Below are 227,775 nucleotides of genomic sequence, written 5' to 3' on the forward strand. Positions count from 1 at the left end.
TGAAGTCGGGGTTGGCGTGCTGCGGCGTCAGCAGGTCCTTGTACTTCACCGTAGGCTGGTGGATCTTGTAGGTGTTCGCCGGGATGTACATCTCGTGGCGGCCATTGAGCTTCCAGTTGTAGCGCTCTGGCGATCCATTGAAAAGACGGTCGGAGTCGATGGTCAGCTTGCCGCCCGTGCCCACCATGGGCTGGTCAAAGCCGTACTCGGGCACCTGTCGTACGCGGCGCGTACCGGCATCGTAGCTCCAGGCAAGGCGCTTGTCCTTCTTGAAGTTCAGCGGCTCGCTGGACACCGTCACGCCGCCCTTTTCGCGCTCGGGCAGCAGACCGCGAGACATCGAGTAAGCCATCACGCCTTCGATCGGCTTGCCGCGATTGGCCGGATTGCTGGTCATGTCCAGATTATTGTTCTCCATGCGGCCCCAGGTGATGGAGCCATCGGAGAGCACATTGCCCATGTCGCGGATGATGGACTCGGTGTAGGCGCGTGCGGGAATCAGGTTGTTCCACATCGCTTCGTTGCCGTCCTTGGGGATCGGGAACGGAATGCCACCCATGTATCCCTTCACGGACATGCCGCCGTCGGCCACTTCCGCCTCCAGCGCGTTCTTTTTCACGACCGCGCAGACTTCGTCCGGATAGCGGAAATCGCGGTGACCCGTATAGACCGGAATCTTGAAGGTCTTGGGGTACTTCTGGAACATGGCCTTGAGACCCGGGCTCAGCTTGTCGCCGTACTTCTCCATGTTCTCGGCGGTGATCACGAGGACCGGCTTCTCGTCGGCGTAGTAGTCCACCGGATGCTTGCCGCTCGACTTCACGAAATCGGTGCCCGCAGGTGCACCGGACCACTTGCCGGAAAACTCCGGGATCGTTCCCTCTTTGTTGCCTGCCTTGATCGCGCCGTTGCACGTCAGATCCTTGCCCAGACGCTCCGCCTCAGCCGCGGGCACCTTGGCCCACGCACTGCCCGCCATCATCAAGACCACCGCCAACGCGAGTGGGGGCTTGCTCATCACGCTCTTCATCTTCTGTCTCCTCGAGGTTAGGTTTCTCAAAGCATTGGCAGTCATGAAAGCAGGTACATCCCCACTTTCAGACAATGAATTCGCCAAATCTTTCTGGCACCCGGATACTCCGCGCCGCAGCCCTTTTCACCATCGTCTGATGAGACTACTGACAGACCCCTAGCCATTCGTCCGTTTGGACAAGCACCTCAGGAAAATCAAGCGCATGGGAGACATCAACCGCAAAGAACGGCGTTGCAGGAAAGACGACAACGAGTCGAATTCCGCGTCGAAGCAACAGCCGAGCAGAAGGCTCAGGCCACCGGCTCAGCCTTCCCACATTCAAACCGGCGTTCCCACGAAGCCCCACGAGCACAAAAACACAGATCCACCACGCAGAATCAGGCCTTCATATCTGCGCCTCAAACGCCCCACACGCCCCGCCACCGAAGCCAAAGGCTTCGTACCAAGCACCCCCAGCCCAAAGCAAAAAACCCCGCAGACTGAAAAGCCTGCGGGGTCCTATGGAGCCTCTACCCAGGAGAACTCAAACGGCTGCGCCGTTCAACTCTTCAACCAGTTTGCGCAGGTTGGACTTGAGCATCTTCCCGGCGGGATTGCGCGGGAGCGGCTGGCCCCGCACGACGATGAGATTCGGCACCTTGTAGGCCGCGATCCGCCGCGCAACGAACGCTCGCAGTTCCGCCTCGGCAACCTCCACTCCCGGCTTGCCGACCACCACGGCCACGACCTGCTCTCCCGTCACCTCGTGCGGCATCGAAAACACCGCGGCCTCTTCAAGCCCTTCGTACTGCATCAGGCACGACTCGACCTCCACCGCCGCGATCTTCTCTCCGCTGCGGTTGATCACGTCCTTGATGCGATCAACGATGGTGAGCACCCCGTTCGCGTCCAACACGCCGATGTCGCCGGTGCGGAACCAGCCGTCCTGCATGGCGGCCTCGGTCGCCTTGGGCTCTCCCCAGTAGCCCTGCATCAACGAAACGCCACGCAGCCACACCTCGCCCGCCTCGCCTACCGGCAAGCCATCGCCATTCACATCCGCGATGCGGATATCGATGATCGGCGACAGCGCGCCGGACGCTGCCGGCTGCTCCTCGAACAAGCGGCCCGAGCAGGCGGCGCAGACGCCGTTCGATTCGGTGAGGCCAAAGCCGATGCCCGACATGCGGCCCGGAAATTTCTCCAGCACATCGGTTATGAGCCGCTGGTGCAGGCCCGCGCCGCCAAAGCCGAGACCCGACAGATTGCCCGAGTTCTCCGGCTGCTCGAATCCTGGCTGCGAGATGAGCTGCTGCACCATGCTGGGCGCGCCGTTGAACTGGGTGACGCTCTCCTTGCGGATGGTCTCCATGGCCGACCGCGCGTCCCAGCGGTGCACGAACACCAGGCGACGCCCGTGGCGCAGAGAAATCAGCAACTGCGCGTGCAGTCCGCTCACATGGAACAGCGGCACGGCCGACAGCGTGGTCGGCTGCAGCTTGCGCGCCATGATGCGGCCCACCGCTTCGGGTGAGGACATGGCCGACACCGCACCGATGTAGTCAATGTTGAAGATCGCCTGACAGACCGCGCGCTGACTCGATACCACGCCCTTGGCGCGGCTCGTCGCGCCCGAGGTGAAGAGGATCAGCGCCTGATCGTCGGGCGAGAGTTGGGGCGCGACGTAACCGTCGTGGCCCGGCGCGATCACCTCACTCCAGCGAATGTCCCCACCCTCGCCGTCCACGACCACCACCCGGGGGACCGTCTTGAGTTCACGCAGACTGCCGCCCACGCGCTCATGGCGGTCGGCGTCGCAGAACAGGAAAGTGGGCGTCGTGTCTTCGAGATTCGACATCAGCTCGCTCGTCAACCCAAAGCTGTTGAGCGGCACCGGCACGGCTCCCAGCAGCGCCACGGCAACCAGTGCCACGGCCCATTCGGGACGGTTTCGCATCGCGATCGCCACGCGGTCTCCGGCGCGCAGACCATATTGCTTCTGCAGACGGCTTGCAGCCGCATCGACGGCAGCGAAGAAACGGTCGAACGTCCAGCGGTCATCACCGAAGATCAAAAACTCCATCTGGCCATGCGCGCGGCCCGCGTTGAGCACTTCAGGCAAGGTGCGGAAGGCGTTGCGGTAGGCACTGAACGTGCGGCCGTCCTTGAGCGTCACCTGCGTGAGCTCGAAGGGCGCGCCCGGCGAGGTGAGCTGCGTGCGCAGCGCCCCGACCTGAGCGGCAACGCTCGGTTCCGCCGTCTGCGCGGGGATGTTTGGCGTGGTGCTGCTCATCTCAGAATCCTTTCAGGGTAGCGTAACGGTCTCGGTGGAATGCACCGTCGCCTAGCGTGCGCTGCAGAACGCGGGCGCGCTTGAAGAACAGTCCGAGATCGAGTTCATCCGTCACGCCGATGCCGCCGTGCAATTGCACGGCCTCGTTGGAGAGCTTCTCGCAGAGATCCGACGCCTTGGCCTTGGCCAGGCTGCAAAGCTCGGCTACATCCCCTTCCCGCCCCGCGTCGATGGCCTCAAGTGCCGCGAGCACGCAACTCTCGAACAGCTCCAGCTCCACATACAGGCGCGCCGCACGGTGCTGCAGCGCCTGGAAAGAGCCGATCTGTACGTCAAACTGCACGCGCTCCTTCATGTAGGCGACAGTGCGGTCAAAGATCTCGCGCAGCAAGCCCAGCGCCTCGGCCGCGAGGCAGGCGCGTGCGCGGTCCAGCACCTCGTCGAGCGCCTTGCGCGCGGGCTCGGCTGCCAGCGCCATGTCGGCGTTGAGCGCGACGTCGTCGAACACGACACGCGCGGTGTTGCGGCTGTCCATCATGCTGACCGCGTGCACCGAAACGCCCTCGGCGTCAGCGGGAATCAGCCAGAGCGTCAGTTCGGCCAATGGCCCGGCGGCGACGATGAACGCATCCGCGCCCACGCCGTCGAGCACGAAATGCTTCTCGCCCGACAGGCGCATGCGGCCTTCAGCCTTCTGCACGCGCGTGGTCATCTGCGCGGGCAGATGACGACCCGACTTTTCATCAAGCGCGAGCGCCACGCGCTTCTCGCCAGCCGCCAACGCGGCCAGCCATTGCGATTTCTGAGCACCGCTGCCCGCTCGAATCAGCAACTCCGGCGCGATCACCGCCTGCGTCAGCAGCGGTTGAGCCGAGAGCTGACGGCCGATCGTCTCAAACACCGCGCCCATGCCGAGGTAGCCGGCCGCCAGACCATCATGCTCCTCGGGCAGCACGGCCACCGGCCAGCCCATTTCCACCATCTGCTGCCAGACCTTGGCGTCAAAGCCTTCGGCCACCTTCTCGTCGCGCAGCCTGCGTTGCTGCGCCACATTGGCCTCCTCCGACAGGAAGGCCTGCGCACTGTCTCTGAGCAGTTCCTGCTCCTGCGACAAAAGCATCGTCATTTCGTTGTCTCCCGTTTCTGTTTCCTGGCGAGCGCATCCATCTTCATGCGGGAAGATCGAGCACGCGCTTGGCGATGATGTTCAGCTGCACCTCGGAGCTCCCGCCCGCGATGGTGTAGGTCTTGGTGCGCAGCCAGGTGCGGCACAGGTCCAGCTCCTCGGCGCTGAAGTCCTCGCCATCCCAGCCGAGGCCGCGAAGGCCCATGGCCTGCTCCAGCAGTTCGTACTTGGTGACCTCCTGCTCGGTCTGCACCAGCTTCATGATGCTTCCTGGGCCGCTCACGTCCTTGCGGGCCAGCGCCATTTCCGTGACGCGGCGGTGCGTCAGCGTGAACGACTGGGCATCCATCAGCACACCCGCCAGGCGCTGGCGCAACGCCGCGTCTTCGAGCTTGCCGTCGGCGTCGCGATCCACATACTGGAGCGTCACCGCCAGAGCATCGGCAGATGGCGCGCCGCCTTCGGTGAACTTGGACATGGCCGCACGCTCGTGCTGCAGCAGCTTCTTGCCCAGCGTCCAGCCCTCGCCCTCCTTGCCCACCAACTGGCGCACGGGCACGCGCACCTCGTCGAAGAACACCTGGCAGAAGCTCGACTTGCCGCTGATGAGCTCGATCGGCTTGACCGTCACGCCCGGGCTCTTCATGTCGATCAGCAGAAAGCTGATGCCGTTCTGCTTCTTGGACGAGCTGTCGGTGCGCACGAGCGCATACATCCAGTCGGCCTTGTCGCCGTCGGAGGTCCAGATCTTGCCGCCATTGACCACATAGCAATCTTCGCCGCCCTCGCTCTTCTCCAGGCGTGCCGAGGTCTTCAGGCTCGCCAGATCCGAACCCGCATTGGGCTCGGAGAAGCCTTGGCACCAACGCCGCTGCCCCTTCATCATCGGCACCAGATGCTCGAGTTTCTGCTCGTGCGTTCCCGCCTCGAGCAGCACCGGGCCCAGCATCCAGACGCCCAGGTTGTACTGCGGCTGGCGGCAGCCGCGCTTGGCCATTTCGGTTTCGAGCACGCGGTTCTGCTTGGGATTCAGCCCACCGCCGCCATATTCTTTGGGCCACGACGGCGCAAACCAGCCGCGCTCGCGCATGCGCTCGAACCAGAGCTTCTGGTCCTCGGTCTGGAACTGCAACCTGGAGCTACCCCAGACCATCTCCTCGGTCGTGATCGGACGGCGCATGCTCGGCGGGCAATTGCCGTCCAGCCATGTCGCCACTTCCTGTTTGAAATCATCGAGCTCTGTCATGTTGTCTTTCCTTCTTGTCGTGCGAGCGCATAGATGTCGATCTTGCCAGCGCAGCGCATCCGCTGGAGGTCCCCGGCGGCCAGCAACTGGTTCAAATGGGCTATCGTTTCCCCTAGTGCCATGAGGTGGTCCACCGGACTGCGCAGGCGCGGAAACAGCACCCGCATCAGCTCGCACGCCGATGCGCCCGGCACCGTCGCGAGATGAGCCCGCAGCTGGTCGAACTGCTGCGCATGGTGAGCCACCACTTCGTGCGCACGTTCACGCACGCCGAAGAACACGCCCTGATGCGATGGCAGCACCAGCGTGTCCTCAGGCAGCTCGGCCAGGCGCAGCGTGGATTTCAGCCAGACCTCAAGCGGATTGCCCTCAGGCTCGATGGGCGAGACCATCACGTTCGAGGTAATGCGCGGAAGCAGCTGATCGCCCGCGATCAGCAGGCCGTCGCGCGCGTTGTAGAGGCAGGCATGCTCGGGCGAATGCCCTTCGCCGACGATCACGCGCCATTCGCGCTCGCCAATGGTGAGCACCTGTCCTTTGCGCAGCCGCCGGTAGTTGAACGGTGCCTGCGGCATGAACGGATCCTTGCGCATCGCGCCGACCATCTCGTCGAGCTGCTCGTCGGTCACGCCCGCGCGCTCGTAGAACAGGCGGTGCAGCTCGGGCAGCGGATCGGGCGGAGGGCCCATGAGGCCGCGCAGCATCATGAATTCGCCAAACGTCATGAGCAGCGGAACGTCAAAACGCTCCTGCATCCAGCGCGCGGCGCCCGCATGGTCGTAGTGGCAATGGGTGCAGATCAGCCGCGTCATCGGCTGGCCGGCCAGCGTCTCGCCGAAGATCTTTTCCCAGACCTCCTGCGTGCGCGGAATGCCGAGGCCCGTGTCCACCACCGCCCATCCGTCGCGACCTTCGTAAGTGTCGCGCAGCAGGTAGCAGTTGATGTGGTCGAGCGACATCGGCATCGGCACGCGCGCCCACAGCAGGCCCGGCGCGATCTCCACCAGCGTGCCGTCGCTGGGCGGTGGATCGATGGGGTAACGCAGCTTCGACTCCGGCCCTCGACGCGCGGCGGCAACCTCCGGCATGGCGGTCTGCGGCGCGGTGGCAGCCACCGTGTTATCCACGAAGCGCCTCCGACATGGCCTGTGCGCTCAATGGCACGTAGGTCTTGAGGCGGTCATCGCGGATGTAGAGCGGATCGCTCACCCGCGACGCATCAAAGCCCTGCTTCTGCAGATCGACCTTGCGCAGCTTGTAGTTGCCGGTCATGTCGGGCGTGTCCATCAGGCGCACGAACAGCGGAGCGGCATAGCGCGGCAAGCGCTCCAGCGCGAGCTTCCAGAAGCCGTCGGCGTCAAACGGCACGCCGGGCAGCATCACCAGCGCCGCCATGCCCGCGCGACCATCGTGGCCCGGCACTTGCACGCCGTAGACCGTGACCGCGTCGGCCCCCGGAAATTCGACCAGTGCGTCCGTCACTTCCATGGTCGAGACGTTCTCGCTTTTCCAGCGGAAGGTGTCGCCGATGCGGTCCACAAACCAGCAGTAGCCCTCTTCGTCGCAGCGCAACAGGTCGCCCGAAGACCACCATGCATCACCCTGCTGGAACACGTTGCGCAGAATCTTCTTTTCAGTGGCCTCCGCGTTGGTGTAACCCTCGAAGCGCCCCGCCACCACCTCCGGGTGCTGGATCACCATGCCCAGCGCCTCGCCCGGCTCGTTCACGCCCGCCAGCTGCAGGAAGCCGTTCTCGTCGCGGATGTAGTCCCCCTTTTCCTGGTCGAAGCGCACGAGGCGCAGATTGGTCTTCTCCCAGAAAGGCACCCGTCCGCATGAGCCCACATGGTTGTCGACGTTGACCGTGTTGGTGTTCGACTCCGTGCCGCCCCAGCCCTCGTAGATGCGAAACCGGCTGCCGAAGCGGTTGACCCACTGCTGCCAGATCTCCGGCGTCAGGCCGGTTCCGGCCATCTTGCGAAGCGAATGCTCCTTGTCGTTGGCCGCAGGCGGCACGCTCAGCAGGAAGCGGCAGATCTCGCCCACGTACTGGCAGCAGGTGATCTGGTAGCGGCGCACGTCACTCCAGAACTCACTGCGGCTGAACTTGCGACGCACCACCAGGCTCGCGCCCGCGCTCATCGAGGTCGAGGTGGCCGACATGGACGCCGCGCCGTGATAAAGCGGCAAAAAGCAGTAGAAGCAGTCACTCGGCTCGATCTCCCAGAGCAGCTTCATCGCGTCCCCCGCCATCAGCCAGCGCGCGTGGCTCACCACCGCCGCCTTGGGCAGGCCGGTGGTGCCCGATGTGAAGATGTATTGCGCCGTATCGCCCGCACGCAGGTCCTCGCGCCATTCGGCGGGCACATTGTCGGGCGACTCCTGTGCGGCCAGCTGCTGCAGGTCGTCGCCGAAGCCCGCGCGCTGCGCGTCCGTCGCCGGGCGCTCCGCGTCGGGCCAGTGCAGGTAGACGAGGTGCTCGTCGATCCCGGCCGTCTCAGCAAAGCGCGGCATGCATTCCTCGCCGACGATGGCGTAGCGCGCGCCGGTCACCTCCAGCGCATGGGCGAGCGGCTTGCCGCTCACATGCGTGTTGAGGAACGCGGCCACGGCGCCGGTCTTGGCGATGCCCATCCAGGCGAAGAAGAAGGCCGAGCGGTTTTCCATGGACAGGGCCACCACGTCGCCCTTGCGCACGCCCTTGGCATGCAGCGCGCGCGCCACCTGATTGGCGCGTGCGTTGAACTGCGCGTAGGTGTAGCGCAGATCGCCTTCCATCAGAAACACGTTAGCGCCGAACTGCGTTGCGCAGTCTTCCAGCCGATCGCTCGTGGTGAACGGCGTGGACGCCAAGTACCTGGTCGTCACCGGAGCCCGGCGATCCAGGATTTGCTGTGTCTGCTCACGCGGGACGACAGTCGATACGCTCATCTTGTTGTCTCCATCTCTTGTATTTGGACTGTTGGCTGTTGTTCTCGGAACTCACTCGAATCGCTTGCATCCATCAACGCACCGGGCGCGGCATGCCCAGACCGAACTGGGCAATCAGCTCGCGCTGGATCTCGTTCGTTCCGCCGCCAAAGGTGTTGATGGTCGCGGCCCGCAGCTCGTACTCCAGCTCGCCCATCAGGAACGACGCGGCCGAGCCGCCACGCACCAGCGCGCTGCTGCCCACGATGTCCATCAGGCGGTGCAGGATCTCGACCATGCCCTCCGATCCGTAGACCTTGGTGGTCGATGCGAGGCCCACATCCATCGCGCCCGCTTCCAGATCGGCGGCGATGCGGAAGTTGATGAGACGCATCGACTCCAGACGCGTGTAGCACTCGGCGAGACTGCGGCGCACCCATGGCTGATCGACCGCCCGACGGCCCTGCTCGTCCTTGGCCTTGGCCCACTGCAGCACCTTGGTGAATGGCGCGAACACCTTGTCGGACCAGGAGCCGAGGCCCAGTCGCTCGTGGTTGAGCTGCGCGGTGATCAGCTTCCAGCCGCCGTTGAGCTGGCCGATCAGGCGATGCGCGGGCACCTGCACGTTGTCGAAATACGTGGCCGCCGTGAAATTGCCCACGGTCTGGATCAGCGTGTGCGAGAAGCCCGGATCGCGCGTGTCCACCACCATGATCGACACGCCCTTGTGGCGCGCGAGGCTCTGGTCAGTGCGTGCGGCCAGCCAGATGTAGTCGGCCGACTCGACGCCCGAGGTCCAGAGCTTCTGGCCGTTGACGACAAAGTGCCCCGTCTGCACGTCGCCCTGCAGCTGTGCTTGCGTCTTGAGCATCGCGAGGTCAGAGCCCGCTCCGGGCTCTGAATAGCCGATGGCGAAGATGATGTCGCCGGTCGCCATGCCTGGCAGAAATTCCTGCTTCTGCGCTTCCGTGCCGTGCTCCATCAGCGCGGGGCCGACGGTGCTGATGGTCACGAAGGGCAGCGGTGCGCCCGCGATGTTGGCCTCTTCAAAGAAGATCAGCTGCTCGGTGGCCGAGAGGCCCTGGCCGCCATACTCCTTGGGCCAGCCGATGGCCAGCCAGCCGTCGCGGCCCATCTGGCGGATCACGGTGCGGTACTCGTCGCCGCTTTCGGCGCCGCGCATGCGGGCCTTGAGTTCCGGTGTCATCAGCGCCTGGAAGTAGTCGCGCACCTTCAGGCGCAGCGCGTGCTGTTCGGGGGTCAGGTCGATCATCATCCGGTGTTCTCCTTGCCCTGCGATCAGGCTTCGTCGCCCAGAATCAGGCCGCTGGTGGGCACGCCCGTGCCCGCGGTGACGACCATGTTGTGCACGTTCTTCACCTGGTTCACCGCCGTACCGCGCACCTGACGCACCGCCTCGGCAATGCCGTTCATGCCGTGGATGTAGGCCTCACCGAGCTGGCCGCCGTTGGTGTTGATCGGCAGCGAACCGCCGCGCGCATGTTCGCCAGCGCGGATGAAATCCTTGGCCTCGCCTCGCGGCACAAAACCGAATTCTTCAAGCTGCGGCAGCACGAACGGCGAGAAGTGGTCGTACAGAATCGCGCTCTGCACGTCCTTGGGCGTCAAACCGCTTTGCGTCCACAGTTGCTTGGCGACGTGGCCCATCTCGGGCAGGCCGGTGATCTCCTTGCGATAGAACGAAGTCATGCTCTGCTGGCCTTCGGTCACGCCCTGGGCCGCAGCCTTGATGAACACGGGCTTGGCCTTGAGGTCACGCGCGCGCTCGCTCGATGTGATCACCATGGCAACCGCCCCGTCGGACTCCTGGCAGCAGTCCAGCAGATGCAGCGGCTCGCAGATCCAGCGGCTGGCCTGATGCTCTTCGAGCGTGATCGGCTTGCCGTAGAAGAATGCTGCCGGGTTGGTGGCCGCAAAGTCGCGCACGGCCACGGCCACGCGGCCGAAATCTTCGCTGGTCGCGCCATAGGTGTGCATGTAGCGGCGCGCGAACATGCCGACCCACGACGCTGGCGTGTGGAAGCCGTGCGGCATGTACCAGCCGTAGTTCACGTTGTCGAAAAATGGTGTGCTGCCGAAGCCGTAGCTGCCCGAGCCGAAGCGGTACCAGCTGCGCTCGTTCATCGCGCGGTACACCACCACGGTCTTGCAGACGCCCGTAGCCACGGCCATGGCCGCGTGCAGGATGGGCGCGCATGCCGCGCCGCCGCCGTGCGGCACCTGCGAGAAGAAGTTCACCGTGCGTGCGCCGAGCAGTCGGGCGATCTCGTACTCGGGCACCTTGTCCACGGAGTAGGACGAAAAGCCGTCCACATCCTTGGGGTCGATGCCTGCATCGGCCAGCGCGGCCAGCGTGGCCTCCATCGCCAGACGCAGCTCGGTGCGACCGGAGTTTTTCGAAAATTCTGTGGCGCCCAGACCCGCAATCGCGGCACGTCCGGAAATGTTCATGTCAGTCACTGGAAGTCTCCTGCGAATCGTTTCAGGCAAACGCCACTTGCACGGTGCCGCTCACATGCGATCCCATGGAGTTCGTGCCCTTGAGCGTGATCTGCACGCTGCGCTTGTCGTCGTTCTTGGCGGTCACCGAGGCAGTGAACTTCATGCTGTCGCCGGGATAGTTCGGCGCGCCGAGCTTGATCTTCAGATCCATCAGACGCGCCCTGGGGCCCGCCCAGCCTTCGACGTAGCTCTGCACCAGACCATTGGTGGTCAGGATGTTCATGAAGATGTGTGACGAGCCGAGCTGGCACGCAGCCTCCAGATCGTGGTGGCCGGGAAAGTAGTCGCGCGTGGCGATGGCGCCGCCCGCGATCAGGGGCACGGTGATCGGCACGGTCACCGATGGCAGTTCGTCGCCGGTGTGCACCGATTCAAAGCTGGGGTGTGTGGTTGCGGTCATGTTGTCAATTCCTGTTCGCCTGTTCGCGGCTCATCAGCAGGCTTCGGGAAGGTCGTACTTCCAGCCAAGGGTGTCGTTGTCGGCCAGCCATTGACCGAGGGCTTCGAGGTGGTGCTCGCCGCTGCCGACCTCAACGGCCAGCGCGCGGCACCAGAACATGAAGCGGTGCATCGGATAGGTCACGTCGACCCCCATGCCGCCATGCACGTGCTGCGCCACGCGGCCCACCTTGAGCCCAAGCTCGTTGGACTGCGCGCGCAGCGCATGGGCTTGCGGCGCGCTCGGCAGTTGCTCATCAAGGCGCCATACCAGCTGGCTCAACGCGCTGCGCTGGGCCTGCATGAGGATGTAGCCATCGGCCATCTGCCCCGCCACCAGCTGGAACGAGCCGATCGGACGATCAAACTGCTTGCGCTCGCTGACATAGGCCACCGTGCGTTCGAGCTGCGCCTGCGTCACGCCCTGTTGAAGCGCAGCCGTGCTGGCGACGGCATACTCGCTCAACGAGCGCACAGCAGCTTCGTCCAGCGTGACGAGCGCGGGCGCGTCAAACAGCGCCAGATCGGCCACGCCGTAGTAGTCCTCGCGCATGCCGGCTACCTTCTGCACACCGGCCGCCGCCAGATCGACCAGCACCAGCCGATTGCCGTCAGCCGCCTTGGCCACCGCGAGCAGGTACTTGGCCTGCGCGCCCAATGCCACCGCATGCAGCTTGCCGTAGACCTTGCCGCCTTCGAGGCGCAACTGCGCGCCGTGCGAGCACGTCAGGCTTTCAAGCGACACGCTGATCAGCTCACCCGCCATCGCGGCCTGCACCGCCTGTTCGGCCGCCGCGTTGCCTTGCACCTTGGCGAGCGTGTCCGCAGCCACTTGCACCTGCCACAGCGGCACCTGCGCAAGCGCACGCCCCTGCTGAACGAGCACGGCGAGCAGTTCGGTCATGCCAAGACCAAGGCCTCCGGCTGATTCGGGAATCAGAATGCTGTGCAGCCCGGCGGTCACGCACTGCTGCCACAGCGACTGCATGTAGGGCTGGCCGCTGATGTCGTGCTCGCGCAGCTTGTCATCGTTGCAGTAGTCGGCGAACAGGCTCTGCGCCATGTCCGCAAATGCGCGCTGGTCTTGCGAGAGTTGGAAATCCATGTTCTTGCTCCTCGGCTCAGGCCACGACGCGGAACTGCGGCAACGTCATCTCGCCATCGTTGAAGGTGTTGAATTCCACCTGCACCTTCTGGCCGATCTTCACGTCCTGCGGCTTGATGCCGACAAGCTGCGCGATCAGGCGCGTGCCCTCTTCAAGCTCGATCAGACCGATGGGGTTCGGGTGGTCGAACGGCGGCACTTCGGGGTAGTGCATGACGACATAGGAGTAGACCTCGCCCTTGCCGCTGGCCTGCACCGCATCCAGATCGAACGACTGGCAGTGCGGGCACACGGGGCCTGGCGGGTGGTTGAGTTCGCCGCAGGTCTTGCAGTGCTGAATCAGCAACTTGCCTTGCTTGACGCCGTCCCAGAAGAAGCGGTTATCGTCGCTGACGCCGGGTTCGGAACGCTTGATCTTTGGGATGCCCGCAGGCTTGCCGTCTGCCGCCGCAGCGGGTTTCTGCGTGTTGACTGGACGGAACTTGAACACGCGAAACAGCAGCTGACCCACATGTTCGTCATCGCCCTTCAACGCGCCGATGGAGAAGTAGTCCATGACCAGCGTGACGAAATAGCCGGTGCCCAGCGCCGTGGTCTTCTCGTCACCCACGCTGTCGAGGCGCGTGGTGTAGTACAGGTCCTCGCCCTCGAGCACGTCGCGGTCGAACGTGAGTTCGGAGTTCACCGCCACCGTCGAGGCAAAGCCCTGCGCGTCGAGCAGCTTGACCACTTCGTACGGATTTTCCTTGGTCGACCCCGGCGGATAGTTGTTCTGCACCGGGCCTTCCATGCACCAGACCTGCAGCATGCCGGGAGGCGCAATGACCTTGCCGTCATCGTCCGTGCGCACGGCAACGCCCATGATCTCGCACCACTGACGGATCATCGGCGCATTGACCTTGTCCCACGCGTAGACGCGTCCATACTTCTTGCCCACCAGGGAGCGGACCTCTGTCATCCAGTCTTGATCTGCCAAGATTGTCTCCTTTGAATTCGTCATCAATTGGGTTGTTGCAGTGCCTTGTGCTCCGCGTTGGCTGCGCCCAGAAACGCGGGCCGCTCGCCGCCGCCGTGCAGCAGCAGATTCGTCCCGCTCATGTAGGAAGCGCGCGGCGAGGACACGTAGAGACAGGCCTCAGCGATGTCACGCGGATCGGCCAGACGAGCTGCGGGTATCGTCTGCGCGACCGAGGCAATGCCGGCTTCGTCACCAAAATGCAGATGCGATTGCTCGGTGCGCACCAGGCCCGGACTCACCGCGACCACGCGCACCTTGGGCGCCCACTCCACCGCAAGCGAACTCACCAGACTCAGCACTGCCGCCTTGGCCGCGCCATAAGCCGCCGTTCCGGGTGATGGACGCAGCGCGCTGATGCTGCCGATGCAGACAATCACGCCGCCCTCTTCCTGCTGCTGCATCACCGCGTTCGCGGCTTGCGAGGCATGCAAGGTGGAAAACAGATTCAGGCGCAGCACGCCCTCATGAAAACGCGGCGACACCGTCGCCGCATCCACGGCCGGAGCACCGCCCGCGTTGTTGATCAGCACATCGAGACGACCGTGGCGCTGCACGACCTGATCGACGAGATCCTTCACCGCCTGAGCCTCGCGCACATCGCAGGCGATGAACTCGGCCTTGCGATCCGCGAAGCCCGGCAACTGATCTGGTGCCTGACGTCCGCAGACCACGACCACGGCACCGGCTTCGAGGTAAGTCTCTGCAATGCCCCGACCGATGCCCTTGGTTCCACCCGTCACCAGAACGACGCGTTGCTGAAATTCGTTGTTTGATTGCATGGATGACAATTTAGATTTGCCAACGCACTGCAGATACGTCCAAAAGGACGATGCCCATGGACTAGGTGCAAACGACGATAGGCCTCAAAACAAGCCTTTGGAGACACCGTTTTGCAAGCCCCCGACGTCGAGCCTTTGCACCCCGCCACCGAGAGCGAATTGCTCACCGAACTCATCGGTGATGGCGTCGCCGTAGTGCGCCTGCACCGTCCTCAGGCAACCAATGCTCTGAGTCTTTCCCTGCAGGCGGCACTGTCGCGAACGTTCCAGCAACTGAGCACCGACGAGCGCGTCCGCTGCATCGTGCTGACCGGCGGTGATCAGGTGTTCGCCGCCGGAGGCGACATCAAGAGCATGGACGACTGCGGCCCCATCGAGATCATGAAGCGCCACACCGAACGCGTGTGGGCTCCGATCGAGCGCTGCCCCAAACCCATCATCGCCGCCGTGTGCGGCTATGCCTTCGGTGGCGGCGCGGAGCTGGCCATGCATTGCGACATCATCATCGCGGGCAAGGGAGCAAGCTTCGCTCAGCCCGAGATCCGCATCGGCATCATGCCGGGCATCGGCGGCACGCAGCGGCTGGTGCGGGCGGTGGGGAAGTTCAACGCGATGCGCATTCTGCTGACCGGACGGCCGATCTGTGCCGAGGATGCGCAGTTGATGGGACTGGTGAGCATGGTCTGCGAGGATGATCAGGTGCAGTCGGAGGCGCTGAAGATGGCGCGGCAGATTGCTGCCATGCCGCCTTTGGCTGTGGAGCAGATCAAGGAGGTGGTGATTGCGGGGATGGACGCTTCGCTGGATGCTGCCTTGATGTTGGAGCGGAAGGCGAATCAGCTTTTGTTCGCTACTAGCGATCAAAAGGAAGGGATGAGTGCTTTTATTGAGAAGCGGGTTCCTCGGTTTGAGGGGCGGTAGTCTTGCATCTCATCCGCCGCTTGCTCGTGGGATTGGGCTAGTTTTTCTGCTGCTGCCGCGGGGTTGCTTACGGAGGCCGGGACTGCCCCCGGCGGGGCAATCACTTTTTGCTTGCGCGCAAAAAGTAATCAAAAACGCGCTTTCGAATTCGGGGTCACGCGGCAGAACTCACTGCGCGACTGCGTCGCTCCGTTCGGGCAACCGCCGCGAGTCAGTGTTTCACCAAGAGGAATTTGCGGCACGTCGCTTCGCTTGTGCCGGGGAGTTTGCAGAGTGGGGTTGGGGCGCAAAGGCCCGCTGCGCTTTTGAGCGAGGTTGACCCAACGAGCAAATCAAAAACTGCACGGCACGAGCGCAGCGAAGTGCCGAATACACCTCTTATGAAATATCCAGCTCGCGGCGGTTGTCCGAGCGGCGCGCGCAGCGCAAAGCGAGTTCTGCCGCGGGTATTTAGAGCGCGTTTTGGGTTACCTTTTGCGCGCAAGCAAAAGGTGACTCCGCCGCCGGGCGGAACTCCCGGCCTCCGCCCTCAAAACACCCCAGCAGCCAGCTGAGAAGCCCCCGTGTTCATCAGCATCAGAACTGCGTAGGCCGCATCTGCGCATCAATCCCCCCATCCACGCAAATCTGCGCACCATGGACGTAGCTGGCACCAGGGCTCATGAGGAAAGCAATGACCGAAGCCATTTCCGCTGGATCAGCACGCCGCCCCATGGGAGGCAGGAATTCGGCAATGGACTTGGCGAAACGCGGGTCCTGGGCACTGGCTTGGAGCAGCGGAGTTTCGGTCGCGCCCGGAGCCACCGAGTTCAGGCGCACGCCGTCCTTGCCCCAAGGTACGGCACGCTTGCGGATGGCGACGGTCAGGCCGTTTTTGCTGCCCGCGTAGGCCAAATTACCGCCCTGCTCGCCCGCGCCGTTGACGATGGCCTGGGCCATCGCGTCGTCGCCGTTTTCAAAAGCGGAGGCCAGGGGGTTCTTGTCCCATGGCAGGTGAGCGGACGCTACCGAGGAGATCACCACGGCTGCGGGTGACTGGCCTTTTTTCAACGCGGGGAACAGGCCATCGAGCAATTCGACCGCGCCGAAATAGTTGACCGAGGCAATCTTGCCGGCGGGACGCACGTGGGTGCCCAGACCTGCGCAGAGCACCAGACCGTCGAGCACGCCACGGCAGGCGGTCAGCGCGGCGTCGATGGCTTGTTTGCGGCCTTCTTGCGTGGAGAGGTCGGCGATGATTTCCGCGTCGCGGATGTCGATGCCGATGACCTTGTGGCCGGCGGCTTCCAGCGCCTTGCGGGCTGCCGCGCCGATGCCGGTGGCGCAGCCGCTCATGATGGTGGTTGGCATGTTTCGAAGTTTCCTGATGGGTACTGATGACTGTATAGCGCACATCAAAACCCAAGCCGCCAGTCGCGACCACCTACAAACGGACGATGTAGTTACCCCGGTGGAAATTTATGGTGACGCTCTCTACACTGCGCTGCGATCAGGTCACCTCAGCCGGACAGCCAGTCGAACGCACAACAGACAGTCAAACAAACAAGCCAAGCAAGGACGACAACCCGATGAGCAACAACCCTCACGCATCCCTTCTGCAACCCGGTCGCATCGGTTCAATGGAACTGAAAAACCGCATCGTCATGGCGCCCATGGGGGAGAACTTCGGCGGCAGCGACGGCATCTGCGGAGAGCGCACGCAGGCATTCTACGAAGAGCGCGCGGCCGGTGGCACCGGGCTGGTCATCATGGGGACGACGGCGATTTCATGGCCCAGCGGCACGAGCGAGCCGCACCAGCTGGGCATCTCCAACGATGATTTCATTCCGGGTCTGGCCGAGGTCGCGCGCCGCGTGCATGCACACGGCGGCAAGATCGGCATTCAGATCAACCACAGCGGCAAGGTCGCCGCCTACGACCGCAGCTGCGGACGTGAGATGTGGGTGTCGTCGCTGCCGCCCGCCGCGCCGGTGGCCGAGTCGATGCGCACCATCACGCCCAAGGAGTTCTCGACCTTCATCGGTGTGGGCCCGCACCCCGAACGCTATCGCGTGATGGACCATGCGGACATCGCGCAGATGATCGAGTGGTTCGCCGCCGCCGCCGTGCGCGCGCAGAAGGCCGGTTTCGACGGGGTTGAAGTGCATTGCGCGCACAACTACATGATCGCGAACTTTCTTTCGCCGTTCTTCAACAGCCGCACCGACGAATACGGCGGCAGCTGGGAGAACCGCACGCGCCTGCTGCGCGAGGTGCTGACCGAAGTGCGCCGTCGCGTGGGGCCTGACTTCGCTGTCTGGGTGCGCCTTGATGCCGAAGAGATGCACACGCCGGGCGGCATCACCATGGACGAGGCCATCAAGACCGCCAAGCTCTGCGAGGAGCTCGGTGTGGTCGATGCGATCAGCGTGTCGGCCTACGCGCGCATGCCCACCGGCTCGGCCTTCACCGATGCGCCGATCCCGCAGAAGCAGAACGCGTATCGCAACTTCGCCGCGCAGTACAAGAAGGCGGTGAAGCTGCCGATCATCTCCGCCGGTCGCTGGGAGATCGACGACGCCACCGACGCGGTGAACAAGGGCGAGATCGACTTCGTCGCCATGGGCCGAAAACTGCTGGCCGAATCCGAGCTGGCCAACAAGCTCTCCGCCAACGCGGCCCAGGACGTGCGCCCGTGCATCTACTGCTATGCCTGCGTGAGCGAGATCTTCATCAATCACGGCATCAAGTGTGCAGTCAATGCGCGCGTGGGTCGCGAAACCGAAGCGCCGATCCAGTTCGCGGCCAAGCCACGCCACGTGCTCGTGGTCGGCGGCGGCCCCTCCGGCATGGAGGCTGCGCGCGTGGCCGCGCTGCGGGGTCACCGCGTAACGCTGGTCGAGCGCAGCGACCGCCTTGGCGGCACTCTGTTCTTCGCGGCCCTCGCCTACCCCGAGAACGGCCGTCTGCTCGACTATCTGGCCCGCCAGATGGAGCACCCTAACATTGATGTGCGACTGAGCACCACGGTCGATGCCGCGCTGATCGATGTGCTCCAGCCCGACGAGATCTTCGTCGGCACCGGTGCCATGCGCGCAGCGCCAGCCATCGAAGGCGCAGAGCAGAACCATGTGTGGAGCGGCGACGAGCTGCGCCGCCTGATGACCGGCGACCGCGCGGAAGAGATCGCCAAGGCCAAGCTGAGCCTGACCGAGCGCGCGCTGTTCAAGGCCGGCGGCATGCTCGGCGTGACCGACAGCAAAAATGCCATACAGGGCCTCTCCAAGTTGTGGATGCCGCTCGGCAAACGGGTGACCATCATCGGCGGCGGCCTCGTGGGACTTGAGCTGGCCGAATTCCTCCTCGACCGCGGCCGCGAGGTCACCGTGCTCGAACCTGGCACGCATCCCGGCACCGAACTGTCCATCGTGCGCCGCTGGCGCGTGGTCGAAGCGGTGAAGGCGCACGGCAAACTGCAGTTGCTCGCACAAGTCCAGCGCATCACCAAAAAGGAAGTGATCTGGACGGACAAGTCCGGTGCCGAGCAGAACACGCCAGCCGACTCGGTCATCATCGCGCTTGGTGCCCAACCAGACGCCAGCGTGGCCGAAGCGATTGCCGCGCTCACCAAGGTGCCAGTGCGCCAACTGGGTGACAGCAGCGCCGTCGGGTATATCGAAGGCGCCATGCACTCGGGCAACCTTGCTGGCGCGACGGTCTGATCATCAGCAGCACCCACTGCGCCCATTCCCCTCAAGGCCTGCTTCATGCAGGCCTTTGTCATGCCAACTCCGCTCATCCGCACACGCGGCCCGAGCACTCGTTCCATGAACCGGAATCACCCTCCAAGCCCAAATTTTTCACGCACCCGATCCGATAATCGCCCATCTTTAATTGACAATTAGATAACAATCATGCATCCAGCCCGGCTTGCGCGACACTTCGTCCCGCTGCGCCGCAACCCATCGGCACAGCGACTTTGACACTATGGATTTGACCAAGGATGAACTGGCCTACTTCGGTGACATCGGCGCCCTCGAGCACGACTGCTTCGGCCGTCTGGTCTTCATCGGGCTGAGCTTCGAGGAGAGCTGGGAATTCAAACGCTTTCACGACACCTATCTCACACAGGAGCGCTGGATCAATCCCGAGCGCTATGTGGAGTTGATGGTCAAACATGAGCGCGCGCGACTGCGGTCCTCGGTGCCTCAGCATTGAATCCGATGCGCCAACGAAAAATTTCCCCGTTTGATTTTTCATGCGAAATACATGCGCTATAATCGATGGCTTAGCGCAAACGACGCAGCGCTAAACGGGTGATTAGCTCAGCGGTAGAGCACTGCCTTCACACGGCAGGGGTCACATGTTCGATCCATGTATCACCCACCATTTTCGTTGTCCCGATCGGCGCTCTTCAGAGTTGCAGATTGCGGCATCGGGCGATTAGCTCAGCGGTAGAGCACTGCCTTCACACGGCAGGGGTCACATGTTCGATCCATGTATCGCCCACCAACAAGCAAGCCTTCCAAGTCTTTGATTTGGAAGGCTTTTTTGCATCAAGAATTTTCGCGACGCAACTTCACAGAGTCTGGCTCCGACAGAGAAATCGGTTGCAGATAAACGAGGATGCCCATGTTCAGCGAATTTCCGCGCGGCCCCATCGACCGGGGCGACAAAGCGCAGCCCCCTCCTTCGCCAGAAGAGGTTGCGCAATGGCCTTGGTTTTCAGGTCACGACAGCTTGAACGGCAGTTCGCGCGGCACCTTGCCGGTGATCTGTGCAATCGCGTTCGCGAACGCGGGTGCGAGCGGCGGCACGCCCGGCTCGCCCATGCCGGTGGGAGCGTCGGCGCTGGGCACGATGTGCACGGCGATCTCGGGCATGTCGGTCAGGCGCGGAACGACGTAGTCGCCGAAGTTGCTCTGCTCGACCTGGCCGTCCTTGAAGGTGATGGCCGCGCCGGGAATGCACATGCCAAGGCCCATCAGCGCCCCGCCCTGCACCTGCGCTTCCACGCCGCGCGGATTGACGGCGAGGTTGCAGTGCACGCCTGCGGTCACCTTGTGCAGCTTGGGACTGCCGTCCTTCACCGAGGCCTCGACGACATAGGCGACGATCGAGTCGAACGACTCATGCACCGCCACACCCCAAGCACGGCCGGCCTCGAGCTGGCGCTTGCCGTAGCCCGATTTCTCGACCGCCAGTTGCAGCGCTGCCGTGTGGCGCGGATGCTTGTCGCCGAACTGGCTCAGGCGGAACTCGACCGGGTCCTGCTTGGCCGCGCGGGCGATCTCGTCGATCAGCGTCTCCATCACGTAGGCCGTGTGGGTGGAGCCCACGCTGCGCCACCAGAGCACTGGCGCGTTGAGCACCGGGTGGTGCGCCGACAGGCGCATCGGCACGTCGTAGGGGGCCTTCATACCTTCGACCGTGGTAGTGTCCACGCCGTCCTTGACCATGAAGCCTTCGAAAGCCGTACCTTTGGCAAGCGACTGGCCGACGATCACGTGATCCCACGCGACGACCTGCCCCTTCTCATCAAGCCCGATCTCGGCGCGGTGCACATGCATGGGACGGTAGTAGCCGCCTTTCACATCGTCTTCGCGGCTCCAGATCAGGCGCACCGGCGCATCGATGCCCGCCGCACGCGTAGCCATGGCGATGTGGCAGGCCTCGGCCACGTAGTCGCTTGACGGCGTGGCGCGGCGGCCGAAGCCGCCACCGGCCATCTGCACGTTGACGCGCACATTCTGCGGCTGCAGACCGAGCACGCGCGCCGCCGTCGCCACCTCCCAGCCTGGTGCCTGCGTGCCCAGCCACAGCTCGGCCTTGGCATTGGCGCCCGTGCCGGTGATGCGCACGGTGCAGTTCAGCGGCTCCATCGGCGTGTGGGCGAGATACGGGAACACGTATTCCGCGCTGATCTTCCGCGCCGCGCCACCGAGTTTGGAAACATCGGCATCGAACTTGATCGCGCCGGGCTTCTTCGCCAGCTCGCGGTATTGCGCAAGCTGCTGGGTCGAGTCCACCTTGCCGACGGACGCGCTGTCCCATTCGACCTTCAGCGCCTCACGCCCCTGCTTGGCCGCCCAGTAACCATTGGCCACCACGGCGACCACCTCGCCCCCCAGCACGCTCGGCACGCGCAGCACGGCGCGCACACCCTTGATGGCCTTGGCCGCGGCACCATCCACCGACAGCACCTTGCTGCCGTAGACCGGCGGGTGCAGCACCACGGCAGTGAGCATGCCGGGCAGTTGCATGTCGATGCCGTAGGCCTGGTTGCCGCTCGACTTGGCGCGCGCGTCAATGCGGCCCGTGGCCTTGCCGATGATGCGGAAATCCTTGGCGTCCTTGAGCACCACCTGCTGCGGCACGGGCAGCGCCATCGCCGCATCGGCCAACTCACCGTAGCCGAGCTTCTTGCCGCGCGGACCGATCACCTGACCGGCCTGCGTGCGCAGCGACTGCGCATCCACGCCCCAGCGCTTGGCGGCGGCCGCCACCAGCATGGCGCGGGTGCGGGCACCGAGCTCGCGGTATTGCGTGTACGAATTCTTGATCGAGGTGGAGCCGCCCGTGAGGTGAAAACCCATGAACGGATCGGCATACGCAGGATCGGCATTGCCATGCACGCTGCGCACCTTGGACCAGTCGGCGTCTAGCTCCTCGGCGAGCACCATCGGCAGGCCGGTCTGCACACCCTGCCCGAAATCGAGCCGGTTGATGGTGACGGTGACGATGCCGTCACGGTCAATCTTCACGAATGCGGCGGGTTGCTGCGTCGGCTTCAGCGCATTGGCGGCGACGGGTGCATCGCCCTCGCCCTTGGCCAGCGCGGCCATGGGAAACGCGCCCAGCGCGAAGCCCGAGGCCGTGGCGAGCTTGAGAAAGCTGCGGCGCTCCAGGCCCGCGCTTTCAGCAGAAGGAGTGGCCTCAACGGCCAGCGAACGCAGACCCTGCGGCATGTCGGCAAGAACGTGTTGGGGAATGTGCATGTGGGTTCTCCGTCCGTTCAGGCCAGCGTCTTCGCGGCGTCGTGGATCGCCGCGCGAATGCGCACATAGGTACCGCAGCGGCAGATGTTGCCCGCCATCGCGGCGTCGATGTCCGCATCGCTCGGCGCGCGGTTGCTCTGGAGCAACGCGGTGGCGCTCATGATCTGGCCGCTCTGGCAGTAGCCGCACTGCGCCACGTCGTTGCGCACCCAGGCGTCCTCGACGGCCTTGCCCACCTTGTCTGCGGCCTGCGCCTCGATGGTGGTGATCTTCTGGCCCTCGGCCGCCGACACCGGCGTGATGCACGAGCGGATGGCCTGGCCGTTCAGGTGCACGGTGCACGCGCCGCACAGCGCCATGCCGCAGCCGAACTTGGTGCCGGTCATGCCGAGCGAGTCGCGCAGCGTCCAGAGAATGGGGGTCGCGGGATCGACATCGACCGATGTCGGCTTGCCGTTGAGGGTGAATTTGACGGTCATGGAGCGGTTCAATCGTGGTGGTGGTGTTGTTCTTGCACGCATTCTCGCGCGCGCCATGCAAAGCATGGGCCGCAAGCAGTGTGCAACAGCCCAAGCCAAAGAAAAAGCCACGCAATCTATCTAAGTTATTAAGTTCTGCTTAACAATCGCCACCATGAAGCCCGAAATCCTCGCCTCATTGGCTGCCTTCGAGCAGGTAGCGCAGCACCGCAGCCTGACCTACGCCGCGCACGCGCTCGGCGTCACGCCCGCAGCGCTGTCCCAGACCATCAAGAAGCTGGAAACCCGCCTCAAAGTGCGACTGTTCGACCGCACCACCCGCAGCGTGAACCTCACCGAGGCGGGCCGCGAGTATCTGGAGCGCGTCACCCCGGCCCTTGCCCATCTGCGCGAGGCGACCGAAGACCTCCAGTTCAGCGCCGGAGTCGAGGGCGGCACACTGCGCCTGACCATCTCCCACCCCGCCGGTCGCGTGCTGGTGGAGCCCATGCTGGCCGAGTTCTTCGCGCTGCATCCGCACATCCATCTCGAGCTGGTCTATGACGACGGCTTCGTCGACATCGTGCGCGATGGCTTCGACCTGGGCATCCGCAACGGCGAATCGCTCGAAGGCGACATGGTCGCCGTGCGGCTCACCGACGAGATGGTCATGAGCTGCGCCGCCTCGCCCGCCTACCTCAGAGCCCGCGGAACCCCGCAGCACCCCGACGAGCTCGCGCGGCACCACCAGTGCATCAACTACCGCATGAGCAGCAGCGGCGGCATCTACAAATGGGAGTTCGTCATCGACGGAAAACTCACGGAACGCGCGGTGCATGGGCCGCTCACCGTCAACCACTGGGGCACCGCGCTGCAAGCGGCCCGGGACGGCCTGGGCCTGCTCATCGGCTGGCGCGAGTCACTGCTGCCCGCGCTCACGAGCGGCGAACTGGTGGAGGTGCTGATTCCTTACCGCTCAAGCTTCCCGGGCTTTTACGCGTACTACCCGCATCGCACGCATCTGCCGATGAAGACGCGGGTGTTTCTGGATTTTCTGCTGCGACGCGTGCCGGACAGCGCCTAGACCATCACCGCCATCCAGCGCCCGCACGCGCCGCACCCGACCACCAGCCCTTGAGCAGGTACAGCAACGGGATCAGCATCAGCGCGGTACAGGTCCACGCATACCAGGCGCCCTCGGGCAAGATGGGCGCAAGCGCCTGACCGAGCGCCGGATCTGCGCCGGGCGCGTGCAGCACTTCCTGAATCGCGCCGAGCACCATCTGGATCGCCAGCAACGACAGCAGCAACGCCGACGCGCGGAACGCGGCAAGCGCTCCCACGCGCACGCCGATGCGGCGTGACGCCCCCGTCAGCAGCACCGCGCAGGCGATGGCCAGCAGCGCGCCAACCAGCGCTTCGGACGCATCGCCCCTGCGGACCACCATGCGCAGAAACAGCCCGGCTTCCAGGCCCTCGCGCAGCGCGGCGATCAGCGCAAAGACCAGCACGACCAACGGCGCGACCACCAGACCCGAGTAGCGCTCGACGAAGCCCCGCACCCGCTCCTCAATCGCGTGCGCCGTCGCCAGCAGCGTGCAGACCATCACGATCACGCCGAGCGCAAGCACCAGCGTGAGCCCTGCGGTCCACTGCGGATCGACCGCATCCGACAGCAGCCAACTGCACAGCACGGCCGCAAGTCCCAACCCAGCCAGCGTGCCGGCCGTCACCCACGGAATCAGCCGCTCGCCCTGACCCGCACGCAGCGCCGCCACCAGCGCATAGATGATCAGAATGAGCTCGGCGAGCTCACGCAAAACAACGACAAACGAATCAAACACGGGCCCCTCTGCAGCAAGAACTAGAATAATGCTTCTCATTATCACTACACCGACGGCGGTCGATCCCACGCGGCGCATGAAAATTTCTTCCTCTTTACATACGGCATCCGAAGCCAAGCTGCGCGCGTCATGAACGAAAAAGACCTGCTGGCCATCGTCGACCGCGCCGTGGACGAATTCAACGGCGACCTCGACGAGCTCGAAAGCGCCATCGGCATGCTGATGCTGGGCCGGCACTACGGCTGGCGCGTGATGCTGCTGATCCACAGCCCCAACACCATCCGCAAGTACCTCAAGATCCTCGGCCTCAAAAGCCTGCGCGACGTACTGCCCGAAGTAGGCGTGCTCGCCCACCGCTCCAACGCCTGGCGCCTCGTGGATGGCACACAGAATTTCTGGAAGGTCGTGCGCGGCCAGATCAGCGGCGTGCGCAGCGCCCGAGTGAACAAGACAACGCCTCCCTGAGGCGCTTCGCGGCTGCCCTCGCTTGGGGCGCGCCAGTTTCATGCGTCACGGGAAACGCATGATGCGAAGAAAACCGCCCAACACTTCGACCAGTAGTACCACTGGCTACCACTGATTGGCAATGGGCTCGTCACAGCCGACCTTTCTGTATTCCACATATCTTCTACATTGATGAATCGGCAGCCCAACGCTAGTCTGCGACGTCCTCGCTTCGCACCTCAGTAGCACTTGACAGTACTACTTGATTCTCCATAATCGCAATTGCGAATTGTTTTTATTTTCCGAGTGACAAAACACTCGGCGAACAAGCGCGCTTTCACCCGAATCCTTGCGACATGAACCGAACCGAGACATCCCCAGCCACGCCGCGAAAAGCACCGCGCGCCAATCCGATTCATCGCGCACAGGTATGGATCGGTGACATGACTTCAATGGGTCACAAGGAGTGATGGTGATGCAGCGCAGAATCCAATCGGCGACGCCCCTCCGCAAGCCCGTCCGCTTCGCCCGCATCTCACTCAGCGCGCAGCCCGAAGACACGGGCCCCGCCCCGCTGGAGTCAACAAACGCTGCGAGCCCATCCACCCCATCCGAAAAGATGGACATGAGCTCAGCCGCGACGACAGCCGTGATCCAGAGCCTGCGCAACGCAGGCATGCGCCCCACCATCCCCCGCATCGCGGTCTACCAGATCGTCGCGTCGATGGAGCCCGCAGGCATAGGCGCCGAACAACTGCTCGACGCCCTCCCCGCCCGAGGCTTCCCCGCCGCCATCAGCACCGTCTACCGCACGATCACCGAGCTGGAGTCACTGGGCCTGCTCGTCCGCTCGCAGGACGCGGCAGGACGGCGCGTCTATCTGACCGATGCCTTCGCAGAGTCGGGCAAGATCTATTTCCGGCAAGGGCCGAGAGGCAAGCTGCGGCCAGTGGTGGACCCTGCACTACATGAACATCTCAACCGGCTGGCACAACAGCAAGGGATGGATTGGCGGGGGAAGTCGCTGGTGGTGCAGGCCGGAGATTGACGGAAGCGTGGATTCACCACTTTTTTGCCGGTTCACCTACGCGTATTCGTCTTAAACTCGGCAATTGACAACACAAGCCACGCGGTCGCTTAATGAATCACACCGAGTTTGGTGGAGGCTAGATTGTTGAAGTACAGGCGTCAGCCTGCACAGGTTTTGCAGCTCGCTGCCGCCAGTAGTTTGCCCCAGCTTCTGCCGGCGGTATATGCCCTATGGGCTCCAGTAGTCTGGTGTGGTTAAACCAATGCAGCCACTGCAGCGTTGCCAGCTCCAGTGATTCACGCGTTTTCCACGGCCCACGTTTGTAGATGACCTCCGTTTTGTACAAGCCGTTGATAGTCTCCGCCAGGGCGTTATCGTAGGAATCACCTGTGCTGCCTACAGATGGCATGAGCCCCGCTTCTGCCAAACGCTCGGTATAGCGCACTGAAACGTATTGACTACCTCTGTCCGAGTGGTGAATCAGTCGGGACTCTTGCTGCGGCTGTCTTGCGTGCAGCGCTTGCTCCAATGCATCCATCACAAAATCGGTCCGCATGTGGTTGCTGACTCGCCAACCCACAATCCGGCGGGCATAGACGTCAATCACAAAAGCCACAAACATCTGGCCTTGCCATGTCGAGACATAGGTGAAGTCAGACACCCAAAGCTGGTCTGGGCGCTGTGCTTTGAACTGGCGATTGACCAAGTCCAGTGGACATGGCCGGGCTGCATCGGGCAGAGTGGTTCGGAACTTCTTGCCTCTGCGCGCTCCTTGCAGCCCAAGCCTTCGCATCAGGCGTTGCACGGTACAGCGGGCAATTGGCAAGCCCTCTCGGTGCATCTGCTTGCAGACTTTGACGACCCCGTAGACCTGCCAATTGGCATGCCAGACACGTTGAATATCGCTACAGTGCTCGGCATCGGATTGGCTGCGCTTGCAGCGCAGCCAGGGGCAGGCTCTTTGCTGAACCCTGCACCTGTAGCCCGACGGGGCAATCTGCAGCAGCCTGCAAATTGGCTCGACCCCATAGGCACCTCGATACCTGTCGACGAAGTCAATCAACTCTTGATGCGACGGTCGAGCTCCGCCTGGGCGAAAAAAGCGCTCGCAGCCTTCAGAATGTCGTTGGCCCGACGCAGCTCCTTGACTTCGCGCTCGAGTTGCCTGAGATGTTCACGCTCATCTGTGGTCAAGCCAGGACGCTGTCCTGCGTCAATCTCAACACGCTGGACCCAACTGTTCAACGTGGTGACGCTGCAACCAATCTTGGGCGCAATGGATTCACAGGCCGCCCATAACGATGAATAGCTGGAGCGGCACTCCTGCACCAGGCGGACTGCGCGTTCGCGCACTTCCGGGGAGAACTTCGGTGACTTGTTCATAGCTCCATCTTCTCTCGTGTTGGAGCATCCTCAAAACCCGGGGCTGTTCACCTCGCCAGAAATAGCGGGGCTTTTCAACTGCTATCTACCGAGTCGGAGTTCGGAAATATCAAGCTCGAACTCGTCTTCAATGCCGAGCTTTTTCATGATCGCCGGCAGCACTTGATGAATCACACGAATGCCAGTGAGTAGCTCGTTCATGTAAATGTCAGGATGAAGGTGGCTTTGGTCAATGCCAAAGCTATGCGCCTCCGCAGCCTGACCCAACTCGTTGTGGGAATCGAAAACCAGATCCATCAGCTCGGCTCTCAAAGGGATACTGGCTCGAAATGCACGCTCCTTCAGATACGTGACCATTCCAGCGACCTCATGCTCAACCTTGTTCTTGAAACGTGGAAAGCCGGGAAATTTGTCCTCGTCCAGATCCAGCTTCGATGCGGCCAGACTGAGTAGTGCATGATCAAGTTCCCAAGCAGGGGTGCCAGCAAGATCCAACTCCTCGTCGAAGACCAAATCTGACACGAACGCTGCGTAAAATCCATACACGTTTGTGAGTGACTTAAACATGTCATAGATGAGCGAAGCTATCTCGTTACCCCAAATGGCTTCGTGCTCATCATCGTCATTGGCCAGACAAGTCTCCAACTCTTTGGGAAAGGGTCGAGGAATATTGACTCCCATTTCTTGGAGCACATGAAAGGTGTTCCAGAACAGACAGCAATTGTCGTCATCCAGATCTTCAACCAATGGCGCCGTGTTGTAGCCGGTCTCCGCGCTGAATTCGGAGAGCTCAGCAAGGTAGCGGATAAGTTGTACCCATTTCTTAGCGTCTTCTGTGGAGCCAGCAAGTAAGACAACGTCCGGATCCAGATCGCGCAGGCCAGCCAGTTCACTCAACTTATTGCTCATTTCATATGAAATGTGCTCGCCTTTCTTCCACTTGCTAATTTGTGCCGGCGAAACCCGCAACCGAAGGGCAAGCTCCTTTTGAGTGCAGCCTTGAGCAGACAGTGCGAGTTCGACGAGCGAAGATGATTTCATGCCGGCTCCATTTTTTAAGTAAATTAAATACATTATTTACTTAACAATGTACATGAATACTTAAGAGCATGCAACAGTTCAGTGCAGAGAGACGACTTGCCATTTCGGCCCATGAATCGAACGACGACTGCTAGTCACTCAATTGGCATGCTGAATGTCGAAGTTGGATCGGTTGCGCGACTCTGGCGACCTCCGCAGCGGTCTTCCGGCGGCGAAATGTTCTGCCAGCGTCAGTCCTTTGCGAAGGGCCGCAGCGACTCTCTAACCGCCCGGTCGTCCGAGCATGGGTCGAGCAAGTGAGTGAGTGGTAAGTGGCTACCAGCGAGAGTTCTGCCACAAAGGCCGAAGGACAGCAGTCGCTCGAATGCGCTCGGGACTGACCGAATTTCTGTGTGCTAAGCCTTTGCAGAAGATAACGGCGCGGCGAAGCCGCCATCGAATCTAGCGTCCACCTGTCGTAAAGCGCTCTTCAACCAGAATCGCAAACTGGCTCATCGCCGCCACCTTTCACGACGCATCCCCACGACCCGCACCAACGCGGCAGTTTCATCGTCTCCCCGCATCCTCCACGCAACAGTCAACGAACTTTACATACCGCTTTCCCGTTACTTTACGCAACAGAAATAAATACAACTCATTTCTATTAACAATGAGAAGTTGGTTCAACGGAAAGTGATATGAATAAAGTCCAACAAACACGTCCACCGGCCAGCCTCTCTCAGTTGTCATGGGCCGTCGGCCTGTGCCTGACGAGTGCGGCGGTTCATGCGCAGACGGCGCCTCGCGCGCTGGATACGGTGACGGTGAAGTCTTCGGTAGAAGTGCCGGTCAAGGCCGATGCGGCCTCTTCGGTCAAGTTCACGGCGCCACTGCTCGATACGCCGAAGACGGTGCAGATCATCAATGAAGAGGTCATCAAGCAGACCGGCGCGACCAGCCTGCAGGAGGCGCTGCGGTCATCGCCGGGCATCACGTTCGGCAATGGCGAGGGCGGCAGCCCGTCGGGGGATCAGCCGTTCATTCGCGGCATGGATGCGCAGTCGAGCACGTTTGTCGACGGCATGCGCGACATCGCTGCGGGCACGCGCGAGGTGTTCAATCTGGAATCAGTCGAAGTGATCAAGGGCGCCGATTCGGCCTATGCGGGCCGTGGTGGCGCGGGTGGTTCGATCAATCTGGTGACCAAGAAGGCGCAGGCCAGCAACTTCATCTCGGGTGATGTGGGTCTGGGCACCGACAACTACAAGCGCGCCACCGTCGATGTGAATCGGGTGGTGAGCGAAGGCGTTGCAGTGCGCCTGAATGCGATGGCGCACGACGCCGACGTGCCCGGCCGCAACGGCCCGAGCAACCAGCGCTGGGGCATTGCACCTTCGGTGACGTTCGGCCTTGGCACGCCCACCGAGGTTTCGCTCGCGTGGCAGCATCTGCAGACCGACAACGTGCCCGATGGCGGTGTGCCCTACCTGTATTCGAACAGCGCCATGGCCAGTCTGCCGGGCGGCAGCGTGGTGCGGCCCACGTACGGCGGCAACCGAGACAACTGGTATGGGCTGACCGGGCGCGACTACGAGAAGGAAAAGAGCGACCTGCTCACCGGCACCATCGAACACAAGTTCAACGACACCAACAAGTTCCGCAACAGCCTGCGCTACAGCCGCTCCAAGCAGGACTATGTCTGGACCCAGCCCGACGACAGCAAAGGCAACGTCGCCAAGGACCCGGGCTATGTCTGGCGCCGTGGCAACGCGCGGCTCAACGAGGTGACTACGCTGCAGAACGTGTCGGAGTTCACCGGCAAGGCACAGACCGGTAGCGTGGGCCACAGTTTCTCGCTGGGTCTTGAGCTGTCGAAGGAAAAGTCCGACGTGCGCTCGACCGCCATCCAGGATTCGAGCACGACCAACTGCACGGCGGTGAGCACCTGGTGCGCGTCGCTCACCGACCCGGACAGCTCGGCCGCATGGGACTACGCCTGGTCACTGCCCACCGTGCCGACCAAGAACAAGATCGACACGGTCGCACTCTACGGCTTCGACACGATGAAGTTCAATGACCAGTGGTCGCTCAACGCCGGTCTGCGCGTCGATCACTACAAGGTCAGCTCGACTTCGTCCACCTACGACATCAGCCGCAGCGACACGCTCGCCAACTACCAGCTCGGCGTGCTCTACAAGCCCGCGCCCAACGGCAGCATCTACGCGAGCATCGGCACCTCGTCGCGCCCCGGTGGTTCGTCGCTTGGCAACGGCACGGAAGACCTGACCATCACCACCGACGCGCTCGCCGACCTCAAGCCCGAGAAGACGCGCGCCATCGAACTGGGCACCAAGTGGGACGTCCTCGACAAGCGCCTGGCGCTGACCGCAGCCCTTTTCCGCAATGACGTCACCAACGTCCGCATCACCGAAAACGGCGTGACCTACATGGGTGGCAACAAGGTGGTCAACGGCGTCGAACTGGGCTTCTCGGGCAACGTGATGCCGGGCCTCAGCGTGTTCGGCGGCTACACCTTCATGGACAGCGAGCAGAAGGACATGGGTGTGGGCAACGTCGCCAACGGCCTGCCGTTCATCAACACCCCCAAGCACAGCGCCAGCATCTGGACCACCTACAAGCCCATGCAGAAGCTCACTCTGGGTCTCGGCATCTACGCGCAGAGCAGCGTGAACCAAGGCTATGCGGTCTCGACGGCGGACGGCGGCATCGTCACCAAGGGCGCGGCCGGTTATGCACGGTTCGACGCGATGGTGTCCTACCAGATCGACCACAACCTGACCCTGCAGCTCAACGCCTACAACCTCGGCGACAAGGTCTACTACAGCGGCGTGCGCTCCCCGCACTACGCCACCATCGCCGCCGGCCGCTCGGCCGTGGCTTCGCTGAAGTTCACCTACTGACGCGCGGAGCCATCCCTCGCAGCGGCCAGTTCGCAGCGAGGGAATTCACACCAACACAGTTCATCCGGAATCTCCGAATTCAGGAGCGGGCCAACGAAGCGCACAGAGCGTTCGAACAAGCACCGCAACGGCAAAATGGGCCATAGCGCTAGGCGTCGAAGCCGCAGATCAGTACAAGCGTACGGCAAGGCTTCGCAACGACGCGATATGGCCCAGTTCGCCGCTTCCAAGCGATTGACCAATCGCTGCCAAAGGCAGCGTCGTGGATCCCGTAAAGAACCAAAGAAAGTCATCACCCCATGATGCTTCGCATTCCAGCTCTTCTATCTCCCGACGAGGTAAGGCATTGCCGCAAGACGCTCGAAGAGGCCCAGTGGCAGGACGGCCGCGCCACGGCAGGCAGTCTCGCCGTGGAGGTCAAGGCCAATCTGCAGTTGCCAGTGGACAGCCCGGTCGCGCAGACCATCGGCAACCACATTCTCGACCGGCTGGGGCAGAACCCGCTGTTCATGTCGGCCGCCCTTCCCCTCAAGGTGCTGCCGCCGCGCTTCAACCGCTACGAGGGCGGAGGCACCTACGGCAACCATATCGACAACGCGTTTTTCAACATCCCGGGCACGGCGATCAAAGTGCGTACCGATGTGTCCACCACGGTGTTTCTGAGCGATCCCGACGAATACGAAGGTGGCGAGCTGATTGTCGAAGACACCTTCGGCCACCAGAGCGTGAAGCTGCCTGCGGGTGACGCCATCGTCTACCCCGGCACCAGCCTGCATCGCGTGAACCCGGTGACGCGCGGCACGCGCTACGGCAGCTTTTTCTGGACACACAGCCTCATCGCGTCCGATGAGAAGCGCCGCGTGCTGTTCGACCTGGACCAGCAGATCCAGTCGCTCACCCAGCGCCACCCCGGCGACACAAGCCTGGCGCCGCTGTCGGGCACTTATCACAACCTGCTGCGCATGTGGGCACAGGCCTGAGCAGAGAGATAGATAGAGAGATAAACAGAGAGCCGATGCGACACGCCATCATCCAAGACCACACAGGCCTCCCGAAATCACCGCTCGACCAGCCCTTCAGCCATGTACTGAACGAAGCCAATCTGCGCCCCACGCTGTCGCGCATTCAGGTGCTGCGCCTGTTCATCGCCAATCCATTCAACTCGATGAACATCGTCGAGGTCTACACAGCCTTGCTGCACGCGGGAATCCGCATCAGCATGGCGACGGTGCAGCGCACGCTCAGCCAGCTGGAGCTCGGCGGGATTCTTCTCAGAAATGCAACCGACGGGAAATCGTCATTCAGCCTCTGCAAGCGTTGAATGGATTTCAAAACTCATACCGTCACCCAGAACGATGGCGCGAGCGTCGTATCCGCCGCAAACGCACGCAGCCGTTCCTCCAGCCGCACCCATCCCATCTGCCCCGCATGGAACATCGGCCCGCCCTGCTGGTCTGTTTACATGGGTCTGTCGCCATTCCTTCAAAATCGCCCGGCATCATTCTTTTGTGAGCCGCACGATTTCAACGCCAGCGAAGGAACGCCATGAACCACCACCCCTACCGCTCGTCAGGCGCCAAATCAGGCATCGGCTGCGCCTCGCTGGCCCTTTACCTGTTTGCAGCCATCACCTCCACCGCCCATGCCGCGCAGACCTGCAGGGGCAGCATCAAGAACGCGGATATATCCAGTGACGTGGTCGTGGAGAGCTCATGCGTGATCGAGAACGCCAGCATTCAGGGGGCAGTGACCCTCCAGCCAGGAGCGTCACTGGTGCTGCGCAACACCACGATCTTCGGCTCCGTGAGCGGTGACAAGGTGAAAAGCATCGACGCGCAGGCTGCCCAGTTGCACAAAGGCATCGTGATCACCGGCGGCGCGAACCACGTCAAGTTCGTCGACAGCAGCGTCGCAGGCGGCGCGGCCTCGTTCTCGGGAGCCCGCAGCGTCGAGCTCGTCAACACCGTGATCGGCGACGCCCTGATGCTCCGGGATGGCTCCAGCAGCCTCAAGCTCGTGAACTCCACCGTCAACAAGGGGCTGAGCTGCGAGGGCCCTGTGAGCTACCAGGCGATCAGCAGCATCGTCAGCGGCCCTTTGAAATGCTGACGGCAAAAAGCGCGCGCCCCACTCAACCGCCCATACCAAAACGCCAGGTGAAATAGCAGGCGGCAACAATGCCGATGATCGCGAGGAGAGTCATGATGCGGGGCATGGAATGTGTCCTGAAGGATGGAAAAACGCGGCTCACGGGTTGATTGCATCCACCATACATCTTGCACCGCCACTCGCCAAACATGGCGAATGCACTCATGTACTCCGCGGCCTACACACCCGCAGCACCAAAGGTTACAGCCGGCCATCCGGAAAGCGGCGAGACTGTCTTTTTGCCCAGTTCCATCGGCAAGAATCTTTCAAGCAAGGAATCCACAAGCATGACAAAAATTCTTCTGTCCGCCCTGCTCGCCTCGTCCTTTCTGGCGGCCTGCTCGTCCACGTCGACCAAGACCGCTGCGCCACCTCAGGCCGCCACATCATCACCCACCACGGTGCTGAACGGCGTGCTCGTCGGCCCGAACCAGATGACGCTGTACGTGTTCGACAAGGACGTCGTGGGCTCGGGCAAGAGCGTCTGCAACGGCCCCTGCGCCACCAACTGGCCCCCGCTGGCCGCCCCTGCCAACGCCCAACCCATTGCGGACTGGAGCACGGTCACGCGTGACGACGGCGGCAAGCAGTGGGCCTACAAGGGTCGCCCGCTCTACACTTGGGCCAAGGATGCCAAGCCCGGCGACGCAACCGGCGACGGCATGGCCAACAACACCTGGCACACGGCCAAGCCCTGAGCGACATCAACACGCTCCGAGCAGCACAGAAGCGGCCAGTCGGGCCGCTTTCTTTTTTGAACACGCTCTTTTGGCCGCATCATCCCTGCCGCTTGAGTCTGCGCCACAAAGTCGCGCGGCTCGCGCCCAGAATCTCGCAGGCACGCGCTCCCGCTCGACGTGCTGGCCAATGGTCTTTGAGCCGCGCCGCTCTTTCAATCACCCCATGTGAACAACGTTTCCCTGCCGTCTGCGTCAATCTGCAAAAAGACGTCGGAAAGGGATGGCACCTCTGGATAGTCGTCCTCGGGGTCGCATCGAACCATGCACCCCATGCCCCGCACCAGGAAACGCGCGAGCGCCGGGCTGTTCGGCCATGGCGTGCCGCTGTCGTGCCATGGTGCCCGACCCCGAGCCCTCAACCACACGCTGAGGAAACCATCGACACTCTCCGAAATGCTCAAGTGCAGGGTTTGATTTGAGTAAATATGTAAGTCCAGCTCGGGCACATGTTCCAGCTCCAGCTCGCCTAGTTCAGGCCGAAGCAAAGCGACGACGGCATTCCGATCCGCCGTCTGCACATAGACCTCGATATCCACTCGCTGCGACTGCATGGCGGCATCTTCGCACAAGCACAACCAGCGCTTTCGGTGTCGTCAGCCCCGAACACACCCTGACAGTTGGTAGCGTTTTGCAAATTGCACCCTTCGTCTTTGTCTAAAATTCCTGCCAGCAAGGACAATTGATGGGGAACTTGATGGCGCATTGCGCGTCCATCTTCGGTTCCACATCCCTTCGCCGATGCGATCAAGAATCTTTTGAACGCGTCAGCTGCACTCGTGCCCCGGCACTCCATTTGCCGGCCCAGGCAGTTCGGATGTTGGATGTCGGGAGCGGAAGCGGAAGCGCTGCATGTCTGAATGGCCTGAAGCCCCCCAGACGACGCCCGCTCCCGCGCGGCGCGGTGCGCCAACCACCCACGCGGGGAACCCTGAACGACAGGACCCCATGATGGGCCTGGCAGCAGGACAACGCATGAATGGATCACTGGTTGATCAAATTGGATAAACAAGCGGGATGACTGCGCGTCGTTCAGAACTGGAGGTGCTCGTTTTGGCCGGAACCGAATACAAACTGCAATACAACCCTGCCCTTGACGGCCTGCGTGGCGTCGCGATCCTGCTGGTGCTGCTCTCGCATGCCCATGTGCCGCTGTTTGATGGCGCATTCTTCGGCGTCGATCTGTTCTTCGTGCTGAGCGGCTTTCTGATCACCTCGCTGCTGCTCGTCGAATACAACAGCAAGGGCCGACTCGACTACTGGCGCTTCTACAAGCGCCGGTTCTGGCGGCTGATGCCGGCGCTCGCGCTGTTTCTGCTGGCCTATTGCATCTTTGCTCCGATGATCTGGCCCGAGCTCACCGACGTCTACTCCGACTCGCTGGTCTCCATCCTCTATCTGGCGGACTATGGCATCGCGTTCTTCGACAGCCCGGACACCATCCTGCACATGTGGTCGCTCTCGGTCGAGGAGCATTTCTATCTGGTCTGGCCGCCGCTGCTGGTGCTGCTTTTGCGCTTCGCGACGCCCGGCAAGGTCTGGCGCTCGATCCTGCTGCTGTGGATCATGGCCTGGGCGTGGCGCGTCATGTGGGTGTTTCAGGGTCAGCAGTTCTACGAGATCTTCTTTCGCTTCGATACCCGCGCTACGGGCCTGCTCGCCGGCGCTCTGCTGGCGGCGCTGATGCTCGAGAAGCCCGCATTCACGCAGAACATCAAAAAGAACTTCGCGCATCTGATGTGGTTTCCACTGGCCGTGCCGCTGCTCATGGAATTGGCCTGGGACAACCAGCAGGCGATGATCTGGGGCATCACCATCGTGGAGTGCGCCGCGCTGGTCGTGCTGATGGCAGTTCAGCGCCAGTCGGGCATCGTCTACGAGATGCTCTGCGCGCCCGCGCTGATCAAGCTGGGCAAGCTCTCGTATGGCGTCTATCTCTGGCACTATCCGGTCGTGCGCTATCTGCGTGCGGAGTTCTCGTGGCCGGTCGTCGTGGTCGCGGGCCTGATCATTTCGGTGGCGCTGTCCGCCCTGTCCTTCTACACCATCGAGCGCTGGGCGCTGCGTGTGCGCGACGGCAAGCGCACCCCCAAGGCCAAACCCGCCACATCGGGCCGCGTCGAGCCTTGGTTGCAGGGCGGCTCCAATGGCTCGGGCGGCAATCTGGCGATGGCCGTGCAGAATCGGCACCGCTGACAACGCGCAGCCTCCTGCATTCCGGGGAGCAATTCCCCGGAATCGCAAACCACTCTTGAAAATGTCGGTTATCTGAAACACCCGCAGTGCACAGGACAGGCGCTGTGCCGCTACACTGCGCACTGCGCTTGCGGCTCGGGGTTTCCTGCAGTCACCAAGCGCTTTTTGTTCGCTTTTTTTCCTGGCTACGCAGGCTGCACCTCTCCTCGCCAACGTCCACAACATGTCCGCTGTCTTCAATTTCACCTTTGTCCCCTGGTTCCGGTCCGTGGCTCCCTATATCCACAAGTTCCGACACCAGACCTTCGTGGTGGGCATCACGGGCGAGGCCATTGCGGCGGGCAAGCTGCAGGGCATCGTGCAGGATCTGGCGCTGATCCAGGCCATGGGCGTCAAGCTGGTGCTGGTGCACGGTTTTCGCCCACAGGTCAACGAGCAACTGCGCGCCAAGGGCCACGAGCCGCAGTATTCGCACGGAATCCGCATCACCGACGAGGTGGCGCTCGACTGCGCGCAGGAAGCCGCCGGTCAGCTGCGCTACGAGATCGAGGCCGCGTTCAGCCAGGGCCTGCCCAATACGCCAATGGCCGATGCGCGCGTGCGCGTCATCTCCGGCAACTTCCTCACCGCGCGGCCCGTGGGCATCGTGGACGGGGTCAACTTCAAGCATTCGGGCCTCGTTCGCAAGGTCGACGTGGAAGGCATTCAGCGCACGCTCGAATCCGAGGCCATGGTGCTGATCTCGCCGTTCGGCTTCTCTCCTACCGGCGAGGCGTTCAACCTCACCATGGAAGAAGTCGCCACGCGCGTGGCCATTGAGCTGCACGCCGACAAGCTGCTGTTCCTGAGCGAAATTCCCGGCATTCTCGTCAAGCCGCTAGAGCCGGAGAGCGAAGACAACCCCATCGACACCGAACTGCCGCTGGCCGCGGCGCGCCTGCTGCTCGCCCAACTGCCGCCGCCACAGTCGCCCGCCGACGTGGGCTTCTATCTGCAGCACTGCGTGCGCGCCTGCGAACACGGCGTGGAGCGCAGCCACATCCTGCCGTTCGCGGTGGATGGCTCGCTGCTGCTTGAAATCTACGTGCACGACGGCATCGGCACCATGATCATCGACGAGAAGCTCGAAGAGCTGCGCGAGGCCACCATCGACGACGTGGGCGGCATCATCCAGCTGATCGAGCCGTTCGAGAAGGATGGCACGCTCGTCAAGCGCGACCGCACCGAGATCGAGCGCGATATCTCCAGCTACACCGTCATCGAGCACGACGGAGTGATCTTCGGCTGCGCGGCCTTCTACCCCTACCCCGAAGCCAGCACCGCCGAAATGGCGGCCGTCACCGTCTCCCCCATGAGCCAGGGCACGGGCGACGGCGAAAAGCTGCTCAAGCGCATCGAGCAGCGCGCCCGCGCCATGGGCCTCAAGACCCTGTTCGTGCTCACCACCCGCACGATGCACTGGTTCATCAAGCGCGGCTTTCAGCCCGTTGATCCCGATTGGCTGCCCGAGGCCCGCAAGAAAAAGTACAACTGGGACCGCAAGAGCCAGGTGCTGGTCAAGCACCTCTGAGAGCCCTATGGAACGCGTCGCTCCCCGCGCCTTGGTGCGGCGGGTCGGCGAAGGCACGACCAGCGCACGACATCGACGCCGCCAAGCGGCGCCGATCCGGGGCGGAAATCAGGGTTTCTGAACGAGTTCGGGGTGGGTGATGGAGAGCGCTTCCCAATCGGTGCGCTGCTGCAGGAACAATCTGTCCATCACCTTGGGAGTGCTGCTTCCCGCCCGCGCGCCCATCTCCGCCAGCCGCGAGGCGAAATCCCCCGCATCGACCACCTTGCGCACCGCCTGGTTGAGCAGATCCAGCCGATCTCCCGCGATCTCGGAGGGAGCTTGCACCCCGTACCAGACCGTCATCACGAAATTCACCCCGTTTTCCACGAAGGTCGGCACTTCCGGCAATGTCGGCAACAGGCGCTTGGCCGATGAAATGCCCAGCGCGCGCAGCTTGCCCGCCTGAATCTGCGGCAGCACGACGGGCACAAGCGCGAACGCCGAATCGACCTGACTGGACAGAGTGTCCGTCACCGCCTGCGCCCCGCCCTTGTACGGAACGTGCAGCACATCCACGCCGGCGGCCATCTTGAAGCGCTCGACATAGGTGTCGAGTTGCGCGCTGGCGACCGAATACTTGCCGGGCTCGCTGCGCGCCGCATCGACGAATTCGCGCGACGTGCGGAACGCCGCCTCCGGGCTGGTGGCGAGCATGAACGGCACCTCGGCCACGGTGCTCACCGACGTCAGCGCTTCATCGGGGTCGAACGACGGCCTGGGTCCAAAGATGCTGTTGACGATCAATGCACTGCCGCCGAACAGCAGCGTGTAGCCATCCGCCTTGGACCTGGCTACATAGTCCGATCCTATATTGGTCGCCGCACCGGGGCGGTTGTCCACGACGACGGACTGCCCCAGTTCCCGGCTCATGCCCTCGGCCAGAATGCGGGCGATCACGTCGGTGCTCCCTCCCGGCGGGAACGGCACGACGATGCGAATGCTCTGCGACGGAAAGTCCTCTGCGGGAGCTGCACGCGCTGACGTGGCGCTGACCGCGCACAGAAGCGTTGCAAAAATGACTTCGGCTATTGACCGCCGACCTGTTCTCATAAACCCTCACCCTCTGTTACTGTCATCATTTTTTATCAATTTAGCGCATCAATGACGATCCATTGCAGATTCTATGCAAGATAATATTATTTAACTATGCACACAAAAGAACAATTGGACGAGCTGCGACAAAAACGCCGCTACGGCGTTGGACGCATGCTCTTGCTGGCCCGCAAGGACTTTGTCGCCCGACTGCACTCCGTCATGGGGGATCAACTCAAGGATCTGCCGCCCGCTGCGGGCGGCATGCTTCCGTACATTGATCTGGAGGGAACACGCGGCACCGAGCTCGCTCGCCGCATGGGGGTCAGCAAGCAGGCCGCCGGCAAGGCGGTGCGCGATCTCGAGTCGACGGGCCTTGTCACCCGCGTCCAGGATCTCTCCGACGCGCGCGCCTTCAAGGTTCAGTTCTCCACCAAGGGGCTGGAGTACATGATGAAGATGCACGAGGCCATCGACCAGATCGAGGCCGATTATGCGCGCCTCCTCGGCCAGGAAAAGGCACAGACGCTGAGGGAAGCCCTCTGCGAAATCGCCTACCGACACCCGCTGCCCTGATCATTTTTGCCGGCGCATGAGCGCCGCGCGCCCGCCAAAGCACGCCTGCACGCATTTGCGGCATCGCCGCAGGCGTGCCCACGCGCGTACGCAAGCCCACTCAATACAACTTGATTGTCGATAGAACAATACAATTGTTTACAAACTCGACGATCTTGGACAAATGACCAGCGGTCCGGTCCACTTGCTTGAGTTTTTTGATCGGTTTCTGCGTCGCCAATCACCCATGAACGCCTGTACCGGCACGGATTGCGCCGTTCCAGTGCTGCATTTTTTGCAGAGATCACAGTTTTCAAAATCCAGCAAGCGAAATTAAGAACGGTAAGCCGATCCTTTGATTTCAATCAACTTAATCTATTAGCTACTTTCGAAACCAGTTGTTAAAAACCTCTCAGGCGTCCAAGCGGATCGAGAGGGTGGGCGGTCGGGTCACCCCAACCTGCAGATCCTCCGAAACGCCGAGCCTTCATTCGACATTTTTGCGAGAGGTGACATATGGGAACAGTGGTCAATACCAGCTACAACATGGATCTCGTTGTGCTGTCTTATGTGATTTCGGTGATCGGCGCCTTCATCGCGCTTTTCTCGGCTGGCCGCCTGCGCCCCAACGGCAAGAACCGTCAGGCCTACCTGTTCAGCGTCGCCAGCGCGGGCGTCGCACTCGGCGGCATCGGCGTGTGGTCCATGCACTTCATCGCCATGCTGGCGTTGCGCATGGACGTGGGACTCGGATATTCGGTGTGGGAGACGCTGATCTCCCTGGTTGCCGCCATCGCCATCTCCGGCTTCGCCTTTCATTTCGTCGCGCTCAACCCCACCAGCCTGCCGCGCCTGCTCATCGCCGGTGCCACGCTGGGGCTCGGTGCGGTGGTCATGCATTACCTCGGCATGTACGGCATGCGCTTCGCAGGTCATTTCCAATGGGACTACGCCCGCGTCGGCATCTCGGTGCTGATCGCGCTCGTGGCGGCCACCGCGGCGCTCTGGCTGGCGTTCAACACGCGCGCGCTGAGCACCCGGGTGACGGCCGCCTTCGTGATGGCGATCGCCGTCTGCGCGATGCACTACACGGGCATGAGCGCTGCGGAGTTCATCTGCACCACCGACAACCGCCGCGCCATCCCCACGGGCTTCGACATCGTGAGCGTGCTGGATCTGCCGATGATGGTGATCACGCTGGCCGTGGGCATGTCGGTCGCGTTGCTGGTGGACCTGGCCTTCGTTTCCTTCCAAGACAACAGCGCGATGCGCAACCGCCGCGAGTTTGCGGCATCCCAACACCATTGAGTTGAACTGAACAGGCGCTGCCCCCAGCGCCGACGTCCGGGCCCGACCCGGCATTGCGAGATCTCCTGCGGGAGCGGTGCCCTGGCGCATCGCTCCCTTTTTTTCGTTTGTCGTCCCCTCACCCATTCCACCCTTCCACCTACCGCCACGCCATCCACCGTTCCGGTGCATGGGTCGCCCCGGCCTTGGGCTCCACCTCCGCGGACCGGCACCTTTCAAGTGCCTGCAAGCGCTTCTCAGGTGGCCCGGAATTTGCAATCCCAGCACATCTCAGTGAAAACCACTACACATATGTATTGTTAACTTTATCCATAACTGTCTACACTTGCTTAGACACTAATATCGAGCATCGTAAGTCAATGAGTCCATTGGCAACTTTGTACTGATAGGTGCAGCCTTCACGCGTCGTTCCGCACCTCTTCTTTCCACGGATCGACGCGTGCTTCCTTCATTGTTTTCCGGAGATTTCCATGAGCATCAAGCGCCTTCACACCAACGCCCGCATGAGCCAGTCCGTCATCGCCAATGGCTTTGTCTTTCTGGCCGGTCAGGTCGCCACCGACACCGCCAAGAACGTGGCCGGTCAGACCCAGGAGATTCTCGACAAGATCGACGCGCTGCTCGCCGAGTCCGGCAGCGACAAGACCAAGATCGTGCAGGCCACGATCTGGCTGGCCGATCACCAGACCTTCAACGAAATGAACGGCGTCTGGGACGCCTGGGTACCCGAAGGCAATGCGCCCGCGCGTGCCTGCGTCGAATCGGCCCTCGCCTTTCCTCCCTACACCGTCGAGATCGGCGTGATCGCCACCGTCTGAGGCCCTCGCCAACCGAACGACAAGGGCTGCCACACATGCATACCGTCATCCTCGGCGCCGGCGTTGCGGGCGTCACCACCGCCTGGTATCTGGCCAAGCAAGGCCGGCAGGTGACCGTGATCGATCGCCAGACGCTGGCCGCATCGGAAACGAGCTACGCCAACGCCGGCATGATCGCGCCAGGCCATTCCTACACATGGGCTTCGCCGCGCGCGCCGGGGATCCTGTGGCGGTCCTTGCGCGACGACACGCAGGCGCTGCGCCTCAAGCTCAATCCCGACCCGCACATGTGGGCGTGGCTGTGGAAGTTCTGGCAGAACTGCACTGCCGAGCGCTCGCGCATCAACACCAGCCGCAAGCTGGTGCTGTGCCGCTACTCGCAATCGCAGCTGCAGGCGCTCACCAGCGAACTGCAGCTCGAATACGAGCGCCTGTCGAGCGGCGCGCTCTACATGTACCGCGACGAAGCATCGTTCGCACGCGGCACCGGGAACATGAAAATCCTGTCGGACGGCGGCATGGACCTGCGCACGCTGAACACCGACGAGGTCATCGCGCACGAGCCGGCTCTGGCCGCCGCACGCGAGCACATCGCCGGAGCGATCTACGCGCCCACCGACGAGAGCGGCGACGCGCGCATGTTCACCCGCAACCTGGCCAAGCGCTGCGCCGAGGCCGGTGTGCGCTTCCTGTACGACACGCCCATCGACGGCATTGACGTGGCAGGCGATCGCATCACGGGCATACGCACCCCCAAGGGCGTGATCACCGGCGACGACTACGTGCTCAGCCTCGGCAGCTATTCGCCCATCGTGGCGCGGCCACTCGGCTACTCGCTGCCCATCTACCCGGTCAAAGGCTACTCGGTGACCTTCCCGATCCGCGACGGCCACATCGCGCCGACCCTGTGCGGCGTGGACGAGAACAACCTCGTCGCCTGGGCCCGCTTCGGCGACCGGCTGCGAGTGACCGCCACCGCCGAATTCAGCGGCTATGACCGCACGCACAAGCCAGAGGACTTCGCCGCGATGCTGCGCGTGGTCAAGCAACTGTTTCCGAATGGCGCTGACTTTTCCGAGCCCGACTACTGGGCCGGACTGCGCCCGATGACGCCCGAGAACACCCCGATTCTCGGTGCCTCGCGACATCGCAATCTGTTTCTCAACACCGGCCACGGCCACATGGGCTGGACCATGGCGTGCGGCACCGCCAGCGTGGTCGCCGACCTCATGGCCGGACGCAAGCCCGCCATCGACATCACAGGAATGACACTCGCATGAGCCCGACCCCAACCACCGCGACCGACGACCGCTACCGCATCGTCCCCTTCACCATGGACGAGGGCGTGATGCCGCGCGCCGCCATCGGCCTCGTCGTGCTCGCCACCGACCAGACGCTGGAGCACGAATGGCGTCAAGTCTTCTCCTGCGTTCCAGGCGTCGCGTACTTTGAAGCGCGCCTGTACAACTCGCCCGACATCAATCCGGTGACGCTCGCCGAGATGGAAAAGGACATCCCCGCCGCCGTGCAGCTCATCGTGCCCGATGTGCCGCTGCAGGTGGTCGCATTCGGCTGCACCTCGGGCTCGGTGGTGATCGGGGAGGACAACATCGCGCGGCAGATCCGCACGGTGCGCCCCGACATCGCGACGACCACGCCGATCACCGCCGCCGTGGCCGGTCTGCGCGCGCTCGGCAAACAGCGCATCGCGCTCATCACGCCCTATGTGGAGAGCGTGAACACGCTGTTCGCGACGCATCTGGCCAAGAGCGACATGCAGGTCAACCGCGTCGCCACCTTCAACCACGCCAACGACAACGAGGTCGCGCGCATCGACCGCGAATCGCTGCGCAACGCCGTGATGACCGCCGGTCGCCACGACGACGTGGATGCCGTCTTCGTCTCGTGCACCAGCCTGCGCATGGCCACGCTGATCAGCGACTTCGAAAAGGAACTCGGCAAGCCCGTGCTCGCCAGCAACAGCGCCATGGCCTGGCATTCGCTGCGTCTGGCAGGTGTCAACGATGTACTGCCGCAATTCGGGCGGCTCTACGAAGTCTGAGATCCGTTCACAACAACGGTGCACAGCCCGCCTCGTGCGCCCTTCACGCCAACCCACCCAACCATCCCGAGTCGACCATGAGCCCATCCTTCCCATCGCTCCCCATCTCCGCCACGCGCCGCACCTCACTGGCCGCCGCTCTGTGTCTGCTGGCCCTCACCGGCACCGGCGCAGCCCGCGCGCAGGACAGCATCCAGATCGGCGCCGTGCTCTCGCTCACCGGTGCCAACGCCACCGTGGGCGAGGACGTGCGCCGTGGCGTGCTGCTCGGCATCGAGCATGTGAACGCCAAGGGCGGCGTGCTCGGCAAGAAGCTCAACCTCATCATTGAAGACTCGGGCGGCAACCCGACCACCGCGCTCTCGGCCGCACGCAAGCTCGCGACCGTGGACAAGGTGCCGGTGGTGATGGGTGAATACTCGTCCGGCATCACGCTGCCGATGGCGCAGTATCTGGTCAAGGAAGGCATCACCCACATCAACATCGCCAGCAGCAGCACCAAAGTGCGCGAGATCGGCGCGTCCTCGTTCAGTCTCGTCGGCCTCGAGAACTTCGGCAACGCGTTCTCGGCCAAGGACATCTGGGCGCTGGGCATGCGCAAGGTCGCCCTCGTCGCGCCCAACAACGCCTATGGTCAGGGCGTCGCGCATGGCTTTCGTCAGGAGTTCGAAAAGCTCGGCGGCAAGATCGCGAGCGAGGTGCTCTACACCGCCGGTCAATCGACCTACCGCCGCGAACTGCAGCAGATCGCGCGCGCCAATCCCGATGGCTATGTCTACACCGCCTACGGCCAGGAATCCGCCGTGCTCAACCGCGAGGCCGAGGAGCTGGGTCTGCGCAAGGTGCCCTTCTACGCCATCCTCATGAGCATGAGCCTGTCGGACACCGCTCCCGCCATCGCCAACGGCCAGATCGGCATGGAACTCGGCTCGCTGCGCGGAGCGCCCGGCAAGGCCTATGGAGAAGCCTTCGCCGCCAAGTACAAGGAGCCGCCCAAGACCGCGTACACCGGCTACGGTTACGACGCCGTGCTGATGACCGCCGCCGCCATGGAAAAGGCCAAGTCCACCAAACCGGCCGACGTGCAGGCCGCACTGCGCGAGATCGGCAGCACGGGCTTCGAGGGCGTCACCGGCAACATCCAGTTCGACAAGGACCGCCAGCGCGTCGACCCACCCTACGACAAGCTGAAATTTGAAAACGGCAAGCTCGCTCCGCGCTGACGCGACACCGAACCGCGCCTGCGACGGCCCCGATCCGCCGCAGGCTCCGCCCCTCCTTCCTTCTGTTTTCACTACATGCTTCAATTCATCGTTGACACCCTGCTCAGGGCATCCGATCTGGCGCTGATCGCGCTGGGTCTGTCCATGCTCTACGGGCTGGTGAAATTCCCCAACGTCGCGCATGTGCAGTACGCCATGTTCGGCGCCTACGTGTGCTATGGCCTGCATCTGGCGGGCGTTCCCATGGTGGCCGCGATCGCCGTCGCCGCCATCGCGACCGGCGTGCTCACGCTGGTGCTGCAGATGTTCGTGTTCCAGCGCCTGCTGCGCGGCGGCCCCGCCATCGCGATGATCGGCTCGCTCGCCGTCGCCATGCTGGTCATCGCGATCATGCAGGGTTTTGCCGGATCGTTTCCGCGCATGTTCAACCTGCCGCGCACCGAGCCGCTGGTGATCGCCGACGTGCGCATCGCCCGCGCGCAGATCTACGCCATCGCCACCACTGCCGCGCTGCTGATCGCCTTCATCATCCTGCTGTTCCACACCCGCATGGGCCGCGCCATGCGTGCGCTCGCCTGCAACAGCGCGCTGGCCAACGCCTCGGGTCTGAACGCCGCATTCATCACCTACATGGTGAGCTTCAGCGCGGGCGCGCTCGCGGGTCTCGGCGGCAGCATGCTGGCGCTGTCCACCGGCGCGCACGTCAACCTCGGCAACGACCTGCTGCTGCCGGTGTTCGCCGCGGCGATTCTCGGCGGCCTCGGCAATCCGCTCGGCGCCGTCGTCGGCGCGCTGCTGATCGCGTTCACCGAAACCGCCGTCACCAACATCAATTTCGGTCCGATGATGGGGCAGGAACTGGCCTTCCTGCCGGTGGCCTACATCAGCGCGGCCTCGTTCCTGATTCTGCTGCTGGCGCTGCTCCTGCGTCCTTACGGCCTGTTCGACCGGGAGGTACGCCGTGTTTGATTTCCTGATTTCCTCCTTCACCATCGCGGGCATCTACGCGCTGATGGCCTTCGGCCTCAATCTGCAGGCGGGCTATGCGGGTCTGCTCAACTTCGGGCACATCGCCTTCGCCGGTCTTGGCGCGTATGCGGCGGGCATTGGCTTTCAGCTGGGCTGGTCGCCGCTCGCCAGCCTGGGGCTGGGGCTGTGCTCGGCGATGCTGCTGGGCCTCTTCATGGCCAGCATCGGCCGCAAGCTTGCGGCCGACTACTGGGGCATCGCGACGCTCGCGGTCGCGGAAATCCTGCGCACCATCGCCACCAACGAAGGCTGGCTCACCGGCGGCGCCAACGGCATCAGCGCCATCCCCGCGCTGTTCGATGGTCTGTCGCGCCCCTGGGACGCCGTGGCGTTCCTCGCACTGGTGGCCGTGGTGCTCGCTCTGGTCGCCTGGGTCTGCACCCGCATCGGCAATGGCCGCTTCGGCCGCGCCCTGCGCCTGATGCGCGAGGAACCACAGCTCGCCACCTGCATGGGCTACAACCTCCGCTCGCTCAAGACACGCGCCATCATCACCGGCGCGGCCGTCACCTCGCTCGGCGGCTTTCTGTATGCGCACTACATGAGCTTCGCCGGTCCCGAATACATGCTCGCGTCCGAGACCTTTCTGCTCTGGACCATGCTGATGATCGGCGGCCTCGGCAACTCGGTGGGCGTGCTCGTCGGCGTCGTCGTGGTGCAGGCGGCCTATGTGTTCGTCCCCTTCATCAAGGACTGGCTGAGTCTCAGCTCCGATGTCTCGGGCGCGCTGCGACTCGGGCTGATCGGTGCCATCCTGCTGCTGTGCCTGATGTGGCGCAGCGAAGGCCTTGTTCCAGAGAAACTGCGGAAAATGCCATGAACACACCTCCACTGCTTCAGGTCGAGCATGTCTCCAAGTCGTTCGGCGGCAACCATGTGCTGCAGGACGTCAACTTCAACATCGCCCGTGGCGAGATCGTCGGGCTGCTCGGCCCCAACGGCTCGGGCAAGAGCACGCTGCTCAACCTCGTCACCGGCTTCGGCTCCATCGATGGCGGCAAGATCGATTTCGATGGCCAGAACATCGGCTCGCTGCCCGCGCACCGCATCGTCAACGCGGGCATCGGACGCACGTTCCAGTTGCCGTCCATGCCCAAAAAGATGTCGGTGATGGAGGTGGCCATGGCCGCGTCCACGTCGCACCACGGCGTGCTCGCCACGGTGTTCGGCTCGGGCGGTGCCAGGAAGGCCGAGGCCGACGCGCATGCCAAGGCCACGATTCTTCTCGAGCAACTCCTGCTCACCCACGTGCGCGACCTGCCCTCGTCCGCGCTCTCAGGCGGGCAGAAGAAGCTGCTGGGAATCGTCTGCGCGCTGATGAGCGACCCGCGCCTGCTGATGCTCGACGAACCCACGGCGGGCGTGCACCCCAACCTGCGCAACGACATCGTGCAGTCGCTGCGCAAGCTCAACAAGGCGGGCATGACGCTCGTGATCGTCGAGCACGACATGCACTTCATCCGCGAGGTCTGCACCCGCTGCATCGTGCTGGACCGTGGCCGCATCGTGGCGAGCTGCCATCCCGACGAGCTGGCGTCGAACGAGCATGTGGTGCAGGCCTACCTCGGCAGCGCCGAGAAGCGCGAGCCGGCCGAACCCGCCAAAGTGGCCGAAGTGGCCTGAGACAAGAGGAGAAGCGACCATGATGATCGACATCGACAACATCATCGCGGGCTACACGCCCGAGGTGGACATTCTCAAGGGCATCTCTCTGAAGGTGGCGCGCACCGAGATCGTGACCCTGCTCGGCCCCAACGGCTGCGGCAAGAGCACACTGCTCAAGACCATCGCCGGACAGCTGCTGCCGCGCAGCGGCCATGTGAAGGTGAACGGCCAGGACCGCTCGCAGATGCCGATCTTCCGCAAGATCCGCGAATGCAGCCTCGGCTTCGTGCCGCAGACCGAAAACATCTTCAGCAACCTCACCGTGCGCGAGAACCTCCAGGTCGGCGGGCACTACATGAAGGCGCACGACTGCCAGCAGCGCATGGAGCAGCTCTACGCGCTCTACCCCGTGCTGGGCCGCAAGTTCAACGCGGCGGCCTCCTCGCTCTCGGGCGGCGAGCGCCAGATCCTCGCCCTCGCCCGCGCCCTCATGCCGCGCCCCGACGTGCTGCTGCTCGACGAACCCTCGGCCGGCCTGTCGCCCAAGGTGCTGCAGGAGGTCTTCGAGGCCATCGGCCAGGTGCGCGACAAGGAACAGGTCACCATTCTCATGGTCGAGCAGAACGCCATGGAGGCCATGCGTATGTCCGACCGTGCGTACATTCTCTCGATGGGGACGGTGGCGCTGACGGGGGACTGTCAGCAGCTCATGCATGATCCGCAGGTGCGGGAGCTGTATCTGGGCGGGCGGGCGGCTTGAGTTTCTTTCGACCGCTGTCGGAGCTTGGTTTTTGTGTGTGGCTACTCCGCTGGGTCGTTGAGGGCGGAGGCCGGGAGTTCCGCCCGGCAGCGGAGTCACTTTTTGCTTGCGCGCAAAAAGTAACCCAAAACGCGCTCTTCAATACCCGCGGCAGAACTCGCTTTGCGCTTACGCGCGCCGCTCGGGCAACCGCCGCGAGTCAGTGTTTAACCAAGAGGAATATTCGGCACGTCGCTTCGCTTGTGCCGGGCATCTCGCGACTTCGCGAGATGCTGGTGCGCCAGCATTTTGTGACTGTTGATTTACTCGCTGGATCAACCTCGCTCAAAAGCGCAGCGGGCATTTGCGCCCCAACCCAACTCCACCGAAGCCCCCGGCACGAGCGCAGCGACGTGCCGCAAACACCTCTTCAGACCTGATTTCCGGCGGTTGTCCGAGCGAAGTGACGAAGGAACGTAGCGAGTTCCGCCGGAGGTATTCAAAGCGCGTTTTGGATTACTTTTTGCGCGCAAGCAAAAAGTGATTGCCCCGCCGGGGGCAGTCCCGGCCTCCGCCCTCAAACCAACAGCAGAAACTACTAACGAAGCAAGACCTAAGCACCCTGCACATCCGAGGCGCCGTCGCCCAAACCAACCAAGGGCTCCAGCGCCGAGCGGTAAGCATGCCAGCTCGCAAACCCCAGCACCGGCCCCACGACCAGCAACCCCGCCCCAAAGGCCCAGAGCGAGAACCCGATCAGCACGGTGATGATCAGCCCCCAGAGCAGCATCACGCCAAGATTCTCGATCACCACGCGCATGCTGGTAATACCGGCGGTAAGCGCATCGGTATCCCGGTCCAGGATCATCGGAATCGACACCACCATGCTCGAAAAAACCAGCGCCGCAAACACGCCGCCCACCACCAGATAGACCAACACGAATTGCCAGTTCTCGGGATTGAAGATCGCCTGGACGACGCCGGTGGTTGACGGCATGCCCGTATTGAAAAACACCGCAAACACCACCAACGACGCGCGCCCCCACAGCAGCTCCATCACGATCAGCACCAGCACCAACATGCCCATGCTGCCCATATGCGCGTCCCAGCAGGTGATGGACAGGCCCAGATCGGGTTTCAATCCGCGCTCGCGCCGACGGCTGGTGTCGTACAGGCCCATCGCCAGAAACGGCCCCACGAGCAGGCAGCCGCTCGCGATCGACATGGTGTATTCCGGCTTCGCGCGAAACACCCAGCCGAGCAGCAGCGCCAGAAGCCAGAAGCACACGCCATAGAACGACGCCACGCCGGGCGAGTTGACCATGTCGCCGACACCGCGAGCGACCCAGCGCGGCGGGTCGGACCATTGGAGGGGGCGAAGCACCGGCGCGGCGGGGGGCGCCGCGACCGGGTCATCGTTGGCGGAAGCGTCATTCATCTGGCGTCGGCTCCGGGCTGAAGGGCCACTCCACCATACGCACCACCGCTGGCGCGATAAAGCTGGGAAAACACCAGCCCCAACGGAACGGACGCCATCAACGCCCCGCTGCGCATGCGGGGCATCGACGGGAGGAATCGCCCGGGAGTCAGCCGGCCGATGTCCGCGTCAGCAGGTTCTTGAGCCGCACGATGTCCTTTTCATACGCCAGGCGGTTGGCCTCCTTCACCGGCCCGTAACCGCGCACCTTCATCGCCGCCTGTGCGATCTCCACGGCCAGCGCATGCTGATCCGCACGCAGGCCCGTCATCAGTTGGCAGATCATGGTCTCGTAGCTGTCGACCAATGCGCGCTCGTGGCGGCGTTCCTCGGTCCTGCCGAACACGTCCAACGCCGTTCCGCGCAGGCCCTTGAACTTCGCGAGCATGCCGAAAGCCGACATCATCCAGCCGCCCCATTCGCTCTTGGCGGGACGTCCCGTGCGCTGGTCGATCCGGCTGGTCGTCGGTGGTGCGAGATGGAAGGTGAGCTGATGCCCATCCTCGAACTGCGCGGCCAGCTGGGCCTTGAATTCGGGCGAGGCATGCAGGCGAGCGACCTCGTATTCGTCCTTGTAGGCCATCACCTTGTAGAAGGTCTGCGCGACGGCCTTGGCCAGCGCGTCGTCGCCGGGGCGAATGCGCGCCTCGGTCGCCCGCACCTCGTCGACCAGCATGCGGTAGCGCTGGGCATACGCGGCGTTCTGATAATCGGTGAGCATCTGGCTGCGGCGCTCAACGATGGTCTCGAGCGACTGCTGGGCGAAGGCCACGGCCTTGGATTCATTCTTGCCCGCGAAGGCCTGCATCACCACGTCCTGCGGATTCACCGCATGGCGGCGGCCCCAGCGGAAGGCCGCGAGATTCATCTTCACCGCCGCGCCGTTGAGCTCGATCGCGCGCTCGATGGCGCTTGCGCTCACTGGAATGAGGCCGCGCTGATAAGCCGCGCCGAGCATGAACAGATTCGTCGCAATGGAATCACCGCACAGCGCAAGCGCGAGGCTGCCCGCGTCGATGACCTGCACGTTGTCCTGACCCACGGCGCGCGCCACGGTCTGCACCAGCGGATTGGACGGGAACTGCATGTCCGGCTGCTGCACGAAGGCTCCGGGCATGACTTCCTGGCTGTTGAGCAGCACGCGGGTTGCGCCCTTGCGCGTCATCGCCAGCGTGTTGCCCGAGGCCGCCACGACGAGGTCGCAGCCCATCACCGCATCCGCGCCGCCCGGCGCCACGCGCACGGCGGCGATCGATTCGGTGCTCGCGCCAAAGCGCATGTGCGTCCAGACCGAACCGCCCTTCTGCGCGAGGCCCGCCATGTCGAGCACGCCCACGCCCTTGCCTTCCAGATGCGCGGCCATGCCGAGCAGCGCGCCGATCGTCACCACGCCCGTGCCGCCCACGCCGGTGATGATGAGGCTGTAGACGCCATGCTGCAGATCGGGCAGCACGGGCTCCGGCAGGCTGATGTCGGGACTTGCGCCCGCAGCGGAGGAGCCCTTGCGCAGCTTGCCGCCGCTCACCGTGACGAAACTCGGGCAGAAGCCCTTGAGGCAGGAGAAATCCTTGTTGCAGGCCGACTGGTCAATCGCACGCTTGCGGCCGAGTTCGGTCTCGAGCGGCACGACCGCCACGCAGTTCGACTGCACGCCGCAGTCGCCGCAGCCCTCGCACACGGCGGGGTTGATGACCACGCGCTTGTCCGGATCGGGGAAGGTTCCGCGCTTGCGGCGGCGGCGCTTTTCGGCCGCGCAGGTCTGGTCGTAGACGATGACCGTGGTGCCCGCGATCTCGCGCAGCTCGCGCTGCACGGCGTCGAGCTCGTCGCGGTGGTGGATCGTCACGCCGGGCGCGAAGCCCGTCACGCCGTCGTACTTGCCGGGTTCGTCCGAGATCACCGCGATGCGCACCACGCCCTCGGCATGCACCTGCTGCGTCATGCGCACCGGGTCGAGCGGGCCATCGTGGCGCTGGCCGCCGGTCATCGCCACGGCGTCGTTGTAGAGCAACTTGAAGGTGATGTTGGTCTTGGCCGAAACGGCCGCGCGCACCGCGAGAAGGCCCGAATGGAAGTACGTGCCGTCACCCATGTTCTGGAACATGTGCGGGCGTTTGGAAAATGGCGCCTCGCCCACCCAGGCCATGCCTTCAGCGCCCATCTGCGTGTAGCCCAGCGTGTCGCGACCCATGGTCTGCGCCATCCACGAGCAGCCAATGCCCGCGTAGGCGCGGCTGCCATCGGGGATGCGGGTGGAGGTGTTGTGCGGGCAGCCCGCGCAGAAATAAAAGCTGCGCGACATCACATCGACCGCCGCCACCTGCGGCCTGCGCTGCGCAAGCCGCTGCACGGTCTCGGCCAATGCGGCGTCGAAGCGCGCCAGCCGCGCACCCAGCACCTGCGCGATCATCGACGCATCGAGCGCCAACTCCGTGCGGAACAGCTTGGCGCCCTGCTCGTCCTTCTTGCCGATCACGCGCGGCGCGCCGGCCTCGCCGTACAGCAGCTCCTTGAGCTGCCCTTCGATGAGACCGCGCTTTTCCTCGATCACGATGACCTGATCGAGCCCGAGCGCGAACTCGCGCAGCCCGATCGGCTCGAGCGGCCAGACCATGCCGACCTTGTAGACCGCAAGGCCCAACTGCGCTGCGCGCGCCTCGTCGATGCCCAGATCAGCCAGCGCCTGGCGCAGATCGAGCCAGCTCTTGCCCGAGGTGATGATGCCGATGCGCGCGCCCTCGCGTGCACCGAACGCCACTCTGTCGATGCGGTTGGCGCGCGCAAAGGCCCGCGCGGCGTCGAGCTTGTAGTTGACGAGGCGAAACTCCTGCGCATGCGGCGTATCGGGCAAGCGGATGTTCAGGCCGTCCTCGGGCGCACCGTTCCAGTCCGGCATTGCGATCTCGAGCGCGGCGTCGTCGATGCGCACCGAACCCGATGCGTCCGCCGTGTCCTTGATGCACTTCATGCCCACCCAGGCGCCGCTGTAGCGCGACATCGCCCAGCCGAGCAGGCCGTACTGCACGATCTCGGGCACGCCCGCGGGCGAGAGAATCGGCATGTGCGCATCGACCAGCGCGAACTCGCTCTGGTGACAGGTGGTGGAGGATTCGCAGGTGTGATCGTCACCCATCAGCACCAGCACGCCGCCGTGCCTCGAGCTGCCCGCGAGATTGCCGTGACGAAACGCGTCGCCCGAACGATCGACCCCCGGGCCCTTGCCGTACCAGATCGAGAACACGCCGTCGAACTTGCCGTCGCCGCCGATCTCGGCCTGCTGGCTGCCCCAGACGGCAGTCGCCGCCAAGTCCTCGTTCACGCCGGGGATGAAGGTGATGTCGTGCTGCTCGAGGTGCTTGCGCGCCTTCACGAGCTGGTCGTCGAAGGTGCCGAGCGGCGATCCGCGATAGCCCGTGATGTAGCCCGCCGTGTTCAGCCCGGCCGCACGGTCGCGGCGTTTCTGGATCATCGGCAGCCGCACCAGCGCCTGCACGCCGGTCAGGTAGACCGTGCCCTCATCGGCCGTGTACTTGTCCTCCAGATCCACGGTCCTCAGCTGGCTGGTGATGCTCATATCGCTCATGGCTTGTACTCTCCTCGCGCGCAAGTCGCTGTCGCTCAATTCATCGAAGGGGTCGGTCGGTGCGGCCCGTCGGGTCTGGCTGAAATTGCAACAGACTCTTGAGCCCCACCGGAAATTGATTCACAATCAAAGTGTAGACAGTTATGACGACATTAGTCAACACATCGTTGGTGCAGTTTCACGCAAGGCCGTCGCGGACACAGTGGCGTATCATTTGAGATGCGGGTTTTCCTGAGTCGCGTCACAACCATCCGTGATCGTCCTCTCGATGCCAGACGCTGTGTTGTCAACACTGTCATGAGACAACACCGGACTTCCTCAACGTGCACCTATGGCAACCAAGAAAAACACCCAGAAGACCGAGCGCGTACCCCAGACGCGGGACGAAAGCAGCGTCGAACGCCTGTATCTCGAACTGCGCGAGCGCGCCATGCGCTACGACTTCCGGCCCGGCTCGCGGATCAACGAGCAGGCGCTCGGGCGCGAGTTCGGCATCAGCCGACCGCCGCTGCGCGAAGCGCTGAACCGCCTGGTCGCCGAGGGCTTTCTCGACTTCGTGATGAACAAGGGGTTCTTTCGCAAGGCCATCAGCGTCGAGGAACTGTTCAACCTCTATCAGGTCCGCATCGCGCTCGAGCGCCGCGCCGTCTATCTGGCCGTGACGCACGCGAGCGACGAGGAAATCCAGTCGCTCGAGGACTACTGGAAAGGCATCATGGCCAAGGGCGAGAGCATGGACGTGGCCGACCTGCTGCTGGCCGACGAGGAGTTTCACCGCCGCCTGACAGAGCTCTCGCACAACCGCGAGATCTGCCAGTTTCTGGAGCAGGTCACGCGCCGCATCCATGTGGCGCGGCACATCGATCTGGAGCAGTCCGACTGGAACGCGCAGGCCTTCGACGCGCATTTCCAGCTCGTGCAGCTCATCCGCCAACGCAAGACCACCGAGGCACTCAACGCGCTCTCCGAGCACATCGACCTGAGCCTCAAGCGCGCCGTGCAGATCACCAAGGAGATGGTGGCCAAGTTCTTCCTGCAGGACCAGGGCTGGGATTCGTCGCAGCCCGCGTCGCCGAGCACGGCCCCTGCACTCAACAAGAAACCTGCTGCCAAGGCGGCCTGACCGGCCGCAGTCTCCCCAGTTTCGGGTACGGCTTTCCCAAGCGGGCCAACGCTCGTTGTACGATCAGGTTTTTTCTTAAAGGAAAATTTCCATGACCATCCAACGCCTGCACACCAACGCCCGCATGAGCCAGTCCGTCATCGCCAACGGTTTCGTGTTCCTCGCCGGTCAAGTGGCCAGCGACACCTCCAAGGACGTGGCAGGCCAGACCGCCGAAATCCTTGCCAAGATCGACGCCCTGCTCGCCGAGTCCGGCAGCGACAAGACCAAGATCGTCCAGGCCACCATCTGGCTGGCCGACCACACCACCTTCGAACAGATGAACGCTGTATGGGACGCCTGGGTGCCTCAGGGCCACGCACCGGCACGCGCCTGCGTGGAGTCTGCGCTCGCACGTCCGGCCTTCACCGTGGAAATCGGAATCGTGGCCGTCGCGTAATCTCGCTGCCCCGCCAATCCAACAGCCGACAGGGTCACGTGCCCTGTCGGCTGTTTTGTCATCGGACCGCGCGCGGATGGTCACCTCCGGCAACTGGCCATTCACCGCATTCGCCGGTGCTGCATGGCTCACAATGCGGTCATGCGCACCCCCCTTCCGATTCTTTATTCCTTCCGCCGCTGCCCCTACGCCATCCGCGCGCGACTTGCCCTGGCCCACGCGGGACTCACATGCGAACTGCGCGAGATCAAACTGCGGGACAAGCCCCAGCCGATGCTCGACGTTTCACCCAAGGGCACCGTGCCCGTGCTGGTGCTGCCCAACGGCCAGGTAATCGAACAGAGTCTGGAGGTGATGCTGCATGCGTTGCACTCATCGGATACGGACGGCTGGCTGCAGCCGACCGATGGCACGCTCGCGGAGATGCTGCAACTCATCGAACGCAATGACGGCTTTTTCAAGCGCGCGCTCGACCGCTGCAAATATCCGGATCGCCACAGCGCCGATGAAGTGGCGCAGGCCGCCGCGGACGCCGATGAATGGCTCGAAGCGCTGGAGCGCCAGCTGGCCGCCACGGGCTATCTGTTCGGCCGGAATCCCAGCCTGGCCGACATGGCTCTGCGCCCCTTCGTGCGCCAGTTCGCGGCCATCGATGCCGACGCCTGGGCGGTCAAGCCCTGGCCGCATCTGCAGGCATGGCTGCAGCGCTTTCTGGACTCCGCCCTGTTCGCCGAGGTGATGCAGACCCATCCGGTGTGGGTCCCGGGCACCGCCGGGCCGCTGGTGTTCGACGGTCCGCCGCCATCCAACGGCTCGGAGTGAATTGGCTCAGAGCGTGTGGAGATCGTCAACACGCGCTCAGGTCCGGCTGGCCTTGTACCAGTCGGCAACCACATGTCCGACCTCCGCCAGGATCGCGTCGCGACCTGCGGAGTCGATCTTCATCGCGCCAGTGAGATAGGCGCTCACCAGCATGGGAGCCGCTCCCTGGGCGCTCCAGACGATGCTGACGTCGTTGGCCGTGCCGTTGTCGCCGGAGCCGGTCTTGCCACCCACCTTCCAGTCACCCGGCATGCCCGCGCGCAGGCGCTTGTCGCCGGTGCGGCTGGCCAGCAGCCAGTCACGCAACTGTTTCTGGCTTGCAGGATCGAGCACGCCCTTCTGCTCGGTGAGAAGTGAGAGCGCCGTGCTGCCCATGGCGCGCGGTGTCGTGGTGTCGCGCGGATCGCCTGCAATGGCGGTGTTCAGATCCGTTTCGATGCGGTCCAGTCGCGTGCGCATGTCGCCCACCGTGGTGCGCAGCCAGCGCGTGAGACCCTGCGGCCCGCCCTGCAGGTTGAGCAGCAGATTGGCGGCGGTGTTGTCGCTGAGCACCACGGCGGCCTCGCAGAGCGCGTGGATCGTCATGCCGTCGGCATCGGCGTGCTTTTCGGTTGCAGGCGAATACGCGACCAGCTCCTTCTTCTCGTAGAGCAGCGCCTGCTGCATCGGAAATTCGCCGAGCTGCGACAGATGCAGGATGCGCGCGGCCAGCAGCAGTTTGAAGGTGCTGCACATCGCGAACATCTCGTCCTCGCGATAGCCAAGCGTTTGCTGCCCGCCCAGCACCTGCACCGACAGGCCGAGACGCCCACCGCTTCGCGCTTCAAGCGCCTTCAGGCGCTGTTGGAAGCCGTCACCCTTGATGGCGGACTGGTCGTCGCCTGCAACATCACCTTTTCCCATACCCACCATGTTCTTCACGGAGCCACAGCCGCTCAGCGCCACAGCCGCTGTGCCGAGTGCGCCCATTGCCAACACATGGCGTCTTTGCGGGTTCATATCAGTCTTCATTGAATTCATCCAAAACACATCGACCCCGCACATGTCCAGCATGTCGGGGTCGCTTGAGAAACACAGCGCGATCGCGCGAGGGTTTGATCGTCCGTCAGACGACGAGATGCCGGATCAGCGGCGTCCGCCACGCACCAGCGCGATCAGCAGCACAACGGCGAAGACCACGAAGCAGACGAACGACCAGTTGGCGATGGAGCCACCGAGGAAGGTCCAGTCAATCGCCGCGCAGTCACCCGAACCACGGAAGATCATCGGCAGCGAGCGGCTGATGGGGTAGTTCTCGATCATGCCGTAGAAGTCGCGCCCGCAGGTCGCGAACTCGGGCGGATACCACTGCAGCCAGCTCTGGCGGGCCGCCACGAAGGCGCCGAAACCGGCCATCAGCAACGCGAGAAAGCTGAAGGTCTTCCACCAGCCGCTGCCACCGCGCATCGCGCCGATGCCGGTGAACACGGCCACGCCGATCAGGGCATAGCGCTGTACGATGCACATCGGGCAAGGCTCCAGACCCACCACATGCTGCAGATACATGCCAAAGCCCAGCATGGCGATGCAGGCGAGGCAGATCAGGCCGAGAAGCTGGCGCGGGGCCCTTGAAATCCAGTTGAAAAACACTTTTTGTCCTTAGGGGAAACCGGTATCTTAACCAACGTCCCCAGAGGAGAACACGATCAGATGCCGGCGGCTTCGTCCAGGAAAACCTTGGCGTGGCGCGGTGTCACCACCAGCAGCTCGCCCTCGCGCAGTCCCTGGTCACGAAACTGCTGCGCCGGAATCTGCGCTTCGATGAGCGACTCCGTGGCTGTATTGTCCGCCGATTGGTTATCGGATTCGGGAATAAGTTCCAGCCGCGCGATGGGACCGACCACGATGGCACGCGAAAGCTGCACCACGATGCCTCGCGGACGGCCCTGCGCATCCAGCGCCTGACCGGGCGAATAGCGCTCCACGTCAAGGTCGTGCGGACGCACGAACGCGAAGGCCTTGGTTTCGTGCGCGTTCTTGGCATCGACGCTCTCGAGTTGCATGCCGTCGTCCAGATAGACCCGGCCATCGCTCGCGCGACCCTTGAACAGGTTCACGTCGCCGAGGAAGCCATAGACGAACGGGCTGGCCGGGTTGTCCCAGACCTGCTGGGGCGTGCCCTCCTGTTCGATCTTGCCCTTGTTGATGACGACCACGCGGTCGGCCACTTCGAGCGCCTCTTCCTGATCGTGCGTCACGAAGATCGACGTCACATGCAGCTCATCATGCAGACGGCGCAGCCAGCGGCGCAGTTCCTTGCGCACCTTGGCGTCGAGCGCGCCGAACGGCTCGTCCAGCAGCAGCACCTTGGGCTCCACCGCCAGAGCGCGCGCAAGCGCAATGCGCTGACGCTGGCCACCCGAGAGCTGCGACGGATAACGGTCGGCGATCCAGTCGAGCTGCACCAGCTTGAGCAGGCTCATCACCTTCTCGCGGATCTGCGCCTCGCTCGGGCGCTCCTTGCGCGGCTTCACGCGCAGGCCGAAGGCCACGTTCTCGAACACCGTCATGTGACGGAACAGCGCGTAGTGCTGGAACACGAAGCCCACATTGCGTTCGCGCACATGCACATCGGTCGTGTCTTCGCCGCTGAAATGGATGGTGCCGACATCGGCCGTCTCCAGGCCGGCAATGATGCGCAGCAGCGTGGTCTTGCCGCAGCCCGAGGGGCCCAGCAAGGCGATGAGCTCGCCGGACTTGATGTCGAGGTTCACGTCGCGCAGGGCCTGGAAGTCGCCGAACTGCTTGCTGACATTACGAATTTCAATGCTCATGTTCTCAATTCCTCTTGTGTCCTCTCTCCCGACCTGCGGCAGAGGGAGAAAATCCTCAATCGGTGGTGGGGCGCTCGGGAGGCATCGCCGCGGCGGCTTCAAGCTGCTTTTCGGCCTTCCACTCGGCATAGGTCTTGATCGCCAAGGTCACCAGCGCCAGCAGAGCCAGCAGCGATGCGGCGGCAAAAGCGGCGACCGACTGGTACTCGTTGTAGAGAATTTCCACATGCAGCGGGATCGTGTTGGTCTGACCACGGATGTGCCCCGACACCACCGACACCGCACCGAATTCGCCCATGGCGCGCGCATTGCAGAGAATCACGCCGTACAGCAGGCCCCATTTGATGTTGGGCAGCGTCACGTGCCAGAAGGTCTGCCAGCCGGTCGCGCCAAGCACCACCGCCGCCTGCTCCTCATCATTGCCCTGGGCCTGCATCAGCGGAATCAGCTCGCGGGCGATGAAGGGAAACGTCACGAACACGGTGGCCAGCACGATGCCGGGCACGGCGAAGACGATCTTGATGTCGTGCTCCGACAGCCAGGGGCCAAGCCAGCCCTGCGCGCCGAACACCAGCATGTACATCAGACCCACCACTACGGGCGAGATCGAAAACGGCAGGTCGATCAACGTGATCAGAAAGGCCTTGCCCTTGAAGTCGAACTTGGCGATGGCCCATGCCGCCGCCACGCCGAAGACCAGATTGAGCGGCACGGTGATCGCGGCGGTGAGCAAGGTCAGCTTGATGGCCGACCAGGCGTCGGGCTCGCGCAGACCGGCCAGATAGGCGTCGAAGCCCTTGCGCAGCGCCTCGGTGAACACGGCCGCAAGCGGCAGCACCAGGAACAGCAGCAGAAAGACCAGCGCGATGCCGATCAGCGTCCACTTGACCCACGGAGCCTCGGTCGTGCCCGCCTTGGCGCGGCGCACGGTACGGGAATTGTTGACTGCGGCGCCACTCACAGCGGAGCTCCCTGACGCTTGCGCTGCCATGCCTGCAGCGCGTTGATGACGAGCAGCATCACGAACGAGAAGAACAGCATCACCACGGCCACCGCCGTCGCGCCTGCGTAGTCGTACTGCTCGAGCTTGCCGATGATGATGAGCGGCGTGATCTCGGACACCATGGGCATGTTGCCCGCGATGAAGATGACCGAACCGTATTCACCGATGGCCCGTGCGAAAGCCATCGCAAAGCCGGTGAGCAGCGCGGGCGTGATGCCCGGCAGAATCACCTTGTAGAAGATCTGCCAGCGCGTCGCGCCCAGACTGGTTGCGGCCTCTTCGAGTTCCTTTTCGGAATCTTCGAGCACCGGCTGCACGGTGCGCACCACGAACGGCAGACCGATGAAGATCAGCGCGATCACCACGCCGTTCGGATTGAACGCGAGCTGAATGCCGTATGGCTCGAGGTACTGCCCCACCCAGCCGTTGCCCGCGAGCAGCGCGGTCAGCGAGATGCCGGCCACGGCCGTCGGCAGCGCAAACGGCAGATCGACCAGCGCATCCACGATCTTCTTGCCCGGGAACTGGTAGCGCACCAGCACCCATGCCACCAGCAGCCCGAACACCAGATTCACGCAGGCCGCGATGAACGACGCACCGAACGTGAGCCGGTAGGAGGCCAGCACGCGAGGCGCCGTCACCGCCTCCCAGAACTGCGGCCAGGTGAGCGAGAAGGTCTTGAACATCAGCGCCGCCAGCGGAATCAGCACGATGATGCTCAGATAGAAAAGCGTATAGCCCAGCGTGAGCCCGAACCCGGGCAGCACGCGCTTGGAAGCGCGCCGGTCCGAACGGGCAGCGGGCACAGCATTCAGCGCCGCAGCAGTCATAGATGGATGGTTGTAGTTGGATCAGAAACAGGGCACGACTCTCGGAAGAGACATGCCCCAAGCCAGCGGCCGCCGCGCTGGCGGCGTCCCCCTCCCGCGCAGCGAGAGAGGGAGAAGGCGTGCAGCGCCTCAGGAGGGTGTGTTACTTGCCCGGCGTGTAGATCTTGTCGAACTGGCCGCCGTCGTTGAAATGGACCTTCTGCGCATCACTCAACGAACCGAAGTACTTGGCCACGGTGAACTGCTTGATCGGCTTGAACTCGTCCGAATGCTTCTTGAGCACCGCTTCGGAGCGGGGGCGCAGCGCGTGCTTGGCGGCGATTTCCTGTGCCTCGTCCGAGTACAGGTAGTTCAGATAGGCGGTCGCCAGCTCGCGCGAGCCCTTCTTGTTGACGGTGCGCTCGACCACGGCCACGGGGTTTTCAGCCACGATGCTGACCGACGGGTAGACCGGATCGACCTTGCCCTTGCCGAATTCGCGATCCACGGAGACCACTTCGGATTCGAACGTGATCAGCACGTCGCCGATATTGCGCTGCAGGAAGATGCTGGTCGCGTCGCGGCCGCCCTTGCCCAGCACCGGCACGTTCTTGAACAGCTTGCCGACGAACTCGGCCGCCTGAGCCTCCGAGCCGCCCTTCTCACGCACATAGCCCCATGCGGCCAGATAGGCGTAACGGCCATTGCCGCCGGTCTTGGGGTTGACGACCACGACCTTGACGTCGGGACGGATCAGGTCTTCCCAGTCCTTGATGTTCTTGGGGTTGCCGTTGCGCACCAGGAACAGCATGGTCGATGTCGTGGGCGAAGCGTCGTTGGGAAACTTCTTGGCCCAGTCCTTGGCGACCACGCCGCTGCTGGCGAGGAAGTCGATGTCGGTGGTGGTGTTGAAGGTCACCACATCGGCTTCCAGACCGTCGTTGACCGCGCGCGCCTGGGCGCTGGAACCGCCATGGGCCTGATCGACCTTCACGTCCTTGCCGGTGGTCTTCTTGTAGTGGGCGACGAAGGCCTGGTTGTAGTCCTTGTAGAACTCACGGGCCACGTCGTAGGACACGTTCAGCAGCGTGCTGGATTGCGCAGCCGCCAGACCACTGGCTGCCAGAGCAGCCACGGCGATGATGGACTTGAGCGAGCGGGAGAACGAAGCGGAGGTGGAGGTCATTGTTGATGTCACCGTCTGATTTGATAGTTACATCATTGTGAGGATCGCTCTTTAAAACTCAAAAGAATATATTCTTGTTTAATTATCGCGATTTTGCATAAGCAAGCATCGGCGCCATCTGGCGGGCATTCGGTGCGGCCCGACGTGGCTGACGACGTGGTTTTTATCCGGCAGTCCGCCTGCCCTCATCCCGCCAGCCCTCGGCGCCGTCAGTTGAACACCCGGCTGCGCTCGGGAACCGTCTCGCCGAGAAAATCCAGAAAGCTGCGCACCGCCGGAACCAGCCCGCGCCGCGACGGAAACACCGCATGCACGATCGCCTTGGGCTGCGACCAGTCCGGCAGCAGCCGCACGAGGCGTCCGCTCTGCATGTCCTGCTGGCACAGATAGTCCGGCAGCCAGCAAAAGCCCGTGCCCGCAAGCGCCGCATAGCGCAGCACCAGCAGGTCATCGACCAGATAGCGCGGATGCAGGACCACGGTTTCTTCCTGCCCCTCGGGCCCGAGCAGCCGCACGATGCTGCGTCCCTCCGACGACGGCATGGCGATGCTGTCGAGCGCCGCCAGATCTTCCACGGTCTTGGGCGTGCCCTGGCGGATCAGCAGATCAGGACTCGCCACCAGCAGCTGCACGCCCTCGCCCAGGCGCTTGACCACCATGCTGCCGCTTTCTTCGAGCGTCAAGCGCACGCGCAGCGCGACGTCAACGCCCTCCTCCAGCAGATTCACCGGCCGGTTGAGCACCTGCATCTCGACCCGCACCTCGGGATTGCGCTCCAGAAAGATGGGCAGCAACTCGCCCACCACCGTCTGCGCCAGCGTCACCGGGCAGGACACGCGCACCGTGCCGCGCGGCGATCCCTTGACCTGCGCGACCGCATCGGCCGCCGCCTGCGCCTCCTCGCGCATCGACTGGCAGTGGCGCAGATAGGTTTCCCCCACCTCGGTCAACGAGAGCTTGCGAGTGGTCCGCTGCAGCAGCCGCACGCCAAGCTCCTGCTCCAGCTCCGAAATGCGCCGCGACAGCCGCGACTTCGGAATGCCCAGACTGCGGCTCGCGGCCGTGAAGCCGCCGCGCTCCACCACCTCGGCAAAAAACAGCATGTCGTTCAGATCTTGCATAGGGATACCGTCATTGGGAATGATTTCAGAACAATCCGTCGCGATTATGCCGACTTATCAATTCATTGTCCCACCCACACAATTCATCCATCGCCACTCGCAAAGCTTTTCAGCAAAACAGCGGCGGTGGCAAACAGACATTCACTCATTCATACGGACAAACTCATCATGCAACTGCTTCATATCGACTCCTCCATTACCGGCGAACAATCGGTTTCCCGCCAGCTCACCCGTCAGATCGTCGACGCCTTCGTGGCCGCACACGAGGACACGGAAGTCCGCCGTCTCGACCTGCTGACCGACGCTCCCGCCCATTTCACCGCCGACGCAATGGCTCCCCGCACCGGCCAGACCGACGGCCTGAGTGAAGCACAGAAGCGCGAAAACGCCGTGTCCGAACGCCTCGTGCGCCAGTTCCTCGACTCCGACGTGATCATCGTCGGCGCACCGTTCTACAACTTCAGCATCCCCACGCAGCTCAAGGCCTGGCTGGATCGCCTGGCCCAGCCCGGCCGCACCTTCCGCTACACCGCCAGCGGCCCTGAAGGCCTCGCCAAGGGCAAGACCGTGATCGTCGCCTCGACACGCGGCGGCGTCTACTCCACCAGCGAGCAAGGCCAGGCGATGGAGCATCAGGAAAGCTACCTCAAGGTCATGTTCGGCTTCTTCGGCATCACCGACGTGCGCTTTGTGCGCGCCGAAGGCCTGGGTATGGGCCCCGAAGCCAAGGCCAAGGCACTGGAAAGCGCTGCAGGCCAGATCGCTGCGGCGATTGAAATGGAAGAGCTGGCCGAAGCCGCCTGATCCTCCTCGCCTCCCCAAAAAGCCAAAGGCCGGTAGATCCGGCCTTTGGCTTTTTTGCTTTGCAGTTTGGGGATTCAGCGTTTGTCGCCCTCGCCCTGCTCCTTGGTGGCGGCTGCCGCCGCCGCGCGCAGCTTGTCTTTCTTGCTCATGCGCTTGCCCTTGACACCGCCGTTGTCACCATCCTCGTGCGGTTGTCGCTCTGGCGCTTTTTCGGTGACGGGGTACTGCGGCAGCGTCTCGAGCACCACGTCCGTCAACGCATTGCGCTTGGCGATGAGCTTCCAGTGCGCTTCGGTCGCCGGGCTCACGAAGCTGATGGCGAGGCCGCTCGCGCCCGCGCGGCCGGTGCGGCCGATGCGGTGGGTGTATTCGATGGGAGAGCGCGGCAGGTCGTAGTTGACCACCAGCGGCAGATCATCCACATGAATGCCGCGCGCGGCCAGATCGGTGGTGATCAGCACCTGCCACTGCTGGTTCTTGAACTCCTGCAGCACCTGTTTGCGCGCACCCTGGCTCAGGTCGCCGTGGAAGGCCGTGGCGTTGATTTTCTTGTCGTATAGCTTGTTCGCCACATGCTCGGCCGTGTAGCGGCTGGCGACGAACACCAGCATGCGCTGGCCCTTGTACTGCTCGACCAGCTCGCGCAGCAATGCGGTGCGCTTGGCTGCGTCGATGTGAAAGACGCGTTGCTCGATGGTCGCGTCCTCACGATGGGTGGACGCGATCTCGACCTTGACGTGATCGGGACGCAACAGCTTGGCCGCAAGCCCCTGCACCGAAGGCGCGAACGTGGCGGAGAACAGCAGCGTCTGGCGCGCCTGGCCCTCGGGCACCAGCGCCAGCACCTTGTCGAGTTCTTCGGCAAAGCCCAGATCCATCAGGCGATCCGCCTCATCGAGCACCAGCGTGCGGAGGGTCTTGAGCTGCAGGCGGCTGTGCTCGACCACATCGAGCAGACGGCCCGGCGTGGCGATGACCATGTCCACCCCACCGCGCAGCGCCATCAGCTGCGGATTGATCGAAACGCCGCCGGTCAGCACCGCCACCTTGGGGCGCTTGCCCAGCGACTCGCCCACCATGTAGATCAGCTCGGCCACCTGCGCCGCCAGCTCGCGCGTGGGCACCAGAACCAGCGCGCGGGTCGCTTTGGCGCCTGAGCGCTGGGCGGCGTCGCTCAGCATCCAGTCCTGCAGCAGCGGCAGCACATAGGCCGCCGTCTTGCCCGACCCCGTGGGCGCGCAGGCCTGCAGATCGCGACCGCCCAGCACCACGGGAATGGCCTGCTGCTGCACGGCGGTAGGAGCCATCAGGCCACGGGATTGGGCGGCCTGCGCCAGCGAAGGGGCAAGGCCCAGATCAAAAAAGGACATGAATGAAAGCGGACGAAATAGGCCCGTCAATGAGCGAAACGCAACCCTCTATTGTCGGGCCTGCGGGCGCTTCGCGCTCGGCACATCGGAAAGCCAGTCCGAATCACTGCAAGGCCAGCATCAGTATCGGAATCAGCAGTGCCGTGAGAATCCCGTTGAGCCCCATCGCCAGCGCCGCAAAGCTGCCCGACACCTGATTGACCTGCAGCTCGCGCGCCATGCCGATGGCATGGGCCGTCAGGCCGATGGAGAAGCCACGCGCCGCCGGGTCGGTCACCTTGAGCAGACGCAGGAGCGGGTGCGAGATCACCGTGCCGACCACCCCCGTGATCACCACCGCCACGGCGGCCAGCGCGGGCAGACCACCAAAGCGCTCTGCCATGGGAATCGCGATCGGCATGGTCGCGGACTTGGGCATCAGCGACGCCAGCGTCTGCCAGCTTCCACCCAGCGCCCAGGCGATGCCGATGGCGCTCAGAATCGCCACGATGGAGCCCACCAGCAGCGCGATCAGCAACGGTTTCCAGATGCGCTTGAGCCGGTCGAGCTGCGCGAACAGCGGAATCGCGATGGCCACCGTCGCAGGACCCACCCACCAGTTGAGCGCTTTGGTCGCCGCCGCATAGTGGATATACTGCGTGCCGCTCAGCCAGAGCACCAGCATCACCATCAGCGAAGTAGTCGCGACCGGCACCAGCACCGGATTGCCACCGAAGCGGCGATACAGCCGCTGCGCGATCAGATACGCCGCGAACGTGACCGCGATCCAGAGCACGGCGGCGAGCGCAAAGCCCGTCCATTCGGAAAAAGGCTGCGGGGGATTCGCCAGCATGGTGTGGAGACCGCTCATGCCTTGCTCCCCTCTGCCGGATCGGCAACGCTCGCCGTGTCCGACCTGCGCAGCAGATACTGAAGCGTCACCGCCGTCACGGCGAGCGTGATCACCGAGCCCACCACACCGGCCACAAGAAATGGCAGCCACTCTTCGCGCACACGGCCGAAGTTGTCGATCAACCCCACCACCGCCGGCGCGAGCATCAGCATCATGTTGCGCAGCAGTCCGCCGCTCACCTTGCCAAGTGCGGCGGGCACACGGCCCAGCACCAGCAGAACCAGCGTGAGTCCAACCAGACCGATGAGCGAGCCCGGCACCGGCAAACCCAAGGCGCGAACCAGAAAGTCACCCGCGAGCTGGAAACGCACCAGAACCGCCAGCGATAGAGCAATGAAGAGCAGAGGCACGTGAGGACGACAGAAAAAGGAAACGAAGGTTCGACGCGCAAATTGCGCGACCGCGAAGCAAAAAATGGTCTTTTCGACCCTGAGAGCTTACCCAGAAGCCGGATTCGGCGCGGGCGAGTGCGAAATCGACCGTATTTCCGAGTATCTGTGCGAGCCCGGTTACATGACTCGCGTCAACTCGCCCTCATCCAAATCAGCAGATATCAACCATTGGGCGACGTAGGCAGACGTAGAGATGCAAATAACGACATTCCATTTTTCAAGCTGCGAACTGCCTGCATCCGCCCTCCAACTTCGCCCAATCCGCTGCCATTGACTTGGCAATTTAGGCGACGTTAGAGCGTGTTTTTCGAGGCAATTAAATTCACTTGAAAGCAGATTGAGACGGAGTTGGCGTCATTTGTGATTCATAGAATAAAAAAGGCCTCAGGTTCGGAGCATCGGACACGGGGCCTTTTTCGAGCACGCCATGAATTCGCCCACTTCGATCTACCCGCCCCTCTCCGACAGCCCCATCGCCGGCATCACGCTGCAGGACGTGACGCTCCAGCGTGGTCGCACCCGCGTGTTTGACGGCCTGAGCCTTTCGCTCCACGAGCCGCGCATCGGACTCATCGGCGACAACGGTGCTGGAAAGACCAGTCTGCTTCGCCTGCTCTGCGGTCTGGACGCGCCACAATCCGGCCGCGTGGCCATAGGCGGCACGGACATCCATTCGCCAGGCCAACCGGGGGGCCAACTGGCAGGCCAATCGGCGGGCCAGAACCGCGCCGCCTTGGTCGGCCTGATGTTCCAGAACCCGGATGACCAGATCATCTTCCCGGTCGTCGTCGAGGAAATCGCCCTGTCCCTGCGCACTCGCGGCATGAAGAAATCCGAAGCCCAGCAGGCGGCGCGCGCCCTGTTCGCAGAACGCGGCGTCGCCAGTTGGGCCGACCGGGCCGTAAGCAGCCTGAGCCAGGGGCAGCGCCAACAGATCTGCTGGCTCGCGCTGCAGGCCGCCGGGCCGCGCGTGCTGCTGCTCGACGAGCCCTACGCCAGCCTCGACCTTCCCGGGCAGGCCAGGCTGGCACAGGACATCGCGAGCGCCGATCAGCAAGTGCTGGTCTCGACCCATCTGCTCTCGCACGTGCGCGGCTTTTCCCGCGTGATCTGGCTCGATCAGGGCCGCGTGCGCGCCGATGGCTGCGGCGTGGAAGTCTGCGCCGAGTACGAGGCCGACGTGGCCTCCCGCGTTCATCTCCCATCTCACTGACGCAAGGCGGACACCGACATGGGAAGCCTCTACAGCGACACCCCCACCTGGCTGCACCGCATCGCCGCGCAGCACAAGCTGCTCGCGATGGCCGTGCTTGGCGGGCTGCTGTTCATCACCTCATCGCCACTGGCTCTGGCGCTGGGTGCCTGCGCCTGCGCCCTGCTCTGGATCTCGCTGGGCACGGCAACCCTACCCGCGCGCCGCCTGTTGTTGTCGGTGCTGATCGCCGCGCTGCTGGTGGCCGCCTTCCACCTGTTGCTCGGCAACCATCGCATCGCGGCCGTCAGCACGCTGCGCCTCGTCTGCGCCTCGGTGCTCGGCGTGGCGCTCACCGTGAGCACCCGGCCTGCGGACATCGTCGACGTGCTCGAGCGGCTGCTCGCGCCGCTCTCGCGTCTGGGACTCCACCCCGAGCGCATTGCGCTGCAGATCGCGCTGATGCTGCGCTTCGTCGATCATTTTTTCACTCAGTGGCAAAAGCTCGCCGACGCCCACCGGCTGCGCACCGGCAAGCGCGGCGGCCTGCGGCTGATTGCGCCGCTCGCCATACACATGCTGCTGGCCACGCGCCGCGTCGCGGACGCGCTGTGGGCCCGTCTCGGTCATTGAAAGGAACACCTCCATGAACCACCACTCCAGCCACCAACCCCTTTCGCGCTCCGCCGCGTCATCCATGGCGCAGGTCGCGCTGTTTGCCGCACTCATGGCGGTGCTCGGGCTCATCCCCAAAATCGATCTGCCGATGGGCGTGCCGATCACCGCGCAGTCGCTCGGCGTGATGCTGGCCGGCGTGCTGCTCGGCCCCAAGCGCGGGTTTCAGGCAATGGCCCTGTTCCTGCTCGCAGTCGCCGCCGGCCTGCCGCTGCTGTCGGGCGGGCGCGGCGGAATCGGCGTGTTCATGGCGCCATCGGCAGGGTATCTGCTCGGCTACGCTCCCGCGGCGCTGATCGCAGGTCTCGTCATGCGCGCCATGCCGCAGCGCAGTCCGGCGTTGATCGGGCTCGGCGCATTCGTCTCGGCGCTGCTCGGCGGCCTAGTCGCGCTGCACGCGATGGGCGTCGCCGGGCTCATGCTGCTCGCGCACATGTCCCCCAAGCAGGCGCTGATCACCACGCTGGCCTTCGTGCCCGGCGATCTGATCAAGTGCGTGCTCTGCGCGATCGTCACCCACACTGTCGCGCGTGGTCTGCCCGACTGGAAGTTCGGCGGTCGCCGTGCCTGAATCCGCACAACACCCACTGTCGGCCCCGCTGCACGGGTTCTGGGAACTGGTGCACGGCCCGCTCGCGCACTGGGCCGCATCGACACCCAACGCGATCGCGCTGCAAAACGAGTCCCGCAGCTTGAGCTTTGCGCAACTGCATGACGAAGTGAACGCGCGTCGCGCCGACATCACCAGCCGCCGCGCTCCCTCCATGCTGCTGCTCAACAGCGCGCGCGGAACGCTGGAATGCGTGATCGATTTTCTGGCCATCGTCGCGAGCGGGCGCTGCGCGGCAGTGTCCGACCCCGAATGGCCGCAGAGCGTACACGGGCAGGTCTGCGCCTGCATGCCCGAAGCAGGTTGCGAACTGCACGAAGCCACGCCGCTCGCACCGTTCTACACCGGCTTCACCTCCGGCAGCACCGGCGTACCCAAGGGCTTCATGCGTCACCATCGCTCGTGGACGGAGAGTTTTCGCGTGAGCGTCGCGGACTTCGGAGCCGTCGCTGCGCAGCGCGTGCTCGCGCCAGGGCGCATGTCGCATTCCCTGTTCCTGTTCGGCGTGATGCATGGTCTGTGGTGCGGCGCGGGCGCGATCGTGCAGGAGAAATTTTCGGCGCTGCGCTGCCTGCAGCGGCTGGGCGATGGCGCTGCACCCGTGCTCGTCGCGGTACCGAGCCAGTTGCTGCTGATGCTGCAATGGGCCGAGCAGCGTGCCCTGCAGCCCATCAAGGGCGTGCAGCTCATCCAGATCAGCGGTGCACGCTGGATGCGCTCGCGGACACCCGCGCTCCAGGCGCTGTTCCCCAACGCGCGGATCGTCGAGTTCTACGGCGCGTCAGAAGCCAGCTACATCGCCTGGATGGATGCCGATGCAAACGCGCCCGCCTCCGCCGTCGGCAGGCCGTTCAGCAACGTGGAACTGGCGATCCGCAGCGCATCTGAGCAGGCTCACGACAACGCCGTCGGCAACCACGGCACAGGGCTGATCTACCTGCGCAGCCCCATGGTCTTCATGGACTATGTCGGCCAGAACGTGGACCGCACCGGTGTGCTGCGCGACGGCGACTGGCTCTCGGTGCGCGACATGGGGCACATCGGTGCGGATGGCTTGTTGCACCTCGCGGGGCGCGAAAGCCGCATGATCGTCACGCGAGGCAAGAACCTGTTTCCCGAAGAGCTCGAAGACCTGCTGCAATCCCACTCGGCCATCGCGCGCGCGTCGATACTCGGTGTGCCGGATGCTCTGCGCGGCATGCTGATCCATGCGGTCGTGCAATGGCGCGATGGTGCCGGGCAGCCGCCATCCGTACGCGATCTGTCGCAATGGCTGGGCAACCGCAGCGAGAGCTTCAAGCATCCACGCACATGGTGGACCGCCAGCGAATGGCCGCAGACCAGCAGCGGCAAGACGGATCACCGCGCGATTGCCAGCCTCGTGCACCAGCAGCTGAGTGGAAGCGCCACCCCGCTGTTGCCATGGCTTTCGTGACCCGTCCCACATCCCCCGCACCGATGACGCCAGCGATTCTTTCCTGGGCACGCAGCCCCATCGCTCCCAAGGGCGGGGCCTTCAATGCGCTGCTGCCCCACGAGATCGCCACACCGATCGTTCATGCGCTGCTCGCGCGGGCGAATCTGAGCGCCGACAAAGTCGACGCCGTGGTGCTTGGCAATGCGATGGGCGCTGGCGGCAATCCCGCGCGGATGACGGCTCTCGCGGCGGGGCTGCCCGAAGCCTGTGCGGCGTTCAGCATCGACAGCCAGTGCTGCGCCGGACTCGACGCGATCGCGCTGAGTGCGGGTCTGATCGCATCAGGACAAGCGGACGTGGTCATCGCCGGAGGTGTCGAGGCATGGAGCCGCGCCCCCATTCGGCAGACCAGACCGCTGCTGCCCTCCGACAGTCCGACCACCTACGAACGCCCCGCCTTCGCGCCCGATCCCGCACAGGACCCCGACCTGCTTGAGGCCGCCAGCGAACATGCGTGGGAGCGACGGTTCAGCCGCGCGCAGCAGGAGGCCTATGCCCTGCTCAGCCACGAGCGGGCATTGCGAGCACAACAAGGCTCGCATCTTCACGAACTGGTCGCGCTGGCGGGCCGTGACTGTGACCTGTACCCGCGCGCCATCGATCCCGCTCGCGCCGCGCGCATGCCGGTGATCGCACACGCCAAAGCGGATGTGCAGCGGCAATTCGGCCTGAGCGCCCTCACCGTCTCCGCCAAGGCCGACGGCGCGGCGCTGGTGCTGCTGGCCTCCGCGCAAACCTGCGAACGCCTCGGCATCCGCGCGCCCGCGCGCTGGCTGGCCAGCGCCAGCGTGGGCGGAGACTCCCGCATGCCAATGACGGCTGCGGCCTCGGCCGCTCAGGCGGTAATGCAGCGGTACTCGCGGCAGCTCGCGATGGCTCCGCTGCAAGCCCGCGATCTGCATGCCATCGAACTGCACGATGCGTTTGCGGCACAGGGCCTGTCGTTCTGCGAAGACCTCGGGATCGCCCCGCAGGACATCAACGCACATGGAGGTGGGCTCGCGCGCGGTCACCCCATCGGTGCATCGGGCGCCGTGGCGCTGGTCAGCCTGCTGAACACGCTCCATATGAAGGGTGCCGACGACACGACGCAACTTCGCATGGGCCTGGCCGCCATCGCGGGTGCAGGTGGACTGGGCGCGGCCTGCATGGTGCAGATGGGAAATCCGAAATGACTGAATCCAACGAACCAAACACCGTCGACCTGCGCCTGCAGTTTCTGCACCAGCGCCGCTCGATTCGCGCGTTCACCCACCAAGCGGTGAGCCGGACGCTGCTCGCGCAGCTTCTCCAGGCCGCGCGCGCCGCACCCAGTGGTGCGAATCTTCAGCCCGGGAAATTCATCGAGGTGATCGGTGCCGCACGCAGCGCCTTGACCGATGCGCTGATGCGCAACCGCGAGGAGCTCGTGGAGGAGCGCGAAGACTACGGCTATTTTCCCCGGCCCATGCCCATGCAGCTGCGCAAGCGCCAGGTGGCGGCCGCGCAGGCGCTGTATGGCGCGCTCGGCATCGCACGTGATGATGCGGCGGGTCGCGACGAGCAGTTCGCCCGCAATTTCCGCTTCTTCGACGCCCCGGTCGCGCTCATCGCAACCATCGACGCGAGCTTTGGCGAAGGCGGCTACATGGATCTCGGAATGGCGCTGCATGGTCTGCAGTTGGCGGCATCGGCCGTCGGCATGGGCAGTTGCGCGATTGGCGCGATGGCATCGCATGCGGACACGATACGCGAGGTGCTGCAGTTGCCCGCCGACCAGCACATCGTCTGCGGCATCGCACTCGGCTGGCCCGACGAGACGGCTCCCGTGAACCGGACAAGAACGAGCCGATTGCCGCTGGATGTGTATCTGGAACAACGATCCGGACCACACGATCACCTCGCAGCGATTTCGGCGCGTCGTCCTACAAATGAAACCAACACCCAATAGTTAGGAATTGACTATTGACCATTTGGTAAATAAAAAGACCGGGCGAGCCCCGATCTCAGGGCACAAAAACCAGCCCCTTGCCGAACACCGCGCGCACAGGAAGCATGAGTTGCGTGCCCGCCAGCGTCTTGCGGCGCAGGCGCATCAGCGAGGACTCGATGCGATGGAAACCGTCTTCCGCCTCGGCATGCCCCATCGCCTTGACCAGATTGGTCTTGGACACCATGCCGCCATTGGCCGCCATCAGGCACTCGAGCAACTCGCACTCGCGGCTGGTCAGGCGGATGGTCTTCTGGTTCGGAGCGATCAGGCGCGGCACGCTGAGGTCCAGACGCCAGGAGTTCTGCTGCTCGGCGTTGGTGACGCGCATCTCCAACTGGCGCAACTGGGCACGGATACCGGCCACCAGCTCGGCCAGCGACAAAGGCTTGATGAAATACTGCAGCGCTCCCGCATCCAGACTCGCCACCCGCGCACCGGAATTGGCGTGCTGTGACAGCACGATGGCAGGAATGCGTTGCGCAACCAGCCTGCGGATCAGCGCCAAGCCCGGATCCACGCCGAGATCGAGATCGATGATGACCAGATCGGCCTTCTCCTTGAGCAGGCCGATGTAGAAATCTTCAATCGAATTTGCCCCCCAAGTCGTATAGCCTGACTCTTCAAGGAAGCGACACACCTGCATGCGATGTGTTTCATCACCGTCTACGACTGCGATAGTGAACTTGACTGATGATGTGAGAATTTGTTGCATATTGAAACCACAAGTTTTGCAAATTTTCGCCATCAACATGTCTTTGCGCCATGCACAAAAACACTTAGTCGCTCACAATGTGTATTTCATTGCTACAGTATATTGTAAATAATTGTTATTCGATTATTGCCGGAATTCTACAATTACTGTAGTTAATCGCAACTCATTCCGATCATTGAGAAAGCTCTTGATAAACACCAAAACCAGCCACCAAGGCGCACGGTGGCTGGATTCTTCACGTTCAGAATGCGGAGATGACAGAGCCCTTGAATTGGGTCTCGATAAACTTACGGACGTCTTCTGAGTGATAGGCGTTGATTAATTTGCCAACCCAGGCCTTGCCCTTGTCCGCATCTCGAATGACAAGAATATTTACATATGGATTTTTTGCGGATTCGAGAGCAATTGAGTCCGTTTTCGGATTCAGGCCAGCCGAGATGGCGAAGTTGGTGTTGATCGCCGAGGCATCGAGGTCATCCAGCGAGCGCGGCAGCTGAGCGGCATCCAGTTCGACGAAGCGCAGCTTCTTGGGGTTGGAGACCACATCCAGCGGCGTGGCCTTGAGGCCCGCGTTTTCCTTCAGCTTGACCAGCCCGAGCGACTGCAGGAGCAGCAGCACGCGGCCGCCGTTGGTCGGATCGTTCGGAATGCCGAACTTCGAGCCTGGCTGCAGGTCTTCCAGCTTCTTGATCTTCTTGGAATAGATGCCGATGGGGAAATTCACCGTGTCGGCGGCCCAGCTGATCTTGTAGCCACGGTCCTTGACCTGAGCGTCCAGATACGGGCGATGCTGGTAACTGTTGGCATCCAGTTCGCCTGCGGACAAGGCCGCATTAGGCTGCACGTAGTCGCCGAATTCGATGACCTGGATCTTGAGGCCGTCCTTCTCGGCGACCTTCTTGACGTGCTCCATGATCTGCGCGTGCGGGCCAGCGGTCACGCCGATCTTGATGGAGGTCTTTTCCTGCGCGAAGGCCGAGCCGCCGAAGGCGGCAGCAGCGGCCAGCGCGAAGGTCGATTGAAGAAGAATGCGTTTGGAGAACATGGTGTTCAGCTTTCTGCCAAATGGAAAATGAAACCTCGCATCGTAATCCATATCTGCGACCAGATATAAGATTCCTTTTCCATATGCAAACAACCCCGAGTCCGATGGCCCGGCTCCCTACCCTGTCTACCGTGAACTTGCAATGCCAACTTCAGCCATGTAATCCGAGTAAATAACCTCAAGTCCTCAGTGCCAGGTTGTTGAGCTTGTCCAGTCGCTCGGGCCAAGTGCCCTCCTCGGCAGACTGCAGCAGAATCCGCGTCCACGCGATCCAGGCGTCCCACTGCACACGCTTGTCCCATGCATTGCCCCACGCGCTGAAGCACTGCAGCGCACTTTGAGCGGCGCGCACGGCGTCCTCCTGACGGTCGGCCGAGAGATAGACCTGCGCCAGCACCATTTGCGGCTCCCCCACCCAGGGATTCATGCGCACCGCCTGCTCCAGCACGTTGGTCGCCACATCAAGATCCACCAGCGGCTGATCGAGCTGGATCACCGACCAGTAGAGCGACGTCGCCGCCGCATCGCTCTCCTTGCTCACGCTCTGCGTGCATTGATCGAACACGGGCGGAATCGGCAGTTGGTTCTTCAGCCCCGGATGCTGCAGCGCCAGCCCCAGCTGCGAGAGCTGAGAGATCTTTCGGCTCGGCGGCCGCATAGGGCCAGGCCACAGCGACGCGGCCCAGTGCACGGCCTGCTTGCGCGAGATGTCGACGTTGGGCGAGCGCGAGTAGATCTCCTCCTGCCAGCTGAACCACTGCTCTATCGTGTCCGCCATGCTCACGATGATGAAGGTCGCCACCTCGCGCGGCGTGAGCTGCACGGTCGCGCGCGGCGCGGGGCCGTTGAGCTCGAGCTCCATGCCGCCATCGTCATCGAAGTCGCGCTCCAGCACCTTGTTGATGAACTGGCTGCGGCTCATGGTGCAGAACAGATGCACGAGGTGCTCCGCCTCCTCGCCCACCAAGTCCTGCAGGCGCGCACGCTCGGTGCGCGCGTCAAACTTCACCAGATCCACGAACGCGTTGCCGTAGACGCTGTGCAGCAGCCCGAGCAGCTGCACCTCATGCGGCTGGCGCCACAGCGCAAGCGAACGCGCCACGCCATAGAGATGGTGCCGGAAGGTGCCCGCCTTGTGCCAGTCCTGACCGACGCCACGCTCCAGCACCACTGGAAGCACGGGAGCGAGTTCAGGGTCCTGATGGATCCAGTTCTCGTCGAGCAATTGCTGCGCGCGATGAAAGAGTTGCGGGTCCAGACGGTGCCATGGCATGGACATGGGTGGGGCTCCTTGTTCGATGGGGGAATGCTCGAAACCTTGCACTATGCCCGCAAACCAACCGCGGCACATCGGGAAAACTGCCACATGTCGCGGCACGGAACATCGCCTCGCCCGGACATGCCGTTGTGCGATATTCGGGCCATGCGTTCCCTGATCAAACATGCGTTGCTGCTGGTACTCACGCTGGGTCTCGTGCTGATCGCGCTGATCGTCGTCGCCAACTGGCGCGACGAACCACTGAGCACCTCGACCAAGGCACTGCTGTCGAGCTACAAGACCCCGACCGAGGAACAGTTGCAGGACAACGGCTTTCTGATTCTTTCGGGCCTCGACGCGCCGCTGGATGATGCGGGCAGACAGTCTCCCGTCCAGAGCGCGATGCAGGCCGGAAGGCAGCGCCTTGACAACGAACTCGAGCGCAAGCAGTGGTTCGAGAAGACCCGCGGAAACCCGGCCGAAGCACCAGCGCCGTTTCAGCCCGAGTCGGCAATGAAGGCGTCAGACATACTTCCCGACGCGCTGCAATGCAAACCCGACCTCGCTCCGCGCTGCCATGAGTGGTATCTCAAGCATGCCGACGCGCTCAGGCCCATGCTGGCCGCGCAGCAACCCTCGCTCATGCGTCTTGCGGCAGCCACCAAGGCCGAGCGCTTCGAGAGTTATTTTCCGCCCTACATGGAGCAGCTCTTTCCGCCTTACCAGCATCTGGTGCGTATCCACGAGCTGCAACTGGCCCAAGCCAGCCTGCTCTGGCATCAGGGCCAGCAGGCCAAGGCACTGGATCTGTTGGAGCAGAGCGACCGCCTTACCGAACGACTTGCGAGTGCCAGCAATCATCTGGTGGGCAACCTCGTCGCGCTGCAGATGCAGTACCGTCGACTTCGGTGGCTCAGCGATGTAGTGGCCACGTCCCGGTTCCCGATCTCCGCAGTCGCGCGTGAGCGAGTGCAGGTGCTGCTTGATGCTCCCATCGTTTCGATACGCAACGGACTCAACGGCGAAGCCGTCCTCATGGCCACCTTCATGGCCTCCATGACCGAAAGCTCGCAGGACTGGGCCGACATCACCACGATTGCCAGCGAAAAAAGCCAGGCGTGGAAGCGATGGCTGCGCGGAAAGCTGGACAGGGCCACCTATCTCCCGAACGAAACTTTGAACCAGCAGACCGAATGGTGGGCACAGTTCCTGCCGACGATCGACACCGATGCGCATGACTGGGATGCTGCATTGAGCAACGCGAACAATTCAGCGCAAGCCCTGAAAGAAGCTCGCACATCATGGCTGGGCCTGCGCAACTACACGGGCAATCTGATTGCGGACGTCGGGACGCCCAACTATGCGGCGTATGTGCAGCGCAGGCACGACATCGAAGGCTTTCGCCGACTGGCATTGGTCCAGTTCAAGGCAAAAGCGCAGCACATATCTGCCGAAAAAATGCCGTCGTGGCTGCAGACCACGCCCGATGAACTGCGCGATCCCTACACGCTCAAGCCCATGCAATGGGACGCCACCAGCCAAAGCCTGATCTTCGAGGGCCGCGAAGCCCAGACGCAGAATCCCGGACGCTCCAAGACCTATCGCATCCGATATTGACCCGATATTGACGCCCTGAAAGGCACCTCATGCGCAAAGCCTTTGTCGGACTGTTTGTGACCTTGATTGCGCTGCTGGTGCTCGCGCTCGGCGTGCTGCTGCTCGCCAACTGGAACGATGAGCCGCTGAGCGACAAGTCGCGCAAAGCGCTGGCGTACACGGCACCGACCGAGAACCAGCTGCGCGGCAACGGCTTTCTGATTCTTGCGGGCATCGATGCGCCCGCGCCCGCCAACCCCAAGGCCGACGCGGTGGAGCCCGCTCGGCAGCTTGGCCTGCAGATGCTCGCGCGCGAGATCGAGCGCTGGAAATGGAACCAGCGTCTTGGGCACACCAATCACACCAATGCGCCCAAGTCCCTCGAACCAACAGGCGCCCTCACCCGCAAGCAAATTCTTCCCGACGAATTGAGATGCCCGCCCGAGCAGGCCGACTGCATCGCATGGTTCGTGCAGCAACGAAAGCAGTTCGCCACACCCAACGCGCACCAGCGTGCGGTCCTCGCACGCCTGGCGGCCCTTGCACGGGCGCCGTACTGCACCAATGTGCTTCCCAATTTCGTGGCAGCACAAGGCGCGCCGCTTTCCGCATTGCTCGCCGGATTCGAACTGCAACTGGCCCGCGCGAGCCTGCTGTGGAACGACAAGGCCTACGACGAGGCATTGGATCTGGTGGAGCGCGGCGAGGCAGTGCGGCAATGCACGGCCGCATCGGATCGATTGACCGCCAGCTCCATTGCCACCTCGCCGATGAACCACGCCACCATCAAATGGCTGAGCAACGCGGTCACCCGCACCGGCGATCGCCTGCGCCCGCAGGACGAGGCGCGCATCCAAAAACTGCTGGAAACGCCGCGCCTCTCCATCCGCCGGGGACTGGCCACCGAGATGACGTATTCGGCGAGCATCACCCACTCCCTCGGCGTGACGCTCAAGTTGCCGAACAACACGGACGAGGGTGAAGGCAACGCGACTGAGAACGAGCTGTCGAAGAGCGATTCGTGGATCAGGCACGCCCGACGGTCCGTCAACGCCCTGCTCTATCTGCCCAACGAGACCACCAACATCACCACGGAGCGCTGGACGCCGCTGGTGCAGCTCGCCGACGTACTGCCCCATGAGCTCAAAGCGGCCGAAGAATTGGCGGCCAACAAGCACGAATCGCCAGCAGCGGCACGTGCGAAATGGCACGGCGCACGCAACCCCATCGGCAACCACCTGCTGGGCATCGCAGACCTATCGGACTATGTTCACTACAACCATCGTGCCATCGACACCGACGGCTACCGCCGCCTCGCGCTGCTGCAGTTGCAGGCGATGCAGCAACGCATTCCGCCAGAGAAAATGAGCCAGTGGCTCGCCGACCGCCCCGAGCCGCTGCGCAACCCCTGGGACCGCCAGCCCATGCAGTGGAACGCAGAAGCCGGCTCGCTGGAGTTCACCGGCCTGGCGGTGCAGACAGCCAACCCGGGCAAGTCACGCACCTACAGAATCAGCTTGCGCCACTGAATCCCCCCCAAAGTCTCATCATCGATTGGCGGGGCCCCGCATGCTGGAGCGAGCCAGCAAAGCGCACAAGGCGCTCGAACAAGCACCGCAACGGTGAAATGGGTCATAGCGCGAGGCGTCGCCGACGCAGATCAGTACTTCAGTACGGCAAGGAGGCGCAACGAAGCGGGATGGCCCATTTCACCGCCTCCAAACGATTGACCCATCGCCGCCAACGGCGGCGTCGTGATCGAAGCCTGCGCACATAAAAGTTGCAGCGCAACGTTTGAAAGGCCCCGATATTCCTTGAAGAAGCAAGAATGGGAGCCGAAGCTCCCATTCCGTTCAATCTGCGAAAAGGCTGATCACTTGTGGCTCAAGCGACGCACGGCCCAGTCGCCCAGGCTCTGGATGGCCTGCACGAAGAAGATCAGCACGATCACGACGGCCAGCATGATGTCCGGCAAAAAGCGCTGATAACCGTAGCGAATGCCCAGATCGCCCAAGCCGCCGCCGCCGATGGCGCCCGCCATGGCCGAGTAGCCCGTCAGGCTCACGAAGCTGATGGTCAGACCGGCGACGATGCCCGGCAGCGCCTCGGGCAACAGCACCTTCCAGACGATCTGGCTGGTGGTCGCGCCCATGGACTGGGCGGCCTCGATGAGGCCGTTGTCCACTTCGCGCAGGGCGGTTTCAACGAGCCGCGCGACAAAGGGCGCGGCGGCCAGCGTCAGCGGAACGACGGCGGCCCAGGTGCCGATCGACGAGCCCGTGATGAAGCGCGTGAACGGAATGATGGCCACCAGCAGGATGATGAACGGCGTGGAGCGCACGGCGTTCACGATCCAGCCGACGGTCTTGTTGAGCGCGCCGTTTTCGAGCACGCCGCCCTTGTCGGTCAGGCGCAGGAACACGCCAAGCGGGATACCGATCAGCCCGCCGACGAGGCCGGACACGCCGACCATGATGATGGTTTCCCAGAGCGACTGCGCGAACAGCTCCAGCATCATTTCAGAAAAATTCTCGAACATCGCTTCAGTCCTCCAACGCCACTTCCTGCACCAGCACGCCCTGGGCGCGCAGCTCGGCCACGGTGGCATCAAGCTGCATCTGCTGGCCGCTTGCGAACACCGCGAGCGAACCGAAGGTCTGGTTCTGGATCTCGTCGACCTGGCCATGCAGGATGGACAGATCCAGCGAATACTCGCGGATCAGGCGCGAGAGAATCGGCTGGTAGGCCTGCTCGCCCGAATACGACAGACGCAGCAGTCGGCCGCTCTGGCCAAAGCCCTGCGCCTGTGCTGAGAGATGGCGCACGCGGTCGAACACGCTGGCGGGCAGCTCCTGGGGCACGATCTCGTCGATCAGGCTCTTGGTGATCGCCTGCTCGGGACGGGTGAAGACGTCGATCACGCGGCCCATCTCGACGATGCGGCCGGCCTCGATCACCGCCACGCGGTCGGCGATCTGCTTGATCACCTGCATCTGGTGCGTGATGAGAACGACGGTCACGCCCAGCTCGTTGTTCACCTTGCGCAGCAGATCGAGAATCGAGCGCGTGGTCTCGGGGTCGAGCGCGGAGGTCGCCTCGTCCGACAGCAGCACCTTGGGGTTGCTGGCCAGCGCGCGCGCAATGCCCACGCGCTGCTTTTGGCCACCGGAAATCTGTGCCGGATACCGGTCCGCCAGATGGTTCAGACCCACCAGTTCGAGCAGCGGATCGATGCGCTTCTTGATGGCGTCCTTGCTCAGACCGGCCAGCTCCAGCGGCAGAGCCGCATTGTCAAAAACGGTGCGCGAGGACAGCAGATTGAAATGCTGGAACACCATGCCGATTTCGCGGCGCGCCTCGCGCAGCTCGACATCGTTCAGTCGGGTGAGATCGCGCCCGGCGACAATCACCTCGCCCGCCGTGGGCCGGTTGAGCAGATTGATGACGCGCACCAGCGAGCTCTTGCCCGCGCCGGAACGCCCGATGATGCCGAACACTTCGCCAGCGCCGATCTGGAGATCGATGCCGCTCAACGCCTCAACCGGGCCTTTTGGGCCCTTGTAGATCTGGGTAATACCCCGTAAGTCGATCATGAATGCAAAAAACACGCCGCAGCGAGCTTGGCGGGTCGTGGTTCCCGCCAACCTGCAGCGGCGCGCTTTCAGGAATTAATTGGATGGCTTGAAATGTAATCGTTCGTCATGGATGTCACAACGAACATTACGTTAAGTAGTAAGACCCGAGAGTTATAAGCGCCGATCCACTCCAGCGCGCTCTGAGAGCACTGGAGCCATATCGGGGCCAACACTGACAGCAGAGTCTCTCGTCTCTCGCTATCATTCGGGTTTCCCCTTATTTTAAGCGAACCCAAAGGCCGCGCCCTTGGCCTGTGTTTGGGTCCGGGCGACTGCCCCTCGCAACGCTTCTCCTCAATCACCCTTCATGCAACGCCGCTGGCCCCCTGTTCTCTGGATCGGTTACTCCATGTGCGTGGGCGTGATGGGCACCGCGCTCGCCAGTCCCCTCTACCCCATCTACCAGACGGAATGGAATCTGCGCCCGAGCGACATCACGCATGTCTTCGTGCTCTACATGTTCGGGGTGCTCATCAGCCTGATGTTCCTCGGCCGGCTCACGCAGCGCTTCGGCTTTCTGCCGATTCTGCGCGCCGGACTCATCGTGATGACTGCGGGCGTCGCCATCTCGGCGCTCGCATGGAACGTGCCGTCGTTCATGGTCGCCCGCATGCTGATCGGCCTGGCCTCGGGCATGATCACCACCTCCGCTTCGGTCGGCATGGTCCAGGCCAGCCCCGGCAAGGACCCGCGCCGCATCGCCGCGCTCACCACCGTGGCGATGACTCTCGGCTTCGGCATCGGCCCGCTGCTCGGTGGCGTGATGGCGCAGTGGGTGCCGCATCCGCTGGTCACGGCCTATATCCCGACCATGCTGATGGGCGCGCTCGCCGTCTACGCGCTGTTCCAACTGCGCGCCGAGCCCGTGGCCCAACCGCTCGACGAGCATGATCCCGACGCCACCGTGGACAACACCCGCGCGCTCGCTGGCTGGATGCCCACCCTGACCTTTCCGCCCGCCCGCGGACGTCGCCAGTTCTGGCTGGCCAGCATGGGCGCATTCAGCGCGTTCGGCATGTTCAGCCTGTATTCATCGCTTGCGCCGAGCTTCATGAAGGAACTCGTGCCCTGGAGCGGCCCTGCCGTGAGCGGGCTGTCCATCGCGATGATCCTGTTTCTTTCGTCGGCGTTCCAGTACGCGGTGCGCAACTTCAGGACCAAGCGGGTGGTGCTGACCTCGGAATCCGCGCTCGCCCTCTGCAACGTGCTGCTGATGCTGACCATCCACAGCGGCGAGGCCTGGCTGTTCATCGCCGCCGTGCTGGTGACCGCGTTCGGACACGGCCTCGCCAACGTCGGCGGCATGGGCGTGGTCGCCAAACTCACCACGCCCGCCGAGCGCGCGGGCCTGCTGAGCTCCTACCTCATCATCGGCTACATGGGCACCATCGTCCCGATCATCGCCGTCGGCTGGCTTGCCGATCGGCTGGGACTGCACACTGCGCTGATCATCTTCTGCTCGAGCATGGCGCTGATGAACGTCGCCATCGGCGCACTGGTGTGGCGCACGAAGGAACTGCCAGCCGCCAGCATCTGATCAACGCTCGCTGGCGGTGCGTGTCGACTTCTTGACCGCGGCGGCGTTCGGCGCTGGAGCATTGTTCGCTGCGGCGGCTTCGCGCTTCTTCATCTCGGCGATCAACGCGGAAAACTGCTCCGCCGTCTGATTGCGCACCGCCGCCGGCCCCACCAGCGGCGGCAACCAGAATCCTGGCTCCACATCCGCGTGATACACCAGCCGCGTGCCACCGGGCTCCGGCGACAGCGTCATCACGCTGTGCATGAACTTCACATTGCCCGCCACATTCGTCGCGCTGATCTGCTCCTGAGGCACCAGCACGACCTCGCGAGTGGAGTCGTATTTCTTGGTGAACGGCCCAAAACGCGCCACCCCCACCTGCCGGATCGACATATGCCTGTCGTCCACCCCCGGGATCACGTCGCTGACCTGCACATCAGGAAGAATCTGCACCAGTTTGGAGAAGTCAGTCAGCACCTCCCAGACGATCCTCTGCGGCACATCGGCATGGATGACCGCATCGACATGGAACTGGTCACCATCGCGCTGCACGTTCACCGAACTCGGCGACACCAGCAGCGGAGCCCGTCCACCCGAGGCCGCATTGCCTGCCGACGGATAGTCATCGGCCGCCGCATTCGCCGCAGCGCCCAACAGCAGCAGCGGCAGCATCAGGGCACAGCCCATGCCCACACGCAACCCATTCGCTCGCCAATTCATTTTGCCGGCTCCATCGCTCAATCGATAGCGCAAGCATATCGGGCTTTGCATTGTTTCGCTGGGTGCGAAGAACAGCGATCAGGATCGCCCCTGCAGCCACGTCTTACATCGAACTGGAGACCCCGCTTCGCCGACGAAAGCCCGCGAGACCCAAGATACAGAACGTACCGAGAACCAAAGCAGAGGCTCCGACCGTCGGGACCGGAGCCATTTCGGCCGCCGGCAAGCCGGGACAGGACATGGTGTAGGTATGAAACACGACATCATTCGCCACTTTCCCGCCGGCAGGAGTGAGGAGAGTGACGGTGATGGGATTGGCCTTTGGTTGGTTCAACGCGTAAGGACCATACTGGAGTTTCGAGCCCACAACCCCAAGTCCATTGGGGCCAAAGGATTGAGAGCCCAGAACGTTGCCAAGTCCATCTTTGACAATGCCTTGAACAATCTCAGCCCCCTTGCCCGTGTTGTCCAGTGTTGGAACGCCTTGGTCCGCCGTGAACGTGGCCTCCAGCGCATCGCAATCAATGGTGATCTGGGGATTGGTCAAATTGCATCCGGAGACGAGCATCAGCACACTGGCAAAGAAGATGAGACGCTGGATGTCAAAGCCGAGGCAAACGTTTCTCATTGCATGGATAGTTAAGTTATGTAACTTTCACTTTCAGCGCAGCAGCGAGCTGCGTCAATGCCACCGCCATGGTTTTGAATCAGTTTCTTGTCTTGCGACAACTCCTTGATCCAGCAGCAGCGATTCAACCGACAAGAAGCAACGCCAAACCTCCGTCGTCCCGATTTCGGAAATTTTGGACTCCTTGGATACCCCGCTTTCACTGGAGAAACGGTTTTGACATCGCGCTTGAAAGCCAATAGCTGGCAGTGAAGTGGGATGCAGATGACCAAGTGCAGGATTGGTCACGCCGGTTGGAATGTCGCCGCGAACCAACGTGCGTTTTCGCAAACGCGCTGCGGTTTGCAAAAAAAAGCCGCCCGGAAAGGCGGCTCGTTGACGGTCCAATATCGAATCAATACTTGGTCGCCTTGATGTCTGCTTTGGCTTTCTCGTAGTCGGCTTTTGCCTGCTTCTTGCAGGCGTCCTTGGCCTCGCCTGTGCTGTCGTCGCACTTCTCTTCAGCGACTTCGTACGCGCCCTTCGCCTTGGCTTCGTCTACCTCACGCTTGTGTTTGGCGCTGGGCTTGTACTGCTGCTCGAGTTCGGCCTTGGCGATTTTTTCTTTGGCTTCAGCCTCTTCCTTGCACACGTCTTTGGCGTTGTCCTTGAGGGTGTCGCACTGCGCTTTCGCCGCCTTGTAGTCGGCTTCAATCTGCTTCTTGGCTGCGGAGTGCTGATCCGCTGTCATCCCCTGCGCTTGCGCCGCGCCGACAACGAACACGGTGCCCATCAGTGCCAACGTTAGTGATTTCAAGTTCATCTGCTGCTCCTTTGTTGATAACCCAAGTTTCAGATCAACAAGAATGCAGGCATGTAGGCCAAGGCGCACGCGGTCGGACGGACATTGAACACGATGCTTATAGGACTTTCAGTTTTGGAGTGTCGTCTGCAGATGTTGAGCACGCCCGATTCGCACCCGCAAGGTGCGGCCGTGACAGGCAGAGATCGTGCAGGGCAATGTCGACGCCAAGGCCATACCGTGCGTTCGGAACGACAAAACACACGAACTTTGCGCAGCCCCACGAGGCGCCGAGCCCATCAAAAGTCAAGGTATCCTAGCCACTGATCCACAGGGGTAGTTAGGTGACAAATAAGGGACAAATTAGGGCACACCGTCTGGAAACCCGCATGGACAGGCCGTTTCACGTGCTCATGGTCTGCATGGGCAACATCTGCCGCAGCCCTACGGCACATGGCGTTTTCGAGAAGCTCGTGCAGGACGCTGGGCTGTCGGACTCCATTCAGGTTGATTCGGCTGGCACCCACAGCTATCACGTCGGCGAACCTCCGGACCGGCGATCGCAGGCCCATGCGGCCCAGCGCGGATATGACCTGTCGGCGCAGCGCGCGCGCCAACTCGTGGCAAGCGACTTTGAAAAGTTCGATCTCGTGCTGGTCATGGACGACAACAACGAGCAGGCCGCGCGGACCCTCTGCCCTCCCGCCCAACGACACCGTCTCATGAGACTGACGGATTTCTGCACGCGCTTTGACGACAAGGAAGTGCCCGATCCGTACTACGGTGGTTCGGGCGGCTTCGAACATGTGCTCAATCTGGTCGAGGATGCCTGCACGGGCGTGCTCGGCGCGGTGGTCTTCGCACGCAAGACGGGCTGATCCTTATGCGGCCCGATCCCGGCAGGCCGAACGCAGGCGCTCAAATCACGTATTCCGCCTCAAGGTGCTCCGACTTGAGGGCTTCCTGCACGACGTCTTTCGTGAGCGTTGGAACGAACGCCTCGATGAAGCGATACGCATAGCTGCGCAGCCACGTCCCCCGCCGCAACCCCAATCGCGTGAGATTCACCTCGAACAAATGCCTTGCATCGATGGCATGCAGATGCCGGTCGCGCTCTGGATCAAACGCAATGGACGCCACAATGCCGATGCCCATTCCCAGTTCCACATAGGTTTTGATCACATCGGCATCCATGGCGGTAAGCACGATGTCAGGGCTCAGCCCCACGCGGTTGAACGCCGCATCGATATGCGCGCGGCCGGTGTAGCCCGACTCATACGTGATGATCGGGTAGAGGGCCAACTGCTCCAGCGTGATGCTCGCGCCGTCCTGCTTGAGCAACGGATGTCCCGGCGGCACGACGATGGAGTGCGTCCAGCGATAGCACGGCAAGGTGACGAGCTGGTCAAAGCTGGCAAGCGCCTCGGTCGCGACGCCGATGTCCGCCTCGCCCGACAGCAGCATCTGCGCGATCTGCTCCGGTGAGCCCTGGCGCAGATGCAGTGAGACATCGGGGCACAGCTCGCGAAAATCGCGCACCACCTGCGGCAGCGCATAGCGTGCCTGCGAATGGGTCGCGGCGACGATGAGGCCGCCGCGCTCGCTCTTTGCAAAATCATCGCCCGCATGCTTGAGGTTTTCCGCCTCCAGCAGCAACCGCTCGACGATGGGCAGCAGTACCTCGCCGGGCAGGGTCATGCCGGTGAGACGTTTGCCCGCGCGCACAAAGATTTCCACACCCAGCTCGTCCTCCAGCTCGCGGATCTGACGACTCACGCCGGGCTGGGAGGTGTGAAGGATATTGGCCACGTCGGTCAGGTTGAAGCCACGGCGTACCGTTTCGCGAACTGAGCGCAATTGCTGAAAGTTCATTTTGTTATGTATTCGAATGGAAGCGCAAAATCAAAGCGGAACCAAAACAAAAAACACGCGCACGCGACGAGCGCGTTGCGCGTGAAGAGACGCCAGAGAAGCCCTGCGCGCCATGCTCATCAGAGCCGTGCGCAAGGCTTCTCTGGAGTTTCATTCAAAGCTTGGCGATGGAGACCTCGGTGGACTTGACAAGGGCCACGACCTCGGAGCCGACGGCAAGGCCGAGTTCATCGACCGAGCGCGTGGTGATCACCGAAGTGACGATGCCGAACGGAGTCTGCACGTCGACTTCGGAGACCACTTCGCCGCGAATGATTTCGCTGACTTTTCCCTTGAACTGGTTGCGTACGTTGATGGCCTGAATGGACATGTTGAATTTCCTGAAAAAAGTTCGATGAAGCGGTAAGCCGCTCGATAACGAATCAGTAAGAGATGGCAAAGCCCAGCAGTGACGCGACGCTCGCGACCTTGCGCTGCACCGCTTTCACAGCTGTAAACCGGGGAGCTCGCAGCCCCCACGAAGAAGCAGTGACCTGCAGCAGGCTTTGTTGAACGAAGTTGGGAATGGACAAGGACATGGACATGATCAGAATCTTTCTGTTGAAACGGAAATGGATGGCTTCGAGTGGGTGTGCAATGCCTTGTGCGGCTCAGCTTTCACAATCGCAGTCGGTACAACATCGATCCAGCAGAAAGGACACGGGAGAAAAGTCCGTCAGCAGCAACGCGTCGATCGCGGTGAAGGCCTGCGCGCTCACGTCCCGCATTCGCTGCCGATCCAGATCGCCTGCGCTGGCATGAAATGGTGCGCGCAGCGAGGTCAGCGCGCCTGCCCATGCGGCACGCCAGGTGCTGCTTCGCGGAGCATCGGAGGAAGGGATGGCAGTGTTCGGAGCGCTCATGGCTTTCACCTTGATGGACGGGTCACGTGGTCTGGTTCTTCAACGCTCAGTGCAGCTTCTTGGTGTAGATCTGGTCGAAGCTGCCGCCGTCGGCGAAGTGCGCCTTGTCAGCCTTGGCCCAGCCGCCGAACGCCTGATCGATGGTCACCAGCGTGAGCTTGGGGAACTGCTTGTCGAACTTGGCCTTGGCCTTGTCGCCGGTCGGGCGGTAGTAGTTCTTGCCGGCGATGTCCTGGCCTTCATCCGAGTACAGATACTTGAGGTACTCCTCGGCCAGAGCGCGGCTGCCCTTCTTGTCCACGACCTTGTCGACCACGGAGACCGATGGCTCGGCCAGGATGGACAGTGATGGCGCGACGATCTCGAACTTGTCCGGACCGAATTCCTTGAGCGCCAGAAACGCCTCGTTTTCCCAGGCCAGCAGTACGTCGCCCACCCCGCGCTGCACGAAGGTGATGGTCGAGCCGCGCGCGCCGGTGTCGAGCACGGGCACGTTCTTGTAGAGGCTGCCGACGAAGTCCTTGGCCTTGTCTTCGCCGCCGTACTTGCGCTTGGCGAATTCCCACGCGGCGAGGTAGTTCCAGCGCGCACCGCCCGAGGTCTTGGGGTTGGGGGTGATCACTCCGACGCCGGGCTTGACGAGATCGTCCCAGTCCTTGATGCCCTTGGGATTGCCCTTCTTCACCAGGAAGACGATGGTCGATGTGTAAGGTGCCGAGTTGTGCGGCAGGCGCTTTTGCCAGTCGGGCTTGACGAGACCTGTCTTGACCAGCGCGTCGATGTCGCCGCCCAAGGCGAGCGTGGCGACGTCGGCGTCGATGCCATCCAGAATCGAGCGTGCCTGCTTGCCCGAGCCGCCGTGCGATTGCTTGAACTGCACGTCCTGACCGCTCTTGGCCTTCCAGTGCTTGGCGAACGCCTGGTTGTATTCAACGTAGAGCTCGCGAGTGGGGTCGTAGGAAACGTTCAGAAAGCTGATCGGATCAGCCGCGAACGATGGTACGGAGGCAAGGGCCATAGCCCCGACTAGTCCGAGAGACAGGGGAAACTTGATAAAGTGACGGCGATCTTTCTTCATGGCGTGCTTTCTGGTCCTTGTTGCTTGAATGGATTCGGCTCAAGCTGCTGTTTGGGTGGCTTCTTGTTGCCGATGCCATGAATTCTGAAAGTCACGCGACAAAACTGGAACGATTAAGAATTCAGTTCTATATTCAAAAATCATCTAAGAAAAGGGTAACCCCATGGCACGTAACGTCCAATGCATCAAGCTCGGCACCGAAGCCGAAGGCCTCGACTTCCCTCCGTACCCCGGTGAACTGGGCAAGCGCATCTATGAAAATGTGAGCAAGCAGGCATGGGCCGACTGGCTCAAGCACCAGACCATGCTGGTGAACGAAAACCGCCTGAATCTGGCCGATGCACGTGCGCGCCAGTACTTGGCACGCCAGATGGAAAACCACTTTTTTGGCAGTGGCGCTGATGCCGCACAGGGCTACGTGCCCCCAAGCGCGTAAGTTCCCGGCACCACATTGATCCAGCGCATGCAATGCGCCTGAATCCATCCTGACGGCGGCGTAGAGTCGCCGTTTTGCTTTTCAGACTCTTTTCTTCTTCCTCATGACCGAGCCCCTTGCCTGGCTGCCCGATGGAACGCCCTTCAGCCCCCGCTTCAATGACCGCTATCACAGCGACGTCAATCGTGGGCTGGATCAGGCGAGAGAAGTGTTCCTTCACGGCTGCGGCCTTCCGGCCGCTTGGGCCGACCAAGCGCAGTGGCGCATTCTCGAGACGGGTTTCGGGCTGGGCCTGAACTTCCTGACGACATGGAAAGCCTGGCGCGAAGACCCTCACCGCCCACGGATCCTGCACTTCATCTCTGCCGAGGCATGGCCGGTGGGCGCGGACGATCTGCAGCGTGCCGCGCCCGAAGAGTTCAAGGCGCTGGCCGACGAACTCGCGCAGCAGTTCTGGGGCCTGCTGCCCGGCGTGCATCGGCTGTCGTTCGATGAAGGACGGGTACTGCTCACGCTCTACATCGGCGACGCGCAGGCCATGCTGCGACAGCAGAGCCCCGTGGCGGATTCGGTGTATCTGGACGGCTTCAGCCCCAAGGTCAACCCCGAGTTGTGGAACGTCCACATGTTCAAGGCCATCGCCCGCTGCTGTCATCGCGGCACGCGGCTGGCGACCTGGACCATCGCGCGCGCGGTGCGCGATGATCTGGCGCAGTGCGGCTTCGAGGTGAACAAGGTCCCCGGCGTGCCGCCCAAGCGCGACAACCTGCAGGCCGTATTCAACCCACGCTGGGAGCCCCGCGCCACGCGCGAGGCGCTGCCCGATGTGTCGGCACCCCGCGCGACGACCTGCATGGTGATCGGCGCGGGTCTTGCGGGCAGCGCATGCGCCGCAAGTCTCGCACGGCGCGGCTGGCAGGTGACCGTCATCGATGCGAGGCATGCGGCTGCCGGTGCCTCGGGCCTGCCAGCGGGCGTGTTCGCGCCCCATGTCTCACCCGACGACAGCGTGCTCTCGCGCCTGTCGCGCGCGGGCGTGCGCAGCACCTTGCAGACGCTCGCGCCGATGGAGCGCGGCACCGATTGGTACGACTGCGGCGTGCTCGAGCACCGCGTGGACGGCACGCCAGGCATTCCCGCGTCGTGGAGCGAAGAGCCCAAACACTCCGGCACCGACTGGTCGCGCCCCGCCACGGCCGAGCAATGCATGCGCAATGGCGTGCCGGCCGACGCGGCCGCCTGCTGGCATCTGCGCGCGGGTTGGGTGCGCCCACCCCGGCTGGTCGCGCATCAACTCGCGCACCCCAGCATCCGGCATATCGACAACGCCTGCGTGGCGCAGTTGCTGCAGGCGTTGGCGCAGGAATCCGGCAGTGACGGCCCTCGCTGGCGTGCCATCGATGCTCAAGGCTCCACCATCGCCATGGCGGATATGGTGGTCATCACCGCAGGCTTCGACAGCCATGCGCTGCTGCAACAACGCTGGCCGCTGCAGGCGCTGCGCGGGCAGATCAGCTGGGGCTTGCATGGCGAATCGACAAGCCACGCTCCATGGCCGCAAGTGCCCGTCAACGGTCACGGCAATCTGGTTCCGCATGTGCCGATGGAGGGGTCGGCTCGAGGTTGGGTGCTGGGTTCGACCTTCGAGCGCGATGTCACCGAGTTGCCCCCCGACGCTGCCGACCAAGCCATGGCACATGCGGAAAATCTGGGCAAGCTGCATGAACTGGTGCCGCCGCTCGCATCGGCGATGCAAGCGCCCTTTGCCGATACCGCCGCCAAGCAGGTCCAAGGCTGGTCCGCCGTGCGCTGCGCGTCACATGATCGACTGCCCATCGTCGGGCCGGTGGATCATGACCAGATGCCTGGCCTCTGGGTATCGACGGCGATGGGCTCGCGCGGGCTCACGCTGTCGGTGCTCTGCGCGGAGCTGCTGGCCGCGCGGCTGCATCACGAACCCCTGCCGATGGAGGCGCGCCTGGCTCAGTTGCTCAGCAGCGAACGGATGGCGCGTCGCTGATTTTCAGCGCGTCATCACCAACATCTCCACCACGCCCCTGTCGCCCCCCGAGTGCGACTGCAGCGCCTTGCCGATGACCGTGCCCGGAACCACCGCGCCGGACGCCCGCTTGGCGTGGCCTTCGAGACTGGCGCTCACCAGCAGATCGCCGGGACGGATCGCTCCGCCCTCCAGCGTCACCTTGACCGGCACCCTGCCCGCCAATGCCAGCGCGGGCAGACCCGTTGCGTCTTCGAGGCTCGCGTTCATCAACACGCCGGGCTTGGTGGTGATCACGCCCGCGACCATGGTGCTTTCCGAGCCCCTCGAAAGCCGGTAGTGCAGCGCATGCTCCGGGTCGATCTCGACCACATCGCCGGGCTGTGGCGTGCGGCCTCGGAAGTCGATCAGCTCGGCGATGTCTGCACCGCTGTTCTGCGTACCACCGTTGAAGAAGCCCTTGCCCGTGTCGTCGATGCGGGCCACGTTGCTGCCCTTCTTGAACACCGCGAGGTTGCCTGTGCCGTTGCCAGCGACGACAAGCACATCACCGCCATTGGCAGCATTCACGTTTTCAAAGCGTGCAGCGTTACCGATTCCGCCACTGAGGCCAACCTGCCCTACCACGCCGATGCCGCCATTCGCGTTCGTCACGAAACCACGCACACCGTATCCGTCCTGCCCATCGTGCCGACCGACCACCGCGCCAATGCCAGAGCAAGTCGATCCACCACACTTCCCTCCGTTGCCAGTTCCCGCCCGTCCTACCACCGCCTCGCCGTATGGGTTGTCGCCGATCACCCCCGCGGCGGAAATGCTGCCTGCAATGCCCCACACCGCATTGCCACCGGCGCTTGTGGCAAACACGCCAGGTCCGACGCCCGCCTGCATCACATCAACGCCACGAGCGCCATTGCTGGCATTGGTCAACTGCACCTGCAGACCCGAACCTATGCCGTTGGACGTCGCAATGACGGTCGGCACGGTGCTGCTGCCATTGTTGATGGCGCCACGCAAAGCGCCGCCTGCCCCGGTCTGCGTCACGTCGAACAATGTCAGCACGTTGTTCACCGTGGCGGAATAAGGCAGCGAAAAACCTGCGACTGGCGGCGGGCATGGCCCGATGAAGCCCTGTATGAGGTCGATGCACATCTGCGTCGCCTGCCCCGGCAGACCGCTCCAGCCGGGAATGGAGATTTTGCCGTCCTCCTGCACGCGAAAGCGGACCGTGCTGCCCACGCTGTCCTTGACGACGAGGCCACTGCCCGCCGAGGGTTGCACGACCACGTCGGCCGCATGGACCAGCGACGTCGGCAGACACAGACCGGCCACGGTCGCCGTCAGGCTCAGGGAGGCGCCCGCCAGAGCGCGCGTGAATCGAACAACTGCTCGCATGGAATGACTCCTTGGTTTTCTCGTGGGTTGACTGGGTGACTGGATAAGTGAGTAAAAGCGCGTTCGGCCTGCTTACCGCTCCGTCTGTGCTGAAGGCAGTTTCCTCAGATCCACGGCAGTCCGTGATGCCTGTGCCGCCACCGCCGCAGGGTCGTGAACCACACCGCCGTCGGCCGGCTGGTCGGAGTTCAGTGCTGTGGGACTTCGGCGCGCGTCGTTCGAGGTGTGAGGCTCATCAGCACCTGTCGTTACCACCGCAGCCTCCTCCGATGGCAGCCGGGGCGCGCTCTGGGCGATGGCGGATTCCAGCGTGCCGCAGAGCACCAGGACGACGAAACACCGCAAGACTTGAATCGCATATTGCATATACCCTCCGATATTCGTCATATGGGTTTATAAAAAATCGCCGTATTTACCGTTTCCGCGTCGACCATCGCCAGCCCAGAAGTGCCAGAAGCAGACCGAGCAGCACGAGCGACCCGTTTGAAAACACCGGAATCCGCTTGGCCACCGGATCGGAATATTCACCGTTTTCGTCGAAATAGAACCACCGATACAGATTCGGGCCCGGCACCGATTCAAAGACGCTCGCATGATTCGGCGCGATGACAGAGCCCGTGGCCCGGTTGTCCGCCACGTCAACAAAATGAATATCCTGCAGCGTGGTCGCTGAAATCATGGCCGGTATTCCCGCTGAGGTGCTGCGGATGTTGAGCAGATTCCCCGATGCACCACGCAATTGCAATTGCCCCGCGACGGTGACCGTCTGGGATGAATCGAGAATCAACTTCTTGCCGGTCGACGTGATGACGGACAGATGGTGAAAATTGGTTCCACCGCTCACATGCGATTGGCTTCGACTACAGCCATCCACCACGCTCAGAGTGCTCACTCCCGGATTGAAGGCGCCTGCCGACTCGAAATTGCCCGCCGTATCAAGCTGTGCACCACCCGCGTCGAATGTTCCGCCAGCGGCAATAGTGGTGTTGTCCACGGCCTGGATCCGGGCCGTGCTGCCAATGGCGGTTCCGCTCACCTGCAGATCGGAGCAGCCGAGATTCAATACCGCATCGCCAAAATCGACCGTGGAGCCGCTGCCGATCTGAATCTGTGCTGCGACACCATGCAATTGATGACTGATAAAAAGAAGAAAAATCCAAATGATCCGACTGGTGCACATAAACCCTCCACACCTGATCCTTGATTATTAAAAATGAGGGAATTCGCTTTTGATTGTGCGAATCTAATTTCCTCAAATGCAAAACCAATCAGGGTTTTTACAAGAGTTTTTTTATTTAATCCACTCAAGCTCACTCATAGCCACGCAATCCCAATATCCTTCCAATTCAATCAAATCAATCATAATGATTTACCAACGCCGCGCATCCGCCCAAAAAAGCATGGGAAAAATATCAAGATAATCAACCCCATAAAAAAGACCGGGTGATGCATTCGCATCCCCGGCCATCAAATACCTTGGAAACAAAACAATCAGACTCGATCAGAAGCTATGGCGTACTCCAAATTCAAAGCCATCGCTGTTGCCGCCGGGCGACTTCACAGCAAGGCCGAGGTTGTAGTTCATGCCGTTGCCCTTGTTGTCGATGCGAGCAACATGGCCATAGAGAGCCGTGCGTTTGGACAGTTCGTACACATAGCCCAGCGCCAGATGCGCCGCGTCGTTCGCCACACCCTTGGCCTTGACCTGCGAATAGGCGACGCGGAAGTGCCCAGGACCTGCCGGAATGCGTGCGCCCACCAGCGCGCTCTTCGTGGAGGTGTCACCGACCTTGTTCTCGTTCCACAGCAGCATCAGCTCCGCGACGCCGAAGTCATACGAGCCGCCGATGTTGGTCTGGCGCAGGTCGCCGAGCGACGAGATCTCCGTCTTGGTGATGCCCACCGCCACGTTCACCGGACCGGACTTGTAGCCCAGTCGCGCGCCCATCACCCGTCCATCGTTCTTGGTCGGGCCCGAAGCGGAGTTCTCGCCGAAGGCGTACATCGCCTGACCGTAGAGGCCGCCCATCTTGGGCAGGTGATAGCCAATGGAATTGGAGGCACGCACATTGGTGATGCGCGCCGGGCTCTGCACCGGATAGAACAGGAAGGACGAGCTGCCGATGCCGTTGGTGCCGAACGGGCTGAAGTGCGACAGATTCCAGAAGCCGGGAACATAGTCGCGGCCGATGCGCACTTCACCCCATTTGTCCCCCATCAGGCTGATCGTGGAGCGGCGACCGAAGGTCAGGCCACCGGAGTTGGAAGCGCCGCTGGGCTGATTGTTGGCGCTGGTGCTGCCGCCCGTGCCGACGTCGGGATTGATGGCCGCTTCCAGCCAGAATCCGGCCTTCAGTCCTCCTCCGAGGTCCTCCACGCCACGGAAGCCGAGGCGGCTCGACAGATTTCCGTCCGTGCCGAGGATGTTCACCGAGCCGTTGCCACCGCTGCGCAGGTGCGAAACATTGGTGTCAACGATACCGAACAGAGTGACGGACGAACTCTGCGCGTACACCGCGCCGCCGCTCAGGGTCAGCGCCGTACAGACGGCGACCCGAGATAGTTTGAACATATTGACATGTCTCCGTTAAAAGGGTTTTGCAGGAAATCTGCCGGCGCAGTCTAGAAATCCCGCCTGTCAATCCGCTGTCCAAATCTTAGGTAGATATACGTATGGCGTTGCACGCCGCCAAACCGTAGCTGAACGGTCACAAGGGGCTCGCCACCCGCGCTTTTCCCTCGACAGATGGACGGTGGCTGCATCCCAATACCGCGTTCGGGCAAGTCCACAGGGTCGAAATCACTATCCCCCGATCCGTACGCGCCATCACGGGAAAGCGGCGCAGCTGTCTGCAATCTGAAACGCATACGCGCCCGTTCCTTATTCCATTTCAGGCATATATGCGTGAATAAATATTCGTTTGAAATATTAAGAAAGACTTCTACATTCGCTTCATGGCATAGACAAAGCCATGCAGCGTGGTTGAAGGGCGCTTCGGAAAGTCGCCCTCCCCGCAGTCAATTCCCACTATGTAAGCCGCCGCCATGTACCAATACACCGAATTCGACAAACAGTTCATCCACCTGCGTGCCGAGCAGTACCGCGACCAGCTGGAGCGTTTCCAGGCAGGCAAGCTCACGAACGACGAGTTCAAGCCGCTGCGCCTGCAGAACGGCTGGTATGTGCAGCGCTACGCACCGATGCTGCGCGTGGCGGTGCCCTATGGCGAACTGTCGAGCACCCAACTGCGCGTGCTCGCCAAGGTGGCGCGTGAATACGATCAACCCGATGCCACGCTGCTGGCCGACGCACAGGCCGCGCAGGAAAAGCTCGGCGACATCCCGCTCGCGGACGGCCGCCGCATCGGCACGCAGTTCAAGTACGGCTACGGCCACTTCACCACACGCACCAATGTCCAGTTCAACTGGATTCCGCTCGACAAGAGCGCGGACGTGATGGATCTGCTCGCCTCGGTGCAATTGCACGGCATCCAGACCAGCGGCAACTGCATCCGCAACATCACCACCGATGCGCTCGCCGGCATTGCCGAAGACGAGATCATCGATCCCCGCCCCTACTCCGAAATCCTGCGCCAGTGGAGCACGCTGCACCCCGAGTTCTCGTTCCTGCCGCGCAAGTTCAAGCTGTCGCTCAACGGCGCCAAGGAAGACCGCGCCGCGCTCGGCTGGTATGACACCGGCCTGCAACTGGTCAAGAACGAGGCGGGCGAGATCGGTTTCAAGGTGCGCGTGGGCGGCGGCATGGGCCGCACGCCGGTGATCAGCCCGGTGCTGCGCGAGTTCCTGCCGTGGAACCAGATCATGAATTACCTCGAAGCGGTGATTCGCGTCTACAACCGCTACGGCCGCCGTGACAACCTCTGGAAGGCGCGCATCAAGATTTTGGTGAAGAGCGAAGGCCAGAGCTACATCGATCAGGTCGAGGAAGAATTCCGCTCCATCGTGGAAGTCGAAGGCGGCCCGCACACCATCACGCAGGCCGAGTTCGACCGCGTGGCGGCCAACTTCAAGGAGCCCGAGCTGGACCTGCGCCCCTCCGATGCCGAGGCCGAAACGCTGGAGCTGCTGCGCACCGCGAGCGAAGAGAACAACGACTTTGGCCGCTGGCTGCACAGCAACGTGCTGCCGCACCGCCTGCCGCAACTGCGCGCCGTGGTGCTGTCGTTCAAGCGCGTGGGCTATGCCCCCGGCGACGCGACGGCTGACCAGATGGACGCCGCAGCCGACCTGGCCGACAAGTTCTCGCACGGCGAACTGCGCGTGACGCACGAACAGAACCTGCTGCTGCCCTGGGTGCGCCGCGACCAGCTGGCCGAGCTCTACAAGGCCGCGAAGGCACTGGGTCTGGCCAAGGCCAACATCGGCCTGCTGACCGACATGATCGCCTGCCCCGGCGGCGATTTCTGCTCGCTCGCCAACGCGCGCAGCCTGCCGATCGCCGAAGCCATCACCGAGCGCTATCAGGATCTGGACGAGCTGTGGGATCTGGGCGAGATCGATCTGCACATCAGCGGCTGCATCAACTCCTGCGGTCACCACCACAGCGGCCACATCGGCATCCTTGGCGTCGACAAGGACGGCAAGGAGTGGTATCAGATCACGCTCGGCGGTGCGGACGGCACGAACCTTTCGGGCCCCGCGCAGGCGGGCAAGATCATCGGCCCATCCTTCAGCGCGGCCGAAGTGCCCGGCGTGATCGAGGCCCTGCTCGCCACCTACCGCGATCTGCGCGAAGCCCTTCCGCAGGAAACCGCCAAGGCCGCGCATGGCCAAAAGCACGAGAACTTCATCGACACCGTGCGCCGCGTCGGCATCGAACCGTTCAAGGCAGCCGCCAACGCCGTGCGCCACACCGCCCACGCTGCAGTCTCCGCCTGACCCGTACCAAGCCAAGAGAACAACAGACCATCATGCAAATCTTCGCTGCAAACGAACACCAACCGGTCACGGAAGACCAGAAGCACATCGTCGTGCTGCCCAATGACGCAGACCCACTGGCCCTTGATCTGGCTGGTGTGGAGCGCATCGATCTCGATTTCCCCAAGTTCACCGATGGCCGCGCCTTCAGCCAGGCGCGCCTGCTGCGCCAGCGCCGCCAGTTCACCGGGGAAATCCGAGCCACGGGCGACGTGCTGATCGACCAGCTCGTGCAGATGGCGCGCTGCGGCTTCGACGTGGCCGTGCTGCGCGAAGGCGTGGACAAGGCCGATGCCAAGCGCCAGTTCGAACGCTTCAACGCGTTCTACCAGGGCGACGTGAATCACCCGCTGCCGCACTTCCGCGAAGCCGCCTGAGAAACAGGAACAAAAAAGAATGAACGCCCGCACCGAACCCGCGCTGCTCTCGCAACTGAGCAACCGCCATCTGGATGCGCTCGAAGAAGAGACCATCTTCATCCTGCGCGAAGTGGCCGCCGCCTTTGAACGCCCCGCCCTGCTGTTCTCGGGCGGCAAGGATTCGCTGGTGATGCTGCGCTGCGCCGAAAAGGCCTTTGGCGCCGGTCGCCTGCCCTATCCGCTGCTGATGATCGACACGGGCCACAACTTCCCCGAAGTGACCGAGTTCCGGGACCTCCGCGCCAAGGAGCTGGGTGCCGAGTTGATCGTGCGCAGCGTCGAGGACTCGATGGCGCGCGGCACCGTGCGCCTCGCACACCCCGGCGAATCGCGCAACGTGCACCAGTCGGTCACGCTGCTCGAGGCGATTGAAGAATTCCGCTTCGACGCGCTGATCGGCGGCGCACGTCGCGACGAAGAGAAGGCCCGCGCCAAGGAGCGCATCTTCTCGCACCGCGACAGCTTCGGCCAGTGGCAGCCCAAGGCGCAGCGCCCGGAACTCTGGACGCTGTTCAACACGCGCCTGGCCCCCGGAGAGCACTTCCGCGTGTTCCCGATCAGCAACTGGACCGAGCTCGATGTGTGGCAATACATCGACCGCGAAAAGATCGCGCTGCCCTCGATCTATTACACGCATCAACGTGAAGTGATCGAGCGCAAGGGCCTGCTGGTGCCGGTGACCGAACTCACGCCTCCACGCGATGGCGAGCAGGTCGTGACCCGCGACGTGCGTTTTCGCACCGTGGGCGACATCACCTGCACCTGCCCCGTGGAAAGCACGGCGGCCACGGCCGGCGACATCGTGATCGAAACATTGGCCGCTGAAGTCAGCGAGCGAGGCGCCACCCGCATGGACGACAAGACCAGCGAAGCCTCGATGGAAAAGCGCAAGAAGGACGGGTATTTCTGATGAGCACCGAAACCATTGAACGCGGCAACGATACCGGCTCCGGCACGGGCAAGACGGCTCCCATCGCGGCGCACGCGTCCAACGACGCGGCCCTGCGCTTCATCACCTGCGGCAGTGTCGACGACGGCAAATCCACGTTGATCGGCCGCCTGCTGGTGGACACCCGCGCGGTGCTGCAGGATCAGTTCGCAGGCATCACCAAGAGCGGCGAGACCGATCTGGCGCTGCTCACCGACGGCCTCTCGGCCGAGCGCGAGCAGGGCATCACCATCGACGTGGCCTACCGCTACTTCAGCACCGAGCAGCGCAAGTTCATCATCGGAGACGCGCCCGGCCACGAGCAGTACACCCGCAACATGGTGACGGCGGCTTCAAGCGCCGACGCCGCGCTGGTGCTGGTGGATGCCACCAAGCTCGACTGGCAGAACCCGCAGCTCGAACTGCTGCCGCAGACGCGCCGCCACTCGCTGCTGGTCAACCTGCTGCGCGTGCCGTCGCTGATCTTCGCGGTCAACAAGCTCGACGCGGTGCAGGACCCCGCCCTCGCCTTCGCCCATATCCGCAACCAGCTGGCCGCGTTCGCGCAGGCCGCAGGCATCACCGTGCGCGCCACGGTGCCGGTCTCGGCGCTCAAGGGCATCAACGTGGTCGACGCCACCAAGGGCTGGGCCGGCTATGAAGGCCCGAGCCTGCTGCAATTGCTGCACACGCTGCCCGCCACGCCCGCCGACCGGGAGCTGCCACTGGCCTTCCCGGTGCAATGGGTGGAGAAGTTCTCCTCGTCCGCCGACACCAGCCAGGGGCGACGCGTGTTCTGGGGCCGGGTGGCCGCAGGTGCCGCGAGGCCCGGCCAGCAGGTCACACTGCTGCCCAGCAACCAGACCGCCACCATCGCACAGGTGCTCAACCATGTGCGCGAACCCGGCAATGTGGATGCAGGCGACAGCGCCGGCATCGTGCTGGACCGCGAGGTGGATGTCTCGCGCGGCGACTGGATCGTGGCATCGGTGGACAGCACCCAGCCCGCCGCCGAGGATGACTTCGACGACGCCCCCGCCAGCCAACCCGCATGGCCGGGGCAGCGCGAAGTGCAGGCCACCGTCGCGTGGATGGACGACGAGCCGCTGGTTCCTGGCCGCGTCTACCTCGCGCAGCACGGCCACCGCTGGATCAAGACCAAGGTGCGCCGCGTGGTGCACCGCCTGAACATCAACACGCTGGCCGAAGAAAATGCCGAGCGCCTTGAGGCGAACGCCATCGGCCATGTCGAGCTGCTGCTGCAGGAGGCCGCTCCCGTCGCTCCGTTCACGCAGGCCCGCACGCTGGGTTCGCTGATTCTGGTGGACACTGCCAGCCACAAAACCGCCGGTGCGGTATTGATCCGCTCCTGAAAAAGGTTGAAACCTCTTGCAACGCCCGTGAAATGGGCGTTGCAAGACCGTCGATGCATGCCGGACCCGGGAGAATTTCCCGAGTTACCGTATCGCGGCAAGGGCCGCGCTCCACGTGGAGGCATCTAGCGCCTAAAATCAGGGAATTCCCGAAATAAAAAAATACGCAACCACATGACACACGTCGTCACCGAAAACTGCATCAAGTGCAAATACACCGATTGCGTCGATGTTTGCCCCGTTGACTGCTTCCGCGAAGGCCCGAACTTCCTGATCATCGATCCCGATGAGTGCATCGACTGCGCCGTCTGCATTCCGGAATGCCCCGCCAACGCCATCTTTGCCGAAGAAGACCTGCCGGCGGACCAGATCGCCTTCATCAAGATCAACGCCGATCTGACGCCCAAGTACAAGAGCATCACCAAGCGCAAGGAGCCGCTGCCTGACGCCGACGACTGGAACGGCAAGACCGACAAGGTCCAGTACCTGGACATGTGATTGGCATCGGGTTTGTCGAACACTGACCTCCCCCTCCACAGCTCCCGCAGCCCCATCGAGACGGATGCCGCAGTCATCGGCGCCGGCCCGGTCGGGCTGTTTCAGGTTTTTCAGCTCGGACTGCAAGGCGTTCACGCGCACCTGATCGATGCGCTGCCGCATCTGGGCGGCCAGTGCGCGGAGCTGTACCCCGACAAGCCCATCTACGACATCCCCGGAATCAAGGTTTGCACCGGCCGAGAACTGGTGGCCCGGCTGCGCGAGCAGATCGCGCCTTTCGCGCCGACCGAACACCTCGGCGAACAGGTCACCACCCTCGCCGTCCAGCCCGATGGCCGCATTCTGCTGGGCCTCTCGTCCGGCACGCAGCTGCTCGCCCGCTCGGTGTTCATCGCGGCAGGCGTCGGTGCGTTCGTGCCGCGCGCGCTCAAGCTCGAAGGCATCGAATCGCTCATCGGCTCGCAGGTCTTCCACCATCCGGCCAACGTGAGCGCGGCCACCGGCAGGAATGTCATCGTGCATGGCGGTGACGCGGCTGCCGTGCGCGCGGCCATCGAGTGCGCCGACATCGCGCGCAGCGTCACGCTGCTGCATCGCCGCGACGTCTTCCAGGCCGAGGCCGCCGATCTCGAACAACTTCAAAACCTGCGCGATGCGGGCCGCATCCGCGTGCTGGTCGCTCAGATCACCGGCGTCGTGAAGAATGACTCAGGCCAGCTGGCCGGTCTGCAGTTACTGGATGCCGACGGCAACGATGCCAGCGAGGCGACCGAGCTGCTGCTGGTCTATCTCGGCATCTCGCCGCGGCTCGGCCCGATTTCGGATTGGGGCTTGGCCATCGAGCGCAAACAGCTCGTCGTGGACCCCGCCAGCTTCGCCACCAGCGTGCCCGGCATTTATGCGGTGGGCGACATCAACACCTATCCAGGCAAGCGTCGATTGATTCTCTGCGGCTTCCACGAGGCCACGCTGGCGGCCTTCGCGGCGGCGGAGCAACTGAGCGGCGCCCCAGTCGCCCTGCAGTACACGACCACCAGTGCGAAGCTGCACGAGCGGCTTGGCGTGGAGCATCATCGGGACTAGGACGCGTCGCCGTGGAGGGCGTCCGACACCTCGATGTACAGCGAACTCAGCAGCCCCATCACCTTGATCGAATGGCGCGAATAGTCGCCGTGGCGCAGCATCTGCGCTGCCTCTTCCGTATGCCTGTCGTCATGCAACTGCACGATGCGCCCGGCGGCCAGATGAAACTGGCCATGCGCGACCTTGAGGCCGCCGAAGGACGGCAGATGGCCGAACTGAACGGCGCCGCTGCCGTTGATCCATATGCCCAGATCGCACTGGTCATCGCGGCAGAGTCTGGCGGCGTCGAGCCTCTCCAGAGACTCGTTGCTGATGTACTTTTGCAGCCGCACCTTCCACGCGCGGTGCACGCGAATGGCCGACGCGAAGTCCAGTCCGCCTGCATCGGGGGTCTCGGTGGTCTGCCTCGGGCGCGGAGCACTCAAGGGCAATGGCACGACCACGGAACCGCTCGCGCGAGGCGCCTTGTCGGCGTCACTCGCGGCCGGACTTGGCGTTTCCTCGCTCTGCGGCCCCTTGTTCAGCCAATGAAACAGACCCATGATGTGTCTCCTCTTGCCTGTCCATGCATATGACAGGAGGGACTGTAATGCGCGCGTTCGCATTTTTCAATTACAAATTTAACAACAAGCAACACTCACGCGATAGAGGGACATGAATCATGCGTGTTCGCACGAACCTGACTCAGGCGGCGCGTGGCTGGGTATCCGCAACCTCGACATAAAGCGTGCTCAGCAGTCCCATCACCTTGATCGAGTACCGCGAATAATCGCCGTGCTTGAGCATCTGCTGCGCATCGTCGGTGAGCTGGTCGTCATGCATCTGCACGATGCGCCCGGCGGCCAGATGGAACTGGCCGTGGCTCACCTTGAGCGCGCCGAATGACGGCAGATGGCCAAAGTCCGATGCGCCCCGGCCATTGATCCACTTGCCCAGCACGCATTGGTCGTCGCGGCAGATCACGCGGTAGTCCAGCTTTTCCTCGGATTCGTTGCCCAGATACTTCGCCAGACGCACCTTCCAGTTGCGATGCGCCTGAATGGCCGACGCGAAATCCAGACCGCCCGCGGTCTGCTCGGACTCCTGCACTGCTCCGGGCACCGGCGCCGCTGCGGGTTTGCTTGAGGGGACCAGCGCGAGGCCGGGCGCTCCCGCTTGCGCAGACTCGGGCCTGACATCGGCGCTCGCCTTGCGCTGCGCGGTCGATGGCTTGGTTGCCGGCTCGGCACGTTTGCCCTTCATCCAGTCGAAAAGTCCCACGGTTCACTCCTTGGAGTTGAGTTGAATACAGCCGTCGCCCAACGCGTTTTAATTTGCGACTATTGATTCCATTGCGTTAATTTATGTAATTTCCATTGCTGACTTTTTTCTAATAGATTCTTGCTAATTCAAATGTTGTTGACACTTTTGTGCATTCCTGGGTGAAGCGGAAACGCCTCTCGCGACGCACTGCCCCCCGTATGGCTATACTCGCGCGTCGCTAGGGGTGTTGCTGTTGGTCAATGTTTGAATTGACCCGCATTGGCTGAGAAAGTCCCTTTGAACCTGTGAGTTAATCCTCGCGCAGGGAAGCTGTCTGCAACGAGTCGAACAAACCAGCGCGCCCGCGCGACTGTTCCAGCACCAGACGACGCCCTGCGCATCCTTCCATCTCTCCCGGAGCGTGCATGCTGCAGTCAGGCCACCCATCGAAAACCACCACCAACGAGGCACTGGTGCCCCTGTCGGTCGACCAGCGGGTTTTCCGCACGATCGACCATGCCGCGCTCTGGTTCAGTCTTGGCGTGGGTCTGCTGGTCATGCAGGTGGGCTCGTTCCTCATTCCCGCACTCAGCATGCAGCAGGCGCTGCTGGCGATCGTGCTGGGTTCGCTGGTCGGTGCGGGACTGCTCGGCTGGGTGGCCAAGATCGCCGCCGACAGCGGCCTTGCCAGCGCCGGGCTGATGCACACCGTCTATGGCCGCCGCTTCGCGAGCCTGCCCATCATCCTGAACATCGTGCAGCTGATCGGCTGGGGCACCTTCGAGCTCGTGGTGATGCGTGACGCGACAGTCGCCATCGGCCGCCAGTCGGGTGTCATGAAGGACGCTTGGTGGCCGATTCTCGCGACGCTGGTCTGGGGCGGCGTCGTGGCGGCGCTGATCAGCGGCTCCATGGTGCAACTGGTGCGCAAGGTGATCGCGCGCGTCGCGCTGCCGCTGGTCGTGCTGTCGCTGCTGTGGCTGACCTGGCAATTCCTCGCCGTGGCGTTCGACCTCGGCATCAACGTGATCTGGGACCGACCCGGCCAGGGCGGCATGGGCGTGATGCCCGCGCTCGATCTGGTGATCGCCATGCCGATTTCCTGGCTGCCGCTGGTGGCCGACTACGCGCGCCACGGCAAGACCAGCCAGGGCGCGTTGCGCGGCACCTGGATCGGCTACGCGATCGCCAACATCTGGTGCTACTCGCTCGGCGTGCTGGTCGCTCTGGTGCTGCCTTCCGCCGATCTGGTGACGGCGCTGCTGCTCGCGCAAGGCGGCCTGATCGCCGTGTCGCTGATCCTCATCGACGAGGTCGACAACGCCTATGGCGACGCTTACTCCGGCGCCGTCTCCACCCACAGCCTGCTGCCGCGCTGGAGCGTGCGCAACTGGGGCGTGGTGATCGCCCTCGCCTGCACCGGCATGGCGCTGGTGCTGCCGATGCACAGCCTCGAGCCCTTCCTGCTGATGCTGAGTTCGGTCTTCGTGCCACTGTTCGGCGTGATCCTCGGCCGCCTTGCCTTTGGTGCGAACACCCACCGACTGCTTGAAGAGGCTCGCAACGTCCACATCGTGCCGGTGATCATCTGGATCGCGGGCATCGCCTGCTATCACCTGCTGCCGCTTGTCCTGCCCGCGCTGGGCTCGGCGATCCCGACGCTGGCGATCTGCTTCGTGGCGACTCGCCTGCTGGTGCGCACACGCTGACGCTGGCCCCGCTCACGCTCACGCACGAGAAATCGCGAAATTTGTTGGAACTTTGCGGCGCGCTGGCCCTCCCTTTCTGGGTTGCTCATCTTTTTGAATGAACAACGCCCAACACAAGGAGAACCAGCGCAGTGCTTTCTACAGCCGCATCCCGCATCACCACTACCCGTTTCTTGTCCACCCGCGCACTGGCCACCGCCTGCGTGCTTGGCATGAGCCTGCTCACCGCCACGGTGGCCGAAGCACGGGAATTCGTCAGCATCAAAGGCAAGACCGTCAACGTGCGCGAGCAGCCGAACACGCGCTCCGCGACGCAGTGGGAGCTGGGGTCGGGCTATCCGCTGCAGGTGCAGCAGCGCAAGGGCCAGTGGCTCAAGGTGCGCGACTATGAGGCGACGCTCGGCTGGGTGCACGCGCCGCTGACGAGCAAGACGCCGCACCGCATCGTGACCGCGCGTTCGGCCAATCTGCGCGCCGCGCCGTCGGGCAACGGCAAAGTCGTGGGCAAGCTGCAGCGCCACGAGGTCGTGCAGACCGTCCAGAATTCGGGCACCTGGGCGAAGGTGCGCACCGAGTCCGGCAAGCAGGGCTGGGTCGCAAAGAACCTCACCTGGGGCTGGTGACCAGTCCCGCCTGCTTTTTTCGCGTCAGCCGATGACGACCTGAGCGATGGGGGCGTAGCCGTGGTTCAGCGGGCCGTGTCCCCGGCCCGTGTGCACGTCCGCGCCCGCTGCAATCGCCCCGAGGATATAGGCGCGCGCCTTTTCCACGGCCACCGGCAGCGATGCGCCGAGCGCCAGATGCGAGGCGATGGCCGACGACAGCGTGCAGCCCGTTCCGTGCCCGTTGTGCGTGGCGATGCGCTGGGATTCGAGGCGCAGGTGCTCGGCCTTGTTGAGCGCGAGCACATCAACCACCCAGTCGCCCGGCAGGTGACCGCCCTTGAGCAGTGCGGCGCGCGCGCCGAGCCCGAGCAGCGCGTTCGCGGCATCGTCCAGATCGGCCTCACCCGCAATCTTGCGGCCAAGCAGCCAGCCCGCCTCGTCGAGGTTGGGCGTGACCACTGCGGCCAGCGGGAACAGCTCACCCACCAGCGCGGCCTCGGTCTCCTGCGCGATCAGGCGGTCGCCGCTGGTGGCCACCATCACCGGATCGAGCACCACATTGGGCAGGCCATGGCGACGGATCGCGTCCGCCACCACACGCACCACCTCGGGTGAATGCAGCATGCCGATCTTGACGGCGTCAACGCCGATGTCCTCCACCACCGCGTCGATCTGCGCGCGCAGAAACTCCGGCGGCACGCCGTGGATGCCGCGCACGCCCTCCGTGTTCTGGGCGGTGAGCGCGGTGATCGCGGTCATGCCGTAGCAGCCCAGGGCGCTGAAGGTCTTGAGGTCGGCCTGGATGCCCGCGCCGCCGCCGCTGTCGGAGCCGGCAATGGACAAAACGCGTGCGTAGCGACGCTTGTCTTGCTGCGTCTGAAGTTCTTTGCTCATTGAAAAATTATCGTGTATTCCGCATCGCCTTTTCTACATACGGAATCGCTCACCACAACCGATACAACGCGAGGGACATGAACCAGTTCAATGATTTTGGCGCCGTCATTGTGTTGTAATCACCACTCGGACGAAACAGGGGTGCCCACGCGAAGCGTGCGGCTGAGAACATACCCTCTACCCGATCCAGACAATGCTGGCGTGGGGAGTTTCTGCAAAAGAGCGGCACCGGCGTGTTTTGTCCATTTGTTGCCTATTGAAGAGATAGGGTTGGAACTGGACGAAATAGGACAAGATGCTTCCGCTTCAAAAAAACTCCACGATCACGATTCTGGGCGCGGGCCTCATGGGCCGGCTGCTGGCCGTCGAGCTGGCGCGCAAGGGCCGCCGCGTCGAGGTTTTCGAGGCGCAGGGCCCCGATGCGCAAGGCGCCGCCGCGCGCGTGGCGGCAGCGATGCTCGCGCCGCTGGCCGAGTCGGCCGTGACGGAACCCGGCGTGGTGCGCATGGGCCAGTACGCGCTGCCCCGCTGGCAGGAACTGATCAGCCAACTCTCGCAGCCCGTGTTCTTCCAGCAGAACGGCACCCTGATTCTCTGGCACCGGCTTGATGCGGGCGAGGCCACGCGCTTTCAGCACAAGCTCACCCAGACGCAGACCCAGATCCCCGAACTCCAGCCGCTCGAAATGCTGAACGGCGCGCAGGTTGATGCGCTCGAGCCCGCCGTCGCCAGCCGTTTCGCCAACGGCATGTACCTGCCCGGCGAAGGCCAGCTCGACAACCGCCAGCTGCTCACGGCGCTCGAGGTCGCAATGACCGAGCTGGGCGTGAAGGTGCACTGGAACACGCCGAAGCAGCCCGAGGACGTCACGCCCGGCAACGCCGATCTGGTGCTGGACTGCCGCGGTCTCGGCGCCAAGCCCACCTGGAATGCGCTGCGCGGCGTGCGCGGCGAGGTCGTGCGTCTGCACGCGCCCGAGGTCACGCTGCAGCGCCCGACGCGCCTCGTGCATCCGCGCTATCCGATCTACATCGCGCCCAAGGAAAATCACCTGTTCGTGATCGGCGCGACCGAGATCGAATCGGACGACATGTCCCCCGCCAGCGTGCGCTCGACGCTCGAGCTGCTCTCGGCCGCCTACGCGGTACATTCCGGCTTCGCCGAGGCGCGCATCTTGGAAATCGCCACGCAATGCCGCCCCACGCTGCCCGACAATCTGCCCGCCGTGCGCCAAGTGCGCAAGAATGTGCTCGAAGTGAACGGTCTGTACCGCCACGGTTTCATGATCTCGCCCGCCATGCTGGATGTGGTCATGGAAGTGCTGGAGACCGGACAATCCACACTCGCTCCCCGTTTTGATCTTTCCGTGCAGCTGGATTGAAATCCACCGCACCCAAAGCGATATCACCATGAACGTGACCGTCAACCAGAAGAACATCGACCTGCCAGACAACGCCACCGTCGCCGACCTCGTGGCGCAGATGCAGGCCAAGCCACCGTTCGCCGTCGCGGTGAACCTGCAGTTCGTGCCCAAGGCCCGCTATGCGCAGCACGCGCTGGCTGCGGGCGATGCGGTGGAAGTCATTGCGCCGGTCACCGGCGGTTGATGGAACCTTCTCCCATCAGCAAAAAACAAAAAAGGTTGAACCCAACATGTCCCCTACTCCCGACACCGATCCATTCGTGCTCTACGGCCAGACGCTGCAAAGCCGTCTGCTGCTGGGCACCGCCCGCTACCCCTCCCCCGCCGTACTGCAGGCCGCCGTCGCGCGCAGCAAGCCCGGCATGGTGACCGCGTCGCTGCGCCGTCAGGGCAGCAACGCGGCCGAGACCGGCAGCAGCTTCTGGGAACTGCTGCGCAGCCTGAACGTACCGGTGCTGCCCAACACCGCCGGCTGCCACAGTGCGCAGGAAGCCATCACCACCGCACAGATGGCACGCGAGGTGTTCGACACGCCGTGGATCAAGCTCGAGTTGATCGGCGACGACTACACGCTGCAGCCCGATACGCTGAATCTCGTCTCCACCGCCGAGCACCTGATCCGCGAGGGCTTCTGGGTGCTGCCGTACTGCACCGAGGATCTGGTGCTGTGCCAGCGCCTGGTCGACGTGGGCTGCCAGGCCGTCATGCCCTGGGCCGCGCCCATCGGCACGGGCCGTGGCCCCATCAACCCCTACGCGCTGCAGATGCTGCGCGAACGCCTGTCGGTGCCGATGCTGGTGGATGCGGGTCTGGGCCTGCCCTCGCATGCCTGCCAGGTGATGGAGTGGGGCTTTGACGGCGTGCTGCTGAACACCGCCGTGGCGCTGGCCACCGATCCGGTCGCGATGGCAGGTGCGTTCGCTGATGCGGTCAGTGCCGGTCGCGCCGCGCGCACCGCCGGCGCGATGACGCCGCAGGACTCCGCCCAGCCGAGCACTCCGGTGCTGGGCACGCCGTTCTGGCACCACAACAATGGTTGAGCCCATGCAAAACGATCTGACCGTGGATGCGATGACACAGGCAATTCTGGCTGCGCACGCCAGCGCCTTTGCCGATTTTCCGCCGCAGCCGGAACCGCCCTCCGGCAAGGACGATGCGGTCTACCGTGCCGCGCTCGCCGCCTGCAGCCAGCTGGGCTTCATCGGGCACGACGCCGACTGCGTCGCTACTGCCTGGCAAGCACAGACCGCACGCACCGGACGCTTCGATGCGGCCGCATGGCCCGTGGAACCAGCGGACTTCGGCCTGCAGCCCGTGCCGCATGCCAAGCCCTTCGCCGCCTGCCCGAATCGGCTCGGCCTCTACGCCGTGCTGCCTGACGCCGCCATGGTCGGCCGCATGGCCCGCGCCGGCGTGCCGACCGTACAACTGCGCTTCAAATCCACCGATCCTGCGGCCATCGAGGCCGAGGTCCGTGCCGCCGTCGAGGCGGTGCGCGGTACCGGTGCGCACCTCTACATCAACGACCATTGGCGCATCGCGATTGCCGCGGGCTCCTATGGCGTGCATCTGGGCCAGGAAGATCTCGACGCGCTCACGCAGGAAGAAATCTCGACCCTGCGCGAGTCCGGCGTGCGCCTTGGCGTGAGCACCCACGGTTATGCAGAGATGGTGCGCGCCGATGCGGTCGCCCCGAGCTACATCGCCATGGGCGCGGTGTTTCCCACGACGCTCAAGAAAATGGCCACCGTGCCGCAGGGCGTGGCGCGCCTTGAGCGATATGCAAAGCTGATGTGCAACTACAGTCAAGTCGCCATCGGCGGCATCGGCCTCGAGCAGTTCCCCGAGATCCTCGCCACCGGCGTGGGATCCATTGCCGTGGTGCGGGCCATCGTCAATGCGGCCGACCCGGAGAAGGCCGCCGCCGAGCTCATGCATGCCATGGGCTCATGACGTCAGGAAAAATTCTCACATCTGACAAACGTGCCATGTGAGCACTCATGCCGCCATAATCGCGGCATGAGCAGCACATCCATTACTTTTTCTCAGGTCGGCATCGTTGGCACCGGTGCCATGGGCCGTGGCATTGCGCAGATCGCCGCACAGGCGGGCAGCAAGGTTTGCCTCTTCGACACCAACCCCGAGGCGGCAGTCGCTGCGCAAAAGCAGATCGAGCAGCAATGGCAGAAGCTCGCGGAAAAGGGAAAGATCGATCCGGCCAAGGTCACGCAATGGTCCGCCCTGCTCCAGCCGGTCACGACGCTCGGTGATCTCTCGAGCTGCGATCTGGTCATTGAAGCCATCGTCGAGCGCCTCGACGTGAAGCGTGAACTCTTCGCGCAACTCGAGACCATCGTCGAGAGCACCGCCGTGCTGGTGACCAACACCTCGTCGCTGTCGGTCACCGCGATCGCCGCCCAGCTCAAGTCTGCGCATCGCTTCGCGGGCTACCACTTCTTCAATCCCGTGCCGCTCATGAAGGTGGTCGAAGTGATCGCCGGACTCAAGACCGACGCCGTCACCTGCGAGCGCCTCACCCAGTACGCCCGCGAGATGGGTCACACCCCCGTCACCGCGCAGGACACGCCGGGCTTCATCGTCAACCACGCGGGCCGTGGCTACAACACGGAGGCGCTGCGCATCCTGAACGAAGGCGTGACGGACATCGTCACCATCGACCGCATCCTGCGCGACCAGGTCGGCTTCAAGCTCGGCCCGTTCGAACTCATGGACCTGACCGGCCTTGACGTGTCGCATCCCGTCATGGAGTCGATCTACAACCAGTACTATCAGGAGCCGCGCTACCGCCCCAGCGTGATCGCCGCGCAGCGCGTGGCCGGTGGCGTGTTCGGCCGCAAGACCAGCGAAGGCTTCTACCAGTACGACAACGGCGTGCAGCAGGTGCCCGAAGAGCAGCCGGTTCCGCAGGTCGATCACATTCCACCGGTCTGGGTCTCCACCCGCGCGGCCCGTCGTGCAGAGCTTTACCAGTTGCTCAAGGATCTCGGCGCGCGCATCGAAACCGGCCAGTCCCCATCCTCCGAAGCGCTGACGCTGGTGGCGCCGCTCGGCTTCGATGTGACGACCGTGGCCGTGGTCGAGCGCCTCGACCCCGCGCGCACCATCGGCATCGACATGCTCATCGACGACGCCGCCACCAAGCGCCGCGTGCTCGCCACCAACCCGGCCACCCGCACCGACTACCGCGACGCCGCGCACGCCCTCTTCGCGCGTGACGGCAAGAAGGTCTCGGTGATCCGCGACAGCGGTGGCTTCGTGACGCAGCGCGTCGTGGCCGCCATCGTCAACATCGCCAGCGACATCTGCCAGCAAGGCATCTGCAGCCCCAAGGATCTGGAAACCGCCGTCACGCTGGGCCTCGGCTACCCGATGGGACCGCTTGCCATGGGCAATCTCTGGGGTCCCACCAACGTGCTCGAAGTGCTGTTCAACATGCAGACCGTCTACGGTGACACCCGCTACCGCCCAAGCCCCTGGCTGCGCCGCCGCGGCGCCATCGGCCTGAGCCTGATGCACGAAGAAGAGTGATGACGGCGTGATCTGAACACCGCACAGAACCAGAAAGAAGAGACGAACCGCCATGCCCGCCGAACTCAAAAGCTCCAGCCACGATCACACGCTGATCCTGACGCTCAACGACCCCAGCACGCGCAACGCGCTCAGCCCCGACATCTACGCGGCCGGCGTCGAGGCGCTCAACGGGGCCGAGCGCAACCGCGACATCCGCAGCGTGGTCATCACTGGCGCGGGCGGCATGTTCAGCGCGGGCGGCAACCTGAACCGGCTGCAGGCGCGCAGGCAGGAAAGCGCCGAGGAGCAGGCGCGCGGCGTGAACGCGCTGCACGGCTGGATCGACACCATCCGCAACTTTCCCAAGCCGGTGATCGCCGCCGTTGAAGGTCCGGCGGCCGGTGCCGGTTTCTCGCTCGCGCTGGCCTGCGACCTCATCGTCGCCTCGCGCGACGCCGTGTTCATCATGGCCTACGCACGCGTGGGACTGTCACCCGACGGTGGCGGCACCTGGAGCCTCGCCCAATCGCTGCCACGCCAGCTCGCGATGGAAATCCTCATGGGCGCCGACAAGGTCGACGTGCAGCGCCTGCACGCGCTGGGCGTCGTCAACCGCCTCACGCAACCGGGCGATGCCCTGAACGAAGCACTGGCACTGGCGAGCACGCTCAATCAGCGCGCACCCAACGCGCTCACCAGCATCAAGGAGCTGGTCACCGAAGCCAGCGGCAACAGCCTGCATGAGCACCTTGACCAGGAGCGCAATCACTTCGTGAAAAACCTCTCGCACGCCAACGCGGGCGAAGGCATTGCGGCCTTCTTCGAGAAACGCACTGCCCGTTATCAGTAAGATGAAAGGCTTGCAGAGGCACCGGTCACGCGAGTGACAGCCAGTGCCATGTCAGTCACCCAAAAGACAGCCTATGGACGAGCCGATTCTTAGCATAGAAGAACGTGAAGCGATCAACAGTGGTCGCTGGTTTTCATCCTTGTCGCCTTCGCTGCGGCATGACATTCTTCGATGCGCTTACGTCAAAAGATTTCGCGATGGAGGGCTGATCAGTGCGCGCGGCGATCCACCGGACGAGTGGATCGCCTGCGCCCGTGGCGCCGTGCGCGTGAGCTCGACCTCGATCTCCGGCAAGCAGATCACGCTGACCTACGTGGAGCCCGGCATCTGGTTCGGCGACGTGGCGATGTTCGACGGAGACCGCCGCACGCACGACGCCTACGCACATGGCGACTCGACCATCCTGTGCGTCGCCCGCGCCGACTTCAAGAAGATTCTCTCGCAGCACGCCGAACTCTACGACGCCCTGCTCCAGCTGCAGTCGCGCCGCATCCGTCAGCTCTTCGGCCTGGTGGAAGACCTGAACACCCTGCCCCTGCGCTCACGCCTGGCCAAGCAGTTGCTGCATCTGGCCCGCAGCTACGGCGTGCCGAGCCTTGCGGACGGCGACGAGATCCGCATCGGCCTGCAACTCGCGCAGGAAGAACTGGCGCAGCTGCTGGGAGCATCGCGCCAACGCGTGAACCAGGAACTCAAGGCGATGGAGCGCGAGGACGCCATCCGCATCGAAGCAGGTGGCCTCGTGGTTCGCGATCGCTCGAAACTCATGCGGATCGCCGAGGCAAATTAAGCGCCTCTTGCTCGCGCAGCGCGTGCTTTGATTGCGCTGGCCGAGGCTGCCCCCGGTGGGGCAGTGACTTGCGAAGTGGTGCACGAACGCTCAAAACCGATGAGCATCGCCGCAGCGAATCAAGTGCCTCTTGCTCGCGCAGTGCTTGCTTTGATTGCGCTGGCCGGGACTGCCCCCGGCGGGGCAGTGACTTTTTTGCTTGCGCACAAAAAAGTCACCAAAAAATGCGCTTGAAGTCAGACGATAGAACTCCCTGCGCGACTGCGTCGCTCCGCTCGGGCAACTATCGTGAGTCAGAGTGCCAACCGGGGAAGGCGCTGCTGCACTCTGCGGTGCAGCAGCGATGCACCAGCCCCGCGACGAAATACGCGTCGTCGACGCACTGCGCACCCAACCACTCACCCCAGTCCCTCCCGCATCTCGCGAAATCGCGAGATGCCTCTGCACGAGCGCAGCGACGTGCCGAACACACCTCTTGGTTAAACACTGACTCGCGGCGGTTGCCCGAACGAAGCGCGCAGCGCGAAGTGAGTTCTGCCGCGGGTATTCAAAAGCGCATTTTTGGTGACTTTTTGGGCAAGACCAAAAAGTTACTCCGCCGCCGGGCGGAACTCCCGGCCTCCGCCCTCCACGCCACAGCAGCGCGAACACCAAGCAGAGCACCTCACGCCCCTACATCCAGTGAAATAAGGAGTTTCGAATGAACCAATTCGACGCCTTCACAGGCACCCGCCCAGTCACCGACCGCCACGCGTTTGATGCCCACGCGCTCAACGACTGGATGAGCCAGAACATCCAGGACTTCCAAGGCCCCTTGAGCGTAGAAATGTTCAAAGGCGGCCAATCCAATCCCACCTACAAACTCACCACCCCAAGCCGCAGCTACGTGATGCGCGCCAAGCCAGGCCCGGTCGCCAAACTGCTCCCCTCCGCCCACGCCATAGAACGCGAGTACGCCGTGATGCGCGCGCTCGCAGGCACCGACGTGCCCGTCCCGCAGATGCTCGCGCTGTGCGAGGACGAGGCCATCATCGGCCGCGCCTTCTACATCATGGAGTTCATGCAGGGCCGCGTGCTGTGGGACCAGTCACTCAAAGACATGAACAGCAACGCCGAACGCGCCGCGATCTACGACGAGATGAACCGCGTGATCGCCGCCCTGCACAGCGTGGACTTCAAGGCACGCGGCCTCGCCGATTACGGCAGGCCCGGCAACTATTTCGAACGTCAGATCGCCCGCTGGAGCAAGCAGTACCAGGCCTCGGTCACTCAGCCGATCCCCGAGATGGACCTGCTCATGCGATGGCTGCCCGCGCACATGCCCGCAAGCGCCCGCGACGAACGCCTCGTCTCCATCGTGCATGGCGACTACCGGCTCGACAATCTGATGTTCCACCCCACCGAGCCGCGCGTGATCGGCGTGCTCGACTGGGAGCTCTCCACGCTCGGCCATCCCCTCGCGGACTTCAGCTACCACTGCATGAGCTGGCACATCCCCCACCAGCTCTCGCGCGGCATCGGCGGCCTCGACATCGCGGCGCTCGGCATTCCCGACGAGGACAGCTACATCACCCGCTACTGCGAGCGCACCGGCATCGCGCGCTTCTGCGAGGAGCACGGCATCACCACCCGCGAAGAACTGCGCAGCGACTGGCCCTGGTACCTCGCCTACAACATGTTCCGCATCGCCGCGATCCTGCAGGGCATCGCCAAGCGCGTTGAAGCCGGCACCGCCGCCAGCGCGGAAGCCAAGGCCACGGGCGCGCAGACAACGCCACTCGCGCAGCTCGCATGGTCCTTCGCACAGAAGTTCGACGCGGCAAAACGCTGATCACGACGACTCACCACATTTCATATCAACAGACAAACACTCAGGAGGTTGGTTCACATGGATTTCGACTACTCACCCAAAACCAAGGCGCTGCAGGCGCGCGTCAGCTCGTTCATGGAGCAGCACATCTACCCGGCTGAAGCCGACTACGCGAAAGAGCTGGCGGCCAACACCGCGGCAGGCAAGCGCTGGACGCCGCTGCCCGTCATCGAACGCCTCAAGGAAAAAGCCAAGGCTGAGGGCCTCTGGAACCTGTTCCTGCCGCAGGACACGGCCGAGATCGCGGGCTATCAGGGCGCGGGTCTGACCAATCAGGAATACGCACCGCTCTCCGAAATCATGGGCCGCGTGCCGTGGGCGAGCGAGGTTTTCAACTGCTCCGCGCCCGATACCGGCAACATGGAAACCATCGCGCGCTACGGCAGCGACGAGCTCAAGGCCCGCTGGCTCAAGCCGTTGCTCGACGGCGAGATCCGCTCCGCCTTCGCCATGACCGAGCCCGAGGTCGCGTCCTCCGACGCCACCAACATCTGCACCCGCATCACGCGCGACGGCGACGACTACGTCATCAACGGCCACAAATGGTGGATCTCGGGCGCAGCCGATCCGCGCTGCAAGGTCTTCATCGTCATGGGCAAGACCGACCCGGACGCCCCCAAGCACTCGCAGCAGAGCATGATCGTCGTGCCTGCCGACACGCCCGGCATCCGCATCGTGCGCCCGCTCACCGTGTTCGGCTACGACGACGCGCCGCACGGTCACGTCGAGATATTCTTCGACAACGTGCGCGTTCCTGCAGCCAACATCCTGCTCGGCGAAGGCCGTGGCTTCGAGATCGCCCAGGGCCGCCTCGGCCCCGGCCGCATCCACCACTGCATGCGCACCATCGGCCTTGCCGAACGCGCGCTCGAATTCATGTGCAAGCGCGCGAGCGAACGCGTCGCCTTCGGCAAACCCATCGCGGCACAGACCGTCACGCAGGAGCGCATCGCCGAGGCCCGCTGCAAGATCGACATGGCGCGCCTGCTCACGCTCAAGGCAGCATGGCTCATGGACACCGCCGGCAACAAGGTCGCGAGAACGGAGATCGCCATGATCAAGGTCGTCGCTCCTACCATGGCCTGCCAGGTCATCGACTGGGCCATTCAGGCGCACGGTGGCGGCGGCATGAGCGACGACTTCCCGCTCGCCTACGCCTACACGCTGGTGCGCACCCTGCGCTTCGCCGACGGCCCGGACGAAGTGCACCGCAACGCCATCGCCAAGTGGGAGCTCGGCAAATACCGCCCCGAAGCCACGCCCGCTGCGGCGCCCGTCACACGCGGCTTCTGAGAGCGCGAACACGCTCCGAAGCGATGCCTGCGCCTGCACGCTTTGCACACGATTGCCGCATGCCGCAACATCTGCGGCATGAGCGCATACATCCTCGTCAAAGGCAATCTGCTCGACCAGCCCGTCGATGCCATCGTCAACGCATGGAACCGCAACATCATTCCGTGGTGGCTGCTGATTCCACAGGGCGTCTCGGGCGCGATCAAGCGGCGTGCGGGTCTCGCGCCCTTCCGCGAACTGGCGCGGCACGGGCCGATTCCGCTCGGCAACGCCGTCCTCACCGGCGCGGGCCGACTTCCGCATCGCGCCATCATCCATGTCGCGGGCATCAGCATGTGGTGGCGCTCAACGCCTCAATCCATCAGCGCCTCCACGCGCCACGCGCTCGATCTCGCCGCTGCCCAGCGCTTTGAATCCATCGCCCTTCCGCTGATCGGCGCGGGCACCGGAGGCGGCGGCGAAGACGCGGTGGAGCACCTCATGCACACCGAAATAGAGCGCCACCGCTATGGTGGCGAGGTGCGGCTGGTCCGCTTCGCCAACGACTGACGGCCCGGACCCGGGCCATTGCATGGTTTGCCCGCGTTTGAGGCCACAATGCGGGCCATGCCGATCAACACCCCGCAGCTCATCGACACCGCCCGCCAGATCCTCGAGGTTTCGGCCACCGTCGCCTTCGCGCTCTCCGGCGTACTCAAGGCCGCGCACAAGAAGCTCGACGTGGTGGGAGTCTGCGTGATGGCCTTCATCGCGGCGTTCGGCGGCGGCACGCTGCGCGATCTGCTGCTGGACAACCGCCCGTTCTTCTGGGCCAGCAACGATTACCTCGTCTGGGCCGTCATGGCGATCAGCCTGATGGCCATCGTCTTCCTGCGCCAGAAGCACTTCCACATCACCGAACGCGCGATGCTCTGGCCCGACATGCTCGGCCTCGGCCTCTTCACCGCCGTCGGCGTCGACATGGCCGCCGAACTTGGCATGTCGCCCCTCATCAGCGTCATGATGGGCGTGGTCACCGGAGTCTTCGGCGGCGTGCTGCGCGACGTGCTCTGCGGCGAAATCCCCCAGGCCTTCAAAGACCACCAACCTTATGCGATCTGCGCCTTCGCAGGAGGCTGCGTGGCCCTGCTTCTGCGCCAATGGCCCGGCCTGCCAGAAACCGCCCCGATGCTCGCCTGCGTAGTCGTCACCGCAGGACTACGCGCCACGGCCATGTGGCGGCAATGGCGCATCCCATCCTGGCGAGTGGAGTAAAAACCAAGCAAAGAAAAGAAAAACAAAACAAAAGAACAAAAAACCGGATCGCGGTCTTCACGCAGCAAAACCAACGCAGCGAAAGCAGCGCCGGAATCTCCAGCCCCAACGCCAAGACAGGCTCTCAGGCGAGGCGTGAAGGCGCAGACAGTACTTTGGTACGGCAAGCCTTCACAACGAAGCATGAGAGCCTGTATTGGCGCCCCCGCACGAACAACCATCGAAGCCAAAGGCTTCGTAGAACACAAAAAAGCCCGCTGCTCTTACAAGCAGCGGGCTTTCTATTCAACGCGAATCCGGAATCAATCCGTCGTCGCCTCTTCGGGTTCGGCCGGTTCGGACTTGGTGCGCTCCTTCTTGGGCAGGGGCTGGATGTCGAGCTTGACTTCGGACGTCTCGTTGCCCTTCTCATCGGTGCCATGCTCGATGTCCACCGTCAGGCGCCCACCGTCCGTCAGTCGTCCGAACAGCAGCTCGTCCGCCAGCGCACGACGGATCGTGTCCTGGATCAGGCGCTGCATCGGGCGTGCGCCCATCAGCGGATCAAAGCCCTTCTTGGCCAGATGCTTGCGCAGCGCGTCGGTGAAGGTCACTTCCACCTTCTTCTCGGCGAGTTGCGTCTCCAGCTGCAGCAGGAACTTGTCCACCACGCGCAGGATGATCTGCTCGTCGAGCGCCTTGAAGCTCACGATGGCGTCCAGACGGTTGCGGAACTCCGGCGTGAACAGACGCTTGATGTCGCCCATTTCATCGCCCGCCTGACGCGGATTCGTGAAGCCGATGGTGGCCTTGTTCATGGTCTCGGCACCCGCGTTCGTCGTCATGATGATGATGACGTTGCGGAAGTCGGCCTTGCGTCCGTTGTTGTCGGTCAGCGTGCCGTGGTCCATCACCTGCAGCAGCACGTTGAAGATGTCCGGATGCGCCTTCTCGATTTCGTCGAGCAGCAGCACCGAGTGCGGCTTCTTGCTGATGGCTTCGGTGAGCAGACCGCCCTGGTCGAAGCCGACATAGCCCGGAGGCGCACCGATCAGGCGGCTCACCGCATGGCGCTCCATGTACTCCGACATGTCGAAGCGGATCAGGTCGATGCCCATGATGTAGGCCAGCTGCTTGGCCGCTTCGGTCTTGCCGACGCCCGTGGGGCCGCTGAACAGGAACGAGCCAATCGGCTTGTCGCCCTTGCCCAGACCCGAACGCGCCATCTTCACGGCGGAAGCCAGCACGTCCAGCGCCTTATCCTGACCGAACACCACGCTCTTCAGATCGCGCTCCAGCGTCTGCAGTTTGCTGCGGTCGTCGTTGGACACGTTCGCAGGCGGAATGCGCGCGATCTTGGCGACGATCTCTTCGATCTCGGTCTTGCCGATGGTCTTCTTGCGCTTGGAGGGCGCGAGAATGCGCTGGGCCGCACCGGCCTCGTCGATCACGTCAATCGCCTTGTCAGGCAGGTGACGGTCGTTGATGTACTTGGCCGACAGCTCGGCCGCAGCCTGCAGCGCAGCCAGAGCGTACTTGACGCTGTGGTGCTCTTCGAAGCGCGACTTGAGACCCTTGAGGATGTCGATGGTTTCCGCCACGGTGGGCTCGACCACGTCGACCTTCTGGAAGCGGCGGGACAGCGCTGCATCCTTCTCGAAGATGCCGCGGTACTCCGTGAACGTGGTCGCGCCGATGCACTTGAGCTGACCGCTCGACAGAGCGGGCTTCAGGAGGTTCGATGCGTCCAGCGTTCCACCCGATGCGGCGCCCGCGCCGATCAGCGTGTGGATTTCGTCAATGAACAGAATGGCGTTCGGCTTGTCCTTGAGCGACTTGAGCACGCCCTTCAGACGCTGCTCGAAATCACCACGGTACTTGGTGCCCGCCAGCAGCGCGCCCATATCGAGCGAGTACACGGTCGCCTCGGCCAGAATTTCCGGCACATCGTTCTGCGTGATGCGCCATGCCAGACCTTCCGCAATCGCGGTCTTGCCAACGCCTGCCTCACCCACCAGCAGCGGGTTGTTCTTGCGGCGACGGCACAGAATCTGGATCGTGCGTTCCACCTCGTACTGGCGACCGATCAGCGGATCGATCTTGCCTTCCTTGGCGGCCTGATTCAGGTTGAGGGTGTACTGCTCGAGCGGAGACGCCTTTTCGTTGCGCTCGCCACCGCCTTCCTCGGCCTCGGGCTGGCCTTCCGACTTGGTGGGCTCGGGCGGTTCACCCTTCTTGATGCCGTGGGCGATGTAGTTCACCACGTCGAGGCGGGTCACGCCCTGCTGGTGCAGGTAGTAGACGGCGTGCGAATCCTTTTCGCCGAAGATCGCGACGAGCACGTTCGCGCCGGTCACTTCCTTCTTGCCGTTGCCGGTGGACTGCACGTGCATGATGGCGCGCTGGATCACACGCTGGAATCCCAGCGTGGGCTGCGTGTCCACCTCGTCGGTTCCTGCGACCTGCGGTGTGTTGTCCTTGATGAAATTCGTCAGCGAGGCGCGCAGATCGTCAATGTTTGCCGCGCATGCGCGCAGCACCTCGGCTGCACTGGGATTGTCGAGCAGAGCGAGCAGCAGGTGCTCCACGGTGATGAATTCGTGGCGCTGCTGGCGGGCCTCAACAAAGGCCATGTGCAAGCTTACTTCCAGTTCCTGGGCAATCATGAGTGAGAACTCCTTTGTGCTTGCGTTTCAGAGATTGACTGTAGATCGGGGCGCCATGCCGTTTATTCAACCGGCTCGCACACACATTGCAAAGGATGCCCTGCCCTGTGTGCGGCGTCGAGAACTTGTTCCACCTTGGTTGCAGCGACGTCACGGGTGAAAACCCCGCAAACACCTTTGCCGTCCAGGTGAATCTTGAGCATGATCTGTGTGGCGGCTTCGCGGTCCTTGTTGAAGAACTCCTGAAGCACGACCACCACAAATTCCATGGGCGTGTAGTCGTCATTGAGCATGACGACCTGGTACATCCTCGGAGGTTCGGTCCGCAGGGTGCGCCGCTCCAGCACGACCGACCCGCCTTCATCGCGCGAGGGCTTGGCGGGTGGGACGTTCGGTCTGGAAGGAGGTTTCGTAGCCATGAAGATCATTCTAGCGAGCTTGATCCATCAAAATTGGAATTCAGATAGAGCCATATTAGTGGTTTTCAAGACACGCCGTTTCAGCCGTGGTCGTAGACCACGGAGACCGCCTCGGAACCCGCGATGCTGCTCCACGCGGCCAGCGCCGCGTCGGTCGGGAAAAAGCTGCTCGCATCCCCCAGATTGAGCTCGGCCACAGCCGCACCGCGCTCTGACCTGATCTTCATGTCCAGACGCACGCGCAGCCCCCTGCGCAGGGTTTCGCCGTGCTCGGTGTTCTCCACCTTGGGCGGGAATTCGCGCACGATGGCTCCCACGTCCGGCACCTCGTCCTCCACCTTGACCCGCAGGTACTTTCCATATTTGGCGCGGGCTCCGGCCAGATCGGAGACCTGCAGCACCTTGACCCGCAGCCCGCCGCTGAAATGGTCGAGCTGCAGACGTCCGGCCACGACGATGAAGTCGTCGTCACGGATCGGCATGGACGCGTTGATCACGCCCTCGTCCGCCGAGGCCTCCAGGACCTTTGATTTGTCATCAATCTTGAACAGCGCGAGCTTTCCACGTTGACCATTGATGACGCGATAGTCCGTGACAATTCCGGCAATAGTCTGTACTTCGCGGTTGTCCTGCAACTCGTCGATGGGCGTGCGCACGAACTTGCGCACCTCGAGCGCCACCTCGTCGAACAGATGGCCCGAGAGATAGAAGCCGATGGCTGTCTTCTCTTGCGTGAGGCGCTCCTTGATGCCCCAGGGCAGCACGTCGGCCAGCTCGGGCTCCTTGGTGCTCGAGCCCTGCGCGTCGTCGCCCATCATGTCGAACAGGCCGCACTGGTTGGCGTTGGCGTGGGTCGCCGTGGCGAACTCGAAGGCCGTGTCGAGCGACGCCGACAGCGCCGCGCGGTTCATCTGGATCGCGTCGAACGCGCCAGCCTTGATCAGCGCCTCGACGGTGCGCTTGTTGATGCGGCTCCTGTCCACGCGCACACAGAAGTCGAACAGACTGGTGAACGGTCCCTGCACATGGCCCTGAGGACCCTCGCCCTTGCCCTCGCGGGCGGCGATGATGGCCTCGATGGCCGCCTGGCCCGTGCCCTTGATGGCGCCCAAACCATAGCGGATCACCTTGTCCGTCACTGGCTCGAAGCGGTACATGCCCCGGTTCACGTCCGGCGGCTCGAAGGTCATGCCAAAGTTCTTGACCGCGTCCTCGTAGAGCACCTTGAGCTTGTCGGTGTCGTCCATTTCCACGGTCATGTTGCCGCAGTAGAACTCCGCCGTGTAGTGCACCTTGAGCCAGCCGGTGTGATAGGCCAGCAGCGAATAGGCGGCCGCGTGCGACTTGTTGAAGCCGTAGCCCGCGAACTTCTCCATCAGGTCGAACACCTCGTCGGCCTTCTGCTCGGAGATGCCGTTCTTGGCGGCTCCCTCGCGGAAGATGCCGCGGTGCTTGACCATCTCCTCGACCTTCTTCTTGCCCATCGCGCGGCGCAGCAAGTCGGCGCCGCCGAGCGAGTAGCCGCCCAGCACCTGGGCGGTCTGCATCACCTGCTCCTGATAGACCATGATGCCGTAGGTTTCGGACAGCACCTTCTCGACCAGCGGATGCGGATACTCCACCACTTCCTTGCCGTGCTTGCGGTTCACGAAGCTGGGGATCAGGTCCATCGGCCCCGGACGGTACAGCGCGTTCAGCGCGATCAGGTCTTCGAGACGACTCGGGCGCGCTTCCTTCAGCATGCCCTGCATGCCGCGCGATTCAAACTGGAACACGGCTTCGGTCAGGCCGTCGGAGAACAGACGGTAGGTCGGCGCGTCGTCGAGCGGAATGTCCTCGAACGCGAAGTTCTCCTTGCCCTTGTGGCGCTTCTGGATGAACTCGCGGGCGATTTCAAGGATGGTCAGCGTCGCCAGCCCCAAGAAGTCGAACTTCACGAGGCCGACGTCTTCCACGTCGTCCTTGTCGTACATCGCCACGGCGGAGTCGCTGCCCGGCTGCTGGTAGAGCGGGCAGAAATCGGTCAGCTTGCCCGGCGCGATCACCACGCCACCGGCGTGCATGCCGATGCTGCGGGTCGTGCCTTCGAGCTTCTGCGCCATCTCGATCACGGTGCGCACGTCTTCCTCGTTGCGCACGCGGTCGTAGAGCAGCGGCTCGAGCTCGAGCGCGTAGTTGTTCTTGTCGCCCTCGATCTTCTGCTCGGGCGGATAGGCGAGCGTGTAGCTCATGCCCGGCTTGCCCGGCACCAGCTTGGAAATGCCGTCGCAGAAGGTGTAGCTCATGTCCATCACCCGGCCCACGTCGCGGATCGCGGCCTTGGCCGCCATCGTGCCGAAGGTGGCGATCTGGCTCACGGCGTTCTTGCCGTACTTCTGCTTGACGTAGTCGATCACGCGGTCACGGTTGCCCTGACAGAAGTCGATGTCGAAGTCGGGCATCGAAACACGTTCGGGATTCAGAAAGCGCTCGAACAGCAGCGCGTACTGCAGCGGATCCAGATCGGTGATCTTGAGCGCATAGGCCACGAGCGAGCCTGCACCCGATCCACGGCCCGGCCCCACCGGGCAGCCGTTGTTCTTGGCCCACTGGATGAAGTCACCCACGATCAGGAAGTAGCCGGGGAAACCCATCTGCAAGATCGTGTGCAGCTCGAACTCCAGGCGCTCGACGTAGCGCGGGCGCTCCTTGTCGCGCTTGGTCTCGTTCGGGAACAGGTAGATCAGACGCTCTTCCAGCCCCTGATACGAGGCATAGCGGAAATAGTCGTCGATCGGCATGCCGTTCGGCGTCGGAAAATCGGGCAGGCGCGGCTTGCCGAGCACCAGCGTCAGATTGCAGCGCTTGGCGATTTCCAGCGTGTTTTCGATGGCCGATGGGATATCGGCGAACAGCGCCTCCATCTCGGCGGCGGTCTTGAAATGCTGGTCGCGCGTGAACTTGCGGATGCGGCGCTGGTTGCCCAGAATCTCGCCCTCCGCAATGCAGACGCGCGCCTCGTGCGCCTCGTAGTCATCGGCGGTGGCGAACTGGATCGGGTGGGTCGCGACCACCGGCAGATTCATGCGCGCCGCGAGCTGCACCGCCTGCGTGAGATGCGATTCGTCGTCGCCGCGGCCTGCGCGCTGTATCTCCATGTAAAAGCGGTGCGGGAAGATCCGCGCCAGACGCAGCGCCTGGTCCTTGGCGCTGGCCTCGTCACCGCGCATCAGCGGCTGGCCCACCGGCCCCGCCTGCGCACCGGAGAGCGCGATCAGACCGTCGTTGAGTTCCTCCAGCCACTCCCATTTGACGAGCGGTACGTTCTTCACGACGTTGCTGGTCCAGGCGCGGGCGAGGATTTCCGAGAGGCTGAAATAGCCCTGATTGCTCTGAATCAGCAGAATCATCCGCGCGAACGGACTGCCATCGCCTTCCATCGGCACGCTGATTTCCGCGCCGACCACGGGCTTGAGCCCCTTGCCGCGCGCCGCCTTGTAGAACTTCACCCCTCCGAACATATTGTTCAGATCGGTAAGACCCATCGCGGGCTGGCCGTCCTTGACGGCCGCCTTGATGATGTCGTCGACCCGGGTGGTTCCGTCGACCACGGAGAATTCGGTGTGTAGGCGCAAGTGAACAAACATATGGGGTGATTGTAGAAACTTGTGCGCGGTCCGTTGCCGACGCAAAGACCCGAACCCTTCAGTGGCGCATACAATGACCGTTTGCCAACGATTTGCGGCCAGACGGCATATCCCTATGCGGCTGGTGGCTAAACTGATGCTCAATTCGTCCTTTGCGGGAAATACTGCTGTTATGTCGCGTCTGACTCTGCCCCTGATCTCTGCCTTGCTGGCTGCCGGCCTTCTGGCGGGCTGCTCCAGCACTACCGAAGACAAAACTGCAGGCTGGAGCCCCAACAAGATCTATTCCGAAGCCCGCGACGAAGCGAATTCCGGCAGCTACGACAAGGCGGTGCCGCTGTTCGAGAAGCTTGAAGGCCGCGCCGCCGGCACGCCGCTCGCCCAGCAGGCCCAGCTCGAAAAAGCCTACGCGCAGTACAAGAACAACGACAAGGCGCAGGCCGTCGCCACGCTGGACCGCTTTCTGAAACTGCACCCCTCCTCGCCGGCCACCGACTACGCGCTGTACCTGAAGGGACTGGTCAACTTCAACGAAGACCTGGGCATGTTCTCGTGGCTGTCGCGCCAGGATCTGTCCGAGCGCGACCAGAAGGCCGCCAAGGACTCGTTCGAGTCGTTCCACGATCTGGTGACCCGCTTCCCCGAGTCCCGCTACACCCCGGATGCCCGCCAGCGCATGACGTACATCGTCAACTCGCTTGCCCAGTACGAAGTGCACGTCGCGCGCCACTACTACGAGCGCGGAGCCTACGTGGCCGCCATCAGCCGCGCGCAGATCGCCGTCGCGGACTACAAGGAAGTGCCCGCCGTCGAAGAGGCGCTGTACATCCTCATGCGCTCGTACGACGCGCTGGGCCTTGAGCAGCTGCGCGACGACACCCGCCGCGTGATCGAGGCCTCCTACCCGAACAGCGAGTTCCTCAAGTCGGGCTTTGCGAAGAAGAGCGATCCGTGGTGGAAGTTCTGGTAAGTCCTTCGGACAGCCGCTCCATCTCCGACTGAAATTCGGCTTCCGACGCCAGTCGCCGCATCGGCGGCAGCTGTCGCTGGAGCCACTTGCCATAGCCCTTGGCAAGACGCGCATCCGCCACCACCAGCATGCCGGCATCCGTCTCGCCGCGAATCAGCCGCCCCGCTCCCTGGCGCAACGCCATGGCCGCCTCCTGCAAAGCGAACTCCTTGAACGCATTGCGCCCCTGCGCAACGAGATACTGCTCATAGGCTTCAACCAGCGGGTCGGTGGGCACGGGAAACGGCAGCTTGTCGATCACCACCATCTGCAGCGCATCGCCGGGCACGTCAAATCCTTGCCAGTAGGTGTGCGACGCCACCAGCACGCAGCCTGACCGAATGCCGCTCTCGCCACTGCGCGCGCTCGCGAGAAACCGCTCCGCGATCCGGCTCGACGGCATGTCGCCCTGCACCAGCAGCTCGATCTGCGGCGCATTCACGAGGCGCTCGCGCAGCACCCGCGCCACCTCGTCCATCGCGCGCAGACTGGTCGTGAGAAACAGCGTTCGCCCTCCGAGGCGCACCAGAGAGTCCACAAGCCAATCGGCCAGCTGGGCTCCATGCTGCAGATCGTTGGCCGACGGCAGATGCTCGGGAATGAACAACGTCGCTTGCGAAGCATAGTCAAACGGACTCGCGATCCGCATGACCCTGGCATCCGAGAGCGCCAGTGGCGCGGTGAACCAGTCAAGCGCCTCGTTGGTGCCCAGCGTGGCGGAGGTGAAGATGAAGGCCCGCGGCTTATGCCCCTCGCTCCCCCCATCGGGTTGCAAGTCGTCCTGCTCGCCCTCCTCGTCCTCCCACGCGCTTTCCTCTTCATCAGCCTTCTCGCGCGGCTGCGCCGTCGCCCAAATCCGCTGCAGATCCGGCCCAGCGCGAAACGGCGTCTGCGACAGATGCACGCCATCCCGCGTCCGGCTCAGCCAGCGCACACGCGAAACATCCTCGATCGACGACAGCGCCATCAGCGCCTGCAGCATCACCACCGCACGCTGGTGCAGCCTCAGCAGATCGGGTGATGCGGCGGTCACCGCATCCAGCTCGGCAAGGGTCGCGCGCAGGCTGCCCGTGACCGCCTCCCACGCGCGCTTCCACTTGGCGATGGGCACTCCGTCGGGCGTTTCATCCTGCCATGCCACGCGGCCATTGTCGGGCAGCGCGGCGCAGGCTTCAGCCAGCGCCCGCGCGGCATCGAGCAGCTCCATGGCCAGTGCCGTCCAGTCACGCATGCCCTGCGCCTCCTGTGTGCCGGAGTGCTGCAGGTCGTGCGCGAGCGCCACCAGCTGGCGCGAGCTGAATTCCAGACCGAACGCCTGCTGCCCCACTGAATTGAGCGAATGCGCCTCGTCGAAGATGACCACTCGCGCATGCGCCAGCAGATCGGATTCGCCGCCCTCGGACGCGCCCGCCAGATCGGCGAAAAACAGATGGTGATTGACCACCGCCACATCCGCCGCCATGGCCTGCCTGCGCGCGCGGAACACATGGCAATCGTGGTAGCGCGGGCACTCGCCGCGCAGGCAGTTGTCGCGCGTGGAGCTGATCTGCGCCTGCAGATGCCCGTCCGCTACCAACTCGCCCAGCTCGGCGAGATCCCCGTTGCGCGTGGACTGGGCCCAGGCACGGACGACCGGAATCGGTGAACCCAAAACGCCCGACTCGAGTACGCCCTCCACGGCCTGATCCAACCGATGCAGACAAAGGTAGTTGGCGCGCCCCTTGAGCAGTGCCACCCGGCGATGCACGGCGCGGTGCCGCGCCAGCACCTCCTGCAGACGCGGCAGATCGCGGTTCACCAACTGGTCCTGCAGCGCCTTGGTCGCAGTGGAAATCAGCACGCGTCCGCCACTCAGAAGTGCGGGGATCAGGTAGGCAAACGTTTTGCCGATGCCCGTGCCCGCCTCCACCACCAGGCAACCACCCGCATCAATCGTCTCGGCAATGGCCTGTGCCATTTCCAGTTGCTCCTGCCGGGGACGGAAGTTCTCGTACGACTGCGCAAGCGCTCCGCCCTCACCCAGCAGGGAGCGCACATCGGCCTCCAGGGCACCCATGGCGTTCACGATCTCAGCCTCCCGAGCACGAAACAGTGTCCAACGCAGCTCAAATGAGTGGGTTTCGCGCCAAACTGCAGAAAATAATCAAAATTCATTAGATTCGGAATCACTTTTGCCGCAACAATCGACGCCAGAGGAGTTCATGGTCATCGACCGATTAAACTCGGGTCACGACAGCCATACAACGAACAGAAGAGAAACACAGAGTTTTCCAACATGTCCAAAGCCTTTCGACTGACCGCCTCCACCGGCATCCACAAGGGGGATCGGGAGTACCAGCAAGACCGGGTCGCACTGTTTTCGCACCCCCGGTTCAATGGTTGCGTGCTCGGCATTGTTGCAGACGGCATGGGTGGACGCAGCGGCGGGCGCAAGGCATCGGATCAGGTGCTGCTCACAGCACAGCAACTGTTCGAACGATTCTCCCCCGAATCCGATGACGGCCCGACGATGCTCAAGCACATCGTCACCGAGGCGCACATCGTCATCCGCCTCACCGCCATTTCTTCCGAACAGGAACCCCACAGCACTCTGGCGGCCTTTCTGATCACGCCGCGTGGCGAATGCCACTGGGTGCATGCGGGCGATTCGCGCATCTACCATGTGCAGAACGGCCACATGCTTCAGCGCACCAGCGACCACTCCTATGTGCAGACGCTGGTCGATCGCGGCGAATTGACTGAGGCCGAGGCGCACAGCCATCCGCACTCCAACATTCTGGTCGGCTGCCTCGGAACCGAAAGCGATCCACCCGCCGCCACCCACATGATTCCCGTCCTGCAGCCGGGCGACGTGATCCTGGCCTGCAGCGATGGTGTCTGGCACTACTTCGCCCCCACGGAGCTCGCCTCCGTCGTGAACTCGCTCACGCCACGCGAAGCGACGGAATTCCTGATCGACAAGGCCCGCGCCCGCGCGCGCGGAACCGGCGACAACCTGTCGCTCGTGATCGTCAAGGTCGAGGCGCTGGAAGAAGAGAAAAAGATTCCCAGCCTGTCTGAACTTGCAAGCTCGGAAGGCCACAGCCTCGGCAACTACGTGCCTCAGCGCTGAACAGCCCCGATTGATTGGCTGGCTTCAGTTGCCGCCCGACGCCGATGGCGCGGGCAGCGGTGCGGCACCCGTTTTGCCGAGTTTCGCTGCGTCATCCAGATCGCGCTCGTGCTTGGCGCGCCGCTCCGCCGCCTTGCGCTGCTTGGCCTCGTACTGCATCCGGGCTCGCTCGACCTTGCCGGGCTGCGAGGCCTCACGGGACTTCTGCTCCTGCGCGTTGGCCGCCTCACGTGACTTCTGCTGGCGTGCACGCTGCTCCGCTTCCTGCGCACGCTGAGCGCGGCTGTTCTCGCGGGATTCGGCCTGCGCTTCGGGGCTTGAGGCCTCGGACTTCGCCCGTCCCGCCTCACCCTTTTCCCGCTGCTGCTCTTCGCTCTCGCGGATGAAGTTGCGGCGCTCCTCTGCCTTCTCGCGGCGCTCGGCCTCGTTGATGGCCAATTCACGCGAGCGCAGCGCGCCGTCTTCTGTACGCGCCTTGGATCGCGCCGAGCGCAGGCACGACTCGACCACGAACTGGCTGTAGCAGGTTGCCTCTTCCTTCTTCAAACGCTGCTCGACGTCATTGCGCTGTTTCTGGATGTCCGCCCGCTCGGCGTCCCGCTGCGCCTGCTCATCGGAGACCTTGGGCTCGGCGGACAGCACCGCGCCGCCAAGGCAGGCCAGCTGCAGGGCAACAAGACAGGTGGCAAGGCGGGTGCGACTCGTGCGAAGCTTCATATCAGGTCAGGTGCGTATCTACCGTGCGGCGCTCCAGCGCCAGATATTCCTTGGACTGCATCTCGTTGAGGCGCGACACCGTGCGCGGAAACTCGTGCGCCAAGGGTCCCTCAGTATAGAGTTGCTCCGGCGCGGTCTCGGCCGAAATAATCAGCTTGACCGAACGGTCATACAGCACGTCCACCAGCCACGTGAAGCGCCGCGCCGCCGAAGCCATGTTCACCGGCATGTGCTTCACGTTGGACACCAGCACCGTGTGGAACTGGGTCGCGATTTCCAGATAGTCGTTCTGCGAACGCGGTCCGACGCACAGCTCATTGAACTCGAACCAGACCACGCCACCCGCACGGCGCTTGGCGCGGATTTCGCGGGCCTCGATCTTGAGCACCGGGCTCTCATCGGGCACCTCGGCGAGCTGGTTGAAGGTCTCTTCCATCGCCGCCTCGGCCTCGGGACCCAGCGGCGTGTGATAGAGCTTGGCGTTCTCGAGCGTGCGGCGACGGTAGTCCGTGCCGTTGTCCACGTTGACCACTTCCATGTGCTGATTGAGCAGCGCGATCGCGGGCAGAATGCGGTCGCGGTGCAGACCGTCCGGATACAGGTCGTCGGGCTTGAAATTGGAGGTGGTCACGAAGCCGACGCCGTTCTTGAACAGCGAATCGAGCAGACGGTACAGGATCATCGCGTCGGTGATGTCAGCGACGTGGAACTCGTCAAAGCAGATCAGCTTGTAACGCTTGGCGATCTTGGCGCCCAGCACGTCGAGCGGGTTCTGCGTGCCCTGCATCTGGTGCAGCTCGCGGTGCACCTCGCGCATGAACTCGTGAAAGTGCAGGCGCGTCTTGCGCTTGATCGGCACGGCGTTGTAGAAGCATTCCATCAGAAAGCTCTTGCCCCGCCCCACCCCGCCGTACATGTAGACGCCCTTGGGCAGATCCGGATGATTGATCAGCTTCTTGATGGCGTTCGAGCGCTTGGATTTATAGGCCGTCCAGTCATCCGCGCAACGCTGCAGCGCCTCAACCGCCCGCAATTGAGCCGGATCGCTCTTGAACCCCTTCGTGACCAGCGCCGCCTCGTAAGCCTCTTTCACATTCACTGTCGTGTCTCCCAAACCTCAAAAATACAAATAGCCGCCACCGCCTGGAGTGCAAGCGATGGCAGCCATTTTTCTACGCCGTGACGTTCAGATTGATCAGAAGTTCAGCGTGCGCTTGTCCACGGCCAGAGCCGCTTCCTTGGTGGACTCGGACAGCGATGGGTGTGCGTGGCAGATGCGGGCGATGTCTTCGCTCGATGCCTTGAACTCCATGGCCACCACGGCTTCGGAGATCAGCTCCGAGACCATTGGGCCAACCATGTGCACGCCCAGAATTTCGTCGGTTTCCGCGTCGGCGATGAACTTCACCATGCCGGTCGTGTCGCCCAGCGCGCGTGCGCGGCCGTTGGCGAGGAACGGGAACGAACCGGCCTTGTACTTCACGCCCTCTTCCTTGAGCTGCTGCTCGGTGCGGCCCACCCATGCCACTTCGGGGCTGGTGTAGATCACGAAAGGAATGGTGTTGAAGTTCACGTGACCATGCTGACCGGCGATGCGCTCAGCCACGGCCACTGCCTCTTCCTCGGCCTTGTGCGCGAGCATCGGGCCGCGCACCACGTCACCCACGGCCCACACGCCCGGCAGGTTGGTCTTGCAGTCGCCATCGACCACGATCTGGCCGCGCTCGTCGAGCGCCAGACCCACGGCTTCGGGGTTCAGGCCAATGGTGTTGGCGGTGCGGCCGATCGAGACGATCAGCTTTTCCACTTCCAGCGTCTGGGCTTCGCCCTTGGCGTTGGTGTAGGAAACGGTCACGCCCTTCTTGCCGGTCTTGACTTCGCCGACCTTCACGCCCAGCTCGATCTTCAGGCCTTGCTTGTCGAACGCCTTCTTGGCTTCCTTGGCGATCTGCTCGTCCACGGCGGGCAGGAACTTGTCCATGCCTTCGAGCACGGTGACTTCCGAGCCCAGACGACGCCATACCGAACCCATTTCCAGGCCGATCACGCCGGAGCCAATCAGGCCCAGAGACTTGGGTGTCTTGTCCAGCGCCAGAGCGCCGTCGTTCGACAGGATGAACTCCTCATCGAACGGCACGCCAGGCAGCGCACGGGCGTTGGAGCCGGTGGCGATGACGATCTGCTTGCCGGTGATGACTTCTTCTTCCTTGCCGGCGACCTTGATCTCGTAGCCGCCTTCAGCCGCCTTCACGAACGAACCGCGGCCGTGGAAGAACGTGACCTTGTTCTTCTTGAACAGGTACAGGATGCCGTCGTTGTTCTGCTTCACGATGCCTTGCTTGCGCGAGATCATCTTGGACACGTCCATGGCCACTTCGCCGGTGGAGATGCCGTGTTCCGCAAAGTGCAGTCGGGCATGCTCGTAGTGCTCGGACGATTGCAGCAGCGCCTTCGATGGGATGCAACCCACGTTGGTGCAGGTGCCGCCAGGAGCCGCGCCGCCTTGCGCGTTCTTCCATTCGTCGATGCAGGCGACGTTGAAACCCAGTTGTGCCGCGCGGATGGCAGCGATGTAGCCGCCAGGGCCAGCGCCGATGACGACGACGTCGAATTGCTTGCTCATGATGAGAACCTTGAAGAGAGTTTTTTCAGCATTGCGGGCACGATGATCTGGTGCGCGGGTGTGACGGGCAGCATGTAAAGCCTGCCAAACCAGTTCTTCACGTGCACAACGGTGGAGATGACAAGCTGCCTGTCTGCCACCGACTTGAACACGGAGACGCACACATCGAGATGGCGATCCGAGTCGCCCATCACCACTTCATCGTTGCCGACGTGCTGCAAAGAAAAAATGCCCACAGCATCACCAACACGGTAATCTGCTGCGGGCTTGTGAGTGTCGAAACCGCCCAGTCGTCCAAGATTCTTGAGCCCCAACCGTGACACCACGGCGTTGCGAAGATCCATGGCGCGCTCCACCCAATCAGGCGTTGCGCGCAGAACGTGCAGGCAGGTTTCCATTGAACCGAGCTGCGGCGCCGGATCGGCAACCGCATACGCATCTGCGTAGTAAGCGTTGTGCAGCGCAGGTGCCACAACGCTTACCTCAGGAATGGAAACCCGTTGCGGTTTCATGCGCCTGAATTACAGGTCGAACAGCAGACGCGATGGGTCTTCCAGCGCATCCTTCATCGCCACCAGGCTCAGCACGGCTTCGCGGCCGTCGATGATGCGGTGGTCGTAGGACATGGCCAGATAGTTCATCGGACGGATCACGATCTGACCGTTTTCCACGACGGCGCGGTCCTTGGTGGCGTGCACGCCCAGAATCGCGGATTGTGGTGGGTTGATGATGGGGGTGGACATCATCGAGCCGAAGGTGCCGCCGTTGGAGATCGAGAAGGTACCGCCGGTCATGTCTTCGATGCCCAGCTTGCCGTCCTTGGCCTTCTGGCCGAATTCAGCGATCTTCTTTTCGATGTCGGCAAAGCTCATCTGGTCGGCGTTGCGCAGGATTGGCACCACCAGACCACGTGGCGAGCTGACGGCGATACCGATGTCGAAGTAACCGTGGTAGACGATGTCGTTGCCGTCGATCGAGGCGTTCACCGCAGGGAACTTCTTCAGCGCGTGCACGGCGGCCTTCACGAAGAAGGACATGAAGCCCAGCTTCACGCCGTGTTCCTTGACGAAGGAGTCCTGGAACTTCTTGCGCATGTCCATCACGGGAGCCATGTTCACTTCGTTGAACGTGGTCAGGATGGCGTTGGTGGCTTGCGACTGCAGCAGACGCTCGGCGATGCGGGCGCGCAGACGGGTCATCGGCACGCGCTGTTCAGGGCGATCGCCCAGGCTGACGGCAGGAGCGGCCACTTGCGGCAAAGCGGTCGTAGGCACGCCGGTGGGGATGGCGGCGCCGCCCTTGATGGCGGACAGAGCATCACCCTTGGTCACGCGGCCGTCCTTGCCCGACCCTGCCACGTTGGCAGCGGACAGGTTGTTGTCGGCGAGGATCTTGGCGGCAGCGGGCATGGCCACGCCAGCCTTGCTGTTGTTGCTTGCAGCGGCGGCTGCGGCAGGCGCGGCGGCGGGAGCTGCTGCTGCCGCGGCTGGAGCGGCGGCGGCAGGTGCAGCGGCGCCAGCGACGGCTTCGCTGTCGATCTTGGCGATCACTTGCTCAGCGGTCACGGTCGCGCCGTCGCCTTGCAGGATTTCGGTCAGCACGCCAGCGGAGGGAGCCGGCACTTCGAGCACGACCTTGTCGGTTTCGATTTCGATCAGGATTTCGTCGACCGCGACTGCGTCACCGGCCTTCTTCTTCCAGTTGAGCATGGTCGCTTCGGTGATCGACTCGGAGAGCTGTGGGACTTTGACGTCAACAATAGCCATTTTTATTTCTTCCAAAAAGTGTTCTGTACTGATTGGAGACTGTCCGCGCGCATCGCCGGGGAGGCACGCGGAGCCGTCTCACGTAATGATTGGGTTTCCAGCCTTACTTGGTCAGGACAAAACCCTTGAGCTTGCCGAATGCGCCGTCGACCAGCGCCTTCTGCTGCTCCTGGTGCAGGTGCGAGTAACCCACGGCAGGCGACGCGGATGCGGCGCGACCGGAGTAGCCCAGCTTCTGGCCGTCTTGCATGTTCTCGTGGATATTGTGCTGGATGAAGAACCAGGCACCCTGATTCTGTGGCTCGTCCTGGCACCACACGATGTCTGCAGCGTTGCTGTACTTCTTGACTTCGGCAGCGAATGCCTTGTGCGGGAAGGGGTACAGCTGTTCAACGCGGATGATGGCCACGTCGTCGATCTTGGCTTCGGCGCGCTTCTTCACCAGGTCGTAGTACACCTTGCCCGAGCATGCGACGATGCGCTTGACCTTGGCGGCGTTCTTGACGATGGCGTCGTCCTGTTCCGGCAGCACGGTGTGGAACGAGCCCTTGGTGAACTCGGTCAGTGGCGATGTGGCGTCCTTGTTGCGCAGCAGCGACTTGGGCGTCATGATCACCAGAGGCTTGCGCAGATTGCGCACCTGCTGGCGACGCAGCACGTGGAAGATCTGGCTGGCCGTGGTCGGCTGCACGATCTGCATGTTGGTGTCGGCAGCCAGCTGCATGAAGCGCTCAAGGCGTGCAGAGCTGTGCTCTGGGCCCTGACCTTCGTAGCCGTGCGGCAGCATCAGCGTCAGGCCGTTGATACGGCCCCACTTCACTTCACCGGAGGCGATGAACTGGTCGATCACGACCTGAGCGCCGTTGGCGAAGTCGCCGAACTGGGCTTCCCAGATCACGAGCGTGTTCGGGTCGTTGGACGCGTAGCCGTATTCGAAGGCCAGAACGGCTTCTTCGGACAGGATGGAGTCGATCACGGTGAACGGTGCCTGGTTCTCGGCCACGTTCTGCAGCGGAATGTAGGTGCCTTCGCTCCACTTTTCGCGCTTCTGGTCGTGAATCACGGCATGACGGTGCGTGAACGTGCCACGGCCGCAGTCTTCACCGGACAGACGCACGGGGTAGCCCGATGCCACCAGCGAGGCGAATGCCATGTGCTCGCCCATGCCCCAGTCGACGTTGATCTCGCCACGGCCCATGGCCGCACGGTCATCGTAGACCTTCTTCACGAGGGCGTGAGGCGTCACGCCTTCGGGAATGGTGGTGATGCGCTCAGCCACGCGCTTCCATTCGGTCAGCGGGATGGCGGTGTCGCCGGCGTCCGTCCACTTCTGGTTCAGGAACGGGCTCCAGTCCACGGCGTACTTGCTCTTGAAGTTGGTGAGCACCGGGTCAGCCGTGTGCTTGCCTTCGTCCATGGCGGCGCGGAAGGCCTTGACCATGTCGTCGCCCAGCGTGTCGCCCAAGCCCTGCGCAGCCAGCTTGTCGGCGTACAGCTTGCGGGTGCCGGGGTGCGCGCCGATCTTCTTGTACATCAGCGGCTGGGTCAGAGCGGGAGTGTCCTGCTCGTTGTGGCCCAGCTTGCGGAAGCAGATGATGTCGACGACCACGTCCTTGTCGAATTCCATGCGGAATTCCAGAGCCAGTTGCGTGGCCAGTGCCACGGCTTCCGGATCATCGCCGTTCACGTGCAGAACCGGCGACTCGATCATCTTGACGATGTCGGTGCAATACAGCGTCGAGCGCGCATCGCGTGGGTCCGACGTGGTGAAGCCGATCTGGTTGTTGATGATGATGTGGACCGTACCGCCTGTGGAGTAGCCACGGGTCTGGGCCAGTGCCAGAGTTTCCTGGTTCACGCCCTGACCGGCAAAAGCGGCGTCACCGTGCACCAGCACGGGCAGCACTTGCTTGCCGCGTGGGTCGGCGCGGCGATCCATGCGCGAACGCACGGAGCCTTCCACCACCGGATTCACGATTTCCAGATGCGACGGGTTGAACGCCAGCGACAGGTGAACCGGGCCACCGGCCGTCGTCACGTCGGAGCTGAAGCCCTGGTGGTACTTCACGTCGCCCGATGGCAGGTCTTCAGGAGCGGTGTGGTCGAACTCGGCGAACAGGTCCTTGGGCATCTTGCCCAGTGTGTTCACCAGCACGTTCAGGCGGCCACGGTGGGCCATGCCGATCACGACTTCCTGAATACCCTTCTGGCCAGCGGAGTTGATCAGCTCGTCCATCGCGGCGATGAACGATTCGCCGCCTTCCAGCGAGAAACGCTTCTGGCCGACGTACTTGGTGTGCAGGTAGCGCTCGAGGCCTTCGGCTGCGGTCAGGCGGTCGAGAATGCGCTTCTTCTTGGCGGCGTCGAAACTGGGCTTGCTGCGGATCGTTTCGAGCTTCTGCTGCCACCAGCGCTTCTGGTTCTGGTCGGTGGCGTACATGTATTCGACACCCAGAGTGCCGCAATACGTTTCGCGCAGAGCGTTGATCAGCTCGCGCAGGGGCATGGTTTCCTTGCCGAAGAACGTGTTGCTCGTATTGAACACGGTCTCTTGGTCGGCATCGGTGAAGCCGTAGAACGATGGCTCCAGCTCGGGAATTTCGGGGCGCTCGGTGCGCTTCAGGGGATCCAGGTCAGCCCAACGTTGGCCGACATTGCGGTAGGCGGCGATCAGCTGTTGAACGGCGGTGCGCTTGCGGCCCAGTTCCGAGTCAGCGCCGGAGGCAACGACCACCTGTGTGCCACCCTGCTTGGCGCGCTCGGCGAAAGCGTTGATGACGGGCATGTGGGGCACGTCCTTGGCATTGGTGCCATCGACTGCCGGGACATGCTGCAGTGCATCAAAGTACTCGCGCCAGGAATCAGGAACGCTGCCGGGGTTGGCCAGATAGTTCTCATACATCTCTTCCACGTACGGCGCGTTGCCGCCGAAGAGATACGTGTTGCCTTGGTAGGCTTTGTATACGGATGTGGGTTCGCTCATTGTTCCGCTCACCTCTGCTTCCCTTCAGGAAGCTTTAGCTGGTTAGTAAACCTTCCGCGTCACGGCTGAACCGGTTGGCGGATGCGACTGTGGCAGGGGAAGGGCCTAAGTACGAGCGGTATTGTGCCATTGAAGTTCAATGGGCGTATGACGACTTGACGTCGGACATGCACTTATTCGTAACTGCGCAACGCCTTTTTCCGGCGCATCTCGCGTACATTTGCCGAAATCCGCCTCAAATGCGCCTTATGAAATCACAAACCCTGCAGCAACGCACCTTTTTGCTGATTCTGATATCGGTAACCCTCGCTTTCTTCGGGATCCTCTGGCCCTATGCATTTGCCGTGTTCTGGGGGGTCGTGCTGGCGATCCTCTTCGCCCCACTTCAGAAATGGCTATTGCAGCGCATGCCCAAGCGCAAAAACTGGGCCGCGCTGATCACGTTGAGCGTCTGTCTGCTGCTGGTGATTCTGCCGCTGCTGCTGATCATCACCTCGCTGGTCACGGAGGCCGGAGCCATCTACGAACGCCTGAAGTCCGGCCAGCTCAACGTCGGCAGCTATCTGCAGACCGTCATGAAGGCCCTGCCCGGCTGGGCGCTGCAACTGCTGGACCATTTTCACCTGACCTCGATGGCCGAGGTCGAGGCCCGCCTCGCCAAATTCAGCGCACAGGCCAGCCAGTTCCTCGCCACCAAGGCGGTGGACGTGGGCTCGAACACGCTGCAGTTCGTCGTCGGCTTCGGCGTGATGCTGTATCTGCTGTTCTTCCTGCTGCGCGACGGCAGCGCCCTGGCCGCCCGCATCCGCGACGCAGTGCCGCTTGACCCCATGCACAAGCGCAAACTGGCCGTCAAGTTCACCACCGTGATCCGCGCCACCGTCAAGGGCAACATCGCCGTCGCCGCCGTTCAGGGCGCGCTTGGCGGGCTGATCTTCTGGATTCTCGGCATCCAGGGCCCCGTGCTCTGGGGCGTGATCATGGCGTTTCTCTCGCTCCTGCCCGCCGTCGGCGCAGCGCTGATCTGGGCTCCGGTCGCCATCTACTTTTTCGCCACCGGTGCGATGTGGCAAGGTGCCGTGCTGGTCGCCTTCTGCGCGGGCATCATCGGCTCAGTCGACAACATCCTGCGCCCTCTTCTGGTCGGCAAGGACACCAAGCTGCCCGACTACGTGGTGCTGATCTCCACGCTCGGGGGCATGGCGATCTTCGGCATCAGCGGTTTCGTGATCGGACCGATGGTGGCTGCGCTGTTCAATGCGGCGTGGGACCTGTTCTCCCCACCCGCAGACAGCGAGGACACGGCCGAGACGGCTTCCGCATCTCCAGCCCTCGAGCACGACAAGTCCGTCAAGTAGCGCGCCCGGCCACCGCGCCAGGCCCGCGCGGCCACCGCATCATTCCGGCTGGATCCCGGCCGCCTTGATCACCTTGCCCCACTTCAGCGCATCGGCCGCCTGGAACTGCGCAAGTTCTTCGGGCGTGGTGGTCCAGGCTTCCGATCCGGCAGTCTGGTAGAACGACTTGGCCGCCGCGCTCTGCGTGGCTTGCTTGAGCAGCTCGTTCAGGCGCGCGACCACCTCCTTGGGCGTTCCGGCGGGCACATAGGCCGCGAACCAGTAGCCCATGTCGTAGCCCTTCACGCCCGCCTCGTCGAGCGTGGGCACCTCGGGCAGCTGCGCGCTGCGCACCTTGGTGGAGTACCCCAGCGCCTTGAGCTTGCCCGACTTGATCTGCGGAACGCCGGTCGAGGTGTCGGTGATCATCAGGTCGATCTGCCCGCCGAGCAGATCGGTGATCGCGAGCGGATTGCTCTTGTAGGGCACATGCAGGATGTCCACGCCCGCGAGCTGCTTGAGCATTTCGCCCGCAACGCGGCTGGACGAGCTGCCACTGCCGAACGAGAGCTTGCCGGGCGCGGCCTTGGCGGCGGCGATCAGATCGCCAACGTTCTTGTAAGGCGCGGCGGCGTTCACCACCAGCACCTGCCCGCCCTTGCCCAGCCCCGTGACCGGCGCGAAATCCTTCACCGGGTCATACGGCAGCTTCTTGTACAGATGCTCGTTCGCCGACTGTGTGGTGTTGGTGGTGATGAGCACCGTGTAGCCATCAGGGGCCGCCTTGGAGACGAACTGCGCGGCGATCATGCCGCTCGCGCCAGCCTTGTTGTCAACGATGACGGACTGCTTGGAGTCAGTCGTCACCGACTGGCCGACGGCGCGCGCCAGCAGATCGGTGGCGCTGCCCGCCGCGAACGGCACCACGAAGGTGATGGGCTTGGCCGGATAGTCCGCCGCGTGGGCCTGCACGCCGAGCGTGGCGGCGACGGTGACGGCGGCCATTGCCAACGCGTGGCGGCGGGTCGAAGTTGAATTCATGCGTGTTGTCTCCTGCATTTTCAAGTGGATGGAAAGTGTGGTTGTTGAAATGGTGTCCAGACATGGGGCGCTGTGCGCAGCCTCAGCGCTCCGGCCTGACGAGATGGGCCTGCAGATGCGGCGGCACCGTCACCTGCAGATCGAGCAGCAGGAAGGACAGCGCCTTGCCGTGGCTGTCGAGGTTCAGCGCGTCGTTCACGCCGCCGTCGAGCACCTCGTCGAGCACGAAATTCATCGCCTGCAATGTGGGAAGCAGATGGCGCTTGACGGCGCTGGGATGGCGCAGCGCGAACTGCTTTGCCACGCGCGCCTCGGTCACCTGCTCGACCAGCAGATCCCAGAGCGCCGGATGCCAGGCGATCACGCTGATGTTGGAGCGGTTGCCCTTGTCGCCGGTGCGGCCATGAGCGAGGTGACGCAGCGCCACGCTCATGGCCTTGTCCGGTTGGGGGGATGGGTTCATGACAATCTCCTGCCGCCGTTCATGCGACGAATTCAAAACGCGCCTTCACCGCGTCGCGCGGCACGAGACACGACACTGTGCCCAACCGCGCACGCAGATGGGTGCGCACGCCGCCGCCGCCCGCCGGGCCCGCGCAATACAGCGCGTTGACCTCGCGCGCAAGCCGCAGAGCGTCATCACGGCGCTCGCGCTGCCAGGACAGGCGCAGGCGCACGTCACGCGCGGCGCCCCACTCGGCCAACTGTTCAGCGCTCGCACTGTCCAGCCACTCATTGGCATCGTCGCCAAAAAGGCTCTGCACACCGATCAGATCGACGCGGATCGGCGCCACATCCCCAGAGCCGCCAAGGCGCTCGCGCACCACCCGCGCGGCGAGCAAGGCACGCGCACCGGCACCCGCTCCGGCATAGGAAATCTCGGCCTCGGCGAACCAGCCCGCCTCGAAGCAGACATTCACCTTGAGCGACGGCGGGCGCGCATGCCCCGCCACGCCTTCGAGACGAACCTGATTCACACCAATTTCCTGCACCGTGGCCTGCGTGATGTCCGCCACCACATCGGGAGTGAGGTAAGCCGCCGGGTCGTGCAGTTCATAGAGCAGCTGTTCTTTGACGGTGCGCGCGTCGATGCGCCCACCCGTCCCTGCTGGCTTGGAGATGGTGCAGTGACCATCCGAATCCAGCTCGGCGATCGGATAGCCGACATGCGCCAGATCGGGCACGTCCTTGAACCCCGGATCGGCAAAATATCCGCCCGATACCTGCGAGCCGCATTCGAGCAAATGCCCCGCCATGGTGGCGCGCGCAAGGCGCTGCCAGTCGTCCATGGACCAGCCGAAATGCGCGATGGCCGGCCCCAGCACCAGCGACGGGTCTGCCACGCGGCCGCAGACGACGATGTCGGCACCCGCCTTCAGTGCGTTCGCGATGGGCTCCGCGCCGATGTAGGCGTTTGCGCTGACGATGGACTCTCTGGGCAGACGCGCGCCGAGCGCTTCAACAAGCATCGGGCGGAATTCGTCCGCAAGCAGATCGTCGCCCTCGACCACCGCGATACGTGGCCGGGGCGCACCCAGTTCCTCGGCGAGCGCAAGAATCCGACGTGCAGCGCCACGTGGATTGGCCGCGCCAAAATTGCTCACGATGCGGATGCCGTGCTCAAGGCACAACGCCAGCACCGGGCGCAGCAGGTCGTCGAGCAGCGGCTCATAGCCCGCATCGGGATCGCCGCGCCGCGCCAGTTGGGCGAGGGCCAGCGTGCGTTCGGCCAACGTCTCGAACATCAGCACCGAAGGCTTGCCCGCGGCGATGAATTCCTGAACGATGGGCAGCGCCGCATCCGTGCGGTCGCCCGAAAAGCCCGCCGCGCAGCCGATCCGCAGCGTATTTGCCTGTGTCGTATCCATGTCTTTGCCTATCTCCTGAGGGCACTGTAGGGCGCATGCGTTATTCTGTGAAATCGATAATCAAGATGAATTGATCTGATTTTCAAATGAATATCTCCACCCGCCAGATCGACGCCTTTCTCGCGCTCGCCGCGCAGCGCAACTTCACGCGTGCCGCCATGCAATGCCATCTGTCGCAACCGGCCTTCAGCGCGCTGATCCGCGCGCTCGAAGAGGATCTCGGCATCCGCTTGTTCGACCGCAGCACGCGGCATGTCGAGCTGACGGCGGCGGGAGCCAACTTCATGGAATCGGCGCAGCGCATCCGCACCGAGATGGATGCCGCCGTGGCCAGCATGCGCGACGAGGCGACGCTGCGGCGCGGACGCGTGGCCATTGCCCTGCTCCCCTCGCTCGCGGCGGGCTGGCTGCCCGAGCGGCTTGCAGAATTCCATCAGCACCACCCCGGCGTCGAACTCGAAATCGCCGATGTGCTGTCCGAGCCCTGCATCGCCATGGTGGCCAGCGGCAAGGCGGATTTCGCGCTTGCCGCGATCCGTGCCGACACGCCCGATCTGCAGGCCGAGCCGTTCTGCAGCGACGAGTACCACCTTGTATGCCGCGACGATCATCCGCTCGCCAAAGCGCCGCGCGGACGCAGGCGCCCGGTGAGCGTGGCGGAGCTTGCGCAATGGCCCTTCATCCACATGGCGCGGCACAGCAGCGTGCGCCAGTTTCTCGAGGCCGCCCTGCATCCGCAGCCGATGAAGAGCGTGATGGAGGTCGAGCAGCTCGCCACCGTCATGGGCATGGTGCGCGCAGGTCTGGGGATCAGCGCGATTCCGTCGCTCACGCTGTTTCATTTTCAGCAGCCGGGTCTCGTCACCCGGCCGCTGCTCTGGCCCGAACTCACGCGTCAGATCTATCTGGTGAGGCGCCGTGACCGCAGCCTGTCGTCGGCGGCGCAGGCGCTCTACACGCAGCTCATGACCCATCGACCGACGGAGGCCCCCGGTTCCGCTGTGCGTAGGGAATTGCCCTGAGTTTCTACATGCGCCGTGGTTAAAGAATGCTCACCGGATTTTCGGCGCTACACTCGCTCCGACTTGGCTTGCCCAACCCGCAAACCCCAAGCTGAAGCCACACGCTGGCTGGTAGTGCTTGCATAGGAGGAAACACCGCATGAACACCCCAGACACCGTATTTGCGTGCATCGACGGACTCGATGCCACCGCATCCGTCATTGACAGCGCCGCCTGGGCCGCGCGTCGTCTGCACGCCCCCATCACCTTGCTGCATGCGCTTGAGCGGCCCGACCCGCTGCCGCCCGTGGGCGACTACAGCGGCCTGATCGGCGTCGGCGCTCAGGAGGTGCTGCTGCAGCGCCTGAACGAGCTCGACGAGGAACGCTCCAAGGTCGCGCATCAGGCCGCCGAGCAGATGATCCAGGAATCGCTCAAGCACATCGACCCCGAGAGCGTTCCCGCGCTGCACACTCACCTGAAGGACGGCAACCTCACCGACGTGCTGCTCGAGCAGGAGCCCTGCGCGCGACTGTTCGTGCTCGGCAAGGGTTTCAAGGCCACGAAGTCGCGAAAGCTGCGGCTCGACCACCGGGTGGAAAGCGTGATCCGCAGCGTCAAACAGCCGGTGCTGGTGATCACCTCGGGGAGCTTCGTGGCACCGACGAATTTCGTCGTCGCTTTCGACGGAAGCGCCACGTCGATGCGCGCGGTGCAGGCCGTCGCGCGCAGCCCGCTGCTGCGCGGCATGGGGGCGCAACTCGTGATGGCGGGTGAACCCACGCCGGAGATGCGCGATCAGATGCAGAGTGCCCAGCAACTGCTCGAGGATTCGGGCTTTCAGGTGACGACCCAGGTGATCCCCGGCGTACCCGAGGAAGCCATTCCGAACTTCCTCTCGACACGCGCCGACACCTTCCTCGTGCTCGGTGCCTACGGCCATTCGCGCATCCGCCAGCTGATCGTCGGCAGCACGACCACGGCCCTGCTGAGGCTGAGTTCGGTGCCGGTTCTGGTGCTGCGCTGAACCCAGCGTCAGCACCTCGAAACGCCTTCAGGAGCCTTTCAGAAAAGGCAGAGCCGACGCGAGCAGCGCCTCGGGTGCCTCCTCGGCGATGTAGTGCCCGCACGGCACGGTATGACCGCGCACGTCGGTGCTGATTTTCTGCCACTCCTTGAGCGGCTCGAAGCAGCGGTTGACCACGCCCTCCTCTCCCCAGAGCACCAGCGTAGGTGCCTGCAGCGCGTGGCCTGCCGCGATGTCCTCTCGGTCGTGTTGGAGATCGATGTCGGCCGATGCACGGTAGTCTTCGCAGATCGCGTGCGCGGTGCCTGGCAAGGACACGCAGCGCTCATATTCGGCCAGCGCCCGCAGATCGAACGGCGACAGCCCGGCGCTGCGTCCACCCATCACCTCGCGCACATAGGCGGAGGGGTTGGAATTGATCAGGCGCTCGGGCAGCGGCGACTTCTGGATGAGGAAGAACCAGTGCCAGTACGCACGCGCAAAGGCTTCGGTGGTCTGCGAATACATCGCAAGCGTGGGGGCGATGTCCATGAGCACGAGCCGCTCGACCGCGCCCGCGTGATCGAGCGCCAGCCGGTGCGCGACGCGCGCGCCGCGATCGTGGGCCATCACGCGAAAGCGGTCATGGCCCAAGTGGCGCATCACCTGCACCATGTCGCTGGCCATCACGCGCTTGCTGTAGTCCACGCTGCGCGCGCCCCCATTGGGCTTGGACGAATCGCCGTAGCCGCGCAGATCGGCAAGCACCAGCGAGAAATGCTTGGCCAGCTCGGGCGCGACCTTGTGCCAGATGGCCGATGTCTGCGGATGACCGTGAAGTAACAGCAGGGGCGGGCCTTCGCCGCCGGTCAGCGCATGGATGTGGACGCCACCATCGACGGCGATGAAATGACTCTGAAAATTCGGGAACAGCTCTCCGAGCTCGTTGCTTTGCATGGATCTGTCTTGTCTCTCTTGGCTGGGGAGTCGATGGCAGCGCGCGGAAACCGGACGAGCGGTCCCCGCCTGTGCCATAGTCAACTCGGGATACGAACCGGTCCATCATAGGATCGAAACCCATATCCCCGGCCGCGCAATGTCATGCCGACACGTCGAGAAAGGTGATCAGGATCAACCGCCGGGCGATTCGGCGGCCCGGCCTACACCTGCGCAGCCGCCACCAGCTTCTTCGTATAGGGGTGCTTGGGCGCGTCCAGCACCTCGCGCACCGTTCCGCCTTCGAGCACCTCGCCGTCCTTCATCACGATCACGTTGTGCGCCATCGCGCGCACCACGGCGACGTCATGGGTGATCAGCAGATAGGACAGGCTGCGCTCCTTCTGCAGCCGCTGCAGCAGACCGAGCACCTGCTGCTGAATGGTCACGTCCAGCGCGCTCGTGGGTTCGTCAAGCACCAGCAGTTGCGGCTCCACGATGAGCGCCCGCGCGATCGCCAGCCGCTGCCGCTGCCCACCCGAAAACTCGTGCGGATAGCGCGAGAGCAGACCGGGAAACTGGGCCTCGGTCAGCCCCACGTCCGTGAGCACGCTAACCACGCGCTCGCGCCGCTGCTCGTCCGTCAACTGGGCCGCATGCACCTTGAGACCTTCGCCCACGATTTCCTCAACGGTCAGGCGCGGCGACAGCGAAGAGAACGGGTCCTGGAACACCACCTGCACCTGCTTGCGCAGCGCCTTGTTGTGCGCGGAGTTGTGCTGCGCCGGCTGCTGCCAGTGCTGGCGCGCGATCTCCATCTGGCCCTGGAACGGCAGCAGTCCGAGCAGCGCCTGTGCCAGCGTCGATTTGCCCGAACCCGACTCGCCCACCACGCCGAGCGTCTGCGCATTCGGCAGTGCAAAACTGGCATGCTTGACGGCGTCGAAATGCCCCTTGCGGAACCAGCCCCGAATGCCGGAAAGCGGCACCGGATAACTCACGTTCAGATCACTCGCCTGCGCCGCGAATTCGGTCACCGCCTGGTTCTCGTTCACCTCGATCACATCGCGCACCGGCGTGCTGCCGATCAGGCGCTGGGTATAGGCGTGCTGCGGATGATCAAAGACCTTTTCGACCACCCCCTGCTCCACCAGCAGGCCGCGCTCCATCACCGCCACGCGATCGGCAAAGCGGCGCACCAGCACCAGGTCGTGCGTGATCAGCAGCACGGCCATGCCGGTCTGGCGCTGCAGGTCCGACAACAGGTCGAGAATCTGGCCGCGCAGGGTCACGTCGAGCGCGGTGGTCGGCTCATCGGCGAGCAACAGCCTGGGCTTGCTCGCGAGCGCCATCGAGATCATCGCGCGCTGGCGCTGCCCCCCTGAGAGCTGGTGCGGGAACGACGCCGCACGCCGTGCAGGCTCGGGAATGCCAGTGCTCGCGAGCAGCTCGATGGCCTGATCGCGCGCCTGCTGCCTGGTCAGCGCCTGCTTGAGCTCCAGCACTTCGGCGATCTGCTCGCCTATCGTCATCAGCGGATTCAGCGCCGTCATCGGCTCCTGAAAAATCATCGCGATGTCGCCACCGCGCACGCCGCGCATCTCGCGCTCGCTCAGCGCCATCAGATCGCGCCCGCCGAACATCGCCTGCCCCGAGAGATCGGCATCGCTCGCCAGCCGCAGCAGCGACAATGCGGTGATCGTCTTGCCCGAGCCCGACTCTCCGACCAGCGCGAGCTTTTCACCCGCAGCCACATCGAAGCTCACGCCGTGCACGACCTCCTTGTCGCCAAAGCGCACATGCAGGTCGCGCACCGCAAGCAGCGGCGTCGACGAGGCGGATGACAGGGGTTCCGTGGCGCGCATGGTCAATGGGTCCTGAGTGGAGTGGGAACGGGAGGCCATGGGTCACTTGTCCAGCTTGCGCGGGTCCATCGCGTCGCGCAACGCATCGCCCATGAAGGTCAGCAGCAGCAACGTGATCACGAGCACCGCGAATGTGGAAAGCGAAATCCACCACGCATCGATGTTGTTCTTGCCCTGCGCCAGCAGTTCGCCCAGACTCGGTGTGCCGGGCGGCACGCCGAGGCCCAGAAAGTCCAGCGAGGTCAACGCCAGAATCGCCGCGCCCATGCGGAACGGCAGAAAGGTCACCACCGGCGTCATGCTGTTGGGCAGGATATGCCGCCAGATGATCTGCCAGTTGCTCACGCCGAGCGCGCGTGCGGACTTCACGTAGTCGAGCTGCCGGTTGCGCAGGAACTCGGCCCGCACGTAGTCCGACAGCCCCATCCAGCCAAACAGCGACAGCAGCACCAGCAGCAGCGTGATGCTCGGCGCGAACACGGCCGAGAAGATGATCAGCAGGTACAGCTCGGGCATCGAACCCCAGATCTCGATGAACCGCTGGAAAGCCAGATCCACCTTGCCGCCGAAGAATCCCTGCACCGCCCCCGCGACCACGCCCAGCACCACGCCAACCGCCGTGAGCGCGAGCGCGAACAGCACGCTCACGCGAAACCCGTAGATCAGCTGCGCCAGCAGATCGCGCCCCCGGTCATCGGTTCCAAACCAGTTGTCCGCCGTCGGCCCCGATGGATTGGGCGACTTAGCGAAGTAGTTCAGCGTCTCGGGTCCATAGGGGTTGATCGTGTGGATCGCCCAGTTGCCGTTGGCCGAGAGCTTCTCCTGGATGAACGGATCGAGATAGTCGGTCGGCGTCTGGAAATCGCCGCCGAAGGTCGTCTCCGGATAGCTGTGGATCATCGGCGTGTAGTACTGGCCCTCGTATTTCACCAGCAGCGGCTTGTCGTTGGAGATCACCTCCGCCATCAGGCTCAGCACCACCAGCGTGCAGAAGACGACCAGGCTCCAGAACCCGAGCCGGTTCTTGCGGAAGCGGCGCCACGCGCGTGCGGCGGGAGACTGGTGTTGATTCGCGAAGGACTGGGCTCTATCGGTCATTGACAAACATTCTATGCAAGGCAGAGCCGCCTCGCGGCGAGGATGGCGCTGCGTCAGGCAGAGCGGACAGGCGCAAAGACATGAGGCGATTCGTGGGCATCAGTCAAATTTCACGCGCGGATCGACCCACACATAGCAAAGATCGCTGATCAGTTTGGTCACCAGCCCGATCAGCGTGAACAGGTACAGCGTGCCCAGCACCACCGGATAGTCGCGGCGGATCACGCTCTCGTAGCTCAGCAGTCCCAGTCCATCGAGGGAGAACAGCGTCTCGATCAGCAGCGAGCCCGCAAAGAACGCCCCGATGAACGCGGCCGGGAAGCCGGTGATGATGGGAATCAGCGCATTGCGGAACACATGCTTCCAGAGCACCTGCTTTTCCGACAGCCCCTTGGCGCGCGCGGTGAGCACGTATTGCTTGCGGATTTCTTCGAGAAACGCGTTCTTGGTAAGCATCGCCGTCACCGCGAAACTGCCCGCCACCATCGCGGTGATCGGCAGCGTGATGTGCCAGAGGTAGTCCACCACCTTGCCCATGAAGCTCAGTTCGTCCCAGTTGGGCGACGTCAACCCGCGCAGCGGAAACCACTGCAGCTGCCCGCCAAAGATCACCAGCAGCGCCACGCCCAGCACAAAGCCCGGAATCGCATAGCCGACAAGGATAATCAGCGTCGTCACGAAGTCGAACCGCGAGCCCGCGCGCACGGCCTTGGCCACGCCGAGCGGCACGGCCACCAGATAGCTGATGAAGAAGGTCCAGAGCCCCAGGCTGATCGACACCGGCAGCTTTTCCTTCACCAGCGTCCACACATCCTTGTTCTGAAAGAAGCTGCGCCCCAGGTCGAAACGCGCGAACTGGCCGAGCATCTGGAAGAAGCGCTCATGCGCGGGCTTGTCAAAGCCGTAGAGCTTCTTGATCTGCTCGAGCCGCTGCTTGTCCACGCCCTGCGCGCCGCGATACGACAGGCCGCTGCCCTCGCTGCCGCCACCGCCGCCCATGCCCTGCACACCGGCCTTGGCCTCGGCCATGTACTGCTCGACCGGCCCGCCCGGCACGAACTGGATCACCACGAAGGTAAGCAGCAGCACGCCCAGCAGCGTGGGAATCATGAGCAGGAATCGTTTGAGGATGTAGGCGAACATGGCGGCAGCTTATCCGTTCAGGGCTTCTTGGGCGCGGTGGCAAGGGGCGGCATGCGCGCCCACCAGTTGTCGATCACCCACGGCTCGCCGTTGATGTAGGGCGGCGCGATCTGCGGGCGCTCGAGGCGCCAGGCGCTGTAGACCATGCGGTGCGCGGCGGAAAAATATTGCGGAATCAGATAGTGCTCGTGCGCGATGACGCGCTCCAGCGCGTGGCAGGCGGGCAGCATCTGCTCCTTGGTCTTGGCGCTCACCATGGCCTTGATCAGCGCGTCAACGGCCGGATTCTTCACGCCGGGGAAGTTGCCCGAATCCTCCTGATCCGCAGCGGCGCTGCCGAACATGTCGAAGAATTCCTGGCCCGGATTGGACGTGCCCTGATAGGCGATGGTTGTGATGTCGAAATCAAACTTCTGCAGCCGCTGCTGGTACAGCGCGAAATCCACCGCGCGGAACTTGAGCGTCACGCCGAGCTTCTGCAGATTGCGCAGCCACGACGAGAAAGTCTTGATGCCGGTTTCGCTGCTGTCCAGATATTCGAGCACCATGGGCTCGCCCTGGGCATTGCGCAGCACGCCGTCGCGCACCTCCCAGCCCGCCTCTTTGAGCAGAGCCTGCGCGCGGCGCAAATTGTCGCGCAGCGTCGTGGCACCGTTGGTGGTGGGCGGCACGAACATGGGACCGAATGCGGCGTCGGGAATGTTCTTGCGCAGCGGCTCCATCAGCGCGAGTTCCTCGGCGGACGGCGTGCCGGTGGTCTCGCACATGGTGTTGCCGAACAGCCCCTTCACGCGTGTGTACGACCCGTAGAACAACTGGCGGTTCATCCACTCGAAGTCAAAGGCCAGCCCGAGCGCCTCGCGCACGCGGCGGTCCGCGAGCAGCGGCTTGCGGGTGTTGATCACGAAACTTTGAAAGCCCGACGGCAGCTTGTTCTGGAACTCGCCCTTGACGAGCTCGCCCGAATCAAACTTCTTGCCATTGACCCGCCGCGCCCAGTCGCCCGCGCTGAAGAAACGCATCAGGTCAAACTCGCCCGCCTTCAAGGCCTCGAGCCGCGCCGTGTTGTCCTTGTAAATTTTCACCAGCACGCGGTCGAAATTGGCCGAGCCCTTGCGCACGTTCAGATCACGCGCCCAGTACTGCGGATCGCGCACATAGGTGATGTCCTTGCCGAAGTTGACCGGCCCGATCTTGTAGGCGCCACTGCCGATGGGAATGTCCATCACCACCTGGTCAAACGGCTTGGCCTTTCCGTCCTCCACGCCCCAGTCGCGGCTGAAGATCGGCAGGCCGCCGACGGTCAACGGAAGCTCGCGGTTCGGGCTCTTGAAGCGAAAGCGCACCGTGCGCTCATCAAGCACGTCGACGCCCGCCACCTCGATCAGCAAGGTCTTGTAGCCCGGCGAGACAAAGGGTCCGACCAGCGTGTCGTAGGTGAATTTCACGTCCTCGGCCAGCACCGGCTTGCCGTTGTGAAACCGCGCCTTGGGGTGAATGCGGAAGGTGGCCGAGAGCCCATCGGGCGCCACCTGCACGTCCTCGGCCAGCAGCCCGTAGCCGACGCCGGTCTCGTCGAGCGGGCCGGTGAGCAGCGAATCGAACATCATCGTGCTCAGATACGCCGGCGCATTGCCCCGGATCGTGAACGGGTTGTACTTGTCAAACGTGGAAATCCGCAGGTTGCTCACCAACCGGATTTCCCCGCCCTTGGGCGCGTTCGTGTTCACATAGTTGAAATGCGCAAAGCCCGCTGGAAGCGCAGGCTCGCCCCACATCGCATAAGCATGCGCCGCCCAAGCCGGCACGCACGCCAGCAGGCCACAACCCACCAATCCCAAGCTCTTGATTAACCGCATGCGACAATTCTGCACTACACGGGCGGTTGTCCCTGCAAAACGACCTCCGCCCATAGGGAACCTCTGCACGAATCGATCGTCAAGCGGCCAGATGCAGGTCGGGATGGGATTCAAGGCGAAAACCGCAGTGACAGCCGTGGCTATCATGAGGATTTTCAACGCTGAAGATCGCCCGACGCTGCGCTATCCCGCGTCGATCTGGTTCGTGCAGAGGCTCCCTACTCATTCGACCCCTTTCTCAGGAGAACAACACAATGGGTTTCCTCGCTGGCAAGAAGCTGCTCATCACGGGCGTGCTGTCCAACCGCTCCATCGCCTACGGCATCGCCAAGGCCTGCCACCAACAAGGCGCCGAGCTGGCATTCAGCTACGTCGGTGAGCGCTTCAAGGACCGCATCACCGAATTCGCCGCCGAATTCGACTCCAAGCTCGTGTTCGACTGCGACGTTGCCGACGACGCACAGATCGACAAGATGTTCGCCGACCTGGCCGCCGTCTGGGGCAAGTTCGACGGTTTCGTGCACTCCATCGGTTTTGCACCGCGCGAGGCCATCGCCGGCAATTTCCTCGACGGCCTGAGCCGCGAAGGCTTCAAGATCGCCCACGACATCAGCGCCTACAGCTTCCCCGCCATGGCCAAGGCCGCACTGCCGCACCTGAACGACAAGTCGTCGCTCCTGACCCTGTCGTATCTGGGCGCGCTGCGCTCGATCCCCAACTACAACACCATGGGTCTGGCCAAGGCATCGCTCGAAGCCTCGGTGCGCTACCTGGCCGAAGCCGTGGGCCGCACCGCCGACGGCCGCGCCATCCGCGCCAACGGCATCTCCGCCGGCCCGATCAAGACCCTGGCCGCCTCCGGCATCAAGGACTTCGGCAAGCTCCTCGGCCGCGTGGCCGACGCAGCGCCCCTGCGTCGCAACGTGACAATCGAGGACGTGGGCAACGTCGCGGCCTTCCTGCTGTCCGACCTGGCCAGCGGCGTGACGGCCGAAATCACTTATGTGGATGGCGGGTTCAGCCAGACTGCCGGTCTGTCTGCTGATCAGGTTTAATACCTTTATCCTCTTTGTGAATGCCTGCAGGCCAGCTGTGCTTGCGGGCATTTTCTTTTTTGCGGGAGCTGCTGGCCGGGTCTCGCCCCGGCGGGCGACTCACTTTTCCTTGTCTCGCCAAGGAAAAGTAAGCAAAAGGAAGGCGCCCCTGCTGCCCACGACCCTTCGCTTCGCTGCGGGCAACCTGATTCTGTCGCTCCATCCGGCGCACGGCAGAAACTCCCTGCGCTTCGCTCCGGTCAGACATCTGCCGTGAGTCAGTTCTTGAAGTTTGCATCGGCACTTTCCGCTGCAAACCGCCGGATGGAACGACAGAATCAGGCGTGGGCAGAAGAAGGGCTGGAAGCCGCGCGCCTACGGCGCACATGCATCTCGCGAACGCGAGATGCAGCACGAGCGAAGCAAAGTGCCGAACGCTCCTCTTCCAAACTGACTTCCGGCGGTTGCCCGAGCGGCGCGCGCAGCGCGAAGTCGAGTTCCGCCGGAGGTATTGAAAGCGCGTTTTTGATTACTTTTTGCGCGCAAGCAAAAAGTGTTTGCCCCGCCGGGGGCAGTCCCGGCCTCCGCCCTCAACCACCCCACACCGTCAAAAAATCAAAGCAACTGAGCCCCAACCTCACGAGCAGCAACCAACACAAACTTCAAATACCGAGCGTCATACCGATGCACCGGCATGGTCAAGGTCAGCGCCGCCGCCAACTCCCCACTCCCCCGAAACACCGGCACAGAAATCCCCGCAATCTCACTGCGCCGATCCCCGATCACCGCCTCATATCCATCCGCCCGTACCCGCGCATAGTGCACCCGATCCCTGCGCTCCCATTCGGAAAGCTCGGGATCGAAAGCAACCAACACCCGTCCCCCAGCGCCCTTGCCAAGAGGCAACAGATCCCCCACACGCGCATGGTCACGTACCGGATGCGGCGAATCCACGCGAAAGAGGCACAGGCGGTCGCGACCCTGGCGCACGTGGTAGGCGGCGCTCTCGCCCGTTTGCGCAACCAGCGTGCGCAGCACCGGCATGACTACCCGGTCGAGCGAAAAATTCTGCGCATAGACCGCATGCAGCCGCGCCACCGCCGGGCCGACCGCGTAGCGACCGGAGTCGAGACGGATCACCCACCCGCCATGCTCCAGTGACGCCAGCAGGCGCGAAACAGTGCTTTTGTACAGGAGCGTGCGCTCAGCCAGCTCAGCCAGCGTGAGCCCTTGGGCATCGTCACCGTCACGAAATGCGGCAAGCACGCTCAGCGCCCGATCAACCGCGGCCACGCCGCCCGGCGCGGCGTTGGCATCGGCGACGGATTCGGTGACGGATTTGCGTGGCATGTACTGAGGGCTCCGGTGGTTTGCGCGATCGCTTGACAGCATGTGAGCTGCACAGCAATATCTTATAAGACAGTACTTCGTTCTATCCTATAGAACATACTCCAAAATGCAAACACCTCACCAATACGACGTTCTCATCAGCGAGGTGGGACCGCGCGACGGGCTTCAATCCGTCAATCGCACCATGCCCACCGCCGACAAGCTGGCGTGGATCGACGCGCTGGTGGCTTCGGGCCTTCAGGAGATCGAGGTCGGCTCATTCGTCTCGCCCAAGCTGCTGCCGCAGATGGCGGACACCGCCGCGGTGATCAGGCACGCGCTGCATCACCACACGGGCGTGACCATCATGGCGCTGGTACCCAATCTGCGCGGCGCGCAGGCGGCGATGGAAGCCGGGGTACACAAGATCACCATGCCGATTTCCGCAAGCAGCGCCCATTCTCTTGCCAACGTGCGCAAGACGCCAGAGGAGATGGTCCAGGAAGTGCGCAACATCGCCGCGCTGCGTGACGAGATCGCGCCCAAGGTGCATATCGAGGCGGGCATTTCCACCGCTTTCGGCTGCACGCTGCAGGGCCTCGTTCCCGAGGACGACGTGATCGCGCTGGCCACCGCCTGCGTCGAGGCGGGCGTCGATGAATGCGGCCTCTCCGACACCACCGGCATGGCCAACCCCGCGCAGGTCAAGCGGCTGTTCACGCACCTCATCGCGACGCTCGGAGACAAGGCCGGCGCCGCCCACATGCACAACACCCGTGGACTTGGACTGGCCAACTGTCTCGCGGCCCATGAGGCGGGAGTCCGCACCTTCGACGCGTCGCTCGCCGGACTGGGCGGCTGCCCCTATGCGCCCGGCGCCTCCGGCAACGTGGTGACCGAGGATCTCGTCTTCATGTTCGAGGCCATGGGCATCCGCACAGGCGTCGATCTGCAGCGCCTGATCGCCGCGCGCCAAGCGCTCGGCATAGGCCTGCCCGGCGAGGCCCTCTACGGCATGACGCCGCTGGCCGGTCTGCCCAAGGGCTTTGTGCCGCACAACTACAACGACTACAACGGCCACAACGACCACAACGACTGAGACGAACACCGAGGCTTATTCATGACAGAAGCACAAGCAAACACCAACGCCTCCCACTGCGCCGACCTGCCCTACTCCGGCATCCGCGTCATCGAATTCGTCCACATGGTCATGGGCCCGAGTTGCGGCCTGATGCTCGCGGACATGGGTGCCGAGGTCATCAAGGTCGAGCCCGTCGGCCATGGCCGCGACGGCGACGCCACGCGCAAGCTGCTGGGGTCCGGCGCGGGCTTTTTTCCGCTCTTCAACCGCAACAAGAAAAGCGTCACGCTCGACCTGCAGACCCCCGAGGGCAAGGAGGCCGCGCTCAAGCTCATCGCCACGGCCGACGTGGTCTGCGAGAACTTCAAGCCCGGCACCATGCGCAAGCTCGGGCTGGACTACGACAGCCTGAAGGGTCAGTTCCCACGCCTCATCTACGTGAGCCACAAGGGCTTCCTGCCCGGCCCCTACGAGCACCGCACGGCGCTCGACGAGGTGGTGCAGATGATGGGCGGCCTCGCCTACATGACCGGCCGCCCCGGCGATCCGCTGCGTGCGGGCACCAGCGTGAACGACATCATGGGCGGCATGTTCGGCGCCATGGGGGCCATGGCCGCCCTCGCCCAGCGCGAGAAGACCGGCAAGGGCCAGGAGGTGCAGAGCGCGCTGTTCGAGAACAATGTGTTCCTGATCGCCCAGCACATGATGCAGTTCGCCGTGACCGGCAAGCCCGCCGCGCCCATGCCCGCACGCATTTCGGCGTGGGCGATCTACGATGTCTTCAAGGTCAAGAACGACGAGCAGATCTTTCTGGCCGTGGTCAGCGACACGGCCTGGCGCGTGTTCTGCGATGCCTTTGGCATTGCCGAACTGCGCGACGACCCGCGCCTTGGCAGCAACAACGCTCGTGTCTTGGCGCGTGAATGGCTGATGCCCATCCTGCGCGACAAGATGGCGGTGCATACCTCAACGCACATCGCCAAGGTGTTTGAATCCAATGGCCTGCCCTTCGCACCGATTGCGATGCCGCACGATCTGCTCGACGACAGGCACCTCAATGAAAGCGGCGCGCTCGCCCCGATGGAGTTGCCCGACGGCCGCACGACCAAGACCGTGCTGCTGCCGCTCACGCTCGACGGCAAGCGACTGGAGGTACGCCTGTCGCCTCCCAAGCTTGGCGAACACAGCCTGGAGATCCTCACGGAACTCGGCTACGGCATCGACGAAGCGAAGGCGCTGGCGGCGGGGAGCGCTGCCTAGAGCGGGTTTGCGCCCTCAACGCGAGGCTTGCAGGCCCTGCAATTCCGAAGCCTGCAAGCGCCCCACCACCCACCATTCGGTGACGTTGTGCTGCCCCTCTTCAATCCCCTCCACCAACGGCAGCAGGCCATGCATCTGCCCTGCCAAGGCAGGGCCGAGACTTGCTGATGCCACATCGCTGCGCGCCGCCACCGCCGTTGCCGCCTCACCCGCGCTGCCGCTCGCCACACGCCGTGCCTGAGGCAGATGCGCATCGAGCCAAGGCGCAGCCTCGACCAGCGCCACCGGATGCGCATGCACTTGCCGGATCTCGCCCAACGAAGCCCCCGCCCGCGCGAGCAGGCAGAAGCCAAGCATGCGAGCAAAAGCCGCAAGGTGCCGCATTTCATCGAGAGCCAGCAGTTCGCGCAGCACCGGCATGTAGGGCGTGTCGCCGACGATGCTGGTTCGCGCGGGCAACAGCACCGCATCCACCTGCCGATCCGCAAGCGCCGCAGGCATCCGGGCCACGTCCATGAAGGCCAACTCCACGGTGCGCCCGGGCCACAGATCCAGCGCCGCCTGATGCGTCCAAGTGCCTGCAGGACCGAGCAACGCCAGGCGCCGCACGGGTGCAAGCGCCTCCTGCAGTATCTGCAAACGCTCAGCCGTCGTTGGTGCCATCGCGGTCAATTGCAGTCCCCTTGAAATGAAAAAAGCGCCAAGCGGCAAAACCACCTGGCGCTCGGCATCAGCAAACCCGAAGGATCAGACGTTGCGCCCGAAAGGGCCGTCGTCACCGACCTGCACCAGCCGTCCGCCCTTGGCAGGGGCCTTGGTCTTGGCCGGCGCCTTGGCCTTGGCGGAGGACTTGGCGGAGGACTTGGCAGCGACGGCCTTCTTCGCAGTCGCGGTGCTTGCGCTCTTGGCTGCGGCCTTCTTCGCTGGAGCCTTCTTGGCTGCGGGCTTGGCCACGTCGGCCTCGGCCACGCAATCGGCGAAGTAGCTCACGTTGCCGTCCACATCCTCGATCTCCACGAGGCCGTGGATGTCGGTCTCGAAGCCAGGGCACAAGGCCGAGAACTCGCGCGAGAACTTGAGGTAGTCGACGATCTTCTTGTTGAAGACTTCGCCCGGAATCAGCAGCGGAATGCCCGGTGGATACGGCGTGATCAGGCTGGTCGTGATGCGGCCTTCCAGCTCGTCGATGGCCACGCGCTCGGTGCGGCGCTGCGCGATGTGCGCGAAGGCGTCGCTTGGCTTCATCGCCGGAGTCAGGTCCGACAGGTACATCTCGGTGGTGAGACGCGCGATGTCGTACTTGGCGTAGAGCTGGTGCACGTGCTGGCACAGATCCTTCAGACCCATTTTCTCGTAGCGCTTGTGCTGCTGGCAGAACTCGGGAAGGATGCGCCACATCGGCTGGTTCTTCTCGTAGTCGTCCTTGAACTGCTGCAACGCGGCCAGCAGCGTGTTCCAGCGGCCCTTGGTGATGCCGATGGTGAACATGATGAAGAACGAGTACAGACCCGTCTTCTCGACCACGACACCGTGCTCGGCCAGATACTTGGTGACGATGGACGCTGGGATGCCGGTCTTGTCGAACTTGCCGTCCAGATTCAGGCCCGGCGTGACGATGGTCGACTTGATCGGGTCGAGCATGTTGAAGCCGTCGGCCAGCGGGCCGAAGCCGTGCCACTTGGTATTGCCTACTTTCTTGTTGGCCTTGGAATCACCGCGGATGATCCAGTCCTCGGCCGTGCCCACGCCTTCGTCTGCGAGCTTGTCCGGACCCCAGACCTTGAACCACCAGTCGCCCTTGCCGAACTCCTCTTCCACCTTGCGCATCGCGCGGCGGAAATCAAGCGCCTCGACCAGCGACTCTTCCACGAGCGCGGTGCCGCCGGGCGGCTCCATCATCGCGGCGGCCACGTCGCAGCTCGCGATGATGCTGTACTGCGGCGAGGTCGACGTGTGCATGAGGTACGACTCGTTGAACAGCGGACGATCCAGCGGCACGGTCTGCGAATCCTGCACCAGCACGTGGCTGGCCTGGCTGATGCCGGCCAGCAGCTTGTGGATGGACTGCGTTGCGTAGACCACCGAATGCTGCGGGCGCGCGCGCTTCTTGCCCATGGCGTGGTAGCTGCCATAGAACGGGTGGAAGGCGGCGTGCGGCAGCCAGGCTTCGTCGAAGTGCAGGTTGTCGACGTAGCCGTCGAGCATGGACTTGATGGTCTCTGTGTTGTAGAGCACGCCGTCGTAGGTGGACTGCGTGATCGTCAGGATGCGCGGCTTCACGGCCTTGGCGTCCACACCCTTGAGCAGCGGATTGGACTTGATCTTGGCCTGAATGGCGTCGATCTCGAACTCGCTCTTGGGAATCGGGCCGATGATGCCGAAATGGTTGCGCGTGGGCTTCAGGAACACCGGAATCGCGCCCGTCATGATGATCGAGTGCAGGATCGATTTGTGGCAGTTGCGGTCCACCACCACCACGTCACCCGGCGCCACCGTGTGGTGCCAGACCATCTTGTTGGACGTCGATGTGCCGTTGGTCACGAAGAAGCAATGGTCGGCATTGAAGATGCGCGCGGCGTTGCGCTCGCTCTCGCCGATGGCACCGTTGTGGTCCAGCAGTTGACCGAGCTCTTCGACCGCGTTGCAGACGTCGGCGCGCAGCATGTTCTCGCCATAGAACTGGTGGTACATCTGACCGACCGGGCTCTTGAGGAACGCCACGCCGCCGCCATGACCCGGGCAGTGCCACGAGTACGAACCATCTTCCGCGTAGTCGAGCAGCGCCTTGAAGAACGGCGGCTGCACGCCTTCCAGATAGGTCTTGGCCTCGCGCACGATGTGGCGCGCCACGAATTCGGGGGTGTCCTCGAACATGTGGATGAAGCCATGCAGCTCGCGCAGGATGTCGTTGGGCAGGTGGCGCGCCGTCTTGGTCTCGCCGTGCACGTAGATCGGCACTTCGGTGTTCTTGCGACGCACCTCGGTGATGAAGCTGCGCAGGCTCAGCACGATGGGGTCGATCCCCATGTCCGAGGTGAACTCCTCGTCGTCGATCGACAGGATGAACGCGCTGGCGCGGCTTTGCTGCTGCGCGAATTGCGTGAGGTCGCCATAACTGGTCACGCCCAGGACTTCAAAGCCCTCTTCTTCAATGGCGTGCGCCAGCGCGCGGATTCCCAGACCCGATGTATTCTCGGAACGGTAGTCCTCGTCGATGATGACAATAGGAAAGCGGAATTTCATGCGCTGACTCCAGCAAGCAGGGGGCGAAAAAAACGAAACAGGCGCGAAGTGTAAGGAATCTGCGTGACCATTCTTCAAACCGGGCGGTATTTCGCCCAAAATGTGTCGGTTAACCGACATGAATGACCCCTTGGGGAAGGAGTGCCGAAATGTCCCTCGACAACACGACCATCTGGTGGATTCTGACTGGCCTCACGGTCGCAGCCGAGCTGCTGCTGGGCTCGTTCTACCTGCTGATGATCGCGCTGGGCCTTGCTGCAGGCGGGCTTGCCGCCCTGCTTGGCGCTGGTGAGACCGCCCAGGTGCTGAGCGCCGCCATCGTCGGCGCGCTGGCCGTGGTGGGCTGCTATCTGTTCCGGCGCAGCCGCCCCGGCGACCCATCGGCGCGCTCGGACCGCAGCGTCAATCTTGACGTCGGCGAGCTGGTATTCATCGACAGCTGGCAGAGCGACGGCACCGCACAGGTGAAGTATCGCGGCGCCAACTGGACCGCCATCCACCGCCCTGGCATCACTCCCGCGACCGGCAACCACCGCGTCGCCGAACTCGTAGGCAACCGCCTCTTGGTCGATCCGGCCTGAGCCTCAGCCCAAGTGCCCCCCTCGCCACCGGCGGTTTTCATGCAAGCTGCTACGCTCGCCGCATCCGTTCGATCCGCCCGATCCGCTTCACCCCATCCATCCACTGGAGGACACAGTTCATGGAACTCGCCATCATCATCGCCGTCATCGTCGCGATCTACATTTTTCTGTCCGTCAAGATCGTTCCCCAGCAGCACGCCTGGGTAAAGGAGCGCCTGGGCAAATACGCGGGCACGCTCGCGCCCGGCCTCAAGTTCATCATTCCCTTCGTCGACAAGATCGCCTACAAGCACAGCCTCAAGGAAATCCCGCTCGACGTGCCCAGCCAGGTCTGCATCACGCGCGACAACACGCAGTTGCAGGTCGACGGCATCCTGTACTTTCAGGTGACCGACCCGATGCGCGCGAGCTACGGTTCGAGCAACTACATCACCGCCGTCACCCAGCTCGCCCAGACCTCGCTGCGCAGCGTGATCGGCAAGCTTGAACTCGACAAGACCTTCGAGGAGCGCGACATGATCAACGCCCAGGTCGTCTCCGCCATCGACGAGGCCGCGCTCAACTGGGGCGTGAAGGTGCTGCGCTACGAAATCAAGGACCTGACGCCACCTGCGGAAATTCTGCGATCCATGCAGGCCCAGATCACCGCCGAGCGCGAAAAGCGCGCGCTGATCGCCGCCTCCGAAGGCCGCCGCCAGGAGCAGATCAACATCGCCACCGGCGAACGCGAGGCCTTCATCGCCCGCTCAGAAGGCGAAAAGCAAGCCGCCATCAACAAGGCCCAGGGCGAAGCCGCCGCCATCACCGCCGTGGCCGACGCCACCGCCCAAGCCATCGAACGCGTGGCCACCGCCATCCGCCAGCCGGGCGGCGAACAGGCGGTGCAGCTCAAAGTGGCTGAAAAAGCGGTGGATGCCTACAGCCAAGTGGCCTCCGACGCCACCACCACGCTGGTCGTGCCGAGCAACATGACCGAGGTATCGGCACTGATCACATCAGCCATGAAGATGATCCAGACAGGACAGCGCAACGGCTGACCCCCACCTTCGCACCTGTCCTCACGGCGGGTGCGCCCGGAGCGCCAGACGCCCCCAAAACGAAAAGCCCAAGTAGTCTGACTGCTTGGGCTTTGGCTTGGATTTGGCGGAGAGCGCGGGATGCCGGATTTACATCCCCCCAATGACGTAAGCCATTGATTTTTCCTCCATAACACACAAGACGAAGCGCGACAGGACTCCTATCGGAACGGGAACAGGAGGCTTTGAGCTATCCAGGAAACACTGGTCGATCCATCGCGCACAACGGTGACCTGAAGAATCTCAGTCCAACCCACGCCCCAACAAGGTCGCCATCGTCGTGGCCGCGCCGCGCACAGCCAACGAGGAATGGAGCACATTCAAGAGCTGCGAGCTCAAGGTGTTCAGAACGGCGAGGCGCGCTGACATCTCCGCGCCTTGCGGAAGTGCGTCAATGCGGTCGCTTGTGGGCCGCGCCACACCAAGAGCAGCACACCCAACCCCAGAAGCCCCAGCATGAGACGCGAGTCCACGGGCACTGGAGTCACCTCGCTCACAGGCACCGCCACGACGGTATCCGTATCGGTGCTGATGCAGGGCGCGGTGCTCGTACACGCGACATTGTCGATCACGCTGGCGGTATTGCTGGCAGTTGAACCCGCCACGCCGGTGACACTGGCAGTCACCAGATAGGCAATCGATTCTCCTGCCGCCAGCGTGATGCCAGTGCACCCCATCTGCGTGCAAGCGCCCGCAACACTGTGGGCTCCGACCACGCTCGCCACAATGCCGGAGACCGTCATCTGCGTCGGCGTATCGGACCACTCCACGGCGCTCACCCCCGTGCCGCCGAGGTTCGAGAGCGTGACGGTATAGGTCGTCGTCGCACCCACGTTGAGCTGATCCACCCCATTGGTCTTGGTCACGCTCACATTGGCTGGCGACACGATGCTGTCCTGATCGGTAGCCGAACAACCGGCTGCAGGACTTCCACTGGTGCAACCGCCGCCATCCAGCGACGCGGTGTTGGTGGCCGTGGTTCCCGCACTGCCGACAACCGAAGCTGCCACGGTGTACGCCACGGACTCCCCTGCAGCCAGCGTGATGCCGGAACAACCCGCGGACGTGCAAGTCCCTGCGTTGCTGTTGGCTCCGACCGATGCTTGCGCGATGTTCGTAACGGTCACGCCGACCGCGTTGTCTGTCCACTGCACCCCACTTGCACCCGTGCCGCCGCTGTTGGTCAGCGTGACGGTGTAAGTCGTCGTTGCACCTGCCGTGAGCTGCGTGACACCGTTTGCTTTCGTCACCTCCACCCGTGCTGGGGTCACGATGGTGTCCGCATCCACCGCCGAGCATTCGGCCGCAGGGCTGCCGCTGGCGCAGTTCGCGCCGTGGACCGCCGCTGTGTTGGTTGCCGTACCGCCCGCCGCACCAGAGACCGAGGCAGCAACCGTGTACGCCACCGACTCCCCTGCTGCCAGCGTGATGCCGGAACAACCCGCGGGCGTGCAAGTCCCTGCGTTGCTGTTGGCTCCGACCGATGCTTGCGCGATGTTCGTAACGGTCACGCCGACCGCGTTGTCGGTCCACTGCACTCCACTTGCACCCGTGCCGCCGCTGTTGCTCAGCGTGACGGTGTACGTTGTCGTCGCACCCGCAGTGATCTGCGTGACGTTGTTGGTCTTCACCACTCCCAGCTGCGCCGGGGACGCTATGTCGTCAGTGTCGATGGCAGTGCAGCTTGCCGCTGGATTGCCAGCGGCGCAGTTCGCGCCATCGATCAGCGCAGTGTTGGTCGCACGCGTTCCCGCGCTGCCGTCGACGTCCGCCGTCACCGCATAGCTGATGATGCCGCCTGCCGCCAGCGTCACACCGGTGCAACCGTTGACGTCGCAAGTACCTGCGCTGCTGCCGGTGCTCACGAACGTGGGCGCCACGTCGGTCACCGTCACGCCCGTGGCGCTGTCGGTCCATTGCAGATTGTTCACGGCCATGCCACCGGTGTTTTGGAGCGTCACGGTGTAGATGGTGACCGCTCCGGCAGTGATCTCGGTGACGCCGTTGGACTTGGCGATGCTCAGGTTTGCGGGTGTCACAACCTCGTCCGCATCGACGGCAGTACAGACATTGCCATTGGTGCAGGTACCTCCGACGAGGGCTGCCGTGTTTCTGGCAGCATCGACTCCGAGCGTGCTTCCGACCGTCGCCTCAACGGAATAGACAATGGATTCGCCCGGCGCAATCGTGATGCCGGTGCAGCCGCCAGTGGTGCAGAGCCCTGCGCTGCTGTTGGGGCCGACATCCGTTTCAACTATCCGGCCTACGCTCATGCCGGAGGACGTGTCGGTCCACTGCTGGCCGCTGGCCGTCGTGCCGCCCGTGTTCGTCAATGTCACGGTGTAGACCGTGCTGGCATTCTGCGCGAGCAGCGTGACGCCATTGGTCTTGGCGATGTTCAGGTTGGCCGGGCTCACGACCTGATCCGTGTCCGTGCTCACGCATCCGGGGACGCTCGCGCTCGTGCAGGTACCGCCGCTGGCCGTGGCCCGGTTCGACACGGTTGCCCCCGCAGCCACCGAGGCCTGCACAGTCGCGGTCACGTAGTACGTGTTGGACCGCCCCGCTGCCAACGTGATGCCTGTACAGCCGCTGAGTGTGCAGGTCCCGCCCACGTTGCCCGTGCCGAGCATGCCCAGTGCGATGCTGTTCACCGTCAGCCCCGTAGGGACGTCCGACCAGCTCAGCCCCGTGAACGGCGCGGCGGAACTGTTGTTCAAGGTCACCATGTAGACCGTCTGTGCGTCCGTGGTGATCTGGCTGACGTTGTTGGTCTTGGTCACGCTCACCGAATTGGCGGACACGATGGGATCAGCATCGGTGCTGGTGCACACGCTGGGCGTTCCATTGCTGCAATCACCACCATCCACGATGGCCGCATTTGTGGCGGTCGTGCCGATCGCGCCTGACACATTGGCCGACACGGTATAGACGATGGAAGAGCCCGGTGCCAGCGTGATGCCGGTGCATCCGGATAGGGTGCAGGCGCCGGCATTGCTGCCCGTGCCAGCGGTGCCTGGGGCGATGTCGGTCACGGTCAGATTGCTCGCTGTATCCGTCCACCGCACGCCACTTGCGGCCGAGCCGCCGCTGTTGGTGAGCGTCACCGTGTAGGTGGTGGCGGCGCCCGCCGTGAGCATGTTGACGCCATTGGTCTTCTGCACACTGACGATGGCCGGCGTGCTCACCGCCTGACGGTTGTAGGCGATGAAGGCCACATCGGAATCCCCGCTCAACCGCTGCACAAACCCGGCAACGCTTGCCATGTTGTCGGCATTGATGCCGAAGTCGGAAAAATAGTAGGCCCTGATCCGGAGATCGCGCGGACCATCGCTCACACTTGCCTTGGTGTGGTTGGGGTTCCAGAACTGCCAGCTCTGCCGCCCGACTATGGCGACGGAATTGAATGCAACGCTCACCGAATTACCCACAATGGCGTTCGATGCGTCCACAAAGTAGAACTGATCCAGATTGCTCGAGGGCTGCCCCACCTGCGTCACAAGCACATCGGGAACGGTGTCGGTCGTGGCCACCGCATTGACAATTGTGGCGTCAAACTTCAATGGTGCTGACGGAATATTGAACAGCGCAGTATTCAGGTCCAACCCATTGGCACCATCGAACAGGTACGACGCACGCGTCTTGGTGGTGTCGTACGTTGCGGACAGAGGAATCCCATTCAGCCCTCCCGTTGCCGGAACGGCATTGGCGCTCGGAGTGAACGACTGGAAACCGGCTGCAACAAAGGGGCCAGTCAACACGGCGTCATTTACACCCGTGGAATAGCGTGTGCCGCCCGCCGTGAACGCCAGGAGATTGTTGACGCCATTGGCCGCGACGGCCGTGCTCGCGGTGGTCGTAGTCGACGTCCACGCATTATTGGAAAAACTGCCCCAGACCGCCGTTACGTTGTCCACAGCATGCGCGGACAAGGCGGCCACACCGACCAGCGCCACGGCCGAATTTCGTATCGATTGAAGGAGCCAGCAACGCAGGCGCGTGGCGCGGGTGGAGTATGTGGGCAGTGACGTCAATCCCATCTCACGTGCATCGGAAGCTGGATTTCGAATCACGATGCAAACCATCCAGGTACAAAGCATCGCACGAGCGGCCCGTCTAGTCGTCGGCCTAGATTGATTCTATCAATCAGCCCCAGAATCGGAGATGCTTTACATATCCGCAATCCATAGCCCGAAATGTTGGCGATCACTTCTCCGAAGGGTGCCAAATGCCTCGCGACGGTGAGGTTGCAACTTGACCACAACGGTGCGGAATTACTCCGCGCATGTTTGCGATCTCATCGCGAGGATTTGCAACGCGGCAGGCCGCCTGAGACCTGCGCCTGCAAGACCGTGTGAAGATCGTCAACACGCCCTCAGAACCATTGCGGAGTACTCATCCGGTGTACTCATGGGATGACTTACGCGCCGCCGTTGAAACGAAAAAGCCTCAGAACATTGCTGTACTGAGGCTTGACGTGTTGATTTTGCTGGAGATGTTGGAAAAGTCGTGGAAAAAGACTGAGCATCTGCAGCGTATCTGGCGGAGAGGGCGGGATTCGAACCCGCGGTGGGGATTAGCCCACACACGCTTTCCAGGCGTGCGACTTAAACCGCTCATCCACCTCTCCGGAAGCCCTCAATTATAGGTTAGAAAATTGAGTGTTTTGGGGAAATCTGGCTTTTCAGCAAAATTTCTTTTCCCAGACAGAAATCATGCGTTGTCCTTGGACGGCTCCTGAGAGCGCTGCGCCTGATCCCGGCAGGCCCGTACTATAAGGCATAGCTGCTATCGATTTAGGGAATTCAGGAAATTTTTGCGCATGGAGCGCCCAAAAGGCGGCATTCTTCAGCGCATCACCAGTCCGCCGTCCACCGTCAACGTCTGCCCCGTCATGAAGCCGCCGAGATCGGATGCCAGAAACAGCACGGGGCCGGCCACATCCTCTGGCCGCGCGAGTCGCCTGAGCGGCGTGGCGGCCATCAGTGATTCGCGGAACGACTCCTTGGTGTTCTCGCTGCCCTGCGTCGGATAGACCAGCCCGGGTGCCACGCAGTTCACGCGGATGCCAGCCGGGCCCAGTTCGCTCGCCAGGTTGCGGCTGAACGCGATCAGCGCGGCCTTGGCCGTGGTGTAGTCGTGGTACGGGACCACGGGGTTTTCGACAAGATTGGTCACCACGTTGACGATGCTTCCGCGCGCCCGCTTGCGCATCTGCGGCAGCACCGCCTGGCAGACGTTGAACGCGCCGCCTACGGCACCATCGAACTGCGAACGATAGTCGCCCAGCGTCACGTCGTCAAAGCGGCGGCGGCGCTCGGGGTCAAAGGCATAAGGTTTGAATGCGTTGTTGACGACGACGTCGATGCCCCCTGCCTCCAGCACGATGGAATCAACCATCTCGCGCACGGCGTCGGAAGAGCCCACGTCTGCCCGGACGGACCATGCGTCGCCGCCCGCCGCCACGCATTCGGCCACGGTCTGCGCTGCGGCGGCGTCGTTGCTCAGGTAGTTGATGGCCACCAGCGCGCCTTCCCGCGCAAAGGCCTTGGCGATGGCGGCGCCAATGCCCCGGCTTGCGCCGGTGACCAGCACCACCTTGCCACGCAGGTTCATTGAGGATTCGGCACTCATCTCATGCCCCCGGCAACAGGCTGGTATCAACCACGTCGGTCACCTTGATCTGACGCTGGATCATGCCGAGCGCGCGGTAGGTGTCTGCGCCCTTCTGCAGCGCGGCCAGATCGAAGCTGCCCAGTTGCGGCGCGCGACCGGCCACCTGCGCGGCGGGCAGTGCCGAGGCATTGCGCAACTGGATGACATCGAGGTTGATGTCGCGCTGGGTGCCGTCAATGGCGTATTTTCCGGCGAGCGCCGCAGCCTCCTGCGGATTGGCGATCATCCAGGCCGCGCTGTCGCGATAGCCCTTGAGAAAGGCCTTGAGCAGATCCTTCTTCTGGCGCAGCACGTCCTCACGCACAACGAACATGTCGCTTGATATGTTCAGGTGCTCGCTCACCTTCATCAGGTTGATGTCGCCCATGCCCTTGCGCAACCCCACGGCAAGGCCGGTGTCGGTGGCTGCCGTGGCGTCGACCTGGCCCTGCATCAGCGGCGCGAAGTTGAGCAGGCCGGTGACGACGATGGTCACGTCGGATTCCTTCAGCCCCGCCTGATGCAGCATCACCAGCAGGTTCTGGCGCGTGCCGCTCGAGAGGCTGTAGACGCCGATTTTCTTGCCCTTGAGATCCGCAGGCTTGTGGATGTTGGCCGACTTCAGAGACACCACGTTGAACACGTTCTGCGGGTAGATGTCGTAGATGGCGACCAGCTTCTCGCCCTTGTCGAGCGCCATGAAGAACGAGCCCGGATCGGTGAATGCCACGTCGCCCTGACCGCTCAGCATGTTGCGGATCGCGTCACCGCCACCCGCGCCTGGCAGATAGGCGAGCTCCACGCCCTGCGCCTTGAAGAAGCCCTTCTCGGGCTCGACAAGAATGTTGGTGATTTCGCTGATCGGCTTGCTCCAGCCCGCGAGCCGGATCCTGCCCTGAGTCTGCGCGGCCATGCCGGTGCCCGCCAATGTGAGGCCGGTGATGCCCGCGCACGCGCCGATCAGACTGCGACGGGAGATGAATGAGGAAGAGCTTGGTGCGTTCATGGGATGTCGCGTGAGCGCGAGGTGAAAGGCGAAGTGGAAGTGGAAGTGGCATGCGAGCGCAGCAGTCGGCGCTCGAGCACAAGACAGAGTTGGTAGAGCAGCAGTCCGATGACGGCAATGAGCACGAGCGCGGCAAACATCAGCGTCGTATCCATCATCCCCTGCGCGGCGATGACGACCGCGCCGAGCCCTTTGCTCGCGCCCATGAACTCGGCGACGACGACCCCGACCAGCGCCAGCACCACGGCCACGCGCAACCCCGCAAGGATGGCGGGCAACCCCACTTGCAGCTTCAGGCGCAGCAGCGTCTGCAGTCGCGTCGCGCCGAGCATTTGGAACAACTGCAGGCGCGACGCATCGACTTGCCGCAGGCCGGTCAGCGTGTTTTCCATCAGCGGAAAAAAGCAGATCAACGCGGTGATCAGCACCGTTGGCAGCATGCCGAATCCAAACCACAGCACAAACAGAGGCGCCAACGCCAGTTTGGGGACGACCTGACTGACGACGACATAAGGTTTGAAGACGCGCTCGAGCCACTGCGACTCCGCCAGCGCCATGCCCACCAGCAAGCCGACCGCACTGCCCAGCGCCAGCCCCAGCAGCAAAGCCTGCAGGGTCGAGATGATGTGCGGCCAGAAATAACCGGACGCGAGGCCCGACCACAGCGACACGGTGACGGCGGACGGTGCGGGCAGTACGAGCGCGGACAGCCCCCACTGCCGCACCAGCAGCTCCCATCCGGCGAGCAAAACCAGAAGCAACGCGGCGGACAGCAGTCGCGCCTTGAATGGTGTGACCGTCATGCGACCTCCCGATCCATGGACGCGCGGATGCCTGCGCAGAATTCGTTGAACAAAGCGCCATGCCGCATGGCCTGCGTGCGCGGTGCAGGCAGGTTGATGTCCCAATCATCCACGATGCGGCCACCATGCATCAGCGCGATGCGGTCTCCGAGATACACAGCCTCGTTGATGTCGTGCGTGACGAACAGCACCGTGGTGCCACGCTCGCGGCAGGTGCGCAGCAGATCGTCCTGCAGTTCGGCTCGGGTGATCGCGTCCAGCGCGGCGAATGGCTCGTCGAGCAGCAACAGCGGCGGCTCCAGAATCAGCGCGCGCGCCAGCGCCACGCGGCTTTGCTGGCCGCCCGAAAGCTCGCGCGGATGGGATGATGCGAGCGCGGCCAGTCCGAGCTGCTCCAGCAAGCCGAGCGCCTGCTGCTCATCTGCGGGCGAGGGCTTGCGTTGCAGCGAAACGGGCAGCAGCACGTTGTCAAGCACCGTGAGCCATTCCAGCAGCGTGGGTGCCTGAAACATGAAACCCAGCTGCGGCCCGGGCGCGGCAAGCTCCCCCCCATTGAGCAGAATGCGCCCCGACTGCGGTCGCAGCAGGCCCGCAGCCAGCTTGAGCAGCGTAGTCTTGCCGCAACCGCTGCGGCCCAAGAGGCAATGAAACTCGCCCGCCTGCATGCGCCAGCTCACGCCATTCACCACGGGCGCGCGGCCCGGGTAGGTGAACACGGCATTGTCGATATCCAGAAACGCCATGTCAGTCCGAGTAAGTCGCCAAAGGCTGCGCAGCCGATTCCGCCGATTGCTCGATCTCGGTCATGCGCACCAGATCGACGAGATTGAATCGTCCGTCGTGATGCCAACCCGCCTCGGGCATGCTCATGGAGCCAATGGCTGCGATGCGCGTGACGCCCGCCGCGCCGAGCAGATCAGCCAGGCGATACAGCTCTTCGGGCGAGGCCGCGATGCCTGCGGTCTGCAGATACGCGCGCTGCGCGCCAACCACCGGCACCACATCGTCGAGGCGATCCACTCCCACCACCGCAATCGTCCGGTACAGCGCTGTGGGTGAAAGCGGCTGCAGACCGTCGCTGTAGGCCACGCTCCAAGGCGCATCGGCCGGGCCGATCAACAGATCCTGTCCCGCGTCCGTGGGCGCGCGCCACTCCACGCTCTGCCGCCATTTCGCGACCGCTGCGCCCTCTTCCAGATCGAGCGCGCGGCGTGCAAAGCGCCGCTCCAGATTCGCGAGTTCAGCCGCCAGATAGTCGGCAAACGCGCGTGGTGACACGGGCCCGCCGCGTTCCACATAGAAGACATGCGGCGAATAGCAGCCCTGCTGGTCGTAGCGCATCACATCCCAGGCGGCCAGACGCGCCACGACGGGCGCCTTGACACTGTCGAGCGCCGCAGCGCCAATCAACCCAAAGCCCAGCTTGTGCCCGTGCGGCAAAAAACGCGTGGTGACTGGCAGACGCCTGCGCAGCGCGTCCAGCGTTCCGTTGCCGCCATAGGCGAGCACCGTGTCTGCGCGGGCGTACAACGCGTCGGCCCCCTCGCCGCCTTCATCGCCTGCCCCGCTCCACCACACCACCGCCAGACAATCTGCAAGCGGCGGATGCACCTCGGCCAGCAGCCGCGCAAACCAGCCCGCAAACAGCGGCTCCGCACTAGCCACCTTGCCGATGCCAGGCGCCTTCACAAGCAGCCCGCAGACCATGCTCCACAGCGACAGCGCAGGCACATTGCCCGCCCAGCTGTGCACCAACAGATCCGGCCCGAATGCGCGCACCGCGCCTCCCTTGGGCGTCGGCTGAAAACCATCGAGGACGGCCGGATTCGCAAAATCCTCGGCCACGAAACGCCGCAGCTGCGCGGCGCGAAAGGTCTTGAAATAGCCCGTCAAGCCGAGCCGCACCATGTCAGCGTCATAGCCACTGACGACCGGCAGCCAGGTCTCGGCCAGTCGGCGAACGGGATGCGTGCGATCCAGCAGCCGCGCGATCACGCGGTCGATCACGTCGATGATCTGCGCCACCGTCATGGTCCGCAGATGCTTGTCGGCCGCAGCGCGCACCCGCTCGGCCAGTGCCTGCATCTGCGCCGCCGTCAACACCGGCACCGCAACCTCGAGCCGCCTACCGTCGCGCTCGAATGCAAGCTCCTGCCAGTGGACCTCGTCGTCGCTGAGTCCGGGCAGATATCCCGCCGTGATCCGCTCGGTCTTCATGCCGACGCGGCCTTCACGAACTCTTCAACAGCGAGCGAACAGCCCTTGGCCGCAGCGCCCTCCGCGCGGCCCAGCAGCAGAAAGCCGCCATCGGCCCACAGGCCCACGTCTTCGGTCAGGATGGTGGTGACCGAGTTGTAGTTGGCCAGATCGCAATGCACGAGAATCCCGCGCTCGCCAAGCGCAACGTCCTGCCCGGTGATCGGCTCGACCAGACGCGAGCGGATCCAATGCGGCCCCGACTTCACCGAAGGCAGCGTCGCATTGCCGTCGTCGTAGAACTGCGTGCTCAGCTCGGTCATGCCATACATGTTGATGCAGTGTGTGGCCGGCACGCCCAGCAACCGCGACAGATCCGCATAGAACTCCGCCAGAGGCAGCTCTCGCGACTGCCCCTTGTAGCCGCCCGTGTCGAGAACGCGGCTGCCTGCAGGCAGACGAAAGCTGCGCCCCTGCTCGCGCAACGCATCCATCACGTGCACCAGACTGAAGCTCGCCCCCAGCAACGCGAACGGCTCTCCGCTTCGCTCCGATGCCTCCAGCACCGCGCACAGCCCCGGCATGTCCAGCCCCTCGCCCGTCAGGTAGTAGCGGCTGTCCGCCGTACCGAACTCTGAGCGCGCGAGCGCCAGATAGTGGGCCAGCGACGAATTCGGCATCGCCTGCTCATCGGGAAAAAGAATGCCCATGGGCATGCGCTCCACGCCACGCATGAAGCGCTCGGCGAAATGCCGCTTCATCGACAGATCGTAGACATCCAGCCGCGGATGAAAATGCCGCCCCCGCGCCGCACGGCCGGTGGTACCGCTGGTCATGAACACCCGCTCATCCGGCGACGCAGGCTCGCTGCGCAGCTCCATGGCCTTGAACGCGTCGATGGGCACGGCTGGAATGTCGCGCCATGACTTCACATTGCGCAAGGTCGCGCCGCGCCGCTGACAGAAGCTGCGGAACGGGGCATTCGATGCGTACTGGTGAGCGAACAGCCTCAGAGCGAGTTGGTCAAACTGGTCATTGGTGCAGCCCGGCGCCGCGATGAAAGCGAGCAGGTCTGCGACCAGCGAAGCGGCCGTGGCCTTCGGCGTATCCATGGAAATCCTTCGAGAGCGAAAACAGCAGATTGCTCCGAAGGCTTCCCCGCGCCCTATCCATCTCCATCTCCATCGCTTTGATCTGCTTTGAGCGTGATGATGCCGGGGTGCAAGCTCTTCTTCCGCCGGAATGACCCGGTTCAAGTTCTCGGGTGTAGATCTCAGCACTGACGTGCACCCCGGAGCACGGCGACATTTTAGCGCGGCAGTGACCACCAGAGCCCAATCGCCCCAAAGCCCCGGCCGGACCAGCGTCGTTGTTAAATTAATAAATTCAATTTAGTTTGAATTTTCATTTAACAAAAGCAATAAACTGGGTGCATCTTCTTCGCCCCCAAACCCAACCTCTCATTCAGGAAAAACGATGCGCGTACTGAACGTTCTCAAAAATGTCTTTGTCGGACTCTGCATGGCAGCGGGCATATCGCAGATTGCCACTGCACAGACTGGCGCCGGCACCTATACAGGCTCCTACTCCGGCGCTGATCATGGCAGCATGACGCTCTCCATCGATCAAAACGGCGCCGTCAGTTGCAGCCTGTCCAGTGCCGCGGGCAATGGCAAATACACAGGCAAGGGCGGCGTCGTATCCCAGTCGCCACTCGTCTTTTCCTGCCGAAACGGAGACTTCCCCAACTACCTGAGCCTCACGGGCAGCGGCACAGCAGGAGGCACATTGACCGGCCAATACATCATCGCTCCCACGGCCACCGATCGCCTGCAGGGCAACTTCACCGTGAGCGCGTCCGGCTCCGGCGGCGGCACCACCAGCCAACTGGACCCCAAGGCCATCACCGGCCTTTGGTATGACCCCGCGTACAACGGCACCGGCTTCAACTTTCTGATGACCGACGCCAACTTCATCGCCACCTACTACGGCCGCAACTCAAGCGGCGGCCTGCTCTGGTTGATCTCCACCGAAGCTCCGTCTGCCCCGCTGCAGACCGGCACCGAATACGCATTGACGCTGGGAGCCACCACCTCCGGCACGTTCTCGACACCGGCTTACCAAATGGCCAACTGGGGTCACCTGAACATCACCTTCACCAGTTGCACCACCGCCAAGGCCACACTGAACGGCCTGGACGGAGTGCAATATCTGAACCTGCAACGTCTTGGCAATGTAGGTGGTGTGGGCGCCTGCCAATAATCGGGCCGAACGCTGAAAAGCCGGAGTCTGCGATGTGCATCGCAGACTCCGGCTTTTTTACATGCCCGTCCACGTCGCACCAGCTCAACTTTCAAGGATTCACACTTCCTTGCTTCCCCCAAAGAAATCAGAGGCCCGCCCCAGTCGAACTTCCGGGCACGCCAGAGATGCTTGGAGCCTACGAAATCATCAGCATAGAAAGCCCGAGATCCCGTAAGTGATGCGTGCGATTTTGCCGTGGAGCTTGTTGTAGTAGAGATGAATGTCACGGTCCATGTATGTTCCGAGGATGAACCCATCGAACTCGTCATCGCGCTGCTTGACGATCTCCATTCCGGTTGCGCAATGGGGGCAGTCGGTCCACTTCAGCCCCGCAGGCAACGCATGCTCCCAGCGCACGGCGTCCTGCTCCCGGTCGTTGTAGAACTTGTAGCCGACAATGACCTCATCTTCCACATAGATGCTCAGTCCGCACACATCTGACAGATCGATCTTGTCGTCGCTCACCCTGTCATCTTCGTCGTCGTCTTCATCGCTATGGTAGATGCGGAGAATGTCATTCCAAGCGGGGTGATCTTTCAACTGCTCCAGCCGCGCACCCAACGCGGCATTCAACTCCGAAAATTCAGGGACTTGAATATCTTCCGTAGGCGCTAACAAGACTGGCTTCAGTTCGATCCGGACTTCATCCAACACCTGGTCTTTAAAAACGAATGTGGTGTATCGATCCGACTGCCGGACTGCAATCAAGTTATCGAAGACACAGGAATCAGCTGCTTGCGACTTCAATTTCTGATGCGCGGAAGGCAGCGTGTCCTCCCATGCCACAGAGAATGGCGGTGTGGATGTCGCTGCGGATTTCTTAGAAAAATGCAATGCACCGATCATTCCGGTGCCGATGATCCATGAAATCCGATCTTCCGAGACAAAGCGGTCTTTGTTGAACGCGGAGACCTCCAATCCCAAGGACGGGATGATGATTTCGTCCGAATAATAGTTCTCTGCATCCAACTCAGACCAATCGGGGTTGAAGCCGAGATGATCCTCAAAAAATTTCTCGACCTCGGGATCCCCGACATCGCGACCGAGCAAGCTTGTTGCGTCCATAAGTCGACTCTCAATACTTGTTAGAGACGATCTGCACCCTCTTCAACTCACCTTCTTTGCCGTAGCTGTACACCACACGACAAGTCTCGTGGAACCACTGATCGTTGCGAACAACGCCACTGGATTCATAGCTTTTATCAGGAGCCTTTCCCATGCTGGCCAGCACGTCCTTACGGGTCACGCCAGGAACGACATCGATCGGCAATTGAATAACCGGTTTACGTGTGTCCGTGTCTGACTCGACAGGAATCTCTGCACTGATCAGCAACATCGGCGCAGTTCCATATTTTTCGACCTCGCGTTTAGCGAGATAGTCCTCGTCCACGAAGTGAAGAATGATCTGGTAATCATCGCTGTTGAAATAAAAATCCGGGTCACTCCTTTTGGCTCGCGGCGCCTTATCGCTGCCGAGCGCGGAACAAAAATCGACCATCTGTGGCGCATTACCCGGTTGCCAAAGGTATTTTTTTGCAAATTCTTCAACTGTCAGCATCATTTAAATATCATCCAGAATTTGATTCAAGAAATCGTCAAAACAATCCGGTTTGTCCTTGCTTCTCTTCTTGAGCTTCTTGGCAAGTTTTTTGTATTTCTTCGCGCATTCAGAATTCGTCCCCTTCAAATGGCTCTGTTGCATAACCCCATCTGAGGTTGACGGCCTCATTGCGATGCGCGAACATCAACCCTTTGCGTAGCTTTGCGCTCTTGCGTGGCGGGATGATGGGGGTGGTTTGGCGCTGATGACAAGCCTCGTACACATCCTGCGTGTCATACGCTCCATCACCTGTGAAGCTGACAACCGCTTCATCGTTTGGTATTTGGGCCAGTAGTTCGGCAGCCACTGGTGAGTCGCCCACTTCGTTGGTGGTCACGACAATGGCACGAATCTGCAGCGTCTGTGCATCTATGCCCAGGTGCACCTTGCGCCACTGTCGGCGACGCTCTGCGCCGTGCTTCTTGGTTTTCCACTCATCTTCGCCCAAAAACTTGATGCCCGTAGAGTCAGCAAGCAAGTGCAGTCCGTGCGGCTTGGACGATAACGCACCTGAACATTCAAACCCTTTTGCCTGCGGCACACCGTGCTGTAGTCAGGCGCTGACTAAGGCAGGCCAGCCATTCTCAGCAGCGACTGAATCAAGCCCAAGGCCTGGCGCAAAGGCAAACTGAACAGGCATTTGACGGTCAGGCAAAACTGGATGGCAGCATCCGAAAATGTCTTGTTGCGGCCAGGCTTGCCATCAGGAACGGCCTGCCATTGCATGTCCTTGTCCAGCCAGATGGTCAAATCACCCCGAGCCTTCAATGCTGCGTTGTACGCCTTCCAGTTTGTAGTGCGGTTGCGCCGCTTGCCCCAGCTCGATTCACTCATGCGGTAAGGCTACCGCAGATGACCGGTTGAGTTGTGCAACAACGCCAGAGTACACCACAGACTCACCATGATATTTACAGTTAACCAACAACCGAGTCAAACTGTCCACCAAACCAAAAATTTACAGCATCCATATTAACACCATCCCCCCCCGTCCAAAAATCCACCGGATATGCCCAATCCGAACTATGCGTTTTACGAGGCTCTACATCTCCAAAAAATTCATTGATATAACAACACTGGCCCTTTGGCTGCAGAACTCCTATATAACCGAGCAAGTCAATGAAAAATTTCGCTTGCTCCGCTGTAAGTTTCAATTCCTTAATTTTACGTATATCATTCACCAATGTCCGGGGAACGGTTTTGTCTGATGAGTTCTCAATCAATTTCAGAATCAACCCAAACAATCTCACGCCCTCATCAAAAATTCCCCCACCAACATCCTCAACATATCCCACCTTCTCTCTGTGCGTCGCAAGATAGAAGGCAGCCTTATCTCCCAAGGGATTGCTGCCCACAAGTGATCCGGAGAGTCGACATCTGTGAAGAAATGTCACATCGATTTTAGTCTCGACGTTTACCAAACAAGTGGAACAGTTAGAAATGTCAGTAGCTTTTTTAATATACGCGTGTGACGGAAAATGCATTGCATAGGCATATGCAGATATGCCGCATCGCATTTGAGGGAAGCCCCCCCCAACACCGACCAAAAAGGCTTCTACAATTGCCTCCTTGGAAACATTAGCCCTCTCAAAAATCAGCCAATCGACGATTTCATTATGGGTCATCTTCTTGATTTGAGGAACCAGACCTACTTCACTCAATAATTTCCACTCATCACTCTCCTTAGAATATGGCTGTGTCGGAGAATAATTTTGCAACACTTTGACAACACTTCGAGAAAATTGGCTCATAATATTTTCTAGCACCCATTCTTGGGCTGAAACGGTTTGGTTTCTATTGGCTTCAAGTCAGCAGCAGTGGCTGCACCTTTGGAGGTCAAATAGTCTTGCGCCGCCTGCATTCTTGTCTCCCCGGTTGTAGTTCGCAGCTTGGCGTCAGATATACCTTGATCAATGTTTCCCCGAACACTATCTCCGCCGCGCCCCAGGACACCTGTATTTCTGGTTCCATTATTTTCGATTCCTCGAACCGTGTCATGAGGGGTTCCCACGGGAGTTGTTCTATTTATAGAATCTCCATTACCAAATCTTGGCAAACCGTCGCCACCCACATTATTACCATGTCTTCGCATCACATCATTGAGCGTTTGGCTATCAGCCGCTCGCCCGTGATAATATATATTACCATTGGCATCCGTCAAATAATAATTCCAATCCCAACCAAGCGGATCAATATAAGCCAGTGGATTTGGTGAATATCCATTCAGGTTAATACCCCCCATCAACCCAATTGGATCCGGGCAAATAAACCGCCCAATATCCGCATCGTAATACCGGAAGGTGTTGTAATGCAGCCCCGTTTCCCTGTCCAGGTATTGCCCCTGAAACCTCAGGTTCTGCTGACGCTCGTTTTCATCACTCGGGATATTTCCACGGTCCAACGCGTGTTCGCGCTGCCCCGCCAGTGTGGTGACCTCCCACTCCTCACTAACAGTTGAGCCCCAGGTCTTATAGCTGGCCTGCCATACCAGTTGTCCTTGGGCGTTCGACAACTCCTGAGGCATGCCGACCTGATCGGTGTGGAAGTAATACACCGCGCATGCCCCGACCGAATCGGATACTCCATTGGCGACTTTGAGTGCTGGTGCGGGCGAACGAGAACCGCCTTCTGCCATGTCGCTGTTGGCGGCTTCCCGCCGCACGGGATGCGGGACACCATCGTCATCGCCACTGAACCGTTCCCGAGCCGCCACCGCCTGGGATGCCTGTGCGCCGGGTGCTTCTGCATCTGCGGTTGTTCCAAGCCCCCCTTCATCCGTCGCATAGCCTTCCACATCCACACGCGCCATTGGCACATAGCTGCCAGGCTCATACACATAGCTGATGACACTCGCGCCCCGGCGTTCCTCGATCAGGCGCATGCCCTCCCAGATGAATTCGGTCGTGCCAAACGCATCTCGCTTTGCAATGCGTTTGCCGATGGCGTCATACTCGAAACGCGTCGTCTGACGCGTTTCATGCTCGGTACCGGGTCGGCGGATCGTGACGACCTCGGTGAGCTGATTCTCATCATTCCATTGAAAGTGCTGACGCGTGTGCCGGCCCGAGAGTTTGAGCGTCAGCCGACCGTGCCCGTCATAGAAGTAGCGTTTGTCTTCAAACACGCGCACGAGGTTGTCACGGACGAATCCACGTTGAGGCGCCTGCGGGGCTGTGCTGCCAACAGGGCCAGGCGTGGGATCAAGAATGTTCCCCGCCGGGTCGTAATGGAAGCTCTCATTGGCGGCTTGCGCCAATGCGTTACCGACGCCGCCCAGCACCGCGCGGCGCGTCTGAAGGATACGCCCCGTGGCATCGTATTGATGGCCGGTATCACCGTGCAGGCTGTGGCGATTCGCGCACATTTCCCCCACCTTGTCGTAGCGCCACGCTTTGAGCAGGCCCTGGAGGTTGCGGGATTCTGGATGGCTTGCAGCGGCTGGCTGCTGGAGGGTGTCAAGCGCCTGCTGCCATTCCGCAGCACCAGGCTGTCCCAGTCCAAAGGGTTGGGTGACCAAGCTGGAGGAACGTGTCCATGCGCCGGTGAGTCTTCCTACAGGATCGTAGTCGTAGCGCGTCTGCGCCCTGCCCTGGGTACGCAGAACTTCCTGGTGAAGCTCGTCGCGCTCCATGTCGCAGATGGTTTGATGAATAGACGTTTGCTCATCATCGTCGGTCGATCCGTGCACCAGGTTGATTTGATGAAGATGGCCCGAACCGTAATGAAGAAAATTCAGCGCACGCTGACTCGCGTGGCCAGGGACACTCGGCAATGCCGTCTGTGTGCGGTTACCTAACGGATCATGCTCATGGCGCAGCACATGCGCCTTGCCGGTCGGGAGATCGGTTGCTGTCTCGGCGACCAAGTTGCCCATCACGTCGTACGCAAACGTGGATGCATGCAAAGGAATCAGCTCGTAGGCTGGTGATGCGACTGTATCCTCAGGCATCTCGCCAGCGAACTCTACCCGCAACTTGGTCGCAGAGAGCAGCCTGTCCATCGCATCATAGGCATAGCGATAGTGGTACTCCGCCGTACGCTTCTCCAATAGGCGCCCAACCGCATCGCGCACAAACTCCGTCTTACGGGCGGCATCCTTGGCGTTGTAACCACCAGAGCTACGCCCGTCACCCCAACCTGCGATCTCGGGCGTCAGGCCGTTGGTTGAGGAGCTCTCCATGTCCACCAGCAAATCATCGCCCATTCCAGGGTGATGCACGACCGTTACGGGCCAGCCGTTGACGTCGTAGTCAACGCAGACGCGCTGCCCTCCCACTCGCCGCTCCTCCACAAGGCGATCCCCGGCGTCATATTCAAAATGGAAACTCTCGCCGTTTTCATTCTGCAACGCGGCGAGACGGTGCGCCTCGTCGTAGGTGAGTTCTATTCGCCGCTTCTCGGCATCTTGCTTGGTGGTGAGTTGCCCACGCGTGTTGTGCGTCCACAAGGTACTTCGGTGATAAGGATCGGTGACACTACCTACCAGACCTGCAGAGGTGTAGTGGTATTGCCAGTGAGCATCATCGGCAGTACGGGTTTGCAACACCTGGCCTAACGCATTGCGCGTGAGCTCTGTGGAGTGTCCTCTGGCATTGGTGATGCGCGCCAGTTGATCCCACTTGTCGTACTCGTAGGTCGTCGCGCTACCCGAACAATCCGTGTAGCTTGTGAGCTGGGCCAGACGGTTGTATTGATAACGCTTGTGCCCGCCCTTTGCGTCCGTGAAAAGTACCGGCAGACCCCTGTCGTCATAGACGTAGTACTCGCTGAGCTTATCCGGTCGCTCAACCTCCGTTAGGTCGCCAAACTCGTTGTACGTGCAATGCCATGCGCTTCCATCCATGTCGACAAGGCGCACCAGCTTGCCACGCACATCCTCCCAGCGAAGCGTCGCCGTGCGGCCTATCGGATCCTGAATGGTCGCCAGTTGTCCTTTGGCGTCGTATGCGAAACGGTACAGGCCACCACTCGCGAGGCTGTGACTCAGCAGGTGCCGGTCGGCATTCCAGGTCAGATGGAATTGCGCGCCCATGGGATTGGTGTAGCGCGTAACCAGCTTGTCGGCATTGCAGACCCAATGCTGAGACCGCCCAAGATGGTCGAGGCAATGAACCTCGTAACTCCCCGTCTCGTCCGGAGGGTAGTAGGTGAAGGCATAGGCCTCGCCGTCATTGGTCCAGTGCTGGATGACGCGCCCTTCGGGTCGAAGTTCATCCCACTCATAGTTGCACTCCAAACCCGAAGCAAACCACTGGCTTACCATCATATGGTTTTGGTAGGTGAACTTCCGCCGAACATGACCCAGGCGATCGATGACTTCAGCGAGGTCGCCATGCTCGTTGTAGCGGTATTTCACCAGGATCAGCGGCGCCGCCGCATCCACTTGCTCCACACGTACCAGCCGCGCGCTGCGTGCATCAGCACCGCTGTAATGCAGGACCACGCGCTGGTCGGCGCTGGTGGAGATCGCTCTCAACAGGCCATGCTCGTCATACTCGTAGCTGACGCTATTCTCATGCTCATCCTGCAGGAACTTCAGCGGCAAACGCTCACCATCCGCATTGCTTGTGCGTTTGCCAAAGCCGTACAACACGCCCTGCGACGGATAGTTGATGAAATAGAAGCCACCCGGGCTGCGAATAATCTGAAACTGCTCGGCGACATAGTAGCGTTGCTCGCCAGGCTCCAGATCCTCGAAAATCAGCTCACGCCCCTGCGGACCGTAGTAACGCAGTTCGCCATCAATGAATGCAAACTCCAAGGAGGCAGGCGTTACCCAGCCCGGTCCCAATATGCCTGCACGATCGTCTTTGGAGTTATAGAACCGCCACCACGCCAAAGGCATGGGACCTGCCAACGAGAAATCGTCCTCGAACGGAATAATCTTCGCACCGGTCGGCACATGCACCGGCTTGCCTTGCAGCGAGTTTCCAAGCCACGTCCCAAACGAATTTCCCGCATTCGTTCCATAATCGAAACTGGGTATCGGCAGATTCAATCCTGCCGCATTGGCACCAACGGCCACGCCCACGCCAATCCCTACGTCCGCCAGAAAACAAGGCAGTCCCTTCTTCAGGCCCGCCAGCCCTCCTCCGATGATTTCACACCCCATGCGAAAGTAGCTAGCGTACTGCCGCAGTTCGTTGGAAATCTCCTGCGAGCGCTTTTCCGCGATGGCGAATGGCGGTGAGCCAATGATGACGTTATCTGAGCCCGAGCTGATTTTCGCATCGCAGTCCACTGCATCATCGACACGCGCGGCACGCTTGCCGTTGAACCAGACGGTTGTCGCACCTTCGATGATGGGACTGTGCTTTGGCGAAGGATGGTCTGAACAATCTGCAAAATCAATCTGCGCGGGATGCGCCCTGTAAGCCCTGCGGTTGTTGATCAGAATATTGGACGAACCGATGGCGTTCAGCGTACCCGTCACATAGGTAAACGTTCGCCCTACCGCCTCACCGGTTGACTGCAGAAAATCACCTGCAGGTCCGATCAGCGCCACACCCACCACGATTCCGATGCCGATGGCGGCAATGGTGCCGAACGGAAAAACACACGCCATCCCGGCCAGTGCGGACGCCAGTCCCCAGCTCGCCAAACCACCGACGATACCGGCAGCCAACGTACCTAACAGAAAGCCTGTCTTTGCATGGCTGTGGGATATCTCATCCAAATGTCGTGCGGCTTCTGGCATGGCGAGTGATGGGGGGGTTGTTTCTGGAAAAAAGTGTTCAGCGAATCAGGGTTTCAGCGACACACTGTTCATCAGGTTGTTCCACTGCAGTGTCTCCTTGTCCTCCCATAGTCCGCGAGACGTTCCCACGAAAATGAGAATCCGTTTCTCGTCGGGTAAGACGTACAAGTGCTTTTGATAGATGATGTTTCCACCATTCTTGAAGCGGACAAAAATCTCTATGCCGCTAAGCACTCCTCCCCCGGCCACCGGCACGGTTCGCGCCTTTTGCGGCTCCATTTCCTTGAACTTGTCCTGCCCAGCGATGACCTGCAACTGCTTCTTCACGACGCTGGCGAGGGTTTCGTTCTTTGGTAGTACGTCCCGGCTGACCACTAGGTTGAAACTGGGCAGGGAGCCCTCTCCCAACATCAGCGCATTCACCGTCTGATCCCGGAACGGGACGGGCAAATCGATTTCAAATTCCTGTGCTAGATACTTCATTCACGACCCTGTTCAATTGAAACGCACTCGCCGCCAGATAGCGCGGCACCGATACCGTGCTCATGCCTTGTCCGGGTTCAGATGGATCTCCGACCCGTGTTGCTGCAACACATTGGAAAAACTCAGCAGCCCGGTCTCACCCTCGGCCGTCACCTGTGTCTTCGCCTTGGTATGGACGTCGGCACCCATCGACTCGGTGTAGATCTTGTTTTGCGCCACGATGCTGATGGTTCCCGCCTCGCCATCCATCACGATCTTGGTTGCGCCGCATTCGAGCTCAATCCGTTTGGGTGCGGTGATACGTACGCCCTGGTCTATAGCCTGCACCAACACATTCAGCTTGCCTTCGACGTGCGCGTTCTCCGAGGTAGAAGTCAAGCTGGCCGAGTTTTGTGAAGTGAGGTTGATCGCACCTGACAAAGCGCTGTGCGCAATGTCGCCAGCCGTCACCGTAATGCCATGCCCCCCGGAGTCCACGTGTGTACTCATCCCTGCGCTGGCCAGCACCGTGGTTTGTCCCGCGCTGGTCATGGTCACATGGGCGCCCGAGTGAATTGAGGTGCTCTGGCCGCTGCTCATGACCACCGGCTTTGGCGTGATCATCGAATGCCCCTCCGGGCTCACGATGGATACGATGGGCTTATTGATGTCGCGGCTGTTGCTCAGCAGTTCCATCGATTGCGCGAGGGCCGGATTTCCGCTGTCGGGCACCGCGAGTTCCTGTCCGGTCGGCGCAGCCTGTGCCATCATCCCCAGTGCCTGAGCGGCCACGCTCGGGATGGCTGACGTCATCTTCTGCACGACCTGATCACGCCCTTGCTTCAAATTGCCGATGACGCCCTTCGCAGCCGCAACCGATGACTCCGCGTTCTGTTGCAGAGTCTGGGCTTGAGTGAGCACGGAATTCATCTGCTCATGCCCATCCGGGCTGTCGTGCGAAATCTTCTGCTTGAAGTCCTGCGTGTACGTCGTGATCAGCAAGCCCTTGTCCGCGCGGATGGCCCCCCACTCATTGGTCCGCAATTCAAACCCATAACTGCGCTTGGCCTCCGAGCCCTGATTCAACAGGTAGCCCATGTGGAGGTGCGTATTGCCGTGGTCGCTCGACAGCTCCAGATGCTCGATGCCCTTCTGGTCTTCAAAGCGAAGCATGTTCTTGCCGCCGCCGCCCTTGCTCCAGTTGGTCTGCGTGCCCGATTGCGTCTTGTGCTTGGGCAGCTCCCACGGCGGCATCTGCAGCGCGTTGTACACACGCCCTGTGATGATCGGGTAGTCCGGGTCGCCGTTCAAAAAGTCGACGATCACTTCCTGGCCGATGCGAGGGATGTGCATGCCGCCGTAGTTGCTGCCCGCCCAGGTCTGGCTCACGCGGATCCAGCAGCTGGAGTTTTCGTCCATCGTGCCGTAGCGGTCCCAGTGGAACTGCACCTTCACGCGCCCGTATTTGTCGGTGTAGATCTCTTCGCCCGCCGGTCCGGTGACGACTGCAGTCTGTGGACCCGTGGTGTGCGGCTTCGGGGTCACGCGCTGGCTGCGGTACGGCACGCTCTTGGGCACCACGTTGAAGCTGATGCGGTACGTCGTCGGGCTGTCGATGCCCGCGCGCTTGGCGCTGCCCGAGCCGCCAGCGCCATCGCTGCGACGCACGTTCTCTTCAAACCGGTAGTACGCCGATTCAATGAGGTATTCCTTGTTCTGGTCTTCACGCGGATAGCGCGTCAAGGAAAAAAGGTAACCAGGAGCAATATTTCGCGCATTGCCCTCACCTTGGGCTACTTCTCGTTGCGCCTTTTGCTGTTCGATTCGCACCCGCGCGTAGTTCTCGCCATCGCCGGTTTCGGTGTAACCACCGGGCCAGTCATAGAGCTCGCGGCTGTCTTCGGTGTGGCCTGCGGGCTGCTGCTGCTTGGTGTCCAGAATGGCCTTGGGCTTTTCGAAATCGTAATCGTCCGCCGCAAAATGGCCGCTGGCGATGTCTTCGGCAAAGCTCCAGCCGTCGATGAAGTCCTCATCGTGCACGTGCGCCGCGCGGTCGCCCGAGTAGTAGGTGATCGTGCTGGGGCCGCTGGGCAGCGGGCTGTGGCTACCGATGTCGTCGGCCAGCACCAGTTTGTGGCTGCCCTGGCTGTGTTCAAAATAGAAGTATCCGCCTTCAGATTCGAGCAGGCGAGCTACAAAATTGAAGTCCGTCTCGCCGTACTGGACCATGTAGTCCCAGGTGCGATAGCTGCCGGTGAGCTTGTCCTCGATGGTGAAACCATACGGGCCCAGCACTTCCTTGATGATGTCCGGCACCTTCTTGAACTGGAAGATCTTGAAGTCCGAGCGGCGCGTCGCATGCCATAGCCATGGCCTCAGCACGGCTTCGTAGCTATAGAAATCCCCATCGCGACCGATGTAGGTGAACTGCGTCACCTGCCCCGAGAGAAACCGCTTGCCCCCACCGCCGAGCTTGGTGGTCAGGTCCACCTCCACGCTCATGTCCTTTCCGAGAAGACTCTTGGCGGAGATCGATGCGCTCTGGCTGATCAGCCGGACGCGGTACTCGAAAAGGCGCGATATCTGCTCGCTTCCCTCCAGTGAACGGAACTCCAATTGCTCGCCCAATGGACTATGGGCAATGAAGGTGCGATTCATTCCTGAAATCTCCTTTGCCGCCTGTGCGGTAGATCCGACTCGACGAACGGCTCAACATTGTTTGCAGTTTTTATCTTACGATAGCAAAAACTTAGTGACTAATACACAACGATAGTTGAAGGTCATGTAACATCACTTCAACAAAATTGATGTAGATTAGAAAACAGATTGCTAATATTTATCGCATTCTGCAACTTCATACAGCATTGGTTGGACGAAATATGACCACTAGCATGAACATGAAGCAGCGCCTTGCTGCGAGAGGGAAAAGCGGCCAGAAATTCATCGCCCGCAATCGCGCGCCTCGCGTACAGATCGAGTACGACGTCGAGGTCTACGGTTCGGAGAAGAAGATCCAGCTGCCATTTGTGATGGGTGTGATGGCGGATCTGTCGGGCAAGCCGACGGAGGCGCTGCCCGAAGTCGGGGACCGCAAGTTCCTCGAGATCGACGTCGACAACTTCGACGCCCGCATGAAGGCCATCAAGCCACGCGTGTCCTATCAAGTGCCCAACACGCTGACTGGCGAGGGCAACATGGCCGTGGACATCACCTTTGACAGCATGGATGATTTCTCGCCCGATGCAGTCGCCAAGAAGGTGGACGCGCTGAGCAAGCTGCTCGATGCCCGCACCCAGTTGGCCAATCTGCTGTCGTACATGGACGGCAAGTCCGGCGCGGAAAACCTGATTGCCAAGGTACTGGCAGATCCGGCGCTGATGAAGGCCCTGTCCTCCACACCGAATCAGCAAAAGGCCGAGAACTCCCCGGGAAATGAAGAGCAGTAACCGGCGTCACTCACGTTGCGGCTCCTAACCCATTTCGAGGAACACCAGAATGGCAGTCACTGAAAAACAAGGCCTTGCGCAGTCAACAACGCTCGAAAGCGATGCGTTTGCCTCGCTGCTGAACAAGGAATTCAAACCCAAGACCGAGCAGGCTCAGGAAGCCGTCGTCTCCGCCGTGCGCACGCTGGCGGAGCAGGCACTGACCAACACCAACATCATCTCCGCCGATGCCTACCGCACCGTCGAGGGCATGATCGCCGAGATCGACCGCAAGCTGTCGGAACAGGTGAACCTGATCATCCACCACGAGGACTTCCAGCGCCTGGAAGGCACCTGGCGCGGTCTGCACTATCTCGTGAACAACACCGAGACCGACGAGATGCTGAAGATCCAGATCTTCAACATCAACAAGAAGGATCTGGGCCGCACGCTGCAGCGCCACAAGGGCATCCTGTGGGACCAGAGCCCCATCTTCAAGAAGGTCTACGAAGCGGAATACGGCCAGTTCGGCGGCGAGCCTTTCGGCTGCCTCGTGGGCGACTACCACTTCGACCACAACCCCCAGGACGTGGCGCTGCTCACCGAAATGTCGAAGATCGCGGCATCGGCACACTGCCCCTTCATCGCCGGTGCGGACTCCAGTCTGATGCAGATGGAGTCATGGCAGGAACTGGCCAATCCGCGCGATCTGACCAAGATTTTCGGCAACACCGAATACATCAAGTGGCGCGCACTGCGTGACTCGGACGACGCGCGTTATCTGGGTCTGACGATGCCGCGCTTCCTCTCGCGCCTGCCCTACAGCACGAAGGAAAACCCGGTCGACGGCTTCGACTTCGAAGAAGACACCGCCGGCGCCAACCACAACAATTTCTGCTGGTCCAACTCCGCTTATGCGATGGCAACGAACATCAACCGTTCGTTCAAGCTCTACGGCTGGTGCACATCGATCCGCGGCGTGGAGTCCGGCGGCATCGTGGAAGACCTGCCGGTGCACGTCTTCCCGAGCGACGACGGTGGCGTGGACATCAAGTGCCCCACCGAAATTGCGATCAGCGACCGCCGCGAAGCGGAACTCGCCAAGAACGGCCTGATGCCGCTCGTGTATCGCAAGAACAGCGACGTGGCAGCCTTCATCGGCGCCCAGTCACTGCAAAAGCCTGCAGAGTATTACGACGCCGACGCGACGGCCAATGCCAATCTGTCCGCGCGCCTGCCGTACCTCTTCGCATGCTGCCGCTTTGCGCACTATCTCAAGTGCATCGTCCGCGACAAGATCGGCTCCTTCAAGGAGCGTGACGATGTGCAGCTTTGGTTGAACAACTGGATCATGAACTACGTCGATGGTGATCCAGGCAATTCTTCCGAATCCGTCAAGGCAATGAAACCTTTGGCAGCCGCCGAAGTCGTGGTTGAAGAAATTGAGGAGAACCCAGGCTACTACACGGCCAAGTTCTTCTTGCGTCCTCACTACCAACTCGAGGGCCTCACGGTTTCCTTGCGCCTGGTGTCCAAGCTGCCATCCGTGAAACAAGCGGCAGTGCAGCAGTAATCAGAAGTCCCCTGTTGTCAGTTGAATTGATCATTAATCCCTGTTTATCTGGAGGAAAAAAATGGCAGTGAATCGTTTGAACAGCCCCGTGGCCAACGTGTCGCCCGAGCAACGCGTCGGTGGCGTGGTCGATATCTATTGCAAGATCGATGGCGTTGACGGTGAATCCGAAGACTCCAAGCACAAGGGCTGGCTGCACGTCGAGTCCATCGCTGGTGGTGTGGCCAACGCGGGTGCATTTGCATACGGCGGCGGCGGCGGCTCCGGCAAGGCTCAATGGCAAGACCTGACCATCCGTGGTCGTTTTGACAAGTGCTTCGCTACGCTGATGAAGAAGTGCGCTTCGGGCGAACACATCGGCTCCGTGGAAATCTCTGCTTGCAAGGCCGGTGGCTCGCAGCAGGAATTCCTGAACATCAAGATGACCAACGTGCTCATCTCGTCCCTGAACCTGTCTGGCGCTGAGTCCACCGAACCCATGTTCGACTGCGGCTTCAACTTCCAGAAGATCAAGGTCGAAGGCAAGTCGCAGACCAACTCCGGCTCCATGGGCGGTGCAGTGGTCGCCGAGTGGGACCTCAAGGCCAACACCTGATAGGTTCGCCTCGGGTTTCCAAGAGAGGGGCGCTTCGCCCCTTTTTTTTCTTCCACCATTGCTCTCTTTTCATCGGAACACATGGCTGAACTCACATTGGCAGACAAGACGTCCCAGGTACAGGAAGCGATCCGCCAGAAACCTTCTGACGACAAGTTGCGCGTGCATCTGTTCCAGCTCTATGCGCAGGCCGGCAAGTGGCAGAAGGCGCTGGGTCAACTGCAGGTGGCTGCACAGCTCAACGAGACGCACAAGCTGCTCGCGCAGGCCTATCGCCTTGCCTTGCGCGCGGAGATGGTGCGCGCGGATGTGTTCGCCGGCACGCGCACGCCGCAGGTGCTCGGCAAGCCCGCCCAGTGGCTCGGCTTTCTGATCGAAGCGCTGCAGATGGATGCCAAGGGCCAGACCGAGCAAGCCGCCGAACTGCGCATTCAGGCGCTCGATGCCGCCGAAGCGGTTTCCGGCCGCATCAATGAATCACATTTTGATTGGATCGCCGATGCCGACTCACGCCTCGGCCCGGTCCTAGAAGTTTTCGTGAACGGCGACTACTACTGGCTGCCGTTCGAGTCCGTCGTCGAAGTGAAGATCGACAAGCCGGAAGACCTGCGCGACCTGGTCTGGCTGCCCGCGCACGTGAAACTGGTCAATGAAGGCCTGCATCCCATGATGCTGCCCGCGCGCTATCCCCTTGTCGAAGGCGTGGTGGAAGACGGCCACCTGCGCTCGCGCCTGACGAGCTGGAGCGAGACCTCCGTGGGCGATTTCATCGGTCACGGCGTGAAAGTGTTTTCGACCAACGCGCGCGAGATGTCGCTGCTCGACATCCGCGAGATCCGACTGGATTCCAAGGCCGAATAAACACCAACCGCATCAGCATCAGCAACCGCAACCGTCATCGACCGCCGCAATCAGCATGGACCGCTCAGACAGCAACGATCAACTCCACTACGGCACCGCAGACCGTCTGCTGCCAACGCTGCTGGACCGCCTGACGGACCATGCGCCGCAGCGTGACAAGGACGCGACGAGCGAGCGTCTGGTCACGCGCAAGCAGCTTCGCCAGATCATTCTGCGTGACCTGTCCTGGCTGCTCAACGCGACGAATGCCGAGGCCGAGCTGATGCTTGAAGAATTCGCGGAAGCGCGCAATTCGACGCTGAACTACGGCCTGCCCGCGTTTTCCGGCAAGCGCATCTCCGATGTGAAACTCACCGATCTGGAGGCCGCGATCAAGAACACCATCCAGCTGTTCGAGCCTCGCGTGATGCCCGCGACGCTGGTGGTCAACGCCAGCCTCGCGTCGGACGACGAGGCCGCGCACAACATGGTGGTGTTCGAGATCCGTGGCCAGATCTGGGCGCAACCCTACCCCATCGAGATGCTGCTCAAATCCAGCATCGATCTGGAGACCGGCTCCGTCACCCTGCACGACCAGATGGGGGACAACTGATGGACCCGCGACTGCTGGACTACTACAACCGCGAGCTCGCCTACATCCGGGAGATGGGGCAGGAATTCGCGCAGGAGCACCCCAAGATCGCCGGGCGTCTGGGCATGAAGGGGCTCGAGGTGGCGGACCCCTATGTGGAGCGTCTGCTCGAAGGTTTCGCGCTGCTGGCCGGCCGCATCCAGCTCAAGATGGACGCGGAGTTTCCGCGCTTCTCGCAGCGCCTGTTGGAGCTGATCTATCCGCACTACCTCTCGCCCACGCCCGCCATGGGCATCGTGCGGCTGCACCCGAGCGAGACGGAGGGCGGCCTCACCGGTGCGTTCAAGGTGCCACGCCTCACCGTGCTGCGTGCGCCGATTTCTCCCGGTCAGGTGACCGCCTGCCAGTTCCGCACTGCACACGACGTGGAGCTGTTGCCGGTGGGCGTCAAGCAGGCATGGGTCGAGGGTCTGGCCACCGACGTGCGCATCCCCGCCAACCAGAAGAAGGTCGCCAGCAGCCTGCACCTGGTGCTGGAGACCAGCGGTGACAAGGAATTCCGCACCATCGATTTTGACGAACTGCCCGTCTACATCGCCGGGCCGTTCGACCGCGCGCTGCTGCTGCTCGAGCTGATCTGCGGGCGGCTTGTGGGCGGTGCGCTCAAGTGGCGCGACGAGGCGGGCAACGATCACCAGTCCTGGCTCGCGGCCGATCAGGTCAGCGGCATGGGCTTCGAAAACGACGAGGCGCTGATCCCGTACGGCGAGCAGAGCTTCAGCGGCTATCGCCTGCTGCACGAGTACTTCGCCTGCCCGGACCGCTACCGGTTCTTCAAGATCAAGCGGCTGCGGCAGATTCTCAAGACCGTGCGCGCGACGCGCATCGAGTTCGTGCTGCACTTCGACCGCGCTGCCACCGAGCTCGAAAAAGTGGTCTCCGACAGCCACTTCCACCTGTTCTGCACGCCCGTCATCAACCTCTTTCCAAAGAAGGGCGACCGCATCGACGTGTCGCTCGCGCACTTCGAGCACCATCTGCTTGGCGACCGCACGCGCCCGCTGGACTACGAGATCTACTCGGTCGGTTCGATCCATGGCTACGCCGCCAACAACACCGACGTGCAGACCTTTCTGCCGATCTACGAAACGCTGGGTGCGCAGGAAAGCTCGCATTCGCAGGCCTATTTCTCGCTGCGCCGCGAGCCGCGCAAACTCTCCGAAGTCGCCAAGCGCAATGGCCCGCGCACCGGCTACATCGGCAGCGAAGTGTTCGCGCAGCTCGTCGATCGCCAGGACGCGCCCTACCCACACACGCTCAGCCGTATCGCGCCCGACATGCTGTGCACGAACCGCGATCTGTCGCTGCTCATCACCTCGGCGGGGGAGCGCAACTTCCAGCTGGCGGTGTCCGCGCCGGTGCAGCGCGTGGAGCTGGTGACCACGCTCACCCGCCCCGCCGCGTCGATCGCCGAGCGCAAGACGACCTGGCGATTGCTCAGCCATCTTCAGCTCAACTACCAGACGCTCACCGACTCCACCCCCACCGAGGGCGCGAAGGTCATGCGCGAGCTGCTCAATCTCTACGCGCAGCTCAGCCGTCCCGACACGGCGCAGCAGGCCGATGCGGTGGCCTCCGTCAGCCTCACGCCGATGTTCGCGCGCGTGCGCCAACCCGGTCCCATCGTCTATGGGCGCGGCGTCGACATCCACCTCACGGTGGATCAAGCCAAGTTCGGCGGCAGCAGCTCGTGGCTGTTCGGCGCGGTGCTTGAGCGCTTTTTCGCGCGCCATGTCGGCATCAACTCCGCCACGCGATTGAAGATGAGCACGCTGCAGAACGGACCCTTTGCCGAATGGGCCACGCGCCAGGGCATGCGCCCGACGGCGTGACGCAGAGAGCCGCCATGGAAAGCTCCGCAACCCATTTCCCGCACCCTTCCGGGAACGCATCGTCCGCAAGCGCTCTCTCGCAGCTCGTGCGCACCACCCTGCCGCAGACCGAGGCCATCGATTTGTTCGCGCTGCTGCGCCATCTGGATGCCGCCTCTCCGTCGGCGCGCCTTGGCGCATCGCAAACCCCGCGCGAAGACGTGGTGCGGCTTGGCCAGCAACCGTCCACGGTGTTTGCGCCTTCCACGCTCTACAGCGTGCAGCCCACCGGCCATGGCGGGAGACCGCTGGTGCGCATTTTCAGCTTCGGCGTCTTTGGCCCCAACGGCGCGCTGCCGATCCACCTGACCGAGTACGTGCGCGAGCGGCTGCACAACCACGGCGATCCCGCGCCTGCGGATTTCGTCGATCTGTTCCACCACCGCTTCATCAGTCTGTTCTACCGCGCCTGGGCCGACGCGCAGTCCGTCGTGCAGCTCGACCGCCCCGGCGTCGACAAATTCAGCTTCTATGCGGGCGCGCTGGTCGGGCTCGGCTTTGAAAACAGCTGGCAGCGTGACTCCATCGAAGACAGCGCCAAGCTCTACGCCGCCGGGCATCTCGCGCGCCTCACGCGCAACCCCGAAGGACTTGAAAAGCTCATCGGCCACTACTTCGGCACCCAGGCCGCGATCACCGAGTTTCTCAAGAGCTGGATTCACATCGACGTGGCCGATCAGACCCGCCTTGGCGGTATGGGCCAGAACAACCAGCTTGGCGTAAGCGCCATCGCGGGCAGCCGCCTGCAGGACGTGCAGGCCAAGTTCCGCATCACGCTCGGCCCCATGGAACTGCGCAAGTACGAGAGCTTTCTGCCGCCCGAGGCCAACAACCGCAAGCTGCGCGACTGGGTGCGCAACTACATCGGCATCGAGATGGATTGGGACGTGGAACTGCAACTGCGTGCCGACGAAGTGCCGCGCACGTCGCTCGGCGGTGGCTCGCGCCTTGGCTGGACCACCTGGATGGGCAAGCGCGCAAGCGACGCACCCGCCAATGACCTGCGCCTCGACCCCGAACGCGACTCAAGGCGACTGAAGGCGGGCTGAGCGGCTCGCCAATGGCGTCTCACGCTGGTGGAGAGAAAGCACGAGAATGGGCGTGCATCCCCCACGACAACGGAGACAAACCATGCCAACGCCCTCATCCCCCGGCCCCGGAGACCGACTCGTCGTCTCCCACGCCCACAACGCCCTGTTCGAGCGCGGGCTGCGCTCGTTCTTTGAATACCGCGATCTCGGCATGAAGCAGGCCACGGACGGCCGCGTCGTCGCGCACGTGATCCGTGCAGCGCAGGGCGAAGAGTTCAACGGCGTCCCGCATCGGCACCACATCGATTTTCAGCTCGTCTATGTTCTCAAGGGCTGGGTTGAATTCGAATACGAGGGCCACGGCCCGGTGCGGCTCGAGGCGGGTTCCTGCGTTTACCAGCCGCCAGGCATACGCCACCGCGAACTCGGGCACAGCGAGGACGTGGAAATGCTGGAGATCGTGATGCCCGGCGAATTCAAGACCGAGGTGGTCGAAGCGGTCGAACACAGGGACTGACCTGCGCGCCCGAAGAATAGCCGCGTCGCCGACACGCGTTTTCCCTCAAAGAGGCAGAATCCCTCGCTAAACTTCGTTCACAAAGTGAAGTGTTAGCAAGCAAAGCGTTACTAAGGGGTATCCATTGGCCATGCACATCTGGGATTACGCGCCAGACGCGCTCGAAGTCAGCGTCACCGAGCTGATTGTCACCACTGCGGATCAAAGCGACGATCTGGTGGACGACACCGTCCGTCAGGTGCTGCACGATCTGCGCGAGAACCTGAAAATGGACGTGATCTTTCTCTCCGAGATCCGCGATGGAAAGCGCATGTTCAAGCATGTCGACAACAAGCCCGGCTGCGACCTCATCGCCACGGGCGGGGGCTCGCGGCTCGAGGAATCATTCTGCCAATGCGTGCTCGACGGCCGCCTGCCCAAGCTGGTGCACGACGCCGAAACCCATCGCAAAAGCGCCAAGCTGCCGGACACGCCGTTTCGCGTAGGCGCGCACATCAGCGCGCCCATCGTGCTCGCCAACGGTCAGGTCTACGGAACGCTGTGCACGTTCAGCATGGCTGCCGATCCCACGCTCACCCAGAAGGACCTGCAGAAGCTTGAATGCGTGGCGCGCGTGGCCGCCAAGCGCATCGACCTGCGCCTTGCGCAGCAGCGCGAGGAGACGATCGCCGGCTGGCAGCTCCAGCCGCTGGCGGACGCTCAGCAGAAAAAGGACTGGAGCGACAAACTGGGACGCAAGTAGGCAGCGAGCCCTTGTCTCTGTGCATGTTTGCGATCTCGACGCGCGAAGATCGCATACATGTACTCAGTGCCCCGACGCCTTGGAGAACAGCTGGATCACCAGCACGCCGATCACGATCAGCGCCATGCCGGCGACGGCGGGCAGATCGAGCTTCTGGCCGTGCACCAGCCAGCCGACGATGGAGATCAGCACGATGCCCAGCCCCGACCAGATGGCGTAGACCACGCCCGTTGGAATGGACTTCATCACCTGTGAGAGCAGCCAGAACGAGATGCAGTAGCCCACCACGGCCAGCGCGCTGGGCGCAAGGCGCTGAAAGCCATCGGACGATTTGAGCGCAGTGGTGGCGATGACCTCGGAGACGATGGCGGCGCCGAGCAGAAGCAGTGGTGGCATGTCGAAAAACCTCTGGCCCGCGTGGCGACCTCCGCCATCGATCAGGGCCCAAGCCATCAAGCCTACGTCGAAACGCCCCGCGCGAAATGCACGCCCCCGCTTGTCCCCACGCATCGCGGGTGCAAGCGGTGTTTAGGATCAGGCTTGACTCGCCACGCAGCGCAGACGCTGCTCGCCCAGCCCCGTGATGCCAAGCCGCATCTCGTCTCCTGCGCGCAGAAATTTCGGCGCGGGTTTCTGGCCGAGACCGACGCCCGCCGGCGTGCCTGTCAGCACGATGTCGCCGGGCTCAAGCGTCATGAAATCGCTGATGTAGGACAGCATGGTCGGCACGTCGAAGATGAAGTTCTTCGTGTTGCCGTCCTGCATGCGCTGGCCGTTCACGTCGAGCCAGAGACCGAGCGCATGCGGATCGCCCACCTCATCCGCCGTCACCAGCCACGGGCCGATGGGCGCAAAGGTGTCGTAGCTCTTGCCCTTGTCCCACTGCCCGCCGCGCTCGGTCTGGTAGGCGCGTTCGGAAACGTCGTTGCCCAGCACATAGCCCGCCACATGCCCGAGCGCCGCGTCCTTGCCCACGTGCTTGAGCCGCGAGCCGATGACGATGCCGAGCTCCACCTCCCAGTCGGTCTTCTGCGCCCCGGGCGGAATCTGCACATCGTCGTTCGGTCCCGAAAGCGAGGTGATCGCCTTCATGAACAGCACCGGCTCCTTGGGCACGGGCATGTTGGCCTCTTCCGCGTGGTCGCGGTAGTTCAGCCCCACACAGATGATCTTGCCGACCTGCCCGACGGGACAGCCCAGACGCACACCCTCCTCGACCAACGGCAGCTGCGCGATGTCGATGGCGGCCAGCGCCGCCAGCGTGCGCGGCGACAGCTGATTCGGCCCCAGGTCGGGCAACAGCATCGAGAGATCGCGCACGCGCCCTGCCGCATCGACCACCCCTGCACGCTCGACGCCCCGTTCACCGTATCTGACCAATTTCATGAAAATCTCCTTGTTTTGAATGCATGTGATGTTAGAGCCTGTTTGCGATCTCATACGCAAGCATCGCGAGACCATCTCGAGACCTGATGCCTGCTTCTCGTTCGGCGATGCCCCGGCTTCCTGACGGCACACACGCAGGCCTTACCATCGGAGCAAAAGACAGAGACACGCATGACCGCTCCCGCAACGCCAACTTCTCCGCCCTCGCCCGCTTCCGGGCTCAAACGCCCCGCCAACCTGCGCGAGCTGTTCTGGGCCTTCACCGTGCTGGCGCTGCAGGGCTTTGGCGGCGTGCTCGCCGTGGTGCAGCGGGAGATGGTGGACCGCCGCCAGTGGATCACCAACGAAGAATTCATCGAGGACTGGGCTGTCGCGCAGATCCTGCCCGGCCCCAACGTGGTCAACCTGTCGATGATGATCGGCGACCGCTACTTCGGTCTGCGCGGTGCCATCACCGCCGTGCTCGGCATGCTCTGCATTCCGATGCTGCTGGTGATCGCGCTGGCCTTGCTCTACCAGCACTATGCCGACGTTCCGCAGGTGGCGGGCGCACTGCGCGGCATGGGTGCGGTGGCGGCGGGTCTCGTCATCGGCGCGGGCCTGCGCCTCGCCGTCGCGTTTCGCAAGCATCCGCTCGGGCCCATGGTCTGCTGGGTGTTTGCGGCCATCACGTTTGCGGCGATGGCGCTCTGGCGCTTTCCGCTCGGCTGGGTGCTTCCGGTGGTCGGTGGCACGACCTGCGTGCTCACCTGGTTCAAGCTCGGGCGCGACACCGCCCAAGTGATCAAGTCCTGATCGGGGAGGCGCGCCATGACCATCCCGATCACCATGCAGGCTCTCGACTGGCTGCAACTCTTCATCTACTACCTGATGCTGTCGCTGCTGTCCGTGGGCGGCGCCATTGCCACCGCGCCCGACATGCACCGCTATCTGGTGGACGAGCACGGCCTGCTCACCGACCTGCAGTTCACCAACTCCATCGCCATCGCCCAGTCCGCCCCCGGCCCCAACGTGCTCTTCGTCGCCCTCTTCGGCTGGAACATCGGCATGAACGCTGCCCCCGCCGGCAGCCCCATGGGCTGGCTGCTGGGCAGCCTCGGCGTGGTGATCTGCATGGTGGGCATTCTGCTGCCCAGCAGCACCCTCACCTTCGTCGCCACGCGCTGGGCCCAGCAGCACCGCGAAAAACGCGCCGTGCGTGCGTTCAAGCAAGGCATGGCGCCTCTGGTCGTAGGCCTGCTCTGCGCCACCGGCTGGGTCCTCGCCAGCGCCCACGGCGGCCCGCTCGCGGCATGGCCGCTATGGTGCGTGAGCGCACTGACTGCCGTGCTGGTCTGGCGGACCAAGCTTCATCTGCTGTGGCTGCTGACGGTCGGCGCGGTGCTGGGAGCGTTGGGAGTGGTTTGAAAACCCCACCCCGGCAGAGGCCCCGCGAGAGCATCAAGCGCCCCTGCTTCGGGCTACTTCAAGATCAGGACTTTTTCACCGAAAGATAAAACAAGATCGCCCCCACGCAGGCCAGCGGTACGGCAATGGCAATTTGAGAAGAAGTCAACGCGTAAACACTTGCGCCCAGCAAGCCCAGCCCAGCCGTTTGCATGAATTTCTTGTTCATATGTTCTCTGTATAGCAGCCATCCGGCTGGGTTTTGCTGTTGATCCAGGCGACAAGGTCTGCCGCGTTCTGGTGCATGTGTCTTCCCTCTCTTGCCAGGCACGCTGCACCGCAAACTCAGCAAGCTACGGCTCAGCGCGAGTGGGGCACTGATCGAACTACATGCACTTTCCGCTTCTGCCAAACGCCAGTTTGTTTCATTCGTTGAAATAATGGACAAACCATTGCTTCATCATTGCAAATTTCGATTGAAATTGGAAGGTGTATTGAAGATTTTTTAACGGTAACTTTGTCTTGGTGGTGGGACCGCAATCGGCCAAAAGCAGACTTTGATTGGCGTGGCCAGGTGCTCCAACGATTCCAGAAGTGCAAAGCTGCTATCCTTTGTCGGAAGCAGTGACCCCGAGAGGAAAGCCATGGCCCAAGCCAAGTCCACAACGCAGCCTGAGGACATCTTTGAAGCAGCTAGGGCGGCCGATGTGGAAGCGACTCGGCAATTCATCGACGCAGGCGCAGATTTAGCAGCGTGCAATGCGTATGGATTCACGGCTTTGGAGTGCGCCGCCATGGGTACGAACAACGCGCCGCTGGCCCAAAGCATGGAGGTACTGCACATGCTGTTGAAGGCGGGCAGCCCTTTGGAGCATAGCGGTGGCGATTTGGGGCGGACGGCGCTCTATCTGGCCGCAGAATTTTCCCCCAGTGTCGATGTGGTCCGCCTTTTGCTGGATGCTGGTGCACAGCCTGATGTGCGCAGCAAAGATGGCATCCATGTGGTGGAAAACGCCATGATGCCTGAGGTGCAGGCCCTGCTGTCGCGCCTGACTGGCTATTCCGTACCGGATGACGAAGACGATGAGCCGGAGTCGCAGAAAATGTCGGCTGCGCAATGGCGGGCGGCAGAACAAAAGATAGCAACTGTTTTTCAGCAGCTCGACGCGCAAGGCATTATTTGCTTGCAAGACGCCGGCCAAACCCAAGAGGACGCCTTCGATGACTGCAGCGACATTTTTATCAAACGCGGCGGTGTGGACGCGGGTTTGACCGGCATGTGCTTTTACACCCGCCAAGACCAAAACCGTGCTAAGAAGAGCAGCGACTTGGCCCTGGGCTTTTGGGGCGCACCAGAAGGTGAACCCGCGGATATGAAGCGCGTGGGGCAGCAGATTGTGGATGCATTTGTGCAGGCACACTTACCGGTTCGCTGGAATGGATCCGACCGCACGCGTCCCATAGTCGATTTGCGGAGCATATAGCCATATTTTGGACACTCAAAATCAAGGTAGCCCGGAGCAGACGCGTAAGCTGAATTTTGCTATTTGTAGTGAGTTTTAAAAGACTCCTCAGGGTCGCGTCCTGCCTGTCACTGTCGGCAAGGAGCCGTCGTTTGAGCAACGGTAAGGCGGTCGTCCGCAATGATGGGTCGTGTCCTGCCGGTCACGTAGGACTGATATCTGCACTCCACGTAAACACCCTGGATCAAGGGATGTCGAATGCTTCTAACCATCGCATTGCCCGCTCTCCCCTGAAATCAAGCAGGCTTGAGGGGTTGATCTTCGGCAACCGCACGGGCCGTAGCACCGCAGCCACTTCCCGATATACCGCTGGCAGGTTTCCGGTGGTCACGTCCCCAATCTGCGGAGCCTCACCCGCCCGGATCAGAACGCCTTTGGGCAGCTCGACCACACCGATTTCCGGGTTGGTCAGTCTGGTTCGCAGTGCAGTCAGTCCCCCGAGCATTCGGACCTGCCCTTCGCTCAGAAAGTTCAGCCAGTTGACCCGCTTGAGGAACGCTCGCGGCTCACCACGCTCACGCAACTCTGGATCATCAAGGTCACGTCGGTACAGTTGGGTGCCTGTGCCAAGCCAGATGCCCGCAAGATCAAGGCTTGGGTAGCGGCTCAACAGAGCCCCCACACGCTCGCGTACAAGCAGATTGCTGTCCGACGGTGGATTGAGGAGTTCAGCTTCCAAACCATAGCCGGCACTGCCGGAAATGAATGCCCCCTGCAAAGCCTCCAGCTCACAAAGCCACGCAACAAAGCGATCTGGCTCTGCGAGAGGGTGATCGAGTGGAAATGAAATGGAAACGGACGAGCAGCGCAGGTTCGGATGGAACTCCGGGTTCCGCCAATTGCGTAGACTCTCCAATGTGACAACGGGCTGCGTACGCGCTACAAAGTCGATGGCGAGCATGGCCGCACTGGTACCGTACTCAACGCCTTGAAGGTGAAGCGAATACACCTTCGGGGGATAGGGTGTCGGAGCTTCAAACCAAGTCTTTACAGATGCATCCAGCTTGGACGTAAGCTTCCTGAACCTGCCCGAACCCGTAGAGACATAGCCCAACGCATCGCCTAATGCGGCCCTTGTGTGGTCATAAGCGTCGAGCATCTCACGGCCATCTGCCCACGGAATAAAAATCTCAAACCGAAGCGATGGGCGAATGAGCGGTATGCATCCAGCATCAAGGAAAAGTTCCGGGATCGTCGTAATTGCCTCAGACATTCAGGAATTCCAAAATAAAGGGTCAAGGAATACGGACCGAAGCAATCGGTCTGACACCAAGCACCAAGCCCTGGCAACACCAGTCTGAGCAACATCAATGGCCGCCATGGTAGCAATTGAGGGTAAATTTTAAGCAATAACGTCGGCCAGGCGAGTGTCACTTGTGGGGCGTTTTCACCCATAGAAAGCCCCTCCGTCACCAACAACACCGACGACCCTTCAATGCACCGGTTCCCTGCAGCGATGCATTCAATCCCATCCGCCTCGTCGCCCGACCCTCACGCCGCTATCCGTGTCTCCCTCGTCCCCAGAATCCAGGGCAGCGCTACCGTCGCTGGCGCGCGGACGATCAGGTCGGCTGCGTCGTCCAGTTCGCTGGGGGCGGTGTTCACGATGATGACCTTGGCGCCCACGCGCGCAGCCAGGCGGGCCAGCCCCGCCGCGGGATAAACGGCTCCGGCCGTGCCCACCACCAGCATCAGGTCGCAGGCCTCCGCAGCCTTTTGCGCGGCGTCGAGGACGCGGTAAGGCAATGCCTCGCCAAACCAGACGACGGCCGGTCGAACGAGATTGCCGCAGCGGTCGCAGTGCGGTGGATCGCCTGCCTCGGCGTGGTCGAGGTGACAGCAGTCCTTGGGGGTGTCGAGCCAGCTCTGGGTGTTCAGGTCGCCGTGCAGGCACAGCACGCCGGGGCTTCCCGCGCGGCGGTGCAGGCCGTCGACGTTCTGTGTGACCAGAGTGAACGCGCCGGCCTTGTGTGATGCTTCAAAGGCCGCGAGCGCGTAGTGGCCTGCGTTGGGATTCACCTTGGCGACGAGTTCGCGCCGGTATTCGTACCAGCGCCAGACCATGGCGGGGTTGGCGCGGTAGCCGGCCTGCGAGGCCATGTCCTCGGGACGGTACTGCGACCAGAAACCGGTCTGCGCGTCGCGGAAAGTGGGCACTCCGGATTCGGCACTGATGCCGGCTCCGGTGAGCACCACGATGTTTCTGGCCGCCGCCACCCATTGGGCAGCGACGGCCATGGACTCTTCTTGCTCGGTCTGCCCTGTCGATTCTTCGTCGTTCATGTTGACGATCCTTGCTGGTTCACCCGCCTGGCAATCAGCCGCCGCGCTGGCGCAGCGCCTCGTAGAGGCACACGCCGCTCGCGACCGAAACGTTCAGGCTTTCGACCGCGCCCTTCATCGGAATGGACACCAGCTGATCGCAGGTCTTGCGCGTGAGCTGGCGCATGCCGTCGCCTTCGGCGCCCAGCACCAGCGCCACGGCGCCCTTCAAATCGACCTCGTAGATCGTCCTGTCGGCATCGCCGCTGGTGCCGATGCACCAGATGTTGCGCTCTTTCAGCTCGTTGAGGGTGCGCGCCAGATTGGTCACCATGAAGTACGGCACGGTCTCGGCCGCGCCGCTGGCCACCTTGGCCACGGTGGCGTTGATGCCCGCCGCGTTGTCCTTGGGGGCGATCACCGCATGCACGCCCGCGCCGTCGGCCACGCGCAGGCAGGCGCCGAGGTTGTGCGGATCGGTCACGCCGTCCAGCACCAGCAGCAGCGGGTTCTTCACGCCATCCGCTTCAAGTTGGTCGAGCAGGTCGTCGAGCGACTTCACCTGCGCGATCTCCTGGACCCGCGCGGCCACGCCCTGGTGGCCGTGGCTGCCCGCGAGCTTGGCGATGCGCAGCGAATCGGCCTCGATCAGTCGCACGCCCGCCTCTTTCGCGCGGTCCACGAACTGGCGCATGCGCGCGTCGCGGCGGGTGGATTCGAAGTAGACCTCGATGATCGATTGCGGCGCCGTTTTCATGCGCACGCCGACGGCATGGAAGCCGAACAGGACTTTGGGGGAAGATGACATCCCGCCATTATCCTGCGCCGGGGTATCTCCTATCAGCCAACCAAGGAAATCACGGCCGTCCCTTGCGGGACTCCGGCAGCGGCACCATCACCGGCTGGCCCGGCGTGGTGCAGCCGGTGTCGCAGCAGCGGCCAGGCTGGCGGTTGCGGGTGATTGAACGCTCGCCGCTCTCCGCCAGCACGCCGCGGTCCAGCAGGCGCTCGACCAGATCGACCTTGTTGCCAAGCGGATAGTTGCGCCAGATCTCCTGCTTGAGCGCTGCGGGCGAGCCTCCTCCGTGCAGACTGATCAGCGAATACCAGCCGGCCTGATAGGACGCCGTCAGATCCTCCATGAAGCGCGCGACCTCGATGCGCTTGTCGTACGGCACATCGGGATTGGCGCGCAGCACCTCGGCCAGACTCGCGGCGGTGGCGGGGTTGTGGTCTTCATCGGGTCCCGGCAAGGCGACGATCAGTCCGCCCGAGACTTCGTGCGCAAGGCGATGCATGTCGTAGATCTGCGTGGCCAGCAGCAGCTTCCCGATGTTGCTGAACACCGCGTCGGGCATGAAGCCGCCGCTGTGCGCGTCCTGCGTCGCATACACGCTGGCCGCCACGCCGCAGGCGAAAAAGCCCTCGACGATCTTGATGAGCTCGACCATGGGCTCGCGCAGATTGCTCTTCGCATCGGGATCGAGGCCGTTGGCCTCGCACATCAGCGCACCCGCGCCGATCAGCAGATCGCCAAAGCCCGCGCGCGCCGCGATGCAGCTGTGGCGATGGTGCGTGGCGTAGCTGTAGGTCAGCACATGGCTCAGTTCCCATTCGCCCTCGAAGAACACGCGGTCCCAGGGCACGAACACCTTGTCGAAGATGACCACTGCCGTCGACTGGCCGAACTTGCGCGAGAACAGCGCGTCGCCATGTTCGAGCTTGTCGCCGGGCCGGCCCGCAGGCCGCGAGACCATGGTTACGCCCTTGGCGTCCACCGGCACCGCGCAGCAGACGGCGAAGTCCGCGTCTTCCCTGCTCATGTTGCGGCTGGGCATGACCAGCAGCTCGTGCATGTAGGGCGCGCCGGTCACGATGGCCTTGGTGCCGCTGATGACGATGCCCTTGGCGTCGCGGCTGACGACGTGCACATAGGCATCGGTGTTGGCCTGCTGGTGCGGCTTCTTGCTGCGGTCGCCCTTGGCGTCGGTCATCGCCACGCCGAGGGCGATGTCACGATCCTGCACATCGGCAAGATAGGCGGCGAAGCGCTCGCGATGCTCGCTGCCGCCGCGCGCGTCGTCGATGCGCGCGACCGCCTGGGCGATGCCGTTGAGCGCGTCATGCCCCAGATAGCGCTGGGCGCAGCCGGTTTCCTGGCACATCACGCGCACCACTTCGAGCTTGTTGAGCAGGTCGCCCGAGGACTCGTTGATGTGCAGCATGCGGTTGACGACGCGATTGCGGCTGCTTTGGGTGGCGAGCGCCATCGGCTGCACTTCGGGGCGCAGCGCGAAGTCGTAGGTGAACGACAGCGCATTCACGCCGGGGCGCAGCGACGGCGCGTCGGCCACGCTGTCGATGAGCTGCCCGTCCACGTAGACGACGGGCTTGAGCCGCCTGAGCGATTCGCGGTATTCCTCGCCACTCATCAGTCGGGCGCGGTCCGGCGCGGGGGTTTCAGTCTGCATTGTTGTCTCCTTCATCGTAGAGGTTGGCACGAGTTATTGAACACCGTTCAATATTTAAACACTGTTCAGCAAATTCGACAATCCCTACAATGCGACATGCCCAGACCTGCCGCCGCCGCCGTACCCGCCACCAAACCGACTCCCACTGCCACCCGCCCCACGCGCCAGAAGACGCTGTCGGACGCGCGGCGCCAGCATGTGCTGGATGCCGCGCGCACGGTGTTCTTCGAGCACGGCCTCGAGGGCACGAGCATCCGCGAGATCGCCAAGCAGGCCGGTTACACGCCCGGCGCTATCTACAGCTATTTCGCGAGCAAGGAGGATGTCTACGCTGCGCTGCTGGGCGAATCGCTGGAGCGGCTGAACGACGCGGTGCAGGCCGCCCTCGCCCCTTCTTCTTCTTCGAAGGCCGAGGCACGTCTCGACGCCTCCGCCAGTGCGTTCTTCCGGTTCTACGCCGACAACCCGCGCGATCTCGACTTGGGCTTTTATCTCTTTCAGGGCATGCAGCCACGCGGTCTCACGGCCGAACTCAACGAGCGGCTCAACCAGCGGCTGCGCGACTCGCTCGCACCGGTCGAAGCGGCTCTGCAGGAGCTCGGCATGGACGCGGCGAACGCGCTCGCGGAAGTGACCGCGCTGTTCGCGCATGCGGTGGGCCTGCTGGTGCTGAGCCACACGGGCCGCATCCGCATGTTCCGCCAGCAGTCGAGCGAACTGTTTGCCGCCTATCTGCAGCAGTTGGCGGCACGCGCAGTGCGTGCTGCGCGCTGAATCGAACCCGACCGGCAGCGGGGAATATGCCCGCCCGGTAAAATCACGGTACACGGAGGCTGCACCTCGGCCCCGTGCCGCCCGCACCGCGCCCCATCCGCGCGGTGTTTTTCATTCCAGATGCACTCGGAGTCCTCCGGCTGCCACTGGACCACCCACTGCCGCGCCACCACAAGCGACACGGCTCTGGCATGGATTCGCCGATCATGATTCTCGCTCCCGTTGTGAGCTGGTTGCAACGCACCAGCCTCGTCGCCCAGATCGCTATCGCACTGGTTCTTGGCATCGTCATCGCGCTCGCTGCGCCGGGGCTGGCCACGCAGCTCTCGATTCTTGGCACGCTGTTCATCGCGGCGCTCAAGGCCGTCGCGCCGGTGCTGGTGTTCGTGCTGGTGATCGCCGCGATCAGCAACCACAAAGTGGGCGAGAGCACGCTGATCAAGCCAGTGCTGGCCCTCTACGCCGTAGGCACGCTGGCCGCGGCCGCGACGGGTGTGGCGGCGAGCTTCATGTTCCCGAGCACGCTGGTGCTGGACGTCCCGGTCAATGCGGCCAAGGCACCGGGTTCGATCTCGGAAGTGCTTCTGGATCTGCTGATGAACGTGACGAGCAATCCCGTCAAGGCGATCGCCGAGGCCAACTACATCGGCATCCTCGCCTGGGCCGTGGGTCTCGGCATGGCGCTGCGCCACGCGAGCGAGACCACGCGCGGCACGCTGCAGGAGCTGTCGGATGCCGTCACGCGCATCATCCAGATCGTCATCCGCTTCGCGCCCCTTGGCATTCTGGGGCTGGTCGCCACCACCTTCGCCGATGCCGGTCTGCAGGCGCTCAAGGGCTATGCGCACCTGCTCATCGTGCTCGTGGGCTGCATGCTGTTCGTGGCGCTGGTGATCAATCCCATCATCGTGTGGTTCATGATCCGCAGGAACCCCTTCCCGCTGGTGCTGACCTGTCTGCGCGAGAGCGGCGTGACCGCATTCTTCACCCGCAGTTCGGCCGCCAACATCCCCATCAATCTTGCGCTGGCCAAACGCCTCAATCTGCACGAGGACACCTACAGCGTCGCGATTCCCCTCGGCGCGACGATCAACATGGCGGGCGCCGCCATCACCATCAGCGTGCTGTCGCTGGCCGCCGCGCACACGCTCGGCATCAACGTCGACGTGCCGACCGCGCTGCTGCTGTGCGTCGTCGCCTCGGTCTGCGCCTGTGGCGCGTCGGGCGTGGCGGGTGGTTCGCTGCTGCTGATTCCGCTGGCCTGCAGCCTGTTCGGCATCTCCAACGACGTGGCGATGCAGGTCGTGGGCATCGGCTTCATCATCGGCATCCTGCAGGATTCGACGGAAACCGCGCTGAACTCTTCGACCGACGTGATCTTCACCGCCGCCGCCAGCATGGCGGCTGAACGCTGATCCCCCTGAGTCGCTTCGCGCCTTCCCCCGCTCTCGAAACGCTTTGCGTTTCGGGCGGGGGACGCAGCCAGCGCGGCGGGGCGGCCCTTGCGCGGCTGCACTCGCCTGGGCCGCGCCGAGTTCCCTGGGCCGCGCCGAATTCAAGAGTTACGCAAACTGCACAGAGCCACGGGTCACTGAGCCCGTCGCTCAGTCGATCGAGGCGACGCGCCCGGCCTCGATGACGATGCGGCGATCGCAGCGCGCCGCGATCGCCCGGTCGTGGGTCACCATCACCAGCGTCGTTCCCTGCTCGCGGTTGAGGTCGAACATCAGCTGCATGATGGTCTCGCCGGTCGCGAAGTCGAGACTGCCCGTGGGCTCGTCGGCCAGCAGCACGGCCGGTCGCACGACGAAGGCGCGCGCCAGCGCCACCCGCTGCTGCTCCCCGCCCGAGAGCACCTTGGGATAGTGGTTCAAGCGCTGGCCCAGCCCCACGCGCGCCAGCATCTCCTGCGCCTGGGCGCGGGCGCTGCGATCGCCCGCCAGTTCGAGCGGCAGCATCACGTTCTCCAGCGCGGTGAGGTTGCCCATGAGCTGGAAGCTCTGGAACACGAAGCCCATCTTCTGGCCGCGCAGCGCGGCACGTTCGTCCTCGTCGAGCGCGAACAGTTCCTGCCCCGCAAGGCGCACGGTGCCCTTGGTGGGCGTGTCCAAACCCGCGATGATCGACAGCAGCGTGCTCTTGCCCGAGCCCGACGCGCCGACGATGGCCACAGTCTCCTTGGGCGCAAGCCGGAAATCGATATCGCGCAGAATGTCCAGCGAGCCCGTCGAATCCTCCACCGACTTGAAGACGTGATCGACGGCGATGATCGGCTCGGTGGCGGACACTGCGTGGGCGGAACTGGAATCGGTCATGGACACTCTCAGGCTGGAATGACTGGCAACAAAGGATAGATCAAGCGATGAATCGACGAGACTGTATCGCGGGCATGGTGCTCACATGCGCCGCGTGGGCTTCAGGCGCGCATGCTGCGCCAGGCAAGGCCGCCACGATTCTGGTGGTGGGCGACTCGATCAGCGCCGAATACGGCCTTGCGCGCGGCACGGGCTGGGTCACGCTGCTCGAAAAGCAGATCGCCGCCGACAAGCTCGATGCGAGGGTCGTCAACGCGAGCGTGAGCGGCGACACCACCTCCGGCGGCCGTTCGCGCCTGCCCGCGCTGCTGAAAACGCATCAGCCCACGCACGTGATTCTGGAGCTCGGCGCCAACGACGCGCTGCGCGGGCTGCCGCTCAAGAACACCGACGACAACCTCTCGTGGATGACCGAGCAGGCCCAGAAGGCCGGCGCTACCGTGGTGCTGGTCGGCATGCAGGTGCCGCCGAACTACGGCGGCAAGTACACGCAGCAGTTCGGCGAAGTGTTTCCGGCCGTGGCGAAGAAATACCGCACGGCGCTCGTGCCCTTCCTGCTCAAGGGCGTGGCCGATGACGCGGACCCGACCCGCCTCTTTCAGGCGGACCGGATTCACCCCAATGCGACCGCACAGCCCCTCCTGCTGGGCAATGTGTGGCCGGTGCTCAAGCCGCTTTTGAAGGAGTGATCTTCAGGCGCCGAAGGCGAGTTTGAGCGCCTGCGCCAGATCGGCCTGCAGATCGCGCGCGGCTTCGAGACCGATCGAGAAGCGCACGATGGTGCCCTGCTTGAGGCCCGAAGAAGGCAGGCTGCGCATGTTCGGCAAATCATAGGGAACGACGAGGCTGATCGGGCCGCCCCAGCTGTAGCCGATCTTGAAGTACCGAAGGCTGTCGCAGAAACGGTCTATCTGCTCCTGCGAGAACTTCGGATCAATCACCACGCTGAACAGACCTGCGGCCGCGCCGTCCGGATTCCCGGGCGTGCAGCACAGCGCCTTCCACTGCTCGTGACCCGGAGATCCGGCCAGCGCCGGATGCAGCACCTGCACCACCGCAGTTTGCGTGCCCATCCACTGCGCGAGTTCGCGGGCCACCTTGTCGTGCGCGTGATAACGCAGGGCCATGCTCGGCAGCGAACGCAGCACGGCTTCCACGTCGTTCATGCCCACGCCGAAGCCGATGCGCATGTGGGTGAGCTTGAGCTTCATGTGCACCGAAAGATCGCGCGTGGTGATGCCACCCATCAGCACATCACCCCCACCGCTCGGATACTTGGTGAGCGCGTGCACCGATACGTCGACGCCGAGGCTGCCGCCATCACGCAGCAGATCAAAGGCCGGAAACGCAAGGCCCGCGCCCCAGGTGTTGTCGAGCACGCACAGCAGCTTGCGGTCGCGGCAGATGCGCACCTGCGCCAGCAGATCGGGGAACTCGAGCGTGACGGAGCCCGGCGCCTCAAGCCACACCAGCTTGGTCGCAGGCGTGATCTTGGCCTCGAGATCGGCGGGGTTCAGCGGATCGAAATAGCGGTGGCTGATGCCGAAGTGCTTGAGCTCCACCTCGGCCAGCGCCTTGTTCGGGCCGTAGGCGTTGTCGGGAATGAGAACCTCGTCGCCCTGCTTGAGCAGCGACAGCGACACCGTCGCGATGGCGGCGAGGCCGCTGGGCACCAGCAGGCACTGCAGGCCGCCTTCCAGCGCAGCGATGCGCTCCTCGAGCACATAACTTGTCGGCGTGCCATGCAGGCCGTAGGTGTAGGCGGACTTGTCCTTCCAGTCGAAGTCGCGCATCGCCGCGACATTGGGGAAGAACACGGTCGAGGCCTTGCAGACCGGTGGCTGCGGCGCGGCGAAACCGCCGGGCGCTTCGTAGCCATGGTGAATCAGGTCGGTGACGATGTCTTGGGAGGATGGCGCTTGAGTCATCCCCCGATGGTAGCGCCCGCACGGACCGGGCGCCGCCTCACTGGGAAAATACTCAACCGTTGCTTGGCTTGAGCTCGTTGACGACGCTCTTCACGCCCTCGACGGCCTGCGCCAGCCTGCCGGCATGGATCGCGTCATCGGCCGTCTTCACCGGGCCCGAGAGCTTGACCACGCCATCCTTCGTGTCGACGGAGATCAGCACCGCGCTCAGGTTCGGGTCAGATGCGAACGCGGCCTTCACCTTGGTCGTGACTGCCGTATCGTCCAGCGCGGCACCGGCCGTGCTGGCGGCGTTCTGGGCAGCCTGGCTCGCATCCTTCGCGGCGGCTTCCATCTTCACCTTCGCGTCGTCAGCGGCGGCTTCCATCTTTTGCTTGGCCTCGTCGGCGGCGGCCTCGGTCTTCGCCACGGCCGTGTCGAGCTTCTGGCCTGCGGTCGGCTCACCCGGCTGCTTGTCGCAGGCGGCAAGGCCCATGGTGAGAGCGGCTGCCAACGCCACGGCGGCGCCACGCGTCAGGAATGTGCGATCTTCGGTCATGCTTGCGAACTTCATGGAGAGACACCTCTCTGTCTGTATGAGGAAGCCTTCACTTTAGGCCGCGCCGCGCCGGACATGGGTTCGCGTGTTACAACTATCCTTGTAGGACAATTCCTTGCACCCATGGCATCTCACGAAGACTACAGAGACAATCATCCGCAATGAACCTGCACACCCTGCGCCAATGGCTGCCGTTCCTCAATTGGCCCCGCCCCACCAAGAACCTGCTCAAAGGTGAATTCATCGCCGGCATGACCGTCGGCCTGATGCTGGTGCCGCAGGGCGTGGCGTATGCGGCGCTTGCGGGCATGCCGCTGGTCACGGGCATCTACGCATCGCTGATTCCGGCCATCGTCGCCGTGCTGTTCAGTTCATCGACGCGTCTGGGCGTCGGCCCCACGGCGCTCACCAGCCTGCTAATCGGGGCCTCGCTCACCGGCATGGCCGAGCCCGGCAGCGCCCATTGGGTGTCGCTTGCCGTGTGGCTCGCAATTCTCTCGGGTCTGCTGCAGGCGGTGGTCGGACTGGTGCGCTTTGGCTGGCTCGTGAGCCTGATCACCTCGCCCGTGCTCACCGGCTTCACGCAGGCTGCGGCGCTGCTGATCCTGCTGTCGCAACTGCCCGCCCTGCTCGGCATGCGCACCTCGTGGCACGCGTTTTTCAGCAATCCGTCGATCCATCATTTCGACTACACCGCACTGGCCTTCGGCATCGGCAGCGTGATCGCGCTGTCGCTCACCAAGAAGATCCGCCCGACCTTTCCCGGTGCGATTCTCGTGATCACCGGCGCGGGCCTCATCAGCTGGAGCATCGGCTTTGCGGACCGGGGCGGGGACGTGATCGGCCACCTGCCCTCGGGCTTTCCGAGTCTCTATCTGCCCGGCTGGCTCAGCTTCGACGAGTTCGGCGCGCTGATTCTGCCGGTGATGATGGTGGCGCTCGTGAGCTTTCTCGAAACCGCGTCCAGCGCCAAGATCGAGCACCAGCGCGAAGGCACGCTGTGGAATGAAAACCAGGACCTGATCGCGCAGGGTCTGGCCAAGATCAGCTCCGGCTTCTCGGGCGGTTTCGCGACCAGCGCATCGTTCTCCCGCTCGGCGCTCAACATGTATGCGGGCGCGCAGACCGGCTGGGCCAACCTGTTCGCCACCGCGCTGGTGCTGGTGGCGCTGCTGTGGCTGATGCCCGAGCTCTACCATGTGCCCGACGCCGTGCTGGCCGCCGTGGTCGTGACCGCCGTGACCGGCCTCTTCAAGCCGGGCGAGCTGCTGCGCCTGTGGAAGATCTCGCGCGTGGAGGCCGGCATCGGCATCGTCACCTTCGTGATCACCATCGCCACCGCGCCGCGCATCTATTGGGGCGTGCTCGTGGGGGTGGTCGCCAACCTGTGCTTCTTTCTCTACCAGCGCATGCATCCGCGCATCATCGAGGTCGGCGAGCATCCCGACGGCAGCCTGCGCGACCGCCATCTGTGGCAGTTGCCGGTGCTCGCGCCGCATCTGCTGGCCCTGCGCATGGATGCGGAACTGGACTTCGCAAGCGCCGCGTCGCTCGAGCGCCGCGTCACGAGCGAGCTGCAAAAGCGCCCCGATCTGCGCGACGTGTGCATCTTCGCCTCACCGATCAACCGCATCGACATCACCGGCGTGGAGACCTTCCAGCGCCTGCGCGCGCAGATGCAAAAACGTGGCGGCATGCTGATTCTCAGCGGCCTCAAGCTGCCGGTCGAGCAGCGCATCGAGCGCGCCGGCGCACTGACGGGAGACGCGAATCTCGCGCTCTACCGTACGGATACCGAAACGCTGGCCGCCCTGCGCAAGCGCGCTGAAGGATAATTGCGCCCCGCCGCCGTTGTCTGTCACCACTCTTTTTTGGACCCCGCCGTGAATCCGGTATTGAATATCTCCACCTATCTGTTCACCCCCCTGCCCGATGCCGCCGCGCTGCGCGACGTGCTGCATGAGCGTGCGGTGAACGCCGGACTCAAGGGCACGATCCTCATCGCCGAAGAAGGCATCAACATGTTCCTGGCCGGCGGTGCCGACGAGGTGCGCGGCTTCATTGCAGAGCTCAAGCAGGACGCGCGTTTCGCGTCGCTCGAGCCCAAGGAAAGCTGGTCCGACCAGCAGCCGTTCCGCAAGATGCTGGTGAAGGTGAAGAACGAGATCATCCGCATGAACATGCCGACGATCCGCCCCGCATCCGGACGCGCGCCGGCCGTCACGCCCGAGACGCTGCGCCGCTGGCTGGAAGCCGGACACGACGACGCGGGCCGCCCCGTGGTCACGCTCGACACGCGCAATGATTTCGAAGTCGACGAGGGCACCTTCGACAACGCCATCGACTGGCGCATCACCAAGTTCACCGAGTTCCCGGACGCCCTGCGCGCCAACAAGGCCGAGTTCGAGGGCAAGACGGTGGTGAGCTTCTGCACCGGCGGCATCCGCTGCGAGAAGGCCGCCATCCTCATGCAGAACGAAGGCATCGACAACGTCTACCAGCTCGAAGGCGGCATCCTCAAATATTTCGAGCTGACCGATGGCTCGCACTACAGCGGCGGCTGCTTCGTGTTCGACAGACGCGAGGCGCTCGGGGTCGATCTGAGCAGCGTTCCCCGGATGCACAGCGAGACGCCCGCCGCAGTCGCCGACGAGAGCAAATAGGACGACAGATCAACGGCGGCGAACGTAGCGCTCCGGCAGCGCAATGAACTCTTCGTCGCCGGGCACGCTGCCCATGGTGCGGTCCTCCCAGCGCTGCGCCGCGCGCTCGATGAGCGCCGTGTCGCTCGCCACGAAGTTCCACCACAGATGGCGCGGTGCATCGAGCCGCATGCCGCCGATGACGATCAGCCGCACGGTGTCGGTGCGCGAGGCGTTCTCGATCTGCGAGACATGGTGCGGATCGAGCACCGCGAGCGTGTGGCGCGGAATGAATTCGCGGCCAAGCATCGCGTCGTTGTCCACGGTGTAGATGGCGGTCTCGTTGAGGCTGACGGGAAGCTCGATCCCTCCGCCCGCCTGGAGCACGATGTCGAGATACAGCGTCTCGGTCAGCGTCTTCACGGGCGAACGGTGATCGAAGGCCGATCCGATGAGCACCCGCACCTGGGCGTCATCCACCTTCAACTGCGGAATGCGCGAAGCGGGCGTGTGGGTGAACGAGGGCTGCATCTGCTCGTCCGACAGCGGCAAGGCGGCCCAGAGCTGGATGCCATGGTTGGTGTAGCTGGCCGCGGCGAGGTGCTGTGGCTTGCGCTCCGAATGCACGATGCCGCGCCCCGCCGTCATCCAGTTGATCGCGCCGGGCTCGATGAGCTGCTCGGAGCCAAGGCTGTCGCGATGCATCATCGCGCCCTCAAACAGATAGGTCACCGTCGCCAGCCCGATGTGCGGATGCGGCCGCACGTCGATCTGCGACTGCGGCGTGACCGCCACCGGCCCGAAGTGATCAAAGAACACGAACGGCCCGATGGCCCGGCATTGCAGCGAGGGCAGCATGCGGCGCACGACGAAGCCTCCGCCGAGGTCTTTCACATGTCCCGACAGACGCAGCGAGGTAGGACCGTTCATCATCATGGTGAATGCTCAGGCGAGAGATCAACCACTGTGGCCATGCGCAACCTCGGTCGAGATTTCGGTGGTCACCTTGGTCATGAGTTTGTGGATCGGGCAGTTCCCGGCGGCGCGCTGCAGCTCGGCCCACTGGGCGTCGCTCAGGTCCGCATCGACCTGCATGCGCACGGCCAGGCGGTACGTTCCCGAGCGCTCCGCACCCGCATCACGCTCCACCTGCGTCGTGAGGCCGTTGATCGTCCAGCCCTTGTGGCGCGCGTACCAAAGCACCGTGAGCGCCTTGCAGGAAGCCAGCGCCGCATCGTAGAGATCATGCGGCTCGGGGCCCGTGTCCTCGCCGCCCTCCTTGGGCGGCGCATCGACGCGCAGCACATGCTCGCGAATGCGCAGTTCGGCCGCCATCGGCGTGCCCGCGATGCGTTCAAGTTCGATCATCTTTGTGTCCTCTCTCGTTGATGCCGCCATTCACCGCAAAGGGTTCAGTAGCCGACCCGTTTGCCATCCATGCTCCACGCACCCGCGCCCGCCACGGACAAGGCCAGCAGCCCGCCGACCACACCCAGATTCTTGTTGAACAGGAGCTGCTGCGTGGCTGCCTGCGCGCCCGTCACCGTCCAGTAGTTGTGGAACAGACAGGCCGCCATCAGCGTGAAAAATGCCAGCCCCCAGGACACGAGACGCGTCTGAAAGCCCAGAATCAACGCCAGCCCACCGCCCACTTCCGCAACGATGGCCGCCGCAGCCAGCAATTGGGGAACGGGTAAACCCTGGGAAGCAATGTAACCAACCGTACCTTCAAAGCCCGTGATCTTGCCGATTCCGGCAGGCAGAAACAAATAGGCCAGCAGCAACCGGGCCACCAGCAGCAAAGCGGAATCCAGACCCGAGCGCGAGGTGTGTGTCGCCGTGACCATGTGCGTCTCCCTTTGAAGTGACGCGTTACCCTAACCGGGTGGACGGCTTGCGCCTTGTAGGATGAAGGCGCGTCAAAAACGAGGCGGGTGGAACGCCCTCAGCGCGAACCCATGCCCTCGCCGAAGCGCAGATTCGTGCCCGTCACGTGGAAGGCGATGCGAGGCGCGTCTTCCGCGCTGAACGGCAGGCTGAGCGCGAGCTCGCCATTGCCATGAAGAATGCAACTGTCGCGGCGCAACTGGATCGGCGTGTCGCTGCCGTCAAACCGCACCCAGGTGCCGAAGGTGCTCAGATCGGTCAGCACGAACGCGCCTTCGACCCAATCGATGCGCGCATGCAGGCGCGAGACGCGCTGGTCGTCGATGTAGAGATGGGCCTCGCTCGAACGCCCCACATTCACCGGCACTTCAGTGGAGCGGAACTGCATGTGCGCGCGCCCCCACGAGAACTGGATCTGCAGCGGCGACGTCGCCGTGACCGCGCCGAACTCGGTGAGACCGCCCTGCTGCGTGAGCATGTCGGCGCCCTCGTCCTGCCGCCATTCGATCTGGTACATCAGAAGCGGCTCCGCCTTGCCGCGCACCTTGAGATGCCCAAGGCGCACAAAGCGCGCGTTCGGCATGTTGTCGCCCGTAACGTTGACCACCGCCTCGGTTGCCCAGATCTCGCCTGCCGCCGCACGGTCACACAGACGTGCGGCGGTATTGACCGCGTCGCCATAGCAGTCGCCGCCCACGTCGAGCACCTCGCCGCAGTCCAGGCCCACGCGCACATCGGGATTGATGGTGTGGACCGGCTCGGCAATCCGCTCGCGGTGCTCGCGCATCACGTTGAGCATGCCGCTGACGGCGACGGACGGATCGGCGAACAGCGCCATCACTCCGTCGCCCAGCGTCTTGACCACCCGGCCGCCCTCCGCCTCGATGCGCGCGGCCATCCACTGCACGACCTCGGTCACCATGAGCGCTGCGCGCTCATTGCCAAGCGTTTCATACAATGACGTGCTGCCCACGATGTCGGCAAAAACGACGGTTGTCTGCGCTCCAGTCACAATGCTGACCCTTTGCGGGCGTTGGCACGCGTCACGAATTCCCCTCTTCCTTGTGATCAGACACGACAGGAGTCATGGCTGACTCCACTTGGTGAATGTGATTTATCAATCACGATTGCAAACCGATTATCGGCATAATGCCAAGGAAACAGCGTTCTGTCACATTGGCACTGTGACATCAATTGTCAACCGAATTGGTCTTTGCGGAATGGATATTTACAAATGCCGCAGACTGCGGGCGCATATGACTCAATGACGCAACAGGCTTTGATCGATAATTCCGGGTTTCCGTGCAAGAGGCCCACGGCCTCCTGAACCCGTCTCTTTTCCCCCGACCTCGCTTCGACCGCCCGCTCCCATGCTATTGATCCATCTGGTGCTGTCCCATGGAATGCTTTTCCAACTGGGGACCTGGCAGCTCAGCCTGTGACGTCACCGCCCTCGCTTTTCGCGGAACGCCCCGGAGCGATCCCACGCGAGACACGCGCGTTGTAGACCGTCAGCCGGGACAGTCCCAGCAATGCGGCCACCTTGGCGTCCGACTGCGTACCGAGCAACGCCACGGCCTTGGGCGTCCATTCAAAACGGGATGCGTGCGAAGTCGATGGCACCGCACCCGAAGCCACGGCGGGGGCAATCGACAGTTCCTGCCGCTTGGCGATCACGCTGGCCTTGCTGATGCCGAAGCGCCGGGCCAGCTCGGCATCGACCTCCTTGCCAAGGCAGGCCAGCATCTCCCCGGTCCAGAGCACATGCCCGAATGCGGAAATGCCGAGCGCATTGCGCTTGAGATTCACCGTCTTGGCCGTCGTGCCCCAGCGCTCCGCAAGCACGGAATCCTTGTCCGTGCCCAAGAGCGCAAGCATCTCGTCGGTCCACGCGAGGCTGGGGCGGCCCATGTCGTTGCCTTGAGCGAATCGGCGGGGAAAAAGGATCAGTCCACCAGACCGGCGTACACGTGCTGCGTGTCGTCGTCGTTCTCGAGGCCGGCCAGAAACGCCTGCACCTCTTCCATGGCTTCGGCGCTCAGCGAGGCCGCGCTGATCGGGTTCTTGGCCTTGTAGCCGAGCTTGGCCGACAGCACCTTCACGCCCTGCGCGGGCAACGCCTTGCTGACCAGATCCAGATCCGTGGCATCGGTGATGAACAGCGTCACGCCCTCCTCGTCGCCCGCCTCGAAATCCTGTGCGCCTGCCTCGATGGCCGCCATTTCCATGTCGGCATCGGCGCTGGCCGCCTCGCCCTCGATCATGCCCACATGGTCAAAATCCCACGCCACGGCGCTCATCTGGCCCTTGCGGAACAGCACGCGCATGTTGGGAGCCGTGCGGTTGGGGTTGTCGGTCAGACACTCGACCATCACCGGCACGCGATGCGGGGCATAGCCCTCGAACACCACGCGCTCGTAGTTCACGGCATCCGCGCCGACGCCCGAACCCTTCTTGATCGCACGCTCCAGCGTGTCCTTGGGCATGGAAGCCTTGCGGGCGGCGTCCACCGCCATGCGCAAAGCGGCATTGCTGCCGGGATCGCCACCGGCCCGTGCGGCGACGGTGATTTCCTTGACGAGTTTGCCGAACAGTTTTCCCTTGGCATCGGCGACCAGCGCCTTGCCTTTAGCTTTCCATTGCGCGCCCATGGCTGCGATCCCTTGGTATTAGAAGAACCGCGCATTTTCGCGCAGATTGAAATCCGAGAGGCTCGCATTGGCTCTCGAAATTCATTTTTACTGCCCGACCCGGGTCTTGAGCGCCTCGGTGTGCTGCCCCAGAACCGGCGCCGCGAAAGGCTCCGGGCCCGGCGTACGGTCGAATTCGACGGCCCGTGTAAAGCCCCGATAGCTGCCAAGCGTCGGGTGCTCGAACGTGGCGATCATGGCCTCCGCCTGCACCTGCGGGTTGTCGAACATGTCCTCGACGGTGCGGGCCGCCGCGCAGGGGACTTCCTCGCCGAAGATGGACTCCCACTCCAGAGCCGTGTGCGCCGCGAGCGCCTCGCGCAGCTTGGGAACGAGTTCGTCCTTGTGCTGGGCACGCTTGCGCACCGAGTCGTAGCGCTCGTTGGCCGCGATCTCGGCAAGGCCCGTCTTCGCGCAGAGCGCTGCCCAGAAATGCTGGGTGTTCGCCGAGAGATAGATGTAGCCGCTCTTTGTCGGATGGATGCCGGTGATGCCGCCCGAGCGCATGTCGCGCCCCACTTCGCGCGGCTCGCCTTCGGCCCAGATCAGGCGTGCGGATTGCATGGTCAACGCCGCGCGCAGCAGCGACACGCCCACATGCTGGCCCAGTCCGCTTTTCTCCCGCTCATAGAGCGCCGATGCCACACCGCCCGCCACCAGGGCAGAAGCGTAATAGTCGACCACCGAGCCGTACAGAATTTCCGGGGGCCCTCCCGCCTTGCCCTGCATGCTGCACATGCCCGTCATGGTCTGCAGCACCTGGTCGTAACCGGCCTTGGCCTTGAGCGGCCCCTTGCCGCCATAACCCGTCACGCTGCAATAGACGAGACGCGGATTGATCAGCGCCAGCTGCTCAAAGCCGATTCCCAGACGCTCCGGCACTCCAGGGCGAAAGTTGTGGACCAGTACATCGGCGTCGCGCACCAGACGCATCAGCACCGCGTGATCTGCCTCCTGCTTCAAATCGAGCACCATGCCCCACTTGCTGCGGTTCACGCCAACAAACGCGCGGCTTTCAGCCTCCAGAGTCGATGGATATTTGCGCAGGTTATCGCCCACCGGGGGCTCGACCTTGATAACCTCCGCACCCTGATCCGCCAGCAGGGAGCAGCCGTAAGGCCCGGCAATGTAGGCACTCAGGTCAAGCACGCGCACGCCGCTGAGCGGACCCATGGGTCCTTTGCGTTCAGTTGGAGCAAAGCTCATGATTCAGACTTTCCGGGTTCGCGGATCAATCCGCGACGATGTTGCGTTCTTTCGCGAGCTTCTTCCAGCGCTCGACATCGCCCTTGACCACGTCGCCGAACTGCGCTGGCGTGATCGGCGTCACGATGGCGCCCTCCCTCAGGAACTGGTCCTTGAGTTCCTGCTTGGCAAGCGCCTGATTCACGGCCTTGTTGAGCGTGTTCACGATGCTGGCGGGCGTGCCTGCGGGTGCCAGCATGCCCCACCACAGATCGAACTCATAGCCCGGCACGGCCGTGGCCATCGGCGTCAGCTCGGGGGCAATCGGGCTTGGCTTGAGGCTGGTGATGCCGACGGCCTTGAGCTTGCCGTTGCGGATCATCGGCAGAATCGACGGACCGCTCGAGATCAGCATCTGCACCTGATTGCCGATCACGTCGGTCACCGCCGGCCCCTGGCCCTTGTAGGGCACGTGGGTGATGTCGAAGCCCGGGACCATCGAACGCAGATACTCCGTGGCCATGTGGTTCACGCTGCCCGTACCGGACGTGGCGTAGTTGAACTTGCCGGGCTGGGCCTTGATCGCCTTGATCAGCTCGGTCGGGTTGCTTGCCGGGAACTCGTTGTTCACCGCGACCACCATCGGCCCCTTGGCGAACATCGCGATCGGAGCGAGGTTCTTCACCGGATCGAACGGCATCTTCGGCTGCACGCCGGCGTTGGTCGTCATGCTCGACGACACCGCGACGAGCGTGTAGCCATCGGGTGCAGCCTTGGTCACGAAAGCCGTGCCAGTGTTGCCGCTCGCGCCGGGACGGTTGTCAACGATGATGGGCTGCTTGAGGATGTCGCCGATCTCCTTGGCGATCTGGCGTGCGAACACGTCATTGGAGCCGCCTGGCGGATAAGGCACGATCATCGTGATCGGCTTGCTCGGATAAGCCGCGTCGGATGCCAGCGCGGGGGCTGCACCCATGGTGGCGACGGCGGTGAAAGCCAGTGCAGCGACCGCAACATGGCGGCGCGCGAAGGACAGCTTGGTTTGAATGGTCATCACAGTCTCCTGCTCAATTCGTTGTTGGCATTTTCAAAAATCAAATCGACCGCGCATCAGTTGCTTGCGATCAACCCCAGCGCCCGCGCGCTCTTCACGATGGCCTCGGCACGCAGCACGAACGGCCTGTCGATCATCTTTCCATCCACCACATAAGCACCCAAGGCGTTCTGATCGGCGTTGCGCGCCGCCTCGACGACCTTGAGCGCCTCGTCGATTTCCTTCGGCGAAGGCTGAAACACCTCGTTCGCAATCGCGATCTGGCTGGGATGAATGCAGGTCTTGCCGAGAAATCCCATGCGCCGCGACAGCTCGCATTCGGCACGGAACCCATCGACATCCTTGATGTTCGCGAACGCGCCGTCATACGCCCAGACGTCGGCCTCCGCAGCCGCCATGCGCACCGCAAACAGCGCCTGCGCAATCGCGGACGGCTCGCGGCGATGAATGCCATACGGCTCGAACAGATCGCCCAGACCGAGCTGCAGCCCCTTCACGCTTGGGTGCGCGAGCGCCAGCGCCGCGCCGATGCGCAGCGACTTCGGCGTCTCCATATTGAGCAGCAGCCCCGGTGCCTGCGTCACGCCGTTGGCACGCGCAGCATCGGCCACCGCATGCGCGGCGGCCACCACATGCTCCGGGCTCTCGGGCTTGGGCAGATTGATCAGTTGCACGCCCTCGCGCACCACCTCGGCCACGTCCTGTGCGAAGTGCGGCGTGTCCATCGCGTTGACCCGCACGATGACGGTCTTGGCATGGGCACGCGAAGCATCGCTGACCAGAAAGTCCCGCAGCAGTCCACGCGCTTCGTTCTTGCGCGACTCTGCCACGGCGTCTTCCAGATCGAACGACAGACTGTCGGCCGCACTCGCCAGCGCTTTCTCGAACAGTTCGGGCCGCGAGCCCGGAACAAACAATTTGCTTCTCATACCGCCATTGTGGATTCAGCCCGCGCCCTGAAAAATACAGCTAACATTGGTTCAGACAAAAGAAAATCTATCTTTTCAGCGTTAACCCTGATCCATTGACCGCATGGAAACCAGTTACCTTCAAAGCTTCATGCTGGTCGTGGAAACCGGCTCAATGGCTGAAGCCGCACGACGCCTGCACATCACGGCGGCCGCCGTAGCGCAGCAGATGCGCATTCTCGAAAAAGAGTTCAAGACACCGCTGCTCGCCCGCGCGGGACGCACCGTCGTGCCCACGCCCGCAGGCCACCGCCTGACGCAAAGCGCACCCACCCTGCTGCGCGAACTGGCCAACGCCCACACGCTGGTCAACGACGACGGCACGCGCGGCGAACTGGTCATCGGCACCATCAACACCGCCCTGCACAGCCTGCTGCCCGACATCCTCGCGGACTTCGTCAAGCAGTGCCCCGAGGTCAAGGTGTTCCTGCAGTCAGCCACGACCCATCAGCTCTACGAGGCCGTGCAGCAAGGCGACATCGATGCCGCCGTCTGCCTTTATCCCTCATTTCCGCTTGCCAAGACCTTCGACTGGACCCAGTTGCGCGAGGAACCGCTGATCCTGCTGGCCCCCCGGCACCTCGCCCATCTTGCACCGCACGAGTTGCTGCGCACCCAGCCACTGATCCGCTATGACCGCAACCTCGGCGGCGGCCAGATGGTCGATCGTTACCTGCGCACCGCCCACATCGCACCCAAGGAGCGGTTTGAACTGAGTTCGCTGGTCGCCATCGCGATGATGGTGGACCGTGGCCTCGGCGTGGCACTGGTGCCCGACACCGCCCTCAACCTGCCGGACGGCCAGAGCCTGGTGCGCCTGCCCCTGCCCGAATTCACCCAATCCCGCAGATTCGGGGTGATGTGGCTGCGGTCATCGGCACGGCTGGGGTTGATTCACAAGGTGGTGGAGAGTGCGCGACGTGTGCTAAAAGATAAGGAGGCATTGAGAATCACAGCTATTGCAAAACAACCCCAATAAGAGTCGCAATGAATGCATCTACCCCATCCTCCAACCCACCGCGTCGCCTGACAACTAAAGGACTTCTTACCGCTGCAACAATCTCTGTTGGTGCAGCCGCGGTACTTCTTCATTTACTGGGATTTACCGTATATACCGCTTACCTTGAAGCATGGGGCGTAAATGCGGAACAGTTCCCGAAAGCTACGGATTGGCTCATCATCAACGGCTACTACGCAATTTGGCGCGGGACAGCGATGTTGCTGGTATTGTCATTCAAGAACGCCTTATGGACAGCCGCGAGCGTTGCCCTATTCTTGCTATATCTGTGGATCCTAAAACTTCCGCTTGAACCATCCACGCAATCAAAGCAAAGAGCCTATTTGTGGCCCCGATGGCTCAAACGACTGCTTCAGGTTATGGCATTCAGCGGGGCAATTGCCGCCTCACTTATTCCACTGACGCTGGCAATCTATGTATTCACAGGCGTGCCAGCAAGACTTGGAAAAGCAATTGGTGAAGAGATTTTCCAATCCGACTATCGTGATTTCTATAAGGGCTGCGAGAAATCTCGTACCAATTGCATCAAAGTTCTCAAACATGAGAAAGAAATTGGCCAAGGATACTTCTTGGCGTCGTCACAAAGCCATTTGGCTTACTTCGATGCCGCCACATATACGAGTCATGTTCTACCGCTGGCAGAACTTGAGCTTCGAACAGTGCGACCACCAAAATTTGATCTCACCGCAAAATAAGCACCCAATCGGAGCTTAGGAGCTTAGTGCGCATGCCCCCAGTAGATCAGCGCATCACGCCCCTCCACCGACAGCGACACCTGCGCACCCACCGGCAGCAGCACCTTGGTCGCCACATGCCCGAACGGCAGATTGGTCAGCACGGGAGCCTTGATCTGCGAGCGCAGCCAGTCGATGGCGGTCTGCATCTTGTAGCCCTTGTCGTGCGGTGCCAGGCGGTAGCCGGTGAACTGGCCCATGATGATGGCCTTCTGGTTCTTGAGCACGCCCGCCTGCAGCAGCTGCGCGAACATGCGCTCTACGCGGTAGGGATGTTCGGCCACGTCTTCTAGGAACAGAATGCCGCCCTTGATCTGCGGGAAGTACGGCGTGCCGAGCAGCGAGCACAGCATGGCCATGTTGCCGCCCCAGAGCGTGGCGTTCTTGAAGTAGACATCGGGCACGGCGGGTTTGCCGTTCGCCAGAGGCTTTTCGTGGCCCATGCGCCAGCCGCTGCCTTCGCCGTGGCCGGTGAACAGGTCATCGAGGCAGGCGAGCATGATGTCATCGGGCTCGCCCTCCACACCCAGATCGGCGATCAGCGAGGGGCCGGACCAGGTGGTCGCACCGGTCTGCGCGAGCACCGCGTTCTGGAAGGCGGTGAAGTCGCTCTGTCCGATGAAGCGCATGCCCTTTTCCACGGCCTTGGCGACGGCCTTGTACTTGATGCCCGGAAGAATGCGCGAGAGGCCGTAGCCACCGCGTCCAATCATCGCCACATCCGCGCCGCTGGCGGCTGCGCGGTGAATGGCAGCGAGACGGGTTTCATCGTCGCCCGCAAAGCGCGTGCTGCGCGCGAGCGCATCCTGATCGATCTCGACCTCGTGGCCCATGGCCTTCAGGCGCGCGACGCCACGGCGGAACGCGGCCTTGTCGAGCACCGCGCTGGAAGGCGAATAAATGTAGATGTGCTGCGGGCCATGGTTGTGATCGCAGGCCGCGTGGCCGTGATGCCCATGGTCATGCGCGTCGTGGGCATGCGCGTCATGGTCGTGTTCGTGAACCGCTTTTTGTTTGGTGGCCAAGGCTGTCATCAGGCGCGCGCTGCGCCTGCTCCGAATGTAGTAGGGAGACCACCGCGTCGGCAGTGGTCAGAAATGTGAAGACCGCAGGTTCGACTGCGGTCAGAGCGTGATGGGATTCTCAGAATGGGCTGAAGTATTCCACAGCACGCAAGGCCACGTCGGCTCCATGCCGCGAAATGAAATGCCCCAACTCGGGAATCACCACCACGTCGCCCGCGCCGTGCAGGTTCTGACGCAGTCTGTCGGCCGCATTGCGATCGACGACAAGGTCAGCGCCGCCGGAGATCACCAACGACTTTCCGCGCCACCGCTCGCGCCAGAAGTCCTGCACCTCGCGGACCCATTCGGGGTCCTGCGGCGACAGGACGAATCCCGCGAACGCGCGCAGAGCGGCGCGGTATCCGGCGTCCTTAAATGGCGCGTCCCACCACACCGCATCCTCCGCTGCGCCATTGCGTGATGCCCGCGCCATGTGCTCACCCAGCGGCAGCCTCGGCTTGCGCGCGATGGGGTCGATCCATTTCTGCAAGGCATTGGGCGCTGGCACCGTCGCATCCGGCAGCCAGGCATTGATGGTCAACAGGCCCGCAAACCGCTCGGGTGCCGCCAACGGAACACCAAATCCAATCAGCCCGCCCAGCCCCTGCGTGACCAGCACAATGCCCCGCGCATCGAGTCGATCAACGAGCTCCTGGATCACCCGCGCATGCCAGCGCTCGCTGTGGGCGCCCTCCTTCTTGGGCTTGTCGCTTCGGCCAAAGCCCGGCAGATCCACGGCGATCACGCGATCACCCGCTGCCAGCAACGTGGTAATCATCGTGCGGAATTCCTGGCTCCAGCCCGGCAATCCATGCACCAGCAGCCAGGTGCGCGACGCATCCGTTGGAGGGCCTTCATCGAGATAGTGCAGGCGCAGACCATCGAGCGCCGGAAGATCGCTGACATAGCGCGGTGCCCATGGAAATGCTTCCCCGGCGGACTGTGCAAAGGCCTTGTCCGGCGTACGCAAGGCGTCTTCACGCAGCGGATGCGCCAGCCGCTTTTCCGCCTTCTGCTCGCTGCGCCGCTGCCGGAAAAACTCGCTCAGCGCCATGCCGCATTCATCGGCAAGCACGCCCCCCTGAATCTCCGTCTGGTGATTGAGCAAGGGCTCGGCAAACAGATCGACCACCGATCCCGCGGCGCCCGTCTTGGCGTCCGCCGCGCCGAACACCACGCGCGGCAAGCGGGCGTGCAGCATGGCCCCGGCGCACATGGGGCAAGGTTCGAGCGTCACATACAGCGTGCAGTCGTCAAGCCGGTAATTGCCCAGCGCCCGCGCCGCGGACCGCAGCGCCGCCAGCTCCGCATGGGCCGTGGGATCGTGCTGCGCGATCGGCGCGTTGCGCCCCGTGGAAAGCACCCTGCCATCGCGCACCAGTACCGCGCCCACGGGCACCTCGCCCTCGGCCGCTGCCTCGCGCGCCAGCGCCAGCGCAAGGCGCATGCCCTGCTCGTCGTTCTCGCACGGGCTGCCGATGGTCACCGTCGTCGCCATGCTTATTGCGCTTCCTTGTCGAGGCGTTCCTGCCCCTGTTGCAGCGCCGAGTCGAGCTGCTGCTTGAACTGCTCCTGCAATTGCTGGCTCTGCTCGCGCACGTTCTGCGGCGCGCTCGCGCCATGGGCCGGAGCGGCAACCGATGCAGGCACGGCCACTTTGGTCGCGCTGATCTGCTTTTTGACGAGCACGCCGACAATCGCGAGCGCCACCAGCAGCCCCACCAATCCAAAACCAAATCGCATCTGATCAACCCTCCGCACGGACAAGGCGCTCACTGTAGCGCAAGCACCGCGCCCATCGGCGAACGATTCCGCGAGCGTTTCAGCGCCTGCTCCGGCTGGCCTCGAACAGCCGCGTCGCCAGATCACGGATATCGTCCGCCATGCAAAGGCGCGCCAGCCATGTCGACGGCAGGCTGCGCGCGCCCCACATCGCACCGGCGATCTGGCCGGTGATCGCGGCGGTGGTGTCCGCGTCGTCGCCGAGGTTGGCCCCATCGAGCACCGCATCCCAGACGTTGTCGCGCCGCGCAAAGCACCAGAGCGCCGCTTCGAGGCTTTCGACCACATAGCCCGATCCGCGAATCTCGTCCCGGCCCTTATCCAGATAGCTGCCCTCTGCGATCCGCTGAATCCTGGGGCTTGCGAAATTCAGCCCCGCCAGATCCAGCACCTCGCGCTTGCTGCAACCACTCAGGGCCCGGCCCAGCGCCACGGCGAACAAGCGGCAGGCATCCAGACATTCCGCAGCCCCGTGCGTGGTGCGCGAACTGAGCGCGGCCATCTCCTGCGCCAGCGCCTCGTCGCCGCAGTACCGCATGGCCACGGGCGCCAACCGCATCAGCGAGCCATTGCCCGCGCTCTGTGGATCGACGCTTCCCGCCAGCGGCTCGCCCGTCCGCAGAAACTGCTCGACGGCGGCGCGTGTCGCCATGCCGATGTCAAAGCAGCGCCCGGTCGAGCTCCAGTAGCCCCACTGGTACCAGTTCGCATACCGCGTCATCTGGTCATGCGGGTCGCATGTGCCCTTGGTCAGCAGGCTCTCGGCCAGACACAAGGCCATCGAGGTGTCATCCGTCCACTGCCCGGCCTTGAGCGAAAACGGCCCGCCGCCGACCATGTCGATCACCGGTGTGAAGCTGCCGCGCGGCTGGAACTCCACGGTCGTGCCGACCGCGTCACCACAGGCGAGCCCCAGCAGCGCGCCGTGAAAGCGATCGAGCATGTCATCGTCACTCATGTGCCTTACCCCTTTGCCTCTCCATCCCACGGATAGACCCGCTCCACCGGCGTCAACAGAAGCGGCTCATCATCCCGCGCGTGCGGCCGCTGCGCGTTCACGAAGTCCGTCATGTCGATGACCTCCAGCAGTTCGTCGCCCGCAAAACGGTGCAAGGCCTCGCCGCGCAGGCCGAGCTGCACGGCACGCCGCGCCAGCTTCATTCCGCTGGGCGCGTGGTCCGGGTCCCATTGCATGCGCACGTCGGAATCCGCCACGGCCTGCTGCCACGCCTCGTGACTCGCAAACCGCTGCGGATCGAAAGTCGATGCCACCGCAGCCCGCAGCAGCGACTCGAAGAAGGGCCGCGATATGCGCAGCCCAAGCACCTTCTCCTGACTCGGCTTGGTGCACCAGCCGCAGCGATACATCATCCAGAGGAAATTGGGCTTTATCCAGCTCATGCGGGAGAAACTGAAATCCGGCCCACCGAAGTGACCATGCGTGATCGCGAAATCGGCAATGGACGGGCGATATGCCTGATAGATGATCACCGACGCATCGTCGAAATGCGCGAGCACATGCTCGCCCGTCCCCGGCCAACGCGCCGCCTGAGCGAGATGCGCAGCGGTCTCAAGCATCGCGGCCTCCCTCCTCTTGCGGAAACCGCCGGATCACCTCGATGCGGCCGACGATGTTCGCATTGAGTTCCGCAAGCTCTTCGGCCGGCACCCACCATTCCGTGTGGTGCGCCGCGCCGACCTGCTGCACGGCATAGCGGTCCATGAACGACTTGCGGACCGCAAACCGCGTGACGAAGCCGCTGCCGCTGGCCGGCACGTTCCAGTCGCGCGCGATCTCGGTGGCGTATTGCTCGTTGGTCACCGGATAGAAGATCGGCTGATCCGGCAGACGCGGTGGCCATTGGGTGAAGCCCGAGGCCTCGACCAGCGCGAGTTCATGCGGGCCGGTCGGTCTGTAGAGAGTGATGGTCTGGGTCATGTTTCCACCTCTTGTGGTTCATTGATGGTTGGATTCCTCGTCATTGCCCGGCTTCACTGCGCAGCCGCTCGCGCGCGGCCATCAGTGCAAATCCGAGCAGGTTCTGCCCGCGCCAGTTCTGCGGACGTTCGGCGTCGGGGTTGGATGCGCCCATGCCGATGCCCCAAATGCGGTCGCGCGGACTGGCCTCGACCAGCACGCGATGGCCTGTGCACAGCAGATAGTCGCGCAGCGCGGGGTTCTGGCCGAACTTGGCGACGTTGCCGTTCACAACGATGTCAAAGCGTTCGGCATGCCAGCGCCCCTCATCGAAATGCCGCACGCCGCGCCCCAGCTGCTTGGCGCTGGCCGGGGACCCCGCGAGCAGCACCTGCGCACGCGCCTCCTCGTCACCGAACAGGCGCGCCTTCTCGGCCATCATGAAGTGTTCGGCCGTGGGATAGCGCTCACCGTCGACGGTGAATTCCGCATGGAACCACTGGCTGAAACAGCCCTTGCCGACGGAGCCATCTTTCTCGGGTTGATGACCCCAGAAAAACAGGTATTTGGGACGCAGGCCCGCATTGAGCTGCGAGAGCAGATCGGCCACCGTGCGGATTTCTGTCTTTGTATGGGTCATGTTGCGCCCTTTCTCTTGTTGGTTTTCTTGTTGAATCGGATATAAGTTGTTCAATGCAACTAAAAAGCAAGTTGTACAATACAACCCAATATCCCAGTCGTCAAGAGCCTCCGCATGACCGTTACCGTTCCTCGCGCAAAAACCAACGGCGTGCCCGACTTTCCGCGTCCGTTCACCACCGTCGACGTGGTGATCTTCTCCGTCGTGGATGCCCGGTTGAAGGTGCTGCTGGTCCAGCGCCCCGAAGGCGAGAGGGAGCCGTTTCCCGCGCTGTGGGCGCTGCCCGGCGGGTTTGTGAACGTCGATCTGGATGCGGACCTCGAGGCCTGCGCGCGCCGCAAGCTCAAGGAGAAGACCAGCGTCGACAGCCCCTATCTGGAGCAGCTCGGCAGTTGGGGCGGCAAGGCGCGCGATCCGCGCGGCTGGTCGGCCACGCATGTGTATTTCGCGCTGATTCCCAGCTCCGACATCACGCTCGCCAAGGGCGCGAACGCGGCCGACGTGGCGTGGTTCGAGGTCGACGAGATGCTCGCCCGCCCGAAGCTCGCCTTCGATCACGGCGACATCCTGCAGGCCGCCGTCGAGCGCCTGCGCGGCAAGGTCGAATACACCTCGCTGCCCGCGTTTCTGCTGGCCGAGCCCTTCACCCTGCCCCAGCTGCAGCAGGTCTACGAGACCGTGCTCGGCCGCCCGGTGGACAAAAGCGGCTTTCGCACCCGCATGCTGGCCGCGCAGTTTCTGGTGGAGGCCGGGCATGTCGAGGGCACATCCAACCGCCCGGCCATGGGCTACCGGCTTGCGGACCGGAGCGCGGCGGTGGTGTTTCCGCGCACTTTCAGTCCGCGCTCGGGAAGCTGATCCGCCCCTCCCGGACCGGGTTATTCCGGCTGGGCGATAGCATGCTGGCGCGATCAACATTCGGGCTGTTTTATCACTGCAACGACGAACCCAACATGACCACTTTGATGATCAATCTCCCGGAAACCGGCGAACAGGCCACGGAGCAGACCATGTTCGGCGGCATGCCCAGCGCGCCAGCGGGCCAGCTCGACTGGCCGACCTGCGCCTGCTGCAGCGGCAACATGCAGTTCCAGGGGCAGTTGCGCAACGAGGCCGACTCGACCTTGTTGCTGGTCTTCATGTGCCAGAACGACCCCGGCGCGTGCGAGGAATGGGATGCCAACGAAGGCGGCAACAAAGTACTGGTGGTGCCGGCGAGTGACCTCCAATTGGTCGATCCCCCCGAAGAAGGCGAGACCGTCCGCGCCACGCGCTACGGGGCCACGCTGGTGGAGTCCGCCGAGCCCGACTACGACAAGGCCCGCCAAAAATGGGCCGAAGAGAGCGGCGAATCCCCCCGCCGCGTGCTGGGCCAGATAGGCAGCGAGCCTTCGTGGCTTCAAGATGACGAGACGCCTGAGTGCGACGCCTGCGGCAAACCCATGCAATTGGCAGCGCAACTGGAGGAAGGGCCGGACCACGCAACGGAAATGAACTTCGGCGGAGGCTGCGCCTACGTGTTTCGCTGCGACTGCACGAAACCCGGTCTGGGCAAGCTGCTCTGGCAATGCTGATGCTGGATGGGAGCGGGGCATTCACCCGCCCTCCCCGGAATCCGGTCGATCCTGAGATAATCGCGCCCTTATGTCTCTCCTGCCCCACCAGCTCGAACTGCTCTCCCCGGCCCGCGATGCCGACATCGGGATCGAAGCCATCAACCACGGCGCCGACGCCATCTACATCGGCGGTCCGGCCTTCGGCGCGCGCGCGACGGCGGGCAACGACATGCGCGATCTGGAGCGGCTCATCAAGCATGCGCACCGCTTCGGCAGCCGCATCTTCATCACGCTCAACACCATTCTGCGCGACGACGAACTCGAAGACGCGCGCAAGATGGCCTGGCAGATCTACGAGGCCGGAGCGGACGCGTTGATCATCCAGGACATGGGTCTGCTCGAGATCGACCTGCCGCCGATCCAGCTGCACGCGTCCACCCAGACCGACATCCGCACGCCCGAGAAGGCGCGCTTTCTGCAGGACGCGGGCCTGTCCCAGATCGTGCTGGCGCGCGAGCTCGATCTCCAGCAGATCGAGGCGATCCGTGCGGCGACCGACCCGAGCCGCACCACCATCGAGTTCTTCGTGCACGGCGCGCTGTGCGTGGCCTATTCGGGCCAGTGCTTCATCAGCCACGCGCACACCGGCCGCAGCGCCAATCGCGGCGACTGCAACCAGGCCTGCCGCCTGCCGTATGAAGTGACGGACCAGAGCGGCCGCATCATCGCGCACGAAAAGCATGTGCTGTCGATGAAGGACAACAACCAGAGCGACAACCTGCGCGCGCTGATCGACGCGGGCGTGCGCAGCTTCAAGATCGAGGGCCGCTACAAGGACATGGGCTACGTGAAGAACATCACGGCCCACTACCGCAAGCTGCTCGACGAGGTGATCGAGGAACGCGAATTCTCGGACGCGCCCCTGGCGCGCTCGTCCTCGGGGCTCACCACACTGTTCTTCGAACCCGATCCGGACCAGAACTTCAACCGCGAGTTCACCGACTATTTCGTCAACGGCCGCAAGGACGACATCGGCGCGTTCGACACGCCCAAGACGCCCGGCCGCTCCATCGGCTGGGTCACGCAGGTGGGCGACAAGTGGTTCGAGCTGGAAACCGCCGACAAGGACATCGAACTGCACAACGGTGACGGCCTGTGCTACTACGACCTGCAGAAGGAACTGGTGGGCGTGCACATCAACCGCGTGGAATGCGTGCATGCCAAGAAAGGCATCTGGCGCGCGTTCCCCAAGAACGACATCAGCGAGTTCAAGGACCTGCGCAAGGGCCTCGAGATCAACCGCAACCGCGACATGGACTGGGTGCGCACGCTCGAGAAGAAGTCGAGCGAGCGCCGCATCGGCATGTGGGCCGATTTCAAGGAAACCGCCAACGGCTTCGCGCTCACGCTGACCGACGAGGACGGCTTTGTCGGTGCCGCCGAGGTCGAGCAGGAGCACCAGAGCGCCACCGACGCCGCCAAGGCCGAAGCCACGCTGCGCGAGCAGCTCGGCCGTTTCGGCGCGACGATCTTCGAGGCGCACGACATCGCCCTCAACGTGTCCGAGCCCTGGTTCGTCCCCGCCTCCGTGCTCAACCAGCTGCGCCGCGAGGCCGTGGCCTCGCTCGAGACAGCTCGCGCCGAAGGCTTTGTGCGCCTGCCGCGCGCCGTGCCGGTCGAGCCGCCCGTGCCCTTCCCTGAAGACACGCTCACCTACCTTGCCAACGTGTTCAACCAGAAGGCGCACGACTTCTACGTCAAGCACGGCGTGAAGGTGATCGACGCGGCCTACGAGAGCAAGGAAGAGGAAGGCGAAGTCAGCCTGATGATCACCAAGCACTGCGTGCGCTTCTCGATGAGCCTGTGCCCCAAGCAGGCCAAGGGCGTGATCGGCGTGAAGGGCACCATCAAGGCCGAGCCGCTGCAGCTCATCAACGGCAAGGAAAAGCTCACGCTGCGCTTTGACTGCAAGCCCTGCGAGATGCATGTGGTCGGCAAGATGAAGCGCTCGGTGATGAACCAGCACGCCAAAGACATGCAGGAGCATCCGATGCAGTTCTACCGCACGCGCCCCGCGCCACGCACCGGCGTCTGAACCGCAAGCTGATGACGCGCCGCAAAGCACCGACCAAGGAAGAATCCGCGCTGCTGCCGCCGTTCGTGGCGCTCGCGGATTCGGCGATCCACATTCCCGCAAGCGACGAGGATTTCGCCCGCGCCCGCGCCGCCCTGCTCGCCGCGTCCGTGCTGGGTTTCGACACCGAGAGCAAGCCGCTCTTTCAGGTCGGCGCCAAGGACACCGGCCCGCACCTCGTGCAGTTCGCCACGACCACGGAATGCTGGCTGTTGCAGATGCGCCGCGCCGAGGCCTTTGCCCTCACCCGCGAGGTGCTCGGCGATGCACGCATCACCAAGGCGGGTTTCGGCCTCGACAACGATCGCAGCCAGCTGCAGGGCCGCCTGCAGGTCGAGATGCAGAACGTGATCGACCTCGACCGCATCTTCAAGCGCCACGGCTTCGGCGCATCGACCGGAGTGCGCGCCGCCATCGCCATGGTGCTCGGCGAGAGCCTGCGCAAGTCCAAGAAGGTGACCACCTCCAACTGGTCCAACGAACGCCTGACCGAAAGCCAGATCCGCTACGCGGCCAACGACGCCCATGCACCGGCGATGGTGTTCGCGCATCTGGCGACATGGGAGGCGAAGCAGCCGCCTGCGCCTGCCCGTCCAGCTCCCCGGCCGCGCACTGCGGCACAATCGGGCACATAAGCACCTTGCTCTGGGTCGCGTCATTCCGCACAACGGGATCGGGCGCGGCACATAAGCTCATAGCGAAACCTTCGTTAGTCTCGCCGCACCCTGCGGCAACAATCACCGTCAACTCCGGACGCGCTGGTGCCGACACGCGCGCGCCCGGCTCGTGTTCTGTTCAACCTCTCGGAGACCTGACCCATGCGCATCGAAACCCTGGCCGTCCACGCCGGCTACTCCCCCGACCCCACCACCAAGGCCGTCGCGGTGCCGATCTACCAGACCGTCGCCTACGCGTTCGACAGCGCGCAGCATGGCGCGGATCTGTTTGATCTGAAGGTTCCGGGCAACATCTACACGCGCATCATGAATCCGACCACGGACGTGCTGGAAAAGCGCGTCGCGGCGCTGGAGGGCGGCATCGCCGCGCTGGCGGTGGCTTCGGGCATGGCGGCGATCACCTACGCGATCCAGACGATCGCCGAAGCGGGCGACAACATCGTCTCGGCCGCCACGCTTTACGGCGGCACCTACAATCTGTTCGCCCACACCTTCCCGCAGCAGGGCATCGAGGTGCGTTTTGCCGACGCGCGCGATCCCGCAAGCTTCGGCAAGCTGATCGACGCGAAGACCAAGGCCGTCTTCATCGAATCCATCGGCAACCCGCTCGGCAACGTGACCGACATCCGCGCGCTCGCCGACGTGGCGCATGCGCATGGCGTGCCGCTGATCGTCGACAACACGGTGCCCAGCCCCTATCTGCTGCGCCCCATCGAGCACGGCGCCGACATCGTCGTGCACTCGCTCACCAAGTACCTCGGCGGCCATGGCACCAGCGTGGGCGGCGCCATCGTGGACAGCGGCAAATTCCCGTGGGCAGAGCACAAGGAGCGCTTCAAGCGCCTGAACGAACCCGACGTGAGCTACCACGGCGTGGTCTACACCGAAGCCCTCGGCCCGGCCGCCTACATCGGCCGCGCGCGCGTCGTGCCGCTGCGCAACATGGGCGCCGCGATCTCGCCGCAGAACGCCTTCCAGATCCTGCAGGGCATCGAGACGCTCGCGCTGCGCATGGACCGCATCTGCGAGAACACCCAGAAGATCGCCGAGACGCTGCAGAAACACCCCAAG

205 protein-coding genes, 3 tRNA genes, 1 pseudogene and 1 other annotated feature (2 of these 210 cut by a window edge) are annotated in these 227,775 nt (G+C 63.0%); of the genes and pseudogenes, 95 read left to right on the forward strand and 114 right to left on the reverse strand.

The window, feature by feature from the left end; translation table 11 throughout:
- The 12 genes from ISG32_RS08480 to ISG32_RS08535 all read right to left on the reverse strand — a co-directional run.
- Window positions 1-1,030, reverse strand: partial view of a DUF1329 domain-containing protein gene (locus ISG32_RS08480; RefSeq protein WP_194770586.1) — the 5' portion only. 350 nt of this gene lie to the left of the window's left edge; 1,030 of the gene's 1,380 nt are visible here — the first part of the coding sequence; it begins with the start codon at window positions 1,028-1,030; its stop codon lies off the left edge, out of view.
- A 526-nt stretch (window positions 1,031-1,556) separates the two neighbouring features.
- Entirely contained in the window at window positions 1,557-3,305 is a 1,749-nt protein-coding gene (locus ISG32_RS08485; protein ID WP_194770587.1) for a class I adenylate-forming enzyme family protein, read from the reverse strand.
- A gap of 1 nt (window position 3,306) precedes the next feature.
- Complete coding sequence (locus ISG32_RS08490; RefSeq protein ID WP_194770588.1) at window positions 3,307-4,431, reverse strand: acyl-CoA dehydrogenase family protein; 1,125 nt, start codon at window positions 4,429-4,431, stop codon at window positions 3,307-3,309.
- Window positions 4,432-4,474: 43 nt separating this feature from the next.
- A complete protein-coding gene (locus ISG32_RS08495) occupies window positions 4,475-5,677 on the reverse strand; it encodes an acyl-CoA dehydrogenase family protein (RefSeq protein WP_194770589.1) in 1,203 nt (400 codons plus the stop codon).
- On the reverse strand, window positions 5,674-6,804 hold the full coding sequence (locus tag ISG32_RS08500) for an MBL fold metallo-hydrolase (protein WP_323745911.1): 1,131 nt from the start codon (window positions 6,802-6,804) through the stop codon (window positions 5,674-5,676). The genes ISG32_RS08495 and ISG32_RS08500 overlap by 4 nt, the downstream gene beginning before the upstream one ends.
- Window positions 6,797-8,608: a long-chain-acyl-CoA synthetase gene (locus ISG32_RS08505; RefSeq protein WP_194770590.1), complete on the reverse strand. Its 1,812-nt coding sequence runs from the start codon at window positions 8,606-8,608 to the stop codon at window positions 6,797-6,799. Before ISG32_RS08505 ends, ISG32_RS08500 begins: the two co-directional genes overlap by 8 nt.
- 73 nt (window positions 8,609-8,681) lie before the next feature.
- Window positions 8,682-9,863, reverse strand: coding sequence for an acyl-CoA dehydrogenase family protein (locus tag ISG32_RS08510; RefSeq protein WP_194770591.1), 1,182 nt, complete (start codon window positions 9,861-9,863; stop codon window positions 8,682-8,684).
- A gap of 23 nt (window positions 9,864-9,886) precedes the next feature.
- Window positions 9,887-11,059, reverse strand: coding sequence for a lipid-transfer protein (locus ISG32_RS08515; RefSeq protein WP_228529718.1), 1,173 nt, complete (start codon window positions 11,057-11,059; stop codon window positions 9,887-9,889).
- Window positions 11,060-11,090: 31 nt separating this feature from the next.
- Window positions 11,091-11,510: a MaoC family dehydratase gene (locus tag ISG32_RS08520; RefSeq protein WP_194770593.1), complete on the reverse strand. Its 420-nt coding sequence runs from the start codon at window positions 11,508-11,510 to the stop codon at window positions 11,091-11,093.
- 33 nt (window positions 11,511-11,543) lie between these two features.
- Window positions 11,544-12,653: an acyl-CoA dehydrogenase family protein gene (locus tag ISG32_RS08525; RefSeq protein ID WP_194770594.1), complete on the reverse strand. Its 1,110-nt coding sequence runs from the start codon at window positions 12,651-12,653 to the stop codon at window positions 11,544-11,546.
- Window positions 12,654-12,669: 16 nt separating this feature from the next.
- Window positions 12,670-13,629, reverse strand: coding sequence for a Zn-ribbon domain-containing OB-fold protein (locus ISG32_RS08530; protein WP_194770595.1), 960 nt, complete (start codon window positions 13,627-13,629; stop codon window positions 12,670-12,672).
- A gap of 23 nt (window positions 13,630-13,652) precedes the next feature.
- Window positions 13,653-14,450, reverse strand: a complete 798-nt coding sequence (locus tag ISG32_RS08535) for an SDR family oxidoreductase (RefSeq protein ID WP_194770596.1) — start codon at window positions 14,448-14,450, stop codon at window positions 13,653-13,655.
- A gap of 135 nt (window positions 14,451-14,585) precedes the next feature.
- Here ISG32_RS08535 and ISG32_RS08540 point away from each other — a divergent pair, with 135 nt between their 5' ends.
- Window positions 14,586-15,371, forward strand: coding sequence for an enoyl-CoA hydratase (locus tag ISG32_RS08540; protein WP_194770999.1), 786 nt, complete (start codon window positions 14,586-14,588; stop codon window positions 15,369-15,371).
- 576 nt (window positions 15,372-15,947) lie between these two features.
- On the opposite strand, the gene ISG32_RS08545 is transcribed toward ISG32_RS08540, so the two are convergent.
- A complete protein-coding gene (locus ISG32_RS08545; protein WP_194770597.1) occupies window positions 15,948-16,721 on the reverse strand; it encodes an SDR family oxidoreductase in 774 nt (257 codons plus the stop codon).
- A 218-nt stretch (window positions 16,722-16,939) separates the two neighbouring features.
- On the opposite strand from ISG32_RS08545, the gene ISG32_RS08550 reads away from it, so the two are divergent.
- The 4 genes from ISG32_RS08550 to ISG32_RS08565 all read left to right on the forward strand — a co-directional run bounded on the left by ISG32_RS08550 (window position 16,940) and on the right by ISG32_RS08565 (window position 19,862).
- On the forward strand, window positions 16,940-19,072 hold the full coding sequence (locus ISG32_RS08550; protein WP_194770598.1) for an oxidoreductase: 2,133 nt from the start codon (window positions 16,940-16,942) through the stop codon (window positions 19,070-19,072).
- Between the two features lie 265 nt (window positions 19,073-19,337).
- Window positions 19,338-19,568 carry a hypothetical protein gene (locus ISG32_RS08555; RefSeq protein ID WP_194770599.1) on the forward strand — a complete coding sequence of 77 codons (231 nt, stop codon included), beginning with the start codon at window positions 19,338-19,340 and terminating at the stop codon, window positions 19,566-19,568.
- Between the two features lie 96 nt (window positions 19,569-19,664).
- A tRNA-Val gene (locus ISG32_RS08560) sits at window positions 19,665-19,739 on the forward strand.
- A 48-nt stretch (window positions 19,740-19,787) separates the two neighbouring features.
- Window positions 19,788-19,862: transfer RNA gene (locus ISG32_RS08565), tRNA-Val, on the forward strand.
- A gap of 218 nt (window positions 19,863-20,080) precedes the next feature.
- Here ISG32_RS08565 and ISG32_RS08570 read toward each other — a convergent pair.
- Both ISG32_RS08570 and ISG32_RS08575 read right to left on the reverse strand, forming a co-directional pair.
- Window positions 20,081-22,348, reverse strand: coding sequence for a xanthine dehydrogenase family protein molybdopterin-binding subunit (locus tag ISG32_RS08570; RefSeq protein WP_194770600.1), 2,268 nt, complete (start codon window positions 22,346-22,348; stop codon window positions 20,081-20,083).
- A 17-nt stretch (window positions 22,349-22,365) separates the two neighbouring features.
- Window positions 22,366-22,827: a (2Fe-2S)-binding protein gene (locus ISG32_RS08575; RefSeq protein WP_194770601.1), complete on the reverse strand. Its 462-nt coding sequence runs from the start codon at window positions 22,825-22,827 to the stop codon at window positions 22,366-22,368.
- Window positions 22,828-22,981: 154 nt separating this feature from the next.
- Between ISG32_RS08575 and ISG32_RS08580 the strand changes: the two genes are divergently transcribed.
- Window positions 22,982-23,890, forward strand: coding sequence for a LysR family transcriptional regulator (locus ISG32_RS08580; RefSeq protein ID WP_194770602.1), 909 nt, complete (start codon window positions 22,982-22,984; stop codon window positions 23,888-23,890).
- A 4-nt stretch (window positions 23,891-23,894) separates the two neighbouring features.
- Here ISG32_RS08580 and ISG32_RS08585 read toward each other — a convergent pair whose 3' ends face one another.
- The gene (locus ISG32_RS08585; protein WP_194770603.1) at window positions 23,895-24,650 is read right to left on the reverse strand and encodes an FTR1 family protein; all 756 of its coding nucleotides are present in this window, start codon (window positions 24,648-24,650) and stop codon (window positions 23,895-23,897) included.
- 129 nt (window positions 24,651-24,779) lie between these two features.
- On the opposite strand from ISG32_RS08585, the gene ISG32_RS08590 reads away from it, so the two are divergent.
- The gene (locus ISG32_RS08590; protein WP_194770604.1) at window positions 24,780-25,115 is read left to right on the forward strand and encodes a hypothetical protein; all 336 of its coding nucleotides are present in this window, start codon (window positions 24,780-24,782) and stop codon (window positions 25,113-25,115) included.
- 598 nt (window positions 25,116-25,713) lie between these two features.
- Window positions 25,714-26,142, forward strand: a complete 429-nt coding sequence (locus tag ISG32_RS08595; protein WP_194770605.1) for a Fur family transcriptional regulator — start codon at window positions 25,714-25,716, stop codon at window positions 26,140-26,142.
- Window positions 26,143-26,260: 118 nt separating this feature from the next.
- On the opposite strand, the gene ISG32_RS08600 is transcribed toward ISG32_RS08595, so the two are convergent.
- Both ISG32_RS08600 and ISG32_RS08605 read right to left on the reverse strand, forming a co-directional pair.
- Window positions 26,261-27,507 (reverse strand): IS3 family transposase gene (locus tag ISG32_RS08600; RefSeq protein ID WP_194770606.1). Its coding sequence is split into 2 segments (ribosomal slippage): window positions 26,261-27,228 and window positions 27,228-27,507, totalling 1,248 coding nucleotides; the frame shifts between segments, so codons are not numbered across the junction.
- Window positions 27,113-27,229 (reverse strand) — a sequence feature (AL1L pseudoknot). It overlaps the preceding gene by 117 nt.
- Before the next feature lie 81 nt (window positions 27,508-27,588).
- Window positions 27,589-28,548, reverse strand: a complete 960-nt coding sequence (locus tag ISG32_RS08605) for a helix-turn-helix domain-containing protein (protein ID WP_194770607.1) — start codon at window positions 28,546-28,548, stop codon at window positions 27,589-27,591.
- A 677-nt stretch (window positions 28,549-29,225) separates the two neighbouring features.
- Here ISG32_RS08605 and ISG32_RS08610 point away from each other — a divergent pair.
- The 4 genes from ISG32_RS08610 to ISG32_RS08625 all read left to right on the forward strand — a co-directional run bounded on the left by ISG32_RS08610 (window position 29,226) and on the right by ISG32_RS08625 (window position 33,557).
- Window positions 29,226-31,448 (forward strand): TonB-dependent receptor, encoded by a 2,223-nt coding sequence (locus ISG32_RS08610; RefSeq protein ID WP_194770608.1) that lies wholly within the window; start codon window positions 29,226-29,228, stop codon window positions 31,446-31,448.
- A 299-nt stretch (window positions 31,449-31,747) separates the two neighbouring features.
- Window positions 31,748-32,428, forward strand: coding sequence for a Fe2+-dependent dioxygenase (locus ISG32_RS08615; RefSeq protein ID WP_194770609.1), 681 nt, complete (start codon window positions 31,748-31,750; stop codon window positions 32,426-32,428).
- A 35-nt stretch (window positions 32,429-32,463) separates the two neighbouring features.
- Complete coding sequence (locus ISG32_RS08620; RefSeq protein ID WP_194770610.1) at window positions 32,464-32,769, forward strand: transcriptional repressor; 306 nt, start codon at window positions 32,464-32,466, stop codon at window positions 32,767-32,769.
- Window positions 32,770-32,993: 224 nt separating this feature from the next.
- The gene (locus ISG32_RS08625; protein ID WP_194770611.1) at window positions 32,994-33,557 is read left to right on the forward strand and encodes a hypothetical protein; all 564 of its coding nucleotides are present in this window, start codon (window positions 32,994-32,996) and stop codon (window positions 33,555-33,557) included.
- Window positions 33,558-33,579: 22 nt separating this feature from the next.
- Here ISG32_RS08625 and ISG32_RS08630 read toward each other — a convergent pair whose 3' ends face one another.
- Window positions 33,580-33,762, reverse strand: coding sequence for a hypothetical protein (locus ISG32_RS08630; RefSeq protein ID WP_194770612.1), 183 nt, complete (start codon window positions 33,760-33,762; stop codon window positions 33,580-33,582).
- Window positions 33,763-33,883: 121 nt separating this feature from the next.
- Here ISG32_RS08630 and ISG32_RS08635 point away from each other — a divergent pair, with 121 nt between their 5' ends.
- Window positions 33,884-34,294 (forward strand): COG4315 family predicted lipoprotein, encoded by a 411-nt coding sequence (locus ISG32_RS08635; RefSeq protein ID WP_194770613.1) that lies wholly within the window; start codon window positions 33,884-33,886, stop codon window positions 34,292-34,294.
- Between the two features lie 194 nt (window positions 34,295-34,488).
- Here ISG32_RS08635 and ISG32_RS08640 read toward each other — a convergent pair whose 3' ends face one another.
- Entirely contained in the window at window positions 34,489-34,887 is a 399-nt protein-coding gene (locus ISG32_RS08640) for a hypothetical protein (RefSeq protein ID WP_194770614.1), read from the reverse strand.
- A 463-nt stretch (window positions 34,888-35,350) separates the two neighbouring features.
- On the opposite strand from ISG32_RS08640, the gene ISG32_RS08645 reads away from it, so the two are divergent.
- Window positions 35,351-36,529 (forward strand): acyltransferase family protein, encoded by a 1,179-nt coding sequence (locus ISG32_RS08645; protein WP_194770615.1) that lies wholly within the window; start codon window positions 35,351-35,353, stop codon window positions 36,527-36,529.
- A gap of 223 nt (window positions 36,530-36,752) precedes the next feature.
- The gene (gene argA / locus ISG32_RS08650; RefSeq protein ID WP_194770616.1) at window positions 36,753-38,099 is read left to right on the forward strand and encodes an amino-acid N-acetyltransferase; all 1,347 of its coding nucleotides are present in this window, start codon (window positions 36,753-36,755) and stop codon (window positions 38,097-38,099) included.
- A 108-nt stretch (window positions 38,100-38,207) separates the two neighbouring features.
- Here argA and ISG32_RS08655 read toward each other — a convergent pair whose 3' ends face one another.
- A complete protein-coding gene (locus ISG32_RS08655; protein ID WP_194770617.1) occupies window positions 38,208-39,191 on the reverse strand; it encodes a Bug family tripartite tricarboxylate transporter substrate binding protein in 984 nt (327 codons plus the stop codon).
- 114 nt (window positions 39,192-39,305) lie between these two features.
- Here ISG32_RS08655 and ISG32_RS08660 point away from each other — a divergent pair, with 114 nt between their 5' ends.
- From ISG32_RS08660 to ISG32_RS08705, 10 genes are all read left to right on the forward strand, one after another.
- On the forward strand, window positions 39,306-39,749 hold the full coding sequence (locus ISG32_RS08660; protein ID WP_194770618.1) for a MarR family winged helix-turn-helix transcriptional regulator: 444 nt from the start codon (window positions 39,306-39,308) through the stop codon (window positions 39,747-39,749).
- 525 nt (window positions 39,750-40,274) lie between these two features.
- Window positions 40,275-41,036, forward strand: coding sequence for an MHYT domain-containing protein (locus ISG32_RS08665; protein WP_228529684.1), 762 nt, complete (start codon window positions 40,275-40,277; stop codon window positions 41,034-41,036).
- A 470-nt stretch (window positions 41,037-41,506) separates the two neighbouring features.
- Window positions 41,507-41,854 carry a RidA family protein gene (locus ISG32_RS08670; RefSeq protein ID WP_194770620.1) on the forward strand — a complete coding sequence of 116 codons (348 nt, stop codon included), beginning with the start codon at window positions 41,507-41,509 and terminating at the stop codon, window positions 41,852-41,854.
- Between the two features lie 35 nt (window positions 41,855-41,889).
- Window positions 41,890-43,134, forward strand: coding sequence for a D-amino acid dehydrogenase (locus tag ISG32_RS08675; protein ID WP_194770621.1), 1,245 nt, complete (start codon window positions 41,890-41,892; stop codon window positions 43,132-43,134).
- A complete protein-coding gene (locus tag ISG32_RS08680) occupies window positions 43,131-43,916 on the forward strand; it encodes a maleate cis-trans isomerase family protein (RefSeq protein WP_194770622.1) in 786 nt (261 codons plus the stop codon). Before ISG32_RS08675 ends, ISG32_RS08680 begins: the two co-directional genes overlap by 4 nt.
- Before the next feature lie 77 nt (window positions 43,917-43,993).
- Window positions 43,994-45,139, forward strand: coding sequence for an ABC transporter substrate-binding protein (locus ISG32_RS08685; RefSeq protein WP_194770623.1), 1,146 nt, complete (start codon window positions 43,994-43,996; stop codon window positions 45,137-45,139).
- Window positions 45,140-45,214: 75 nt separating this feature from the next.
- A complete protein-coding gene (locus tag ISG32_RS08690; RefSeq protein ID WP_194770624.1) occupies window positions 45,215-46,108 on the forward strand; it encodes a branched-chain amino acid ABC transporter permease in 894 nt (297 codons plus the stop codon).
- The gene (locus tag ISG32_RS08695; RefSeq protein WP_194770625.1) at window positions 46,101-46,988 is read left to right on the forward strand and encodes a branched-chain amino acid ABC transporter permease; all 888 of its coding nucleotides are present in this window, start codon (window positions 46,101-46,103) and stop codon (window positions 46,986-46,988) included. The genes ISG32_RS08690 and ISG32_RS08695 overlap by 8 nt, the downstream gene beginning before the upstream one ends.
- Window positions 46,985-47,791 carry an ABC transporter ATP-binding protein gene (locus ISG32_RS08700; RefSeq protein WP_194770626.1) on the forward strand — a complete coding sequence of 269 codons (807 nt, stop codon included), beginning with the start codon at window positions 46,985-46,987 and terminating at the stop codon, window positions 47,789-47,791. The genes ISG32_RS08695 and ISG32_RS08700 overlap by 4 nt, the downstream gene beginning before the upstream one ends.
- Window positions 47,792-47,813: 22 nt before the next feature.
- Window positions 47,814-48,533 carry an ABC transporter ATP-binding protein gene (locus ISG32_RS08705; protein WP_194771000.1) on the forward strand — a complete coding sequence of 240 codons (720 nt, stop codon included), beginning with the start codon at window positions 47,814-47,816 and terminating at the stop codon, window positions 48,531-48,533.
- 592 nt (window positions 48,534-49,125) lie between these two features.
- Here ISG32_RS08705 and ISG32_RS08710 read toward each other — a convergent pair.
- Both ISG32_RS08710 and ISG32_RS08715 read right to left on the reverse strand, forming a co-directional pair.
- Window positions 49,126-49,950 (reverse strand): DUF2189 domain-containing protein, encoded by an 825-nt coding sequence (locus ISG32_RS08710; RefSeq protein WP_194770627.1) that lies wholly within the window; start codon window positions 49,948-49,950, stop codon window positions 49,126-49,128.
- A gap of 148 nt (window positions 49,951-50,098) precedes the next feature.
- Entirely contained in the window at window positions 50,099-53,572 is a 3,474-nt protein-coding gene (locus tag ISG32_RS08715) for an indolepyruvate ferredoxin oxidoreductase family protein (RefSeq protein WP_194770628.1), read from the reverse strand.
- Window positions 53,573-53,903: 331 nt separating this feature from the next.
- Between ISG32_RS08715 and ISG32_RS08720 the strand changes: the two genes are divergently transcribed.
- The 3 genes from ISG32_RS08720 to ISG32_RS08730 all read left to right on the forward strand — a co-directional run bounded on the left by ISG32_RS08720 (window position 53,904) and on the right by ISG32_RS08730 (window position 55,956).
- The gene (locus tag ISG32_RS08720; protein WP_194770629.1) at window positions 53,904-54,695 is read left to right on the forward strand and encodes a GntR family transcriptional regulator; all 792 of its coding nucleotides are present in this window, start codon (window positions 53,904-53,906) and stop codon (window positions 54,693-54,695) included.
- 91 nt (window positions 54,696-54,786) lie between these two features.
- Entirely contained in the window at window positions 54,787-55,134 is a 348-nt protein-coding gene (locus tag ISG32_RS08725) for a RidA family protein (protein ID WP_194770630.1), read from the forward strand.
- Between the two features lie 141 nt (window positions 55,135-55,275).
- Window positions 55,276-55,956, forward strand: a complete 681-nt coding sequence (locus ISG32_RS08730; protein ID WP_194770631.1) for a glutathione S-transferase — start codon at window positions 55,276-55,278, stop codon at window positions 55,954-55,956.
- A gap of 36 nt (window positions 55,957-55,992) precedes the next feature.
- On the opposite strand, the gene bla is transcribed toward ISG32_RS08730, so the two are convergent.
- The 7 genes from bla to ISG32_RS08765 form a co-directional block, all read right to left on the reverse strand.
- Complete coding sequence (gene bla, locus ISG32_RS08735) at window positions 55,993-56,955, reverse strand: class A beta-lactamase (protein ID WP_194770632.1); 963 nt, start codon at window positions 56,953-56,955, stop codon at window positions 55,993-55,995.
- A 126-nt stretch (window positions 56,956-57,081) separates the two neighbouring features.
- Window positions 57,082-57,585 (reverse strand): disulfide bond formation protein B, encoded by a 504-nt coding sequence (locus tag ISG32_RS08740; protein ID WP_194770633.1) that lies wholly within the window; start codon window positions 57,583-57,585, stop codon window positions 57,082-57,084.
- Window positions 57,586-57,641: 56 nt separating this feature from the next.
- Window positions 57,642-58,769 (reverse strand): sulfate/molybdate ABC transporter ATP-binding protein, encoded by a 1,128-nt coding sequence (locus ISG32_RS08745; protein ID WP_194770634.1) that lies wholly within the window; start codon window positions 58,767-58,769, stop codon window positions 57,642-57,644.
- 55 nt (window positions 58,770-58,824) lie between these two features.
- Complete coding sequence (gene cysW, locus ISG32_RS08750) at window positions 58,825-59,760, reverse strand: sulfate ABC transporter permease subunit CysW (RefSeq protein WP_194770635.1); 936 nt, start codon at window positions 59,758-59,760, stop codon at window positions 58,825-58,827.
- On the reverse strand, window positions 59,727-60,602 hold the full coding sequence (gene cysT, locus ISG32_RS08755; protein ID WP_194770636.1) for a sulfate ABC transporter permease subunit CysT: 876 nt from the start codon (window positions 60,600-60,602) through the stop codon (window positions 59,727-59,729). Before cysT ends, cysW begins: the two co-directional genes overlap by 34 nt.
- Before the next feature lie 142 nt (window positions 60,603-60,744).
- Window positions 60,745-61,767: a sulfate ABC transporter substrate-binding protein gene (locus ISG32_RS08760; RefSeq protein WP_194770637.1), complete on the reverse strand. Its 1,023-nt coding sequence runs from the start codon at window positions 61,765-61,767 to the stop codon at window positions 60,745-60,747.
- Window positions 61,768-61,976: 209 nt separating this feature from the next.
- Window positions 61,977-62,888, reverse strand: a complete 912-nt coding sequence (locus tag ISG32_RS08765) for a LysR family transcriptional regulator (RefSeq protein ID WP_194770638.1) — start codon at window positions 62,886-62,888, stop codon at window positions 61,977-61,979.
- Window positions 62,889-63,056: 168 nt separating this feature from the next.
- Between ISG32_RS08765 and ISG32_RS08770 the strand changes: the two genes are divergently transcribed.
- Window positions 63,057-63,692: an FMN-dependent NADH-azoreductase gene (locus ISG32_RS08770; RefSeq protein WP_194770639.1), complete on the forward strand. Its 636-nt coding sequence runs from the start codon at window positions 63,057-63,059 to the stop codon at window positions 63,690-63,692.
- A gap of 74 nt (window positions 63,693-63,766) precedes the next feature.
- Here the strand turns inward: ISG32_RS08770 and ISG32_RS08775 are convergent, their stop codons facing one another.
- The 3 genes from ISG32_RS08775 to ISG32_RS08785 all read right to left on the reverse strand — a co-directional run bounded on the left by ISG32_RS08775 (window position 63,767) and on the right by ISG32_RS08785 (window position 66,265).
- Window positions 63,767-65,062 carry a DEAD/DEAH box helicase gene (locus ISG32_RS08775; protein ID WP_194770640.1) on the reverse strand — a complete coding sequence of 432 codons (1,296 nt, stop codon included), beginning with the start codon at window positions 65,060-65,062 and terminating at the stop codon, window positions 63,767-63,769.
- Between the two features lie 103 nt (window positions 65,063-65,165).
- On the reverse strand, window positions 65,166-65,912 hold the full coding sequence (locus ISG32_RS08780) for an LrgB family protein (RefSeq protein ID WP_323745912.1): 747 nt from the start codon (window positions 65,910-65,912) through the stop codon (window positions 65,166-65,168).
- Window positions 65,909-66,265, reverse strand: coding sequence for a CidA/LrgA family protein (locus ISG32_RS08785; RefSeq protein ID WP_323745913.1), 357 nt, complete (start codon window positions 66,263-66,265; stop codon window positions 65,909-65,911). The genes ISG32_RS08780 and ISG32_RS08785 overlap by 4 nt, the downstream gene beginning before the upstream one ends.
- A gap of 508 nt (window positions 66,266-66,773) precedes the next feature.
- Here ISG32_RS08785 and ISG32_RS08790 point away from each other — a divergent pair.
- Genes ISG32_RS08790 through ISG32_RS08815 form a run of 6 tightly spaced genes read left to right on the forward strand, consistent with a single transcriptional unit; the run spans window position 66,774 to window position 72,230 of the window.
- Window positions 66,774-67,559, forward strand: a complete 786-nt coding sequence (locus tag ISG32_RS08790) for an energy-coupling factor ABC transporter ATP-binding protein (RefSeq protein ID WP_194770641.1) — start codon at window positions 66,774-66,776, stop codon at window positions 67,557-67,559.
- Window positions 67,560-67,577: 18 nt separating this feature from the next.
- On the forward strand, window positions 67,578-68,171 hold the full coding sequence (locus ISG32_RS08795) for a CbiQ family ECF transporter T component (RefSeq protein WP_194770642.1): 594 nt from the start codon (window positions 67,578-67,580) through the stop codon (window positions 68,169-68,171).
- A 13-nt stretch (window positions 68,172-68,184) separates the two neighbouring features.
- Window positions 68,185-68,784, forward strand: coding sequence for a biotin transporter BioY (locus tag ISG32_RS08800; RefSeq protein ID WP_228529685.1), 600 nt, complete (start codon window positions 68,185-68,187; stop codon window positions 68,782-68,784).
- The gene (locus ISG32_RS08805) at window positions 68,777-70,258 is read left to right on the forward strand and encodes an AMP-binding protein (RefSeq protein ID WP_194770643.1); all 1,482 of its coding nucleotides are present in this window, start codon (window positions 68,777-68,779) and stop codon (window positions 70,256-70,258) included. Before ISG32_RS08800 ends, ISG32_RS08805 begins: the two co-directional genes overlap by 8 nt.
- Window positions 70,246-71,475 (forward strand): thiolase family protein, encoded by a 1,230-nt coding sequence (locus tag ISG32_RS08810; RefSeq protein ID WP_228529686.1) that lies wholly within the window; start codon window positions 70,246-70,248, stop codon window positions 71,473-71,475. The genes ISG32_RS08805 and ISG32_RS08810 overlap by 13 nt, the downstream gene beginning before the upstream one ends.
- Window positions 71,472-72,230, forward strand: a complete 759-nt coding sequence (locus tag ISG32_RS08815) for a nitroreductase (RefSeq protein ID WP_194770644.1) — start codon at window positions 71,472-71,474, stop codon at window positions 72,228-72,230. Before ISG32_RS08810 ends, ISG32_RS08815 begins: the two co-directional genes overlap by 4 nt.
- A gap of 55 nt (window positions 72,231-72,285) precedes the next feature.
- Here the strand turns inward: ISG32_RS08815 and ISG32_RS08820 are convergent, their stop codons facing one another.
- The 3 genes from ISG32_RS08820 to ISG32_RS08830 all read right to left on the reverse strand — a co-directional run bounded on the left by ISG32_RS08820 (window position 72,286) and on the right by ISG32_RS08830 (window position 75,308).
- The gene (locus tag ISG32_RS08820; RefSeq protein WP_323745914.1) at window positions 72,286-73,023 is read right to left on the reverse strand and encodes a response regulator transcription factor; all 738 of its coding nucleotides are present in this window, start codon (window positions 73,021-73,023) and stop codon (window positions 72,286-72,288) included.
- A 202-nt stretch (window positions 73,024-73,225) separates the two neighbouring features.
- Window positions 73,226-74,029, reverse strand: coding sequence for a MetQ/NlpA family ABC transporter substrate-binding protein (locus tag ISG32_RS08825; protein ID WP_194770645.1), 804 nt, complete (start codon window positions 74,027-74,029; stop codon window positions 73,226-73,228).
- Window positions 74,030-74,207: 178 nt separating this feature from the next.
- Window positions 74,208-75,308: a DUF6817 domain-containing protein gene (locus ISG32_RS08830; RefSeq protein ID WP_194770646.1), complete on the reverse strand. Its 1,101-nt coding sequence runs from the start codon at window positions 75,306-75,308 to the stop codon at window positions 74,208-74,210.
- A 144-nt stretch (window positions 75,309-75,452) separates the two neighbouring features.
- Here ISG32_RS08830 and ISG32_RS08835 point away from each other — a divergent pair, with 144 nt between their 5' ends.
- Together ISG32_RS08835 and ISG32_RS08840 are read left to right on the forward strand one after the other, a co-directional pair.
- Complete coding sequence (locus ISG32_RS08835) at window positions 75,453-76,904, forward strand: hypothetical protein (protein WP_194770647.1); 1,452 nt, start codon at window positions 75,453-75,455, stop codon at window positions 76,902-76,904.
- 29 nt (window positions 76,905-76,933) lie between these two features.
- A complete protein-coding gene (locus tag ISG32_RS08840; protein ID WP_194770648.1) occupies window positions 76,934-78,412 on the forward strand; it encodes a hypothetical protein in 1,479 nt (492 codons plus the stop codon).
- Window positions 78,413-78,756: 344 nt separating this feature from the next.
- Here ISG32_RS08840 and ISG32_RS08845 read toward each other — a convergent pair whose 3' ends face one another.
- Window positions 78,757-79,422 (reverse strand): methionine ABC transporter permease, encoded by a 666-nt coding sequence (locus tag ISG32_RS08845; RefSeq protein ID WP_194770649.1) that lies wholly within the window; start codon window positions 79,420-79,422, stop codon window positions 78,757-78,759.
- Between the two features lie 4 nt (window positions 79,423-79,426).
- The gene (locus tag ISG32_RS08850; protein ID WP_194770650.1) at window positions 79,427-80,476 is read right to left on the reverse strand and encodes a methionine ABC transporter ATP-binding protein; all 1,050 of its coding nucleotides are present in this window, start codon (window positions 80,474-80,476) and stop codon (window positions 79,427-79,429) included.
- Window positions 80,477-80,825: 349 nt separating this feature from the next.
- Between ISG32_RS08850 and ISG32_RS08855 the strand changes: the two genes are divergently transcribed.
- Window positions 80,826-82,055, forward strand: a complete 1,230-nt coding sequence (locus ISG32_RS08855) for an MFS transporter (protein ID WP_194770651.1) — start codon at window positions 80,826-80,828, stop codon at window positions 82,053-82,055.
- Here the strand turns inward: ISG32_RS08855 and ISG32_RS08860 are convergent, their stop codons facing one another.
- From ISG32_RS08860 to ISG32_RS08870, 3 genes are all read right to left on the reverse strand, one after another.
- Window positions 82,056-82,757 (reverse strand): SRPBCC family protein, encoded by a 702-nt coding sequence (locus ISG32_RS08860; RefSeq protein ID WP_194770652.1) that lies wholly within the window; start codon window positions 82,755-82,757, stop codon window positions 82,056-82,058.
- A 103-nt stretch (window positions 82,758-82,860) separates the two neighbouring features.
- Entirely contained in the window at window positions 82,861-83,385 is a 525-nt protein-coding gene (locus ISG32_RS08865) for a hypothetical protein (protein WP_194770653.1), read from the reverse strand.
- Between the two features lie 394 nt (window positions 83,386-83,779).
- A complete protein-coding gene (locus tag ISG32_RS08870) occupies window positions 83,780-84,187 on the reverse strand; it encodes a hypothetical protein (protein WP_194770654.1) in 408 nt (135 codons plus the stop codon).
- Window positions 84,188-84,555: 368 nt separating this feature from the next.
- Between ISG32_RS08870 and ISG32_RS08875 the strand changes: the two genes are divergently transcribed.
- Window positions 84,556-85,044: a low molecular weight protein-tyrosine-phosphatase gene (locus ISG32_RS08875; protein WP_456074286.1), complete on the forward strand. Its 489-nt coding sequence runs from the start codon at window positions 84,556-84,558 to the stop codon at window positions 85,042-85,044.
- 40 nt (window positions 85,045-85,084) lie between these two features.
- Here ISG32_RS08875 and ISG32_RS08880 read toward each other — a convergent pair whose 3' ends face one another.
- The 5 genes from ISG32_RS08880 to ISG32_RS08900 form a co-directional block, all read right to left on the reverse strand.
- A complete protein-coding gene (locus tag ISG32_RS08880; RefSeq protein WP_194770655.1) occupies window positions 85,085-86,038 on the reverse strand; it encodes a CysB family HTH-type transcriptional regulator in 954 nt (317 codons plus the stop codon).
- A gap of 154 nt (window positions 86,039-86,192) precedes the next feature.
- Window positions 86,193-86,408 (reverse strand): TOBE domain-containing protein, encoded by a 216-nt coding sequence (locus ISG32_RS08885; RefSeq protein WP_194770656.1) that lies wholly within the window; start codon window positions 86,406-86,408, stop codon window positions 86,193-86,195.
- A gap of 52 nt (window positions 86,409-86,460) precedes the next feature.
- Entirely contained in the window at window positions 86,461-86,622 is a 162-nt protein-coding gene (locus ISG32_RS08890) for a hypothetical protein (protein ID WP_194770657.1), read from the reverse strand.
- A gap of 66 nt (window positions 86,623-86,688) precedes the next feature.
- Window positions 86,689-86,940: a hypothetical protein gene (locus ISG32_RS08895; RefSeq protein WP_194770658.1), complete on the reverse strand. Its 252-nt coding sequence runs from the start codon at window positions 86,938-86,940 to the stop codon at window positions 86,689-86,691.
- 46 nt (window positions 86,941-86,986) lie between these two features.
- Window positions 86,987-88,018, reverse strand: coding sequence for a sulfate ABC transporter substrate-binding protein (locus ISG32_RS08900; RefSeq protein ID WP_323745915.1), 1,032 nt, complete (start codon window positions 88,016-88,018; stop codon window positions 86,987-86,989).
- A 163-nt stretch (window positions 88,019-88,181) separates the two neighbouring features.
- Here ISG32_RS08900 and ISG32_RS08905 point away from each other — a divergent pair, with 163 nt between their 5' ends.
- Window positions 88,182-88,454 carry an oxidative damage protection protein gene (locus ISG32_RS08905; protein ID WP_194770660.1) on the forward strand — a complete coding sequence of 91 codons (273 nt, stop codon included), beginning with the start codon at window positions 88,182-88,184 and terminating at the stop codon, window positions 88,452-88,454.
- A gap of 103 nt (window positions 88,455-88,557) precedes the next feature.
- Complete coding sequence (gene mnmC, locus ISG32_RS08910; RefSeq protein WP_194770661.1) at window positions 88,558-90,474, forward strand: FAD-dependent 5-carboxymethylaminomethyl-2-thiouridine(34) oxidoreductase MnmC; 1,917 nt, start codon at window positions 88,558-88,560, stop codon at window positions 90,472-90,474.
- A 3-nt stretch (window positions 90,475-90,477) separates the two neighbouring features.
- Here mnmC and ISG32_RS08915 read toward each other — a convergent pair whose 3' ends face one another.
- The 3 genes from ISG32_RS08915 to ISG32_RS08925 form a co-directional block, all read right to left on the reverse strand.
- A complete protein-coding gene (locus ISG32_RS08915; RefSeq protein ID WP_194770662.1) occupies window positions 90,478-91,848 on the reverse strand; it encodes a hypothetical protein in 1,371 nt (456 codons plus the stop codon).
- Between the two features lie 412 nt (window positions 91,849-92,260).
- A complete protein-coding gene (locus tag ISG32_RS08920) occupies window positions 92,261-93,028 on the reverse strand; it encodes a hypothetical protein (protein ID WP_194770663.1) in 768 nt (255 codons plus the stop codon).
- 321 nt (window positions 93,029-93,349) lie between these two features.
- Window positions 93,350-94,420, reverse strand: coding sequence for a porin (locus ISG32_RS08925; RefSeq protein ID WP_194770664.1), 1,071 nt, complete (start codon window positions 94,418-94,420; stop codon window positions 93,350-93,352).
- 473 nt (window positions 94,421-94,893) lie between these two features.
- Between ISG32_RS08925 and ISG32_RS08930 the strand changes: the two genes are divergently transcribed.
- The 6 genes from ISG32_RS08930 to ISG32_RS08955 all read left to right on the forward strand — a co-directional run bounded on the left by ISG32_RS08930 (window position 94,894) and on the right by ISG32_RS08955 (window position 101,087).
- A complete protein-coding gene (locus ISG32_RS08930) occupies window positions 94,894-96,747 on the forward strand; it encodes a nitrite/sulfite reductase (protein WP_194770665.1) in 1,854 nt (617 codons plus the stop codon).
- Window positions 96,748-96,779: 32 nt separating this feature from the next.
- Window positions 96,780-97,163 carry a DUF934 domain-containing protein gene (locus ISG32_RS08935; protein ID WP_194770666.1) on the forward strand — a complete coding sequence of 128 codons (384 nt, stop codon included), beginning with the start codon at window positions 96,780-96,782 and terminating at the stop codon, window positions 97,161-97,163.
- Between the two features lie 19 nt (window positions 97,164-97,182).
- Window positions 97,183-98,115, forward strand: coding sequence for a sulfate adenylyltransferase subunit CysD (gene cysD, locus ISG32_RS08940; RefSeq protein WP_194770667.1), 933 nt, complete (start codon window positions 97,183-97,185; stop codon window positions 98,113-98,115).
- Window positions 98,115-99,506: a sulfate adenylyltransferase subunit 1 gene (locus ISG32_RS08945; RefSeq protein WP_194770668.1), complete on the forward strand. Its 1,392-nt coding sequence runs from the start codon at window positions 98,115-98,117 to the stop codon at window positions 99,504-99,506. Before cysD ends, ISG32_RS08945 begins: the two co-directional genes overlap by 1 nt.
- A gap of 174 nt (window positions 99,507-99,680) precedes the next feature.
- A complete protein-coding gene (gene fdxA / locus ISG32_RS08950; RefSeq protein WP_194770669.1) occupies window positions 99,681-100,004 on the forward strand; it encodes a ferredoxin FdxA in 324 nt (107 codons plus the stop codon).
- Window positions 100,005-100,016: 12 nt separating this feature from the next.
- Window positions 100,017-101,087 carry an NAD(P)/FAD-dependent oxidoreductase gene (locus tag ISG32_RS08955; RefSeq protein ID WP_194770670.1) on the forward strand — a complete coding sequence of 357 codons (1,071 nt, stop codon included), beginning with the start codon at window positions 100,017-100,019 and terminating at the stop codon, window positions 101,085-101,087.
- Here ISG32_RS08955 and ISG32_RS08960 read toward each other — a convergent pair.
- The gene (locus ISG32_RS08960) at window positions 101,084-101,629 is read right to left on the reverse strand and encodes a CZB domain-containing protein (protein ID WP_194770671.1); all 546 of its coding nucleotides are present in this window, start codon (window positions 101,627-101,629) and stop codon (window positions 101,084-101,086) included. The genes ISG32_RS08955 and ISG32_RS08960 overlap by 4 nt on opposite strands.
- A 142-nt stretch (window positions 101,630-101,771) precedes the next feature.
- Entirely contained in the window at window positions 101,772-102,347 is a 576-nt protein-coding gene (locus tag ISG32_RS08965; protein ID WP_194770672.1) for a CZB domain-containing protein, read from the reverse strand.
- A gap of 407 nt (window positions 102,348-102,754) precedes the next feature.
- On the opposite strand from ISG32_RS08965, the gene ISG32_RS08970 reads away from it, so the two are divergent.
- Both ISG32_RS08970 and ISG32_RS08975 read left to right on the forward strand, forming a co-directional pair.
- Window positions 102,755-104,038 (forward strand): purine-cytosine permease family protein, encoded by a 1,284-nt coding sequence (locus ISG32_RS08970; protein ID WP_194770673.1) that lies wholly within the window; start codon window positions 102,755-102,757, stop codon window positions 104,036-104,038.
- A 212-nt stretch (window positions 104,039-104,250) separates the two neighbouring features.
- Complete coding sequence (locus ISG32_RS08975) at window positions 104,251-104,661, forward strand: SH3 domain-containing protein (RefSeq protein ID WP_194771007.1); 411 nt, start codon at window positions 104,251-104,253, stop codon at window positions 104,659-104,661.
- 24 nt (window positions 104,662-104,685) lie between these two features.
- Here ISG32_RS08975 and thiD read toward each other — a convergent pair whose 3' ends face one another.
- Window positions 104,686-105,537, reverse strand: a complete 852-nt coding sequence (gene thiD / locus ISG32_RS08980; RefSeq protein WP_194770674.1) for a bifunctional hydroxymethylpyrimidine kinase/phosphomethylpyrimidine kinase — start codon at window positions 105,535-105,537, stop codon at window positions 104,686-104,688.
- Between the two features lie 295 nt (window positions 105,538-105,832).
- Between thiD and ISG32_RS08985 the strand changes: the two genes are divergently transcribed.
- The 11 genes from ISG32_RS08985 (at window position 105,833) to ISG32_RS09035 (ending at window position 116,548) form a co-directional block, all read left to right on the forward strand.
- On the forward strand, window positions 105,833-106,918 hold the full coding sequence (locus ISG32_RS08985) for an FAD-dependent oxidoreductase (protein WP_194770675.1): 1,086 nt from the start codon (window positions 105,833-105,835) through the stop codon (window positions 106,916-106,918).
- Between the two features lie 28 nt (window positions 106,919-106,946).
- The gene (thiS, locus tag ISG32_RS08990; protein WP_194770676.1) at window positions 106,947-107,144 is read left to right on the forward strand and encodes a sulfur carrier protein ThiS; all 198 of its coding nucleotides are present in this window, start codon (window positions 106,947-106,949) and stop codon (window positions 107,142-107,144) included.
- Window positions 107,145-107,190: 46 nt separating this feature from the next.
- Complete coding sequence (locus tag ISG32_RS08995) at window positions 107,191-108,000, forward strand: thiazole synthase (protein ID WP_194770677.1); 810 nt, start codon at window positions 107,191-107,193, stop codon at window positions 107,998-108,000.
- A 4-nt stretch (window positions 108,001-108,004) separates the two neighbouring features.
- A complete protein-coding gene (locus ISG32_RS09000) occupies window positions 108,005-108,913 on the forward strand; it encodes a thiamine phosphate synthase (RefSeq protein WP_194770678.1) in 909 nt (302 codons plus the stop codon).
- Between the two features lie 66 nt (window positions 108,914-108,979).
- Window positions 108,980-110,509, forward strand: coding sequence for a 3-hydroxyacyl-CoA dehydrogenase (locus tag ISG32_RS09005; protein WP_194770679.1), 1,530 nt, complete (start codon window positions 108,980-108,982; stop codon window positions 110,507-110,509).
- A gap of 52 nt (window positions 110,510-110,561) precedes the next feature.
- Entirely contained in the window at window positions 110,562-111,341 is a 780-nt protein-coding gene (locus ISG32_RS09010; protein WP_194770680.1) for an oxepin-CoA hydrolase, alternative type, read from the forward strand.
- Window positions 111,342-111,414: 73 nt separating this feature from the next.
- A complete protein-coding gene (locus ISG32_RS09015) occupies window positions 111,415-112,131 on the forward strand; it encodes a Crp/Fnr family transcriptional regulator (RefSeq protein WP_194770681.1) in 717 nt (238 codons plus the stop codon).
- A gap of 700 nt (window positions 112,132-112,831) precedes the next feature.
- Window positions 112,832-113,962 (forward strand): phosphotransferase family protein, encoded by a 1,131-nt coding sequence (locus tag ISG32_RS09020; protein WP_194770682.1) that lies wholly within the window; start codon window positions 112,832-112,834, stop codon window positions 113,960-113,962.
- 57 nt (window positions 113,963-114,019) lie between these two features.
- Window positions 114,020-115,294, forward strand: a complete 1,275-nt coding sequence (locus tag ISG32_RS09025; protein ID WP_194770683.1) for an acyl-CoA dehydrogenase family protein — start codon at window positions 114,020-114,022, stop codon at window positions 115,292-115,294.
- 78 nt (window positions 115,295-115,372) lie between these two features.
- On the forward strand, window positions 115,373-115,843 hold the full coding sequence (locus tag ISG32_RS09030) for a macro domain-containing protein (RefSeq protein WP_194770684.1): 471 nt from the start codon (window positions 115,373-115,375) through the stop codon (window positions 115,841-115,843).
- Between the two features lie 57 nt (window positions 115,844-115,900).
- Entirely contained in the window at window positions 115,901-116,548 is a 648-nt protein-coding gene (locus tag ISG32_RS09035; protein ID WP_194770685.1) for a trimeric intracellular cation channel family protein, read from the forward strand.
- Between the two features lie 302 nt (window positions 116,549-116,850).
- On the opposite strand, the gene clpA is transcribed toward ISG32_RS09035, so the two are convergent.
- The 3 genes from clpA to dnaE all read right to left on the reverse strand — a co-directional run bounded on the left by clpA (window position 116,851) and on the right by dnaE (window position 123,238).
- Window positions 116,851-119,193, reverse strand: coding sequence for an ATP-dependent Clp protease ATP-binding subunit ClpA (gene clpA / locus ISG32_RS09040; protein ID WP_194770686.1), 2,343 nt, complete (start codon window positions 119,191-119,193; stop codon window positions 116,851-116,853).
- A gap of 62 nt (window positions 119,194-119,255) precedes the next feature.
- Window positions 119,256-119,612, reverse strand: coding sequence for an ATP-dependent Clp protease adapter ClpS (gene clpS, locus ISG32_RS09045; RefSeq protein WP_194770687.1), 357 nt, complete (start codon window positions 119,610-119,612; stop codon window positions 119,256-119,258).
- A gap of 80 nt (window positions 119,613-119,692) precedes the next feature.
- Window positions 119,693-123,238 carry a DNA polymerase III subunit alpha gene (gene dnaE, locus ISG32_RS09050; protein WP_194770688.1) on the reverse strand — a complete coding sequence of 1,182 codons (3,546 nt, stop codon included), beginning with the start codon at window positions 123,236-123,238 and terminating at the stop codon, window positions 119,693-119,695.
- 172 nt (window positions 123,239-123,410) lie between these two features.
- Here dnaE and ISG32_RS09055 point away from each other — a divergent pair, with 172 nt between their 5' ends.
- Window positions 123,411-124,208 carry an outer membrane protein assembly factor BamD gene (locus ISG32_RS09055; RefSeq protein ID WP_194770689.1) on the forward strand — a complete coding sequence of 266 codons (798 nt, stop codon included), beginning with the start codon at window positions 123,411-123,413 and terminating at the stop codon, window positions 124,206-124,208.
- On the opposite strand, the gene ISG32_RS09060 is transcribed toward ISG32_RS09055, so the two are convergent.
- Window positions 124,159-126,303 carry an ATP-dependent DNA helicase gene (locus ISG32_RS09060; RefSeq protein WP_194771008.1) on the reverse strand — a complete coding sequence of 715 codons (2,145 nt, stop codon included), beginning with the start codon at window positions 126,301-126,303 and terminating at the stop codon, window positions 124,159-124,161. The genes ISG32_RS09055 and ISG32_RS09060 overlap by 50 nt on opposite strands.
- 219 nt (window positions 126,304-126,522) lie before the next feature.
- On the opposite strand from ISG32_RS09060, the gene ISG32_RS09065 reads away from it, so the two are divergent.
- Window positions 126,523-127,359 carry a PP2C family protein-serine/threonine phosphatase gene (locus ISG32_RS09065; protein WP_194770690.1) on the forward strand — a complete coding sequence of 279 codons (837 nt, stop codon included), beginning with the start codon at window positions 126,523-126,525 and terminating at the stop codon, window positions 127,357-127,359.
- A 24-nt stretch (window positions 127,360-127,383) separates the two neighbouring features.
- Here ISG32_RS09065 and ISG32_RS09070 read toward each other — a convergent pair whose 3' ends face one another.
- From ISG32_RS09070 to ISG32_RS09095, 6 genes are all read right to left on the reverse strand, one after another.
- Window positions 127,384-128,076, reverse strand: a complete 693-nt coding sequence (locus tag ISG32_RS09070) for a hypothetical protein (protein ID WP_194770691.1) — start codon at window positions 128,074-128,076, stop codon at window positions 127,384-127,386.
- A 1-nt stretch (window position 128,077) separates the two neighbouring features.
- Entirely contained in the window at window positions 128,078-129,175 is a 1,098-nt protein-coding gene (gene zapE, locus ISG32_RS09075; RefSeq protein ID WP_194770692.1) for a cell division protein ZapE, read from the reverse strand.
- 96 nt (window positions 129,176-129,271) lie between these two features.
- Window positions 129,272-130,699, reverse strand: coding sequence for a dihydrolipoyl dehydrogenase (gene lpdA, locus ISG32_RS09080; protein ID WP_194770693.1), 1,428 nt, complete (start codon window positions 130,697-130,699; stop codon window positions 129,272-129,274).
- On the reverse strand, window positions 130,696-131,211 hold the full coding sequence (locus ISG32_RS09085; RefSeq protein ID WP_194770694.1) for a DUF2867 domain-containing protein: 516 nt from the start codon (window positions 131,209-131,211) through the stop codon (window positions 130,696-130,698). The genes lpdA and ISG32_RS09085 overlap by 4 nt, the downstream gene beginning before the upstream one ends.
- Window positions 131,212-131,220: 9 nt before the next feature.
- On the reverse strand, window positions 131,221-132,465 hold the full coding sequence (gene odhB, locus ISG32_RS09090) for a 2-oxoglutarate dehydrogenase complex dihydrolipoyllysine-residue succinyltransferase (RefSeq protein WP_194770695.1): 1,245 nt from the start codon (window positions 132,463-132,465) through the stop codon (window positions 131,221-131,223).
- 103 nt (window positions 132,466-132,568) lie between these two features.
- The gene (locus ISG32_RS09095) at window positions 132,569-135,448 is read right to left on the reverse strand and encodes a 2-oxoglutarate dehydrogenase E1 component (RefSeq protein ID WP_194770696.1); all 2,880 of its coding nucleotides are present in this window, start codon (window positions 135,446-135,448) and stop codon (window positions 132,569-132,571) included.
- A gap of 248 nt (window positions 135,449-135,696) precedes the next feature.
- On the opposite strand from ISG32_RS09095, the gene ISG32_RS09100 reads away from it, so the two are divergent.
- Window positions 135,697-136,806 (forward strand): AI-2E family transporter, encoded by a 1,110-nt coding sequence (locus ISG32_RS09100; RefSeq protein ID WP_194770697.1) that lies wholly within the window; start codon window positions 135,697-135,699, stop codon window positions 136,804-136,806.
- A gap of 39 nt (window positions 136,807-136,845) precedes the next feature.
- Here ISG32_RS09100 and ISG32_RS09105 read toward each other — a convergent pair whose 3' ends face one another.
- From ISG32_RS09105 to ISG32_RS09115, 3 genes are all read right to left on the reverse strand, one after another.
- The gene (locus tag ISG32_RS09105; protein ID WP_194770698.1) at window positions 136,846-137,826 is read right to left on the reverse strand and encodes a Bug family tripartite tricarboxylate transporter substrate binding protein; all 981 of its coding nucleotides are present in this window, start codon (window positions 137,824-137,826) and stop codon (window positions 136,846-136,848) included.
- 82 nt (window positions 137,827-137,908) lie between these two features.
- Entirely contained in the window at window positions 137,909-138,289 is a 381-nt protein-coding gene (locus tag ISG32_RS09110) for an AtuA-related protein (protein ID WP_194770699.1), read from the reverse strand.
- Window positions 138,290-138,308: 19 nt separating this feature from the next.
- Window positions 138,309-139,694 carry an acyclic terpene utilization AtuA family protein gene (locus ISG32_RS09115; RefSeq protein WP_194770700.1) on the reverse strand — a complete coding sequence of 462 codons (1,386 nt, stop codon included), beginning with the start codon at window positions 139,692-139,694 and terminating at the stop codon, window positions 138,309-138,311.
- Between the two features lie 86 nt (window positions 139,695-139,780).
- Between ISG32_RS09115 and ISG32_RS09120 the strand changes: the two genes are divergently transcribed.
- Together ISG32_RS09120 and ISG32_RS09125 are read left to right on the forward strand one after the other, a co-directional pair.
- Window positions 139,781-140,716, forward strand: a complete 936-nt coding sequence (locus tag ISG32_RS09120) for a LysR family transcriptional regulator (RefSeq protein ID WP_194770701.1) — start codon at window positions 139,781-139,783, stop codon at window positions 140,714-140,716.
- A 139-nt stretch (window positions 140,717-140,855) separates the two neighbouring features.
- A complete protein-coding gene (locus ISG32_RS09125; protein ID WP_194770702.1) occupies window positions 140,856-141,722 on the forward strand; it encodes a universal stress protein in 867 nt (288 codons plus the stop codon).
- 27 nt (window positions 141,723-141,749) lie between these two features.
- Here the strand turns inward: ISG32_RS09125 and ISG32_RS09130 are convergent, their stop codons facing one another.
- The 5 genes from ISG32_RS09130 to ISG32_RS09150 form a co-directional block, all read right to left on the reverse strand.
- Complete coding sequence (locus tag ISG32_RS09130; RefSeq protein ID WP_194770703.1) at window positions 141,750-142,658, reverse strand: alpha/beta fold hydrolase; 909 nt, start codon at window positions 142,656-142,658, stop codon at window positions 141,750-141,752.
- A 203-nt stretch (window positions 142,659-142,861) separates the two neighbouring features.
- Window positions 142,862-144,502, reverse strand: coding sequence for an ABC transporter ATP-binding protein (locus ISG32_RS09135; protein ID WP_194771009.1), 1,641 nt, complete (start codon window positions 144,500-144,502; stop codon window positions 142,862-142,864).
- Between the two features lie 42 nt (window positions 144,503-144,544).
- On the reverse strand, window positions 144,545-145,600 hold the full coding sequence (locus tag ISG32_RS09140; RefSeq protein ID WP_194770704.1) for an ABC transporter permease: 1,056 nt from the start codon (window positions 145,598-145,600) through the stop codon (window positions 144,545-144,547).
- A 99-nt stretch (window positions 145,601-145,699) separates the two neighbouring features.
- Window positions 145,700-146,743, reverse strand: coding sequence for a microcin C ABC transporter permease YejB (locus ISG32_RS09145; protein ID WP_194770705.1), 1,044 nt, complete (start codon window positions 146,741-146,743; stop codon window positions 145,700-145,702).
- 17 nt (window positions 146,744-146,760) lie between these two features.
- Window positions 146,761-148,602 (reverse strand): extracellular solute-binding protein, encoded by a 1,842-nt coding sequence (locus tag ISG32_RS09150; RefSeq protein WP_194770706.1) that lies wholly within the window; start codon window positions 148,600-148,602, stop codon window positions 146,761-146,763.
- A gap of 254 nt (window positions 148,603-148,856) precedes the next feature.
- Between ISG32_RS09150 and fabI the strand changes: the two genes are divergently transcribed.
- Window positions 148,857-149,657: an enoyl-ACP reductase FabI gene (fabI, locus tag ISG32_RS09155; protein ID WP_194770707.1), complete on the forward strand. Its 801-nt coding sequence runs from the start codon at window positions 148,857-148,859 to the stop codon at window positions 149,655-149,657.
- Between the two features lie 594 nt (window positions 149,658-150,251).
- Here the strand turns inward: fabI and ISG32_RS09160 are convergent.
- Window positions 150,252-150,986: an IclR family transcriptional regulator gene (locus ISG32_RS09160; RefSeq protein ID WP_194770708.1), complete on the reverse strand. Its 735-nt coding sequence runs from the start codon at window positions 150,984-150,986 to the stop codon at window positions 150,252-150,254.
- 106 nt (window positions 150,987-151,092) lie between these two features.
- On the opposite strand from ISG32_RS09160, the gene ISG32_RS09165 reads away from it, so the two are divergent.
- Together ISG32_RS09165 and ISG32_RS09170 are read left to right on the forward strand one after the other, a co-directional pair.
- Window positions 151,093-152,064, forward strand: coding sequence for a hydroxymethylglutaryl-CoA lyase (locus ISG32_RS09165; protein WP_194770709.1), 972 nt, complete (start codon window positions 151,093-151,095; stop codon window positions 152,062-152,064).
- Window positions 152,065-152,085: 21 nt separating this feature from the next.
- Window positions 152,086-153,306 (forward strand): CaiB/BaiF CoA transferase family protein, encoded by a 1,221-nt coding sequence (locus tag ISG32_RS09170; RefSeq protein WP_194770710.1) that lies wholly within the window; start codon window positions 152,086-152,088, stop codon window positions 153,304-153,306.
- Between the two features lie 15 nt (window positions 153,307-153,321).
- Here ISG32_RS09170 and ISG32_RS09175 read toward each other — a convergent pair whose 3' ends face one another.
- Window positions 153,322-153,969 (reverse strand): prephenate dehydratase domain-containing protein, encoded by a 648-nt coding sequence (locus tag ISG32_RS09175; protein ID WP_194770711.1) that lies wholly within the window; start codon window positions 153,967-153,969, stop codon window positions 153,322-153,324.
- Window positions 153,970-154,053: 84 nt separating this feature from the next.
- On the reverse strand, window positions 154,054-156,549 hold the full coding sequence (locus tag ISG32_RS09180) for an arginine/lysine/ornithine decarboxylase (protein WP_194770712.1): 2,496 nt from the start codon (window positions 156,547-156,549) through the stop codon (window positions 154,054-154,056).
- Window positions 156,550-156,698: 149 nt separating this feature from the next.
- Here ISG32_RS09180 and ISG32_RS09185 point away from each other — a divergent pair, with 149 nt between their 5' ends.
- Window positions 156,699-157,130: an NfeD family protein gene (locus tag ISG32_RS09185; protein WP_194770713.1), complete on the forward strand. Its 432-nt coding sequence runs from the start codon at window positions 156,699-156,701 to the stop codon at window positions 157,128-157,130.
- Window positions 157,131-157,249: 119 nt separating this feature from the next.
- Window positions 157,250-158,167 carry an SPFH domain-containing protein gene (locus tag ISG32_RS09190; protein ID WP_194770714.1) on the forward strand — a complete coding sequence of 306 codons (918 nt, stop codon included), beginning with the start codon at window positions 157,250-157,252 and terminating at the stop codon, window positions 158,165-158,167.
- Between the two features lie 383 nt (window positions 158,168-158,550).
- Here the strand turns inward: ISG32_RS09190 and ISG32_RS09195 are convergent, their stop codons facing one another.
- From ISG32_RS09195 to ISG32_RS09230, 8 genes are all read right to left on the reverse strand, one after another.
- On the reverse strand, window positions 158,551-162,162 hold the full coding sequence (locus ISG32_RS09195) for a beta strand repeat-containing protein (protein WP_194770715.1): 3,612 nt from the start codon (window positions 162,160-162,162) through the stop codon (window positions 158,551-158,553).
- Window positions 162,163-162,746: 584 nt separating this feature from the next.
- A tRNA-Ser gene (locus ISG32_RS09200) sits at window positions 162,747-162,836 on the reverse strand.
- Between the two features lie 218 nt (window positions 162,837-163,054).
- A complete protein-coding gene (locus ISG32_RS09205; RefSeq protein ID WP_456074363.1) occupies window positions 163,055-163,822 on the reverse strand; it encodes an SDR family oxidoreductase in 768 nt (255 codons plus the stop codon).
- A gap of 19 nt (window positions 163,823-163,841) precedes the next feature.
- On the reverse strand, window positions 163,842-164,867 hold the full coding sequence (locus ISG32_RS09210; protein WP_194770717.1) for an ABC transporter substrate-binding protein: 1,026 nt from the start codon (window positions 164,865-164,867) through the stop codon (window positions 163,842-163,844).
- Complete coding sequence (locus ISG32_RS09215) at window positions 164,864-165,670, reverse strand: ABC transporter permease (protein WP_194770718.1); 807 nt, start codon at window positions 165,668-165,670, stop codon at window positions 164,864-164,866. The genes ISG32_RS09210 and ISG32_RS09215 overlap by 4 nt, the downstream gene beginning before the upstream one ends.
- Window positions 165,667-166,413 (reverse strand): ABC transporter ATP-binding protein, encoded by a 747-nt coding sequence (locus ISG32_RS09220; RefSeq protein ID WP_194770719.1) that lies wholly within the window; start codon window positions 166,411-166,413, stop codon window positions 165,667-165,669. Before ISG32_RS09220 ends, ISG32_RS09215 begins: the two co-directional genes overlap by 4 nt.
- Before the next feature lies 1 nt (window position 166,414).
- Entirely contained in the window at window positions 166,415-167,887 is a 1,473-nt protein-coding gene (locus tag ISG32_RS09225) for an acyl-CoA reductase (protein ID WP_194770720.1), read from the reverse strand.
- Window positions 167,884-168,978 (reverse strand): LuxE/PaaK family acyltransferase, encoded by a 1,095-nt coding sequence (locus ISG32_RS09230; RefSeq protein ID WP_194770721.1) that lies wholly within the window; start codon window positions 168,976-168,978, stop codon window positions 167,884-167,886. Before ISG32_RS09230 ends, ISG32_RS09225 begins: the two co-directional genes overlap by 4 nt.
- Window positions 168,979-169,387: 409 nt before the next feature.
- On the opposite strand from ISG32_RS09230, the gene ISG32_RS09235 reads away from it, so the two are divergent.
- Window positions 169,388-170,128 carry a hypothetical protein gene (locus ISG32_RS09235; RefSeq protein ID WP_194770722.1) on the forward strand — a complete coding sequence of 247 codons (741 nt, stop codon included), beginning with the start codon at window positions 169,388-169,390 and terminating at the stop codon, window positions 170,126-170,128.
- Window positions 170,129-170,317: 189 nt separating this feature from the next.
- Here ISG32_RS09235 and ISG32_RS09240 read toward each other — a convergent pair whose 3' ends face one another.
- The 7 genes and pseudogenes from ISG32_RS09240 to ISG32_RS09270 form a co-directional block, all read right to left on the reverse strand.
- Window positions 170,318-171,235: a hypothetical protein gene (locus ISG32_RS09240; RefSeq protein WP_194770723.1), complete on the reverse strand. Its 918-nt coding sequence runs from the start codon at window positions 171,233-171,235 to the stop codon at window positions 170,318-170,320.
- A gap of 10 nt (window positions 171,236-171,245) precedes the next feature.
- A complete protein-coding gene (locus ISG32_RS09245; RefSeq protein ID WP_194770724.1) occupies window positions 171,246-171,731 on the reverse strand; it encodes a hypothetical protein in 486 nt (161 codons plus the stop codon).
- 157 nt (window positions 171,732-171,888) lie between these two features.
- Window positions 171,889-172,604 (reverse strand): annotated as a pseudogene (locus ISG32_RS09250) (IS5 family transposase); the annotation flags it as partial.
- Window positions 172,605-172,684: 80 nt separating this feature from the next.
- Window positions 172,685-173,518, reverse strand: coding sequence for a hypothetical protein (locus tag ISG32_RS09255; protein WP_194770725.1), 834 nt, complete (start codon window positions 173,516-173,518; stop codon window positions 172,685-172,687).
- An 8-nt stretch (window positions 173,519-173,526) separates the two neighbouring features.
- Window positions 173,527-178,464 (reverse strand): RHS repeat-associated core domain-containing protein, encoded by a 4,938-nt coding sequence (locus ISG32_RS09260; RefSeq protein WP_194770726.1) that lies wholly within the window; start codon window positions 178,462-178,464, stop codon window positions 173,527-173,529.
- Between the two features lie 45 nt (window positions 178,465-178,509).
- The gene (locus ISG32_RS09265; RefSeq protein ID WP_194770727.1) at window positions 178,510-178,947 is read right to left on the reverse strand and encodes a DcrB-related protein; all 438 of its coding nucleotides are present in this window, start codon (window positions 178,945-178,947) and stop codon (window positions 178,510-178,512) included.
- Between the two features lie 60 nt (window positions 178,948-179,007).
- A complete protein-coding gene (locus ISG32_RS09270; RefSeq protein WP_194770728.1) occupies window positions 179,008-181,584 on the reverse strand; it encodes a type VI secretion system Vgr family protein in 2,577 nt (858 codons plus the stop codon).
- Between the two features lie 239 nt (window positions 181,585-181,823).
- Here ISG32_RS09270 and tssB point away from each other — a divergent pair, with 239 nt between their 5' ends.
- The 9 genes from tssB (at window position 181,824) to ISG32_RS09315 (ending at window position 190,172) form a co-directional block, all read left to right on the forward strand.
- Window positions 181,824-182,372 (forward strand): type VI secretion system contractile sheath small subunit, encoded by a 549-nt coding sequence (gene tssB / locus ISG32_RS09275; RefSeq protein WP_194771010.1) that lies wholly within the window; start codon window positions 181,824-181,826, stop codon window positions 182,370-182,372.
- A gap of 49 nt (window positions 182,373-182,421) precedes the next feature.
- The gene (gene tssC, locus ISG32_RS09280) at window positions 182,422-183,924 is read left to right on the forward strand and encodes a type VI secretion system contractile sheath large subunit (protein ID WP_194770729.1); all 1,503 of its coding nucleotides are present in this window, start codon (window positions 182,422-182,424) and stop codon (window positions 183,922-183,924) included.
- A gap of 61 nt (window positions 183,925-183,985) precedes the next feature.
- Window positions 183,986-184,519 (forward strand): Hcp family type VI secretion system effector, encoded by a 534-nt coding sequence (locus ISG32_RS09285; RefSeq protein WP_194770730.1) that lies wholly within the window; start codon window positions 183,986-183,988, stop codon window positions 184,517-184,519.
- A gap of 81 nt (window positions 184,520-184,600) precedes the next feature.
- Window positions 184,601-185,380, forward strand: a complete 780-nt coding sequence (locus ISG32_RS09290) for a type VI secretion system accessory protein TagJ (RefSeq protein WP_194770731.1) — start codon at window positions 184,601-184,603, stop codon at window positions 185,378-185,380.
- Between the two features lie 55 nt (window positions 185,381-185,435).
- Window positions 185,436-185,972, forward strand: coding sequence for a type VI secretion system baseplate subunit TssE (gene tssE, locus ISG32_RS09295; RefSeq protein ID WP_194770732.1), 537 nt, complete (start codon window positions 185,436-185,438; stop codon window positions 185,970-185,972).
- Window positions 185,972-187,843, forward strand: a complete 1,872-nt coding sequence (gene tssF / locus ISG32_RS09300) for a type VI secretion system baseplate subunit TssF (RefSeq protein WP_194770733.1) — start codon at window positions 185,972-185,974, stop codon at window positions 187,841-187,843. Before tssE ends, tssF begins: the two co-directional genes overlap by 1 nt.
- A 14-nt stretch (window positions 187,844-187,857) precedes the next feature.
- Complete coding sequence (gene tssG / locus ISG32_RS09305) at window positions 187,858-188,931, forward strand: type VI secretion system baseplate subunit TssG (protein WP_194770734.1); 1,074 nt, start codon at window positions 187,858-187,860, stop codon at window positions 188,929-188,931.
- 82 nt (window positions 188,932-189,013) lie between these two features.
- The gene (locus tag ISG32_RS09310) at window positions 189,014-189,430 is read left to right on the forward strand and encodes a cupin domain-containing protein (protein WP_194770735.1); all 417 of its coding nucleotides are present in this window, start codon (window positions 189,014-189,016) and stop codon (window positions 189,428-189,430) included.
- Between the two features lie 130 nt (window positions 189,431-189,560).
- Entirely contained in the window at window positions 189,561-190,172 is a 612-nt protein-coding gene (locus tag ISG32_RS09315) for a GAF domain-containing protein (protein ID WP_228529689.1), read from the forward strand.
- Between the two features lie 63 nt (window positions 190,173-190,235).
- On the opposite strand, the gene ISG32_RS09320 is transcribed toward ISG32_RS09315, so the two are convergent.
- A complete protein-coding gene (locus ISG32_RS09320) occupies window positions 190,236-190,568 on the reverse strand; it encodes an SMR family transporter (protein ID WP_194770737.1) in 333 nt (110 codons plus the stop codon).
- 138 nt (window positions 190,569-190,706) lie between these two features.
- Complete coding sequence (locus ISG32_RS09325; RefSeq protein ID WP_194770738.1) at window positions 190,707-191,558, reverse strand: fumarylacetoacetate hydrolase family protein; 852 nt, start codon at window positions 191,556-191,558, stop codon at window positions 190,707-190,709.
- Between the two features lie 171 nt (window positions 191,559-191,729).
- Between ISG32_RS09325 and ISG32_RS09330 the strand changes: the two genes are divergently transcribed.
- Window positions 191,730-192,353: a chromate transporter gene (locus ISG32_RS09330; protein WP_194770739.1), complete on the forward strand. Its 624-nt coding sequence runs from the start codon at window positions 191,730-191,732 to the stop codon at window positions 192,351-192,353.
- Between the two features lie 15 nt (window positions 192,354-192,368).
- On the forward strand, window positions 192,369-192,965 hold the full coding sequence (locus ISG32_RS09335; protein WP_194770740.1) for a chromate transporter: 597 nt from the start codon (window positions 192,369-192,371) through the stop codon (window positions 192,963-192,965).
- A gap of 64 nt (window positions 192,966-193,029) precedes the next feature.
- Here the strand turns inward: ISG32_RS09335 and ISG32_RS09340 are convergent, their stop codons facing one another.
- Window positions 193,030-193,173, reverse strand: a complete 144-nt coding sequence (locus ISG32_RS09340) for a hypothetical protein (RefSeq protein WP_194770741.1) — start codon at window positions 193,171-193,173, stop codon at window positions 193,030-193,032.
- Between the two features lie 415 nt (window positions 193,174-193,588).
- Here ISG32_RS09340 and ISG32_RS09345 point away from each other — a divergent pair, with 415 nt between their 5' ends.
- Complete coding sequence (locus ISG32_RS09345; RefSeq protein WP_194770742.1) at window positions 193,589-194,428, forward strand: ankyrin repeat domain-containing protein; 840 nt, start codon at window positions 193,589-193,591, stop codon at window positions 194,426-194,428.
- A 223-nt stretch (window positions 194,429-194,651) separates the two neighbouring features.
- Here ISG32_RS09345 and ISG32_RS09350 read toward each other — a convergent pair whose 3' ends face one another.
- The 4 genes from ISG32_RS09350 to ISG32_RS09365 form a co-directional block, all read right to left on the reverse strand.
- Window positions 194,652-195,680, reverse strand: coding sequence for a type VI immunity family protein (locus tag ISG32_RS09350; protein WP_194770743.1), 1,029 nt, complete (start codon window positions 195,678-195,680; stop codon window positions 194,652-194,654).
- 278 nt (window positions 195,681-195,958) lie between these two features.
- Window positions 195,959-196,750, reverse strand: a complete 792-nt coding sequence (locus ISG32_RS09355; RefSeq protein ID WP_407645040.1) for an SIR2 family NAD-dependent protein deacylase — start codon at window positions 196,748-196,750, stop codon at window positions 195,959-195,961.
- A 34-nt stretch (window positions 196,751-196,784) separates the two neighbouring features.
- Entirely contained in the window at window positions 196,785-197,537 is a 753-nt protein-coding gene (gene rlmB, locus ISG32_RS09360) for a 23S rRNA (guanosine(2251)-2'-O)-methyltransferase RlmB (RefSeq protein ID WP_194770744.1), read from the reverse strand.
- A 49-nt stretch (window positions 197,538-197,586) separates the two neighbouring features.
- The gene (locus tag ISG32_RS09365) at window positions 197,587-199,200 is read right to left on the reverse strand and encodes a 4-hydroxyphenylacetate 3-hydroxylase family protein (protein ID WP_194770745.1); all 1,614 of its coding nucleotides are present in this window, start codon (window positions 199,198-199,200) and stop codon (window positions 197,587-197,589) included.
- 96 nt (window positions 199,201-199,296) lie between these two features.
- Between ISG32_RS09365 and ISG32_RS09370 the strand changes: the two genes are divergently transcribed.
- Window positions 199,297-199,974: a TetR/AcrR family transcriptional regulator gene (locus tag ISG32_RS09370; protein WP_194770746.1), complete on the forward strand. Its 678-nt coding sequence runs from the start codon at window positions 199,297-199,299 to the stop codon at window positions 199,972-199,974.
- Between the two features lie 206 nt (window positions 199,975-200,180).
- On the forward strand, window positions 200,181-201,389 hold the full coding sequence (gene sstT, locus ISG32_RS09375) for a serine/threonine transporter SstT (RefSeq protein WP_194770747.1): 1,209 nt from the start codon (window positions 200,181-200,183) through the stop codon (window positions 201,387-201,389).
- A 189-nt stretch (window positions 201,390-201,578) separates the two neighbouring features.
- Here sstT and ISG32_RS09380 read toward each other — a convergent pair whose 3' ends face one another.
- The gene (locus ISG32_RS09380) at window positions 201,579-202,289 is read right to left on the reverse strand and encodes an ABC transporter ATP-binding protein (protein WP_194770748.1); all 711 of its coding nucleotides are present in this window, start codon (window positions 202,287-202,289) and stop codon (window positions 201,579-201,581) included.
- A 47-nt stretch (window positions 202,290-202,336) separates the two neighbouring features.
- On the opposite strand from ISG32_RS09380, the gene ISG32_RS09385 reads away from it, so the two are divergent.
- Window positions 202,337-202,978 carry an arylesterase gene (locus ISG32_RS09385; RefSeq protein ID WP_194770749.1) on the forward strand — a complete coding sequence of 214 codons (642 nt, stop codon included), beginning with the start codon at window positions 202,337-202,339 and terminating at the stop codon, window positions 202,976-202,978.
- 3 nt (window positions 202,979-202,981) lie between these two features.
- Here the strand turns inward: ISG32_RS09385 and ISG32_RS09390 are convergent, their stop codons facing one another.
- Together ISG32_RS09390 and ISG32_RS09395 are read right to left on the reverse strand one after the other, a co-directional pair.
- A complete protein-coding gene (locus tag ISG32_RS09390; RefSeq protein WP_194770750.1) occupies window positions 202,982-204,217 on the reverse strand; it encodes a PLP-dependent transferase in 1,236 nt (411 codons plus the stop codon).
- Window positions 204,218-204,269: 52 nt separating this feature from the next.
- On the reverse strand, window positions 204,270-204,770 hold the full coding sequence (locus ISG32_RS09395) for a BON domain-containing protein (protein WP_228529690.1): 501 nt from the start codon (window positions 204,768-204,770) through the stop codon (window positions 204,270-204,272).
- A 146-nt stretch (window positions 204,771-204,916) separates the two neighbouring features.
- Between ISG32_RS09395 and ISG32_RS09400 the strand changes: the two genes are divergently transcribed.
- Both ISG32_RS09400 and ISG32_RS09405 read left to right on the forward strand, forming a co-directional pair.
- Window positions 204,917-206,590 (forward strand): SulP family inorganic anion transporter, encoded by a 1,674-nt coding sequence (locus ISG32_RS09400; RefSeq protein WP_194770751.1) that lies wholly within the window; start codon window positions 204,917-204,919, stop codon window positions 206,588-206,590.
- 48 nt (window positions 206,591-206,638) lie between these two features.
- On the forward strand, window positions 206,639-207,418 hold the full coding sequence (locus tag ISG32_RS09405) for a sulfurtransferase (protein WP_194770752.1): 780 nt from the start codon (window positions 206,639-206,641) through the stop codon (window positions 207,416-207,418).
- 9 nt (window positions 207,419-207,427) lie between these two features.
- Here ISG32_RS09405 and ISG32_RS09410 read toward each other — a convergent pair whose 3' ends face one another.
- The 9 genes from ISG32_RS09410 to ISG32_RS09450 all read right to left on the reverse strand — a co-directional run bounded on the left by ISG32_RS09410 (window position 207,428) and on the right by ISG32_RS09450 (window position 215,142).
- Window positions 207,428-208,327, reverse strand: coding sequence for a pirin family protein (locus ISG32_RS09410; protein ID WP_194771013.1), 900 nt, complete (start codon window positions 208,325-208,327; stop codon window positions 207,428-207,430).
- A gap of 27 nt (window positions 208,328-208,354) precedes the next feature.
- Complete coding sequence (locus ISG32_RS09415) at window positions 208,355-208,765, reverse strand: OsmC family protein (protein ID WP_194770753.1); 411 nt, start codon at window positions 208,763-208,765, stop codon at window positions 208,355-208,357.
- A gap of 44 nt (window positions 208,766-208,809) precedes the next feature.
- Window positions 208,810-209,244: a DoxX family protein gene (locus ISG32_RS09420; protein WP_194770754.1), complete on the reverse strand. Its 435-nt coding sequence runs from the start codon at window positions 209,242-209,244 to the stop codon at window positions 208,810-208,812.
- A 98-nt stretch (window positions 209,245-209,342) separates the two neighbouring features.
- Entirely contained in the window at window positions 209,343-210,296 is a 954-nt protein-coding gene (locus tag ISG32_RS09425; RefSeq protein ID WP_323745916.1) for an adenylate/guanylate cyclase domain-containing protein, read from the reverse strand.
- A 419-nt stretch (window positions 210,297-210,715) separates the two neighbouring features.
- Complete coding sequence (locus ISG32_RS09430; RefSeq protein ID WP_194770755.1) at window positions 210,716-211,195, reverse strand: hypothetical protein; 480 nt, start codon at window positions 211,193-211,195, stop codon at window positions 210,716-210,718.
- Window positions 211,196-211,230: 35 nt separating this feature from the next.
- Entirely contained in the window at window positions 211,231-211,935 is a 705-nt protein-coding gene (locus ISG32_RS09435) for a YebC/PmpR family DNA-binding transcriptional regulator (protein WP_194770756.1), read from the reverse strand.
- Window positions 211,936-212,022: 87 nt separating this feature from the next.
- Entirely contained in the window at window positions 212,023-213,180 is a 1,158-nt protein-coding gene (locus ISG32_RS09440) for a CoA transferase (RefSeq protein ID WP_194770757.1), read from the reverse strand.
- Between the two features lie 25 nt (window positions 213,181-213,205).
- Window positions 213,206-214,213, reverse strand: a complete 1,008-nt coding sequence (locus ISG32_RS09445; protein WP_194770758.1) for a tripartite tricarboxylate transporter substrate binding protein — start codon at window positions 214,211-214,213, stop codon at window positions 213,206-213,208.
- Window positions 214,214-214,269: 56 nt separating this feature from the next.
- Entirely contained in the window at window positions 214,270-215,142 is an 873-nt protein-coding gene (locus ISG32_RS09450; protein WP_194770759.1) for an HpcH/HpaI aldolase/citrate lyase family protein, read from the reverse strand.
- Between the two features lie 103 nt (window positions 215,143-215,245).
- On the opposite strand from ISG32_RS09450, the gene ISG32_RS09455 reads away from it, so the two are divergent.
- Complete coding sequence (locus ISG32_RS09455; protein ID WP_194770760.1) at window positions 215,246-216,160, forward strand: LysR family transcriptional regulator; 915 nt, start codon at window positions 215,246-215,248, stop codon at window positions 216,158-216,160.
- 8 nt (window positions 216,161-216,168) lie between these two features.
- Window positions 216,169-216,894 (forward strand): hypothetical protein, encoded by a 726-nt coding sequence (locus ISG32_RS09460; protein WP_194770761.1) that lies wholly within the window; start codon window positions 216,169-216,171, stop codon window positions 216,892-216,894.
- 23 nt (window positions 216,895-216,917) lie between these two features.
- On the opposite strand, the gene ISG32_RS09465 is transcribed toward ISG32_RS09460, so the two are convergent.
- From ISG32_RS09465 to ISG32_RS09495, 7 genes are all read right to left on the reverse strand, one after another.
- A complete protein-coding gene (locus ISG32_RS09465; RefSeq protein WP_194770762.1) occupies window positions 216,918-217,967 on the reverse strand; it encodes an LD-carboxypeptidase in 1,050 nt (349 codons plus the stop codon).
- Between the two features lie 109 nt (window positions 217,968-218,076).
- Complete coding sequence (gene tadA, locus ISG32_RS09470; RefSeq protein WP_194770763.1) at window positions 218,077-219,495, reverse strand: tRNA adenosine(34) deaminase TadA; 1,419 nt, start codon at window positions 219,493-219,495, stop codon at window positions 218,077-218,079.
- 2 nt (window positions 219,496-219,497) lie between these two features.
- Window positions 219,498-219,740, reverse strand: coding sequence for a hypothetical protein (locus ISG32_RS09475; RefSeq protein ID WP_194770764.1), 243 nt, complete (start codon window positions 219,738-219,740; stop codon window positions 219,498-219,500).
- Window positions 219,741-219,819: 79 nt separating this feature from the next.
- Entirely contained in the window at window positions 219,820-220,737 is a 918-nt protein-coding gene (locus tag ISG32_RS09480; RefSeq protein WP_228529692.1) for an ADP-ribosylglycohydrolase family protein, read from the reverse strand.
- 5 nt (window positions 220,738-220,742) lie between these two features.
- Window positions 220,743-221,357: a DUF4291 domain-containing protein gene (locus tag ISG32_RS09485; protein ID WP_194770765.1), complete on the reverse strand. Its 615-nt coding sequence runs from the start codon at window positions 221,355-221,357 to the stop codon at window positions 220,743-220,745.
- Complete coding sequence (locus tag ISG32_RS09490; RefSeq protein WP_194770766.1) at window positions 221,350-221,718, reverse strand: hypothetical protein; 369 nt, start codon at window positions 221,716-221,718, stop codon at window positions 221,350-221,352. The genes ISG32_RS09485 and ISG32_RS09490 overlap by 8 nt, the downstream gene beginning before the upstream one ends.
- A gap of 40 nt (window positions 221,719-221,758) precedes the next feature.
- Window positions 221,759-222,337, reverse strand: a complete 579-nt coding sequence (locus tag ISG32_RS09495; RefSeq protein WP_194770767.1) for an NADAR family protein — start codon at window positions 222,335-222,337, stop codon at window positions 221,759-221,761.
- A 114-nt stretch (window positions 222,338-222,451) separates the two neighbouring features.
- On the opposite strand from ISG32_RS09495, the gene ISG32_RS09500 reads away from it, so the two are divergent.
- The 5 genes from ISG32_RS09500 to ISG32_RS09520 all read left to right on the forward strand — a co-directional run.
- Window positions 222,452-223,195: an NUDIX hydrolase gene (locus ISG32_RS09500; protein WP_194770768.1), complete on the forward strand. Its 744-nt coding sequence runs from the start codon at window positions 222,452-222,454 to the stop codon at window positions 223,193-223,195.
- A gap of 95 nt (window positions 223,196-223,290) precedes the next feature.
- Complete coding sequence (locus ISG32_RS09505) at window positions 223,291-223,911, forward strand: hypothetical protein (protein ID WP_228529693.1); 621 nt, start codon at window positions 223,291-223,293, stop codon at window positions 223,909-223,911.
- Window positions 223,912-223,981: 70 nt separating this feature from the next.
- A complete protein-coding gene (locus ISG32_RS09510) occupies window positions 223,982-225,988 on the forward strand; it encodes a peptidase U32 family protein (protein ID WP_194770769.1) in 2,007 nt (668 codons plus the stop codon).
- 11 nt (window positions 225,989-225,999) lie between these two features.
- The gene (locus tag ISG32_RS09515) at window positions 226,000-226,662 is read left to right on the forward strand and encodes a 3'-5' exonuclease (protein ID WP_194770770.1); all 663 of its coding nucleotides are present in this window, start codon (window positions 226,000-226,002) and stop codon (window positions 226,660-226,662) included.
- Between the two features lie 183 nt (window positions 226,663-226,845).
- Window positions 226,846-227,775: the 5' portion of an O-acetylhomoserine aminocarboxypropyltransferase/cysteine synthase family protein gene (locus ISG32_RS09520; protein WP_194770771.1), read on the forward strand. It continues 354 nt past the right edge of the window; 930 of the gene's 1,284 nt are visible here — the first part of the coding sequence; it begins with the start codon at window positions 226,846-226,848; its stop codon lies off the right edge, out of view.

Source organism: Diaphorobacter caeni (assembly GCF_015354245.1).
In the GTDB taxonomy this organism is placed as follows: Bacteria; Pseudomonadota; Gammaproteobacteria; order Burkholderiales; family Burkholderiaceae_C; genus Diaphorobacter_A; species Diaphorobacter_A caeni.

What these genes read in the sequence shown, in the direction of transcription:
- ISG32_RS08680 (WP_194770622.1), top strand. Translation starts at nt 43,131, where the DNA reads ATGAGCCCGACCCCAACCACCGCGACCGACGACCGCTACCGCATCGTC.
- lpdA (WP_194770693.1), bottom strand. Translation starts at nt 130,699, where the DNA reads ATGAGCAAGCAATTCGACGTCGTCGTCATCGGCGCTGGCCCTGGCGGC.
- cysT (WP_194770636.1), bottom strand. Translation starts at nt 60,602, where the DNA reads ATGACTGCTGCGGCGCTGAATGCTGTGCCCGCTGCCCGTTCGGACCGG.
- thiD (WP_194770674.1), bottom strand. Translation starts at nt 105,537, where the DNA reads ATGAGCAAAGAACTTCAGACGCAGCAAGACAAGCGTCGCTACGCACGC.
- ISG32_RS08655 (WP_194770617.1), bottom strand. Translation starts at nt 39,191, where the DNA reads ATGAGAACAGGTCGGCGGTCAATAGCCGAAGTCATTTTTGCAACGCTT.
- ISG32_RS09380 (WP_194770748.1), bottom strand. Translation starts at nt 202,289, where the DNA reads ATGACCGATTCCAGTTCCGCCCACGCAGTGTCCGCCACCGAGCCGATC.
- ISG32_RS09005 (WP_194770679.1), top strand. Translation starts at nt 108,980, where the DNA reads ATGAGCAGCACATCCATTACTTTTTCTCAGGTCGGCATCGTTGGCACC.
- ISG32_RS09115 (WP_194770700.1), bottom strand. Translation starts at nt 139,694, where the DNA reads ATGGATACGACACAGGCAAATACGCTGCGGATCGGCTGCGCGGCGGGC.
- ISG32_RS09030 (WP_194770684.1), top strand. Translation starts at nt 115,373, where the DNA reads ATGAGCGCATACATCCTCGTCAAAGGCAATCTGCTCGACCAGCCCGTC.
- ISG32_RS09225 (WP_194770720.1), bottom strand. Translation starts at nt 167,887, where the DNA reads ATGAAGACCGAGCGGATCACGGCGGGATATCTGCCCGGACTCAGCGAC.
- ISG32_RS09340 (WP_194770741.1), bottom strand. Translation starts at nt 193,173, where the DNA reads ATGAACAAGAAATTCATGCAAACGGCTGGGCTGGGCTTGCTGGGCGCA.
- ISG32_RS09140 (WP_194770704.1), bottom strand. Translation starts at nt 145,600, where the DNA reads ATGACCGATAGAGCCCAGTCCTTCGCGAATCAACACCAGTCTCCCGCC.
- ISG32_RS09490 (WP_194770766.1), bottom strand. Translation starts at nt 221,718, where the DNA reads ATGACCCAGACCATCACTCTCTACAGACCGACCGGCCCGCATGAACTC.
- ISG32_RS09105 (WP_194770698.1), bottom strand. Translation starts at nt 137,826, where the DNA reads ATGAATTCAACTTCGACCCGCCGCCACGCGTTGGCAATGGCCGCCGTC.
- ISG32_RS08855 (WP_194770651.1), top strand. Translation starts at nt 80,826, where the DNA reads ATGCAACGCCGCTGGCCCCCTGTTCTCTGGATCGGTTACTCCATGTGC.
- dnaE (WP_194770688.1), bottom strand. Translation starts at nt 123,238, where the DNA reads ATGTTTGTTCACTTGCGCCTACACACCGAATTCTCCGTGGTCGACGGA.
- argA (WP_194770616.1), top strand. Translation starts at nt 36,753, where the DNA reads ATGTCCGCTGTCTTCAATTTCACCTTTGTCCCCTGGTTCCGGTCCGTG.
- tadA (WP_194770763.1), bottom strand. Translation starts at nt 219,495, where the DNA reads ATGGCGACGACGGTGACCATCGGCAGCCCGTGCGAGAACGACGAGCAG.
- ISG32_RS09230 (WP_194770721.1), bottom strand. Translation starts at nt 168,978, where the DNA reads ATGGATACGCCGAAGGCCACGGCCGCTTCGCTGGTCGCAGACCTGCTC.
- ISG32_RS09150 (WP_194770706.1), bottom strand. Translation starts at nt 148,602, where the DNA reads ATGCGGTTAATCAAGAGCTTGGGATTGGTGGGTTGTGGCCTGCTGGCG.
- ISG32_RS08645 (WP_194770615.1), top strand. Translation starts at nt 35,351, where the DNA reads ATGACTGCGCGTCGTTCAGAACTGGAGGTGCTCGTTTTGGCCGGAACC.
- ISG32_RS08985 (WP_194770675.1), top strand. Translation starts at nt 105,833, where the DNA reads ATGCTTCCGCTTCAAAAAAACTCCACGATCACGATTCTGGGCGCGGGC.
- ISG32_RS09350 (WP_194770743.1), bottom strand. Translation starts at nt 195,680, where the DNA reads ATGTCTGAGGCAATTACGACGATCCCGGAACTTTTCCTTGATGCTGGA.
- ISG32_RS09135 (WP_194771009.1), bottom strand. Translation starts at nt 144,502, where the DNA reads ATGCGCGCCACGGAACCCCTGTCATCCGCCTCGTCGACGCCGCTGCTT.
- ISG32_RS08775 (WP_194770640.1), bottom strand. Translation starts at nt 65,062, where the DNA reads ATGTCCTTTTTTGATCTGGGCCTTGCCCCTTCGCTGGCGCAGGCCGCC.
- ISG32_RS08690 (WP_194770624.1), top strand. Translation starts at nt 45,215, where the DNA reads ATGCTTCAATTCATCGTTGACACCCTGCTCAGGGCATCCGATCTGGCG.
- ISG32_RS08700 (WP_194770626.1), top strand. Translation starts at nt 46,985, where the DNA reads ATGAACACACCTCCACTGCTTCAGGTCGAGCATGTCTCCAAGTCGTTC.
- ISG32_RS09500 (WP_194770768.1), top strand. Translation starts at nt 222,452, where the DNA reads ATGACCGTTACCGTTCCTCGCGCAAAAACCAACGGCGTGCCCGACTTT.
- ISG32_RS08945 (WP_194770668.1), top strand. Translation starts at nt 98,115, where the DNA reads ATGAGCACCGAAACCATTGAACGCGGCAACGATACCGGCTCCGGCACG.
- odhB (WP_194770695.1), bottom strand. Translation starts at nt 132,465, where the DNA reads ATGGCTATTGTTGACGTCAAAGTCCCACAGCTCTCCGAGTCGATCACC.
- ISG32_RS09320 (WP_194770737.1), bottom strand. Translation starts at nt 190,568, where the DNA reads ATGCCACCACTGCTTCTGCTCGGCGCCGCCATCGTCTCCGAGGTCATC.
- ISG32_RS09165 (WP_194770709.1), top strand. Translation starts at nt 151,093, where the DNA reads ATGCAAACACCTCACCAATACGACGTTCTCATCAGCGAGGTGGGACCG.
- ISG32_RS09010 (WP_194770680.1), top strand. Translation starts at nt 110,562, where the DNA reads ATGCCCGCCGAACTCAAAAGCTCCAGCCACGATCACACGCTGATCCTG.
- ISG32_RS08685 (WP_194770623.1), top strand. Translation starts at nt 43,994, where the DNA reads ATGAGCCCATCCTTCCCATCGCTCCCCATCTCCGCCACGCGCCGCACC.
- ISG32_RS09420 (WP_194770754.1), bottom strand. Translation starts at nt 209,244, where the DNA reads ATGGTCACGGCGACACACACCTCGCGCTCGGGTCTGGATTCCGCTTTG.
- ISG32_RS08550 (WP_194770598.1), top strand. Translation starts at nt 16,940, where the DNA reads ATGAGCAACAACCCTCACGCATCCCTTCTGCAACCCGGTCGCATCGGT.
- ISG32_RS08820 (WP_323745914.1), bottom strand. Translation starts at nt 73,023, where the DNA reads ATGTTGATGGCGAAAATTTGCAAAACTTGTGGTTTCAATATGCAACAA.
- ISG32_RS08485 (WP_194770587.1), bottom strand. Translation starts at nt 3,305, where the DNA reads ATGAGCAGCACCACGCCAAACATCCCCGCGCAGACGGCGGAACCGAGC.
- ISG32_RS09390 (WP_194770750.1), bottom strand. Translation starts at nt 204,217, where the DNA reads ATGACTCAAGCGCCATCCTCCCAAGACATCGTCACCGACCTGATTCAC.
- ISG32_RS09025 (WP_194770683.1), top strand. Translation starts at nt 114,020, where the DNA reads ATGGATTTCGACTACTCACCCAAAACCAAGGCGCTGCAGGCGCGCGTC.
- ISG32_RS09000 (WP_194770678.1), top strand. Translation starts at nt 108,005, where the DNA reads ATGCAAAACGATCTGACCGTGGATGCGATGACACAGGCAATTCTGGCT.
- ISG32_RS09495 (WP_194770767.1), bottom strand. Translation starts at nt 222,337, where the DNA reads ATGACCCATACAAAGACAGAAATCCGCACGGTGGCCGATCTGCTCTCG.
- ISG32_RS08780 (WP_323745912.1), bottom strand. Translation starts at nt 65,912, where the DNA reads ATGAGCGGTCTCCACACCATGCTGGCGAATCCCCCGCAGCCTTTTTCC.
- ISG32_RS09125 (WP_194770702.1), top strand. Translation starts at nt 140,856, where the DNA reads ATGAACACCCCAGACACCGTATTTGCGTGCATCGACGGACTCGATGCC.
- ISG32_RS09240 (WP_194770723.1), bottom strand. Translation starts at nt 171,235, where the DNA reads ATGGACGCAACAAGCTTGCTCGGTCGCGATGTCGGGGATCCCGAGGTC.
- fdxA (WP_194770669.1), top strand. Translation starts at nt 99,681, where the DNA reads ATGACACACGTCGTCACCGAAAACTGCATCAAGTGCAAATACACCGAT.
- ISG32_RS09245 (WP_194770724.1), bottom strand. Translation starts at nt 171,731, where the DNA reads ATGATGCTGACAGTTGAAGAATTTGCAAAAAAATACCTTTGGCAACCG.
- ISG32_RS09450 (WP_194770759.1), bottom strand. Translation starts at nt 215,142, where the DNA reads ATGAGAAGCAAATTGTTTGTTCCGGGCTCGCGGCCCGAACTGTTCGAG.
- ISG32_RS09260 (WP_194770726.1), bottom strand. Translation starts at nt 178,464, where the DNA reads ATGCCAGAAGCCGCACGACATTTGGATGAGATATCCCACAGCCATGCA.
- ISG32_RS09485 (WP_194770765.1), bottom strand. Translation starts at nt 221,357, where the DNA reads ATGCTTGAGACCGCTGCGCATCTCGCTCAGGCGGCGCGTTGGCCGGGG.
- tssE (WP_194770732.1), top strand. Translation starts at nt 185,436, where the DNA reads ATGGACCGCTCAGACAGCAACGATCAACTCCACTACGGCACCGCAGAC.
- ISG32_RS09435 (WP_194770756.1), bottom strand. Translation starts at nt 211,935, where the DNA reads ATGGGCGCGCAATGGAAAGCTAAAGGCAAGGCGCTGGTCGCCGATGCC.
- ISG32_RS08670 (WP_194770620.1), top strand. Translation starts at nt 41,507, where the DNA reads ATGAGCATCAAGCGCCTTCACACCAACGCCCGCATGAGCCAGTCCGTC.
- ISG32_RS09290 (WP_194770731.1), top strand. Translation starts at nt 184,601, where the DNA reads ATGGCTGAACTCACATTGGCAGACAAGACGTCCCAGGTACAGGAAGCG.
- ISG32_RS09145 (WP_194770705.1), bottom strand. Translation starts at nt 146,743, where the DNA reads ATGTTCGCCTACATCCTCAAACGATTCCTGCTCATGATTCCCACGCTG.
- ISG32_RS08710 (WP_194770627.1), bottom strand. Translation starts at nt 49,950, where the DNA reads ATGAATGACGCTTCCGCCAACGATGACCCGGTCGCGGCGCCCCCCGCC.
- ISG32_RS08920 (WP_194770663.1), bottom strand. Translation starts at nt 93,028, where the DNA reads ATGTGCACCAGTCGGATCATTTGGATTTTTCTTCTTTTTATCAGTCAT.
- ISG32_RS08810 (WP_228529686.1), top strand. Translation starts at nt 70,246, where the DNA reads ATGGCTTTCGTGACCCGTCCCACATCCCCCGCACCGATGACGCCAGCG.
- ISG32_RS09355 (WP_407645040.1), bottom strand. Translation starts at nt 196,750, where the DNA reads ATGAACGACGAAGAATCGACAGGGCAGACCGAGCAAGAAGAGTCCATG.
- cysW (WP_194770635.1), bottom strand. Translation starts at nt 59,760, where the DNA reads ATGGCAGCGCAAGCGTCAGGGAGCTCCGCTGTGAGTGGCGCCGCAGTC.
- ISG32_RS09315 (WP_228529689.1), top strand. Translation starts at nt 189,561, where the DNA reads ATGCACATCTGGGATTACGCGCCAGACGCGCTCGAAGTCAGCGTCACC.
- ISG32_RS08630 (WP_194770612.1), bottom strand. Translation starts at nt 33,762, where the DNA reads ATGAGTGCATTCGCCATGTTTGGCGAGTGGCGGTGCAAGATGTATGGT.
- ISG32_RS08975 (WP_194771007.1), top strand. Translation starts at nt 104,251, where the DNA reads ATGAGCCTGCTCACCGCCACGGTGGCCGAAGCACGGGAATTCGTCAGC.
- ISG32_RS09395 (WP_228529690.1), bottom strand. Translation starts at nt 204,770, where the DNA reads ATGAAGTTCGCAAGCATGACCGAAGATCGCACATTCCTGACGCGTGGC.
- ISG32_RS08625 (WP_194770611.1), top strand. Translation starts at nt 32,994, where the DNA reads ATGAACCACCACCCCTACCGCTCGTCAGGCGCCAAATCAGGCATCGGC.
- ISG32_RS08885 (WP_194770656.1), bottom strand. Translation starts at nt 86,408, where the DNA reads ATGTCCATTCAGGCCATCAACGTACGCAACCAGTTCAAGGGAAAAGTC.
- ISG32_RS09330 (WP_194770739.1), top strand. Translation starts at nt 191,730, where the DNA reads ATGACCGCTCCCGCAACGCCAACTTCTCCGCCCTCGCCCGCTTCCGGG.
- ISG32_RS08675 (WP_194770621.1), top strand. Translation starts at nt 41,890, where the DNA reads ATGCATACCGTCATCCTCGGCGCCGGCGTTGCGGGCGTCACCACCGCC.
- ISG32_RS09095 (WP_194770696.1), bottom strand. Translation starts at nt 135,448, where the DNA reads ATGAGCGAACCCACATCCGTATACAAAGCCTACCAAGGCAACACGTAT.
- ISG32_RS08875 (WP_456074286.1), top strand. Translation starts at nt 84,556, where the DNA reads ATGGACAGGCCGTTTCACGTGCTCATGGTCTGCATGGGCAACATCTGC.
- ISG32_RS09070 (WP_194770691.1), bottom strand. Translation starts at nt 128,076, where the DNA reads ATGAAGCTTCGCACGAGTCGCACCCGCCTTGCCACCTGTCTTGTTGCC.
- ISG32_RS09430 (WP_194770755.1), bottom strand. Translation starts at nt 211,195, where the DNA reads ATGGGCCGCCCCAGCCTCGCGTGGACCGACGAGATGCTTGCGCTCTTG.
- ISG32_RS09415 (WP_194770753.1), bottom strand. Translation starts at nt 208,765, where the DNA reads ATGATCGAACTTGAACGCATCGCGGGCACGCCGATGGCGGCCGAACTG.
- cysD (WP_194770667.1), top strand. Translation starts at nt 97,183, where the DNA reads ATGAACGCCCGCACCGAACCCGCGCTGCTCTCGCAACTGAGCAACCGC.
- ISG32_RS08610 (WP_194770608.1), top strand. Translation starts at nt 29,226, where the DNA reads ATGAATAAAGTCCAACAAACACGTCCACCGGCCAGCCTCTCTCAGTTG.
- ISG32_RS09020 (WP_194770682.1), top strand. Translation starts at nt 112,832, where the DNA reads ATGAACCAATTCGACGCCTTCACAGGCACCCGCCCAGTCACCGACCGC.
- ISG32_RS09515 (WP_194770770.1), top strand. Translation starts at nt 226,000, where the DNA reads ATGACGCGCCGCAAAGCACCGACCAAGGAAGAATCCGCGCTGCTGCCG.
- ISG32_RS09110 (WP_194770699.1), bottom strand. Translation starts at nt 138,289, where the DNA reads ATGAACCCATCCCCCCAACCGGACAAGGCCATGAGCGTGGCGCTGCGT.
- tssG (WP_194770734.1), top strand. Translation starts at nt 187,858, where the DNA reads ATGGAAAGCTCCGCAACCCATTTCCCGCACCCTTCCGGGAACGCATCG.
- ISG32_RS09410 (WP_194771013.1), bottom strand. Translation starts at nt 208,327, where the DNA reads ATGAACGGTCCTACCTCGCTGCGTCTGTCGGGACATGTGAAAGACCTC.
- ISG32_RS08640 (WP_194770614.1), bottom strand. Translation starts at nt 34,887, where the DNA reads ATGCAGTCGCAGCGAGTGGATATCGAGGTCTATGTGCAGACGGCGGAT.
- ISG32_RS08595 (WP_194770605.1), top strand. Translation starts at nt 25,714, where the DNA reads ATGGACATGAGCTCAGCCGCGACGACAGCCGTGATCCAGAGCCTGCGC.
- ISG32_RS08795 (WP_194770642.1), top strand. Translation starts at nt 67,578, where the DNA reads ATGGGAAGCCTCTACAGCGACACCCCCACCTGGCTGCACCGCATCGCC.
- ISG32_RS08870 (WP_194770654.1), bottom strand. Translation starts at nt 84,187, where the DNA reads ATGAACTTGAAATCACTAACGTTGGCACTGATGGGCACCGTGTTCGTT.
- ISG32_RS08620 (WP_194770610.1), top strand. Translation starts at nt 32,464, where the DNA reads ATGCGACACGCCATCATCCAAGACCACACAGGCCTCCCGAAATCACCG.
- tssB (WP_194771010.1), top strand. Translation starts at nt 181,824, where the DNA reads ATGAAGCAGCGCCTTGCTGCGAGAGGGAAAAGCGGCCAGAAATTCATC.
- ISG32_RS08615 (WP_194770609.1), top strand. Translation starts at nt 31,748, where the DNA reads ATGATGCTTCGCATTCCAGCTCTTCTATCTCCCGACGAGGTAAGGCAT.
- ISG32_RS08865 (WP_194770653.1), bottom strand. Translation starts at nt 83,385, where the DNA reads ATGAGAAACGTTTGCCTCGGCTTTGACATCCAGCGTCTCATCTTCTTT.
- ISG32_RS09205 (WP_456074363.1), bottom strand. Translation starts at nt 163,822, where the DNA reads ATGAACCTGCGTGGCAAGGTGGTGCTGGTCACCGGCGCAAGCCGGGGC.
- ISG32_RS08830 (WP_194770646.1), bottom strand. Translation starts at nt 75,308, where the DNA reads ATGTCCATGCCATGGCACCGTCTGGACCCGCAACTCTTTCATCGCGCG.
- ISG32_RS09505 (WP_228529693.1), top strand. Translation starts at nt 223,291, where the DNA reads ATGACCACTTTGATGATCAATCTCCCGGAAACCGGCGAACAGGCCACG.
- ISG32_RS08520 (WP_194770593.1), bottom strand. Translation starts at nt 11,510, where the DNA reads ATGACCGCAACCACACACCCCAGCTTTGAATCGGTGCACACCGGCGAC.
- ISG32_RS09215 (WP_194770718.1), bottom strand. Translation starts at nt 165,670, where the DNA reads ATGACGGTCACACCATTCAAGGCGCGACTGCTGTCCGCCGCGTTGCTT.
- sstT (WP_194770747.1), top strand. Translation starts at nt 200,181, where the DNA reads ATGATTCTCGCTCCCGTTGTGAGCTGGTTGCAACGCACCAGCCTCGTC.
- ISG32_RS08725 (WP_194770630.1), top strand. Translation starts at nt 54,787, where the DNA reads ATGACCATCCAACGCCTGCACACCAACGCCCGCATGAGCCAGTCCGTC.
- ISG32_RS08570 (WP_194770600.1), bottom strand. Translation starts at nt 22,348, where the DNA reads ATGCACATTCCCCAACACGTTCTTGCCGACATGCCGCAGGGTCTGCGT.
- ISG32_RS08860 (WP_194770652.1), bottom strand. Translation starts at nt 82,757, where the DNA reads ATGAATTGGCGAGCGAATGGGTTGCGTGTGGGCATGGGCTGTGCCCTG.
- ISG32_RS09180 (WP_194770712.1), bottom strand. Translation starts at nt 156,549, where the DNA reads ATGAAATTCCGCTTTCCTATTGTCATCATCGACGAGGACTACCGTTCC.
- ISG32_RS09015 (WP_194770681.1), top strand. Translation starts at nt 111,415, where the DNA reads ATGGACGAGCCGATTCTTAGCATAGAAGAACGTGAAGCGATCAACAGT.
- bla (WP_194770632.1), bottom strand. Translation starts at nt 56,955, where the DNA reads ATGAACCCGCAAAGACGCCATGTGTTGGCAATGGGCGCACTCGGCACA.
- ISG32_RS08835 (WP_194770647.1), top strand. Translation starts at nt 75,453, where the DNA reads ATGCGTTCCCTGATCAAACATGCGTTGCTGCTGGTACTCACGCTGGGT.
- ISG32_RS08505 (WP_194770590.1), bottom strand. Translation starts at nt 8,608, where the DNA reads ATGAGCGTATCGACTGTCGTCCCGCGTGAGCAGACACAGCAAATCCTG.
- ISG32_RS08790 (WP_194770641.1), top strand. Translation starts at nt 66,774, where the DNA reads ATGAATTCGCCCACTTCGATCTACCCGCCCCTCTCCGACAGCCCCATC.
- ISG32_RS08705 (WP_194771000.1), top strand. Translation starts at nt 47,814, where the DNA reads ATGATCGACATCGACAACATCATCGCGGGCTACACGCCCGAGGTGGAC.
- ISG32_RS09440 (WP_194770757.1), bottom strand. Translation starts at nt 213,180, where the DNA reads ATGAGCTTTGCTCCAACTGAACGCAAAGGACCCATGGGTCCGCTCAGC.
- rlmB (WP_194770744.1), bottom strand. Translation starts at nt 197,537, where the DNA reads ATGTCATCTTCCCCCAAAGTCCTGTTCGGCTTCCATGCCGTCGGCGTG.
- ISG32_RS08525 (WP_194770594.1), bottom strand. Translation starts at nt 12,653, where the DNA reads ATGGATTTCCAACTCTCGCAAGACCAGCGCGCATTTGCGGACATGGCG.
- ISG32_RS09100 (WP_194770697.1), top strand. Translation starts at nt 135,697, where the DNA reads ATGAAATCACAAACCCTGCAGCAACGCACCTTTTTGCTGATTCTGATA.
- ISG32_RS08730 (WP_194770631.1), top strand. Translation starts at nt 55,276, where the DNA reads ATGCGCACCCCCCTTCCGATTCTTTATTCCTTCCGCCGCTGCCCCTAC.
- ISG32_RS09400 (WP_194770751.1), top strand. Translation starts at nt 204,917, where the DNA reads ATGAACCTGCACACCCTGCGCCAATGGCTGCCGTTCCTCAATTGGCCC.
- ISG32_RS09120 (WP_194770701.1), top strand. Translation starts at nt 139,781, where the DNA reads ATGAATATCTCCACCCGCCAGATCGACGCCTTTCTCGCGCTCGCCGCG.
- ISG32_RS08745 (WP_194770634.1), bottom strand. Translation starts at nt 58,769, where the DNA reads ATGAGCATTGAAATTCGTAATGTCAGCAAGCAGTTCGGCGACTTCCAG.
- ISG32_RS09065 (WP_194770690.1), top strand. Translation starts at nt 126,523, where the DNA reads ATGTCCAAAGCCTTTCGACTGACCGCCTCCACCGGCATCCACAAGGGG.
- ISG32_RS08890 (WP_194770657.1), bottom strand. Translation starts at nt 86,622, where the DNA reads ATGTCCATGTCCTTGTCCATTCCCAACTTCGTTCAACAAAGCCTGCTG.
- tssC (WP_194770729.1), top strand. Translation starts at nt 182,422, where the DNA reads ATGGCAGTCACTGAAAAACAAGGCCTTGCGCAGTCAACAACGCTCGAA.
- ISG32_RS08605 (WP_194770607.1), bottom strand. Translation starts at nt 28,548, where the DNA reads ATGAAATCATCTTCGCTCGTCGAACTCGCACTGTCTGCTCAAGGCTGC.
- ISG32_RS09365 (WP_194770745.1), bottom strand. Translation starts at nt 199,200, where the DNA reads ATGCAGACTGAAACCCCCGCGCCGGACCGCGCCCGACTGATGAGTGGC.
- ISG32_RS09185 (WP_194770713.1), top strand. Translation starts at nt 156,699, where the DNA reads ATGTCCCTCGACAACACGACCATCTGGTGGATTCTGACTGGCCTCACG.
- ISG32_RS08850 (WP_194770650.1), bottom strand. Translation starts at nt 80,476, where the DNA reads ATGATCGACTTACGGGGTATTACCCAGATCTACAAGGGCCCAAAAGGC.
- ISG32_RS09220 (WP_194770719.1), bottom strand. Translation starts at nt 166,413, where the DNA reads ATGGCGTTTCTGGATATCGACAATGCCGTGTTCACCTACCCGGGCCGC.
- ISG32_RS09445 (WP_194770758.1), bottom strand. Translation starts at nt 214,213, where the DNA reads ATGACCATTCAAACCAAGCTGTCCTTCGCGCGCCGCCATGTTGCGGTC.
- ISG32_RS08845 (WP_194770649.1), bottom strand. Translation starts at nt 79,422, where the DNA reads ATGTTCGAGAATTTTTCTGAAATGATGCTGGAGCTGTTCGCGCAGTCG.
- clpS (WP_194770687.1), bottom strand. Translation starts at nt 119,612, where the DNA reads ATGGCTACGAAACCTCCTTCCAGACCGAACGTCCCACCCGCCAAGCCC.
- ISG32_RS08545 (WP_194770597.1), bottom strand. Translation starts at nt 16,721, where the DNA reads ATGCCAACCACCATCATGAGCGGCTGCGCCACCGGCATCGGCGCGGCA.
- ISG32_RS09060 (WP_194771008.1), bottom strand. Translation starts at nt 126,303, where the DNA reads ATGGGTGCCCTGGAGGCCGATGTGCGCTCCCTGCTGGGTGAGGGCGGA.
- ISG32_RS09270 (WP_194770728.1), bottom strand. Translation starts at nt 181,584, where the DNA reads ATGAATCGCACCTTCATTGCCCATAGTCCATTGGGCGAGCAATTGGAG.
- ISG32_RS08895 (WP_194770658.1), bottom strand. Translation starts at nt 86,940, where the DNA reads ATGAGCGCTCCGAACACTGCCATCCCTTCCTCCGATGCTCCGCGAAGC.
- thiS (WP_194770676.1), top strand. Translation starts at nt 106,947, where the DNA reads ATGAACGTGACCGTCAACCAGAAGAACATCGACCTGCCAGACAACGCC.
- ISG32_RS09175 (WP_194770711.1), bottom strand. Translation starts at nt 153,969, where the DNA reads ATGGCACCAACGACGGCTGAGCGTTTGCAGATACTGCAGGAGGCGCTT.
- ISG32_RS08925 (WP_194770664.1), bottom strand. Translation starts at nt 94,420, where the DNA reads ATGTTCAAACTATCTCGGGTCGCCGTCTGTACGGCGCTGACCCTGAGC.
- ISG32_RS09035 (WP_194770685.1), top strand. Translation starts at nt 115,901, where the DNA reads ATGCCGATCAACACCCCGCAGCTCATCGACACCGCCCGCCAGATCCTC.
- ISG32_RS08555 (WP_194770599.1), top strand. Translation starts at nt 19,338, where the DNA reads ATGGATTTGACCAAGGATGAACTGGCCTACTTCGGTGACATCGGCGCC.
- ISG32_RS08665 (WP_228529684.1), top strand. Translation starts at nt 40,275, where the DNA reads ATGGATCTCGTTGTGCTGTCTTATGTGATTTCGGTGATCGGCGCCTTC.
- clpA (WP_194770686.1), bottom strand. Translation starts at nt 119,193, where the DNA reads ATGATTGCCCAGGAACTGGAAGTAAGCTTGCACATGGCCTTTGTTGAG.
- ISG32_RS09335 (WP_194770740.1), top strand. Translation starts at nt 192,369, where the DNA reads ATGACCATCCCGATCACCATGCAGGCTCTCGACTGGCTGCAACTCTTC.
- ISG32_RS08800 (WP_228529685.1), top strand. Translation starts at nt 68,185, where the DNA reads ATGAACCACCACTCCAGCCACCAACCCCTTTCGCGCTCCGCCGCGTCA.
- ISG32_RS09085 (WP_194770694.1), bottom strand. Translation starts at nt 131,211, where the DNA reads ATGAAACCGCAACGGGTTTCCATTCCTGAGGTAAGCGTTGTGGCACCT.
- ISG32_RS09255 (WP_194770725.1), bottom strand. Translation starts at nt 173,518, where the DNA reads ATGAGCCAATTTTCTCGAAGTGTTGTCAAAGTGTTGCAAAATTATTCT.
- ISG32_RS08510 (WP_194770591.1), bottom strand. Translation starts at nt 9,863, where the DNA reads ATGATGATCGACCTGACCCCCGAACAGCACGCGCTGCGCCTGAAGGTG.
- ISG32_RS09210 (WP_194770717.1), bottom strand. Translation starts at nt 164,867, where the DNA reads ATGAACGCACCAAGCTCTTCCTCATTCATCTCCCGTCGCAGTCTGATC.
- ISG32_RS08495 (WP_194770589.1), bottom strand. Translation starts at nt 5,677, where the DNA reads ATGACAGAGCTCGATGATTTCAAACAGGAAGTGGCGACATGGCTGGAC.
- ISG32_RS08635 (WP_194770613.1), top strand. Translation starts at nt 33,884, where the DNA reads ATGACAAAAATTCTTCTGTCCGCCCTGCTCGCCTCGTCCTTTCTGGCG.
- ISG32_RS09055 (WP_194770689.1), top strand. Translation starts at nt 123,411, where the DNA reads ATGTCGCGTCTGACTCTGCCCCTGATCTCTGCCTTGCTGGCTGCCGGC.
- ISG32_RS08880 (WP_194770655.1), bottom strand. Translation starts at nt 86,038, where the DNA reads ATGAACTTTCAGCAATTGCGCTCAGTTCGCGAAACGGTACGCCGTGGC.
- ISG32_RS08515 (WP_228529718.1), bottom strand. Translation starts at nt 11,059, where the DNA reads ATGAACATTTCCGGACGTGCCGCGATTGCGGGTCTGGGCGCCACAGAA.
- ISG32_RS08995 (WP_194770677.1), top strand. Translation starts at nt 107,191, where the DNA reads ATGTCCCCTACTCCCGACACCGATCCATTCGTGCTCTACGGCCAGACG.
- ISG32_RS09475 (WP_194770764.1), bottom strand. Translation starts at nt 219,740, where the DNA reads ATGCGATTTGGTTTTGGATTGGTGGGGCTGCTGGTGGCGCTCGCGATT.
- ISG32_RS09235 (WP_194770722.1), top strand. Translation starts at nt 169,388, where the DNA reads ATGGCAGCGGGCATATCGCAGATTGCCACTGCACAGACTGGCGCCGGC.
- ISG32_RS08535 (WP_194770596.1), bottom strand. Translation starts at nt 14,450, where the DNA reads ATGCAATCAAACAACGAATTTCAGCAACGCGTCGTTCTGGTGACGGGT.
- ISG32_RS08760 (WP_194770637.1), bottom strand. Translation starts at nt 61,767, where the DNA reads ATGACCTCCACCTCCGCTTCGTTCTCCCGCTCGCTCAAGTCCATCATC.
- ISG32_RS08915 (WP_194770662.1), bottom strand. Translation starts at nt 91,848, where the DNA reads ATGCGAGCAGTTGTTCGATTCACGCGCGCTCTGGCGGGCGCCTCCCTG.
- ISG32_RS09480 (WP_228529692.1), bottom strand. Translation starts at nt 220,737, where the DNA reads ATGAGTGACGATGACATGCTCGATCGCTTTCACGGCGCGCTGCTGGGG.
- ISG32_RS08900 (WP_323745915.1), bottom strand. Translation starts at nt 88,018, where the DNA reads ATGAAGAAAGATCGCCGTCACTTTATCAAGTTTCCCCTGTCTCTCGGA.
- ISG32_RS09130 (WP_194770703.1), bottom strand. Translation starts at nt 142,658, where the DNA reads ATGCAAAGCAACGAGCTCGGAGAGCTGTTCCCGAATTTTCAGAGTCAT.
- fabI (WP_194770707.1), top strand. Translation starts at nt 148,857, where the DNA reads ATGGGTTTCCTCGCTGGCAAGAAGCTGCTCATCACGGGCGTGCTGTCC.
- ISG32_RS08575 (WP_194770601.1), bottom strand. Translation starts at nt 22,827, where the DNA reads ATGACCGTCAAATTCACCCTCAACGGCAAGCCGACATCGGTCGATGTC.
- tssF (WP_194770733.1), top strand. Translation starts at nt 185,972, where the DNA reads ATGGACCCGCGACTGCTGGACTACTACAACCGCGAGCTCGCCTACATC.
- ISG32_RS08490 (WP_194770588.1), bottom strand. Translation starts at nt 4,431, where the DNA reads ATGACGATGCTTTTGTCGCAGGAGCAGGAACTGCTCAGAGACAGTGCG.
- ISG32_RS08580 (WP_194770602.1), top strand. Translation starts at nt 22,982, where the DNA reads ATGAAGCCCGAAATCCTCGCCTCATTGGCTGCCTTCGAGCAGGTAGCG.
- ISG32_RS09310 (WP_194770735.1), top strand. Translation starts at nt 189,014, where the DNA reads ATGCCAACGCCCTCATCCCCCGGCCCCGGAGACCGACTCGTCGTCTCC.
- ISG32_RS09370 (WP_194770746.1), top strand. Translation starts at nt 199,297, where the DNA reads ATGCCCAGACCTGCCGCCGCCGCCGTACCCGCCACCAAACCGACTCCC.
- ISG32_RS08930 (WP_194770665.1), top strand. Translation starts at nt 94,894, where the DNA reads ATGTACCAATACACCGAATTCGACAAACAGTTCATCCACCTGCGTGCC.
- ISG32_RS09510 (WP_194770769.1), top strand. Translation starts at nt 223,982, where the DNA reads ATGTCTCTCCTGCCCCACCAGCTCGAACTGCTCTCCCCGGCCCGCGAT.
- ISG32_RS08720 (WP_194770629.1), top strand. Translation starts at nt 53,904, where the DNA reads ATGGCAACCAAGAAAAACACCCAGAAGACCGAGCGCGTACCCCAGACG.
- ISG32_RS08970 (WP_194770673.1), top strand. Translation starts at nt 102,755, where the DNA reads ATGCTGCAGTCAGGCCACCCATCGAAAACCACCACCAACGAGGCACTG.
- ISG32_RS09385 (WP_194770749.1), top strand. Translation starts at nt 202,337, where the DNA reads ATGAATCGACGAGACTGTATCGCGGGCATGGTGCTCACATGCGCCGCG.
- ISG32_RS09160 (WP_194770708.1), bottom strand. Translation starts at nt 150,986, where the DNA reads ATGCCACGCAAATCCGTCACCGAATCCGTCGCCGATGCCAACGCCGCG.
- ISG32_RS09265 (WP_194770727.1), bottom strand. Translation starts at nt 178,947, where the DNA reads ATGAAGTATCTAGCACAGGAATTTGAAATCGATTTGCCCGTCCCGTTC.
- ISG32_RS09285 (WP_194770730.1), top strand. Translation starts at nt 183,986, where the DNA reads ATGGCAGTGAATCGTTTGAACAGCCCCGTGGCCAACGTGTCGCCCGAG.
- ISG32_RS09170 (WP_194770710.1), top strand. Translation starts at nt 152,086, where the DNA reads ATGACAGAAGCACAAGCAAACACCAACGCCTCCCACTGCGCCGACCTG.
- ISG32_RS09325 (WP_194770738.1), bottom strand. Translation starts at nt 191,558, where the DNA reads ATGAAATTGGTCAGATACGGTGAACGGGGCGTCGAGCGTGCAGGGGTG.
- ISG32_RS09465 (WP_194770762.1), bottom strand. Translation starts at nt 217,967, where the DNA reads ATGACAGCCTTGGCCACCAAACAAAAAGCGGTTCACGAACACGACCAT.
- ISG32_RS08770 (WP_194770639.1), top strand. Translation starts at nt 63,057, where the DNA reads ATGCAACTGCTTCATATCGACTCCTCCATTACCGGCGAACAATCGGTT.
- ISG32_RS08825 (WP_194770645.1), bottom strand. Translation starts at nt 74,029, where the DNA reads ATGTTCTCCAAACGCATTCTTCTTCAATCGACCTTCGCGCTGGCCGCT.
- ISG32_RS08905 (WP_194770660.1), top strand. Translation starts at nt 88,182, where the DNA reads ATGGCACGTAACGTCCAATGCATCAAGCTCGGCACCGAAGCCGAAGGC.
- ISG32_RS09190 (WP_194770714.1), top strand. Translation starts at nt 157,250, where the DNA reads ATGGAACTCGCCATCATCATCGCCGTCATCGTCGCGATCTACATTTTT.
- ISG32_RS09460 (WP_194770761.1), top strand. Translation starts at nt 216,169, where the DNA reads ATGAATGCATCTACCCCATCCTCCAACCCACCGCGTCGCCTGACAACT.
- ISG32_RS08765 (WP_194770638.1), bottom strand. Translation starts at nt 62,888, where the DNA reads ATGCAAGATCTGAACGACATGCTGTTTTTTGCCGAGGTGGTGGAGCGC.
- ISG32_RS08590 (WP_194770604.1), top strand. Translation starts at nt 24,780, where the DNA reads ATGAACGAAAAAGACCTGCTGGCCATCGTCGACCGCGCCGTGGACGAA.
- mnmC (WP_194770661.1), top strand. Translation starts at nt 88,558, where the DNA reads ATGACCGAGCCCCTTGCCTGGCTGCCCGATGGAACGCCCTTCAGCCCC.
- ISG32_RS08815 (WP_194770644.1), top strand. Translation starts at nt 71,472, where the DNA reads ATGACTGAATCCAACGAACCAAACACCGTCGACCTGCGCCTGCAGTTT.
- ISG32_RS08960 (WP_194770671.1), bottom strand. Translation starts at nt 101,629, where the DNA reads ATGGGTCTGTTTCATTGGCTGAACAAGGGGCCGCAGAGCGAGGAAACG.
- ISG32_RS08935 (WP_194770666.1), top strand. Translation starts at nt 96,780, where the DNA reads ATGCAAATCTTCGCTGCAAACGAACACCAACCGGTCACGGAAGACCAG.
- ISG32_RS09345 (WP_194770742.1), top strand. Translation starts at nt 193,589, where the DNA reads ATGGCCCAAGCCAAGTCCACAACGCAGCCTGAGGACATCTTTGAAGCA.
- ISG32_RS08715 (WP_194770628.1), bottom strand. Translation starts at nt 53,572, where the DNA reads ATGAGCGATATGAGCATCACCAGCCAGCTGAGGACCGTGGATCTGGAG.
- ISG32_RS08840 (WP_194770648.1), top strand. Translation starts at nt 76,934, where the DNA reads ATGCGCAAAGCCTTTGTCGGACTGTTTGTGACCTTGATTGCGCTGCTG.
- ISG32_RS09455 (WP_194770760.1), top strand. Translation starts at nt 215,246, where the DNA reads ATGGAAACCAGTTACCTTCAAAGCTTCATGCTGGTCGTGGAAACCGGC.